Source organism: Pseudomonas sp. YQ_6, assembly GCF_043103245.1.
GTDB lineage: Bacteria > Pseudomonadota > Gammaproteobacteria > Pseudomonadales > Pseudomonadaceae > Aquipseudomonas > Aquipseudomonas alloputida.
This window is the reverse complement of record NZ_JBICJR010000068.1, coordinates 111571-342256: the sequence shown is the minus strand read 5'-3', so window position 1 is coordinate 342256 and position 230686 is coordinate 111571. Positions and strand designations below refer to the sequence as shown.

The 230686-nt window shown below is 61.1% G+C and carries 191 protein-coding genes, 8 pseudogenes and 1 riboswitch (2 of these 200 running past the window's edge); of the genes and pseudogenes, 97 read left to right on the top strand and 102 right to left on the bottom strand.

Annotated elements, in window-relative coordinates:
- The 4 genes from ACF8FG_RS24590 to ACF8FG_RS24575 form a co-directional block, all read right to left on the bottom strand.
- Positions 1-534 carry the 5' portion of a TonB-dependent siderophore receptor gene (locus ACF8FG_RS24590; RefSeq protein WP_014590884.1) on the bottom strand. Its footprint begins 1557 nt before the window's first position, so only the first 534 of its 2091 coding nucleotides appear in the window; the start codon lies at positions 532-534; its stop codon lies off the left edge, out of view.
- Between the two features lie 137 nt (positions 535-671).
- The gene (gene folE2 / locus ACF8FG_RS24585; RefSeq protein ID WP_019438187.1) at positions 672-1586 is read right to left on the bottom strand and encodes a GTP cyclohydrolase FolE2; all 915 of its coding nucleotides are present in this window, start codon (positions 1584-1586) and stop codon (positions 672-674) included.
- A 595-nt stretch (positions 1587-2181) separates the two neighbouring features.
- The gene (locus ACF8FG_RS24580) at positions 2182-3501 is read right to left on the bottom strand and encodes an OprD family outer membrane porin (protein ID WP_135199273.1); all 1320 of its coding nucleotides are present in this window, start codon (positions 3499-3501) and stop codon (positions 2182-2184) included.
- A 92-nt stretch (positions 3502-3593) separates the two neighbouring features.
- Entirely contained in the window at positions 3594-4106 is a 513-nt protein-coding gene (locus ACF8FG_RS24575) for a nuclear transport factor 2 family protein (RefSeq protein ID WP_014590887.1), read from the bottom strand.
- A 266-nt stretch (positions 4107-4372) separates the two neighbouring features.
- Here ACF8FG_RS24575 and ACF8FG_RS24570 point away from each other — a divergent pair, with 266 nt between their 5' ends.
- Genes ACF8FG_RS24570 through ACF8FG_RS24555 form a run of 4 tightly spaced genes read left to right on the top strand, consistent with a single transcriptional unit; the run spans position 4373 to position 9105 of the window.
- On the top strand, positions 4373-6061 hold the full coding sequence (locus tag ACF8FG_RS24570; RefSeq protein ID WP_119713576.1) for a long-chain-fatty-acid--CoA ligase: 1689 nt from the start codon (positions 4373-4375) through the stop codon (positions 6059-6061).
- Positions 6039-7157 carry an acyl-CoA dehydrogenase family protein gene (locus ACF8FG_RS24565; protein WP_135199274.1) on the top strand — a complete coding sequence of 373 codons (1119 nt, stop codon included), beginning with the start codon at positions 6039-6041 and terminating at the stop codon, positions 7155-7157. Before ACF8FG_RS24570 ends, ACF8FG_RS24565 begins: the two co-directional genes overlap by 23 nt.
- A gap of 17 nt (positions 7158-7174) precedes the next feature.
- Positions 7175-7951: an enoyl-CoA hydratase/isomerase family protein gene (locus ACF8FG_RS24560; protein WP_014590890.1), complete on the top strand. Its 777-nt coding sequence runs from the start codon at positions 7175-7177 to the stop codon at positions 7949-7951.
- Positions 7951-9105: an acyl-CoA dehydrogenase family protein gene (locus ACF8FG_RS24555; RefSeq protein ID WP_014590891.1), complete on the top strand. Its 1155-nt coding sequence runs from the start codon at positions 7951-7953 to the stop codon at positions 9103-9105. Before ACF8FG_RS24560 ends, ACF8FG_RS24555 begins: the two co-directional genes overlap by 1 nt.
- Before the next feature lie 81 nt (positions 9106-9186).
- Here the strand turns inward: ACF8FG_RS24555 and ACF8FG_RS24550 are convergent, their stop codons facing one another.
- Positions 9187-9942 carry an IclR family transcriptional regulator gene (locus ACF8FG_RS24550; RefSeq protein WP_257785623.1) on the bottom strand — a complete coding sequence of 252 codons (756 nt, stop codon included), beginning with the start codon at positions 9940-9942 and terminating at the stop codon, positions 9187-9189.
- A 194-nt stretch (positions 9943-10136) separates the two neighbouring features.
- On the opposite strand from ACF8FG_RS24550, the gene ACF8FG_RS24545 reads away from it, so the two are divergent.
- The 14 genes from ACF8FG_RS24545 to ACF8FG_RS24480 all read left to right on the top strand — a co-directional run bounded on the left by ACF8FG_RS24545 (position 10137) and on the right by ACF8FG_RS24480 (position 25233).
- Positions 10137-10892 carry an SDR family NAD(P)-dependent oxidoreductase gene (locus tag ACF8FG_RS24545; protein ID WP_014861875.1) on the top strand — a complete coding sequence of 252 codons (756 nt, stop codon included), beginning with the start codon at positions 10137-10139 and terminating at the stop codon, positions 10890-10892.
- A gap of 119 nt (positions 10893-11011) precedes the next feature.
- Complete coding sequence (locus tag ACF8FG_RS24540; RefSeq protein WP_014861876.1) at positions 11012-11926, top strand: SMP-30/gluconolactonase/LRE family protein; 915 nt, start codon at positions 11012-11014, stop codon at positions 11924-11926.
- Complete coding sequence (locus ACF8FG_RS24535; protein WP_014590895.1) at positions 11923-14043, top strand: acetate--CoA ligase family protein; 2121 nt, start codon at positions 11923-11925, stop codon at positions 14041-14043. Before ACF8FG_RS24540 ends, ACF8FG_RS24535 begins: the two co-directional genes overlap by 4 nt.
- Before the next feature lie 21 nt (positions 14044-14064).
- Entirely contained in the window at positions 14065-14616 is a 552-nt protein-coding gene (locus ACF8FG_RS24530) for a flavin reductase family protein (protein ID WP_014590896.1), read from the top strand.
- A 26-nt stretch (positions 14617-14642) separates the two neighbouring features.
- Positions 14643-16061: an SDR family oxidoreductase gene (locus tag ACF8FG_RS24525; RefSeq protein WP_014590897.1), complete on the top strand. Its 1419-nt coding sequence runs from the start codon at positions 14643-14645 to the stop codon at positions 16059-16061.
- Positions 16061-16357, top strand: a complete 297-nt coding sequence (locus ACF8FG_RS24520; protein WP_014590898.1) for a hypothetical protein — start codon at positions 16061-16063, stop codon at positions 16355-16357. Before ACF8FG_RS24525 ends, ACF8FG_RS24520 begins: the two co-directional genes overlap by 1 nt.
- Positions 16348-17142, top strand: coding sequence for an enoyl-CoA hydratase-related protein (locus ACF8FG_RS24515; protein WP_014590899.1), 795 nt, complete (start codon positions 16348-16350; stop codon positions 17140-17142). Before ACF8FG_RS24520 ends, ACF8FG_RS24515 begins: the two co-directional genes overlap by 10 nt.
- Before the next feature lie 227 nt (positions 17143-17369).
- A complete protein-coding gene (locus tag ACF8FG_RS24510) occupies positions 17370-18440 on the top strand; it encodes an LLM class flavin-dependent oxidoreductase (protein WP_014590900.1) in 1071 nt (356 codons plus the stop codon).
- Positions 18441-18592: 152 nt separating this feature from the next.
- Positions 18593-19888 (top strand): MFS transporter, encoded by a 1296-nt coding sequence (locus tag ACF8FG_RS24505; protein ID WP_014590901.1) that lies wholly within the window; start codon positions 18593-18595, stop codon positions 19886-19888.
- 35 nt (positions 19889-19923) lie between these two features.
- A complete protein-coding gene (locus ACF8FG_RS24500) occupies positions 19924-20709 on the top strand; it encodes an enoyl-CoA hydratase-related protein (RefSeq protein ID WP_014590902.1) in 786 nt (261 codons plus the stop codon).
- 1 nt (position 20710) lies between these two features.
- The gene (locus tag ACF8FG_RS24495) at positions 20711-22261 is read left to right on the top strand and encodes a 3-hydroxyacyl-CoA dehydrogenase (protein WP_014590903.1); all 1551 of its coding nucleotides are present in this window, start codon (positions 20711-20713) and stop codon (positions 22259-22261) included.
- Entirely contained in the window at positions 22258-23541 is a 1284-nt protein-coding gene (locus ACF8FG_RS24490) for a 3-hydroxyacyl-CoA dehydrogenase (protein WP_014590904.1), read from the top strand. Before ACF8FG_RS24495 ends, ACF8FG_RS24490 begins: the two co-directional genes overlap by 4 nt.
- Positions 23542-23635: 94 nt before the next feature.
- Positions 23636-24799, top strand: coding sequence for an iron-containing alcohol dehydrogenase (locus ACF8FG_RS24485; protein WP_014590905.1), 1164 nt, complete (start codon positions 23636-23638; stop codon positions 24797-24799).
- Positions 24799-25233 (top strand): thioesterase family protein, encoded by a 435-nt coding sequence (locus ACF8FG_RS24480; RefSeq protein ID WP_014861886.1) that lies wholly within the window; start codon positions 24799-24801, stop codon positions 25231-25233. Before ACF8FG_RS24485 ends, ACF8FG_RS24480 begins: the two co-directional genes overlap by 1 nt.
- Positions 25234-25554: 321 nt before the next feature.
- On the opposite strand, the gene ACF8FG_RS24475 is transcribed toward ACF8FG_RS24480, so the two are convergent.
- The 4 genes from ACF8FG_RS24475 to ACF8FG_RS24460 all read right to left on the bottom strand — a co-directional run bounded on the left by ACF8FG_RS24475 (position 25555) and on the right by ACF8FG_RS24460 (position 29767).
- The gene (locus ACF8FG_RS24475; protein WP_318080651.1) at positions 25555-27753 is read right to left on the bottom strand and encodes a xanthine dehydrogenase family protein molybdopterin-binding subunit; all 2199 of its coding nucleotides are present in this window, start codon (positions 27751-27753) and stop codon (positions 25555-25557) included.
- The gene (locus ACF8FG_RS24470; protein ID WP_134697778.1) at positions 27750-28751 is read right to left on the bottom strand and encodes a xanthine dehydrogenase family protein subunit M; all 1002 of its coding nucleotides are present in this window, start codon (positions 28749-28751) and stop codon (positions 27750-27752) included. The genes ACF8FG_RS24475 and ACF8FG_RS24470 overlap by 4 nt, the downstream gene beginning before the upstream one ends.
- Positions 28748-29275 carry a (2Fe-2S)-binding protein gene (locus tag ACF8FG_RS24465; RefSeq protein ID WP_318080652.1) on the bottom strand — a complete coding sequence of 176 codons (528 nt, stop codon included), beginning with the start codon at positions 29273-29275 and terminating at the stop codon, positions 28748-28750. Before ACF8FG_RS24465 ends, ACF8FG_RS24470 begins: the two co-directional genes overlap by 4 nt.
- A gap of 111 nt (positions 29276-29386) precedes the next feature.
- Positions 29387-29767 (bottom strand): hypothetical protein, encoded by a 381-nt coding sequence (locus tag ACF8FG_RS24460; RefSeq protein ID WP_010954186.1) that lies wholly within the window; start codon positions 29765-29767, stop codon positions 29387-29389.
- Positions 29768-30570: 803 nt separating this feature from the next.
- On the opposite strand from ACF8FG_RS24460, the gene ACF8FG_RS24455 reads away from it, so the two are divergent.
- Positions 30571-31554, top strand: coding sequence for a TerC family protein (locus ACF8FG_RS24455; RefSeq protein ID WP_019438170.1), 984 nt, complete (start codon positions 30571-30573; stop codon positions 31552-31554).
- A 152-nt stretch (positions 31555-31706) separates the two neighbouring features.
- Here the strand turns inward: ACF8FG_RS24455 and ACF8FG_RS24450 are convergent, their stop codons facing one another.
- The 5 genes and pseudogenes from ACF8FG_RS24450 to ACF8FG_RS24430 form a co-directional block, all read right to left on the bottom strand.
- Positions 31707-32945, bottom strand: a complete 1239-nt coding sequence (locus tag ACF8FG_RS24450; RefSeq protein WP_014590912.1) for a multidrug effflux MFS transporter — start codon at positions 32943-32945, stop codon at positions 31707-31709.
- On the bottom strand, positions 32942-34234 hold the full coding sequence (gene fabF, locus ACF8FG_RS24445) for a beta-ketoacyl-ACP synthase II (RefSeq protein ID WP_189637587.1): 1293 nt from the start codon (positions 34232-34234) through the stop codon (positions 32942-32944). The genes ACF8FG_RS24450 and fabF overlap by 4 nt, the downstream gene beginning before the upstream one ends.
- Positions 34235-34306: 72 nt before the next feature.
- On the bottom strand, positions 34307-37399 hold the full coding sequence (locus ACF8FG_RS24440; RefSeq protein WP_392519314.1) for an efflux RND transporter permease subunit: 3093 nt from the start codon (positions 37397-37399) through the stop codon (positions 34307-34309).
- A pseudogene (locus ACF8FG_RS24435) lies at positions 37396-38499 on the bottom strand (efflux RND transporter periplasmic adaptor subunit). The gene ACF8FG_RS24440 and the pseudogene ACF8FG_RS24435 overlap by 4 nt, the downstream one beginning before the upstream one ends.
- 77 nt (positions 38500-38576) lie before the next feature.
- Positions 38577-39191, bottom strand: coding sequence for a TetR/AcrR family transcriptional regulator (locus ACF8FG_RS24430; protein WP_010954179.1), 615 nt, complete (start codon positions 39189-39191; stop codon positions 38577-38579).
- 83 nt (positions 39192-39274) lie between these two features.
- Between ACF8FG_RS24430 and ACF8FG_RS24425 the strand changes: the two genes are divergently transcribed.
- A complete protein-coding gene (locus tag ACF8FG_RS24425) occupies positions 39275-40726 on the top strand; it encodes a TolC family protein (protein ID WP_318081748.1) in 1452 nt (483 codons plus the stop codon).
- A 45-nt stretch (positions 40727-40771) separates the two neighbouring features.
- Here ACF8FG_RS24425 and ACF8FG_RS24420 read toward each other — a convergent pair whose 3' ends face one another.
- The 9 genes from ACF8FG_RS24420 to ACF8FG_RS24380 all read right to left on the bottom strand — a co-directional run bounded on the left by ACF8FG_RS24420 (position 40772) and on the right by ACF8FG_RS24380 (position 49632).
- Complete coding sequence (locus tag ACF8FG_RS24420) at positions 40772-41173, bottom strand: ACT domain-containing protein (protein ID WP_076403087.1); 402 nt, start codon at positions 41171-41173, stop codon at positions 40772-40774.
- Between the two features lie 235 nt (positions 41174-41408).
- Positions 41409-41912: a CinA family protein gene (locus ACF8FG_RS24415; RefSeq protein ID WP_041166968.1), complete on the bottom strand. Its 504-nt coding sequence runs from the start codon at positions 41910-41912 to the stop codon at positions 41409-41411.
- Positions 41913-42024: 112 nt separating this feature from the next.
- Positions 42025-42327, bottom strand: coding sequence for a hypothetical protein (locus ACF8FG_RS24410; protein WP_014590919.1), 303 nt, complete (start codon positions 42325-42327; stop codon positions 42025-42027).
- 467 nt (positions 42328-42794) lie between these two features.
- Positions 42795-43787 carry a LacI family DNA-binding transcriptional regulator gene (locus ACF8FG_RS24405; RefSeq protein ID WP_318081749.1) on the bottom strand — a complete coding sequence of 331 codons (993 nt, stop codon included), beginning with the start codon at positions 43785-43787 and terminating at the stop codon, positions 42795-42797.
- 75 nt (positions 43788-43862) lie between these two features.
- Positions 43863-45365, bottom strand: coding sequence for a sucrose-6-phosphate hydrolase (locus tag ACF8FG_RS24400; RefSeq protein WP_318081750.1), 1503 nt, complete (start codon positions 45363-45365; stop codon positions 43863-43865).
- The gene (locus ACF8FG_RS24395; RefSeq protein WP_392519312.1) at positions 45362-46507 is read right to left on the bottom strand and encodes an ABC transporter ATP-binding protein; all 1146 of its coding nucleotides are present in this window, start codon (positions 46505-46507) and stop codon (positions 45362-45364) included. Before ACF8FG_RS24395 ends, ACF8FG_RS24400 begins: the two co-directional genes overlap by 4 nt.
- Positions 46508-46534: 27 nt before the next feature.
- Complete coding sequence (locus ACF8FG_RS24390; protein ID WP_014590923.1) at positions 46535-47377, bottom strand: carbohydrate ABC transporter permease; 843 nt, start codon at positions 47375-47377, stop codon at positions 46535-46537.
- Positions 47374-48336, bottom strand: a complete 963-nt coding sequence (locus ACF8FG_RS24385) for a carbohydrate ABC transporter permease (protein WP_014590924.1) — start codon at positions 48334-48336, stop codon at positions 47374-47376. Before ACF8FG_RS24385 ends, ACF8FG_RS24390 begins: the two co-directional genes overlap by 4 nt.
- Positions 48337-48357: 21 nt before the next feature.
- A complete protein-coding gene (locus ACF8FG_RS24380; RefSeq protein WP_014590925.1) occupies positions 48358-49632 on the bottom strand; it encodes an ABC transporter substrate-binding protein in 1275 nt (424 codons plus the stop codon).
- Between the two features lie 169 nt (positions 49633-49801).
- Here ACF8FG_RS24380 and ACF8FG_RS24375 point away from each other — a divergent pair, with 169 nt between their 5' ends.
- Positions 49802-51367: a carbohydrate porin gene (locus ACF8FG_RS24375; RefSeq protein WP_019437134.1), complete on the top strand. Its 1566-nt coding sequence runs from the start codon at positions 49802-49804 to the stop codon at positions 51365-51367.
- Between the two features lie 160 nt (positions 51368-51527).
- On the top strand, positions 51528-52472 hold the full coding sequence (locus ACF8FG_RS24370; protein WP_318082288.1) for a carbohydrate kinase: 945 nt from the start codon (positions 51528-51530) through the stop codon (positions 52470-52472).
- Positions 52473-54006: 1534 nt separating this feature from the next.
- Here ACF8FG_RS24370 and ACF8FG_RS24365 read toward each other — a convergent pair.
- Positions 54007-54516: a hypothetical protein gene (locus ACF8FG_RS24365; protein ID WP_392519310.1), complete on the bottom strand. Its 510-nt coding sequence runs from the start codon at positions 54514-54516 to the stop codon at positions 54007-54009.
- Positions 54517-54607: 91 nt separating this feature from the next.
- Here ACF8FG_RS24365 and ACF8FG_RS24360 point away from each other — a divergent pair, with 91 nt between their 5' ends.
- Both ACF8FG_RS24360 and ACF8FG_RS24355 read left to right on the top strand, forming a co-directional pair.
- Positions 54608-54883, top strand: a complete 276-nt coding sequence (locus tag ACF8FG_RS24360) for a helix-turn-helix domain-containing protein (RefSeq protein WP_045198989.1) — start codon at positions 54608-54610, stop codon at positions 54881-54883.
- 122 nt (positions 54884-55005) lie between these two features.
- Positions 55006-56298 (top strand): tyrosine-type recombinase/integrase, encoded by a 1293-nt coding sequence (locus ACF8FG_RS24355; protein WP_392519308.1) that lies wholly within the window; start codon positions 55006-55008, stop codon positions 56296-56298.
- Positions 56299-56400: 102 nt separating this feature from the next.
- Here ACF8FG_RS24355 and ACF8FG_RS24350 read toward each other — a convergent pair whose 3' ends face one another.
- From ACF8FG_RS24350 to ACF8FG_RS24315, 8 genes are all read right to left on the bottom strand, one after another.
- A complete protein-coding gene (locus ACF8FG_RS24350) occupies positions 56401-56805 on the bottom strand; it encodes an antitoxin Xre-like helix-turn-helix domain-containing protein (protein ID WP_392519307.1) in 405 nt (134 codons plus the stop codon).
- A 135-nt stretch (positions 56806-56940) separates the two neighbouring features.
- Entirely contained in the window at positions 56941-57567 is a 627-nt protein-coding gene (locus ACF8FG_RS24345; protein ID WP_392519305.1) for a hypothetical protein, read from the bottom strand.
- A gap of 715 nt (positions 57568-58282) precedes the next feature.
- On the bottom strand, positions 58283-59116 hold the full coding sequence (locus tag ACF8FG_RS24340) for a transporter (protein WP_392519304.1): 834 nt from the start codon (positions 59114-59116) through the stop codon (positions 58283-58285).
- 25 nt (positions 59117-59141) lie between these two features.
- Positions 59142-60968 carry a diguanylate cyclase domain-containing protein gene (locus ACF8FG_RS24335; RefSeq protein WP_392519303.1) on the bottom strand — a complete coding sequence of 609 codons (1827 nt, stop codon included), beginning with the start codon at positions 60966-60968 and terminating at the stop codon, positions 59142-59144.
- A gap of 36 nt (positions 60969-61004) precedes the next feature.
- On the bottom strand, positions 61005-61547 hold the full coding sequence (locus tag ACF8FG_RS24330) for a membrane integrity-associated transporter subunit PqiC (RefSeq protein ID WP_197862810.1): 543 nt from the start codon (positions 61545-61547) through the stop codon (positions 61005-61007).
- A gap of 30 nt (positions 61548-61577) precedes the next feature.
- Positions 61578-63215, bottom strand: a complete 1638-nt coding sequence (locus ACF8FG_RS24325; RefSeq protein WP_060484358.1) for an intermembrane transport protein PqiB — start codon at positions 63213-63215, stop codon at positions 61578-61580.
- Complete coding sequence (locus ACF8FG_RS24320) at positions 63199-63843, bottom strand: paraquat-inducible protein A (RefSeq protein ID WP_060484357.1); 645 nt, start codon at positions 63841-63843, stop codon at positions 63199-63201. Before ACF8FG_RS24320 ends, ACF8FG_RS24325 begins: the two co-directional genes overlap by 17 nt.
- Positions 63840-64436, bottom strand: coding sequence for a paraquat-inducible protein A (locus ACF8FG_RS24315; RefSeq protein WP_060484356.1), 597 nt, complete (start codon positions 64434-64436; stop codon positions 63840-63842). Before ACF8FG_RS24315 ends, ACF8FG_RS24320 begins: the two co-directional genes overlap by 4 nt.
- A gap of 192 nt (positions 64437-64628) precedes the next feature.
- On the opposite strand from ACF8FG_RS24315, the gene aspT reads away from it, so the two are divergent.
- From aspT to ACF8FG_RS24290, 5 genes are all read left to right on the top strand, one after another.
- Positions 64629-66311 carry an aspartate-alanine antiporter gene (gene aspT, locus ACF8FG_RS24310; RefSeq protein ID WP_392519322.1) on the top strand — a complete coding sequence of 561 codons (1683 nt, stop codon included), beginning with the start codon at positions 64629-64631 and terminating at the stop codon, positions 66309-66311.
- Between the two features lie 419 nt (positions 66312-66730).
- Positions 66731-67966, top strand: a complete 1236-nt coding sequence (locus ACF8FG_RS24305) for an OmpP1/FadL family transporter (protein WP_392519321.1) — start codon at positions 66731-66733, stop codon at positions 67964-67966.
- 38 nt (positions 67967-68004) lie between these two features.
- Positions 68005-68673, top strand: coding sequence for a DUF3313 domain-containing protein (locus ACF8FG_RS24300; RefSeq protein ID WP_392519302.1), 669 nt, complete (start codon positions 68005-68007; stop codon positions 68671-68673).
- A 71-nt stretch (positions 68674-68744) separates the two neighbouring features.
- A complete protein-coding gene (locus ACF8FG_RS24295; protein ID WP_392519300.1) occupies positions 68745-69752 on the top strand; it encodes an AraC family transcriptional regulator ligand-binding domain-containing protein in 1008 nt (335 codons plus the stop codon).
- A 208-nt stretch (positions 69753-69960) separates the two neighbouring features.
- Entirely contained in the window at positions 69961-70557 is a 597-nt protein-coding gene (locus tag ACF8FG_RS24290; protein WP_197862797.1) for a hypothetical protein, read from the top strand.
- 142 nt (positions 70558-70699) lie between these two features.
- Here ACF8FG_RS24290 and ACF8FG_RS24285 read toward each other — a convergent pair whose 3' ends face one another.
- The 12 genes and pseudogenes from ACF8FG_RS24285 to ACF8FG_RS24230 all read right to left on the bottom strand — a co-directional run bounded on the left by ACF8FG_RS24285 (position 70700) and on the right by ACF8FG_RS24230 (position 87722).
- Positions 70700-72331: a mechanosensitive ion channel domain-containing protein gene (locus ACF8FG_RS24285; protein WP_082435024.1), complete on the bottom strand. Its 1632-nt coding sequence runs from the start codon at positions 72329-72331 to the stop codon at positions 70700-70702.
- Positions 72332-72373: 42 nt separating this feature from the next.
- Positions 72374-74902: a fused MFS/spermidine synthase gene (locus ACF8FG_RS24280; RefSeq protein WP_392519299.1), complete on the bottom strand. Its 2529-nt coding sequence runs from the start codon at positions 74900-74902 to the stop codon at positions 72374-72376.
- Positions 74903-75067: 165 nt separating this feature from the next.
- Complete coding sequence (locus tag ACF8FG_RS24275) at positions 75068-76636, bottom strand: arylsulfatase (protein ID WP_392519298.1); 1569 nt, start codon at positions 76634-76636, stop codon at positions 75068-75070.
- An 84-nt stretch (positions 76637-76720) separates the two neighbouring features.
- Positions 76721-77662, bottom strand: a complete 942-nt coding sequence (locus tag ACF8FG_RS24270; protein WP_392519320.1) for an HAD family hydrolase — start codon at positions 77660-77662, stop codon at positions 76721-76723.
- A gap of 111 nt (positions 77663-77773) precedes the next feature.
- Positions 77774-79093, bottom strand: a complete 1320-nt coding sequence (locus ACF8FG_RS24265) for a hypothetical protein (protein WP_392519297.1) — start codon at positions 79091-79093, stop codon at positions 77774-77776.
- Positions 79090-80691 (bottom strand): VWA domain-containing protein, encoded by a 1602-nt coding sequence (locus ACF8FG_RS24260; RefSeq protein ID WP_197862791.1) that lies wholly within the window; start codon positions 80689-80691, stop codon positions 79090-79092. Before ACF8FG_RS24260 ends, ACF8FG_RS24265 begins: the two co-directional genes overlap by 4 nt.
- On the bottom strand, positions 80688-81668 hold the full coding sequence (locus ACF8FG_RS24255; protein WP_392519296.1) for a vWA domain-containing protein: 981 nt from the start codon (positions 81666-81668) through the stop codon (positions 80688-80690). Before ACF8FG_RS24255 ends, ACF8FG_RS24260 begins: the two co-directional genes overlap by 4 nt.
- Complete coding sequence (locus ACF8FG_RS24250; RefSeq protein WP_060484345.1) at positions 81655-82152, bottom strand: DUF4381 domain-containing protein; 498 nt, start codon at positions 82150-82152, stop codon at positions 81655-81657. Before ACF8FG_RS24250 ends, ACF8FG_RS24255 begins: the two co-directional genes overlap by 14 nt.
- Positions 82149-83099: a DUF58 domain-containing protein gene (locus ACF8FG_RS24245; RefSeq protein WP_392519294.1), complete on the bottom strand. Its 951-nt coding sequence runs from the start codon at positions 83097-83099 to the stop codon at positions 82149-82151. The genes ACF8FG_RS24250 and ACF8FG_RS24245 overlap by 4 nt, the downstream gene beginning before the upstream one ends.
- A 10-nt stretch (positions 83100-83109) precedes the next feature.
- Positions 83110-84084: a MoxR family ATPase gene (locus ACF8FG_RS24240; protein WP_060484343.1), complete on the bottom strand. Its 975-nt coding sequence runs from the start codon at positions 84082-84084 to the stop codon at positions 83110-83112.
- Between the two features lie 185 nt (positions 84085-84269).
- The gene (locus ACF8FG_RS24235) at positions 84270-86567 is read right to left on the bottom strand and encodes a tetratricopeptide repeat protein (protein ID WP_392519292.1); all 2298 of its coding nucleotides are present in this window, start codon (positions 86565-86567) and stop codon (positions 84270-84272) included.
- A gap of 53 nt (positions 86568-86620) precedes the next feature.
- Positions 86621-87722: pseudogene (locus tag ACF8FG_RS24230) on the bottom strand (AI-2E family transporter).
- A gap of 486 nt (positions 87723-88208) precedes the next feature.
- On the opposite strand from ACF8FG_RS24230, the gene ACF8FG_RS24225 reads away from it, so the two are divergent.
- From ACF8FG_RS24225 to gmtX, 10 genes are all read left to right on the top strand, one after another.
- Positions 88209-88970, top strand: coding sequence for an efflux RND transporter periplasmic adaptor subunit (locus tag ACF8FG_RS24225; protein WP_392519291.1), 762 nt, complete (start codon positions 88209-88211; stop codon positions 88968-88970).
- Positions 88957-90303: an efflux RND transporter periplasmic adaptor subunit gene (locus ACF8FG_RS24220; RefSeq protein WP_392519290.1), complete on the top strand. Its 1347-nt coding sequence runs from the start codon at positions 88957-88959 to the stop codon at positions 90301-90303. Before ACF8FG_RS24225 ends, ACF8FG_RS24220 begins: the two co-directional genes overlap by 14 nt.
- Positions 90303-92393 (top strand): HlyD family efflux transporter periplasmic adaptor subunit, encoded by a 2091-nt coding sequence (locus tag ACF8FG_RS24215; RefSeq protein ID WP_392519289.1) that lies wholly within the window; start codon positions 90303-90305, stop codon positions 92391-92393. Before ACF8FG_RS24220 ends, ACF8FG_RS24215 begins: the two co-directional genes overlap by 1 nt.
- A gap of 95 nt (positions 92394-92488) precedes the next feature.
- Positions 92489-106801 (top strand): VCBS domain-containing protein, encoded by a 14313-nt coding sequence (locus tag ACF8FG_RS24210; protein ID WP_392519287.1) that lies wholly within the window; start codon positions 92489-92491, stop codon positions 106799-106801.
- Positions 106802-106839: 38 nt separating this feature from the next.
- Positions 106840-108345, top strand: coding sequence for a TolC family protein (locus tag ACF8FG_RS24205; RefSeq protein WP_392519285.1), 1506 nt, complete (start codon positions 106840-106842; stop codon positions 108343-108345).
- Between the two features lie 296 nt (positions 108346-108641).
- Complete coding sequence (locus ACF8FG_RS24200; RefSeq protein WP_392519283.1) at positions 108642-110375, top strand: ATP-dependent endonuclease; 1734 nt, start codon at positions 108642-108644, stop codon at positions 110373-110375.
- The gene (locus tag ACF8FG_RS24195; RefSeq protein ID WP_392519282.1) at positions 110365-111783 is read left to right on the top strand and encodes a UvrD-helicase domain-containing protein; all 1419 of its coding nucleotides are present in this window, start codon (positions 110365-110367) and stop codon (positions 111781-111783) included. The genes ACF8FG_RS24200 and ACF8FG_RS24195 overlap by 11 nt, the downstream gene beginning before the upstream one ends.
- Before the next feature lie 517 nt (positions 111784-112300).
- Entirely contained in the window at positions 112301-113734 is a 1434-nt protein-coding gene (gmtY, locus tag ACF8FG_RS24190) for a gamma-mobile-trio recombinase GmtY (protein ID WP_392519280.1), read from the top strand.
- Positions 113735-113796: 62 nt separating this feature from the next.
- Entirely contained in the window at positions 113797-116340 is a 2544-nt protein-coding gene (locus ACF8FG_RS24185) for a VPA1269 family protein (protein ID WP_392519278.1), read from the top strand.
- Positions 116315-116974: a gamma-mobile-trio protein GmtX gene (gene gmtX, locus ACF8FG_RS24180; RefSeq protein WP_392519276.1), complete on the top strand. Its 660-nt coding sequence runs from the start codon at positions 116315-116317 to the stop codon at positions 116972-116974. Before ACF8FG_RS24185 ends, gmtX begins: the two co-directional genes overlap by 26 nt.
- A gap of 323 nt (positions 116975-117297) precedes the next feature.
- Here the strand turns inward: gmtX and ACF8FG_RS24175 are convergent.
- From ACF8FG_RS24175 to ACF8FG_RS24155, 5 genes and pseudogenes are all read right to left on the bottom strand, one after another.
- Positions 117298-117852, bottom strand: a pseudogene (locus ACF8FG_RS24175) (IS3 family transposase); the annotation flags it as partial.
- Positions 117853-118398: 546 nt separating this feature from the next.
- Positions 118399-118830 (bottom strand): DUF6691 family protein, encoded by a 432-nt coding sequence (locus tag ACF8FG_RS24170; protein WP_041166972.1) that lies wholly within the window; start codon positions 118828-118830, stop codon positions 118399-118401.
- Position 118831: 1 nt separating this feature from the next.
- Positions 118832-119269, bottom strand: coding sequence for a YeeE/YedE family protein (locus tag ACF8FG_RS24165; protein ID WP_014590928.1), 438 nt, complete (start codon positions 119267-119269; stop codon positions 118832-118834).
- A 50-nt stretch (positions 119270-119319) separates the two neighbouring features.
- Positions 119320-119454, bottom strand: coding sequence for a hypothetical protein (locus ACF8FG_RS24160; protein ID WP_318082185.1), 135 nt, complete (start codon positions 119452-119454; stop codon positions 119320-119322).
- Between the two features lie 50 nt (positions 119455-119504).
- Positions 119505-119759 (bottom strand): Lpp/OprI family alanine-zipper lipoprotein, encoded by a 255-nt coding sequence (locus ACF8FG_RS24155; protein WP_318082183.1) that lies wholly within the window; start codon positions 119757-119759, stop codon positions 119505-119507.
- Between the two features lie 178 nt (positions 119760-119937).
- Between ACF8FG_RS24155 and ACF8FG_RS24150 the strand changes: the two genes are divergently transcribed.
- Positions 119938-120363 (top strand): potassium channel family protein, encoded by a 426-nt coding sequence (locus tag ACF8FG_RS24150; RefSeq protein WP_019438576.1) that lies wholly within the window; start codon positions 119938-119940, stop codon positions 120361-120363.
- A 59-nt stretch (positions 120364-120422) separates the two neighbouring features.
- Here ACF8FG_RS24150 and ACF8FG_RS24145 read toward each other — a convergent pair whose 3' ends face one another.
- From ACF8FG_RS24145 to ACF8FG_RS24135, 3 genes are all read right to left on the bottom strand, one after another.
- Positions 120423-121067 carry a hypothetical protein gene (locus tag ACF8FG_RS24145; RefSeq protein ID WP_392519273.1) on the bottom strand — a complete coding sequence of 215 codons (645 nt, stop codon included), beginning with the start codon at positions 121065-121067 and terminating at the stop codon, positions 120423-120425.
- Positions 121068-121141: 74 nt separating this feature from the next.
- Positions 121142-122509, bottom strand: coding sequence for an MBL fold metallo-hydrolase RNA specificity domain-containing protein (locus ACF8FG_RS24140; RefSeq protein ID WP_392519271.1), 1368 nt, complete (start codon positions 122507-122509; stop codon positions 121142-121144).
- Positions 122500-123426, bottom strand: a complete 927-nt coding sequence (locus ACF8FG_RS24135; protein ID WP_318081768.1) for a universal stress protein — start codon at positions 123424-123426, stop codon at positions 122500-122502. The genes ACF8FG_RS24140 and ACF8FG_RS24135 overlap by 10 nt, the downstream gene beginning before the upstream one ends.
- 182 nt (positions 123427-123608) lie before the next feature.
- Here ACF8FG_RS24135 and ACF8FG_RS24130 point away from each other — a divergent pair, with 182 nt between their 5' ends.
- Entirely contained in the window at positions 123609-124157 is a 549-nt protein-coding gene (locus ACF8FG_RS24130) for a GNAT family N-acetyltransferase (RefSeq protein WP_019438579.1), read from the top strand.
- Positions 124158-124185: 28 nt separating this feature from the next.
- Here the strand turns inward: ACF8FG_RS24130 and ACF8FG_RS24125 are convergent, their stop codons facing one another.
- Entirely contained in the window at positions 124186-125112 is a 927-nt protein-coding gene (locus ACF8FG_RS24125) for a universal stress protein (RefSeq protein WP_019438580.1), read from the bottom strand.
- Positions 125113-125400: 288 nt separating this feature from the next.
- Between ACF8FG_RS24125 and ACF8FG_RS24120 the strand changes: the two genes are divergently transcribed.
- Together ACF8FG_RS24120 and fnrC are read left to right on the top strand one after the other, a co-directional pair.
- Positions 125401-125649: a hypothetical protein gene (locus ACF8FG_RS24120; RefSeq protein WP_026031945.1), complete on the top strand. Its 249-nt coding sequence runs from the start codon at positions 125401-125403 to the stop codon at positions 125647-125649.
- 2 nt (positions 125650-125651) lie between these two features.
- On the top strand, positions 125652-126473 hold the full coding sequence (gene fnrC, locus ACF8FG_RS24115; protein ID WP_019438582.1) for a Crp/Fnr family transcriptional regulator FnrC: 822 nt from the start codon (positions 125652-125654) through the stop codon (positions 126471-126473).
- Between the two features lie 35 nt (positions 126474-126508).
- Here fnrC and paaX read toward each other — a convergent pair whose 3' ends face one another.
- Together paaX and paaY are read right to left on the bottom strand one after the other, a co-directional pair.
- Positions 126509-127432, bottom strand: a complete 924-nt coding sequence (gene paaX / locus ACF8FG_RS24110; protein WP_076403081.1) for a phenylacetic acid degradation operon negative regulatory protein PaaX — start codon at positions 127430-127432, stop codon at positions 126509-126511.
- A 77-nt stretch (positions 127433-127509) separates the two neighbouring features.
- Positions 127510-128109: a phenylacetic acid degradation protein PaaY gene (gene paaY / locus ACF8FG_RS24105; RefSeq protein WP_014590938.1), complete on the bottom strand. Its 600-nt coding sequence runs from the start codon at positions 128107-128109 to the stop codon at positions 127510-127512.
- Positions 128110-128455: 346 nt separating this feature from the next.
- On the opposite strand from paaY, the gene paaF reads away from it, so the two are divergent.
- The 16 genes and pseudogenes from paaF to ACF8FG_RS24025 all read left to right on the top strand — a co-directional run bounded on the left by paaF (position 128456) and on the right by ACF8FG_RS24025 (position 144334).
- Entirely contained in the window at positions 128456-129229 is a 774-nt protein-coding gene (paaF, locus tag ACF8FG_RS24100) for a 2,3-dehydroadipyl-CoA hydratase PaaF (protein WP_318081769.1), read from the top strand.
- 34 nt (positions 129230-129263) lie between these two features.
- The gene (gene paaG / locus ACF8FG_RS24095; protein ID WP_014590940.1) at positions 129264-130055 is read left to right on the top strand and encodes a 2-(1,2-epoxy-1,2-dihydrophenyl)acetyl-CoA isomerase PaaG; all 792 of its coding nucleotides are present in this window, start codon (positions 129264-129266) and stop codon (positions 130053-130055) included.
- A 2-nt stretch (positions 130056-130057) separates the two neighbouring features.
- Positions 130058-131575 (top strand): 3-hydroxyacyl-CoA dehydrogenase PaaH, encoded by a 1518-nt coding sequence (paaH, locus tag ACF8FG_RS24090; protein ID WP_014590941.1) that lies wholly within the window; start codon positions 130058-130060, stop codon positions 131573-131575.
- Entirely contained in the window at positions 131568-132008 is a 441-nt protein-coding gene (gene paaI, locus ACF8FG_RS24085; protein WP_014590942.1) for a hydroxyphenylacetyl-CoA thioesterase PaaI, read from the top strand. The genes paaH and paaI overlap by 8 nt, the downstream gene beginning before the upstream one ends.
- A complete protein-coding gene (gene pcaF, locus ACF8FG_RS24080) occupies positions 132001-133221 on the top strand; it encodes a 3-oxoadipyl-CoA thiolase (protein ID WP_019438585.1) in 1221 nt (406 codons plus the stop codon). Before paaI ends, pcaF begins: the two co-directional genes overlap by 8 nt.
- A 121-nt stretch (positions 133222-133342) precedes the next feature.
- Positions 133343-134662: a phenylacetate--CoA ligase PaaK gene (paaK, locus tag ACF8FG_RS24075; RefSeq protein WP_026031946.1), complete on the top strand. Its 1320-nt coding sequence runs from the start codon at positions 133343-133345 to the stop codon at positions 134660-134662.
- 198 nt (positions 134663-134860) lie between these two features.
- On the top strand, positions 134861-135850 hold the full coding sequence (paaA, locus tag ACF8FG_RS24070; protein ID WP_070383932.1) for a 1,2-phenylacetyl-CoA epoxidase subunit PaaA: 990 nt from the start codon (positions 134861-134863) through the stop codon (positions 135848-135850).
- A gap of 25 nt (positions 135851-135875) precedes the next feature.
- A complete protein-coding gene (gene paaB, locus ACF8FG_RS24065) occupies positions 135876-136157 on the top strand; it encodes a 1,2-phenylacetyl-CoA epoxidase subunit PaaB (RefSeq protein ID WP_004374528.1) in 282 nt (93 codons plus the stop codon).
- Positions 136158-136165: 8 nt separating this feature from the next.
- The gene (gene paaC, locus ACF8FG_RS24060) at positions 136166-136924 is read left to right on the top strand and encodes a 1,2-phenylacetyl-CoA epoxidase subunit PaaC (RefSeq protein ID WP_014590945.1); all 759 of its coding nucleotides are present in this window, start codon (positions 136166-136168) and stop codon (positions 136922-136924) included.
- Complete coding sequence (gene paaD, locus ACF8FG_RS24055; protein ID WP_014590946.1) at positions 136911-137444, top strand: 1,2-phenylacetyl-CoA epoxidase subunit PaaD; 534 nt, start codon at positions 136911-136913, stop codon at positions 137442-137444. The genes paaC and paaD overlap by 14 nt, the downstream gene beginning before the upstream one ends.
- Positions 137445-137459: 15 nt before the next feature.
- On the top strand, positions 137460-138536 hold the full coding sequence (gene paaE / locus ACF8FG_RS24050; RefSeq protein ID WP_014590947.1) for a 1,2-phenylacetyl-CoA epoxidase subunit PaaE: 1077 nt from the start codon (positions 137460-137462) through the stop codon (positions 138534-138536).
- A 152-nt stretch (positions 138537-138688) separates the two neighbouring features.
- Positions 138689-138997, top strand: coding sequence for a DUF485 domain-containing protein (locus ACF8FG_RS24045; RefSeq protein ID WP_004374508.1), 309 nt, complete (start codon positions 138689-138691; stop codon positions 138995-138997).
- Positions 138988-140556 (top strand): annotated as a pseudogene (locus tag ACF8FG_RS24040) (cation acetate symporter); the annotation flags it as partial. The gene ACF8FG_RS24045 and the pseudogene ACF8FG_RS24040, both read left to right, overlap by 10 nt.
- 39 nt (positions 140557-140595) lie before the next feature.
- A complete protein-coding gene (locus ACF8FG_RS24035) occupies positions 140596-141828 on the top strand; it encodes an OprD family porin (protein ID WP_041166974.1) in 1233 nt (410 codons plus the stop codon).
- Positions 141829-141865: 37 nt separating this feature from the next.
- Positions 141866-143920 carry a phenylacetic acid degradation bifunctional protein PaaZ gene (gene paaZ, locus ACF8FG_RS24030; RefSeq protein ID WP_014590950.1) on the top strand — a complete coding sequence of 685 codons (2055 nt, stop codon included), beginning with the start codon at positions 141866-141868 and terminating at the stop codon, positions 143918-143920.
- A 243-nt stretch (positions 143921-144163) separates the two neighbouring features.
- Positions 144164-144334, top strand: coding sequence for a hypothetical protein (locus tag ACF8FG_RS24025; RefSeq protein ID WP_155295797.1), 171 nt, complete (start codon positions 144164-144166; stop codon positions 144332-144334).
- A 78-nt stretch (positions 144335-144412) separates the two neighbouring features.
- On the opposite strand, the gene ACF8FG_RS24020 is transcribed toward ACF8FG_RS24025, so the two are convergent.
- The gene (locus tag ACF8FG_RS24020; protein ID WP_004374494.1) at positions 144413-144682 is read right to left on the bottom strand and encodes a DUF6555 family protein; all 270 of its coding nucleotides are present in this window, start codon (positions 144680-144682) and stop codon (positions 144413-144415) included.
- A 166-nt stretch (positions 144683-144848) separates the two neighbouring features.
- Positions 144849-145004: pseudogene (locus tag ACF8FG_RS24015) on the bottom strand (general stress protein); the annotation flags it as partial.
- A gap of 289 nt (positions 145005-145293) precedes the next feature.
- Here ACF8FG_RS24015 and ACF8FG_RS24010 point away from each other — a divergent pair.
- Complete coding sequence (locus ACF8FG_RS24010; protein WP_014590952.1) at positions 145294-145692, top strand: NUDIX hydrolase; 399 nt, start codon at positions 145294-145296, stop codon at positions 145690-145692.
- A 1-nt stretch (position 145693) separates the two neighbouring features.
- Here ACF8FG_RS24010 and ACF8FG_RS24005 read toward each other — a convergent pair whose 3' ends face one another.
- The gene (locus ACF8FG_RS24005; protein ID WP_014590953.1) at positions 145694-146245 is read right to left on the bottom strand and encodes an ATP-dependent Clp protease proteolytic subunit; all 552 of its coding nucleotides are present in this window, start codon (positions 146243-146245) and stop codon (positions 145694-145696) included.
- 259 nt (positions 146246-146504) lie between these two features.
- Between ACF8FG_RS24005 and ACF8FG_RS24000 the strand changes: the two genes are divergently transcribed.
- Genes ACF8FG_RS24000 through ACF8FG_RS23980 form a run of 5 tightly spaced genes read left to right on the top strand, consistent with a single transcriptional unit; the run spans position 146505 to position 150789 of the window.
- On the top strand, positions 146505-147422 hold the full coding sequence (locus ACF8FG_RS24000; RefSeq protein WP_026031948.1) for a DUF72 domain-containing protein: 918 nt from the start codon (positions 146505-146507) through the stop codon (positions 147420-147422).
- Positions 147419-148192 carry an endonuclease/exonuclease/phosphatase family protein gene (locus ACF8FG_RS23995; protein WP_014590955.1) on the top strand — a complete coding sequence of 258 codons (774 nt, stop codon included), beginning with the start codon at positions 147419-147421 and terminating at the stop codon, positions 148190-148192. The genes ACF8FG_RS24000 and ACF8FG_RS23995 overlap by 4 nt, the downstream gene beginning before the upstream one ends.
- Positions 148189-149391 carry a cardiolipin synthase ClsB gene (gene clsB / locus ACF8FG_RS23990; RefSeq protein WP_014590956.1) on the top strand — a complete coding sequence of 401 codons (1203 nt, stop codon included), beginning with the start codon at positions 148189-148191 and terminating at the stop codon, positions 149389-149391. Before ACF8FG_RS23995 ends, clsB begins: the two co-directional genes overlap by 4 nt.
- On the top strand, positions 149391-150344 hold the full coding sequence (locus ACF8FG_RS23985; RefSeq protein WP_012052312.1) for a lysylphosphatidylglycerol synthase domain-containing protein: 954 nt from the start codon (positions 149391-149393) through the stop codon (positions 150342-150344). The genes clsB and ACF8FG_RS23985 overlap by 1 nt, the downstream gene beginning before the upstream one ends.
- A 28-nt stretch (positions 150345-150372) precedes the next feature.
- Positions 150373-150789: a hypothetical protein gene (locus ACF8FG_RS23980; RefSeq protein WP_014590957.1), complete on the top strand. Its 417-nt coding sequence runs from the start codon at positions 150373-150375 to the stop codon at positions 150787-150789.
- Between the two features lie 90 nt (positions 150790-150879).
- On the opposite strand, the gene ACF8FG_RS23975 is transcribed toward ACF8FG_RS23980, so the two are convergent.
- Positions 150880-151104: a metallothionein gene (locus tag ACF8FG_RS23975; protein ID WP_004576227.1), complete on the bottom strand. Its 225-nt coding sequence runs from the start codon at positions 151102-151104 to the stop codon at positions 150880-150882.
- The gene (locus ACF8FG_RS23970) at positions 151101-151565 is read right to left on the bottom strand and encodes a hypothetical protein (protein ID WP_019438593.1); all 465 of its coding nucleotides are present in this window, start codon (positions 151563-151565) and stop codon (positions 151101-151103) included. Before ACF8FG_RS23970 ends, ACF8FG_RS23975 begins: the two co-directional genes overlap by 4 nt.
- A gap of 127 nt (positions 151566-151692) precedes the next feature.
- Here ACF8FG_RS23970 and ligD point away from each other — a divergent pair, with 127 nt between their 5' ends.
- The 5 genes from ligD to ACF8FG_RS23945 are packed head-to-tail and all read left to right on the top strand — an operon-like array spanning position 151693 to position 157297.
- Positions 151693-154194 (top strand): DNA ligase D, encoded by a 2502-nt coding sequence (gene ligD / locus ACF8FG_RS23965; RefSeq protein ID WP_392519268.1) that lies wholly within the window; start codon positions 151693-151695, stop codon positions 154192-154194.
- A gap of 40 nt (positions 154195-154234) precedes the next feature.
- Positions 154235-155278 carry an acyl-CoA dehydrogenase family protein gene (locus ACF8FG_RS23960; RefSeq protein ID WP_014590960.1) on the top strand — a complete coding sequence of 348 codons (1044 nt, stop codon included), beginning with the start codon at positions 154235-154237 and terminating at the stop codon, positions 155276-155278.
- A complete protein-coding gene (locus ACF8FG_RS23955) occupies positions 155275-156030 on the top strand; it encodes a PIG-L deacetylase family protein (RefSeq protein ID WP_070383926.1) in 756 nt (251 codons plus the stop codon). The genes ACF8FG_RS23960 and ACF8FG_RS23955 overlap by 4 nt, the downstream gene beginning before the upstream one ends.
- A gap of 11 nt (positions 156031-156041) precedes the next feature.
- Positions 156042-156641, top strand: coding sequence for a bifunctional 2-polyprenyl-6-hydroxyphenol methylase/3-demethylubiquinol 3-O-methyltransferase UbiG (locus ACF8FG_RS23950; protein ID WP_014590962.1), 600 nt, complete (start codon positions 156042-156044; stop codon positions 156639-156641).
- The gene (locus ACF8FG_RS23945; protein WP_019438596.1) at positions 156638-157297 is read left to right on the top strand and encodes a glycosyltransferase family 2 protein; all 660 of its coding nucleotides are present in this window, start codon (positions 156638-156640) and stop codon (positions 157295-157297) included. The genes ACF8FG_RS23950 and ACF8FG_RS23945 overlap by 4 nt, the downstream gene beginning before the upstream one ends.
- A gap of 21 nt (positions 157298-157318) precedes the next feature.
- Here the strand turns inward: ACF8FG_RS23945 and ACF8FG_RS23940 are convergent, their stop codons facing one another.
- The 10 genes and pseudogenes from ACF8FG_RS23940 to ACF8FG_RS23895 form a co-directional block, all read right to left on the bottom strand.
- Positions 157319-158140 (bottom strand): Ku protein, encoded by an 822-nt coding sequence (locus ACF8FG_RS23940; RefSeq protein WP_004576232.1) that lies wholly within the window; start codon positions 158138-158140, stop codon positions 157319-157321.
- Between the two features lie 85 nt (positions 158141-158225).
- Positions 158226-158813, bottom strand: a complete 588-nt coding sequence (locus ACF8FG_RS23935; RefSeq protein WP_012052320.1) for a nucleosidase — start codon at positions 158811-158813, stop codon at positions 158226-158228.
- Positions 158814-158869: 56 nt separating this feature from the next.
- Positions 158870-159976 (bottom strand): carboxylate-amine ligase, encoded by a 1107-nt coding sequence (locus tag ACF8FG_RS23930; RefSeq protein ID WP_019438598.1) that lies wholly within the window; start codon positions 159974-159976, stop codon positions 158870-158872.
- A 6-nt stretch (positions 159977-159982) separates the two neighbouring features.
- The gene (locus ACF8FG_RS23925; protein ID WP_318079807.1) at positions 159983-160936 is read right to left on the bottom strand and encodes a class I SAM-dependent methyltransferase; all 954 of its coding nucleotides are present in this window, start codon (positions 160934-160936) and stop codon (positions 159983-159985) included.
- The gene (locus tag ACF8FG_RS23920; RefSeq protein WP_070383925.1) at positions 160936-162267 is read right to left on the bottom strand and encodes an iron-containing redox enzyme family protein; all 1332 of its coding nucleotides are present in this window, start codon (positions 162265-162267) and stop codon (positions 160936-160938) included. Before ACF8FG_RS23920 ends, ACF8FG_RS23925 begins: the two co-directional genes overlap by 1 nt.
- A 19-nt stretch (positions 162268-162286) precedes the next feature.
- Positions 162287-162484, bottom strand: coding sequence for a hypothetical protein (locus tag ACF8FG_RS23915; protein WP_014756700.1), 198 nt, complete (start codon positions 162482-162484; stop codon positions 162287-162289).
- A gap of 58 nt (positions 162485-162542) precedes the next feature.
- Positions 162543-162668 (bottom strand): annotated as a pseudogene (locus ACF8FG_RS23910) (general stress protein); the annotation flags it as partial.
- A 204-nt stretch (positions 162669-162872) separates the two neighbouring features.
- Positions 162873-164156, bottom strand: coding sequence for an NTP/NDP exchange transporter (locus tag ACF8FG_RS23905; RefSeq protein ID WP_014590967.1), 1284 nt, complete (start codon positions 164154-164156; stop codon positions 162873-162875).
- Positions 164157-164160: 4 nt separating this feature from the next.
- Positions 164161-165072: an aldo/keto reductase gene (locus tag ACF8FG_RS23900; RefSeq protein ID WP_318079808.1), complete on the bottom strand. Its 912-nt coding sequence runs from the start codon at positions 165070-165072 to the stop codon at positions 164161-164163.
- A gap of 89 nt (positions 165073-165161) precedes the next feature.
- Entirely contained in the window at positions 165162-166025 is an 864-nt protein-coding gene (locus ACF8FG_RS23895) for a Dyp-type peroxidase (protein WP_019438603.1), read from the bottom strand.
- Positions 166026-166209: 184 nt separating this feature from the next.
- On the opposite strand from ACF8FG_RS23895, the gene ACF8FG_RS23890 reads away from it, so the two are divergent.
- Entirely contained in the window at positions 166210-167103 is an 894-nt protein-coding gene (locus ACF8FG_RS23890) for a bile acid:sodium symporter family protein (RefSeq protein WP_014590970.1), read from the top strand.
- Positions 167104-167146: 43 nt separating this feature from the next.
- On the opposite strand, the gene ACF8FG_RS23885 is transcribed toward ACF8FG_RS23890, so the two are convergent.
- Positions 167147-167614 carry a sterol desaturase family protein gene (locus ACF8FG_RS23885; protein WP_004576241.1) on the bottom strand — a complete coding sequence of 156 codons (468 nt, stop codon included), beginning with the start codon at positions 167612-167614 and terminating at the stop codon, positions 167147-167149.
- A 397-nt stretch (positions 167615-168011) separates the two neighbouring features.
- Here ACF8FG_RS23885 and ACF8FG_RS23880 point away from each other — a divergent pair, with 397 nt between their 5' ends.
- Entirely contained in the window at positions 168012-168725 is a 714-nt protein-coding gene (locus ACF8FG_RS23880; protein ID WP_014590971.1) for an MgtC/SapB family protein, read from the top strand.
- A gap of 17 nt (positions 168726-168742) precedes the next feature.
- Positions 168743-169252: a GNAT family N-acetyltransferase gene (locus ACF8FG_RS23875; protein WP_014590972.1), complete on the top strand. Its 510-nt coding sequence runs from the start codon at positions 168743-168745 to the stop codon at positions 169250-169252.
- Positions 169253-169295: 43 nt separating this feature from the next.
- Here ACF8FG_RS23875 and ACF8FG_RS23870 read toward each other — a convergent pair whose 3' ends face one another.
- On the bottom strand, positions 169296-170864 hold the full coding sequence (locus tag ACF8FG_RS23870; RefSeq protein ID WP_014590973.1) for a sensor domain-containing diguanylate cyclase: 1569 nt from the start codon (positions 170862-170864) through the stop codon (positions 169296-169298).
- A gap of 152 nt (positions 170865-171016) precedes the next feature.
- On the opposite strand from ACF8FG_RS23870, the gene ACF8FG_RS23865 reads away from it, so the two are divergent.
- A complete protein-coding gene (locus tag ACF8FG_RS23865) occupies positions 171017-171517 on the top strand; it encodes a DUF4142 domain-containing protein (RefSeq protein WP_014590974.1) in 501 nt (166 codons plus the stop codon).
- Between the two features lie 8 nt (positions 171518-171525).
- Entirely contained in the window at positions 171526-171777 is a 252-nt protein-coding gene (locus ACF8FG_RS23860; RefSeq protein WP_014590975.1) for a hypothetical protein, read from the top strand.
- Between the two features lie 91 nt (positions 171778-171868).
- Here ACF8FG_RS23860 and ACF8FG_RS23855 read toward each other — a convergent pair whose 3' ends face one another.
- Positions 171869-172033 carry a DUF6021 family protein gene (locus ACF8FG_RS23855; protein WP_010954124.1) on the bottom strand — a complete coding sequence of 55 codons (165 nt, stop codon included), beginning with the start codon at positions 172031-172033 and terminating at the stop codon, positions 171869-171871.
- A gap of 55 nt (positions 172034-172088) precedes the next feature.
- Positions 172089-173075 carry a DNA-binding protein gene (locus ACF8FG_RS23850; RefSeq protein ID WP_392519264.1) on the bottom strand — a complete coding sequence of 329 codons (987 nt, stop codon included), beginning with the start codon at positions 173073-173075 and terminating at the stop codon, positions 172089-172091.
- Between the two features lie 231 nt (positions 173076-173306).
- Between ACF8FG_RS23850 and ACF8FG_RS23845 the strand changes: the two are divergent.
- A pseudogene (locus ACF8FG_RS23845) lies at positions 173307-173444 on the top strand (phosphoribosyltransferase); the annotation flags it as partial.
- A 292-nt stretch (positions 173445-173736) separates the two neighbouring features.
- Here the strand turns inward: ACF8FG_RS23845 and ACF8FG_RS23840 are convergent.
- Complete coding sequence (locus tag ACF8FG_RS23840; RefSeq protein ID WP_076403856.1) at positions 173737-174543, bottom strand: hypothetical protein; 807 nt, start codon at positions 174541-174543, stop codon at positions 173737-173739.
- Positions 174544-175199: 656 nt separating this feature from the next.
- Between ACF8FG_RS23840 and ACF8FG_RS23835 the strand changes: the two genes are divergently transcribed.
- From ACF8FG_RS23835 to ACF8FG_RS23795, 9 genes are all read left to right on the top strand, one after another.
- Complete coding sequence (locus tag ACF8FG_RS23835) at positions 175200-176225, top strand: ABC transporter substrate-binding protein (protein WP_318081703.1); 1026 nt, start codon at positions 175200-175202, stop codon at positions 176223-176225.
- A 38-nt stretch (positions 176226-176263) separates the two neighbouring features.
- Positions 176264-177289 carry an aromatic ring-hydroxylating dioxygenase subunit alpha gene (locus ACF8FG_RS23830; protein ID WP_019438612.1) on the top strand — a complete coding sequence of 342 codons (1026 nt, stop codon included), beginning with the start codon at positions 176264-176266 and terminating at the stop codon, positions 177287-177289.
- 65 nt (positions 177290-177354) lie between these two features.
- Positions 177355-178203 (top strand): ABC transporter ATP-binding protein, encoded by an 849-nt coding sequence (locus ACF8FG_RS23825; RefSeq protein ID WP_014590981.1) that lies wholly within the window; start codon positions 177355-177357, stop codon positions 178201-178203.
- A gap of 85 nt (positions 178204-178288) precedes the next feature.
- Positions 178289-179017 (top strand): ABC transporter permease, encoded by a 729-nt coding sequence (locus ACF8FG_RS23820; RefSeq protein ID WP_014590982.1) that lies wholly within the window; start codon positions 178289-178291, stop codon positions 179015-179017.
- Positions 179018-179055: 38 nt separating this feature from the next.
- Positions 179056-180486: an amidohydrolase family protein gene (locus ACF8FG_RS23815; protein WP_014590983.1), complete on the top strand. Its 1431-nt coding sequence runs from the start codon at positions 179056-179058 to the stop codon at positions 180484-180486.
- Positions 180483-181427 (top strand): PDR/VanB family oxidoreductase, encoded by a 945-nt coding sequence (locus tag ACF8FG_RS23810; RefSeq protein ID WP_318081701.1) that lies wholly within the window; start codon positions 180483-180485, stop codon positions 181425-181427. The genes ACF8FG_RS23815 and ACF8FG_RS23810 overlap by 4 nt, the downstream gene beginning before the upstream one ends.
- 367 nt (positions 181428-181794) lie before the next feature.
- The gene (locus ACF8FG_RS23805) at positions 181795-182400 is read left to right on the top strand and encodes a transcriptional regulator (RefSeq protein WP_019438629.1); all 606 of its coding nucleotides are present in this window, start codon (positions 181795-181797) and stop codon (positions 182398-182400) included.
- A gap of 93 nt (positions 182401-182493) precedes the next feature.
- Entirely contained in the window at positions 182494-183483 is a 990-nt protein-coding gene (locus ACF8FG_RS23800; protein WP_014590986.1) for a threonine/serine dehydratase, read from the top strand.
- On the top strand, positions 183480-184427 hold the full coding sequence (locus ACF8FG_RS23795) for an ornithine cyclodeaminase family protein (protein ID WP_014590987.1): 948 nt from the start codon (positions 183480-183482) through the stop codon (positions 184425-184427). Before ACF8FG_RS23800 ends, ACF8FG_RS23795 begins: the two co-directional genes overlap by 4 nt.
- A 13-nt stretch (positions 184428-184440) precedes the next feature.
- On the opposite strand, the gene codA is transcribed toward ACF8FG_RS23795, so the two are convergent.
- From codA to ACF8FG_RS23770, 5 genes are all read right to left on the bottom strand, one after another.
- The gene (codA, locus tag ACF8FG_RS23790; RefSeq protein ID WP_014590988.1) at positions 184441-185682 is read right to left on the bottom strand and encodes a cytosine deaminase; all 1242 of its coding nucleotides are present in this window, start codon (positions 185680-185682) and stop codon (positions 184441-184443) included.
- 4 nt (positions 185683-185686) lie between these two features.
- A complete protein-coding gene (locus tag ACF8FG_RS23785; RefSeq protein WP_318081700.1) occupies positions 185687-186904 on the bottom strand; it encodes a PucR family transcriptional regulator ligand-binding domain-containing protein in 1218 nt (405 codons plus the stop codon).
- Positions 186901-188166 carry a cytosine permease gene (gene codB / locus ACF8FG_RS23780; protein ID WP_014590990.1) on the bottom strand — a complete coding sequence of 422 codons (1266 nt, stop codon included), beginning with the start codon at positions 188164-188166 and terminating at the stop codon, positions 186901-186903. The genes ACF8FG_RS23785 and codB overlap by 4 nt, the downstream gene beginning before the upstream one ends.
- 229 nt (positions 188167-188395) lie before the next feature.
- Positions 188396-189061 (bottom strand): thiaminase II, encoded by a 666-nt coding sequence (tenA, locus tag ACF8FG_RS23775; RefSeq protein WP_014590991.1) that lies wholly within the window; start codon positions 189059-189061, stop codon positions 188396-188398.
- Entirely contained in the window at positions 189058-189705 is a 648-nt protein-coding gene (locus tag ACF8FG_RS23770; RefSeq protein ID WP_014590992.1) for a TenA family protein, read from the bottom strand. The genes tenA and ACF8FG_RS23770 overlap by 4 nt, the downstream gene beginning before the upstream one ends.
- A 78-nt stretch (positions 189706-189783) precedes the next feature.
- A riboswitch (TPP riboswitch) is annotated at positions 189784-189898 on the bottom strand.
- Positions 189899-190142: 244 nt separating this feature from the next.
- On the opposite strand from ACF8FG_RS23770, the gene ACF8FG_RS23765 reads away from it, so the two are divergent.
- Complete coding sequence (locus tag ACF8FG_RS23765; RefSeq protein WP_392519261.1) at positions 190143-192458, top strand: putative bifunctional diguanylate cyclase/phosphodiesterase; 2316 nt, start codon at positions 190143-190145, stop codon at positions 192456-192458.
- Positions 192459-192518: 60 nt separating this feature from the next.
- Positions 192519-193499, top strand: coding sequence for a site-specific integrase (locus tag ACF8FG_RS23760; RefSeq protein WP_014590994.1), 981 nt, complete (start codon positions 192519-192521; stop codon positions 193497-193499).
- Here the strand turns inward: ACF8FG_RS23760 and ACF8FG_RS23755 are convergent.
- Both ACF8FG_RS23755 and ACF8FG_RS23750 read right to left on the bottom strand, forming a co-directional pair.
- The gene (locus tag ACF8FG_RS23755) at positions 193489-194598 is read right to left on the bottom strand and encodes an SMP-30/gluconolactonase/LRE family protein (protein WP_230678110.1); all 1110 of its coding nucleotides are present in this window, start codon (positions 194596-194598) and stop codon (positions 193489-193491) included. The genes ACF8FG_RS23760 and ACF8FG_RS23755 overlap by 11 nt on opposite strands.
- 6 nt (positions 194599-194604) lie before the next feature.
- A pseudogene (locus ACF8FG_RS23750) lies at positions 194605-195213 on the bottom strand (SDR family NAD(P)-dependent oxidoreductase); the annotation flags it as partial.
- 126 nt (positions 195214-195339) lie between these two features.
- Between ACF8FG_RS23750 and ACF8FG_RS23745 the strand changes: the two are divergent.
- On the top strand, positions 195340-196239 hold the full coding sequence (locus ACF8FG_RS23745; protein ID WP_014590996.1) for a LysR family transcriptional regulator: 900 nt from the start codon (positions 195340-195342) through the stop codon (positions 196237-196239).
- Between the two features lie 19 nt (positions 196240-196258).
- Here the strand turns inward: ACF8FG_RS23745 and ACF8FG_RS23740 are convergent, their stop codons facing one another.
- Both ACF8FG_RS23740 and ACF8FG_RS23735 read right to left on the bottom strand, forming a co-directional pair.
- Positions 196259-197398 (bottom strand): glycerate kinase, encoded by a 1140-nt coding sequence (locus tag ACF8FG_RS23740; RefSeq protein ID WP_119713774.1) that lies wholly within the window; start codon positions 197396-197398, stop codon positions 196259-196261.
- Between the two features lie 141 nt (positions 197399-197539).
- The gene (locus tag ACF8FG_RS23735) at positions 197540-198637 is read right to left on the bottom strand and encodes a sugar diacid recognition domain-containing protein (protein ID WP_119713775.1); all 1098 of its coding nucleotides are present in this window, start codon (positions 198635-198637) and stop codon (positions 197540-197542) included.
- A gap of 163 nt (positions 198638-198800) precedes the next feature.
- Here ACF8FG_RS23735 and ACF8FG_RS23730 point away from each other — a divergent pair, with 163 nt between their 5' ends.
- The 3 genes from ACF8FG_RS23730 (at position 198801) to ACF8FG_RS23720 (ending at position 202898) form a co-directional block, all read left to right on the top strand.
- Positions 198801-200129 (top strand): MFS transporter, encoded by a 1329-nt coding sequence (locus ACF8FG_RS23730; RefSeq protein WP_076403056.1) that lies wholly within the window; start codon positions 198801-198803, stop codon positions 200127-200129.
- Positions 200130-200294: 165 nt separating this feature from the next.
- On the top strand, positions 200295-201815 hold the full coding sequence (locus ACF8FG_RS23725) for an FAD-dependent oxidoreductase (RefSeq protein ID WP_135198499.1): 1521 nt from the start codon (positions 200295-200297) through the stop codon (positions 201813-201815).
- 72 nt (positions 201816-201887) lie between these two features.
- Complete coding sequence (locus ACF8FG_RS23720) at positions 201888-202898, top strand: aldo/keto reductase (protein ID WP_014591001.1); 1011 nt, start codon at positions 201888-201890, stop codon at positions 202896-202898.
- Positions 202899-202986: 88 nt separating this feature from the next.
- Here ACF8FG_RS23720 and ACF8FG_RS23715 read toward each other — a convergent pair whose 3' ends face one another.
- The 13 genes from ACF8FG_RS23715 to hisN all read right to left on the bottom strand — a co-directional run bounded on the left by ACF8FG_RS23715 (position 202987) and on the right by hisN (position 216810).
- Positions 202987-203679, bottom strand: a complete 693-nt coding sequence (locus tag ACF8FG_RS23715) for a TraX family protein (protein WP_014591002.1) — start codon at positions 203677-203679, stop codon at positions 202987-202989.
- 3 nt (positions 203680-203682) lie between these two features.
- Complete coding sequence (locus ACF8FG_RS23710; protein WP_014591003.1) at positions 203683-204753, bottom strand: metal-dependent hydrolase; 1071 nt, start codon at positions 204751-204753, stop codon at positions 203683-203685.
- Between the two features lie 74 nt (positions 204754-204827).
- Positions 204828-206078 carry an OprD family porin gene (locus ACF8FG_RS23705; RefSeq protein WP_119713778.1) on the bottom strand — a complete coding sequence of 417 codons (1251 nt, stop codon included), beginning with the start codon at positions 206076-206078 and terminating at the stop codon, positions 204828-204830.
- A 54-nt stretch (positions 206079-206132) separates the two neighbouring features.
- Complete coding sequence (locus ACF8FG_RS23700; RefSeq protein WP_070383918.1) at positions 206133-207332, bottom strand: benzoate/H(+) symporter BenE family transporter; 1200 nt, start codon at positions 207330-207332, stop codon at positions 206133-206135.
- A gap of 146 nt (positions 207333-207478) precedes the next feature.
- Positions 207479-208393, bottom strand: a complete 915-nt coding sequence (catA, locus tag ACF8FG_RS23695) for a catechol 1,2-dioxygenase (RefSeq protein ID WP_076403051.1) — start codon at positions 208391-208393, stop codon at positions 207479-207481.
- Between the two features lie 29 nt (positions 208394-208422).
- Positions 208423-209751, bottom strand: a complete 1329-nt coding sequence (locus tag ACF8FG_RS23690) for an aromatic acid/H+ symport family MFS transporter (RefSeq protein WP_014591007.1) — start codon at positions 209749-209751, stop codon at positions 208423-208425.
- A 56-nt stretch (positions 209752-209807) separates the two neighbouring features.
- Complete coding sequence (locus ACF8FG_RS23685; protein WP_014591008.1) at positions 209808-210569, bottom strand: 1,6-dihydroxycyclohexa-2,4-diene-1-carboxylate dehydrogenase; 762 nt, start codon at positions 210567-210569, stop codon at positions 209808-209810.
- A 193-nt stretch (positions 210570-210762) separates the two neighbouring features.
- Entirely contained in the window at positions 210763-211773 is a 1011-nt protein-coding gene (gene benC / locus ACF8FG_RS23680; protein WP_318078811.1) for a benzoate 1,2-dioxygenase electron transfer component BenC, read from the bottom strand.
- Positions 211774-211844: 71 nt separating this feature from the next.
- Entirely contained in the window at positions 211845-212330 is a 486-nt protein-coding gene (benB, locus tag ACF8FG_RS23675; RefSeq protein WP_014591010.1) for a benzoate 1,2-dioxygenase small subunit, read from the bottom strand.
- Positions 212327-213685: a benzoate 1,2-dioxygenase large subunit gene (gene benA, locus ACF8FG_RS23670; protein WP_004374325.1), complete on the bottom strand. Its 1359-nt coding sequence runs from the start codon at positions 213683-213685 to the stop codon at positions 212327-212329. Before benA ends, benB begins: the two co-directional genes overlap by 4 nt.
- Positions 213686-213844: 159 nt before the next feature.
- The gene (locus ACF8FG_RS23665; protein ID WP_014591012.1) at positions 213845-214801 is read right to left on the bottom strand and encodes an AraC family transcriptional regulator; all 957 of its coding nucleotides are present in this window, start codon (positions 214799-214801) and stop codon (positions 213845-213847) included.
- A gap of 299 nt (positions 214802-215100) precedes the next feature.
- On the bottom strand, positions 215101-215832 hold the full coding sequence (locus tag ACF8FG_RS23660; protein ID WP_014591013.1) for a hypothetical protein: 732 nt from the start codon (positions 215830-215832) through the stop codon (positions 215101-215103).
- Positions 215833-216018: 186 nt separating this feature from the next.
- Positions 216019-216810 (bottom strand): histidinol-phosphatase, encoded by a 792-nt coding sequence (gene hisN / locus ACF8FG_RS23655; protein WP_014591014.1) that lies wholly within the window; start codon positions 216808-216810, stop codon positions 216019-216021.
- 125 nt (positions 216811-216935) lie between these two features.
- Here hisN and ACF8FG_RS23650 point away from each other — a divergent pair, with 125 nt between their 5' ends.
- Entirely contained in the window at positions 216936-217826 is an 891-nt protein-coding gene (locus ACF8FG_RS23650) for a universal stress protein (RefSeq protein ID WP_014591015.1), read from the top strand.
- A gap of 254 nt (positions 217827-218080) precedes the next feature.
- Positions 218081-220210 carry a TonB-dependent siderophore receptor gene (locus ACF8FG_RS23645; protein ID WP_019438650.1) on the top strand — a complete coding sequence of 710 codons (2130 nt, stop codon included), beginning with the start codon at positions 218081-218083 and terminating at the stop codon, positions 220208-220210.
- A gap of 31 nt (positions 220211-220241) precedes the next feature.
- On the opposite strand, the gene ACF8FG_RS23640 is transcribed toward ACF8FG_RS23645, so the two are convergent.
- The 3 genes from ACF8FG_RS23640 to ACF8FG_RS23630 all read right to left on the bottom strand — a co-directional run bounded on the left by ACF8FG_RS23640 (position 220242) and on the right by ACF8FG_RS23630 (position 222453).
- Complete coding sequence (locus ACF8FG_RS23640; RefSeq protein WP_014591017.1) at positions 220242-220763, bottom strand: acyloxyacyl hydrolase; 522 nt, start codon at positions 220761-220763, stop codon at positions 220242-220244.
- A gap of 253 nt (positions 220764-221016) precedes the next feature.
- Complete coding sequence (locus ACF8FG_RS23635; protein WP_318078812.1) at positions 221017-221460, bottom strand: carboxypeptidase regulatory-like domain-containing protein; 444 nt, start codon at positions 221458-221460, stop codon at positions 221017-221019.
- 126 nt (positions 221461-221586) lie between these two features.
- Positions 221587-222453, bottom strand: coding sequence for a LysR family transcriptional regulator (locus ACF8FG_RS23630; RefSeq protein ID WP_004374302.1), 867 nt, complete (start codon positions 222451-222453; stop codon positions 221587-221589).
- A gap of 107 nt (positions 222454-222560) precedes the next feature.
- On the opposite strand from ACF8FG_RS23630, the gene ACF8FG_RS23625 reads away from it, so the two are divergent.
- Positions 222561-223946, top strand: coding sequence for an aldehyde dehydrogenase family protein (locus tag ACF8FG_RS23625; RefSeq protein ID WP_019438653.1), 1386 nt, complete (start codon positions 222561-222563; stop codon positions 223944-223946).
- A gap of 37 nt (positions 223947-223983) precedes the next feature.
- Here ACF8FG_RS23625 and ACF8FG_RS23620 read toward each other — a convergent pair whose 3' ends face one another.
- Both ACF8FG_RS23620 and ACF8FG_RS23615 read right to left on the bottom strand, forming a co-directional pair.
- Entirely contained in the window at positions 223984-225894 is a 1911-nt protein-coding gene (locus ACF8FG_RS23620) for an AAA family ATPase (protein ID WP_014591020.1), read from the bottom strand.
- A 186-nt stretch (positions 225895-226080) separates the two neighbouring features.
- Positions 226081-226980: a helix-turn-helix domain-containing protein gene (locus ACF8FG_RS23615; protein WP_014591021.1), complete on the bottom strand. Its 900-nt coding sequence runs from the start codon at positions 226978-226980 to the stop codon at positions 226081-226083.
- Between the two features lie 183 nt (positions 226981-227163).
- On the opposite strand from ACF8FG_RS23615, the gene ACF8FG_RS23610 reads away from it, so the two are divergent.
- The 3 genes from ACF8FG_RS23610 to ACF8FG_RS23600 form a co-directional block, all read left to right on the top strand.
- Complete coding sequence (locus ACF8FG_RS23610) at positions 227164-228522, top strand: glutamine synthetase family protein (protein ID WP_004374294.1); 1359 nt, start codon at positions 227164-227166, stop codon at positions 228520-228522.
- Between the two features lie 80 nt (positions 228523-228602).
- On the top strand, positions 228603-229691 hold the full coding sequence (locus ACF8FG_RS23605; RefSeq protein WP_014591022.1) for a polyamine ABC transporter substrate-binding protein: 1089 nt from the start codon (positions 228603-228605) through the stop codon (positions 229689-229691).
- A gap of 13 nt (positions 229692-229704) precedes the next feature.
- Positions 229705-230686: the 5' portion of an FAD-binding oxidoreductase gene (locus ACF8FG_RS23600; protein WP_019438655.1), read on the top strand. Its footprint extends 314 nt past the window's final position; the window shows 982 of its 1296 coding nt (coding positions 1-982); its start codon is at positions 229705-229707; its stop codon lies beyond the right edge, outside the window.

The window sequence follows — 230686 nt, the reverse complement described above, 5'->3', positions numbered from 1 at the left end:
GGTACTGAAGGCTTCGGCCTGGGGGCGCTTGGTGACGATGTTGACCAGTCCGCCAGGGTCGCCACGGCCGTACAGGCTGGCCGCCGGGCCTTTGAGCACTTCGATGCGCTCGATGTTGGACGTGTCCGGCGAGCTGTAGCTGCCGCGGTTGATGGCGAAACCGTTCTTGTACAGCTCGCCCGTGGTGAAGCCGCGCACACTGTAGTTGAGGAAAGTCAGGCCGCCGAAGTTGTTCTGCCGCGAAACGCCACCGGCAAAGTCCAGGGCGCGGTCGATGCGGGTGGTGTTGAGGTCCTTGATCACCTGCGCGGGCACGACTTCGATAGTCTGCGGCGTGTCGCGAATGTCGGTATCGGTGCGGGTGGCCGTGGCAGAGCGGTTGGCACGATAGCCTTGCACCGGCCCGTCGGCGTGCTCTTCGAGATAGGCGTCGGTGATGGAGGTTTCGTTCAGCAGCAAGGGTTGTGCCGCTGAAATCGGCTGGCCGAACAAGCCCAGCGTCAGGCCGGCCAGAAGGGGGGCACGAGGGTTCACGTAAAGTCTCCGTTTTTCACGCTATAACGTTGCAGTGTTGGGTGCGTCTTGGCGCCAGGCCTGACAAATGATTCCTGGTGAGGAAATTTTCATGTGTTGGTTCGCGCATGTTATTGGATGTAATAACGTAACGCTAGTTAATAGTGATGCGCAGAGGCCTGCGGGGCGGACCAGGCCGAGGCGTCGTGCGGGTGCAGGCTTTCCAGATGGCGAACGTGCACTTGGCTATCGCGGTAACCCTGCAGGCTTACCTGAATACGCCGCGCAGCGTCCTCGACGAACATCAGGTTTTGCCCGTTGAGTGCCGCGAAAGCTTGTTCGTCAGCCCGTTTCACGGCGGTCTGAACCGGCGTGCGCAAGGCGCCTTCGACTTGGTCGATCAGGGCCAGCAAACCGAGATCAGGGGCGTCGGCAGGTACCGCGACACGCACCCGAGCTTCGCTGCGTTGGCTGTGCGGCGTTGCCAGCGACGCGTTGCTGCGCAGCCACTGCGCAACGGCGCTGGCTTCGAGCAGTGGCTGGTCCTGGAAGGTTTGCAGAAAGCCGTCCTCAATCAATTGCCGGGAGAGAGCGGCAGAGCAGGGGCAGGTCGAGGAGTAGCCGATCCTGACTTCGATACTCAGGTTCAGTGCCCCGCCGACCTTCGTGGCGAGCACGTGAACCGGGTACGACTTCCAGCCAGAGAGGCCCTCGGTCACCAGTGCAGGGCGGCGAACCAGCAAGTCGAAATCCAGGCGCACCCTGGCATTGCGGCTTTCGCAATCCTGATGGCTGTCGATCATCTCCTGCAACAGCGCAAAGAGGCTTGCCGGCGACACCGCCGCAGCCTGTCCCCAGGCGTCCAGCAGGCGATACAGCCTGGACATGTGAATGCCTTTGACGTGTGGTGCCGGCAGGTCGACCTGGACATCCGCCCGGGCGTGCAGTTCACGCTGGTAGGTCGGTTCTTCGATCCTTACCGGCAGGTCGATACCCTGCATGCCGACCCATTGCAACGGGCTTAGGCTGGGGGCCAGGTCGGTGACGGAAACGTCGGGTAATGCTGAGCTCATCATGTATATCCATTGGTGGGAGCCTTGCACGTGGCAGCAAGGGGTATGAATCAGTTCCAGCCGGGGAAGGGGGTGGTCAGCTTCATACAGCCTTCCGTTCCCCGGGCCCTTTCCTCATCGGCCAGCAGCGCGCGACGGGCTCGGCCTGGGATCGGTTGCCGGCCATGGACGGTTCGCAGTCGAGCTAGAGATAACGATTAATGTAGTTAGTTATAACATAACATTAAAGTCGGATTGCAAATCATGTCTGTGCTCTTGAGCAGGTAGAGGCAGGAAGCCGCTTCGCGTGTGGCTGCTGGAGTGGGAGAAAACTGCTGGACAAGATCGACGCTGACCTGGAACGCGTTGCCCGGGGCGAGCTGAAACGTAGTCGCTCGGGCTATTCCCATGTGCAGGAATGTCAGAGGGGGCCGATGCTCACGGCAAGTCATGGGCATTCATAGGCATTTCCTCGCGTTTGAGCCAACGACAAAAGTGCACAAAAAAGGCCCTGTCCATCGCCTACGGGCCTTTGAAGCGCTTCCGCTATGAGTATCAAGGCTTTTCATACAGAGCCTGATAGTCCTTTCACTGCATTGCTTTGTCAGTGGGTCTTTCAGAAAATTGGAACCGAATAGTTCACGTAAATCCGGTTTTCGGTATTGCGATGGTTGGCCTCGTACACCGTTGTACTATGTCCTATGGCGTTGTAGTAAGAAACTCCCAGCCCCTTGAAAGGCCCGCTCTGCACCGCGTAGTGCAGAGCCAGGTCGCGTTCCCACTCGCGTGCGCCGCTGCCACCGGCCTGATTGATGTCGGTACCGCTCCAGTATGAAGCGTTGAACACTAGCCCTGGCAGACCGACCCCGGCGAAATTGTAAGAATATTGCGTAAAAGTGGTTTTTTCACCTGCGCGTGTAAAGCCGTAGAGCAAGCGCGAAGTTTGCAGGTAAAAGGTGAAGGCGCCGGCTTCCTTGTTGGGCAGCGAGGAAGGAATGATGGCGGCGAAACCACTGTCATCAGACACACTTTGGTAGCCGGCCATGATCGAGTGAGCACCTTTGGCATAGGTCAGCGAAGCTGACCAGGTGTCATTGTCGATGCGTCCACTGGCATCTTTGGTAAAGCCGGCCAAGCGATATCCCGGTTCGCCGTTTCTGCCGTCCGCCCGGCTCCTGAAATAGCGCAAGTCGGCGAGCAGCGACTGGCCGTCACTGAATGCATGCTTGGCGGTCAGGCCGAGGAAGTCCTGCCTGTAGTAGTCCTCCAATTGGCCAAAATAGTACTGCGCTTTGATGCTCTCAGTCGGCGTGTAGTCGATACCCGCATAGTTGAAACCGCTGCTCTCTTTGGTCCCCCCCGCTGCGGCAAGGCCAGAGCGGTCTGATGAGTATCTACCGGTAGCCTTGGTCAATCGGCCGCCGGTGGCGACCACATTGGCAATATCCTTGGAAACCAAGGTCCAGCCTTGGTAGGTCTGCGGCAACACGCGAGTGTCGTCTGAGATCAATACCGGGATACTTGGGGCAATGGCATTGCCGCTGAACAGAATCGTTTGCGAGTATTTCAACTTGGCGTTCGCCGCGGCCCTGGCCCAGCTGTCGACCGCCCCGTCGCCGTCACTCGGAATCATGGTGCCGCGCTGATGGTGCCCAGCCCCGCCGTCAAGTTTCACCGCGAACATGCCCATTGCATCGACCCCTAAACCCAGAGCGCCCGGGGTGAACCCGGACTTGTAGGTCACGCGGAAGCCTTGCGCCCATTCCTGCGACTTGCTGGTAAGCCGGGTTGCTGTGGGCGAATATTCGTCGTAATGGTGAGTGAAGAAGACATTGCGCAACGACAGGTCCAGCGTTGAGTTTTCGACGAAACCTTCAGCCATTGCGAAGGGCGTGAGTAGGCACAGCAGCAACGGGAGTGCAGTTTTGAGTGTCATATAATGCTCTATTTATTGTTGTTCTGATATTAATGACGCGATTTGAATGGTCGGAGATGTGGTGCAATGGCGGCTTCTGAAGGTGGCTAACTTCAGCGCTGAAACAGAGGATAAGTTTCATCATCCGGCCAGCGGCTGCCGACTGGCTGACGTAGGCCGAAACGTTCTTCAAGTGACTTGACAATAGCGGGCTGATCTTCGACCCAATCATAAATTACCGTGCGCCTTGCGATCCGCCATTGTCCTTTGCGTTTCTCGAAGTGATCGGCATAACGACCGAGTATCAATACCTGCGTGGGCTCGCCGCCCTGGGAGGAGGAGCGCTGGAATGCAAGGAATTTCGATTCCACCGCAGCGCTCGCCGGGCCCAGTTCAATTAGGATGTTGGTGATCTGATGCACGCTGCACTCATAGCTTTTTAAGACGGTCAACGCCCAATCGATGAAGCCTACGGCAGGCCCGTCCCAAGGCCCGTGGCGGTCGTGGGCGTCTTCCCAGTAAGCTGAGCGCAGAGCCTGCTCATCAGCCAGGTCGATGCCACGGCAGTAGCGGTAAAGGCAGTCGCGAATGGCTTCACGGTCCAATAGCTGTTCGAGCGTCGACATAACTGGCGTTGCCCCTGAGTGATCGTGTATCGAGTAATTGGACTGTATTTTCAGCTCCACTGATCGTCAACGTACGACGGCGCGGGTTGCTGCGATTCACATGTGTGAAATGCAACTTGCCGACGTCATCAAATTCACATGCATGATGTTGTGCATTCACATCGGATTCGACATTGACAGTATTGCCGGCGGCCGCGATGGTTTGCCGACGTTCGGGTGATAACAACAATGCCCTGAAAGATGGAAGGCCGGACGCTGGAGGTGGTATGTACGCTTTAATGCAAGACCGACAACTATTGATATCCTCATTGATTGAGCATGCTGCACTTAATCATGGTCAGGTCGAAATCGTATCGCGCACGTGTGAGGGGCAAACGCTCTACAGTAACTACAAAACGCTGCGCGAACGCGCCCTGAAACTGGCCAAGGCATTGCAGGAGTTGGGGGTTGGGCAGGGGGACTGTGTCGGCTCACTGGCATGGAACACCCATCGACACATGGAGTTGTATTTTGCGGTGCCGGGTATGGGCGCGGTGCTCAACACGGTCAACCCGCGACTGCACGCGGAGCAAATCGAGTACATCATCAACCATGCCGAAGACAAAGTGCTGTTCTTTGACCTGACTTTCGCCGAGTTGATCCGAACGCTGCGCCCAGCGTTGAAGTTCACTGCCACCCTGGTGGTCATGACCGACCGTGCGCACAAGCCGAAGGGGCTCGACGATTGCCTCTGCTACGAAGACCTTATCGACGCGCACGACGACACCTATCAATGGCCGCAACTCGACGAGAAACTGGCCTCCTCTCTGTGCTACACCTCCGGCACCACCGGCAACCCCAAAGGAGTGTTGTACAGCCATCGATCGACGCTGCTCCACGCCTTCAACACCTGTGCGATGGACGGTCTGCAGTTGTCGAGCCGCGACCGGGTGTTGCTGACCGTACCCTTGTTCCACGTCAACGCCTGGGGGCTGCCCTACGCCTCGGCGATGTGCGGTGCCAAGGTCGTCCTGCCCGGGCCATGGCTCGATGGCCAGAACCTGCTCAGCCTGTTGCAGCAGCAACGCTGCACATTCTCAATCGGTGTGCCGACGGTATGGCTAGGCTTGCTGCAGTTCATCGATGAACATCCTGACGTACTGACCGGCGAGTTGGCGCTCGAGCGCGTGGTGCTCGGCGGCGCGGCAGCACCAAGGGCGCTGATCGAGCGTCTGCACCATGTACTAGGTGCCACCAGCATTCAGGCCTGGGGGATGAGCGAGACCAGCCCGATGGGCACCATCGGCAACCTCTTGCCCAAGCACCTGCAACTGCCGCTGGAACAGCAGATTGACGTGCGTGCCAAGGCCGGGCGTCCGGTTTACGGTGTTGAAGTGCAGGTGGTCGACGAGCAGGGGCAGGTGCTGCCGCGTGACGGCAGGAGCGCCGGCCATCTCAAGGTGCGTGGGCCCTGGGTCGCTGCGGGCTACTTCAAGGGCGAGGGCGGTCAGGTGGTGGATGAGGGTGGCTGGCTCGAAACAGGCGATGTGGCCAGCATCGACGCCGATGGCTATCTGCAGATCACTGACCGCAGCAAGGATGTAATCAAGTCCGGCGGCGAGTGGATCAGCTCCATCGACCTGGAGAACGCCGCCATTGCCCACCATGCGGTACAGGAAGCGGCTGTCATCGGACGGCCGCACTCGCGCTGGCAGGAGCGACCTTTGCTCATTGTGGTGGCCAGGCCCGGCGTGTCGGTCACTGGCCCCGAACTGTTGGCCTTTCTCAGCACCCGGGTCGCCAAGTGGTGGTTGCCTGATGACGTAGTGTTCGTCGACGAACTGCCGCATACCGCCACCGGCAAGCTGCAGAAGACCCGGCTGCGCGAGCAGTTCAACGATTTCGTTTTCACCAGTGAGCGGCAGCAGGCCGCCCCGCAAAGGAGTGATGTGAATGCCACAACTGATCATGGCTGACGAGGACGGCGTGCTCGAGATGCTGCGCGACAGTGTTGCCACCTTCGCTCAAGGGCGCCCCGGCCCGCAGAGCTTGCGTAAGTTGCGTGCCGCTGGCGCCGACCTGGATCTGGAGCAATGGCAGGAAATGGCAGCAGCTGGCTGGATCGGCCTGATGCTGCCCGAGGCGTTGGGCGGTGCCAACCTGGGTATTCGTGAACAGGCGGTGATCAGCCATGCCCTTGGGCAGGCGTTGGTTCCTTCGCCGATTGCCAGCGCCTCGGTACTGAGCAGTGCCTTGCTCGCCCGGGTCGCGGATTCTCCAGAGCGCCGACGCTTGGCAGCAGGGCTGGTGCAGGGTCGCTCGATTGTCGTGCCGGCCGTGGCAGCAGGTCGTGATGGCGAGGGCGTCGCTGCGCGTTCGCTTGAGGGGGGCGTATTGCTCGACGGCCGTCGCGCGTTCGTCGAGGGCGCGCGTTCGGCCAGTGATCTGCTAGTCGTGGCGCGGGCCGGCAGCGAAGACCTGCTGGTCAGCGTGCCTGCCCATGCCGAAGGGCTCGAGCGATGCGACCGTCAGACGGTGGATGGCGGGATCATCTCGTCGCTGATGCTAAGCAACTGCTTGGTGGGCAACGAGCGCATCCTTGCCCGTGGCGACCTGTGCGCCATGGTCGAGACCTCGATCAACCTGGCGCGCACGGCACTGGCGGCGGAGCTTGCCGGGATTGCCAGCCAGGCCTTCGAGTTGGCTCGCCAGTACACCATCGACCGCAAGCAGTTCGGCAAGCCACTGGCCAGTTTCCAAGTACTGCAGCACCGCCTGGTCGATCTTTGGGCCGAAGCCGAGTTTGCCTGTTCGGCGGTTGTCAACGCGGTCGAGCGCTGCGAGCAGAGCAGTGAACGTGAGGCGCGCCTGGCCGTCTATGCCGCCAAGGCGCGGGCTGCCGACGCGGCTGCATTCGTCGGCCGCCAGGCTATCCATCTGTTCGGCGCCATGGGCTTCACCGACGAGTGCGACATCGGCCTGTATCTCAAGCGTGCGATCAATCTGGGTGCCTGCCTTGGCCAGCCGGAAAGCCTGCGCCTTCAATTCATAAAAGAGGAGCGTGCCGCCTGAGGCGGTGCGAAGAGCCCATGCAGAACAATTTGCTTAAAGTTGCCATCACCAAGCATGTCGCCGTCGTCACCTTGGACAATCCGCCGGTCAACGCCCAATCGCGGGAATTCGCCGAAGAGCTGATCGAGGTGTTCGACGAGCTCAACGACCTGCCTGAGGTGCGCGTGATCGTGCTCACCGGTGCCGGCAAGGTATTCTCCGCTGGTGCCGATATCAAGTCGCGCGGCCAGGTGGGGGCGATGCCCGGCGACACCAACCGCCACCTGCGGCGCACTCGCGAAGTAGGCTTCTGCATCATGGAGTCAAGCAAGCCCGTGATCGCTGCGGTCAACGGCCCAGCGCTGGGGGCGGGCCTCGGCCTGGTGCTGTGCTGCGACATTATCCTGGCGTCGGAGAACGCCGTTTTCGGTCTGCCGGAAATCGACATCGGCCTGATGGGCGGGGTACGCCACACCATGCGCCTGTTCCCACATTCACTCACCCGGCGGATGGTGCTTTCCGGCTATCGCGTTACCGCGCAGGAGCTCTATCGCCGAGGCATCATTGAGGCCTGCACCGGGCGTGAAGGGTTGATGGACGAGGCGCTGTCCATCGCCAATGAAATTGCTTCGAAGAGCCCGATGGCACTGAAGCTGGCCAAGCGCGCGATCAACACCGTGGAAACCATGGGCCTGAAGGACGGCTACCGCTTCGAGCAAAACCTCACGGTAGAGATGACCCGTCATGAAGACTCGAAGGAGGCCATGCGTGCGTTCCTTGAGAAACGCCCGCCCGTGTTCAAGGAGTCCATCTGATGAGCATCGACTGGAACAGCCTGCCCGACGAAGAATTTCGTGCTTTGTTTCGCTCCTGGGTGCTGGAGAACTGCCCACCCGAACTGCGTTACCTGCGCAAGCAGCGACCTGTGTACGAGGAGGTCCGGCAATGGTACCAGGCGCTGGCTGACAAAGGCTGGCTGGCACCTGTGTGGCCGCGAGCATACGGCGGCATGGGCCTGACACCGGCCAAGCACATGATCTACGTGGAAGAGTGGGGGCGCCTGGGCTGTCCACGTATTCCCGACCACGGCATCAGCCTGACAGGCCCCTTGCTGATCCATCACGGCAGCGAAGCGCAGAAAGCCGAGTTCCTGCCGAAGATCATTTCCGGCGAGCACATCTGGTGCCAGGGCTATTCGGAGCCCAATGCGGGCTCCGACCTCGCCAGTCTGCGCACCAGCGCGGTCCTGGACGGAGATGCATTCGTGGTCAACGGACAGAAGATCTGGACTACCCTGGCGCACTGCGCCAACTGGATCTTTGTGCTGGTGCGTACTGATCGCGACGCCAAGCCGCAGAAAGGGATTTCGGTGTTGTTGGTGGACATGACCAGCCCCGGCGTCGAGGTGCGCACCATCGAAAATCTGCGCGGCGAGGCAGACTTCTGCGAAGTGTTCTTCGACAACGTCAGGGTGCCGGCCCGAAATCTGGTCGGTTCGCTGAACGAGGGGTGGACCTTGGCCAAGTCGGTGCTGGGACACGAGCGCATCTTCCTCGGTTCGCCCACCCGAGCCGAGTACGCCCTCGACCGGCTGGACAAGCTGGCCAGCGACCGTGGCGCTTTCGACGACCCTGCGTTTGTTTCGCGTTACGCACGGCTGCGCCTGGACCTCTACGACCTGGGTTCGAGTTACGAGCGCTATGCCAAGGTACTGCGTTCCGGGGGCGAGCTGGGTGCGGATGTGTCGGTGCTGAAGATCTTTGCCACCGAGTTGTACCAGCGCATCACCGAAGAGATGCTGACCCTGGCGCAGGAAGAGGCGCGCTACAACGACGACCTGTTGATCGAAGGCGGGCAGATCGATGTCATGAACCTGTTCCTCGATGCCCGTGCTCCAGCGATCTTCGGCGGTTCAAACGAGATCCAACGCAACATCCTGGCCAAGGCGGTGCTCGGGTTGCCAAGCTGATCGGCAGCGCGCCTGGGTCAAGCGTCGGCAAGCCGGCTTCTACACCCGACCTGTAGGAGCCGGCTTGCCGGCGACTGGCTGCTACAACTCGATCTCGACCGGCGCCGCAAACCCTTCTGCCGGCTCCAGCCGCTTGGCCGCAGTCTGCAGAACCTGCAGGTAATGATCATGGTTCTGCCGGATACGCTCGGCCGCTCCCCCGAGCCCCAGCGTGACCGGTTGCCCCTGAATGGTGACCGGCAACAGCACGCACAAGGTCGCGCCGCCGAGGAACGGAATGTTCTCGGCCGAGGCATAGCCTTGCTTGCGCAGGTGGCGGATCTTTTCCATCATCGCAGGTACCTCTACGCGCTCGCCGTTGTGCTTCTGGGTGACGATGTTGGCGCGGCGGATCAGGTTGTCGAGCACCTTGTCGCTCAGGGTCGACATCAGCAGCCAGCCAGTCGCCGACTGGGTCATCGGCCGCAGTTCGCTCTCGTTGACGTGAAAGCGCAGGGCATGCACCGACTGCAGCACCTGCACGTACTGCACATAGATATCGTTCTTGGTGTTGATCGATACCGATTCGCCGGTCTCGGCATGCACATCGTTCATCGCCTCGATGATACCGCCGGAGGCGAACAGGGTATTGGGCACCCATTCCCCCAGCGACGTGACCTTGACCGTGGGGAAGTACAGGCGCTCATTTCGGTTGAAGTTAAGATAACCCAACGTGATCAGGGTTTTCAGTAGCACCGTGGTACTCGATTGCGGATAGCCCAATGCGGCAGATATTTCAGACATGGCCCGCGGTTGTCGGACATTTTTGAAAAACTCAAGTATTTCAAGCACGCGCATGGCGGATTTGACGTGTGACGGTTGCATTGTGAACGCCCCCTTATGCGGCGATGTTTTTCACATCTGTGAAAGTCGCACACATATACATAGTTATTGTTGTTGGCCAAAGATTCGGATGACAGGATGGTTTTGTCAAGGCACGCCAAACGTTCGGGTTGAACACACGACCCCCCCAACAACAAGAGAGACAGGACATGGGCAGACTGACCGGAAAAGTCGCACTGGTAACCGGTGGCGCAAGAGGTATTGGTGCAGCAATCAGCGAGGCGTTCGCCCGCGAAGGTGCACGGGTGGGGATCATGGACTTGAAGGAAGAAGCAGCGCTCGAAGCCGTGCGGCGTATCGAGGCCAATGGCGGCCAGGCGTTGGCGTTGGTGGGCAATGTCGCCAGGCGCGAAGATGTGCTGCATGCCGTCCGCGCGCTCGGCGAGACTTTCGGCGCGCCGACCCTGCTGGTCAACAATGCCATGTGGAACCGCTACGGGCCGCTGCTGGAACAGACCGAAGAGATGATAGGGCGTATGGTCGACGTCGGCCTCAAAGGTGTGGTCTGGGGCTATCAGGCAGCGATTCCGGGCATGATCGCAGCCGGTGGCGGCTGCATCATCAACATCGCCTCACCCTCTGCTGTACTGGCTATGCGCAACGGCATCATGTACAGCGCGGTCAAGGCGGCGGTAGCCGGGCTGACCCGTTCGGGCTCGGCGGAGTTCGGCCCGCACAACATTCGTGTCAACGCCATCGCGCCCGGGCCGACCCCTACTGACGGGGCCAATCTGGTGGTCGATGAAGCCGCCTGGGAGCGCCGCCGCGAACGGATGCCGATCGGCCGCTTGGGCACACCCCAGGACATCGCCAATGCGGCCGTTTTTCTGGCAAGTGAAGAATCCAGTTTCATTACCGGCGATATGTTGTTCGTGGACGGTGGTGTGACGTACGCGTTTTCCTGAACAGCAATAAAGATGTAGTCCACAACAATAAAGGGTCGTCCCACCCGTGCGGATCAAGTGATCCGCAGTGTCCGGCTGTGGCCAGCGAACAAGGGGTGGTGATAATAAAAGGGATTGCCATGCCTATAACATTTACCCGCCTTGGCGAAATGCCTGATTTGCTCGGTGAAAGTGCTGTATGGGACAGCGAGTTGCACTGCTTATATTGGGTCGACAGTATGTCCCGGTTGATTCGTCGATATCACCCGGCCAGCGGCAGTTACCAACAGTGGCCGACGCCGTCGACGGTCGGCTGTGTCGGGCTGGGTGCCGGCAATACCCTGGTCGCCGGCCTGGCGGACGGCATCTACAGCATGGACCTGAACAGTGGCGAGTTTTCCCCGCTGTTCCAGCCGCAACCTGTTAATCCTCACGTGCGGCTCAATGACGGCCGGATGGATCGTGCCGGACGTTTTCTCTGTGGCTCAATGGGGCTGCATGCCGACCCGCAAGGCGCGCTGTACCGGGTGTCTGGCCTGGCGGACGGCGAGATACTGGCCACCGGTATCCGTATTGCCAACACCCTGTGTTTCAGCCCGTCGGGCGACACCCTGTATTTTGCCGACAGCCTCGACCGGAGCATCCGCGCCTATCGCTACAGCCACGAGCGGGCGGCACTGACCGAGCCGCGTCGCTTTGCCGACACACAGATGCTCGGTTCAGGCCCGGACGGCGCTACGGTGGATGCGCAAGGGTATGTCTGGGTGGCGCTGGTGCAGGCCGGGCGGATCGCGCGCTTTTCGCCTGACGGTATCCTCGACCGGTTGATCCGTTCACCGACCGACATGCCGTCTTGCCTGGCCTTCGGTGGGCCGGAGCTGGGCACGCTTTACGTGACGTCGATCCGAAACTCAGGCTCTGGCCGGGCCATCTCACGCCATCCCGACGGTGGTTTTCTCTTCGCAATCGACGGGCTGGGCGTTCAGGGCCTGCCGGAGCCGCGCTTCGGTCAATGCCTCGCGCTCCTCAATCCTACCAATGGTGAACCCGCATGAGCACTCCCGATACGCTGTCAGCGCTGCTTTCACCCCGTTCAATCGCCCTGGTGGGCGCGTCCGACAACCCGACGCGGATTGGTGGCCGCCCGCTGCGCTATCTGCGCGCCAGCGGCTACGACGGAGCGGTTTTTCCGATCAATCCCAACCGCGACAATGTGCAGGGCATGCGCGCCTACACATCCATCGCCGACCTGCCGCAGGTGCCTGATGTGGCGCTGCTGGCAGTGCCGGCGGCGGCCACCGTCGACGCGGTGATCGCCTGCGCCGAACGCGGTGTGGGCTCAGCGATCGTGTTCTCGGCAGGCTTCGCCGAAACCTCTGAGCAGGGCCGGCTCCTGCAACAGCAGATCACAGGTATTGCCCGCGATTCGGGCATGCGCGTACTGGGGCCTAATTGCCTGGGCGTGTTCAATGCGCAGCGCGGTTACTACGGGACCTTCTCGGCGATCTTCGATGCCGGTTTCGTCGCCCCTGGGCCGCTGGCCATCGTTTCGCAAAGCGGCGCCTATGGCTCGCACCTGGCGCACCTGGCGCGGCAGCGCGGGCTGGGCATCAACTATTGGGTGACCACCGGCAACGAGTGTGATGTGGACGTGGCCGAGGCACTGGACTGGATCGTGGGGCAACCGCAGGTGAAGGTGGTGATGGCCTATGCCGAGGGGATCCGCGATGGCCAGCGCTTCCTCGCCGCGCTGGACAAGGCGCGACGCAATCAGGTGGCGATCGTGTTCATGAAGGTGGGCCGCTCAACGGTCGGTGCCCATGCCGTCAGCTCGCACACGGCGGCGCTGTCCGGTTCTGACGCGGTGTTCGACGCGGTGCTGCGCCAGTACGGGGTATATCGTGCGCGCACCACCAACGAACAGCTGGATGTGGCCTATGCTGCCTCGCGCGGGCGCTTCATTGACGGTAACCGCCTGGGTATCTTCACCCTGTCGGGCGGGTTCGGCATCCAGATGGCCGATGACGCCGAGGACGCGGGGTTGGCGGTGACCGCCATGCCGGACGCTGCCCAGAAGGCGCTGAAGGGGCTGCTGCCCTATGCCTCGCCGAACAACCCGGTTGATGCCACTGCCCAGGCGCTGACCGACCTGCCGCTGATGAGCCGATTCATACGCGCCATGCTCGACAAGGGTAGCTACGACCTGTTCGCCGCGATTCTTGGCAGCGGGCCGGCGAGCCCGACGTTCGCCGACTCATTGCGCCAGGCCATGGCTGAAGCCACCCAAGGCAGCCCGAATTGCATCAAGTGCCTGACCATGTCGGCACCGGATGACATCGTGCGCAGTTACGAAGCGCAGGGGTTCTTGGTCTATGCCGATGGTAGCGCGCTGATCAATGCGCTGGGGGCGCTGGTGCGCTTCAGGCAGCATTTTGATCTGGCTGCCCGGTTTGCCGCGCTGCAACCGCCAGTGGCGCAGTTCAGCCTGCCGCAGCGTGCGATCAGCGAGCACGAGGCGAAGTCGCTGCTCCGGCGCGCGGGTATCCCGTTTCCTGCGGAGCAGTTGGTCGCTGTCGATCAAGACCCAGCGGCAGCGGCACGCAGGCTGGGCTTCCCGTTGGTGATGAAGATTTCCTCTGCGGACCTGCCACACAAGACCGAAGTGGGCGGCGTATGCCTGCGTCTTACCGATGTACAGCAGGTGCGCAAGAGCATGGCCGAGATGCTCGAAACCGTGCGCGGCAAAGCGCCAGATGCGCATATCGAGGGCGTCACCCTGGCTCCGATGATCAGTGGCGGGGTGGAGACTATTGTCGGCGTGTTCAGCGACCCGACCATGGGGCCGGTGGTGATGTTCGGCCTTGGCGGCGTGTTCGTCGAGGTGCTCAAGGACGTGACCTTCCGCGTGGCGCCTTTCGACCAGCACGAGGCACTGCGAATGATCCGCGAGATCCGCGGTTTCGCGATGCTCGAGGGGGTGCGTGGCGCGGCGCCGGCGGACATCGACGCGTTGGCGCGGCTGCTGGTGCAGCTGTCGCGCTTCGCGGCGGCGCACGCCGGACAATTTAGCAGCATCGACCTCAATCCTGTCGTGGTGATGCCGCGTGGCCAGGGCGTACTTGCGCTCGACGCGCTGATCATCCCGCCCGTTTCGCCTGAGCCCATAGCCTGAGAACAATAAGGAGAACGCCCAATGAATGTTACTCAACAAGCCCGCGTACTGGCTGCTGCCGGGTTGTCCGGCGAAGCCTTCGACGGCAGTGTCGACCCGGCGGCTTTCAAGCTGTCGATGCGCCAGATCGCCTCGCCGGTAGGCATCATTACCACACGCCAGGGCGACCTGCGCAACGGACTGACCGCCACTTCGATCTGTTCGGTGTCTATGGAGCCGCCGACCATGCTGGTGTGCGTGAACCGCAACGCCAGCGCCGAGAAGACCATTGCCGCCAGCGGCACTTTCGCCATCAACATGCTGGCCGACGCGCAGCACCCAGTGGCTCGCCTGTTCTCGACGCCCAAACTGTGCCCCGAAGACCGCTTTGCCGGAGGCCTTTGGAGCGAGCTGATCACGGGTGCGCCGGTCCTTGAGGGCGCAGTGGCCACCTTCGATTGTGTGGTGCAGGACTGCATTGCATCGGGCAGCCACAACCTCTACATCGGCCGCGTGATCGCCACCCGCTCAATCGACCAGGACATCCTGCTGTACCGGGACGGCTCATTCCGTCGCCTGGAATCGATCAACTGACGGGCACCCAACAGGAGGCAGGTCGTATGCAGAAGTGTGCAAAAGTCGCCGTGATCACCGGCGCCGCCGGTGGGATCGGGCGCGCGTTATGCCAAGGCTTCGTCGAGGAGGGTTATCGGATCGCGGCCATCGATCTGGACGGCCCGGCGCTGGCCGAACTGCTGGACCCGTTCGGCGAGGGCCACTACGGTTTTACCTGCGATCTGGCCAGCGAGACGCAGATCATTGCCACGGTGGCGCAAATCGCCTCCTGCTTTGGTCGCATCGATGTGCTGATCAACAACGCCGCGCTCGGGCCGAGCATGGCGGAAACCTGCGACACCACGGTCGAAGGCTTTGAGCTGGCGCTGGCAGTCAACACCCTGGGGCCGATGCGTATGGCGCGTGAAGCCGCTCGGCACATGGGGCCGGGCACTGCGGTGGTTAATGTGGCATCCCTCGCCGGATTGCTGGCCAACCCGAAACGTAACGCCTACGCCAGCTCAAAGGCCGCGCTGATCAGCCTGACCCGGACACAGGCCTGCGAATGGGCCGGGCAGGGTATCCGGGTCAATGCGGTGGCCCCGGGCTATGTAATGACGCCGATGGTTGCCGGGCTGGAGCAGCAGGCGAAGGTGGATTTGCAGCAGGTCCGGCAGCGTATCCCGCTGGGACGCCTGGCGCGCCCCGACGAAGTTGCCGCTGCCGCGCGCTTTCTCGCGTCACCCGCAGCGCGGCAGGTCACCGGGAGTGTCTTGCCGGTCGACGGTGGCTGGGCATGCTTCAACCAGCCCGGCGAGGCGCACCCGCCGGTAGCCAGCGTGCCACATGCCGAGGGTCATCGCCCGGCCGCGACTTCGCTGCCGCGCGTAGTAGTGCTAACCCCTTGTGCAGGCTTGATCTGCGAAGTGATCGCGCAGCGCCTGCGTGCCGAGGGAGACACGGTGATCATGCTTGACCGGCACGCTGACGAACCAGCGACGCGCCAGGCCTTTGCCGCCATCAACGCCCAGTATGGGCGGGTCGATGTGCTGATCAACGCCGCGCTGCTCGTCCCTGCTACCGCGCCCCTGGACAATCTGCCAAGTGCCCTTGAGCACAATGTGACCGGCGCATTCGTTTGTATCCGCGAAGCGCTGAGCTGCATGCCGGCGTCCGGCGGGGTGCTGCTCAACCTCGGCTCGATCCCGGCGAGTGGCGCGCACGTGCAAGCTGCCACCTGGGCTGCCTGCGAAATGCTGGGCCGTTGCCAAGCGGCGGAACTGGCCATGCGCGGGGTGCGTGTGGTGAACCTGGCCACCGCCTACGCGCATGTCCCAGCCGTTGACGTCGCGGCAGCGATTCAATTCCTGGTGTCAGCCGAAGCGTCCTATATCACTGGCGCCACCTTGCACCTGGATGGTGGACGAACCGCTTTCGCCCATGCCGCAGGCGCGGCCCTTTTCGATGCTACGGAGGTAGCCTGATGATCTTCAGTTGCAAACCCGATACCGCCCCCCAATTGCTGGACGCCGAGGACTTCAAAGCCTTCAAGCTGGCCTTCGACGGTTACGTCGTCGGCCAGAAACCCGTGTTGGACGGGGTTCGCTACCTGCCGGACGACCATGCTTTCGTCAGCCAGCGCCAAGTCATCCGCGCAGCCGGCCAGCAGGCCACGCTCGCCTGGCGCGAAGCCTTCGCCGCGATGGTGAGCAGCGCGGCCAAATATGGGTGGGTCGACCCGCACACACAAGACATCAAGGTGCATATCCAATGGCAGTGAATCCCCAGGTGGTGCTGTTGCGCAAAGCGCCAGACTACGCAGTCATCACCCTCAACCGGCCAGAGAAACTCAACGCCTGCACCATGCCCCTGCTCGAAGGCCTGAAGGCTGCCCTGGACGACGCCATTGGTGATCCTTGTTGCCGGGCCATCGTGCTCACCGGTGCCGGGCGTGGTTTCTGCGCCGGGCAGGACCTGAACGAGCGCAAGCCTGTGGAAGGGCAGGTGCCGGATCTCGGTGCATCGCTGATCGAGTACTACAACCCAATCATCCTTGCGATTCGCCAGACCGACAAACCGGTGATCTGCGCAGTCAATGGTGTGGCCGCTGGCGCCGGCGCGAACATCGCCCTGGCCTGCGACATCGTCCTGGCGGCCAACACCGCAACATTCATCCAGGCTTTCGCCCGCATCGGCTTAGGCCCGGATGCCGGCGGCAGTTGGCTGCTGCCGCGGTTGATCGGTGAGGCCCGCGCGCGTGCACTGGCGATGCTGGCCGAGCCAGTCGACGCGGCGCAGGCGCAGGCTTGGGGAATGATCTGGGAGATCGTTGCCGCCGATGGGCTGCTTGACCGCGCACAGGCGCTGGCGGCCGAGCTGGCGACCCGCCCGGTAGGCTCTTTCGCGGCGATCAAGCAGGCTTTTCTGGCCTCGTCAGGCAACAGCTTGAGCGCTCAACTTGCGCTGGAAGCACAACTGCAACGTCGGGCCGGGCACAGTGAAGATTACCGGATCGGCGTCAGTGCATTTCTAACCGGCGAACAACCAGTTTTCGTCGGTCGTTGAAACTCGCGGACGGGTGCATTAATCACGTATATGAATCGCCTGCCTTTGTGGCTTGTTAGTTGGAACAATCCCGGTGCTCTCGCATAAACTCAGGGACACAAGGTTTCAGCGTGATATTTGGGCGTTACTTCAATCATTCGCCGCGGCAGTTCGCAATAGCCGTGAATGGCTTCGTGCGGCCTTGAAAAGCGTTCAACCCTCGAAATCAATAATAAAAGGATCTTCACATGGAATTTGGTACATTCATTCTCGCGGCTCAGCGGGGTTATCACCAAAGTTCTGAGCGTGTATTGCGTCACTCCATGGAGCAGGCCATCGCGGCAGAAAAAGCCGGCTTCCACACGGCCTGGTTCGCCGAGCACCATTTCAATAACTACAGCTTGGTGCCCTCGCCGCTGATGATGGTTGCCGCACTGTCCGGTCTGACGCATACGATCCGCCTGGGTACTGCAGTCTGCGTACTGCCGTTGTATCAGCCCCAGCGTTTGCTGTCGGAAATCGGCTTTGCCGATATCGCCTGTAATGGTCGCCTGGAACTGGGCGTAGGTTCGGGTTATCAGCAGTTCGAGTTTGAGCGCTTCGGCATCGACGTTGATAACGCTCCGGCCGTGTTTGCCGAATATTTGGATGTCTTGCAGAAGGGTCTGAAACAACCCATCTTCGAGCACCATGGTGAACATCTGCAGATTCCGCCAACAGCGATTGCCGTGCGCACCGTCCAGCAACCCGGGCCGCCTATTTGGCTGGCCGCCGGCTCCGCGCGCAGTATGGGCCGGGCTTATCGGGAGGGCCACAACCTGTTCGTCACCGCCTTCCACGATGGTCTGGAGACGGTGAAGACCCTGCGCGAGAGCATCGAGCAGGCCGCCGAGAGCCAAGGAAAACAGGTGAGCGATTCCAAGGTAGCGCTGCTGCGTTGCTGCTATGCCAGCAATAGCGAAGCAGAAATCACCAGCTACCTGGACAACGCCCGCTATCAGCGCCGCCTTTCCGAGGCCCTGCAGAAGCGCCGTCAGCAGAGTAGCGACGGTTACCTGATGCAGGAAACACCGACCGAGAAAGACCTGTCGTTCGAGCAGATGCGCAAGAACATGCCGATCGGCAGCGTCAACTATGTCATCGACAAGTTGCTCGAAGAGATCGAAGTGCTCAAGCCGGATCAGGTGGCAGTGCAGACCCAGCTTGGCGACTTCGATGAAAAAACCATGCTGCGCCAGATCGAATTGTGGGGCGAGGTGATCATACCGGCTGTCAACAAGGCGTTGGCCGGGACGCAGGTGCGGGCTGTGAGTGCGTGATAGCTCACGACCGCGAAGGGCTACTGCACAGCCCTTCGCGGTTTAAACCACGCCCTAACGTACAGTGCTGCATTCGGTACTGCGTGGTAGATGGCGGGGGCAGCAAACCGTTGTCCCTGATTGACGATGCATCGAACGGTGAGAAAACAATAATGATAAAAAATCTGAGATGGGTGATCGTTTTTCTGCTGTTGACCTTGTACATGATCAACTACCTCGACCGCGTGGCACTCTCGATCGTGTTGCCGCTGGTCGAAACCGACTTGCAACTGAATGCCGAGCAGTTCGGCATCATCTTCGGTGCGTTCTTTTTCGGCTATGCGATCTTTAACTTTCTCGGTGGCATTGCCGCTGACCGTTTCGGCTCGCTGTGGGTCCTTGGTGCGGCCGTGGCGTTGTGGTCGATCTTCTGCGGCCTGACCGCCATCGCCACCGGCTTCTGGTCAATGCTCATCCTGCGGGTGTTGTTCGGCATGGCCGAAGGGCCGATTTCGGCAGCTGCCAACAAGATGGTCAACAGCTGGTTCCCTAAACGCCAGGTGGCTACAGCAGTCGGCTTACTGAGCGCCGGTTCGCCGTTGGGCGGCGCAGTTGCCGGGCCTATCGTAGGCTTCCTGGCACTGGCCTTCGGCTGGCGGCTGTCGTTCGTCATAATCGCTGCCATTGGTTTCGTCTGGCTGGCCTGCTGGTTGTACCTGGCTGCCGAAACCCCGGAAAAAAGCAAGCGCGTCACTGAGGAGGAAAAGAACCGCATTGCCGAGTGGAAGCGCGAAGAGCAGGCGTCGCTGGTCGGTGTGGTGGCGCCGCGTCGCTCTTTCTGGTCATACATTCGCCACCCGGTAATCCTCAGTACCTCGTTCGCCTTCTTCGCCTCTAACTACACCCTGTTTTTCTTCCTCAGTTGGTTTCCCACCTACCTGACCAAGGCTCACGGCCTGAACATCAAGAGCATGGCATTCGCCACGGTGATCCCCTGGGTGGTCGGGTTCGTCGGCATGTCACTGGGCGGTGCGCTCTCTGATTTTGTGCTGCGCAAGACTGGCAACCCCGTGCTGGCGCGCAAGCTGATCCTGGTGACGTTCCTGTCCTGCTCAGCGCTGTGCGTCGGCCTCTCGGGCACCGTGACCACCCTGTATGCCGCCGTTGCGCTGATGTCGATGGCGCTGTTCCTGATTTACACCGCCGGGCCTTCGTACTGGGCGGTGGTGCTGGACAACGTTGATAGAAGTAACGTCGGCGCGGTGACCGGCTTCCTTCACCTGTGCGGCAGCATCGCCGGGATGATCGGCCCGGTGGTCACCGGCTACATCGTGCAGGCCACCGGCAAGTTCGACAGCGCCTTCCTGATGGCCGGTTGCGTGTCGATGAGTGGCGCGGTGGTGGTGTTCTTCCTGCTGCGTGTATCCCGGCCCGGTCCGGCGACACAGTTACCCAGCCAGGCGCTCTGACGCTGATTCATAGTCTTGAGGGGGGAATGTGCACCATGTCGAATCATCTTGCAGAAATCGTCAGCACCACGGTGCAGCAGGACGGTGTGGCGTTAGTCAAGATCAACCGGCCCGAGGTGAAGAACGCGCTCAGCGGGCCGGTCCGCGAGGCTTTGGCACGGACGTTCCGGGAGCTGGCCGTCGACCCGGCCGTGCGGGCGGTGGTGTTGACTGGCGGCCCTGATTGCTTCGTGGCTGGCGCGGATGTACGTGAATTCGCCGAGGCAACGCCCGTGCAGATGTACGAGCGGCATGCCGAGCGCCTGTGGCAGGCCATCAGCCAGTTCCCGAAGCCGGTGATCGCTGCGGTCAACGGTTTTGCCCTGGGCGGCGGTTGCGAACTGGCCATGCACTGCGATGTGATCATCGCCGGCCGGCAGGCGCGGTTTGCCCAGCCGGAGGTGAAGCTCGGGCTGATGCCCGGCGCTGGCGGCACCCAGCGGCTGATTCGCGCGGTGGGCAAGTTCCAGGCCATGCGCATGCTGCTCAGTGGCTGCCAGGTGACGGCCGAGCAGGCGCTGGCGATGGGCCTGATCAGCGAGCTGGTGGACGACCGCGAAGTGCTGGCCAGGGGGCTGTCGTTCGCTGCCGAACTGGCCGCGCTGCCACGTCTGGCCGTGGAGCAAATCAAGGAGGTGGCGCTGGTCGGTGCCGAGCTACCGCTCGATGGCGCCTTGGCCCTGGAGCGCAAGGCTTTCCAGTTGTTGTTCGATTCGGCGGACCAGAAGGAGGGCGCTCGGGCGTTCCTCGACAAGCGTCGCCCGCAGTTCACGGGGGAGTGAAATGGCTGAAATACAACGGATCGGCATCATCGGAACCGGCGCGATGGGTGGCGGTATCGCCCAGATCTGTGCCCAGGCCGGGCTCAGTGTGATGCTTTACGACGCCAGTGCGGCGGCCGCCCAGGCATGCCTTGAGCGCCTGTCTGCGGTGTTCGATACGCTGGTGGGCAAGGGGCGGCTTAGTGCCAAGCAACGTACCCAGGCGCAGCGCAACCTGCAGGTGTGCGAGACCTTGGCACAACTGGGCGATTGCGATCTGGTGATCGAAGCCATCGCCGAGCGGCTCGACGCCAAGCAGCAGCTGTTCATGGCGCTGGAGCAGGTGGTCGCGCCACACTGCATCCTGGCTAGCAATACCTCGTCGCTGTCGATCACCGCGATTGCCGCGTCGTGCCAGAACCCTTCGCAGGTCGCAGGGCTGCATTTTTTCAACCCGGTCCCATTGATGAAGGTGGTCGAGGTGATCGATGGCCTGCGTACCGACCCCGCGGTGGCCCGAAGCCTCATGGCGTTGATCGAGCGTTTGGGCTATCAGCCGGTCAAGTCGCGCGATACACCAGGCTTCATCATCAATCATGCCGGTCGTGCCTATGGCACCGAGGGGCTGGCCATGCTGGGCGAGCGGGTGGCGCCGGTTGAGGTGATCGACCGGATCCTGCGCGAGTCGATGGGCTTTCGTATGGGGCCGTTCGAGCTTTTCGACCTGACCGGGCTGGATGTCTCCCAGCCGGTGATGGAGGCGATCTACCAGCAATACTATCAAGACCCGCGCTATCGCCCTTCGTCGATCAGCCGGCAGATGCTTGATGCGGGTCTGCTTGGGCGCAAGAGTAGTCAGGGTTTCTACCGTTATCCTGCAGAGCAGGCGGTAGATGTAGCGGCAGAAGCACAGGCAGAGTTGGACCATCAGCTGGCGGTGTGGATCGGTGTCGATGATTCGGCTGACTACGCTTTGCTGGTGAGCGGGTTGCAGGCCCTGGATGTGCAACTGGACCTGGGAACCCGCCCGGCAGCGGAGTCGTTATGCTTACTCGCACCTTACGGGCGCGATGCCACGGGTTCCGCGTTCGCCTTCACTACAGACCCCCGACGCACGCTATGCATCGACATGCTGCCGGGCTTCGACCGTCACCGCACGTTGATGCCGACGCCGGTGACCGATGCGCGGCTGTTGGCTTTTGCCCAGCACGCCCTGGCCCGGGACGGCGTAGGCGTATCGGTGATCGAGGACAGCCTCGGCTTCGTCTGCCAGCGGGTGATGGCAGCCATCGTCAACCTGGCGTGCGAAATCGCCCAACAGGGTGTTGCCAGCCCTGCGGATATCGACCAGGCCGTGCAGTTGGGGCTTGGCTATCCCCACGGACCGTTGGCTTGGGGGGATCGCCTGGGGGCTACACGGCTGCTGACGATCCTGCAGTGCATGGTCGAGACCGGCCATGATCCACGTTATCGCCCCAGCCCCTGGCTGCGACGGCGGGCACAGTTGGGCGTCTCGCTGCGCCATGAGCGTGTCGCCGAAAGATCTTTTTCGTTCGACAAGGAATTGCAATGATGGTGGACCTTGTACTTGAACCAGCGGCCAATGTGTGCGCCCTGAGGGCGAATGACAGCGACCGCCTGGATATCCGTCAAGTCGCCGTTGTAGGGGCTGGCACCATGGGCCGTGGCATCGTGATCAGCCTGGCCAGCGCCGGGCTGGAGGTGTTGTGGCTAGACAATGACCGGGCGAATCTCGATGCTGGGATGCAGATGCTTGAGCAGACCTGGGCGCAGCAGGTGGCCAAGGAACGCATAAGCCGCGTCGAAGCCGACACTTTTCTGCGGCGCGTGCAATCGGTCGAGGGTTATGCTGATCTGGCTGACGCCGACCTGGTGATCGAGGCAGTCTACGAGAACCTTGCGCTGAAGCAGGACATCTTCCGCCTGCTCGATGCACATCTCAAACCCGAGGCAATCCTTGCCAGCAACACCTCGGCGTTGGATATCGACGCCATCGCTGCAGTCACCGAGCGCGCCTCACAGGTGCTCGGCCTGCATTTCTTCAGCCCGGCGCATGTGATGAAACTGTTGGAAATCGTCCGCGGCGAGCACACCCGTGGGGCCGTTCTCGACGCGGCGCAGGCGCTTGGCGAGCGGCTGGGCAAGATCGCCGTTGTGGCCGGCAACTGCCCGGGATTCATCGGCAACCGCATGCTCGCAGGTTATGTCGCCGAAGCACGCAAGATGCTGCTTGAAGGCGCGTTGCCGCATGAGGTGGATACGGTGCTGGAACAATTCGGCTTCGCCATGGGGCCGTTCCGCATGTATGACGTGGTCGGCATCGACCTGGAGTGGCGTGCCCGCAAGCTGGCGGGGAAGGGCATGCAAGCGCCGTTGGTACAGGTTGACAACCAGCTCTGCGAGCAGGGCCGACTGGGCCAGAAGAGTGGGCGAGGTTATTACCGCTATGCGCCTGGTAGCCGTCGTGCCGAGCATGATCCACTGGTTGATGCGCTGGTCTGCCAGGTTTCGCTGGCCTTGGGGTATCGCCGACGCAGCATCGACCCGGAGGAGATCCGCGAGCGTTGCCTGCTGGCGCTGGTCAATGAAGGTGCGAGGATTCTTGAAGAGGGCATTTCCGGAAGTTGCGCCGACATCGACCGGGTGTGGCTCAACGGCTACGGTTTCCCAGCCCAGGCGGGTGGGCCGATGAGCTGGGCGCAGGCACAGGGCGCGGCGCAGATTCTGGCCTGCCTCGAGCGCCTGCGCGGGATGTTTGGCGAACACTGGCGTCCGGCACCGCTTATTCAGCGGTGGGTAGTCGAGGGAAAAGCGCAACTGCCAGGCGGATAATGTGTAGGTGCTGGTATCGGGTGTTTCCCAGTACAGGCACTACTGCATATCCAAGCTCCCAAAACAAAACAAGCCTGAAAGACAAGGAGTCACCATGCAGCCGTTCAGCTTCATCACCACCGCCCAGATCATCAGCGAAGCCGGCGCTGCCGGGCGCCTGGCAAGCATCTGCCAGGCACGCGGCGCGCGCCGTGTAATGATTGTCACCGACCCGGGCATCGCCAGGCTTTCGTTGTTCGCACAGGTTATCGACGGATTTCCTGCAGCCCAGGTGGGGGTCTCGGTATTCCAGGAAGTCAGTGCCGACCCTAGCCGGGCCTGCGTGCTAGCCGCAGTTGCTCATGCACGCCAGGTGCAGGCCGAACTGATCATCGGCTTCGGCGGCGGCAGTTCGATGGACGTGGCCAAGCTGGTCGCGGTGCTGGCACATCCTCAGTGCAGTCAGTCGATCGATGACCTGTATGGCATCGACAGGGTGCACAGCCGCCGCTTGCCGCTAATCCAGGCGCCGACCACTGCCGGCACCGGTTCCGAGGTCACACCGATCGCCATCGTCACGGTCTGCGATACCAGCAAGACCGGCATCGTCTCGCCTATATTGCTGCCCGACCTCGCCCTGCTCGACGCCGCCTGTACCCTTGATCTGCCTCCCGCGGTGACTGCTGCGACTGGCATAGATGCCATGGTGCACGCTATCGAGGCCTATACCAGTAAGCTACGGCGCAATCCACTGTCGAGCATACTGGCGCGTGAGGCCCTTCGTCTGCTCAGCGAAAACCTGGCGCGGGCGGTACACAGCGGCAGCAATCTTGAGGCTCGTCAGGGTATGTTGCTGGGCGCTTGCCTGGCCGGCCAGGCCTTCGCCAATGCGCCAGTGGCGGCTGTGCATGCGCTGGCCTATCCACTGGGCGGGCATTTCCACATACCTCATGGTCTGTCGAACGCGCTGGTGCTGCCGCATGTAGCGCGTTTCAACCTGCCGCAGGCACGGGACGACTACGCCGAGCTGGCCCCGGTGCTGCTTGGTGAGCGGTTGCAGCCCGGTGATAGCCAAAGCCAGGCTGAGCAGTTCGTCGCCGAACTCGCACAACTGGGGCCGCGCTGCGGCCTGCCCAATCGCCTGCGCGACCTCGACATTCCCCAGGGCTGCCTGAGGCAACTGGCTGAGGACGCAATGCAACAGCAGCGCCTGCTGGTCAACAACCCACGGGAGGTCTTCGTGGACGACGCATTGCGTATCTATCAGGCGGCCTGGTGATGAGTGACTTCAAAGCGCGAAGCCATTACCGGCATTTCACCCCTATCAGCACCCGCTGGCACGACAACGATGTCTACGGGCATGTTAACAACGTCGTTTACTACGGCTTTTTCGACAGTGCGGTCAATCGTTTGATGGTTGAGCAAGGAGGGCTGAATATCCACGAGGGAGGGGTGATCGCGCTGGTGGTGAGCTCTGATTGTGAATACTTCGCCTCCGTCGCCTTTCCTCAGCAACTGGAGGTGGGGCTTTTGGTCGAGGCGCTGGGGCGTAGTTCGGTGCGCTATCAGCTGGCAGTGTTCGTCGAAGGCCAGGAGCAGGCGGTCGCGAGCGGGCATTTTGTGCACGTTTTCGTTGACCGCCATAATCGGCGACCAGTGCCGGTGCCGGTGGGGCTGAGGGAGGTACTGTACAGCTTTGTCGAGTTGAGTTAGCTCATGGGCGCTGACTGCTGAGTGGTACCTGAACGCTGATCAACAAGTGCTTAAGGCTTCAGATTCACGAGCGGTCGTGCAAACAGAGGCGGCCCGTGCTGCAATAACTGCCTATCGCGTATTGGGAGGAGGGTGGTCACCCTCTTCATGGCAGTGATGGTGGAGGATTTTCCCCACCTGCACGGTGCCAGCAACGTGCAGGCCGGAACCCTGCAGTGACAACTCGCTCCAGAATGGTCGGGCAGGCGATGCGATGGGGGCCTCAGTTCCCATCGATATCTCGATGGCTCGAATGGAATTGGAGGCTTGTCCCCCGCCCAGTCACAGCACCTTGTCGAGCGTGATCGGAAACTCTCTCACACGCTTGCCCGTGGCATGGTAGACCGCGTTGGCCACCGCGGCTGCCACCCCGACGACGCCGATTTCGCCCACGCCCTTGGACCCCAGTTCGTTGACGATGTCGTCGTGCTCTTCAACGAAGATGACTTCGATATCCCCGCTGTCTGCGTTGACCGGGATGTGGTACTCCGCCAGGTTGTGGTTGACCACGCGGCCCAGCCGATGGTCGGTCAACGCGGCTTCGTGCAGGGCCATACCCACCCCCCAGACCACGCCTCCCAAAATCTGACTGCGTGCGGTTTTCGGGTTGACTACCCGTCCGGCCGCTACGGCGCTGACTACCCGTACTACCTTGATTGTGCCAAGGTCCTCGTCGACGTGAACTTCCACGAATACCGCTGAATGCGTGGCGGTGGAGAACGGTTGGCGCCTGGCGCCGGGCTCGGCGTCGATTTGCACTTCGAACTCACCTTCCGGGGCGCTGGCGATGATGTCCGCCAAGGCCAGGCGATGGCTGCCCGCGTGCAGGTAGCCATCGGCGAAAATGATCTGCTCCCGGGCCGTGCTGGCCACTTGGGGGTACATCTTGCGTGCATGTTCCAGCACTTTGGTGCGCAGTACCTGGCAGGCCTGGCGCACGGCCGAGCCGACCGACGACACCGTGAACGAACCTCCCTGTAGCGGTGCGGTGGGCAGTGAAGAGTCACCCAGCACGAAGGTGACATCCTGCACCCTGGCGCCAGCCGCGTCGGCTGCGATCTGCGTCATGACGGTATAGGTGCCGGTCCCGATATCGGTGGTGGCACTGCAGACGGTGAGGTGGCCTTGGCCATCGAAGCTCGCTTTGGCGCTGGCCTTCATCTGCATGGCTTCCCAGACGCCGCCGGCCATGCCCCAGCCGACCAGCTGGTTGCCATGGCGCATGCTGCGCGGTTGCGGATTACGGTTTTGCCAGCCAAAAAGTTCGGCACCTTGCCGGTAGCACGCCAGCAGTTCCTTGCTGGAGTAGGGCTTGCCCTCGTTGGCATTGCTGGCGGCGAAATTGCGCCGGCGCAGGTCAAGCGGGTCAATCTGCGCTGCACAGGCAAGCTCATCCATGGCGCATTCCAGGGCAATCATCCCCGACGCGGCGCCAGGCGCACGCATGTCCAGCGGGGTGTACACATCGAGCGAGGCCAGGCGATAGCTGAGGGCAACGTTGTCGCACTGGTAGAGCATGCCACTCCATTCCACCACGTGCTCGGTGAAGTCCTCAAAGCGAGAGGTCTGGCCAAGCGCATCGTGGGCGATCGCCAGCAACTGCCCGTTTGCGTCAGCACCCAGGCGCAGGCGCTGCTCGGTGCGGGGCCGGTAGCCAAAGGTGAACATCTGCTGGCGGGTCAGCGTGACGCGCACCGAGCGCTGCAGGTGCAACGCCGCCATCACTGCCAGCGGCAACTGGTACTGCGGGCGCAAGCCCGAGCCGAAGGCACCGCCGACGAATGCCGCGCGCACGCGGATGTTTGCCTTGGGCAGGCCAAACACCTTGTGCAAGTAGTCCTGGCAGTTTTGCGTGCCTTGGGTCTTGTCGTGGATTTCCAGCGTGCCGTCGCCCTTGTAGAGTACGGTTGACGCATGGGGCTCCATCGGGTTGTGGTACTCGTTGGCTGTCAGGTAGGTGGCATCCACCTGCACCGGGGCACCGGCAAACTGCGCGGCAAAGTCACCACGCGGCGCCGGTGTCTTGGCGGGTGCTGCATGCGACTGTTGGCATGCGCCAAGGTCGGTCTGGTGGGCCTCCTCGGCATACTCGATCCTGATCAGCGAACCTGCATACCGGGCCAGCTCGAGGGTTTGGGCAACCACCAGCGCCAACGGTTGACCGTTGTAGAGCACTCGATCATCGAACAAGGGCCGAAACGGCGCCCCGTGCGCGGCGTCGGCGTCGCTGTAGTCGTCGTCATAACTGGAAATATGTGGACGATGGCCATGATCAAGCACGGCGATCACCCCGGGCACGCGCATCGCCTGTGTACTGTCGATGTTGAGTACCCGACCTCGGGCGATGGTACTGGACACCACGCTGCCATGGAGCAGGCCTACTTCGGGATATTCGCCCGCGTAACGCGCCTGCCCGGTGACCTTCGCCACGCCGTCTACGCGGTCCAGGGACGTGCCGGCTACCGGTGTGGGTTTGATCATGCTCGTGTCCCTCCGTCAGCGGCGCGGCGCGCCGCGTCATCCAATGCCCGCACAATTGCACGTTGCGCGAGCGTGACCTTGAAACCGTTGTGGCTCAGAGGTTTTGCACCTTGCAGCAACGTTTTTGCGGCCTGGGTGAACAGCGCTTCGCTAGGCGTCTGGCCGGCCAACATGCGCTCCACAACCGGGTCTCGCCACGGCTTGTGGGCAACGCCGCCCAGCGCCAGGCGAGCTTGCCGGATCACCTGGCCATCAAAGCTCAAGGCTGCGGCGACCGACACCAGCGCGAACGCGTAGGAGGCGCGGTCGCGAATTTTCAGATAACGGTAATGTTTTTCGAACACCGGGGGCGGCAGCTCGATGGCGACCACCAGTTCATCGACTGCCAGCTGATTGTCTCGCTCCGGGGTGTCCTCGGGGAGGCGATGGAATGCCGCAAAAGGTATTTGGCGCTCTCCGCGCGGCCCCTGCACATGCACCACGGCTTCGAGCGCTGCCAATGCCACGCACATATCCGAGGGATGGGTCGCGACACAGGCATCACTGGCACCAAGAATCGCGTGGATACGGTTCGAGCCTGTACGCGCCGGGCATCCGCTGCCGGGTTCACGTTTGTTGCAGGGGGTGCCGGTGTCGTAGAAGTAGTAGCAACGGGTGCGTTGCAGCAAGTTGCCACCGGTGCTGGCCATGTTCCTCAACTGCGGTGATGCCCCAGCCAGGATGGCGTCCGACAGCAATGGATAGTGCTGCTCGATCATCGGGTGCCAGGCCAGGTCGGCGTTGCTTACCAATGCACCGACCCACAAGCCACCGTTCGACGTGGGGTGGATGCCGTTCAGCCCAAGGCCGGAAATGTCGATCAGGCGCTTGGGGCGAACCACGTTTTCTTTCATCAGGTCGACGAGGTTGGTGCCGCCGGCAATGAACTGCGAGCTGGCGTCAGCCAGGCTCACGGCTTCGCTGATTGATGCGGGCTTGTGGTAGCTGAAAGGCGTCATGGATGCGGCCCTCGTTGTGGCGGGGCCAGGTCCGTCATCAACGGTAGGGCTTCTTCCACCGCAGCGACAATGTTGCTATATGCACCACACCTGCAAAGGTTGCCGCTCATCTGTTCGCGAATGGCCTCGCGGGTGTAGGCGCGCCCTTCGCGGGCAAGTCCGACTGCGGAGCAGATCTGCCCCGGGGTGCAGTAACCGCACTGGAAAGCATCGTGGGTAATGAATGCACGCTGCATGGGGTGCAAAACCTCGCCGCTGGCAAGCCCTTCGATGGTCACCAGTTCGGCCCTGTCGCACATGATGGCCAAGGTCAGGCAGGCATTGACGCGCTTGCCATCGCGCAGCACCGTGCAGGCCCCGCACTGGCCATGGTCGCAACCCTTCTTGGTGCCGACCAGGTCCAACTGCTCGCGCAAAAGGTCGAGGAGTGTGGTCCAGGGATTCACCTGCAGTGTCAGGCGCTGACCATTCAGGGTCAGGCCGATGGGGTGTTCTACAGCCCCATTGGGAGAGATCGCGCTCATGGTAGGTCCTCACGGTCAGGGTTCGCGCAGCCGGTTGCGTCTCTGTTGTGCGACCGGGCCGGTTGAGCAAACGTTCAGCCGGCTTGCCAAGTTGCCGATCACATCTGGCCGTCACCCGTGTTTTTGCAGGGCTTCAATCAACTGGGCCTTGGTCATGGTCGAGCGCCCCTTGATGTCTTTGCTGCGTGCCTCTTTCATAAGGCTTTCCTTGCTTTGCGATTCCAGCGACGCGTGCGACGTCCGCGAATGCCCCTGGCGAGATTCAGCGGCGCGCTTGGCCGAATCCGAGCGTGCGGTCTTCTTCACGTGCGACGGTGTCCTGCTTCCCGAGCCTGCGTGCTTTTCACCGCCACCCGATTGTTTGTTGACGGTGGCCCAGGCGCGCGCTTCGGCTTCATCCTTGCCCACGCCCTTGTCCTCGTAAGATTGCTCGATGTGCTCGGCCTTGCGTTTCTGCTTGTCCGTGTACTTGTCTTTGTCCCCGCGTGGCATGGTATTTCCTCCTGCGTGGGTTGCATGAACCGTTGAAAACCAGGACAGAACTGACGCACCCGGTGATGGACGGGTGATCCGTGTCGATCGGCCCTTTCAGCTAACTGCCGGAACCTGCGCCAGATCCACTTCCGGCTGAGCCACTGCTACCACCACCCGCGTCTGTGCCGCTACTACCAGAGCCATGACTGCCGGTTCCCGAGCCGCTGTCGGTACCGTCACCGCCGGTATTGTCCGTCCCATTGTCGTCAGTGCCGCCATCACCCGTACCCATGCCATCGCCGGGTGTTCCCGAGCCAGTCGCTCCGCCTTGGCCGTTCATTTGTCCATTGTCGTTCGATTGCATGCCTGGGGCGCGCTGATGGTTCAGGTCTGTGGCGGCCGAAGCAAGTGCTGAAGCGCAGCCCAGGCAAAGTGCAAGCATTAACGTAAAAGGTTTTGCTGGTGTCATGGTGAAACGCCTTTTTGGATTGTTCACCCTATGTTCGGCCTGGCGTGCGTGGGAGGGTGCCTTCTGACCGACGGAAGGCGCTGCATCAGGTCGACGCGAGCGAGCGGCGCTTTGCTCCAATGAAGGCGTTGATAACGTGCGGGGCACCGATGAGGCTGGTGCAATCAGGTGTGCGAAGTTAGTTTTTCACTGCAAGCGTTTGAGCTTGTCATGGACACGATTTGTAAATGTTTTCTACTTGCGGCCTACTCGCGCCCGATAAATTCTTTCTTCGTGACGCCGGGCCCCTCTGACGGTTATGCCGCCATGTCGGAGTCATAGTTGTTCAACTACGACTATATAGGAGGGGCTCATGTCTGCCCTTAGTGTGTATCTGAACCAAGAGGTTCTTGGTACTGATCTCTGGCTTTGGCTTTCCTTTTTCGCTGTTGTGCTAACACTGTTGGCGCTTGACTTAGGTGTGCTCCATCGCGGGAATCGGGAGATTGGAGTCAAAGAGAGCTTGTTGCTGTCTGCGGGCTACATCAGTATGGGCCTTCTGTTCGCGGTCTGGGTGTATTTCCAGAAAGGCAGCGACGCCAGCATGGACTATGTGACAGGTTTCTTGATTGAAAAATCCCTGTCAATGGATAACGTTTTCGTTATTGCGCTGATATTCAGCTTCCTGGCCATTCCTCGGGAGTTCCAGCACCGAGTATTGTTTTGGGGGATCATGGGGGTCATCGTCTTGAGGGCTATCATGATCGGCCTAGGGGCTGCGCTCATCGCCCAGTTCAGTTGGATACTTTACTGTTTTGGCGCTTTCCTGGTCTTCACCGGGGTCAAGATGCTATTCGCTCGCGTCGATCATGCGCCTGACTTGGAAAACAACCGTTTCGTCAACTACCTGCGCACCCACCTACGCATCACCAAAGAATTGCACGGTCAACGCTTTGTGGTTCGCTTGCCCGATGCGTCAGGAAAAAGAATTCTATGGGTGACACCGCTCTTCCTTGCACTTATTTTGATTGAGGGTGCAGACTTGGTATTTGCTGTTGATAGCGTGCCTGCGATTTTTGCTATCACACAGGATCCGTTCATCGTTTATACGTCGAATATCTTTGCCATTCTCGGTTTGCGAGCGCTCTATTTTGCATTGGCTGCCATGATCAGTCGCTTTGTTTACCTTAAATATGCGCTGGCTCTGGTGCTTGTCTTTATCGGCTCGAAAATTTTCCTTCATGACATTGTGGGTAAAGTGCCAGCCGAAATATCGTTGAGCATTACAATCGGCCTGCTGATTGGCGGCGTGTTGCTTTCGCTTTGGAAAACCCGAGCGTCCGCTAATGCTTCTTGAATAATTACGGCCGCTGGCTGCTGCGTGAGCGCGATGACCGGATCGCCCAGGATTCAAGGCGTGAAGGCGGTCGCCTCCGGTGCTGCCCAGGCCATGCAGTTGATATTGCACATCCCAGGCGAAGCAGGAGCAAACCTCATGCAGACATACTCCTACCTGACTATTGCCTTTCGTTTGACATACCAAGCGAAAAGCACCATTGCCAGAACGCACACCGAGGTTTGAGTAGCTCCCAGGACGGCAATCGTGGGGAACTTCGGCGTGGAAACCATCCAGGTCGACACTGCTCCGATCGCCATGGTCAGGAACCCCAAAAGGGCTGACGCCAGTCCTGCTTCTTTCCCGAACGGTGTCATGGTCAAGGCCGTTCCCAGCGGATTGGCAATACCCATACCCCATAGGAAAAGCACCATCGACAATGAGTACCAGCCCAAGCTTGGATTGCTTGGGCCGACCAGCAGCAATGCACCTGCAGTACACGCAGTCGCGAGGCCTGACAAAGTAATGGCGCGGCTACCCCAACGGTGAGCCAGGCGAGGAGCAGCCAAGCCAGCGGCAAAGACCACGAAGACAGTTGCCGCGAAATACAGGCCCACCTGGAGCGAGCTGAGCCCCATGCCTTCCATCAAGATTGACGGCGCAGCGGCGAACGAGGCGAATAAGCCGCTCATCAGCAGGCTGGTCGCGAGTGCGGGCAAAATGAAGAGGCGGTTGGACGCCAGTTTGCCGTATGCGATCAGGATCGCAGGTACTGATTGAGTCACCCGACGATGGGCAGGAAGGGTTTCACCTATCCCTCTGAGGTAGAACAGCGCGATAAGGATTGCCGACATGCCGACGGCTATGAAAAGTGCGCGCCAACCCAAAGTGGTGTTCAGCATACTGCCGATCAAAGGTGAGAAGCCTGGCGCTGTGGCGGCAGCGATCATCGTCAGCGATAACGCGCGTGCCAGGTTCTCACCCTCATAGAGATCGCGAGCGATGGCTCTGGCCAGAACCGCGGCGGCACACACGCCAACGGCCTGGATTACCCGTCCGAGGATCAGCATGTCGAGTGTGGTGGCGTTAGCCGCCCAAAACGTACCCACCACGAAAATCATAAGCCCACCTACTACCAGCCGCTTGCGGCCATAGCGATCGGCAAGCGGCCCTACCAGTAATTGGGCGAAGGCGAACGTAATGAAAAAGCTGGAGAGCGTCAGCCCGAGTTCCTGGGATGAGACGTTGAGCTGTCGGGCCATTTCAGGAAAAGCGGGCAGGATGATATTGGTGGACAAGTTGCTGATTGCAGCGAGTGCTGCCAGTAGCAGGATGACCTTGGCCGTCAGGACGTTGGCCTTCTGAGCATCGCCATCAGCTTCGTTGGCGTGTGTTTCGAGTTGGCTGTTCATACGTTGGCCTCCCAGCGACGGAACAGCACACTGGCGTTCACCCCACCGAATCCGAAACCATTGGACAAGGCATATTCGATGGGCATTTCACGGGCTACTCGTGCAACCAGGTCAAGGCCAAGCGCAGCATCATCGACCTGAGTCAGGTTGAGCGTGGGTGGAACGATCTGATCTTGCAGCGCCAATACCGTAAAAATGGCTTCGACACCGCCTGCCGCCCCCAGGAGGTGGCCGGTGGCCGATTTGGTCGATGTAATCGCCACGCCGCTGCCGCTACCGAATAGGGCGCGAATCGCTGCAAGTTCACCCTTGTCGCCAACCTGGGTCGAAGTCGCATGCGCATTGATATGGTCCACGTCCCCAGGCGCTATCGACGCCTGTTGCAGCGCGAGTTGCATGGCACGCCTGGCACCGCTTCCGTCTTCGGGGCCAGCGGTCAGATGATAGGCATCAGCGCTCGTTCCGTAGCCGACCAGCTCGGCCAGCGGCTTGGCGCCACGGGCCAGCGCATGTTCCAGCGACTCGATCACCAGCAAGCCAGCCCCTTCAGCCATGACAAACCCGTCCCGTTGGCTATCGAAAGGACGGGAGGCTTGCTCAGGGCTATCCGAAAAGCCCGTGCTGAGCGCTCGTGCAGCCGCAAAGCAGCCTAGCGTCACACGATCGATTGCCGCTTCGGCGCCACCGCAGATCGCAATATCCGCTTCGCCGCTTCTGATGAGCCGAGCGGCGTCGCCAATGGCCTGCACCCCCGCAGCGCAAGCTGTGACGGGGGCCCCAAGTGGGCCTTCGAACCCGTAGCGTATCGAGACATGACCCGCTGCCATATTGGCCAGGAACGATGGCGCCGTGAAGGGCGACAACTTGCGAGGGCCACGTGCGTCAGTGGTGCGCACCGCCTCTGCGATGGCGCCGAAGCCTCCGACGCCTGATGCGATGATGGTGGCGGTGCGTGCGCGTTCAGCCTGACGCTCGGGATGCCAGCCGGCTTGCTGCAATGCTTCATCCGCTGCTACCAGCGCAAACTCGATGAACCGATCCATCTTCTTGCGTTCCTTGGCGTGGATGACCCGCTCGGGTTGATAGCCTGCCACGGCATCCTCGGCCAATGTGGGCACGCTGCCGCCCACTGACACGCCAGTGCCTTCGACGACATCGCCAGCAAGCGCGCGAATCCCGGACTGCCCAGCCAGCAATCGCCGCCAGACTTCCTTTACGCCGCAGCCCAGCGGGCTGACAACGCCGGTGCCGGTCACCACGATGCGTTTTTGATTAACGTTGTGAGTCATTTCGACCTCTCGTTGGATCATGAGCGCACCTCGAATTGCATCGGGCACGCACGGGTTGAAGGCAATGTCTACTCAGGCGCGATGTGCAGCCTCTGGCTTGGCAATGCGGCTATTGGGGCGGATCTTGAACCAGATGGAATACATTGCCGGCAGGAACACCAAGGTCATGATCGTGCCCACGAACGTGCCTCCGATCAGGGTGTAGGCCAAGGTGCCCCAGAACACCGAATGGGTGAGGGGGATGAAGGCCAGGATGGCTGCCAATGCCGTGAGCAAGACCGGGCGTGCGCGTTGCACTGTGGCCTCGACCACGGCGTCGAAGGGCGCAAGTCCTTCAAGCTGGTTGTGGTCAATCTGCCCGATCAGGATGAGGGTGTTGCGCATCAGAATCCCGGAGAGCGCGATCAAGCCGACTAACGCGTTGATGCCGAACGGTTGGCCGAACAGCAGTAATACGGGTACTACGCCGATCAACCCCAGCGGTGAAGTCAGAAACACCATGACCATCGCCGAGATAGAGCGCACCTGCAGTATGATGATCAACAAAGTCAGGGCGATCATGATAGGCAGGAGAGGGACGATAGCCTGGCTGGCCTTGGCCGACTCCTCGATAGAGCCTGCCATTTCGATTTTGTAGCCCGCAGGCAGCTGCGTGACGATGGGCTGGAGGTCTTTCCAGATCGCCGTGGACACATCAGGCGGCTGCAGCCCTTCCGCGATGTCACCCCGCACTGTCATGGTGGGCGTTCGGTCCCGGCGACGGAGGATGGGGTCCTCCATGCGAATGCTCACATCACCGATCTGCGAAACCGGAACGCGCTGACCGTTCGAGCCTACCAGGGTGAAATTCTCGATCTGGGCAGGATCGAGTCTGATCTGGCCAGCGGCACGCCCTACAACCTGCACAGAGCGGATATCTTCCCTGACCGACGTGATCGGCACACCGGTGAGCAGGAACTGAAGCTGCTGCGACACCGAGGCGGACGTCAGGCCAACCGACTGCAGGCGATCTTGATTCAGGGAGAAGTGAAGCGTGGGAACAAGCGGGCCCCAGTCCGTATTGACGGTCTTCATCATGGGGCTCGCCTGCAGCACGCTTTGGACGCGTGCTGCAATCTGGCGCAGTTGCGAGGCATCCGGGCCCATCACCCGATAGGCGACCGGGTAGGGGGAGTAGGGCCCGAATACCAGTTGTGTTACCCGCACTTGAGCGCCGGGTGCCAGACCTTCGGAGGCCGCCTCCCGAAGACGAAGCTTGAGGGCCTCACGAGCGCCCTGGTTTTCGGTCAGGACGACAATCTTGGCAAAGGACGGGTCGGGCAACTCAGGGGCCATTGCCAGGAAGAAGCGGGGCGGGCCTTGGCCGATGTAAGTAGTGACAATCTTTGCCTCCTCTTGCTGACGTAGCCAGGACTCCACCTTGATCGCAGTGGCATTTGTCTGTTCGATGGAGGTGCCATAAGGCATCTGCAGCTCCACAAGCACTTCGGGGCGGTCGGAAGTCGGGAAGAACTGCTTCTTTACCAATCCCATGCCAAGCACGGCGGCCACAAATGTCGAAACCACAGTGCCTGCCACGAGCCATTTATGTGCGATTACCCAGCCCAACAAAGCGCGGAATCGGTTGTAATGACGGGTGTTGTAAATAGCGGCGTGACCACCTTCAATCACCTTGATCCGAGGCAACAACTTCACGCCCAGGTAGGGGGTGAACGCGACCGCCACCACCCAGGATGCGATCAGGGCGATGCCGACAATCCAGAACATGTTGCTGGTGTATTCGCCGGCAGTGGACTGGGCGAAACCGTTAGGCATGAATCCGATGGCGGTAACCAATGTGCCGGAAAGCATGGGGGCTGCCGTGTGGCTCCAGGCATATGCCGAAGCCTTGATGCGGTCGTAACCTTCTTCCATCTTCACGACCATCATTTCGATGGCGATGATCGCGTCGTCGACCAGCAACCCTAAGGCCAGGATGAGCGAACCCAGCGTAATCCGGTCGAAATTCTTGCCTGTTGCGGCCATCACCACGAATACGATCGCCAGTGTCAATGGCACCGCGGCTGCGACGACAACGCCGACACGCCAGCCCAGGCTGAGGAAGCAGACAAGCATCACGACCAGCAGGGCAACGAAAAACTTGATCATGAACTCGTCGACGGAGGACGTGATGTTCACTGCCTGATCGGTGACCTTGCTGAGCGTCATGCCCAAGGGCATGCTTTCGTTGATTTTGGCTGTTTCGGCCTCCAGGGCTTTGCCAAGGTCGAGGCCGTTCCAGCCTTCGCGCATGACAATGCCAAGCAGCAAGGCTGGCTCGCCATCGTTACGCACCAGGAACGTCGCGGGGTCTTCATAGCCGCGTTCAACGTCGGCCACATCCGACAGTTTCAGGGGGCGGCCCTGGGCGACCACAGGGGTTTCGCGAATCTTTGCCAGTTGATCGAAGGCGCCGTCAACCCTGACCACCACTTGTGGCCCCTGCGTTTCGACCGAGCCCGCCGGTGACAGGGCGTTCTGGTTGTCAAGGGCCGAGAAAATGTCCTGTGGCGTGATTCCGAGCGTGGCCAGGCGGTCATGGGAAAAGGACACGAATATCCGTTCAGCCTGTTCCCCGATGATGTTGACCTTCTTGACGCCCTGCACGTGCAGCAGCTGCTGGCGCAGTGTTTCGGCGTCGCGTACCAACTGGCGCTGCGGTTCGCCTTTGGCTTTGAGCGCGTAGACCGCGAATGTCACGTCCGAGAACTCATCATTGAGCATTGGGCCAATGACGCCCGCTGGCATGAGCTTGGCCTGATCACCCGCTTTCTTGCGGGCCTGGTAAAATTCCTCCTGAACCGCCGAAGGTGGGGTCTTGTCTTGCAGCGATACCATAGTGAACGCCAACCCAGGCCGGGTGTAGGTTTCGGTACGGTCATACCAACGCAGCTCTTGCATGCGTTTTTCCAACGGTTCGGCCACCAGATCCTGCATTTCCTGCGCAGTGGCGCCGGGCCAGGCAGTGATAACCGTCATCTGCTTGACGGTGAAGGGCGGATCTTCTGCTCGGCCCAGCTTGAAGAAGGCCAGCGTGCCGGCGAAGGCGATCAGCACAATCAGGAAGAGGGTGATCGCTCGCTCGCGTACTGCGAGCGCCGATAAGTTGAAACGAAGCTGGCTCATGGTTGGTGCCCCATGACCTGAGCTGTGTGAGCCTGTTCCATGACCTCGACGCCATCGCGCAGCAGATGCGCACCCAGTGCCACGATCCGATCGCCAGCGTGCAGGTCACTCTTCACGACCGCTTTTTCGTCACTGACACTAAGCACTTCCACCGCGCGCCATGACACCTTGGCCGGCTGGCCAGCTATCACCCAAACCCCTGCTCCGTTACCCGGGTCAAAGAGCGCGCCGATGGGTATCTGCTTAGCTCCGTAATCCGTATCGGTATCCGGAATCTCAAGCGTAATGGTTGCACCCAGTGGCGCGCTCGCCAAAGGCCCAGTGAGCACGTACCTGGCTTCGAATGTGCGCGTGATGGGGTCTGCTGCATCCGAAAGCAAGCGCAGTTTGGCGGGTACGGCCTGCGCAGGCTTGCCAAATAGCGTGGCGAGCGCAGTCGAGCCAGGCGCAGGTCGGAGTGTTTCTGGCAAGTAGACGACAGCTTCTCATTGCCCGGCCCTGGCCAGCCTTACAACCGCTTGACCAGCACTGACGACCTGGCCCGGTTCGGCCAGCGTGTCCATCACCACACCATCGGCGTCGGCTAGCAAGACCGCATATTCAGTGGCGTTCCTGGCAACGTCAGCCTGAGCTTGCGCGGCACTGAGTTGCGCCTTGGCGGCATCAGCCGCAGCTTTGATCTGGTCGTAGGACGATGCCGAGACCGCGCCCTCGGCCACCAGCCCTCGATAGCGAGCTTCGTCGTCACTGGTCTGCTTGGCCCGTGCCCGAGCAGCAGTTACTGCCTCTTGCTGCGCGCGCGCCTGCAGATTCAGATCCGCCGGATCCAGGCGCATCAAGGGCTGACCGCGTTTGACTGTTTGTCCGGTATCGACCAGGCGCTGCAAGATTTTTCCGGATACTCGGAAGCCGAGGTCACTCTGTGTGCGAGCGACCACTACTCCGGAAAACGAACGTGCAAGGGCTGACGCGTCCTGTACTGAGACCGCTTTCACGACCGGCGGTGTGTCTCTCGGGTCTTTTCCAGGTGAAGAGTCCCCGCAAGCGACAAGGGCGAGTGGGAGTAAGCAACCGACTATGGCGGCAGGACGCAGGCGCATGGGATCCCTTTCTCAAAAGGCGATATAGGAATCCCATTTTTCTACCAGTGACCAATATTGTCAATGGTCACAATCTGCTAGGGGGCGAGACTTCGGAGTATCAAAGCCGGCAGTTGGACGACCGCATCCTGAAGCGTGTCCAGGTTGTGCTGAAGGAGCGCGGCATTTACGTATGGCCTCATGATCAGAAAAATCGCCAGCGTCAGTTCGTCCAGGGGTGTCTTGCGTTCAAATTCTCCTGCGTCGCGGCCTTGTGTCAGGATCTCCAGAATGACCTTACTGATATTGGCTTCATGAGACTTGACCGACGACCATTGGTCGCGCGATGCCACTGCCGCTATGTCATAGAGCTTCCGGTCGTGGAAGAAAAGGTCAGCCCCGCCTTCAGCGATCGCTCGGAATAGACGTCTCAGCTTCTCCGATGCAGTCGGGGCGTCGCTGGTGGCCGTCGCAATGCGCTGCATGATCAGCGCAAGCCGACTGGAGCAAATCACCTCTCCGATCGCTTGTTTGGATTCGAAGAATTTGTAGATGTAGGCCTTTGAAAAGCCAATCGATTTGGCTAAGTCAGAGACAGTGGTTTTGTCGTACCCATAATGGGCGAAGTGCTCCATGGCAGCCTGGATGATCTGATCCCTCACGTCGTGGTCGGCTGGTCCGCGCGCCGGCGAGGGTGGAGAAGATTTACTCATTTTTGAAGCATCCTGGAACTGATTGACAGAGTGTGACCAAAATATAATATGGTCACACCTCCTCTTGGTCTATGAGAATCATCATGCTTCCCTACCGAACGATTGCTCTGCTGTTGAGCGCCAGTCTCACTGCAGGGTGCATGGTTGGCCCGGATTATAAACAGCCAGAGGTTGCGCTGGCCGATCATTACGTCACGGATGCACAGCCGTTGACCGCAAGCGACACATCGGTCGGCAGCCTTGATGTCTGGTGGGAAAGATTTGGAGATCCTTTGTTGAGCAGGCTTGTGACCGAGGCGCTGGGGCAAAACCTGCAGTTGGCGCAGGCACAGGCCCGTGTAGCTCAGGCTCGCGCAGCGCTGGGCTCAGCGACCGCGGCGCTTGTGCCGTCCGCGGGTATCAATGGCCAAGCTGCACGCTCACGGCAATCCGTTGAAGCGCCCTTGGGCCAGCTGCTGAACTCAACGCCTGACTATGACCGCTACGGCAACAGCTATGAACTCAATCTGCAAGCAAGCTGGGAAATCGACTTGTTTGGCGGGCTTCGTCGTGATCGGCAAGCCGCGGTCGGTGAGTACCAGGCTTCTGAGGCGGTGGCAATCGCAACTCGTCTTGCCGTCGCCGCGCAAACAGCAGATATCTACACTACCGTGAGGGGGCTGCAGGCGCGTCTGGCCATTGCTCAGAACCAGGTGCAGACACAGCAAGACCTTCTGGCCAAAGTCAACCTGCTCAACCGCAAAGGTCTGGCGCCTGACTACGAGGTTCGTCAAACCGAGGGCGAACTGTCTCAAGTCGAGGCAACCGTGCCGGTTTTGCGTGCGGGCCTGGATGCGGCTCTCAACGCTTTGGATGTCATGCTGGGCAGTGCGCCAGGTACCCACCGAGCCCAAATGGCAATGGCCTCGTCAATCCCTCAGGTGCCTGCGCTTGCGCGAATCGGCAAACCTTCCGATCTGCTCCGCCGTCGGCCCGACCTGATCGCCGCCGAGCGCAGGCTCATGGCTGCCAATGCCATGATCGGCAGTGCGATCAGTGAGTACTACCCAAAATTTTCAATAGGCGGGCTGATCGGCAGCGCGTCTACCTCTGGCGAACCATTTTTCACGGGCGATGCCAACCAATCAGCCGTATTGCTCGGCTTGAGGTGGCGACTCTTTGATTTTGGCCGTATCAACGCGCAGATAGACCAGGCCAAAGGACGTGAAGCCGAAGCCCTGGCCCTCTATCGGCAGTCTGTGCTGGAGGCTTCGGAAGATGTTGAAACAGCTTTGTCTGCATTGATCAATCGGCAAGCGCAGGCACAGTCGCTCAAACGCGGTGAGGCATCCCTGGAGCGAGCACGACGTTCGTCCTTTGTAGCATTCCAGAACGGTGTAGCCAGTTTGATAGACGTTCTGAACGCAGATCAGCAGCTTCTCAGGACATCAGATTCCCGAGCAGTTGCGCAAACTGAAGCGGCGCGTGCTGCTATTGCTGCCTACCTCGCCCTGGGTGGCGGGTGGTCAAGTGACTCAGATGTGGCACAGCGATGATGGGACTGCGTAAATGCCTTGAGCGATAAGGCGTCTCGACCGGCTTCACTCAGAAGCCTGGGAAAGGGTGTTCAGCACCTTCATTGCTTTTTGCGCATCATCTTTACCTACGAAGACATGATCGTGGAAATAGGCTGCGATCACATTGCAGCTGATCCCTGCTTGGCCCAGAGCAGTCGAGAACGCCGCAGTCAAGCCAACTGCATCGAGGGCCGAATGGATGGTCAGGGTGATCCACGCAGCGACGAAATCAAACTTCAGCCCGAGCGTTTCTGCTCGGTTTCGCTCGATGATCAAGGTCAAGCCTTCTTTCTCCTTGAAGCTACCCACCAAGTCGTCCGGGCTCAGTCCTGCGAAGTCAGCGACAGTGCAGAAGACGTACTCACCTTCGTTGAGGATTGGGCTCATACCGCGTAGTAGGGCAGAGATAGATTTTTCACCCGCCATGTCTCACCTCCAAAAAATAGTGGCAGAAGTCTGCGCCGCCTTCAAACCTCAAACCTCAAGCCAATGTTCTTCGAAGCGGCACGTGATCTGATCTAAAGCTTGGGCTTTAAGTCTGCGTCTTTGGAATCCGCATGATCCAAGTGCTTACGCAAAAGGTGGAGGAGGGTAGTCGAGGGGTTCACCTGCAGTATTCGATGTCGAAAGTCGCCTTCTTGCCTGTCATTACCTGCCCCCTTCAAGCGCGCTCCCCACGAAGCCAGCGCTCGTGATAATGGATCAGGCGCGTCAGTCCATAGACGGCACCGTCGTGCATGACTTGCGCTCGCTCACCAAAAAAACGCTGGGTACGGGTAAACACGGCTATCGGTTCGCCGGCAAAAGCCCACGCAAAGCAAAGCGTGCCGGGTAGAACCCCAGCTGCTGGGTCAGGCCCGGCTAAACCTGTAGTTGCGATAACGACATTGGCATCGCTGTCCTTCAGCGCCCCCAGGGCCATCTCCCATGCGACTGGTTCGCTAGTCAGCCCGTACCGTTCGATGGTTTCCGCGCTTACACCTAGCAGACGCTTCTTGGCGGAGGGCGAATACACGACGTAGCCGCTTTCCAGGACCTCGCCTGTGCCTGGGAATGCCGCTAGCAGAGCGACCATGCAGCCTGCTGTGCAGGACTCGGCAGTGGTAAGTACCAGATGGTGGTCTTTGAGGTAGCCGAGCACGGCCAATACGGGATCCGTTGCCATTTTTATGTCGACTCATTGTTCTTTTGTGGTGGACGTGTCGGCCATGTAAATGGTTCACCGGTTTAGCGCAGCTTCGCCTTGTTTTTTGAACTGAACTTTATTTCCCTCGTTTTCAGTCATCGTCACGGCCTTCGCATTTTACTTCTTTCTTGTATTCGTCCCGCTTGGCTTCGACCTTCACCCGGCACGGACCGTCCCAGTATTCCTCCTTCCATTCACCCCGAGGCCAAGTCCTGCCACGCCCATCCGGGCATTTGACTTCCAGCTTGTAGTCGCCCTTGTCCGAGACCTCTTTGACGTGACACGGACCGTCCCTGTACTCGTCTTCCCGTTTCTCATGGCGATGATCAGCGACAGCCAAGCCAACAACGGAAGAGAGCATTAACAGCGCGCCCACGAAAGGCTTGATGCCCATCACGCAACCCCAACAGCGAGCCTTGATAAAAGCCCCGCATAAGCTGTGGGGCACCAGATGTCCCTAAGACAACAGTGCGACTGCTTTTGTTCACCGTAGGCGACGCAGTATTATGCAAGACGGGTTCGCCATATCGATCAGTAAACGCTGGCACATGAATATGTCTGACCTAGCACCTGATTTAACAAGTGGGCGATGTCATTTGTTCATAAGTGGGCGGGCGCATTGCTTTGCTGAGGGATTGTGGGCTAATGCCGTTGAAATGTTCATCCGTTTGGGTTCATAAGAACAGGCCAGCGACCTCGCATTACCATCACAGTGCTACGGCGCGCGATAGAGACAAGCGGCGGGAGCATTACTGCGTGGGCTTGGCTGGGAAAATCTGCGTATCTGGTCAACTGACTGGTGGATCAACGCCGTTGGCACTGCTGATCTTATTCATGAGCGCCTGTTCGCTTTACTGATTCTTATAGTGATGCCCTGACCACCAACGGACAATCAACTGGCTGGGCTCCCGATACCTCGAGGGCCTGGATCAGGTGCCGGGCAGCATTGCGACCGATCTCGTAATATGGCAATTGCACGGTGGTCAGCGGTGGGATGAACAGTTCGGCGATGCCGATCATGTTGTCATAGCCGAGCACAGCGACATCGGCGGGAATCTTCAGGCCACGGCCCAACAACAGCTGATAGGCACAAAAGGCAATACGGTCATTGCCACAGATCAGAATGTCGAATTGGGGGCGACCTTCGATGATATGTCGGTCGAGGATGGCTGCGGTTTCACCATAGGCGTCATGATCGGAAAGGTCGTATTGCAGGAGTGCGCCAGGCGCTAGGCCGAATTCCTGACAGGCACGTTGCAGGCCTTTTTGTCGCAAGCCCCAGGCCAGACTCTGTTTTGGCAGATTGATACACAGTGGGCGCCGATAGCCTTGGCTTAACGCGTGATGTACGGCTCGATACTGCCCCTTTTCGTCGTCTGGCACATAACTCACCAGGCGACTGTCATCGGTCAGGCAATTGGCGAGTACCAGTGGTTTGCTCTTCAACCGCTCGGGAATGCACACCCGGCGAAACCCCATGGCGCTGAAGATCAAGCCGTCCGGCCGGTGCGACAGCATTAGGTCGATGTTCTGGTCAGTGGGCGGGTTGCTTAATAGGTTGAGGATAAAGACATTCCAGCCGGCTTGCTGCGCGGTCTGCTCAATGGACAGCAGCAGCTCGACCGCGAATGGTGTGGTCGCAGTGTCCAGCGCGAACACACCGATGGTTCGCGACTGGAGGTTGTCGCCGCGCATCCTGCGCGCCGACAGGCTCGGTACGAATTGCAGTTCATCAATGGCTCGACGCACCCGCAGAAGGGTTTCGGCGCTCAGTTTTTCCGGAGTGTTGAGCGCTCGAGAAACCGTCATCAGGGACACGCCGGCCAGCTGTGCAACGTCTTTCACTGAAGTCATGTGAGGCGAAATCGGTCAGGTTGACGCCGAATCATGACACATTGCCCGGACTTCTCGCGACTCGAATGAGCTGTCTCACAGCCATCCAGAACCGAGAAACCACGCCTTGGGAATCGAGACACGCCCACCACTCCCGCTAGCCAGAAGCTTCACGCCCAGACTGTCGGGCCGCGGATAGAGGCGACTGCTGAGGCTGAAGTGCCCGTTTTCGTCGAATACCTCGATGGAGGAGCGATCGAGGAACACGCGCAGTTCAAGTCGCTCTTGTGTCGGGTCTATCGATACGCTGCGCTGGCCTGTGACTTGCGCACCCGAGCGGCTACGGTCAAGCACCAGGCGATGCAGTGATGCATCGTAGTAGAGCAGGGTTTCTTCACGGCCATCGTCGCTGCAGCGCAATGCAATTCCCAGGTGGCCGTCGGTGCAGCCGAGCAAGTCCAGATGCACGTGGATTTCGAGCATATCGCCTTTCACGTCCGGCACCCACCGGGACCCTGTCTCATCCCACCAGGGCGTACTCGGTAATGGCGTCTTGCGTAGGGCGGTGAGCTCCCGTGCCGGATACACGCAAAGGCGATCGGCGCACAGTTCAAGTTCGCGCGGTAAACAGAGCATGCCGCACCAGTGATGGTCCTGGCTCGGCATCGGGCTTTCCCACATGTCGAGCCACGCCCACACAAGGCGCCGACCATCAGCGGCCAGTAGCGTTTGCGCAGCATAGAAATCATGGCCGTTATCCAGCTCGATAAAAGGCCCTCCCGTGAAGTGCCATTCGCTATCGAGTCGGCCTACTCGATAACCCGTCTGGTACTTGTTGAGGCGGTCGTAACCATCGGCTTGCATGCCTTGGGGCGAGTACAGCAGTACATCGCGCCCACTCCGTCGAAACAGATCCGGGCATTCCCACATATAGCCATCACCCTCGCTGCCGCCGGACACATAGTCAAGGAACTCCCAGACGTGCAGATCCGTGGAGCGGTACAACGGCAGCAGCGGCACATCGCCCAGACGTGCGCCGGCAATCAGGTACCAATAGTCATCCTCCTGCCATACCTTGGGATCGCGAAAGTGCATGATGGTGTTGTGCGGCGCGGTGTCGATGACGGCGCCATGTTTGACGAAATGGATGCCATCGCTACTGGTTGCCAGACACTGGACTTGACGGATGAAGCGCTCGTCACCCACTTCCCCCAGCCAGGTGTGCCCGGTGTAGATCAGGGCCAGGGTATCGCCACACACCACGGCACTACCGGAAAAACAACCGTCACGGTCGAAGTCATCGCCGGGTGCCAGTGCAATGGGCAGGTGCTGCCAATGAACCAGATCGGCACTCTTGGCGTGGCCCCAATACATCGGGCCCCATTTCGCGTCGAAGGGGTAATGCTGATAGAACACGTGATATTCGCCACGAAAGTACACGACCCCGTTAGGGTCGTTCATCCAGCCTGCCGGCGGCGCAATATGATAGCCCGGGCGATAATCGTGGATGACGCGCGAGATACCCTCACTCAGTGCACGCTGCGCAAGTTCAAGGGAAGAAGACATCGGGTCGCTCATGGTATTCAAAGACAAGGTCATAGGGCGCGTGCTCGGACTGAACCCAGAGAAATGTCATTCGGCAGGTTTTCAATGGCTTGCGGGTGGCGCTTCAAGGCCCTGCCGTCGGCGTCGAACAGGTGCAGGTGGTCTGTGTCCAGTTGCAGTTCGACCCGATCGCCTGCCTGCCATCCGGCGTTGACCTCGCAACGACAAGTCAGAAGCTCGTCCTGACCTGTTTCGAGGTGCACATACGTTTCGCTACCCAGGTACTCGACCCCCATCACGACGATGCCGGCGGTTTCTTCCGCCGCTTTGAGCGATACGTGCTCCGGGCGAATCCCCAAGCTCAGCAGCGTGCCCGCCGCCAGATCCGAGCTGTCGAAGGGCAGGGCGGTCATACCCAGAACGGGAGTATCGACCAGGCTGGTTTCGCCCAGGGCATGCAGGCGTGCCGGTAGAAAATTCATTTTCGGCGAACCGAGAAAACCGGCGACAAAGCGGCTCGATGGGCGTTCATAGAGCTCGCGCGGTGAACCGACCTGCTCCACGCGACCGCCATTGAGCACGATAATTTTGTCGGCCAGGGTCATTGCTTCCACCTGATCGTGGGTGACGTAGATCATGGTCGAGCCCAGTCGGTCATGCAGCCGGGCGATTTCGTTGCGCATCTGCACCCGCAAGGAAGCATCCAGGTTGGAGAGTGGCTCATCGAACAACAAGATGTCCGGTTCCCGCGCCATGGCTCTGCCCATCGCCACACGCTGACGCTGGCCTCCAGACAGTTCCTTTGGCTTGCGTTGCAGCAGGTTGTCCAATTGCAGGATCTGCGCAGTTTTCAGCACGCGCTCGCGCAGGCTGGTCTTTTCGGTCTTGGCCAGTTTGAGACCAAAGCTGATGTTGTCGTAAACGCTCATGTGCGGGTACAGCGCATATGACTGAAACACCATGCCGACGCCACGTTCGCGCGGCTCCAGGTCGTTTACCCGTCGCCCGTCGATCAGCAGGTCGCCGGCGCAGATCGAATCCAGTCCGGCGATCAGTCGCAGCAGGGTCGACTTTCCGCAGCCCGACGGGCCGACGAACACCACGAATTCACCCGCAGCGATCTCCAGGTTGATGTCGCGAAGAATCCGCACGCCACCCAGTTGTTTGTTCACGTTGTCCAGTTTCAATTTGATCACGATGCTGTTCCTTGTATTTGTTGGGCATCAACCCTTTAACGCGCCGGCAGTGAGACCGGAAACGATTCGGCGCTGGAAGATCAGCACCAGAATCACCAGCGGGACGGTGACCAGCACCGATGCGGCCATTAACAGCCCCCAAGGCAGCTCATGGGGGCTGCCGCCGGAAATCAAGGCGATGGCGACCGGCACAGTGCGTTGGGTGTCGGTGAGGGTGAAGGTCAGGGCAAACAGGAACTCGTTCCACGCTGCGATGAAGGCCAATAAACCGGTAGTGGCCAGGGCGGGCCAGAGCAGCGGCAACAGCACGCGGGTCAGCGTGACCCAGGGCGAAGCACCATCCATGATTGCCGCTTCTTCCAGTTCATGGGGCAATTGCCCCATGAACGTGGTCAGCACCCAGACGGTGAAGGGCAGGGTGAAAATCGTGTAGCTCAGGATCAACGCCCAGGACGTGTTGTACAGGCCCAGGGCGCGGATCACTTCGAACAGCCCCGACAGCACCGCGACCTGGGGAAACATGGAGACGCCAAGGACCATCATCAATACTGTCCCACGCCCACGGAATTTCACCCGGCCCAAGGCATAGGCAGCGGTCAGGCTGAGGAACAGCGCCAGCGTCACCACGCACAGCGCAACCACCAGCGAATTACCAATTGCCCGCAGGAATGAGGCTTGGTGAAGTACCGCCGCATAATTGGAGAAGTCGGGGTGTTCGATCCAGTAGCTCACCTCGAACAAGGCGCTGGACGGCTTCAGCGAAGTCACGATGGCGTAGTAGAAAGGGAAGACCGCATACAGCAGCAAAACTCCGATCAGACACCAGAATCCGAGGCGCAACAGCGATTTTTTCAGTAGGCGCTGGCTCATGATCGAACCTCCATTTGACGGCGTCCGAGGTAGAGATAAAGCATGGCGATTACCGCAACCACCAGAAACAGCAGAGTCGAGGCCGCGCTGCCGTAGCCAACATCCTGGAACTCCACCAGGTGTTGGCGGGCATAGACCGACATGCTGATGGTGCTAGAAGAATTTGAGGTCAGCACATAGATGACGTCAAATACCCGCAGGGAATCGAGGATGCGGAAGATCGCGGCCACCAACAATGCAGGCATCAACAGGGGAAGCGTGACACGCCAGAACACTTTCAGCGGATGAATACCATCAACCCTGGCGGCTTCGTAGCAATCACTCGGCAACATCTGCAAGGCCGCCAACATCAGCAGCGTGACAAAAGGGACGGTCTTCCACACGTCGACGATGATCACTGCCCACATCGACAGATCCGCATCTGCCGTCCAGGCCAGAGGAGCGTCAATCAGGCCGAGACTCAGCATCAGGTGATTGATGATGCCGAATTGGTCGTTCAGCATCCATGACCATATCTTCGCCGAGACAATGGTCGGAATCGCCCAGGGAATCAGAATCAACGCACGCACCAGGGAACGGCCGGTGAACTGGATGTTCAACAGCAACGCCACCGACAGCCCAAGGATGACTTCCAGTCCCACCGACACCACAGTGAAATACAACGTGTTGCGCACAGCGTTCCACCATTGTGGATCGACCAGGATGCCCGACCAGTTGGAACCGTCGTGGAACAGGTAATTGCTCATGCCTACGAAGGAACCGCCACTGCTGTCCGCCAGACTGGCATCGGTCAGGCTGAACCAGAATGTGCGCAGCAGCGGCCATGCCGCCACCAGGGTCAGACACAGCAACATCGGTGTCAGAAATAGCCAGGCGGCGCGTACTCGGCGACTCTGTATGGGCGTTTCCCTGGTGAGCAGGCGCTCGTCACAGGAGGCATGGGTAGTAGAGACAGGCATGGTGATTTTCTTCCTTGTGGCCTACCAGTTCCGGCGTTTGATGCGTGTGAGTTCGCTTTCCAGTTCGACCAGCGCCTGATCGACGGGCAACTCGCCTGCCAGCACGCCGTGCACTCGATCGAAGAACGCATTGGAGACCCGTGGATAGCGAGCGGCGGTGATTGAAGCGGGGCGCATGACCCCGTCGTTGAGAATGCTGTGCAGCTGAGCGTAATAAGGCATGGTCGCGAGCAGCTCGGGATCTCGATACAGCGACTCGATAACCGGGTTATAGGCGCCTATCAGGGCACGATGTTTTTGCTGCTGGGCACTGGTCAGGTAGCTCACCAGCTCGGCGGCAAGTTTGGGATGGGCGCTGTAGCGCGATATCGCCAGGCCCCAGCCTCCGAGGGTGGATGCATGGCTGCCGGCCTCGCCGCCGCGGGGCAGGGGAGCGACCCCGACCTTGTCCTTTACGGCGCTGTCCTGGCTTTGCACCAAGGCCCAGACATAAGGCCAGTTGCGCATAAACAGCGCATTGCCCGACTGGAATACGCCGCGTCCTTCTTCCTCGGTGTAATTGAGCACGCCACGCGGGGAGATGTCGCCTACCCAGCTTTTGGCCAGGGTCAACGCCGCTCTTGAGGCCTGGCTGTTGACCACGATGTCGCCTCGTGGATTGACCAGCCCGCCGTCCGGTTGGCTGCTGATCCATTCCAGCGCGTTACACGTCAGGCCTTCGTAGGCACGCCCTTGAAAGATGTACCCCCAGGCGTTGGCGTTGCCGGCATTGCGCTCGGCCTGTTGCACATCCTTGGCGGTTGCGGTCATTTCCTCCCAAGTCTGGGGGACTTGTTTGTTGTATTTCTCGAGCAAGTCCTTGCGGTAATACAGCAGGCCCGAGTCGGTGAACCACGGCATCGTCACCAGCCGTCCGTTCACCGTGGCGTTGTCCACCTGCGCCTGGAAGTAGCCTTGGGTTGCATCGGCGGGCAGCACCTCGCGCAAATCCAGCAGATGTTTGGCCAGCATCCCCGGCCACACCATGTCGATCTGAATGATGTCGATGTCGCTGGACTGCGCACTGAGGATCTGTTGATAGAACGACAACCGCTCGGTTGCCGAGTTAGGCGTGGACACCACCTCGACGTGATTGCCGGTCTGTTGAGACCACGCCTCGACGGCCTCTTTGCACAGTTGTAATTCCGCGCCCACCGCACCGCAGGAAATCGTCAGATTGCCTGCGCTGGAGAGGGATGGAAGCCCGGCGCAAAGGGCAAGCAGTGCTGCTGGAAAGAGTGTTTTGAGCTGTTTCATAAAGCCCTCTTTATTTTTGTTTTTAGAAAAGTTAACGTTAACATCGCCAAATGTAGCAGCGTATTTGCGATGAGGCATCCTTTTTTTCGTAGATTTTGACAATCAACATTTCACGAAAAAAGAGGCCGGTCGCAGGACAAAAAATAAAAACAAAACAGGAAATCCCCCCATGCAGAAAGCATCAAGCTGGGTACTCGCAGGCGTACTCGGCACCTCGGCGGCCAACGCTCAGGCCGCGACTCTGGAAGAGCGCATGGCCGCGTTTGAAGCCCGTGCCGCCGCTGCGGAAAAACGTGCAGCCGCCGCCGAACAACAAACCCAGGCGCTCGCCAGGGAACTGCAGCAGCTCAAACAGTCCACTGCCGCCTTGCAGCCTGCTGCATCCACTGCGACAACCACTGTGATGCCCAGTTTGGATACGCGGTTGGCAAAACTCGAAGCCCGTCAGCAAAGCATGGAGAAGGAGGGCAGTACCGGGCACCTCACCGACGGGTTCAGCTTCAAGGGTTACGCCCGCTCCGGATTGCTGATCAACGATGGCCTGGGGGGCGGGCGGGGCGGTCCTTATACAACGCCTGCCGGTTCAGTCGGTGGCGCAGTCGGGCGACTGGGTAATGAAGACGATACTTACATGCGTATAGACCTGTCGAAAGAAGCCTATGCGCAGAACGGCACCCATTCCAAATTCACGGTTTCCATCGCCGATGGCGTGGAAAGCTCCAATGACTGGACGGCCGCTGAAAGTAACCTGAACGTACGCCAGGTATTTGCGGAACTCGATCATCTCGCCGCATTCAAGGGCAATTCGATGTTCGAGAACGCCACCCTGTGGGCAGGCAAGCGATTCGACAGGGACAACTTCGATATCCATTGGCTGGACTCGGACGTCGTCTTTCTGGCCGGCACCGGGGGTGGTATCTACGACGTACAGATGAAAAAGAACTGGCGCTCGAATTACTCGTTGATCGGGCGTAACTACGGGGATTTCAGTGAGGGCGGTCTCAATGCCGATGTGGAAAGCTACATCCTCACCTCCAACCAGTTCTTCGATAATGGTCAGTGGCAGTGGATGTTCAATGGCATTGGCTCAAAGAAAAACGACTTCGGCACTCGCACCAATGAAGCGGGCCTGAAGCCTGCGGACTCCGGCTTGCACAGCATGGTGGCCAACCACCAGAAAAACTTTTTCGGCAGGGAAGGCTTCTTCAAAACGGCGCTGCTCTATGGGCAAGGTCTGGGGGCAGAGGTCAAGAACATCGGCTCAGATGGCGAACTCATAGACGATGCCCGCGCTCTGCGTCTGGCACTTTACGGTGAGACATCCCTTGCGCCCGACTGGCGTATCGGCCCCAGCGTGCTGGCCGAACAGAGCAAGGATAGATACGTCGAGGGTGACGACTACCGCTGGCTGACCCTGAATGTGCGCTTGGCCAATAAAATCAACAGAAATTTCGAGATGGCCTACGAAATAAGCTGGCAAACCATGAACCTGGACCCGAAGGACTACCTACAACGTAATGCGGTCGACGGTAACTTTTGGAAATTCACTGTCGCCCCGACATTCAAACCTGAGGTTGGAGATCTTCTTACACGTCCCGAACTGCGAGTGTTCGCAAGCTTCATGAGCTGGTCTTCGGATCTGGACAGATTCAGTACCACAGACTCCTTTGGCATGACGGACTTCGAAGCCGGAGGTGTATGGCAATACGGTATACAAATGGAAACCTGGTTTTAATGTTTGAACGCGTGCGGCCAACATCTGCTTTGAGGTTGGTTATGAGAGCTTCACTAACCTCAACAAACCCTGCCTTTCATCAAAGCGCACTGAGTAAGTGATTACCGGTCGAATCTGATCAGCCAGCAGTTCCCTACGACAAAAAAATGAGGAAATGACGATGGTATTGCCTCGCGCAGTAGTGTTTGGTGAAGCCCTGACCGATCTTGTCCAAGGCACTCCTGGGCAGTGGATGGGCTACCCGGGTGGTGCTCCCTGGAACGTTGCACGAGCGCTAAGTCGCTTGGGTGTCAGCAGAGCTTTTGCTGGGTCGGTGAGCATGGATTCACTGGGTGACGAGATCGTTTCGCAGTCGGAAGCGGCAGCATTGGATATGAGGTTTATCCAACGGGTAGACCGAGATCCTTTGGTCGCCATCATTCCATCTAGCCGTCCTCCAAGGTACTTTTTTGCCGGAGATGCCGATCTGTTTTTTGATCCGGATCTGATGCCAGAAGGATGGATCAACCAGGCAGAGCTGTGTCATTTCAGTTGCATCAGTTTGGCTCGACAGCCACTTGCAGACAGGCTGGTTAAAATTGCTCAGCAGGCCAAAGAAGTCGGTAAACGGATTAGCTATGATCCGAACTGGCGCAATTTAATGGATAGCCATTATCGGGAGCAGACCTTCCCTAAGATGACCACTCTTGCTGACATGGTTAAGCTTTCCGACGAAGACCTTCGGCAAATTTATCCAGGGCTGACAGAACACCAGGCAATAGATGAGCTTCGCGCTCTTAATCCTCAGGCGCAGATCCTTTTTACTCGAGGGGAACACGGGATGATTCTCCATACCCCGGACAGCCAGCTCGATCAGCCGGCGATTGCCGTGAAGGTGGAGGACACGGTTGGAGCAGGAGACGCTTGTATGGCTGGTTGGCTGGCGGCGGAGCTGCTGGGGATCGCGGACTTGAGAGAGCGCCTGCAATTTTCAGCGGCTTGCGCATCCATATCTTGCCGCCATGCCGGAGCCCATGCTCCAGCGTTAGCTGATGTGGAAGGTTTTGCTGCAACTGCTAAAACATACTTGACCAGGGTTGCTGGCGCCGAGGAGTCGTCTAAGTAAAAAGACGCGGCGCCGAATCCAAGGGAGCTCATGAACATCTATGACATATCTATCATTTAACATAATATGCATTATGAGCACCTGCGTATGAAGGTACCGGGCCGTGGGCCGGCAGCTCCTGCCTGCACCTCAGCGATGTAATCCAAGACAAACGGTTCCGGAGAACCTTGCACCTTGTAATAGTCAACCACGCTGGCCAGCGTCCACCGCAGTAACCTCATCAGCACCGGATCGGAAAATTTCCAGCTGCTCGACTCGTATGGATACCGGCTGTTGGTGAAAACGTCGCGATATCTCTCGAAGGAATCTTCCAGGCTGTTCAGGGCCAAGCTGCTACGAATCGCTTCGGGCATCGCATGGAACAACGTCAACAGATCGTGCTTATCAGGGGTTTTACGGCTGGTTTGTCAACGCTTTGCAGATGCTGATGAGCCGCAGCAGTCCTCGGAAGTAATTCTTAGGACGTTTTCGGAACTAATCCAGGAACTGCGGTGTTTTCCCTCCGAGTTCAAAAATTACTTCCAGCCAGCGGGCCGTTCGTGTGACCGTCGCTCACGTGCTGGCGCTTTTTCCTCCTGTTTCATGAGTTAGTTTCTGTTACCGCTGTATCCACCATCTGCTGTCCAAGCCGGCACAATGCTGAACCGAGTCCGCACATGCGAAAATTCACTGTCCACGACTACGTTCGTACCACCAGTAATCGATTTCGCCAGTGCATTGGTCTTTTGAGGTCGCAAGCAGATGACTAGCACCTCGGGAGTGCTGCGGAATGTGGGGAGCATGCTTTGGGCTGGCTGTGAGGCTTTAAGCATGTCTTCACCCACGGAGGGATCTCATGAGCGCTAGATTTGATGGTGGACAGCTCCGTTAATTGGCATCAGAGCGTTGTGCTCTCCGATGGGCGCGTTTCACAGTGAAATGCCGGTTTGGAGGCCTATCTATGGGGGTTGTAAATCACTTTTTTACGTGTAAACCACTGTAGTTAACACGTAAAAAAGTGATTTACAGTGTGAATTTTTACGTCGCCATGGCCACCAGCTACTTGTTGTCGTACGGGTTGTATTTTGAACGGTGCAGTATGGCGTGCTAACGTAGCTCTGCAGATTAGCCCCCACGCCTCGTGGCAGATTCTGTAGGTCTGTACTGCGCACCAGGGGGTTGGTTGTCAGGTACTTCGCTAAGATGATCGATCACTTAAGGGAGTAAGCTAACCTCCTCCGGCCTCTTTTCTCCTCATGTGGTTATAACTCCACTAAATATTCAATATTGGTACCATGTGAAAATGTACTAAGTCGGTGGAGGTGAGCGTTCTGGTGGACGGAAAGCGCCTAGGGACGTGCTGAGAAGGCTATCTGCTGTGAGGCTATCGAACCCCGCCGCCCCCCTGCTTTTCTAACGCACGAAAAAACGCTGGACTGCTCGGAACCCGATCAGCGTGGCTCTATCCATATCCCCGTGCCTCTGCCTTTGGACCCGATGGCCAGGCTAAGCGCTTACGAAAGCTCTATGCACTAAGAGCGGCATTGGTGACATTTCAATCAGTTTTCATAGCATATGCTTCGTTAATTAAGCCTTCTAAAACAGCTGATAGCCACATCTGAAACTTGCTAAGTTCTGCGTCATGCCCATTGGCATTGGACGCTGCATAGATGGTCCTTGCATTTGCTAGTTGCGTGACGTTCAGCTCATACTCATCCGAAAATAATCGTCCGGAAAGAGTTCGGTATGCATAACCACTCAGTTCGTCATCCTGACGGATAATCGTGGCTGTTTGAAAGTCTAGTATAGCTTCGAGTTCCCAACGGTTAGTCTTTGTCATGCACGGTGGAACCGCCATTTGCAGACCAACAACAGCAAGCGTTGCCGAAGGGTCATCTAGCTCATGGAGGAAGCCGAGGACATTCTGTCCTTTTTTTAATATTTGAACGCCGAGCACCTCGTCGTGCGCGTATAGATTCAGCACGCACGCGACAAAAAAAGGTGTGCATGGGTCAGCATCCAGAACCTCGGAGAATGTCTCGAGGGTTACACGTAGCCCGGCCATAGTATGCCTCCTTGAGAAATGAACACTATAGATTGTAGCCCTATAGGGCTCAACAAGGCTTCATCCTTCCTTTTGTGGATAAGAAACGCAAATGGAACTCAAGCAAGCCCTCGCCCAAGCGCTGCGTAGCATCCGAACCAGCCGCGGGTTCACCCAAGAAGATCTGGGAGAAGTCAGTAGCCGTACCTACGTGAGCACCCTTGAGCGAGGCCTCAAAAGCCCTACCCTTGAGAAACTGGTGGAGCTCGCAGTTCGCATGGACGTTCACCCTCTCAGCCTACTCACTGAGGTCTTTCTGCTAACAGGAAAGGAAACAGATATTGAGGTGCTATTCGCCCGGGTGCGCAAAGACCTGGGACAGTCTTGAAGATTGATCCTGGATAGGGCTATGCGCCCATGTAATATCCGATAACGGCTAGACCTGGATATTGCACAACAAGCCATTTCGAGGCATCCTCACCGGTCTCCTACGATTGGTACCGTGAAAATATGCGATTGGCTCCCATCCCCTTGTTCGACACCTTCTCGCGGTTTAATGAACTCAATTTCTTAGGGGTTAGTGCGGAACGTCCTGTAGTTCTTGACTATCTGAGACAATTTGCGCCGGAGCGCGGTGCTATAGACAGCTACCTCATCGTTCGAAGCTTCTTGAAATCTTACGCTGGCAACGAATCCACTTTTATTTCGTTTCGCACCCATGCGGAGCGCCTTTTATTATGGTCTCTACTTTTAGCCCAAAAACCCATAATAGACCTCAGGCGCTCGGACGCTGAGAAATTTATGGAATTCTGCTTGCAACCCCCTGCTTCTTGGGTCGGCCCAGTTGTGAAGTCGAGGTTTGTAAGGCTTGGAGGAAGGAAACGTCTTGACTCGGACGAATATGTGATAAATGAACAATGGCGTCCATTCAGTAACACTATTTCCAAACGTGAGCGGAAAATTTCTTCGGAGAATTCCGCAGACTTACGCGACCGCCCCTACCAAATGGCGCAAGGTTCTGTAGCGCAAGTTTTCGCGGTATGCGGCAGTTTTTTTCAGCACGCTATGGACGAAGGATTTACAGAGTCCAACCCATTTCGAGCCATCAAGCAAAAGTCGGTCTATAAGCAGCGTAATACTTTAGACGCTAGTGCCCGTTCGCTTTCGGAGCTACAGTGGAGCTTTGTTATAGATTGTGCCGAGCAGATGGCCGCTGAAAATTTATCTCATGAACGTACTCTTTTTATCGTTGCGACAGTCTTTTCGATGTACTTGCGCGTGTCTGACTTAGTCGGTCGCGAAAACTGGCGCCCTACAATGGGCGACTTTCGCAGAGACTCTTCAGGTAATTGGTGGTTTCATGTCGTAGGGAAAGGCAATAAAGCTGCCAAAATTAGTGTCCGCGATGATTATATAAGCGACTACTTGATTCGCTACCGCAAACACTTAGGGCTGCCTCCCCTCCCCTCTGCCCAGGAAAAGACACCGGTGATTAGCACCCTCAAAGGTCGAGGCGGCTTGTCAGATCGGCACATCCGAAAATTAATTCAGGATGTGTTTGATCGAGCTTTGCAGCGAATGCAGAACGAGGCGTGGACTGATGATGAAATCGATGCTCTTCGTTCCGCCTCACTCCATTGGCTTCGACACACGTCAGCTACTTTTGATGCTCCATACAGAGATATGAAAGATCTCCAGGCCGACCTACGACATAACAGTTTAAGCACTACGCAAAATATCTACTACAATAGCTTAGATGAGCAGCGAGCTTTTTCGGCTAAACGCCTCAAGGTGAGAAAGTGACTACCCATTGCCAATAAAAACTCGCATACGAATTTTCTGATTTCCGGGCTAGTGGCTTTTGCTCCAAATAAGCAGTGTTCGATCTACACGCGAACCGCGCGCTCATGAGCTCTGAGCTTCGATACGTAATTCCAGTTGATGGATACGTTTGTACGTTTCATAAAGCGAAATCATGGCGCCCTGCGCCATGACCTCCAATGGCGACCTACCATCAAAAAAAGCATTTTTGTTAGGCGACCCTGGAAAGCCGCAAACATTAGCGGGATTATCGAATACGCTGCGCAGTGAGGCATGGATATTAAGTACGAGGCTGATCCGCTGCTGTTGATCTTGATCTAGCTTTCGTGGAGATGCCGGCGCTCGCAATGCTCGCCTGTAGGTTGCGTAAGAGATCCGCAGAATTGAGCAGATTTGAGCAGGCGTCGCCTGCCAACCATGCAAAATGTGCAAGGCCACTTTCAACCCCACTGCCGTCTTCTTAGGCGAAAGCGCTAGTTGATTTGGCATTTGAATTGGCTCCACCTTCCGAATGCTCTCTCATAGTACATCTGTAGTAGTGAGGCCCGCCTACAGCGTAGAGGCGTTACCTGCTATGGTAGCTAGCAAACACACCAGAGTAGGTCTTCATTTGAGCCTTTTGGGCTACTGACTGCTCATAGGAACGGTCGAAACGAGCGCAATCAGTGGCTCGTGGTTGGCAGTCGACCATGCTTTGTCTTGTATGTCACTCAGCGCGCGCTGCGTTAAAACCGGTCGAAAGGCTTGTGCAGTTTGGTCATAGATAGACACGAAGAAACCTCCCTCAATCGCACGAGATATCTGGCGTTGCCAATAGAATTTACCACCTCCAGATACGTCCCCTTCCGTAAGGACAATGTCGTATCGCTGCGCAATGTATCCAAAGAGCACGTTCTGAGAGATATCGCGAAGCGCCGAAGAATGACTATGGCTTGCCGATCGCCAAACCCGGTTGTACGCTGTGTTTCGATTAGTGGGTTGCGGAATGAGAGCGAGCGTGACCTTGATGTAATACGCGACTGATGATTGGGCATCGTCGACTAGCGCGATCTCGAACTCATCGCCGCTAATCGAATTCAGATGACGGTCAACACGGATCAATCGGTATCCGGTCTCAGCGCTGTACCCCAGCAGCTGCCCAATCTCGCGCACGCTGTTGGCTCCCGTAAGAGCGGTATAAAGCGCGACATTGTCTGCCGTGCGAGTTAGTCGCGCCGTCAGCTCATCGAAAAGAACAGCAGAAAGGGTCATGGCGGGATCTCTGAGAAACCTAGTGTCCAATGACAAAACGGTACCGGATGCTCCAGGGTTCTACAAGCGTTCGCGGCGAGCAGAGCACTGGGGCTTCTATTCACTGGGTCGGGAGATGAGGACGTCTAGAGGGAACGTAGGTACATAGGATCATTAAGCGCTATGATGCCAAATTGGCATCAATTGTTCGCGCTTCAGGCTCGAGCAAATGCTGCGTGAGCCATGCTATGGCACCCCTAGCACATATCGTGGATTATGCAGTGGCTTATTCTGCGAGCCAGGCGTTGTGTGGCTCAATACAAGGAACGGGATGATAACGCCGCTGCTGTACAAGCCACTTGCGAGTCATTTCAACATCGAAATTAGCCCCTGCTCCCTCAACGTGAGGATGAGAGCGTCGGCTACGCGATAGCGTCCGCAGGCAGGACAGTCCCTCACCTCCCAGGGGCCTTCGCATGTGAGGCCTGATGCAATACCAGCGTAAACCAAACACTTCATAAGTGATTTCCCATTCCTATAGGTTTGATCCACTTTTCACTGAGCTAGGCACGATCAAGCATCGCACGCCTAAACCCATAACACTGCTCGTCTACCATGGATAAGGCATCCAAAGGGAGCTACTTACCTGTCCGAAGCGCGACAGTTGAGGAAAACCGCAGTCAGCCGACTGTGAACAGAGTAACCGTACAGCCTTGTAATCCGTGGAGACCTGCGCCTAGCGCGAGAATAGTAGTGTAATAGCAGCCCGCGCCCCCCATCCTTCTGGTCCATCGGTTGCACTTTCTACCCAGTAGCGAGGTCCAACTTGAATCGTTATGGGCTGGTTACCTACCTTCAGGAGTTGGGTGACTGTGAAATTGATTGGAATGGACCATTCATGGGTTTTCCAGTTGTAGGTCGACTCGCTGTTGATGCCGAATGTCGTGAATGAGCGATTGGTATAAGAAAAGAATGGCTGAAGGAAAGTCTGGCTGGTTCGTTCCTTCTCATCGGACGGCGCGCTCTCCATCCCCCACAAATGATTAGCCAGCATGCCGCGGGTCCAGCCGTTAGACTGCTTCAGCGCCACGGCCGTAGGTCCTGCTGCCCATTGTTCTGCGCTGAGCAAATCATCACTGCCAGTCGGCAATAGCAGTGCGGGGCCGGCACCCCATACCCACCCATTGGGCGTTGGCTTTTTCGGTGAGAAGAAGAAGCTTTGTGTAATATCACCCATCCCAGATTTGTCAGCCGCCCCGCCCTCCACCAATCCATGCTGATCAATCATCGGCAGGATCGTTCGGGAAATGAGATTCCACTCGGAATTCAATGAAAACGGGAGCACGGGCTGGATATTGGTGACGCTATGCATTCCGTCCCCGGAGGGCCCGATTTTTTGATCCCAGTTGTACTGAATGGGTAGGCTATACATGGCCGCGATGGGATTCTGGGCTTTCTTAGCCAGTTCAGAATTGTCATCTGCCTCTGCACTGAAAGGGATGAACGGGACAAGTCCGAGCAGCGACAACCCAATGAGCGTTTGGTGATTCCGCATTTTCAGACTCTCCATGAGCGATCTGCGCGCCGCTGCGCGCTCACTGGGCTAGATGATATTGATTACGGTGTCGCTTGGCTTCATACATCGCCGCATCGGCTGTTTTGATCAGTTCGGCGGGATCCGTTGAGTGGCGAGGCGAGTTTGCAATACCGATGCTAGGTGTCACGAAATCGATGACCAGTTCGCCAATGCGGACTGGTTTACTCAAAACACCGAGCAGTCGCGCAGCCAATCGTTCAGCAGCCTCGACGTTATCGCCCAGCACTAGCAGAGTGAACTCATCCCCCCCCAGTCGAAACGCACGATCCGGCTTTCGTACGGAGTTCTCCAACCGGCGTGCGAGACACACGAGTAACTCATCACCCGTTTCATGGCCGAAGGTATCGTTGACCTGTTTGAAACGATCCAGGTCAACGAAAAAGAGGGTCAAAGGCTGAGGTTGTCCTCCCAGAAGCTCTCTTAGGTAATGGTGGAATGCCTTGCGATTGCCCAGGCCTGTTAGGGCATCATTGTGCGCCATGGCATAAAGCTGATTTTGATATTCCACGTGCGCGCTGACGTCATGCAGAATGCCACGGTATCCGCGGAGGGTCTTCTGCCCATCAACGATTGGGGTAATGCGGGCTTGGTAATGGCCTACGCTACCGTCAGCGCGTCGCAATCGAGCCGACAGTGCCGGGCTTTCGCCTCGCTGCTGGGGATGCAGAATACTGTCCAGCACCTCCTCATTTTCCATCAGGGTGGCAAACGCCATCCCCGATAGGGTTTCGGCTGGGTAACCCACTTGGGAACAAAAGGCAGGATTCATGGACTGCAGGTAACCGGCTTCATCTAGCTCAAAATAGCCTTCCTGGATCTCTGCAAGAATCGCGGCATCACGTGCCTCACTTTGTTCCAGACGGTCCAACGTCCGGTTTGCCTCGCGTCCCAAATCGCCTAACTCATCCTTTCCGCATTCCTGTAAACGGGAGTGCGGATTGCCAGGTCCGATCGTCGCTAGCTCCGCATGCATTTTTCGAATTCGGCGCAGCAGAAATCGTTCCAATCCGAGATGGATTGCTACCCAGGCCAGCACCAGGCTTGCGGTCAGGAAAGCCATAAAAAGATTCAGCTGAGCTAATCCCTCCTGATAGAGGTGCCTATCACGTATCACCCGCAGGCTTAGTTGTGCGTTTCCAAGGCTGTCGTGAAAAATCAGATCCACATTGTGATGGGCGGCGTTCATCACGTGCCGCCTCGAAAGACTCATCTGACTGCTGTCGGAACTACCGAGCATCACAGGGTCGAAGTCACCGGGCGGAGCCCAGATAAGCGCGCCACCTAGCTGCCTTTGCAACTGCTCTACCCGCTCGGCATCGAGCAGCGTTCCTCCGAACAGGTAGCCGGAAGGCAAACCAACGCTAACTAGGAGCATCGGAACGTCTTGCACAGTGATCAGTTGCGCACGTGGGGTTGCGCTCAAAGCCGGGCGCAATGATCCCAGACGATCAACTATGCTCGCTTGAAAATCCATGCTCACTGGATAGACTTCCGAGAGTTTTGAAACCCGTTCAGCGTCCAGGGGATGCAGAACTGTGAACGTGTCTGAGCGCGTTTGGATCAGGAAATCAAAACCCGACGCCCCCAGTTGAAGCGTCGGGCCAGCTCGTTGAATAAAAGTGCTGAGATTGGTTAGCCGGTCAACGTCGCGCTCGAACAGTACATCCATCATCGCCCTCAACCGATTAGCTTCGACCAGGAGCAATTGCTCATCCTCATGGTCTAGCCGGCCGAGCAAGACGTTATGTCCCCACCCCCACATCAAGAACATTACCAACAGCATGGGCGGCGCAAACAGACATAGGAGTTTCTTGCGCAGGCTCATGGCCGGTTCACCAAGACGGCATGCATCTTTTGAGCCTCAACCTGCCGGGCAACGGGCAGAGCCGTTGGTAGCGCTCGCCTGAACCGCGTCAGCAAACTTGCGCAGGTTTGCTTGTTGAGCGCTAACCAAGCTTGCGATGGTGTTCTGCGCTGGCGTTTGTACCGTCGTGCGGCACGTGAGCTCATCCAACCCTGGTCGTTTCAGGCGCCATACCGCATCGAGCAAGGCATAGTGGTCAGGTACTGAATCAAAACGCTGTACGTCGACTCGCAAGATTGCCTTGCGCCCCCCTCCAACCGGCCCACCCAGTAAGTCCTGTAGCGCACTGCCAAACTCATCAACGAGGTTTGCACCCCACCATTCCGTTTCAAGAATGACCAGGCCGCTGTCGCCTTGTCGCACCACCAATTGCGGACGATCAACTTGAGGGGGTACGGCCACCCGCTCAACCTGAACCCGCTCCCCTGCGACCCGGCTCGCCTGTGCAGGTACAAGGGTGTGGTAGTTGTTAGGCGTACTGCTGCAACCAGCAGCCATCGTTAGTAACAAAGCCAGCGAGGTCCGGTATAGAGGGGGCATCATATATAACTCCTTGGCCGAGTGTTCCAATCAACGCTGCAGATTTTCCGCACCTGCTGCTTTAGGTCGGCCGCGGATCAGCGACTCAGGATGACGACCCAGGTAGTCCGCTAGGTCTCGTAGCGAACGGGACATGCGTTCTAGCTCCTGCAATGTGTCCCCAAGTTTCTCACGCTGCGGAGAATCATCAGCGATCGCTGAATTGGCGGAGCGCAGGGTTTTCTGTAGCTGCTCCAAGGTAGCAGTCACGCCAGGTAGCGTTTGACCGTCGACGCGTTTCAGGGTGTTGCGCATTTCGCGGAGTGTCCCATCCAGATTCCCCGCGATGCTCTCCAAGGGAAGCTTGCCAAGCCGCTCGACAACGTGCTGCAGCTGCTCTTGCAGTTTTTCCAGACTGCCAGGCACCGTCGGAATGACGATAGGTTGTGCACTGCCGTCAAACTCGACCTTGGGGGCGTCTGGATAGAAATCCAACGAAATGAACATCTGCCCGGTAATCAGATTTCCACTGCGAGCCTGTGCCCTAAGCCCATGCTCAACAAAGGTACCAATGAGGCGCCGTGCGCCGGCATCATCCTCAGGGGTGTGATTAAATGCCTGCAGCATCTTCTGGTGAACAGGCCCTAATCGTTGCGGATAGATAACCGCATCGACCACGACTGGAAAGACCTGCTTTTTCGCATCGTAATCCAGAGTCACCGACGTAACTTTACCGAACTCCACCCCCTTGAATTCCACCGGTGCGCCTGGTGAGAGCCCTCGCATAGACTGATCGAATCGTAATCGCAGGTATTGCGCCTTGCCTGTTGGCGGAGCTAAGGCAGCATCACGGTCTGCAAAGAGCGTAAAACTTTGCTGATCGGCGGCCGGCTCGCCTCGGCTGAAGCTTTCGGGAGCAGCGAACGCCAAACCGCCCATGAGCACGGATGACAAAGACTGGGTCTCTACTTTCAAACCGTTGGCTCCCACCTCCATATCGATGCCGCTTGCATTCCAGAACCGAGTATTCGTGGTGACAAAAGCGTCGTAGGGCGCTTGTACAAACACGCCAATGTCGACCCCTTCGCCGTCTTCTTTCAGCGCATACGAAACAACCTCTCCGACAGGTATTCGGCGGTAGTAAATAGAGGAACCGATATCGAGCGAGCCCAGATCATCAGCGCTCAAAAGAAAGCGCTTCCCCTTTTCTCCATACGTCACCGGGGGCGGAGATTCCAGGCCAGTGAAGGTTTTCTCCGGATTTTTGGATTCACCGGCGTCGGCGCCAATGAAGGCTCCAGACAGCAAGGTGTCTACGCCTGACACCCCTCCGGCGCCGATACGCGGGCGGACCACCCAATATCTCGCACCTTGAGTGGCGAACGACTCGGCCTCTTTAGATAGTTCCACCTTAGCCACAACGCTCTTGCGGTCATCAGCGAGTTCCACGGACGATACCTCGCCTATCACCACGCTGCGATAACGTACCTGAGTTTTATGCGCCACCAGACCTTCGCCGGTGCGGAAGGAAATAGAGATCACCGGCCCCTTCTCCAGATAGTTGCGCACTACCAGCGAGGCTCCCACAAGTAGAGCCAGGATGGGCACAATCCAGACCAGTGAGAAATTGAGACGTCTAGTGCGCACTTGGGCCTGACCTGCACTGCGTTGTTCAGTCTCCTGCGCCATCACTGCGCTCTCCTTGTTGTGACGGACTATCCCAGATAAGACGCGGGTCAAAGCTCATGGCGGAAAACATGGTCAAGACCACCACCATGCCGAAGAACAGAATGCCTGGACGCGGTTCAATGGTCCCCAAGCCGTGCAATTGCACCAGTGCTGCTACCAAGGCCACCACCATGACATCTAGCATTGACCAGTAACCGATGAGCTCCACGAACCGAAACAATTGGGAGCGCTGGCGTCTTGCCCAACTGCTGCGGCGTTGCGCGGTGATCAGTAACAGGGCTAAAGAGCAGAACTTGATGGCCGGCACGCCAATACTGGCGATGAAAATGATGAGCGCGATGTCCCAGGCTCCTGCTTCCCAGAACTCCAACACACCACCGCCAATGGTGCTGTCACTACCTTGCCCAAGCATCTCGGTGCGCATGACTGGCAACACGTTGGCTGGAATGTAAAAGATCAATGCAGCGAACAGAAATGCCCAGCCACGCGCAATCGGATTGGTTTTGCGACGGTGTAAGGGGGCGCCACATCGAACACACTCATGGGCCGATTCACGCAGATCACAAGTTTGGCCGCAACCATGGCATAAACAGACATGAAGATCGTCAGCCAGAATCGATTCGCTCATACCTGACCCCACAGATCGCGAATGTCTCGACCAGCAACGTAGATCAGCAGCATGCTCAATGCAGCCAGTGCGATCAAACCGATACCCGGGATCACATCGAGAAGACCGGCTAGCTTGATAACTGCGACCATGGCACCGAGCAGGCATACCTCCAGCATGCTCCAGGGCCTTAATTTCTCTAGCGCCTGCATACACCCAGCAAACCCAGGGGCTCGGTGACCCCGCATAGCGAAACCAAGAACCCAGCACAGCACGGCAATCTGCAGGATCGGGGCGAAAATGATCGCCAGCGCCAAGACAAGTGCAATGAACGTGATGCTGCCAGAGCTGAGCACCATCACAGCGTCCCAAAGGGTCGCCGAGTTAGAAATACCTTTCATGCTGATGGTCATCACCGGATAAGCGTTGGCGAAGATCAACAACACTCCACCCGTTACGCTCAGAGCCAAGCGCTGCTCCACACTCAAGCTATTGTGGCGGTACAGCACTCCCCCGCAACGGGTGCACCGGGCGCTCTGATGACGCAGCAAGGGAGTACGGTGATACACCGCATCGCAGTACTCGCAAACAATGAGTTCATGTAGGTGAGTCATGGTGAGATTTCGTCTGTCGTCCAAGGCTCAAATGGGCGTCACTTTGCACGCCAGCCTCATCACTAAAGCACACGAACGTGGCTAGAACCGATGCACATTTGATGACACCCCTATATCGCCAGAGGTATCGCCGCAGGATTTTGCTAATACTCAAAAGTGATCAAATGATCATGAATGGATGAGGAAAAGGTGATGATGGACCTAGCCCTTGGCGCTTTGCGTGCCAATCCTGAGATTGCAGTTTTTTTGGCGATTGCGTCGGGAATACTGCTAGGACGAGTGCAGATAGGAAGCTTCCATCTGGGGTCCGTCGCAGGTGCGTTGCTGATGGGACTACTGATCGGCCAAATCGGCTTGCAAGTTCCTCATGAACTAAAAGCTGTGTTCTTCGCCTTGTTCATCTATGCGGTGGGTTTCAAGAGTGGGCCCGAGTTTTTCGGCAGCCTTAACCGGGGCACGCTAAAACTAGTCCTGCTCTCAGTGATCTTATGCGGCACCGCATTGGCCACCATCCTCGCCATGAATGCGCTTTACGACTTTGACGCAGGCTTCACCGCGGGCCTTGGAGCGGGGGCATTGACTGACACGGCGATCATGGGCACTGCGAGCAGTGCTATCGCCCAATTGCCATTGGACGCAGCTGCGAAGAACGAACTTAACAGTCACATGGCTGTGGCTTACGCCATTACCTATGTGTTCGGTACGGTCGGTTTGATCGTTTTTGTCGGAAGCATCGCTCCACGGCTGTTAGGGGTGGATCTGAAAGCCAGTGCCCAAGAACTTGAGAGGCAGCTCGGTATTGAGAGGCATGAGGAAGCGATCAGCATTCCCTACACGCGCATTGTGGTGCGCGCCCATCGCCTCAATCACGCTCAAAAGTTGGGTGATACGATTGCAGATCTCGAAGCTCGCTACCCCTCCCTTAGCATTGAACGTGTCATTCGGGGAGAGCAAATTTTTGAGCGTAGTCCGGCACTGCTTATGCAGCCAGGGGACATCTTAGGTATCTACGCGCTACGCGACTCGGTGGGTCACCTCGCTAGCTGGATCGGGCCTGAAGTTGATCACCCGCTAAGTCTCTCTTTCCCTACACGCAGCGCCGACATCGTGCTAACTAATCGTCTTATGGCTGGGCGTACTATCCATCAAATCAAAATGGCGTTGGTGGGTGCTGAGCGAATGGGATGCTTTCTCACAGGCATCTCACGCCAAGGACTGTCATTGCCCCTTTTACCGGAAACGGTGCTGCGTCGTGGCGATCTGATCAGCCTGACAGGGCGCGCCGCTAGCGTGGACGCACTTGCGGCTCAATTGGGACGTGAACGGAAACCAAGCCATCGCACCGACATCGCTATCCACGCTCTGGGTTTGGTTGTTGGCTCTTTGCTCGGCTTGCTTTCGACCCATATCGGCATGATACCGGTCGAACTAGGGATTGGAGGCGGCATCCTGCTAACTGGTCTTGTGATCGGTTGGTACAACTCGCGACACCCAGAAATAGGCGCTCTTCCGCCCGCCGCACAGTGGGCATTCTCCGAATTTGGCCTGACTGCGTTTGGAGCAGTTGTGGGCCTGCTCGCAGGTCCTGCAGCACTTACGGCCATCGTGGAACAAGGGCTCGCGCTCGTGATAGCAGGCGCCTTAGTCACTCTCATTCCTCCTTTGGTGACGCTCTATTTCGGGCGCTACGTGCTCGGACTTCACCCGATGATCTTATTCGGAGCTTTGGCGGGAGCCCAGACCGAAGCCGCTTCGATGAACAAGATCATCGAGCAATCAGGCAGTAATACTCCCGTGGTAGGTTTTACCGTCTGTTATGCGGTTTCCAACGTTTTGCTAGCTGTATGCGGACCGATAATTATATCGCTAGCGTGACATCAAATCGCTACCAACTGCGATTTTTGGAGCACTTTTCGAATTTTTTTAGAGTTTTTGCTTGAAAGCCGTTTGATGTCGCCTAGTGTCTAGAGTCAGCCATGTAGTTTTGCGTCTCATTCATGGATGGCGATGTCGTGATAGGAGATCAGCAATGTAGGCATTGGTACATGCTCTTTTTCGCTGTGAGAAATCTTTCGCTGGCAGTTACCGCCACGGTACAGCGCATGGCGTTAGCGGACGAAGGCAGGGCTCTTGGCAGTTATGGAGACCTCGCCCAGTCCAATGGGACGAAGGCCTGGTAAGCCTCCCTGCCTCACAATTCGGAGTCAGCGACCATGGAAACTTATCGAGCCGGCTCAGCGCACGGCGTGCAATTGCGTCCTCTCTGCGTACCGGTACTCGCTCTCGTAGCCGCCATGCATGCCAACCCCAGTTGGGCAGGCGGGATTCTCATTTATGAGGCGGGACAGGAAGGCAACGGACTGGCAAACGCAGGGTCGGCCGCCCTGGCGAACGATCCCAGCGTACTAATGAGTAACCCAGCGGGAATTACTCAGCTCAAGGGCACGCAAATCAGTGCAAATGCGCAGGTCATTCTCGGAGACCTGCGATTCTCCCGTGACAGTAGCAACCAGTTCGATGGCAACGAAGGGGGCAACTCGCTTGAGTACCTGCCAGGGGCCAGTCTCTTCGTCAGTCACCAAATTGATGAACGCTCGGCGATCGGGTTTGGTATGTACGGTAATTTTGGTCTCGCACTGGATTACGACGACGACTGGGCAGGCCGCTACTTCACCCAAGAGGCTGCGGTTATCGGGGTGTCGTTGCAACCGACGTGGGCCTACAAATTTACAGATGACCTGTCTATCGGCATCGGACCACGCATCATGGTCGGCTACTACCGTACTGAGATGGCCATCAATAACAACCTGCTGGGCCTGGCCGATCGACCGGACGGACAGTTGGAATACAAGGACACTGATGTCGGTGTCGGCGTCAACCTAGGCGTGCTTTATCAAGCGGACCCAAGAACCCGTGTCGGCCTGGCATACACCAGCAAGGTCAAACTGGAGTTTGAAGACAAACCCCACCTGAAAGACATTAATAATCCGCTGCTCCATGCTGCATTACGCCGTTTGGATGTCGACTCTTTGGAGCTCGACTTGAACGTCCCACAGACGCTTACAGCCAGCATTGCTCATGAATTGGGGAACCAATGGACGCTGTTGGGGAGCCTTGGTTGGCAGGATTGGAGCGATTTCGGAGATGTAGGTGTGGATGTTGACGCCAACGGAGGCGGCACCAGCCGTACCGTTGACCGTAAATACAAAGATACCTGGCATGCCTCAGTCGGGGCCTTGTATCAGGCGACTCCGCAATGGCGCTGGAGCGTCGGCCTGGGGTACGACAGTTCGGCCGTGGATGATGAAGATCGTACCGTCGACAATCCGATGGGTGAAGCGTGGAGGTTGGCAACTGGCGTCAACTACACGGTAGATGAAGGACTGGACTTACACCTTGCCTACACCCTGGTGTGGCTGGGCGACATGGATGTTGATCAGACCAAGAGCCGATCCGATACCACATTGTCTGGCAGTTACGACAACAGCGCTCTACACATCATCGGCGGGGGCGCGACTTGGCGTTTCTGAGTGACTTGACATCGCTAACGTAAGGAAGGAGATCCTGCATGAAAACCAAGGTATTGGCCGCAAGTCTTTGCCTCGCCACGCTAATGCTGCATGGCTGCGCGAGCAAATATGTGGAAGCCGATCAATATTCAGGCTTCCTCAAAGACTACAGCGCCTTAAAGGAAGATAAATCGCCGTCAGGGGCGGCGGTTATGCGCTGGATCAAACCGGGAGTAGATGCAAAACGCTACACAAGCGTGTACCTGGAGCCCAGCCAGTTTTACCCAAAGCCACAGCCCACTGAAAAAATTCCGCAATCGACGCTGCAGGGAATAACCCAATACTACGATCAGACGCTCAAGAACCATTTCTCTCAAGCGCTGCCTTTGGCAACAAGCCCTGGCCCCGGGGTTCTGGTGGTACGACCGGCGATCACCGCTGTAAGTGCCAAGACAAAAAGCCTGCGACCTTATGAAGTTATCCCGATTGCCTTGGTAGCCGCTGGCATCAGTACGGCCACTGGCATCCGTGACCAGGATACATCCATTGCTACTGAGGCAGCTTTCTTGGATGGCGAAACCAACCAAGTGGTGGCAGAGGTCGTACGTAAAGGGGCAGGCGCAGAGTTGGACAACTCATCACAAGTCATGCAGGCCAAGGATGCGAAGGCAGTTCTGGATGGCTGGGCCAAGGACATGGTCAGCTCGTTCCAAGCGCTCAAGAAATAATCGCAAGCGCCCCATTTAGAACACAGATGGGGCGTTTTCAATTAACCGATATAATTTATAGGCGCGAAACCATGGAAAGCATTCGCGATGAAGACAATGTTAAATTAACTGCTAGAGCCAGTCTTAGTAAAACCAACGACGTCGCTTTATCTCAGAACCCTTTGGCAATATTTGGCAGAAATGACGAAAGCGAGTCTTTTAATGGTAAGCCCCTACAGATATTTAAATACGATGTACAGACGCTGGGGCTGCCCTATTTGAATTGCGGCCTGCCTACAATGCAAGGCGCACCGTTAGACGGGCCTTTACGATTTCTTGCTACCTCGGCCCCCACTGTCGGACACGCACTGGTGGCAATCATTCGATACATGCGTCATTACGATCCTCTGGTCTATTTTCGGTTAGACCACCGCGCTGGGCAAGCTGTACTGCAATTTGAACCGTCGAAAGCCGCTCAACCTCTCAGCCCTCATGCCCTCGAGAAATGGGTGGTAGCTGCCTGGTTGTTGATTGGCGAATTACGCGGCACTAAGTTAAAACCTCTCTCACTGAGTTTTCGACATCGGCCGCTAGGTGATGCAGGTAGATACTCAACCTATTTTGGCTGCCCGGTTTTTTTTGAGCAGTGCAACAATTGCCTCATCATGGCATCTGACGTACTCAATGAGGTAAGCGTCAAACGCGATGCCGAACTACATGAAATGGTGCGTTATTTTCTTGAGCTTCGTGCGTCCCCCGCAACCGGACTGAAAGCACAAGTGGAAGAATATATCAAAATCTTATTACCATCCCAGCGCTCTACGCTGGAGCAGGTTGCGCTGGCTTTGCAGTTACATCCCCGCACACTTCAGCGACGGCTTGCTAGCGAAGCTATCGACTTTGAAGAATGCTTAGACCGGATTCGGCGGTGCCAGGCTGAACAAATGCTTCAGAAAACTAATCTTTCAGTCGGCCAAATTTCAAACGAGTTGGGCTACCGTCGAACAACTTCCTTTTGCCGTGCTCATTTGCGCTGGTTCGAGATGACACCCTTGGAGCACAGACGTCGGCATGGTGACAAGACTAGGCTCCAGAAATGACGGTAAACTATCGAGTAGTAGGCTCTAGCAGGGCAACATTCAAGACGAATGTATTACACATAAAAAAGCGGCCTACGAGAGGCCGCATAAAGGAGGAGCATCCAAGGGAGCTTTCAGGTATGACCTTTGAAGCCTAGTCTTTGCGTGGCACTAGCGCAAGCCCGACTTATTCGTACCCAAGCACAGCTTTGAACTCTGTGGAGGCTGTATGTACAAATTCGTAAAAACCACGATTGCGGGCGGCGTGTTATTTATCCTCCCCCTGCTGATAGTTATCATTCTGGTAGAAAAGGCGATTCATATTCTGAGGCCACTGATCCAAAAAGTGATGCCTCTCTTCTCAGGCCACACCCTTGTAGGAGGAACTTCTTTAACCCTCCTTGCTTTGCTTGCGCTGGCCCTAATCTGCTTTATCGCGGGCTTACTCGCAAAAACCACAATAGCTGAACGTATTTTAGGTGCTCTTGAAGATCGGATTCTGAGCAACCTTCCTGGCTATCAACTAATAAAAGATGCAACAGCCCGCTTTGCCGGTCTTGAAAATATGGAAGGCGCTAAAGTGGGACTCATTGCTGAAGGTGAAGGCTTCCGCTTTGGTTTGGTACTAGAGAGCCACGAAAAGTGGCTATTGATCTATTTGCCTGATGGAGGGCCGGCCGGCACTACTGCTGGAGAAGTACGGGCCCTTCCACATGATCAAGTAACGTTAACCGATGTACCTTGGCTATCGCTAGTAGCCTGCCTGAGACGAGGTGGCCGGGGGACATTGGACCTAATGAACGAGTATGTGCGGACGCCTACCTAACGGGAGGATTACCGAACGAATACGCAAAAGACTCAAGGCAGTTGGCTCAGTAACCAGCTTCTTGGCGTCCGCTGCCACAGGACAGGCCCACCCTGCAGCATCAATAGCCTGTGGTGATTCGATATTCGCCTCGTTCTGAAGATCACTGGATATCCTTTTCGGTTCTGCTGGGATCCTGCGCCGGCGTGGTGTACCAGTGCTCGCGAGGTACCCATTTTTCTTTCGCTGGATCGCCTAGGTAATGCGGCGACATGATCTGCACACCGTAGTCATTAAACACGTCCTGGATATTAGCGTGCAGCAGGCTCAGCAGCTCCGCCCTTGGGCGTGGCTCACTCGGAACCGCCTGCGCTACCAGGCGATATTCAGGGTAGAAATCTGAAAGCCCGGTCTGGAACACCTGCGGTCGCGGGGTCTGCAAAATGCCGTCAGTACGCTCGGCCGCTTGTAGCAGCATCGCCTCCACCTGTCGCCACGGGGTGTCATAACCGATTGTCACCACGGTGTCGACGATGTAACCCTGGCCTTGCACCACCCGCGAGTAGTTGCGTGTCACCGATCCAGTAATCATTGAGTTTGGTAACGTCAGTACCTCGCCCAGGCCAGTGCGTATAGTGGTGTTGAACATGCCCACCTCGGTCACCGTGCCTTCGTTGTCGCCTACCCGTACGTACTCGCCGGCCTTGAGTGTGCGTGAGTATGTCAGGATCAGCCCCGCTGCCGCCTGCCCGACCACGCTGGAGGCACCCAGCGAAATCATCAGCCCTACTAGCACCGACAGGCCCTTGAACGCGTCGGTGCCAGAACCTGGCAAATACGGGTAGGCCATCACCAAGGCAAACAGCCAGATAGCCAATGACGTGAGTCGAGTGGTGGGCTGGAGGGTTTCTTCCGTCAACCATTTGAGCGTACCAGGACGGGCCATGCGCTCCAGCAAACGCTTGCTGAAACCGCTTATTCCGCGGGCGATGAAGAAAATCATGACCGCCACTGCAAGGCCTGGGATCGCATGCAGGATGCCCGTAACCAAGTACCGCAGCAGGTCGAGCAGGTGCAGGTTGAGGCTCTCTCCCCACGGCCGGGTGTAGGGAAATTGGGACAGCACGAAGCTCAGCCACTGGTAGCTCAGCAGCAGCACGAACGCCCAGTAAATTAACCTCAGTAGGCGGTCGATCAGGAAGTATACGTACTGCATGTCAAACAGCGGCATGTGGCCGACCTTGATCTGCCGCGCACGGTCTCGCATCAATTGTGGGAGGCGCCCGCGCAACTTGCGCCGGCCAAAGTTGGCGCCCTTTATCAGCACCACGAACAACAGTGTGGCAGCGGCAGAAAAACCCAATGCCTTGAGCAAGAAGCGCAGGCTGCGCGCTTCACGCGTTTCATCCACCACCTGGCGCAGGGTGGCGGCAGCCCTCTCGGCGGCCAAGCGGGTATCCCCGCCCTCCACGCCCAGATCCTGCGGCGCGACGATGAACGCTCGGCGCCCGCCCAGCAACACCAGGTGGCTGTTAAGGATCGGGTCAATGCTTACGTACAACTCATCGGTGCCGCGCAAGGTGTCTTCGATCACCGTCGTGGCTCGGTGCACCCGGGCAGCGGGCGTCTCGCCGAGCAGCGTGGCATTGAAGGTGAACACGCTGCGGTTGGCAATACGCAATTCGGCCGGCTCGCCCGGCACGCCGTCGGTGGCGCTACCCGTCGCGTCGTTGCCCTGCCCCGCCACTGGTAGCAATGCACATAGCATGAGTAGCACAGTCAGAAAACGATTCATTGCACACTCCCCGGCCGGTAACTCTGTAGTGATAGCACCGCTTCACTGGCCAGTGCCGCGTCCCAGGAACCAGCGATAGTAAGGGTTGTTGCCATCGCTGCGCGCCAGTTCGCGGGCCTCGTTCGACCACGCCTGGCGGTTCCCGTTGTAGGCGTGCAAGCTGAGGCTGTAGAACCGCGCCAGGCTACGCCACTGGTCATTCACAGCAATAGCAAAACCAGGCTCGCCACCTTGCAGCGGCGGAGCAACGCGCAAGGCCAGCAAGGTCGGCAGCACGCGAGTGATTTCTCGCGGGCGCACCCACGGGGCATACTCGATGCGCGGCTGATCGTCGGTCACCGGCAGGGCATCGGCGGCGTAACGCTGCAACCCGGCACGGTCGGTGACCCAGGTGGCCAGCAAGGCCTGCGGCGAGTCGATGCCCACCTCGGCAAGCGCCTCAGCCACCGGCACCTGCGCCAGGCGCTGGCGAATGCGCGGCACATCCAGTTGCAGCGGCTGCAGCGAACCGATCAGCAGCATTTCGTGAAACTCGGTGGTCCATAGGCTGGCATGGGGGAACACGTCAATGAAGCTGCGCACCAGCGAACGGCTGTCTTCATCGTTTTGGGTCGGCAGGGGCAGCCATTGCGCCATCAGGCCACCGTGCTGCAAACGGGCGGCAGCCAGTTGGTAAAAATCGCGGGAGTACAAATTGACCACGCCCGCAGCTGAAGGCGGTGGCGGCTCCAGGGTCACCAGGTCGTATCGTTCTTCGCTGCGCAAGAGTTCACGACGGCCGTCGCGCAGGCGAATGTCCAAGCGCGGGTCGACAACGGCGGCGTAGTTGCCTTTGAAATGAGGTGCGGCTTGCAGGACTTCGGGCAGTAGTTCGGCCACCACCGGACGGTTTAGGCCCGGGTAGCGCAACATCGCCCCTGCGGTGATACCGGTGCCAAACCCGATCACTAGCGCCGAACGGGGTTCACCGTTGTGGATCAACAACGGCAGTAAAGCCTGCAGCCGCATATAGCGCAGTGACGGCATGGCATCGCCGGTATTGGAAACGCCCTGGATGTAAAGCCGGCTGAAGGTCTGACCCTCACGCCCCTGGGTCACCACCGCCACCGTGCCGCCCTTGCCCTCATGGTAGTAAGTCAACTGTCCGTTGCGCGCCCCTGGCAGCAGGCCAGCCAATTGTTGCGGTGGCGTCAGCAGCGCTACCAGCACGGTCGCCAACGCCACCAGGCCTACCGCAACACTCGCCGGGCGCCGTACGCCCTGCCCTCGCCAGGCGGCTACCAGGCCGACAACTGCCGCTACGCTGGCCAGTACACCCAAGGCACGCACCAGGCCCAAGTGCGGCACCAACACGAACCCGGTGAGCAGCACGCCGACGATACCGCCCAAGGTGTTGAGCGCCACCACCGCACCGACATCCCGGCCCACGTGGCCGCTGTCCACCGCCAGCCGCAACGCCAGCGGAAACGCAGCGCCGAGGAAAGTGGTGGGCAAAAACACCATGCACAGGGCTGCCACGGCAAACCGGGCGCACATGCCGGCCAGTTCACTGCCGGTCAGCTGCAGGGCAAACAATTCGGCCTGGGTCTGCGCTAACACCAGCCAGCGCCCCAGCCCGGCGAGTTGCAGCATTGCAAGCAGGCCGGCGACGGCGATCAAGAGGCCGAACAAGCCCCACGGGTCACGAATGCGGTCGGCGCGCCGGGCATACAGCGCACTGCCGGCCAGCAGGCCGCCCAGGTAGGTGGCCAGCACCACGGCAAAGGCAAACGCCCGGGTGCTCATGAACGGTACGATCGACTGGCTCCAAACCACTTCGTAGCCCAACGCCACGCCCCCGGCCACGCAGTACAGGCTGATGGCCAGGCGGGCCTGCGCCGAGCGCGGCATTGAGGTTGCCTGGGCTGGCGGCGTTAACGCAGTGTCACGCCGGCGCGCCAACCAGGCGCCCAGTGCAGCCAGCAGGTTCAGACTGGCTGCGGCGCAGGCGCTGCCGCTCACGCCAAGGCGCGGCAATAGCACAAAGGCGGCCAGCAAGGTACCGGCAATGGCGCCTGCGGTATTGGCCGCGTACAAACGACCGCCCGCCTCCGCCAGTTGCCCGCTGGCAGGCGCCAGCGCGCGAACCAGCACGGGCAAGGTGCCGCCCATGAGCAACGCGGGTACACCCACCAGCACAAAGGGCAACACCCAGGCCAACAGGCCGGCACTGGCTTCCAGCCGGGCGAAGGGCCCGGCGGCGTGGGCCAGGCCCAGGGTGGAGCCCAACCCCAGCACCGCCACGGCCAGTTCCAGGAACACGTACAAGCGTACCGGGCGTTGCAATCGGTCAGCCCAGCGCCCGAACAGCAACCCGCCTACAGCGAGCCCGGCGAAAAATGCACTGATGCCGGTGGCCACGGCGTGCACTTCTACGCCTACCACCAGAGACAATTGTTTGATCCACAGTACTTGGTAAACGAGGCCGGCAGCGCCGGAGAGGAACAGCAGCGTGGCAGGTAGGGCCAGCAGCAGTCGAGAATTGGTGCGCGGTGCATGCGAGACAGCGGAGGATGCTGCAGATGATGCCATGCGTGAATGCCTTGTCCGATGATTGGACTGTGGGAGCGGATTTACCCGCGAATCAGACACCGCAGAGCCAGGCACCAGCTTCGCTGATGCTCGCGGATGAATCCGCTCCCACAGAAGTTACGCCAGCTGTTCAGGAATCTGCCTATTCAGCTCCCGAAGCGTTACTCACTGCTTTTTCATTTTCTCTTCGATCTTCTTGTCCACGTCAGCACGAATCTGGTCGATGCTGAAACTGGCGGGGCGTTGGCTCGGCGGGTAATCGACAAAGGTCTGCAGGAACTTCGCTGCTTTCTGCACACCATTGAAGATCAGGTAGTCGTTTTTCGCCACCCAGTCGTAGTACTGATCAGATACCACATCGGCCCGCTCATACGGGTCCATGCGTAGGTTGAACAGTTTCGGTACCCGCAGCGGGGTGAACGGTTCGCTCCAGACCTTAAAGCCACCCGGAGCGCGTTGCTCGGCGAACACCAGCTTCCAGTCACCGTAGCGCATGCCCACCAGGTCGCCGTCGTCGTTGAAGTAGTAGAACTCGGTGCGAGCACTCTTGTCGGTTTTGCCGGTGATGTAGTCGAGCTGGTTGAAGCCATCCAGGTGCACCTTGAAGTTCTTGCCTCCCAGGTCGGCGCCCTTGAGCAGGCGGTCCTTGATGTCGGTGTCGCCCACGGCGGCCAGCAGGGTTGGGAACCAGTCCAGGCCAGACATCAGCTGGCTGGAGATGGTGTCAGCCTTGACGTGGCCTGGCCAGCGGACGATCGCCGGCACTCGGTAGGCACCTTCCCAGTTGGAGTTCTTCTCATTGCGGAACGGCGTGGTGGCGGCATCCGGCCACGACCACTGGTTCGGCCCGTTGTCGGTGGTATACACCACGATGGTGTTGTCGGTGACCTTCAGGTCGTCGAGGGTCTTGAGCAGTTTGCCGACGTCGCCATCATGTTCCAGCATGCCGTCGGCGTACTCGTTGCCGACCATGCCGCTCTGGCCTTTCATAGACTCGCGCACGTGGGTAAAGGCGTGCATGCGGGTGGTGTTCATCCACACGAAGAACGGTTTGTTGGCCTTGACCTGTTTGTCGATGAAGTTGATGGCTGCCTGAGTGGTCTCGTCGTCGATGGTTTCCATGCGCTTCTTGTTCAGCGCACCGGTGTCTTCGATCTTGCCGTCGGCGCTGGATTTGATCACCCCACGCGGTGAGGCGGCCTTGACGAAATCGGTATCATCCTTCGGCCAATACGGGCGCTCCGGCTCCTCTTCGGCGTTCAGGTGATACAGGTTACCGAAGAACTCGTCGAAACCGTGATTGGTCGGCAGGTATTCGTCCTTGTCACCCAAGTGGTTCTTGCCGAACTGCCCGGTGGCATAGCCCTGGGCCTTGAGTGCCTGGGCGATGGTCACATCGCGCGCCTGCAGCCCCACCGGCACGCCGGGCATGCCGACCTTGGACAACCCGGTGCGCAGCGCCGTCTGGCCGGTAATGAAGGTAGACCGGCCCGCGGTGCAGCTGTTTTCCGCGTAATAGTCGGTGAACATCATGCCTTCTTTGGCGATACGGTCAATGTTCGGTGTCTGGTAACCGACCACACCTTTGCCGTAGGCACTGATGTTGGTTTGGCCGATGTCGTCCCCAAAGATGACCAGAATGTTCGGCTTTTCCGCCGCACTGGCCATCCCCATTCCAAAGGTCGCCGTGGCCGCGAGGGCGGCCGCTGACAACCAAGCTCTACTGGACTTCATAGCTACGCTCTCCGTTTCACTTCACTGCTGTCGTCCACGACTGCTAGCACGGAAACTACCGTGCGCCTGCGGCTGGTTTTCGAATCATTGCGGTGTTTCAAAGGGGTAAACACGGCGCCAATCGCTGGCCATGTCGACCACAGTCCAGCCCTTGGCCTGGGCCTGGTCCAAGGCCTTGTCGAGCCGGCCCACAGAACTCTTGCGGTCATACGCCCACTCGCGGTGGGCGTCGGTATGGTGCACCAGCCCCGCAAAGCGCTTGCCCTTTCCGGCCGTAGTCCACTGCAACATCTGCAAGTCACCGTCAGAGTTGCCAAAGGCCAGCACTGGCCGACGGCCAATGATCGAGTCGATGCTGACTGGTTTGCCCGGACCATCGTCGTTGTGCACGAGCTTGGGCAAACGCTGGATGCTCAATATGCCTTGCTTATCCTGGAACGATGCACCCAAGGTAGTGCCGATCACCTGTTCGGGGGGGATGCCATATACCTCTTCGGCAAAGGCGCGCATGAACGCTACCTCCCCGCCGGAGACGATGAACGTCTTGAAGCCGTTGTCACGCAGGTAGTCCAGCAGTTCCAGCATCGGCTGGAAGACCATTTCGGTGTAGGGTTTGCCCGTGCGCGGGTGGCGGGCGCTGGCCAGCCAGCTACGGCTGCGGGCGATGAAATCTTCACTGCTCACACCCGCATGGGTCGCCAGCACGATTTTCATCATACCGTCCATGCCTTGGGCGCCGAGGGCCTGGTGATCGTTCTCCAGCACTGCCTTGAACGGTTGCTGTTCGCGCCACTGCGGGTGCTGCGGCGCCAGGCGCTTGATTTCATCCATGGCGAACAGCACTTCGAAGTACATCGGTTGCTCGCTCCACAACGTGCCGTCGTTGTCGAACACCGCAATGCGCTCGGCGGGTGCGATGTACTCAGGGCCACCCACCTCGGTAACGGCGCTGACGAATGCCTCGATGGCCTCGCGCGACTGCCCTTCGCGCCAAGAAGCCAGCGATTCGGCCGCCAGTGCCTGCATAACCGGGAAAATCAACAGCCCACACAATAAAGTGCGCGCGCAAGCTTTGCGAATCGGGGCATGGCGCATAGTCAACCATCCTTGCTGAAGTTACCTGGCTGACCACGCGGGTCAGGGGTTCAGTTGCTTGAGCGCGTGTTTACCCTGGGCCTTGGGTGGCAGCGCCTCGACCCGCTGTCGCAGGTTTTGCAACACACGCCGGCGGGCATCGGCAGGCGGCCGTTCAGAGCGTCCTGTGGCATAAAATTCTTGCAAGAAGGCTAGCAAAACCACGTCGTTCTGCCCGTCGCCAGGATGTTCACTTGACGACAGCGTGCGCTGCCCGGTGGCACGCCGCAGCCAGCAGTACATAGCGTCCAGCCGCACTGGTTCTTTGGTGCACTGCTGCCGAGCCTGTCGCCAGGCATAGCCGGGCGACTCCAGCCAGGCCTGATGGCGGCGTGCCTGCCAGCGCCGCAGCCGCTGCCAGCCGGCCATCCCCCATTCGCGTGCGGCCCAAGCCAGCCCGGCCAGCAACAACAGCAGCAATGCCAGCAGTACACCATGGCTGGCGATGCTGATCTGCGCCCCCTGGCCCAGCGCGCGCAAGTCCTCACGAAGCGAGAATGGCGCCTGGTAGCTGCCCTCGCCTGCCTCAAGGTCCACGGCGGGCACGGTGAGCGTTCGCGCCTGGCCAGTGATGGCATCCCACCACTGCACGTCTATGGCGGGTAGCTGGTAGCGGCCTGCGCCACCCACCACATAGGTGACACTGTCTTCGCGCTGACCACCCAGCGTGCCCCCACGGCCGTCGCTCAGCGGAATCACACTGGGCGTCTGCACGTAGCGTTTGAGCCCCTTTACTTCAGCGAAGGTCGGCGGCGGGATGAGCATTGCCTGGCTACCGCGGGCGACGATATGCACCTTGCGGGTAAGGCTGTCGCCTGCACGCAAGGGGGTGTGCGAACGCTCCACAGTCTGGTCGACCTCAACCGCCTGCGCGACCAGCCGTTGCTCGCCGCCGCCACCGCCGGGGCTTTTCACCGTGAACGACAAAGGCGCGCTTTGTATCGTCTGCGCAACCGTGCCCTGGCCTGGATGCACACGGAATGTAAGCGCAGGTATGCTGAAAGGCTGGGCCACCGTGGGGGTGATCTGGTAGCTGTAGCGCAGGCCGAAGAAGACTTTGCCATCGAGTCGCTGGTTCAAGTGCTGGGCCTCGCCACCGGGCGGGTTCACCACTGCACCGGGCAACTGCAGCACCGGCAGCTCGGGCGGCGCGGTGAACCAGGTATCCACCAGCAAGTCCACTTCGAGGGTCATAGTGGCACCGACCATGACGGCGTTGTCCGGTACCAGGCGCGCCTGCACCCGCACCTCTGGCTCAGCAGCATTGGACAACCCCGCCAACCCGGCCAGGCAGCCCAGCAAAAGCACGGCAAGGCGGCTCATGGCGCCTCCTCGGCCGCGGTATGCCGCGCGGCCTCCTGTATCGAGAACTTGCGCTTGAGAAACTGCGCGGGTGATGTGGTCAGGTTGTTCAACCACACTTGGTCGGACGCCGCCTGTGGCGTCTTCTTCTGCTGTTGCTGGCCGCCGACGGCCGGGGTCTGGTCTTCGACCACCTTGTCGGCTTTTTCGTCGGGCGTACCGGCCTTCTGCTGGTCCTCGTAGTCCTTTTGCAACGCGTGCGCCAGCGCCAGGTTGGCCTTGGCTTCAGCGAAGTCCGGCTGCAGGCGAATGGCCTGCTGGTAAGCCGCGATGGCCTGATCGAACTTGAACAGTCTTACGTAGCTGTTGCCTTGGTAGAACCAGGCGGGTGCCGTGTCCAGTTTGCCAAGGACGGCCAGCGCTGCCTGAAAATCCGCGGCCTGATAGGCAGCCACGCCTTTCCAGTAAGGGTCGTGGAAGTGCGCGGCAGCTTGCGGGTAATGGCCGTGCTCGAACGCCCAGCGTCCTTGCTGGTCTGCGGTGAAGAAGGCATCGGCAAGGGCACCGGCCCGGGCAGGCTCTGCCCCGGTCCCCAGTAGCAACGCCAGTAGCAACCCAGGTAACCAGTTCACCCGCCAACCGCGACGTACGCTGAATAAGCCGATTAACAACAGCGGCCAGCACAACCAGTAGCCGGCGTCCTTCCAGTGCACCTGACCGGCATCGGCGCTGGCGGCCTTGAAGTGGCGCTGGGCGTGCAGTTCGATCCAGTCCAGGTCATCGTCGCCCAGTGTAAGGCTGCCCAAGGGCGCGCTGGCGGCCTTGGCCAATCCCTTGAGGCCTTGCTCATCGAAGTCGCCCTGCAAGGGCCGGCCCTCGGCGTCCAGCCGGGGCATGCCTTGGGTAGTACGCAGCGGGCCCGTGGACTGGCTGCCGACCGCCAGCACCAGCACCTGCAACGCCGTGCCATTCAGGCGTTTATCGATAGCGTCGAACTGGCTGGGGTCGGCGCCGTCGGTCAGCAATACCAGGGTGCCTGGCGTTTTTTCCGCATCCAACAGCTTGAGCGCCTGGTCGATCACGCCCAATACATCCTTGCCGGGTGCGCTCATCAAGTCAGTGCTCAATGCCTGGATGAACGTGTCGAGCAGGCCTGGATCCTCAGTGGCCGGCAGTACCAGATGAGCACTGCCGGCGTAAGCGATCAGCCCGGTACGCGCCCCTCCACGGCGCATCACCAAGTCGTGCAGGGTATGGCGCGCGGCAGCCAGGCGGCTGGGCGGTACGTCATCGGCGTCCATCGAAGGCGACAGGTCGACCGCCAGGATCAGCGGCGCACGGTCATCGAGAAAGTCCGGTGTGTCCTGCTGCCAGGTCGGCCCAGCAGCCGCCAGTGCAGCCAGCACCAGCATGGCGCCCACCCCGTGCACCGGGCGCAGTCGGCGTGGGTCCGACGGGGTGATCATTAGGTGCTCGACGAGGTGCGGGGCGATGACACCATTCAACTGCCGCCGCAGGTCGTGGCGCCGCAGCCATAGCAACGGCAGCAGCACACCGGGCAGGATCAGTAGCAGCCACCACGGGCGCAGGAAATGGAAGGCGGCCAGGTCGACGGTCATGCCTGCATCCCCGGGCGTCGTGACCACGCCACCGCCAGCAACTGACTCGCCAGCAGCGCAGCGGCCGCGACACCCAGTGGCCACACGAACAGGTCGCGCTTGGGCTGATGGCTGAAGGTCTGCACCTTGTGCGGGGTCAGCCGGTCTAGGGTGGCGTATACCTGCTGCAGCGCCTGACGGTCGTCAGCGCGGAAGAACTGGCCACCGGTTGTCCGCGAAATTGCCTGCAATGTTGCCAGGTCGACCTTGGCATCGCCGGTGGCGTGGGGGTCGCCGATACCAATGGTATGCACGACGATGTCGTTGGCCTGAGCCAGCCGGGCGGCGTGGTCGGGGGTAATGGCGCTGCTAGTGTCATTGCCGTCGGTCAGAAGGATTAGCACTTTCTCCTGCTCATTGGTGTTTTCCAAGGCTTTGATGGTCAGGCCAATGGCATCGCCCAGTGCGGTGTTGGGCCCGGCCATGCCGATACCGACCTCATCGAGCAGCAGCAACAGACTGGCATGATCGAGCGTCAACGGCGCCTGCGGATAGGCGCCGGTGCCGAACACGATAAGGCCGATGCGGTCGTCCTTACGCCGGGCGATGAAGTCGCGCACCACCGCCTTGACCGCAGTCAACCGGTCGGTCCTCTGGCCGTCGGCATCACTGTAGTCGGTGGCCTCCATGGATTGGGAGATGTCGATGGCCAGCATCAGATCGCGGATCGGCTGTTCGCGCTGGACGGGTTTTTCCACTAGCACCGGCCGGGCACAGGCCGCCACCAGCAGACACCACACCAGCACATTGAGCAGCAGTTGCGCACGCCCGCCGCCACCATTCGCCTGCCCCGGCTGCTTACCCACAGCGCGGCTCATGGCCGCGAAAAACGGCACGCGCAACGCGCTACGGCCTTCTTGATACGGGGCCAATAACCGATAGGCCAGCCACGCCAGCGGAAGCAGCAGAAACACCCAGGGGTAATCAAACTGCCACATGGTGCCCCTCGATCCAGCTGCGGCTGGCACTGAAGAGCGCGCTCGCTTGCTGTGCATCCAGTGCGCGTAGGGCGGCATCGGGCGCGTAGGCAAGCGTGTGCAATGTTTGGGCGAAGTCGGCGGGCAACGGCTGTGGTGCGCGCTGGTCGAGAAAGGTTTGCCAGGCCGCACCGGCCAGACTGGCAGCCGTGGGCCCGGCCGGCATCGACAACGCAACGCGCTTGAGCAGTACGGGTAGTTCGCGCAGTGCGGCCAGGCGCTGTTCTCCCTGGCTCGCGGCCAGCGCATCGAGCCGGGCCAGCGCCTCGCGACGATATTGGTCACGCTGCCAGCGGCGCCAGCGCAGCGCAGCCCACAGGCCAACCAGCGTCAGCAGCAAAATGCCGAGCGCAAGCCAGGCCCAGGTCTGCGGCAAGTAGCTGAACGGCGGCACCCCGGGTGCCAGCTCGCGCAGATGGTCTATGGATGGTGCCGTACTGTTCATCGGGGCACCTGGGCCAAGCGCCCCAGCTCACGACGCAATTGATCAAGGCTGTCGTCGCCGGTGCTGATCAGCATCAGCGGTACCTGGCTGCGACGCAGCAGGTCGGCCACATCTTGCAGGCGCCCGGCCAGAAACTCGCCCAAGGGCCGATTGATGCGCCGCTGCCCCACCTCCAGTTCCACCTGCACAGCACCCTGGGTGACGTTCAGCCGGCCCTTGTCCGGCACCTGGAGGGCAATTGGGTCGTACACCTGAATCGCGATCACATCATTGTGCTGGCTTAGCTGGCGCAGCAACGGCAAGGTGTCTGGCGTGATGCCGGCAAAGTCGCTAATGATGCAGATCAAATGGTCGTGGCCTGCACTGGCAGCGCAACTGCGCAGCACCTTGTCCAGCTGGGCATCGTTTTCCTGGTCGGCGGCATACGCCGATAACCGGTGGTTGGCGTTTACCACCGAGCTGCACAGCGCTTCGACCCGCGCCCGGCTGCGCAGGGGCCTGACGTACTGCACCTGCTGGCCGTCGAACACCATACCGCCGACCCGGTCACCGGCATGAAAAGCCATCCACGCACAGATGGCTGCTAGTTGCGCGGCGCTGACCGATTTGAAGTAACGCTGCGACCCGAAGTACATGCTCATGCGCTGGTCCACCAGCACCAGGGTCGGCCGGTCGCGCTCCTCGGTGAAGGTGCGCACGAACGGTTTGCCGTAGCGCAGCGATGCCCGCCAGTCGAGGTGGCGCAAGTCGTCGCCGGGCAGGTAATGGCGCAGCTCGTCAAAACTCAACCCCCGCCCACGCAGGCGCGAGGCGTGGTTGCCGGAGAGGATGCTCGACAGCGGCTGGCGGGCAACGAAGCTCAGGCCGCGGGCACGAGCCTCCAGCGCCATCAGCTCGGCGAGCGAGGCATACACGAAGCCGTCTGCAACTACCTTGTTGGCATCCATAGCATGTCCGTCAGGCGGGAATCGCCACCTTGTCCAGCAACCGGTCAATGACCTGGTCGGCCGCCACGCCATCGGTGACCGCGTCATAGGAAAGCTGCAAGCGGTGCCGCAGCACCGGATGCACAACGGCACGCACGTTGTCGGGCGACACGAAGTCCTGGCCTTGCAGCCAGGCGTGGGCGCGCGACACCCGGTCGAGGCTGATGCCGCCACGCGGGCTGGCACCGATCCTGATCCAGCGCGCCAGGTCCGGGTCGTAGTCATTCGGGTGCCGCGTGGCGTTGACTAGGTCGATCAGGTAACGGTCGATGGCCTGCGACACATGCACCTGCGCCACCTCGCGGCGGGCGTCGAAAATCACCTGTTGGGCCAACCGTGCCGGTTGTGCGGCAGCCTCGTGGCTGGCCTGGTCCTCTTCCCGCACCAGGCGCAACACCTGGGTTTCGTCCTCGGGGCGCGGGTAGTCGAGTTGCAGCTTCATGAGGAAGCGGTCCATCTGCGCCTCGGGTAGCGGGTAGGTGCCCTCTTGTTCGATCGGGTTCTGGGTAGCCAGCACCATGAAAAGCCCGGGCATCGGGTAGCTCTGCCCAGCCACGGTGATCTGGCGCTCTTCCATGGCTTCGAGCAAGGCCGCCTGGACTTTGGCCGGGGCGCGGTTGATTTCATCGGCGAGGATAACGTTGCCGAACAGCGGACCGGGCTGAAAGCTGATCTTGTTGCCTTCCGGCGTCTGTTGCAGGATCTCCCCGCCGGTGATGTCCGAAGGCAGCAGGTCCGGGGTGAACTGGATGCGCCGCATCTGCGCCTCAAGGTGCGTGGCCAGGGCCTTGACCGTGCGGGTCTTGGCCAGGCCGGGCAGACTTTCGAGCAGAACATGGCCGTTGGCGAGCAGGCCGAGCAGGACATGGCGGATGGTCTCGGCCTGACCGAGGACTTTTTCGGCGACCGATGCCTCCAGGGCCTGGACGTGTTCGTGGGTGTTCACGGGCGCGGTCCTTGGGTGGGTTAGCGGTCTGATAGATCCTAGTCCCACGTGAGGTGGGTGCAATAGCGTGTCGTGAAGAGAGAATAGGGTTTTGATCGGTTTTTGATTTTTTTCCTGCGCCTGGGAGATCGCGCGCCGCCCGCGCAGCGCGCGATCTTAAACAAAATAATCGCACCGCAAACACATCACGGCCGTTCCTTCCAATAGGGCTCGATGGCCTGCAACCGCGGATCCTCCGGCGCCACTTCACGCATCCGCTGAACATACGGAAACGCTTGTTCACGCTCCCCCGCCAAGGCGTGCAGGTAGATCAGCGTGTACAGCAAATCCGCATTCTCCGGCGCTTGCTCCAACCCGCTGCGCAACGCCACCAACGCCTCATCCCGACGGTTCATCCGCGACAGCAGCAACCCCTGGTTGTAACGGATGCGTGAATTTCCCGGCAGCGCCACGGCAGCCTGTTCCATCCAGCCGACCGCCTCATCGGGTTTGTTCCGCTCCACCAGTAGTAGCGCCAGCATGTAGGCCAGATTGCCACGATCGGCCTGGGGCATCTTCTCCAGCGCCACGCCATCACGCAGCAACTGTTCGGCATCGCCCAGCCGCTGGGCGCTGCTTTCAAGTGTCACCAGGTTGACCCTGGCAGGGACGAAATACGGGTCCATCTTCAGGGCCTGGCGGTACTCTTCCATCGCCTGTTCGTCGCGCCCCTGGCGTTGCAGCAGCACGGCCAGGTTGAGCCGTCCACCGGGCAAGTCGGCGTTGCTTCGCAGGCGCTGTTCGTACTCGGCAAGCAGGGGCGCAAACGCAGCCGGCAACTGCGCTGGCGGTACATCGGCCAACGCCCGCACAGCCTCGTCACGCACCGCCCGGGTTGGGTCTTCAAGCAGTGGCAGCAGCGGTTTCAGGCGCTCCTCGGCCGGCAGACTGGTAAAACCGGACACCGCATAGGCACGCACCACGGCGTCTTTGTCCTGCAAGGCCCAGCGCAGGTTGCTGGCGGCAGCTGGGCCAATGTCCGCCAGCTGGTCGGCGGCGGTGGCGCGGACAATCGCCGGGTTGCTCTTGTCGGCCAACACGTAGCCCAAGCGGCTCAAGGTGGTGGACGGGTCTTGGCGCACGGCATGGAACGCTTGCCCGTAATGTGACGGGCGCTTGGGGTTTGCAAACCAACTGTCGATGGCGCTAGCGGCCCAGGCGGGCTTCTGATCCTGATGGCAAGTGGTGCAGGCGTCCGGGCCGTCGTCGGCAAGGTCAGGCCGCGGGATACGAATGCTGTGGTCGCGCCGCGGGTCGATCACCATGTAATTTTTGCTCGGCATGTGGCAATTGACGCACTGCGCACCTGGCGAGCCCGCCTCGTGGTGATGGTGTGCAGGGTTGTCATAGTCCTTGGCCTGCAAGCCCGCGAAACGTGCGGTGTTGGGCTGGGTGTTATGGCATTGCAGGCACAGCCCATTGCCTTCGATGCGCACCTTGGTGGTATGGGGGTTATGGCAATCGGTACAACCGACACCGGCGGCGAACATCTTGCTCTGGGTGAATGAGCCGTATTCATATACTTCGCCGTCGATCTGCCCGCCGTCGTGGTACATACCCGTGCGCAGTGTGGCCGGCAAGCTCTGGTCCAACTGTGGATGGCCAGGCATCTGGCCAGTGCCCAACCCTTGCCGGCGGCTGTGGCAGTATGCACACTGCTCCACCAGGCCCTTGCTGCCCAGCGCCTTGAAGTCCACCGCAAGCCCCTGAGCAGGCGAGACACCGGGGTGTTTGCTGGCCCAGTCGACATGGGCCTGGCCAGGGCCGTGACAGCCCTGGCAACCCACGGTCTTTTCCTGCCAGGTGCTGGCAAAACTGTCCTTCGCATCATCGTAATGCTTGACCAACCGGGTCGAGTGGCAGTCTGCGCACATACCGTTCCAGTTCTGGTAACGGCCCGTCCAGTGCAGAGGGTCGTCGGGAGCGAAGCGTTGCCCAGGGTACAGCGAGAACCAGCGTTGGCCGCCCTGCCCCGCCGGCCGGCTGTCCCAGGCGAGGGTCAAGGCCTGCAAGCGGCCTCGCGACAGCGCCACCAAGTACTGCTGCAGCGGCTCGAAGCCAAAGGTGTAGAGCACCTTGAAGTCAGCCGGTTTGCCATCTTCGCCCTCGATGTTGACGAAAAAACTGTCACCCTTGCGGTAAAAGTGGGCCTTCACCCCGTCTTGGTCATAGCGCACATCATTGAAGTTGCCCAGCACGTTGGCCGGGCTGACATCGCGCAACGCCCAGGAATGGTCGGACTGCTGCCATTGTTTGGCCTGCTCGGTATGGCACACCTGGCAACTGGTCGCTTCCGCATAGCCCTCACGTTCCTTGGCCTGGGCCGGCAGCTGCCCCACTTCGTTGGCTGCCTGACTCAGCCCAACGGTGCACAGTGGCAGTAGCAAGACCCCTATTCCAATAACCGCCCTCACCCTCTGCACTGCCTGTGCAATACACCCCATGCTTTAGCTCCACGGTCTGCGCTGCTCGCCCTGTAGCGGGCTGTTTTCGTTGATCAATCAATTTCGACGCGGGCTACCTGTTCCCCGTCTGGGGCGTCATCCACCCACTGCCAGAACAGCATGTACCCAACGGCCAGGATCACCGGACCGATGAACAGGCCGATGATCCCCCCCGGCCACCATGCCGCCCAGAGCACCGATCAGGATCACCGGCATCGGTACATTCACCCCTCGCCCGAGCAGCAATGGTTTGAGCACGTTGTCGGCCATGCCCGCAAGCACGCTGTATACGGCAAACACCACACTACCGACCGTGGCACCTTCGGTGAAGAACACGAAGCCCACCACTGGCAGGGTGATCAGCAGCACCGGCAGTTGCATGATCCCCAGTAACAGCACCAGTAACGCCAGCAGCCCCGCGCCTGGGATACCCATGGCCACGAAACCGACGCCTACCAGCACCATCTGCACAAAGGCGATGCCAACAACACCCTGAGCCACGGCGCGAATGGTGGCGGTGCACAGCTGGGCAATCTGAGGCCCACGATCAAGCCCGGATATTCGCGTGGCGATGCGCACCGCGTTACGCTGCCCGCTGTCGCCATAGGCCATGACGATACCCGACAGGATCAGCGCACCGATGAACATCAAAAAGCCAGTACCCACCCCTGCAAGCTTGCCCAGCACCACCATGCCAATGCCTTTGAGATGAGGCACCACTTGCTGCATCAGGCTGGTCGCATCTATGGCGCCCTGCTGCCACAGGGTGAACAGTTGCGGCCCGACTAATGGCCAGGATTGGACGTCAGGGTTGGCGGGAGGAATGTGCCAGGTACCGTTTTCAAACAACACCAACCCTGCGCTGACCGATTCGGTGATGGACACCGCCAACAGGTATATAGGGACCATGAGTATCAACAGCGTGACGAGCACGATGAACGTTGCAGCATGCCCGCTCTTGAGACCAAGCCGCTGCTGCAGACGACCATGCACTGGGTAGAACGTTATCGCGAGAATGACGGCCCAAAGCATAAGCCCCATAAATGGATGGAAAACCTCATAGCAGATGACCGCCAGTGCGGCGATCAGCCCTGCACGAATAAGTACATCCAACAGTGCACGGGACAGATCCCGCTTGACCGGCAACGACTCCATCGGGCTCCCTCCAGACAATAGCGGTTCGGTCATGATCGCAATCGGTACTTGAATGATGGCAACCGCGGGCCAAGTTCACCGTAGTACAACTCGATCGCGTTTGCCTATGGGGCCTTCCATGAGATGTCGATAACCCCCGCCATTTTTTGCCCACCGAGAAACAGCTCTACTTTGCATCTCGTGATGCCCAAAGTAGGACGCTTGCCCATAAGGCGCCTTCATGGCTGCAAAGCGTCATGAAACGCTCTCGACGGCGGTTACCTTTGCGCACATCAACCAGCCTTCATCCGTTCCTGCCTTACGCCAGCGCGATGTCACCAATTGAACATAACGGAACGCCGTTTTCGGTTCTTTAATGAGATGAGGCTTAAAGCAGCCCGTTTTATGCAAGCAACAAAAGCGTCAACCTAAGGGTTCAGCCCGGGTCACAGAGGAAGACCCCAGCGGCTACTCCGCCTTTAAGTGTCTTGGAGCAAGGAGTCGAGCATGCTTTTGCCTGTTGTTGGACACCGTTACCTGCCGTTTTTGTTGGCCTTGGCCAGCGTTTGCGCCCACGCCGAGCAAGAGCCGACCGCAGAAGACCCGCAATTGATACGCGTCCTGCTGGCAGCCGAACTGGAAACCACTCTGTCCAGCCAGATGAGCGGCACCTTGGGCGAGCTGAAGACCCGCTTCGGCGAACACGTGACCAAGGGCGCGACTTTGGCCCGCTTCAATTGCAACGAGGCCCAAGCCCGCGGCAAGGTCGCCGTGGCCGAGCTGGCCATGGCCCGGCAGAACCTGGAAGCCAAGAAGCAACTGCGCAAGCTCGACGCTGTCGGCGATATCGAAGTGGCCGCAGCCAATACCGAAGTGCAGAAGGCTGATGGCGCCCGCGCCATGGGCGAAGCGCAGATGAGCTACTGCCAGGTGCTGGCCCCCTTCTCGGGCCATGTGGCCAAGGTTTACGTCAAGCCATACCAGACCGTCAGCGCGGGTACGCCACTGTTCGACTTGGTCAGCGATGGCGCATTGAAGGTGCGCCTGAATGTACCCTCCAGCCAACTGAAAAGCCTAAGCCCCGGCCAGCCGCTGCAGGTGAGTGTGCACGAGACAGGCAAGACCTACCCGGCCAAGGTCAGTGTGATCAACTCAAGGGTTGATGCCGTGGCGCAGACGGTGGAACTTGAAGCGCGCTTCGACCAGCGCTACCCCGAATTGATCGCTGGTATGAGCGGCACAGCGCGGTTCGACCATGACCGTGAATAGGCCGCTGCCCCACCCGCAGCTGTTGCTGCAACTGGACGCCCTGCGCGATAAAGCCATGGCCGCCGAGACGCTGGGCGCGCTGGCGTTCAGCATGGCCAACGACCTGTACACGCTACTGCCCTTCCACCAGGCGCTGGTGTTCGAGCAAGGCAACAGCGGCTTGGAGTTGCTGTGCGTGTCGGGCCTGGCGCGCCCCAGCGAAGACTCGCCCTACCTGGTCTGGGTCAGACGCGCCAGCCGTTGGTTGGCCGAGCGTTTGGTCGAGCCGCAGCCCGCCTGGTTGACCCAGGCCGACGCCGCGCCACCTGAAGACATCGCCGAGGGCTGGGCCGAGTGGTGGCCTACCGGCCTGTGGTGCATCCCCTTGCATGCCCCGACCGGCCATCGCCTTGGCCTGCTGGTATTGCTGCTGGAAGAAGCACCGCCGGCGGTGGTGCACCAGCAGCTGGATGGTTTGACGCGCACCTGGGCCTATTGCTGGCATGCGCTGACCCGGCGCCGGCGAATCGGCCGCTGGCGCCCCAGCCGCCGCCAGGTGCTGATCACCCTGCTGGTGGCCGCCGGACTGTTGCTGCTCCCAGTGCGGCAAACGGCGTTGGCACCGGCACAGATCGTGTCGCGCCAGGCACAGATCGTCAGTTCACCGATCGACGGCGTGATCGCCCAGGTGCTGGTGCGCCCCAACCAGCCGGTGGAAGCCGGCACCCCGTTGTTCACCCTCGACGAAACCACCCTGCGCAGCCGCGCCGAGGTACTCGGCAAGGAAGTCGCGGTGGCCGACGCCGAGCTGCTAGCCGCCAGCCAGCGTGCATTCGACAACCCGCAAAGCAAGAACGAGCTGACCTTGCTGCAAGGCCGTGCCCAGCAACGCCGCGCCGAACTGGCCGCAGTGCAGGCGCAGTTGCGGCGTACCCAGGTACTGGCACCGCGTGCCGGGGTTGCCGTGTTCAGTGACCCCAACGACTGGCTCGGCAAGCCGGTGTCGACCGGTGAGCGCATCATGCACGTGTCCGACCCGGCACAACCGGCCATGCAGATCCAGCTGGCCGTGGCCGATGCCATCGCCCTGGAGCCCGGCGCCGAGGTCACGCTGTTCCTCACCGCCTATCCGCTCAGCCCGCTCAAGGGCAAAATTCTTGAAACCAGCTACCAGGCCAAGCCCAGTGATGACGGCGTGGTCGCCTACCGCCTGCTGGCCAGCGTCGACGAACGCTCCGAGCATGCCCGCCTGGGCCTGCACGGCACCGCCAAACTGTACGGTGGCCGGGTAATACTCGGCTATTACCTGCTGCGCCGGCCGCTGGCCACGCTGCGCGCCTGGAGTGGCTGGTAATGCTCGACCTGTCCGACCTGCCACTGCCGCCCCTGCGCGAGGACCTGCGCCTGTGCGAGGCCGCCGACAGCCGTGAAGGGGAACCGGCATGGATGATCCACGACACCGTGGTCAACCGCTTCTACCGGATTGGCTGGTTGGAGTTCGAGTGCCTGCTGCGCTGGGGCCAGACGCCACGTCAGATCAGCGAGCAAGTGTCGCGCGACAGCGCGCTCAACCCCGATGTCGAGCAGGTGTTGGCGCTGCGCACGTTCCTCGAACACCACCACCTGCTGCGCCCCGGCCCCGAGCAATTGGCCAAACTGCAGGCCGCGAGCGAGGCGCGCACCTGGTCGAGCTGGCGTTGGTGGTTGCACCACTACCTGTTCTTCCGCGTGCCGCTGCTGCGCCCGCAAGCCGGTCTGCAGCGCCTAGCGGTAGCGCTGGGCTGGCTGTTCCATCCGCTTACCGGGGTGCTGGTGATCGGCCTGACCCTGCTCGGGATCATCCTGGTGATGCAGCAGTGGGACGCCTTCACCCATGCGGTGGTCGAGTCGTTCTCCACCGAAGGCCTGTTCAGTTTTGCCCTAGCTCTGGTGGTCGCAAAAACCCTGCACGAGCTTGGCCACGCGCTGGTCGCCACGCGCCTGGGCTTGCGCGTGGGGCACATGGGCGTGGCGTTTCTGGTGCTGTGGCCGATGCTCTACACCGACACCGGCGAAAGCTGGAAGCTCAAGCGCGCCCACCAGCGCCTGGCCATCGCCTCGGCCGGCATCATCACCGAATTGTCCTTGGCGGGTTTGGCCACCCTCGGCTGGGCCCTGTGCGACGACGGCGCCCTGCGCAACGCGCTGTTGTACCTGGCGACCACTAGCTGGGTGCTGTCGCTGGCCCTCAATGCCAGCCCATTCATGCGCTTCGACGGCTACTTCATCCTCAGCGACCTGCTCGACTTCCCCAACCTGCACGAACGCGCCTCGGCGCTGGCGCGGGTGGCCCTGCGGCGCAACCTGCTTGGGCTCAACGAGCCGTGGCCCGAGCCGTTCCCGGTGGGGCAACGCCGCCTGTTGGTCGCGTTCGCTTTTGCCACCTGGCTGTACCGCCTGGTGCTGTTCCTCGGAATTGCCGTGGCGGTGTACCTGTTCTTCTTCAAACTGTTAGGGATCGTGCTGTTCATGGTCGAGTTGGCGTGGTTTATCGCACTGCCGGTGAAACGAGAGCTGAGCCACTGGTGGCAACAGCGGGCACGCATCCCGGGGCAGCGCAAACGGCTGTTCTACCTAGGCGCAGGCCTTGCCTTACTGGCGCTGGCGGTGCCTTGGCACAGCCAGGTCGACGCCGTTGGCGTGGCCCGGGCCGAACACCAGTTGCGCGTGTACACGCCCTACCCTGCGCGGTTGAAAAGCCTGCATTCGCAAGGCCAGGTCAAGGCCGGCGACGTGTTGGCAGTGCTCGAAGAGCCAGACCTGGATTCGCGCATGCGCAGCAGCCAGGCCAGCGCCCGCAGCTATCAGGCGCGCCTTTCTGGGCTGCTGGCCGACCCCGCCGGGCTGGCCGAGGACGCTGCCACCCAGCAACGCCTGAAGGTGCAGAACGAAGAAGCCCGCGCGGCACGCATCGAAATCGCCCGCCTCAACCTGCAGGCGCCATTCGCTGGCACCTGGCTGGACCTGGACCCGGACTGGCCCCCTGGCCAGTGGCTCAACCGCCAGGAACCACTGGGCATGCTGATCGACCCCAGCCACTGGCAGGTCGATGCCTACGTCGCCCAGGACCAGGTGCACCACCTGGCCGTGGGCAATGCCGTGAAGTTTTACCCCGAAGGCCAGGCCACCGCGCTGCGCGGCAAGGTGCTGGCCATTGGCAGCACCCGCGCCGGGCAGTTGGCCCACCGCATGTTGTCTTCGCATTTCGGCGGCCCGGTGCCGACCAGCGGCCAGTCGCTGGTGCCCAGCAACGCGCTGTTCCAGGTACTGGTCGCGTTGGATGAGCCGTTGGTCAGCGTGCGCGAAACCCGCGGCAAGCTGAAGATCGAAGGGGAAAAACGCAGCATCCTCGGTGAGCTGGGTAAGTGGATTCTCGGGGTCGGGCTGCGTGAAAGCGGCTTCTGAAGACCTTCCGGCGCCTCATCAAGCACCCCGATAAAACCGGACTAGGATTGATTTAGTTTCGGAAATGGCATCGTAACTTCTGGGCAGGATTGGAAATGGACATCAAGAGCAGAGCCGGCTTCGCTATGGTTTCGCGCCCTCGGTCGCAGACAGTTGCCCTTGAGCAACGCATCCTCTTCGACGGTGCTGGCGCAGCGGCTGTCGACCAGCAGCATCACAGTGACCCAGGTACAGCAGAGGCCAAGGACACCCGCCATCCGGCCCCTACTGCCAGCGAGGCGCAAACCACCGCAGCGGCGCCCGCGCCACGCAACCTTGTGGTCATCGATGCCCGCGTGGAAAACCGCGACCAGCTGGCCGCCAACCTGCCAACCGGCACCACCGCGCTGGTGGTGGACCCTGGCCAGGATGCCATCGCAGCCATCAGCAATGCCCTGGCGCAGTTGGGCAAGGTCGACTCGATCCAAGTGTTCTCGCACGGCTCGTCTGGACAGTTCACCCTGGGCAACCAGGTATTCACCAGCCAGACCGTCGAGCAGCTGGGCGACCGCCTGAGCGCCTGGCGCGGTGAACTCAACGCGGGCGCGGACATCCAGTTGTATGGCTGCGATGTAGGTGCCGGCAGTGCAGGCCAGGCGCTGGTGAACGAACTGGCGCGGTGGACCGGCGCTGACGTCGGTGCCTCCAGCAACGCCACCGGCAGCCAACTGGCCGGCGGCGACTGGCGCCTTGAGGTCAGCAGTGGCGATGTCGACAAGACCATTGCCCTGGCAGCGGCCACCCTGAACGGCTTCCAGGGCCTGCTGGCCGATGCCAGCCCGACCGCCAGCCTGAGCAGCGGCGGTGCCGAGGTGCAACTGGGCGAGCAATTCAACTTCACCGTCAGTTTCAGCAACCCGTCGACCCAGGAAGGCTATGCGCCGTTCCTCGATGTGTTCATGCCGGCCACCGGGCGCGACGGCGACGATGGTGCCACCTTCGTCTCCGCCACCTACTTGGGCCAGGCGGTGAACAGCTTTGTGATCACCTTCGATGCCAACGGCAATGCCACCCACCCGTTGGCCAAGGACGCCAGCGGCAATGCCCTGGTGATCAATGCCGCCAGCGTCGGCATGAAGCCCGGCGACCAGATGGTGGTGCTGCAACTGCCCTACGCCAGCGTCACCAACGGCCAGCCCACGATCGATGTGCAGATTACCGCACAGTTGAGCAACCTGGCCGACACCAGCTACTCCGACGGCGCGCCTAACCTCACCATCAATGCCCGCGCTGGTTTCGAGTACGGTAACGATTCGCTGAACAATCCGGCGCAGGACCCAAGCCGGGTAGAAAGCGCGCTGCACAGCTTCATCGTCACCCCGACCCTGCTCAAGGTCACGCAAACGGTCAACATGCCAGAAGGCGAAACGGTAACTGGGCCGAACTTCACCCGTACCCAGACCGTGACCGTAACCCCGGCCCCCGGGCAAACGCTAAGCAATGTCACCGTCACCCAGACCGTGCCCGACCAGGTGCATGTCAGTGCCATCACGCCGGGGGCTGGCGGCACCCTGACATCGGTCACCCTGCATGACGGCACGGTGCTGACCAACCCCCTGCTTATCGCTGCGGCATTGGCCAACCCCAACGCCTTCGTGGCCAGCTATGAGATCCATTACGACACCCTAAGCGCGGCCAGCGAAACCCAAGTCAGCTTCTATGTGCCGGAAATCGACGCAAACGGCCGCCCAGTGATCGACCCGACCACCGGTAACCCGACCACCATCAACTTCGGCACCGCCAGCGTGACCGGTGGCTGGACCCCGCTTGACCCACGCGACCGCCCCACCGACCCGGAGGGTTATCCGTTCACCGAGACCGGCAATGGCCAAGGCGTGACCTTCGTCGCCAAGTCGATCACGCTGCTCAAGCAGGTGGACCTGCAAAATGACGTCGGCACGCCCGGCCTCACACCCGGCGACACTTTGCGCTACACCTTGGATGTGGCCATTTCCGACTTCTTCGCCTTTGGCGAAAACATCCTCGAACAGGGCCAGTTCACCCTGACCGACCTGCTCGGCGACGGCCAAACGTTCGACCCGAGCAACCCACCTACGCTGATCATCCAGCAGCATGGTGGGTCCCAGGCCATTGCCTTGGTCTACACCCAGACGGTGAATGCCGACGGCAGCACCACGCTGGTCTTCGACATTGCCGAGTCCATTCGCCAGGCGGTTGCCGGCCCTGGCGTGGCGGCGCTGTTCGGCGACCTTTACGACGACACCCTACAGGAAGGTGCCACACGCCTGAGCATCGTCTACGACGCGCTGATCGACACCACCTACACCAGTGACCACCCACCCCACGACCAACTCAACGAAGGTGACAGCGTTGGTAACAACGCCACGGTGGATGCCACCGTGCTGCGCGATGCGGTCAACCTGGGCGGGACCCAGACAGACGGGTCCAGTACCACCAGCACCATCGCAAGCTCCTCGGTCGATATCGAACTCACTCAGGTCAACGGCGGCAACCCGCCGAGCAACGGCGAGCTGCGCCCGGGCGATGTGGTGACCTTCACCATCAGCTACGACTTGCTGGTGGCCGATTACGAGAACTTCAAACTCACGGCGTACCTGCCCTTGCCCTTGCTCAATGCCAGCGGCATCAGCTGGAGTGTCGGCAGCGGGATTGGCCAGTGGACGTTTGGCAGCGGTAATACCATTCTCGACGTGCCCGACAGCGTCACCACCGGCCCCGGCAACTCGATCGTGTTCGACTTCGGCAACTTCGTCTCCGATGGGCTCAATGGCGGTACCGTGCAGGTGCGCTTCACCATGGTGGTGGGCGACCAGCCATTTGCCGACCAGCGTGAACTCGACGTGCTGGCGCAGTCGAGCCAGACCACCACGGTCGACAAGACCGTGCTCACCTCATCGGATGTGGCGGTGATCCAGTCGGTCGCTGAGCCGGTGCTGGACATCAAGCACGGCGTGGTGTCCAGCAGCAACGGCACAGTCACCGGCTCCACCGGCAGCTGGGCCGCCCCCGGCAGCAGCGGCGTGCCGTTCAGCGGCAGCGTGACCAGCCTGGCGGCAGTGGACGGCAATGTCAGCGGCATCGACGGTGCCGACAACCTGCGCCTGGCTACCGCCCTGAAAAACACCGGCGGCGGCGGTGCCTACGATGTCAGCACCAGCATTACCTTGCCCGCAGGCCTGTCGTTCGTCGGCGGCAGCCTGGGCGCGGCCAACCTGCAGATCTACCGCGGGGACGGCAGCGTGCTGGTGCAGGGCACCGACTACCGCGTCGACGGCAACGCCATCACCTTCCTCGACGCCAACGGCCAGGCCACCCTGCTGGCTGGCCGCGCAGGCACCGCCAGCGACCTGTCCGGGGCCAACGTGGTGGTGATCACCTACGACGTCAGCGTGGACAATGCCATCCTCGCCTCCAGCACGCTGCAGAGCACTGCCGCGCTGACTTACTACGCCAGCGTCGATGGCGGCCAGGACTTCACCCCCACCGACCTGACTGAGGTCGCCAACCAGCAAGTCGCCGCGCCGACCATCAGCAAGACCTACATGGACGGCAGCCTGACCGAGGACGACTCCAGCGCCGGGCACACCACGGGCAGCAACCTGGTGATTGGCGAAAGCATCACCTACGACATCGTCGTCACCCTGCCCGAGGGTTCGACGGGCAGCCTGCGCATCAATGACTTGATCCCCCCGGGCCTGCGGCTGGACCAACGGTTCAATGGCAACCTGGGCTATGAAATCATCACCAGCACCACAGGCAGTGCTACCCTCACGGCCGATTTCAACGGTATGCTCAACGTCAACCCGGTGACCCTGGACGGCAGCGACGGCGTCGACCTGATGCTGGTGTTCGCCAGCGCCGGGGCCACGGCCGACAACATTACCGGCAACAACAGCTTCGTCATCCGCCTGGTGCTGGTGGCCAGCAACGTGACCGGTAACCAGCAAGGCACCACGCTGAACAATGGCGCGCAGCTGGTGTACAGCGATCCGGATGGCGACACCCCCAACGGCACCACCGCCGTGGACCGCAACATCAACAGTGCCGAACAGCCCGGCGTGACCATCGTCGAGCCGACCCTCAGCGTCACCCAGCAGATCACCTCGACCCCCTCGTTCGGTGGCTTCGACCAAGGCGATACCGTCACCTTCACCATCACCGTGGCCAACAATTCGGGCACCGACGCGTTCGACATCAGCCTGCTGGACGTGCTGCCGACTGAAATCGACAACCTGGTGATCAGTGGCACCATCCAGTACAGCGGCGGCGCCACCAACAACGGCGGCGTTGATTTCGTCATCCTCAACGGCCAGTTGGTGACAGCCAATGGCGCCAACATCGACATCGCTAACGGCGGGAGCATCGTCATCACCCTGACCGGCGTGGTCAATGCCACGGCCGCAGGCGAGGCAGCGATCGCCAACAACGTCGTGGTGCGCTGGAGCAGCCTGGACGGCAGCAGCAACAGCACCGATACCGTCAATGGCGAGCGCAGCGGCGACGATGGACTGCTCAATTCGGGCGTGCTCAACGATTACCGGGTACTGAGTGCCTTGCTTATCCCGGTCACCAACGGCATCCAGGTGTCCCGCGTCGGTGGCGTCACCGACACGCCCCCGGCCACCAACGGCAGCGGCGCCACCGACACCAGCGGCCTGCTGGAGACCGTGGTAGTCGGCGAAATCGTCCGTTACCGCGTGGCCGTGCTGGTACCGACCGGCGACAACCCCAATTACCAGATCCGCATCGAGCTGGCCGCCGGCCTGGAGTTCATCACCGCCGACCTTAACAACATCCTGATCGCCATGGTGTCGAGCCAGCTAGGCGGCTTGACCACCGACGCCACCGACCTGGTGCTCGGCGACGGCAATTCGCTGTACATGACCGGCAACCAGAACAGCGATGTGGCCTTGCCGATCCACCCCGATCTGGGCGGCGTGGTGCCCTCGGGTGTTTTCGACGGTGACAATGGCCGGCTGCAGATCACGACCAACCAAGACGGCAGCCAGACCATCACCTTCAACCTTGGCAACGTGACCAATGGCGAGGCCAATGACAGCGATATCGAAGGCGTGATCCTCGAGTTCAACGTGCGCGTCAACAACGTGACCGGCAACCAGGCCAACACCCAGCTGGGCATGACCGTGTTCGAACACGTGGGCCCGGGCGATGGCGTGGACCGCGGCCGCAGCGATACGGTGTTCGAGCGCGTGGTGGAGCCCAGCTTCACCAGCATGGAGAAGTCGGTCATCGACGTCGCCCCGGGCGCCGGCACGACCACGGCCACCGTCTCGGTGAGCTTCACCCAGGATGGCGGCGCGCCCGCCTACAACACACACCTGACCGACCAGTTCCCCAATGGCAGCAACTACCAGGTGCAAAGCATCCTGCTCAATGGCGTGGCGCTGAACCTGGGTAACCTGCCCAGCGGTATCAGCTTCAGCGATGGCAGCGGTATCGTCATGGACTTCGCACGGCTTGCGCCCAACGACGCGATCCAGGTGATCTACACCGTCACCCTGCCCAACGTGACCATCGCCGACGACGCCGCCAGTTCCGCCGTGCTCACCTGGACCAGCCTGCCCACCGACTTTGAAACCAACGGCTGGGGCGGTTCGCTGCCGGCGGGTGCTGGCGCTGCCGACGGCGAGCGCACCGGCCAGGACGGCGCAACCGGCTTGAACAACTACATCCTCAGCGATGGCGCCGGCATGGGCGTAATCCAGGGCACGCTGTGGGACGACACCCGCAGCGCCACGGACAACGTCAGCCCGGACGGCCCCGGCCTGGACGGCATCGGCGTCACCCTGACCTGGGCCGGTGACGACGGTCAGTTCGGCACCGCGGACGACCGCACGTTCAACACCGTTACCGCCAATGGCGGCCTCTACCAGTTCGCCCTGCTGCCCTCCGGCAGCTACCTGATCGCGGTGGCACAAGACCACCAAGTCAGCACCAACAACACCTTCCGGTTGCGTATCGACACCGACACGGGCGCCGCGGCTACAGGCCTGGGCAGCATCAACCTGGCACTCGGTGAAGGCACAACCGGCACCGCCGACGCCGGCTACGTGCATGTGAACGAGGCGCCGGTCAATACGGTGTCCGACCAGCACGGCCAGGAAGACACGGTATTGCACATCGGTGGCCTGGCCATCAGTGACGTGGACGTCAACGCCGGCACTGCCGACGGCGTCATGACCATTACCCTGACCGTGGTACACGGGGTCATCTGGCAAACCGCCACCCCGCCGGAGGCCACAGCTACACCTCCTGCCGGCGTTGGACGCAGCCTGGTCCTTACCGGCACCTTGGCCGAACTGAACGTGTTGCTGAGCCAGCTGTATTACAAAGGCGACCAGGACTTCAACACCTTCCGCGACTCGGAAACCCTGACCATGGTCACCAATGACCAGGGCAATTTCGGCGACGCACCGGTCAACGGCGACGGCGTGCCCGGGCAGAACCCGGCCGATGCGCTGACCGACACCGACGTGATGAACATCATCATCGACCCGGTCAACGATGCCCCGATCGCCAACGCCGACCTGGCCATAGCCGTGGAAGCCGGTGGCTTCAACAACGCCGATCCTGGCGTGAACCCTACCGGCAACGTGCTGGACAACGACACTGATGTCGATATCCAGACCAACAACGACGTGCTTACCGTCACCCGCATCGCCAACAACACCACCCCCGGTGGAGTCGCAGTGGCTGCCAATGGGGTCACGACCTTGCAAGGGCTGTACGGCACCTTGTCGATTACTGCCGGTGGCGGTTTCCAGTACATCGTCGACAACGACAACCCTGAGGTGCAGGCGCTGCGCACCGCCGGCAACTTCATCAGTGATTTCTTCGGCTATGACATCGTCGACACCGGCGGTTTGACCAGCAGCTCGGTGCTGCAGATCAATATTCATGGCGCCAACGACACACCGGTGGCCCAGGGCGACATCGGCACCGCCATCGAGGCCGGAGGTACCAACAACGGCACCCTAGGGCAGGATGCCACTGGCAATGTGCTGGATAACGACACCGACGTTGACTCCGTGGCCTTGGGTGAAACCAAGCAGGTCAGCGCGGTGCGCTTCGATGGGCTGGGCGGCGGCCGGATCATCCCGGTGGTCAGCGGTCAATCGAGCAGCGTTCTGGCCGACTTCGGCAGCTTGACCATTAACGCCGACGGCAGCTACCGCTACGTCATCGACAACGGCAACGCCGCGGTGCAGGCACTATCCCCAGGGCAGACACTGGTCGAGCAGTTCACCTACCAGATGGTCGATGCCGGGGGCCTGAGTTCCGTGACCGTGCTGGTGATCACCATTCAGGGCGCCAACGATGCGCCAGTGGCCGTGGACGACCACGGCACCGCCAGCGCGGGTGCCAGCGACGGCAGCACCGTGCCGGTCAACGCCAACGGTAACGTGGTCACCGGCGATGGCGGCGTGGGCGCCGACTCGGACGTCGACAACTTCGACCAGCCAACCGCGACCCAGCTCAAGGTCGATGGCGTGCGCAGCGGCCTGGAAGTCACGGGCGGTACCCTTACGCCGGTAGCCAACGGCGCACCTGCAATCCTCACTGGCACAGTCGCCCGACTGGCTGACAACAGCCTGATCAGCGGCGACTTCGGCCAGCTGACTCTGAACGAAGACGGCAGCTACACCTTCGAGGTCAACAGCGCCGACCCGGCCATCCGAGCGCTAGCGGCCGGGCAAACCCTAGACGTGATCTTTACCTACCAAATCCACGACAGCGGTGGCCTGACCGACCAGACTCAACTGGTGATCACTGTCACCGGCGTCAACGACCCACCCGTGGTCAACCCGGTCACGGTCGATGCCATCGAGGCCGGTGGAGTGAACAACGCCCAGCCGGGCCTGGACCCAAGCGGCAGCATCCGCGGCGCGTATACTGACCTGGACGGCGATCCCCTGATCGTCAGCGCCGTGGTCAACCCCAACGGTGTCAACGGCACGCCAGGCCAAGCCCTGGCCGGCAACTACGGCAGCCTGGTGTTGGATGCCCAAGGCAACTACCGCTACGTGGTGGACAACAGCAACGCTGCGGTTCAGGCCCTGCGCACCGATACCGACCAACTGACCGAGGTGTTCCAGTACAGTGTCAGCGATGGCAACGGCAAAATCGTCACTGCCACCTTCACCGTCATCATCCACGGCCGCAACGACACCCCTGTTGCGACCAGTGACGCCGCCACCGCCATCGAAGCCGGTGGCACCAGCAATGGCACGCCCGGGCAGGATGCCGCCGGCAACGTGCTGGATAACGACACCGACGTCGATGCCGTGGCCCTGGGCGAAACCAAGCAAGTCAACGCAATCCGCTTCGATGGCGCCGGTGGCGGCCAACTGGTACCGGTGGCCAACGGCCAAGCGACCAGCGTGCCAGCCAGCTTCGGCAGCTTGACCATCAACGCCGACGGCAGCTACCGCTACGTCATCGACAACAGCAACGCTACCGTGCAGGCGCTCTCCCCAGGCCAAGCGCTGGTCGAGCAGTTCACTTACCAGGTGGTCGATACTGATGGCCTGACCGCCGTCACCGTGCTGGTGATCACCATTCAGGGCGCCAACGATGCGCCGGTGGCCGTCGACGACCACGGTACTGCCAGCGCGGGGGCTACCGATGGCAGCCCGGCGCCAGTAAACGCCAGCGGTAACGTAATCACTGGCGATGGCGGCGTGGGCGCCGACACGGACGTCGATAACCTTGACCAACCCACCGCCACCCAGCTCAAAGTCGATGGCGTACGCAGCGGCCTGGAAGTCACGGACGGTACCCTTACGCCGGTCGCCAACGGCGCGCCGGCCACTATCACCGGTACGGTTGGCCGCCTGGCGGATAACAGCCTGATCAGTGGCAACTTCGGGCAGTTGATCCTCAATGAGGACGGCAGCTACACCTTCGAAGTCAACAGCGCCGACCCAACCCTCCTCGCTTTGACGGCTGGGCAGAACCTGGACGTGATCTTCACTTATCAGATTCATGACAGCGGTGGCCTGACCGATCAGGCGCAACTGGTGATCACCGTCACCGGCGTCAACGACCCGCCCGTGGTCAACCCGGTCACAGTCGACGCCATCGAGGCCGGTGGGGTGAACAACGGCCAGCCGGGGCTCGACCCGAGCGGCAACATCCGCAGCGCATATAGCGATCCGGACGGCGATACCCTGACCGTCAGCGCCGTGGTCAACCCCAACGGTGTCAACGGCACGCCTGGCCAAGCCCTAGCTGGCACCTACGGCAGCCTGGTGCTGGATGCCCAAGGCAACTACCGCTACGTAGTGGACAACAGCAACGCTGCGGTTCAGGCGCTGCGCACTGATGCCGACCAACTCACCGAGGTGTTCCAGTACAGCGTCAGCGATGGCAACGGCAAAATCGTCACGGCCACCTTTACCGTCATCATCCACGGCCGCAACGACACCCCTGTTGCGACCAGTGACGCCGCCACCGCCATCGAAGCCGGTGGCACCAACAATGGCACGCCCGGGCAGGATGCCACCGGCAACGTGCTGGACAACGACACCGACGTCGACGCCGTGGCCCTGGGCGAAACCAAGCAGGTCAGCGCGATCCGCTTCGATGGCACCGGGGGCGGACAACTGGTACCAGTGGCCAGCGGCCAAGCGACCAGCTTGCCAGCCAGCTTCGGCAGCTTGACCATCAACGCCGACGGCAGCTACCGCTACGTCATCGACAACAGCAACGCCACCGTGCAGGCGCTTTCCCCAGGCCAAACGCTGGTCGAGCAGTTCACCTATCAGGTGGTCGATACCGACGGCCTGACCGCTGTCACCGTGCTGGTGATCACCATCCAGGGTGCCAACGATGCGCCGGTGGCCGTGGATGACCATGGTACGGCCAGCGCGGGCGCCAGCGACGGTAGCCCAGCGCCGGTCAACGCCAGCGGTAACGTGATCACTGGCGATGGCGGCGTGGGCGCCGACACGGACGTCGACAACCTTGACCAACCCACTGCGACCCAACTCAAAGTCGATGGCGTACGCAGCGGCCTGGAAGTTACTGGCGGTACCCTCACCCCAGTGGCCAACGGCGCGCCGGCCACTATCACCGGTACGGTTGGCCGTTTGGCCGACAACAGCCTGATCAGTGGCAACTTCGGGCAGCTGATCCTCAATGAGGACGGCAGCTACACCTTCGAGGTCAACAGCGCAGACCCAACCCTCCTTGCTTTGACGGCTGGGCAAAGCCTGGACGTGATCTTTACCTATCAGATCCACGACGGCGGTGGCCTGACCGACCAGGCGCAACTGGTGATCACTGTCACCGGCGTCAACGACCCACCCGTGGTCAACTCGGTCACGGTTGACGCCATCGAGGCGGGCGGGCTCAACAACACAAGCCCCGGCCTGGATCCGAGCGGCAATATCCAGGGCGCGTATACCGACCCGGACGGCGATATCCTGATCGTCAGCACCGTGGTCAGCCCGAATGGCATCAATGGCACACCGGGCCAAGCCCTGGCCGGCAACTACGGCAGCCTGGTGCTGGATGCCCAAGGCAACTACCACTACGTGGTGGACAACAGCAACGCTGCGGTCCAGGCCCTGCGCACCGATGCCGACCAACTCACCGAGGTGTTCCAGTACAGTGTCAGCGATGGCAACGGCAAAATCGTCACGGCCACCTTTACCGTCATCATCCACGGCCGCAACGACACCCCTGTTGCGACCAGTGACGCCGCCACCGCCATCGAAGCCGGTGGCACCAGCAATGGCACGCCCGGGCAGGATGCCGCCGGCAACGTGCTGGATAACGACACCGATGTCGACGCCGTGGCCCTGGGCGAAACCAAGCAAGTCAACGCAATCCGCTTCGATGGCGCCGGTGGCGGCCAACTGGTACCGGTGGGCAACGGCCAAGCGACCAGCGTGCCAGCCAGCTTCGGCAGCTTGACCATCAACGCCGACGGCAGCTACCGCTACGTCATCGACAACAGCAACGCTACCGTGCAGGCGCTTTCCCCAGGCCAAGCGCTGGTCGAGCAGTTCACCTACCAAGTGGTGGATACCGACGGCCTGACCGCCGTCACCGTGCTGGTTATCACTATCCAGGGCGCCAACGATGCGCCGGTGGCCTTGGACGACCATGGTACTGCCAGCGCGGGGGCTACCGATGGCAGCCCGGCGCCAGTAAACGCCAGTGGTAACGTGATCACTGGCGATGGCGGCGTGGGTGCCGACACTGACGTCGATAACCTTGACCAACCCACCGCCACCCAGCTCAAAGTCGATGGCGTACGCAGCGGCCTGGAAGTCAGTGGCGGTACCCTCACCCCAGTGGCCAACGGCGCGCCGGCCACTATCACCGGTACGGTTGGCCGCCTGGCCGACAACAGCCTGATCAGTGGCAACTTCGGGCAGTTGATCCTCAGTGAGGACGGCAGCTACACCTTCGAGGTCAACAGCGCCGACCCAACCCTCCTCGCTTTGACGGCTGGGCAGAGCCTGGACGTGATCTTCACTTATCAGATTCACGACAGCGGTGGCCTGACCGATCAGGCGCAACTGGTGATCACCGTCACCGGCGTCAACGACCCACCCGTGGTCAACCCTGTAACGGTCGACGCCATCGAGGCGGGCGGGCTCAACAACACAAGCCCTGGCCTGGATCCGAGCGGCAATATCCAGAGTGCGTATACCGACCCGGACGGCGATACCCCGACCGTCAGCACCGTGGTCAGCCCAAATGGCATCAATGGCACACCGGGCCAAGCACTGGCCGGCAACTACGGCAGCCTGGTGCTGGATGCCCAGGGCAACTACCGCTACGTGGTGGACAACAGCAACGCTGCAGTCCAGGCCCTGCGCACCGATGCCGACCAACTGACCGAGGTGTTCCAGTACAGCGTCAGCGATGGCAACGGCAAAGTCGTCACCGCCAACTTCACCGTGGTCATCCATGGCCGCAACGACACCCCCGTCGCAGCCGATGACAATGCCATTGCCATCGAAGCGGGCGGCACCAATAACACAACGCCTGGCCAGCCGGGCAGCGGCAATGCCTTGAACAACGACAGCGACGTCGATGCTGGCGACAGCAAGACAGTCGATGGCATCTACCTGGGCACCCTGGCCGCGGGCGGCACGTTCATTGAGGTGTCTGCGGGCTCGACCCTGGTAGCCGGCACCTACGGCACCCTGAGCATCGATGCCAGCGGCAACTACGTCTACACCGTCAACGACAGCCTGGCCACCGTGCAGGCGCTCAAGGCCGGCGAGCAACTGCGCGAAACGTTCACTTACCGCATGCACGACACCGACGGCGCCGCCGCCCAGGCGCAGATCAACATCACCATCGAAGGCCGCTACGACACCCCGGTGGCCCATGACGACTTCGCCTACGCCGTGGCGGTGGACGACGATGGCAGCGGCGGGCGCAACCCCACCGGCAATGTGCTGAACAACGACACCGATGTCGATGCCAACGACAGCAAAGTGGTCACCGCCGTGGGCCTGGGCGAAGAAAGCAGCAACCCGACCCTCAACCCGTTGACCGGCAGCGCCACCGTCACCACAAACTACGGCACCCTCACCCTCAACGCCGACGGCAGCTACCGCTTCGTGGTCAACTCCAGCGACCCCGACATCATTGCCCTCGGCCCGCTGGGCTTCGTCATCCAGCGCTATACCTACCAAGTCACCGACGGCGGCGGGCTGAGTGACACCGCGACCTTGGCCGTCTTCATCCGCGGCGAAAACCAGCCGCCGATTGCCGGCCCCGACCAGGGCCTGGCCGTCGAGGCCGGCGGCGTCGACAACACCCTCCCGGGCAACAACCCCAGCGGCAACGTGATGGACAATGACAGCGATCCGGACACCATCAACATCCTGTTCCCGGAAACCCTCGAAGTGCTGGCGTTCTGGAGTGGCGACGGCCCGCTGCCGGGCAATGCCAGCCAGGTCGGGCAAACCCTGCGCGGCCAGTACGGCGACCTCACGCTCAATGGCGACGGCACCTGGCGCTACGTGCTGGACAACAGCCTGCAGGCCGTTCAGCAACTGCGCGTCAGCGGCCAGACCCTGGTAGACAACTTCACCTACCTGCTGGCCGACTTCTGGGGCGGCACTGCCAACGGCCTGCTGACCATCACCATTGACGGCCGCAACGATTACCCCGTGGCCAACGACGACACCGCTATCGCAGTGGAGGCCGGCGGCGTGAACAACGGCACGGCTGGCGTCGACCCCCGCGGCAACGTGCTGGATAACGACACCGATGTCGACGGCGTGCAGTACGGCGAGACCAAGATGGTACTGCAATACACCGGCGAAAATGGCCAGACCGCGTCTGCCGGGCAGGTGCTGCAGGGTCTCTATGGCACGCTGCTGATCACTGCCGACGGCAGCTACCAGTATGTCGTCGACAACACCAACCCCACCGTGCAGGCCATGCGCAGCGCCGGCGAATCGCTGCGGGAGGTGTTCACCTACCGCATGCGCGACACTGCAGGCATCACTGCGGATGCCCGCCTGACCGTGACCATCCAGGGCGCCAACGACAACCCGGTGGCCCGGGACGACAGCAACACCGCCAGCGATCAAGTGCCGGCACCGCACACCAGCGGCAACGTGCTGCCCAATGACAGCGATGTAGACGGCGGCGACGGGCTGAGCGTGACCGGCATCCGCAGCGGCCAAGAGGCCGGTAGCGGCACTGTCGGCGTCATCGACCAGCCCATCAAAGGCCAGTACGGCACCCTGGTGCTGAACGCCGATGGCAGCTACACCTACACCATCGACCTGAGCAACCGCGACGTGCTGGCGGCGGCCGGCCTGGGGCAGGTGCTCAAGGACTACTTCACCTACACGCTCAGCGACCTCGCAGGTGCCACCGATCAGGCCCAGTTGACCATCACCCTGGATATCTCCACCCCGTACATTCCGCCAGGGCCATACGTGGACCGCGACAGCCACACCGGGCTGTCTTCGCAGCCACTGCCAGACGTGACCCCAGCGATTTTCGTCGCACCGGTGGTGGAGCGGGTCGAAGAAACCTTGGCCCTGTCCGCCTGGGGCGCCGACGGCAGCGATGTGCGCCTGTTCGCTACGCCCGAAATCGAAAGCCAGTCGCTTGGCAGCCAACTTGGCCAGGTCCATGGCCAGTTCGTTGCCAGCGCAGTGGCCGAGAGCCGGCGCGGAAGCGCGCAGGACCAGAACTGGGTCGACGGCCGCCACGGTGTCATCAGCCTGACCGCCGATGGCCTGTTGCCGGACCCTTCGCTGTGGGCACCGGTGTCCACTGACATGGTGGCGCCACCGGAGCAACCGCCACAGCCTGCGCGCGGCTTCCGTGCGCAATTGCGCGAAGCCGCCCAACGCCGCGGCAGCAATGCCCCATGAAGCTGATGCCTATTTCACGGAATGATCAAGGACTGCCTATGCCAGTATCAACATTGAAAAGCCTGAGCACCTTCACCGCTGTCAGCATCCTGCTCAGCGCCTGCTCGGCCTTCGAACCCAAACCCTTCACCGAGGACGAAATGCGCCAGCGGGTGATCGAAGACCAGGCGCGGATGTACAAGGAACAGGAGCCGGTGAACGGGCCGATCACCTTCTACGAAGCCTCGGCACGGGCGTTGAAGTACAACCTCGACTACCGCCTGAAGCTGCTGGAAAGCGCACTGGCGTCGGACCTGCGCGATGTGTCCAGCCACGAGATGCTGCCGCGCCTGGTCGCTTCGGCCGGTTACGCCGGGCGTAACAACGATTCCGGTGGCACGTCGATCGGCATCGAGGACCGCCAGGTCAGCTTGCGCCCGTCCACCTCCGAAGAGCGCTACCGCACCCTCTACAGCTTAGGGCTGTCGTGGAGCCTGCTGGACTTCGGCGTCGCCTATTTCCGCACGCAACAGAAGAATGACCAGATCCTGATGGCTGAAGAGCGCCGTGAAAAGGTCGCGCAGAATGTGTTGCAGGACGTGCGCAACGCCTACTGGCGCGCCCTTGGCGCGCAGCGTCTGCTGCCCCAGGTGGACGGCCTGCTGATGCGCACCCACCGCGCCCTGACGTCAGCCCGTGAAGCCGAGGGTAAAGGCCTGCTGCCACGCCAGGATATCCTCGCCTACCAGCGCGCCCTACTCGATTCGGTGTACATGCTCACCGTGCGTCGCCAGGACCTGGAGTTCGCCCGCGCCGAACTGGCCGCGCTGATGTCGCTGCCGCCCAATACCCGCATGGTCCTGGCCGATACCAGCGAACCGCCGCTGCCGCTGCTGAAAAGCAACGCCGAGCAACTGGAGCGTCTGTCGTTGGAACGCCGCCCGGAAATCATGGAAGAGTGGTACCGCAAACGCGTGAGCATGAACGACCTGAAGATCGCCAAGGCCCAACTGTGGCCTAACGTGAGCTTCAACTATGGCTACGAGTACGACTCCAACAAGTACCTGTACAACAGCGACTGGAACCAGACCGGTATCAATGTCTCGATGAACCTGCTACGCCTGCTGCAGTACCCGGACATCACCTCGGCGGAGAAAAGCCAGGAGAAAACCGACGACATGCGCCGCACGGCCCTGTCGATGGCGATCCTGACCCAGGTCCGCGTTGGCCTGCTGCGCTACCAGTTGGCGCGCCAGGAGGTGGAGTTTGCCGACGAGAGCCTGCGGGTGGACCAGAGCTTGCTCAACTACGCGCAGTCGTCGCGCAGTGCCGCGCTGGGAAGCGAACTGGAACTGATCCGCGCCGAAGGCCGCCTGCTCTTGTCACGTTACCAACGCGAAGCGGCCTACTCCGACGCCCAGGCGGCCTGGGGGCGGCTGTACAACTCAGTCGGTTTTTCAGTGATGCCCAAGGAAATCGAGGCGCATGATGTGAAAAGTTTGGCCCGAGATATACAACAGAATATAGAACAGCAAACCGTGACATACCTTGCAAACGGCGGTTAGCTTACGAGCAACTGGTGCACCGCCACATCTCCCACCAACTGATAACACGGGGCTGTGGCGACCTCCCCAATTATCCCGACCGGCGACGTGTCGCTGAAACCGTCTATAGACAAGGTCAAATCGTCTCGGCTGTCTGCCATGACGTAATGAGCGGATTGAGGATTTTGGCTGCTGACAGGATACGATCCGTGGCTGCCGGCTGTGATCAGTTTGTAGTCAATGACTGCTTTGTAAATAAGTCGGCCAGCAACTGCGCCGGCATGACGGAGCGGGACATGTCATCAAGGAGGTAGTGCGTGGTTCGGATTCGCAAGATTGAAATTCAGAATTTTAGGTCGATACGGTCACTCACCTGGCTTCCGTCGCCAGGCCTGAATTGCTTAATTGGTCCTGGCGATAGTGGCAAGAGCACCATCTTGGATGCTATTGACTTGTGCCTTGGTGCCCGCCGAAACATTACGTTGGGGGATACAGATTTCTTCGGCCTCGACGTGAGCCATCCCGTTAAGATCACGCTGACCTTGGGCCAGCTACCAGACACGCTGAAGAACCTGGATGTCTACGGGCAGTACCTGCAAGCGTTCGATAGCACAACCGGCCAACTACAAGCTGAACCACTGCACGGGTTCGAAACCGTACTTTCTCTACGCCTGATAGTGGACAGCGAGCTTGAACCAATCTGGACGTTGGTGTCCCAGCGCGCCCAAGCCTTAGGCCAAGAACGCAACATCGCATGGAAAGATCGATTGTTGTTGGCGCCTGCACGACTGGGCACCTACGCGAACTCCAATCTGTCGTGGACCCGTGGATCCGTACTCAACCGACTCACAGAAGAACGCCCCAATCTAGGCGCCGAGCTTGCTAACGCCTCTCGTGAGGCGCGTGCCACGTTCGGCAATCAGGCAGGAGCCCAACTGGCTGAAACGCTGCGAATCGTCACCGAGAAGGCAACCGCCTTAGGCGTTCCCGTCGGAGCGCAGGCACAAGCCCTACTGGATGCTCACGCTGTCTCCATCAGCGACGGCGCCATTGCCTTACACGATGAGCGGGGGGTGCCACTGCGTTCGTTAGGCACGGGCTCTTCACGGTTATTGGTAGCTGGATTACAGCGAGCAGCTGCGCAGCGCGCCTCAATCGCTTTGGTGGACGAAGTCGAGTATGGGCTTGAGCCGCACAGGCTCGTCCGACTGCTCGACTCATTGGGTGCTAAGGAGGCTCCATCCCCGCTGCAGGCCTTCCTGACAACTCACTCACCGGTGGCAGTCAGGGAGCTTCGAGGTGACCAAATTTTCGTAGTGCGAAAGGCACAAGACGGCACTCATCATGTGCTTGAAGTAGGTGTCGAAGATGATGTGCAGAGCACCATTAGAATGGATCCGGAAGCGTTTCTCGCTCGCAGCGTCATCGTTTGCGAAGGGGCCAGTGAAGTCGGGCTCATTAGAGGGTTGGATCAGTACTGGACGGCGCAGAACTACCGCTCACTTCTCGCTGCAGGAACGGCCTACGTAAACGTGGGGGGGGGGGAGCCGGACCGGTGCTTTGTTCGTGGCCTTGCTTTACTTAAGCTGGGTTACCGTGTCATGGTTCTTGTCGATGCTGACAAGCCCCCGACTCCTGAGGTCGTAGAAGCCTATCGCGCGGCCGGAGGGGAGTTTATTACATGGCGGGAAGGCCGAGCGCTGGAAGATGAACTGTTCCTCAGCCTACCGGATGCTGCAGTAGACACCATGCTCCAGTGTGCTATGGAGTTTCTCGATAGAGAACTAGTAGCCGCGCACATCAGTACGCAATCTCAGGGACGCAATTCCCTGGACGACATCCTGCAGCTGCGCCAACAACAGCACCCCTACTCTCCTGAAGTGCGTTTGCTGTTGGCCCTGACATCCCGGAACCGAAAGAACGGCTGGTACAAGTCGCTAACCAAATTCGAGCTCCTTGCCCGCGAAATTGTCGGCCCCAACTACCAGGCTACGGAAGCTGGGTTTACTGCCTTAATTCGCCAGTTATTCGGGTGGGCCCATGCCGCCTGAGTACGATTTGTTCGCCTTCCGCAGCGGAACTGTGACGGCGCCAGCCGGCTGTGGCAAGACACAACTCATCGCGGACACGCTGACCCAGCATACCGGCGCCAAACCTGTTCTCATTCTGACCCATACCAACGCGGGTGTGGCCGCGCTACGCCTGCGCATGCAACGCGCCAACGTTCCAGCGTCTGCGTATCGCTTGGCGACCCTCGACGGTTTTGCCATGCGCTTGGTCGGTATCTTCCCAGAGCGAAGTGGCATACCTACCGCCATTCTTGAACTGGGCGATCCACGCACTGACTATCCCGCAATCCGCTTGGCAGCCTGCACCTTGGTGCAAGCGGGGCATGTGAGCGATACCCTGGCGGCAACTTATGCTCACTTGCTCGTCGACGAGTACCAGGACTGCAACTTGGTGCAGCACGCCTTGGTCACTGCACTCGCGGCGGTACTACCTACTTGCGTGCTGGGTGATCCTATGCAGGCCATCTTCGGCTTTGCAGGCAACCAACTGGTGGACTGGAATGGACACGTGCTCCAGAAGTTCCCGCTCATCGGTGAGTTGAGTCAGCCATGGCGTTGGATAAACGCAGGTACCCGCGGGTTTGGCGAGTGGCTTCTGAGCTGCCGGCGGGTGCTGCAAGCAGGCGGGAGCATCGATCTGGACCAGGCGCCTGCCGAGGTCAACTGGATTCAATTGCTCCCCTCCACAGCCGACCGTCAACGCATGGCGGCAGCGCTCACAAGGTCAGTAACACCCGAAGGGCAAGTCCTGGTGATAGGCGACAGCCGCAACACCCGAGGACGCAGACAAATGGCCAGTCAGACCCCGGGTGCTACTGCAGTCGAACCCCTAGATCTAGGAGACCTCACGAGCTTCGGCCGGAGATTCGACTTGCAGGCAGCGGACGCCGCTGCGCAACTCGTCAATTTTGCCGCCGAGACGATAACGCAAGTCGGCGCTGCCGGATTACTGGCACGCCTGGACATCCTGCGACGTGGTTCTGCTCGCACTCCGCCTACTCCGGCGGAGGCCGCATTGGGGGCATTCGCCGCGACTCCAACCTTTCAGCTGGCCACAGAAGCGCTTAGAGCTTTGATGCGCCAGGAGCACGCGCGAGTGTATCGCCCCGAGGTGCTGTATGGTTGCCTGCGAGCTATGCAGACTGCCGCCGGAGGTGCTTGCACCTTTGTGGAGGCCACAATCCGAGAGCGCGAACGCAATCGCCATGAGAGCCGACAACTAGCTCGGCGCGCTATTGGTAGTACCTTGCTATTGAAGGGATTGGAGGCACAGGTTGCGGTGATTCCCAACCCTGAGAACATGGATGCTCGTCATCTTTACGTGGCGATGACGCGCGGCTCGAGCCGATTGGTCGTGTGCTCTGCTACGGCGCGACTCGTCCCGCATTAGAGATCGAACTGAGAGAAATCATACGGACGTGCCCGTCGAGGCCTAATTGGCAGATACCGGTGAAAGCGCCAAAAAGAAAACATTGTTAAATGCAGCTAATGGCCGCTAGCTGTCCGGGGTTACAGCTTTGGGTCGACAGGAGCGATTAGCGACTGCCGACCTTAGGCGGCCATTTGGTGAGGGTGTGCTGCGCCCAAAGGTCGCCATGCTGGTGGCTTTATTGCAGCCACTCCGTCGGCATGCATTGAATCATCGGATCGAAGCGGTGGAGGTTTGTTGTGCATAAGGATCCACTGTGGCGGCAAGGGCTTCACGGAGATGGCTCCGCCTGCAAGAGACATGCCTTCTACCTCTCGTTTGAGCTGTTCGCCCACCTATGGGATCGCGACATTGAAATACGATCTGAACTGAACGAGCAGCTCCGTATCGATTTTTTGGCACATAATGCCTCAGCTCGCCCGTCCTTCTCCAGGGCGTACTATCGTTACCATTTTCTCATTTGCGGATGGTGGACTGGATGACGGTGGTTCAGGTAGTAGCGAAGGTAGTAGTCGACGACGCGGGACTTCAGAGCGAGATCCCGGTCTTGATTACTGAGCATGGTGTGGTCTCCTCGCTGGTTGACTACCTCTTGGACAATCACCACCTCAGTCCCAGCTGGCAGCGTTCGGTAATTCAGGCCACTAAGCTACTGCTGGAATACATGGAGGCTAATGAGCAGCACTTCTCCTCCCCTCGTGCCCTCTTCCAGGCCTTTGCGTCCCGCCTCTATACCGGAACGATTGGAGCTGACGGGTTAGATCCATCAGGCTTAGGCTGGATTCCAGCCAGTCGCCAGACATCGAACCGTCACGTCTCGATACTTAGAGGTTTCACGGACTACTTAGCTGATCTATACGACGCTCCGACCATGAACCCTCTGATGACCGCCAGTACCTATGATCAGCGCCTTAACTATGCTGCCTGGCATCGCCGCAACAGGCATGATTTCCTAGGACACATCAAAAACAAGACGCTCTCGGAGAGCGTCGATCAGGCACGAAATATTCGAGGGCGGCGTATGCTCAGCAAAGTTGATGATGATGCCATCGCGTTCCCCGAGAAGCTTTTCCAGGCTTTATATATGTACGGTTTTGGTGGAGCTACTGATCCTAGGTGTGCAGTTCGAGATCAATTGATACTGATAATGATGCATGGGGCGGGCTTGCGCGAGAGCGACGCACAGCACCTTTGGGTAGTGGATGTTGAAGATCACCCTCTGATCGAGGGCGGTGCTATGGTTCGTGTCTACCATCCGGAAGAAGGTAAGGCACCACATAACTGGAGAAGTCGCAAAGGCACCACAACACGCGCAGCCTACTTAAGGGAGAATTACGCCCTAATGCCCAGGAGTCTTCGCCAAGGCACTAAACGTGTTGGCTGGAAGACTAGGTTGGTTGACCATGCGGATAACTACATTCAGCTTCACTGGTTCCCTCCACGATTTGGCGTGCTTTTTATGAAGCTTTGGAAGGTGCACATACGATACTTGGCCACTGTAGAGCGGCACCATCCATACGCCTTCGTTTCCTACGAGGATTCCGTCGCTGGCCAGCCATATACCCTTCAAGCCCTTAACGGCAACTACAAGCGAGCCCTGGCGCGCATTGGCCAAACCGTTTCGAAGTCGCAGGGTCGATCCACCCACGGCCACCGGCACGCTTTTGGTCGGCGGTTGAGGAAGGCCGAAGTCTCCCCACAGATTATCCGCAAGGCTATGCATCACTCATCTCTGGAGTCGCAGAAGAGATATACCACACCAGGTGTTGCAGAGGTTTCCACAGCACTTACTAGCGCTGGGGAGAGGCTCGATGAACTGACCGGAAGTGGCAAGATCATTTCGCCATTCATCAATTGGGTCGAAGTGCTGCCAGAAGCTCTGGAGGCATTCGACTTCCCAGAAATGTGTTAGAGGGCTATGAAATCTTGACTAAGATAACAAGCCGCGCCTCGCGAGACGGTCGCTCTTCGGACATGAATTTTAGCTGGCTAGTGCGAGAGCGGGGCGAAGCCTGGGAGCGCTGGCGTCAGCTCTTATCCGGCTGGATAGCCACGCAGACCGGTTCCATTGGCGTGAAGTTGAACGCGTTGAATTGGTTCATGGCCAGTTACTTACCGACCGTGCCAGGTGGGGCTAGTCCAGACGTATTCTTTCAGGTCGCAGAGAAAGGGCTGCTGCCGGAGTTGCGGCCACTTCTGGAGGCATCCATGAACGCCACGACTGCCGTAAAGAACCAGAACTGGATCGTGGATCTGCTTAGCTGGGTCATCACCCAGAGCTACAGCGAGCCGAATGACCATGGCGTACCAATGGCTCTAGTCAAGAATCCGTTTGCCAAGGGCAAGGAAAAGACGGTAATTACCGAGACCGTGCACAACCCCTTGCCCTACGCATACATTCGGGAACTGCGGGATATTCTGTGTCCTCAGCCTAGGGGGACATTCCGCCACTGGGAATGGGCCCAGTCACAGTCAGGACAGCTGCGTTCTGATTTTGGAGATTGGTTCCCGGTCGAGCAGTCAGCTATCGACAAAGATGACCCGGATTGCGTCTGGCGCTACAAAAATGATCGCTACGAACTCTGGTCGCCCGTTAGGTCAGTTGCGCTTCATGTAAAGCTTCATTTGCCTCTTCGCACCTATCAGGTACGTTTCTTGGACTCTGGTGAGGCAGATACGTGGCGGTACGAAGGTGGTGACTGGGTTTTAAACAATCGTCATGAGTACTCCCTCGGTCGTGAGGGTAACCCTTGGAAACGCGGGGTATTCTGCCGTATCCACTCTCAGGATATCGGCGAAATCATGACTGGCCTCTATGTCAGCACAAACAAAACGGCAGATATGAACAAGGAGTCTCGTGAGAGAGGTTACACGATCCCATGGCAGAACGAAGATGTTCTGTACTGGCTGGAACGCCTAAGGAATTGGCAAGAGAAATACAATCCTATAAACGGCCCTACGCCTTGTACCCAGTTGGCCGAGAAGCACTTCGGTAGTGTCAAAAATGACGAGCAGAAGAAAGACATGGGCTCAATCTGTTTCCTTTTTCGCGATCCCACGCTGCCTTCAGGCGAGCGTGACAAGCCTATGGGAGGCTACACACTGCCCAACCTGTGGTATCGATTGCTCTCCACGTTAGAGGATCGAGTTGCCGACCGTGGCCACACTCTCTCGGACGGATCTAGGTTGCGATTTGTACAACCTCCCGACCCAAAATTGAACGTCCTGCCAACCAAAACGGATTTTCCCCTCCATAGCCTCCGTGTTTCGCTTCTTACGTGCTATGCGATGGAGGGTCGTGTCCCGATTCAAGTGCTATCCAAGCTGATTGCAGGTCACTCTAGGATCATAATGACGTTGCATTACATCAAGCCGACCCCGGCGATGGTATCCAAGGTAATGGACGTTGCAAGCGGACGCATCAGTGCTGCCCAGGATGAAAATCTGAAGATCTTTCTTCGAGATGCTGACATGCGTCAAATCCACTCTAAAACGGCGTACCTTGATGGCAGCGCAGTCGAAATTGCATTGGCGAATCGTAACACCATTGGCTGGGAGCAACGTCACATAGGCTTGTGTCTCGTAGGCGGCAACAGCGCTCGATCTGATGAAATGAGCAGCGTAGGCGGATGCTGGAACGGTGGAGAGATCATCTCTCGGAGCGCTAATATCCCCGTCTATGGTCCAGTTCCACACGGCTTAGAGAACTGTTGCCGCTGCCGCTGGTTCATCACGGACGCACGCTATCTGCCAGCGCTTGTGGCCCATCTCAACGTGCTGAGCTATCGAGCCTCTCTGGTCTCATCCATTGCAGTTGAGATCGAGCAAGAACGCGACGAACTGCTGAACCAAAGGTACTTCGCTGAGCAGGAAAAACGCCCCTTCCTTCTGCAAGCAGAACTGCAACAAGCTGACAGGCGCTATGAGAAGCAGATCAAGGAGGCTGATGAGTATTCGAAAGACTTGGTCTCCTGCTTCCAGATCATCAGCAAGATTGTCGCAATCGAAGAGGGTCGCGCTACAGATGATTCTGCCACGAAACTGGTAGCTGTGGGTTCCCTGGAGGATATCCATCAGCCCATCTCATTCATCGAAACTAGTAGTGAGCTATGGCAGATCTCTCAGCTGTGCGAGAACGCTGAAATTTATGCTGATTTGACGGATGAGCTGAGGGCCACACCTGTCATCGAAAAGCGCTCCCGCGCTTTGAATCATCTCCTCATGCGTGGTGGCTACGCACCCATTCTGATGGGTATGGATGATCGACTCCAGCTCATCGTTGGGAATGCGATGATGAGGTCTATGGCTTTGACGCTGTCTCCTAATGACCAACTGGAGGGATTCCGCGAAGTTTCTAGCCTGCTTGAGGCCGGAGAAGGCCTAATGCTATTACCAGCCGCCATGGAGCCGCTTGAGCGACTTACGAAGCAACCGGTAGCGAAGCTATCCGATCTGATCACAACCACCTCAAAACAACTCCGGGAGGCCATACGTGATCGATCCACAGATCATCTTTGAAGAACTAGTAGGCCAGGCCACCAAACAGCAAGCCAAGTCACTGGCGGTGCTGCATAGTGTCTTGAAGGCTCATGAGAAAACGGGGAGTCGCGATTTCTCGATTGCCACGATTGCCAGGCTCTCCATTAAAGCTGGAGGGCCATCCGCCTCAACAATCCGCAATAGTGGAGGGTTTCGCTTCCGCCAGTTGATAGAGGCTTGGGCTGCGAGTGTAGGCACGGATAGGAAACTGCCTGCAAAGTCGAAGAGTCAGGGAGTACCAAGCGACAACGAGCTTCTTAGACGTATTGACGATCCAGCTCTGCGTGCGGTGTTTACGCAGGTCTTGGCCGAGCGCCGTCGCTACTTGGCTGAACTCAACCTTCTGAAGTGCCAAATCGACATCGTTGTCGACCGCCGCCCGAATGTGGTCGAGATATCTCAAAAGAACGACTCAGTTCAGTTGCTACCCTCATTGAAAGGGGTTCTGAGTGACATGGAGATCACAGCACTCAGGGCAGCGGTGTCAGATGACTTATTCGATAGGCAAGGCTGGGTAGTGACCGGGGCAGGCCAGGTGAAAGGGGATTTAGGTGAGATCTACAAGCATGGTTACGTGCCTGCGATTAGGAAAATTTTGAAGGAAATCGAATGATCTGACGCAGCGTACGGATGACTTGTAGTACAGCGACACAGTACATATTCAAACCGCCCCTGTGGGGAAGTAGCCTAGAGGTGGATCTTCGAAGAAGTGCCATCAAGTGCCTCCAGACATTTCGTTAGAAAGCTGCCCTGCGGCAAGCGCTATATTATCTGGAACATTATCGATCGCCGAATACCAGGGATTACGTGCTACCCACCGCGGAAAACCTCGATTCGTAGCCTAATCCCTAAGCGACCAGGTCCTGTACGACCTATCGAAGTACAGGCTGCTCGAAAAATAGGTCAAGCCTACAACTTTGAATCGCCCTTGGTTTGCTAGACACTCTCCAAGCTCAGAAAATAGCGTTTCTCATACTCTACTGGCGACAGCTGCATAGCACTGCCGTGTCGGCGTTTAGGGTTATAAAACATCTCGATGTAATCGAAAATATCACTCCGGGCTTCGTCACGTGTCGCGTAGGTCTTTCGTCGAATCCGTTCCCGCTTCAAAAGCTGGAAAAAGCTCTCGGCTACGGCATTGTCATGGCAGTTTCCCCGCCGGCTCATGCTGCTGATCACATTGTTGGCCTTCAGACAACTTTGCCAATCCGAACTGCTAAATTGACTGCCTTGGTCTGAATGAATCATCACTTGCTGCTGTGGCTTGCGGCGCCATAGGGCCATCAGCAATGCGTCAATAGCTAGGTCGCTGCACATCCTGGGCTTCATTGACCAACCAATCACTTGGCGAGAAAACAGATCCAGCACTACCGCCAGATACAGCCATCCTTCACAGGTGCGAATGTATGTGATGTCTGTCACCCAGACCTTGTTCGGCTCACTGACCTTGAGCTGCGGTGCAAGGTGATTCGGCGAGGCTACGGTCGGCTGCGCCTTTGCGACATCTTTTATCTGAGCCAAAGCGGCAACTAGTGCCACCGCATCTCCCGTAGCCTTGGCGACGCCCATGCCACAATGGGGTCGGTCGACGAGCGCAGCATCACCCAGCAATGCGATCCGGCCTTCGTTTTTATGTGGCACTTCCTAGTCGTAGATGGGCTGGAATAGCGGTTGCGGAGTCTTCTCGAAGACTTCCGTGAAGGCGGGGGTGAACAGCTCACGTGCAGCGGTCTTCAAATCCTCTAGGACGCAGTGCAGGGGGAGTGCCATTCTCCCTGCACTTGCTGCTGTCTCCGTCATCGTGATCACCAGATCAGTGTCATGGCCCATGGCGCCGTTCCAGACGAAGGTGTAGTGTCGTTCGCCTCCTAGCGTGCTGTTCAGCGTATAGTACAGAGGCTTAGTACATGTACTGGCCGGCCTTAGCAACTGTAGCCCACAAATCATCTGCTCTCGCCCTTCTTAGTACAGTGAGTAGATCCTATCTCAGGATATTTAGTAGAGTTGCACTCAGTAAGTGCCTGGTTTTGTGTATCGTCAAACCCTGCCCTGACGACTGCGAAAACTTTCCGCAACATTGAATAACCCCATACCGACGAGCATCGCGATCACGAACAGCCAGGCTTGCCAGTACCCCCCGGCGAGCAACACCAGCGCCGGCCCCGGACAAACGCCGGCAAGCCCCCAGCCTATGCCAAAGACGAGGCTCCCGCCGACAAGTCGACGGTCGATGTCACGCCTGGCAGGCAGCTGTAGCTTACCTCCCAGCACAGCCGTGGTGTGACGCCGCGCCCAGGTCATAGGCAACAGTGCGACACCTATCGCGCCCACCATGACCAGTGCAAGCGACGGGTCCCACTGCCCGGCAATGTCGAGAAAACCTAACACCTTGGCGGGGTTTGCCATGCCGGATAGCAGTATCCCCATGCCGAATAGCAACCCTGCAATGAAGCCACTGATCCGCTTCATTTCACGCTCCTGAAAAAAGATGCCTGACCACGAAGACCGTGGCAAAGCCGGCGGCCATGAAGCACAGAGTCGCCACTGCCGAACGGGGCGACAGGCGTGACAGGCCACAAACGCCATGGCCACTGGTGCAGCCACCGCCATAGCGAGTACCGAGACCTACCAGAACTCCCGCGACTATAAGCAGCCAAGGCGCCATACTGAAGTGAACCGGAGGCATTGCCGAGAACAGTTGCCATGAAAGTGGCGCGGCAATGAGTCCCAACAAGAAGCACACTTTTTCACCCCGCCCTTCCCCGCCACTTTGCAGCAGAGAGCCGAGCAAACCGCTAATGCCCGCGATGCGCCCGTTCGCAACGGCGAACAGCCCGGCGGCCACACCGATCAGTGCCCCGCCTGCCAATGCCGACCACGGCGTGAAGGCAGCCATATCAACAAACATCTCAGCACTCCATTGTCGAATTAGAGACAAAAACAGATTCCATCTTAACGCTAGCTGAAGGCTTCCAACGCACGGCCGGTGGCCAGCATGAACGCAACCAGCACGGCGCCGCCAGTCGCCCAGGCCAGCGTCGCCCAAGCGGGTTGTGGCGCCAGGTAGGCCAAGCCGCCAGTCAGCAAAGCCAACACCCACACCAACAACAGGCTAGAGTCCGACCATCACTGTGCCATGGCGGCTACTTGGGTCTGGACTGCTGCAACAGTTGTTGAACCTGATCCTGAGCCTGGGTCGCCCTACGCAGTGCCTCGTTGGCAGTCTGCTCTACCAGATCGATGCGGTAGCACACCTGATCGGCACGCAACCGCGCAGTGGCAGCATTGTCCTCTGCTGACGCCAGGCGCGCATCGTATTCTTCGGTGTGCCAAGGGCTGCAGCCTGACCCCGTCGCCAGTAACAGGCTCATCCACCCCAAAAGCAGATAGCGTTGCATGTCCATACCCTCGTGCGTGCCAAGTCACCCTGAGTATCGGTAGCGCCGCCTGCAGCAGCCTGACATTTGTCAATCGCGCGCTGAGTTCCCACCGTTGCTGCCGCAGGCCAATGAGCTACCATCCATGCGTTGGTCGACAACTTGAAATGAACCGCCCATCAGGGCAAGAGTGCAGGCGATGCTCATTGTCACGCTGATCAACATGCTGGTCGTGATCCTGGTGGTTATCATTCACTACGAATGCTTGCTGCGCCTGAATGACTGGCTACCCCGCCTGAAGCTCTGGAGCCGGTTTCGCATCGTGGCGGGTGTGTTTGGCGCACTGCTGGCCCATGCCATTGAGGTCTGGTGCTTTGCCCTGGTGTATTACCTGATGGCCCATGCCGACGGCTGGGGCACACTCAGCGGCAATTTCGACGGGAGTTTCCTGGACTGCGTGTACTTTTCCTTCACCACCTATACCACCATCGGTTTCGGCGACATCACCCCTAGCGGGCACCTGAAATACCTGACTGGCCTGCAGGCATTGACCGGCCTGGTGCTGATCACCTGGACCGCTTCGTTTCTCTTCCTGGAAATGCAGAAGTACTGGAAAGCCAAATAGCGGCGGTTCAGTCGTCTGGCTGCGGCGTCCAGTGCCAGGGCACCGACAGGCGGGCCGGTTCAAGGCGCGGTTGCCTGGGGCTCCTCGGGCAGCAGGTCGAACTGTTCAAGACAGCGCTGCTCATCATCGGCGGTGAGGACCTTCAAGCCGCTCACTTCCTGCATGGGGGTTTCGAACAAGGCCATGCGCAGCACCCCGTTGCGCTCCATGAAGGTCTGCGCCAGGCACGTGCACACCGGTTTGCCGACAAGCGCGGTGAGTTTTTCACCTTCGTGTATATCCACTTGAGCCTGCAGGTTGGCCTCGCAGTTCGCCACGATCTGCGTCACTGAGTGCCCTGCCAACCACAAGGTGCCTGTGCCCAGCAGGGCCAGGCACAACAGCACCACCAGCAGGATGTTTGATTCCCGAGCCACTGAGCGAAGGAACGCCAGTCTAGCCTGCCAGCCTGTCTCCTGGCCGTTGAAAATGGCTTTGCCAACGGTGCGCTTCACGCCCCGCTGCACCGCCCAGCCTAGCGCCACGCTCAAGGTCAGCAAGGCCAGCATCACGGCCGGATTGTACATGGGCAGGCGCCAGGTCGGGCTCAGCCCGCGGTAGGCCGATGCGGCGAGGAGTAACACAAGGATCGCTACGATCCACCCCAGGCTGCCCTTGGGGCGATGCAACCACGCTCTGAGTTTCGCCCTGGCTTGTGTGTTCATGAATACCTCCCGTGCCAGCCTAGGCTCTGTATGGAAAGCCTTGATACTCGGTGATGTTGCGTTGAAAATAGCCTCTAGCGAACAGGGTCGATGGCAACCGTTTCCTGATATTCAGGTACGCACACCTGCCAGCCGAGTTCGAGGCTGATCCGCCGCCGCAAGGTGTCGGCAGCGTGTGGCTCGCCATGAATCACATAGGTCTGACGGGGTGGCCGGGTGAACCCGCGCAACCATTCCATGATTTCATCGGCATCGGCGTGCGCAGAAAGATTCTCCATCGCGTGTACCTGTGCACGGATGGGCACATCCTCGCCGTGCAACCGCACACTGTGGGCGCCCGCGACGATATCGGCACCCCGCGTCCCCCCGGCTTGAAAGCCGGAGAACAGAATGCTGTTGCGCGGGTTTGGGGCCAGTGCCTTCAGATGGTGAAGCACCCGTCCCCCGGTCGCCATGCCACTGGCGGCGATGATCACTGCGGGCTCGCGCAGCTGGTCCAGGTGCCTGGACTCATCGACCGTCCGGATGATGTGCGTGCCTCTGCACATCGCGGCGCACTCGGCTGCGGTCAGCCGATGTTCACTGCGGTACTGCTGGTACAAGACGGTGGCGTCGGTGGCCATCGGACTGTTCAGGTAGATCGGGATATCAGGGATCAGCCGGTCGCGCTTGAGCGTGTACAGGTAATACATGAGCAATTGCGCGCGGCCGATGGCGAACGAGGGTACGAGGGTAATGCCATGGCGCAGGAGCGTTTCGTTGATGACCTTGGCCAGGTACTGCTCGGTCGATTCGGCGGAATGCTGGCGATCCCCATAGGTAGACTCGATCAACAGCACGTCCGCCGTCCTGACCAGTTCAGGCGCACGCATGATCGGATCCTGAGGGCGGCCGAGATCCCCCGAAAACAGCACGGTCTGCCCTTTGGCGCTGATCTGGACCGTGGCCGCTCCCAGAATATGCCCGGCGGTACGCAACAGTAACTCCATGCCCTCGGCGATCATGGTCACCTGGTGTAACGCTACGGGGCGAAACAGTGCCAGGGCACGTTTGGCATCCTGCTCAGTATAGAGCGGTTGCGCCGGCGCATGCTTGGAGTAACCGTGGCGATTGGCATGTTCTGCCTGCTCTTCCTGCAGCCGCGCACTGTCGAGCAAGAGGATTTCCGCCAAGGCGCAAGTCGCCGGCGTGGCGTAGATCTGCCCGCGGTAGCCTTCCCGAACCAGCACTGGTAAATAACCACTGTGGTCAAGATGGGCGTGAGTGAGCACCACCGCATCAAGCGCCCGCAACGCCGGGGGCAGTGGCTGCCAGTTGCGCAGGCGCAGTTGCTTGAAACCCTGGAAGAGTCCGCAGTCGACCAATACCCGCGTGCTGTCACGGCTCAACAGGAATTTACTGCCGGTCACGGTGCCGGTGCCGCCAAGAAAAGTCAGTTGCATGGCCAAGGCTCCCAACTTTCGGCTATTTGGGAATGAACGGCGATCACGCTGCACGGTGGGTGGCTGACGATACGTTCGGTGGTGTCACCCAGCAGTTTGTCCAGGCCCTTGGGCTGTACCACGCCCATCACCACCGTGTCGATGTCCAGGGCCGCGACCTGTTCACGGATCACCTGCACCGGGCCTCCTTCCATGAAATGTCGGCGGTCAGGCGCGACGCCTTCGGCATCGGCCAGCGCTTCGAAAGGTTCCTGCAGTGCCTCGCGCATCTCGTCGATCCACGCCTGGGTGACATTCATGTCCGAGGCAAATATCCCTGCCAGGTTGTAGGCCGATAGCAGATGCAGGTGCGCGTCACACTGCAACGCCAGCGCCTGGGCAGCACGAACCAGACCCCGATTGAAGCACGCCTGGACGGCAGGCGTCTCACTGAACGCCGTATCCACTGCGACCAGCACACGCCGCGGCAATGAGATGGCCCCTGCTGGCACGAAATGGCTGACGCCTTTGAAACCTCGCATCAGCGCACAATCCAGTGGGGTGCCGAACACGCGCACCAGGGGTGACGCGGCTTCGCTGTCCTTGATGACCATATCGGGCTGCAGTTCACTGATGTAATCGAGCGCCTGGCTGCGGATATCCTCCGCATTCAGGCTGTCGACCGTCAGCGTTATACCGCTGCCGCGATGCCGCTCGCCCAATCCCGTCAACTGAACGCGATAGTGCTCGTACTGGCGCTTGATATCGGCCTCGTTCAGCCGCTCTTCGCGCAGAAGGTGTTCCTCGCTCGGCTCGAACAGGCCCAGCACATGCACGCTGGCGCCGCTGACTTGCGCCAAGGCAAGGGCTCGGCGCAAAGCGGCGGAATGCGGTTGCACCTCGGTCAGCAGCACCAGCAATTGTTGATATTGCCCCATGGTGAACCTCCGCGCTTTCGTGAATGGGTGTAATGCTGACGATATTCCGCGCGAAGGATCGCTGCTGCTTGATGCAGATCAGAAAACCGCTACCCAGCCTGAACTTGATGATTGTCAGAACCGAACCGGCCCGCCACGTTAAAACAGCTGCACCAGATACTGATCAGGCAACGGGAGGCGTCATGAACGGGCAGCAGAGAGCACAGCCACAGACCTGCGAACACTGGGTCGAAAACCTCGAGGACGGTTCGGCGGTGCTGATCCGCCCACTGCGCGAGGAGGACCGCGAACGGGACAAGCGTTTTCTGAGCACAATCGCATATAAATCACGGCGCTTTCGCTTCATTGCAGGACTCAGCGGTGGCTTGCCTAGCTTGGACACGCAAGACATGCCCGTTGACTATCACCAGCGCATGGCCTATGTCGCCTTGGTTCATGTAGATGGTCAATTGCAACAAATCGGCGTCAGCCGCTATGCAGGTATACCTGGCAGTCAGTGGTGCGAATGTGCAGTGGCGGTCAGCGAAGACTGGCAGCGCAAGGGGTTGGGCAAGCACCTGATGCAACACCTGATTGTAGCCGCACGACGCAATGGCTTTCAGTGCATGGTCTCCAGGGACCTGGCCAGCAACTATGCGATGCACCGGCTGGTCAAGGCACTGGGCTTCACCTCACGCTACCCGGGCGGCGATGTGACCGAGATCCTGCACGAACTTGACCTGCGGCTTTGAAAAACAAGGCCCTTGCGGGCCTTGTGCTTCAGCCTTTGGAGCGCTCTGGAGAAATCACCAGCACACTGCTGGACAACCGATGCATAACGCGCTCGGCAGTACTGCCGATGAACCAGCCGATGCCATGGTGGTGATAACTACCCATGACCAATACGTCGATATCATTGTTATCCATGAACATCGCCAGGGCCTTAGCCGGGTCGCCGATACGCATATGGCGGTGTTCGACGGCGATCCCGTTGCGTTCGGCAAGCGCCTGGAAGGCAGCGCTCTGAACGTCGTGCAAGGTCTGGGCCTGGTTCGAATCGAACAGGAACGAATGCTCCCGGCTGCCGCTGGCGTCCAGGTACATGGAACCCAAGTCGTAGGTGTACAGCAACTCGATCTGGGCATTGCACTGCAATGTCAGCTTCAGCGCTTCGCTGATGATCTGGTCGTTGAAACCTTCAAACTGATCCTCAGGCCTGGACAGGTCCACCGCCGCCAGAATCCTGCGTGGCAACGCATGGCTGGCCTTGTGTACCAAGTGCAAGGGTATTCGCGTTTCGCGCAGCAACTGGATATCCAGCGAGGTGAACATTGCGCGCATCCACCAAGGCTCATGCTCGAGCTCTTTGATCAGCATCGCAAACGGTTGCTCACGCAAGTGTATCAGGATCTCATCCAAGGGCTGCTGCACCCACACCACCTCGGTTGTGACGGTGACACCATTGCGCCGCATCGGCAACGCCTGGGTTTCCAGCCATTCACGGTGCTGCTGCACGTAACCGTCGCGCATCACTGCGAGCGCCTGGTCATTCACCAAGCCCGCCGTAGCCAGCCCTTCCACGTAGTCGAAAGCCACAATGTGCAGCGCCATCCCCTTGGCCTTGGCCAGCGCAGCAGCCCGGTCATAGACCGGGGTTCGGCGCATCAGGGGGGAGGCGATCAGCAGCAGTCTTTGCGGAGTTTCCATGGCACACCTCTGAGGTTGCGATACGTAGGTAAAGCATCTGCCACCTACGTGTTGCGAACTTGATGTTTATCAACTGGAGGCACCTACCGACCAATGGCATTGCCCATGGCGCAAGAAGTTGACGCGGATCAATACCTCGGGTCTTCCCCGGCGCACCCTGTACCCAGATCACCGCAACTTCAGGCCCCGCAGGCGTGCCATGGCGACCCCGCCCTGAGTTTCACCTGCGCTGCCGGCAGGGACGCCTTCATTCTGCATTGTCGACCGATACATGCTTTGGAGGCCCTGATGAACGTCTACGTCGAGAAGAACACAGGGCAGGGACGCTGTTGGGTACACATGGATGACTGGCGAGTGGGTTTCAGTACGGCTGCCGAAGCCGAGCGGTTTGTCGAACGGCTTACAAGCCGCCTCAAAGCCCCCCACTCGCGTGACATGCTGGCTGATTGGTCGCGCTATACCGGGGTGACCGTCGGGCTCGGTGCGCGTAATGGCGCAGGGGCCCAAGGCGGCCTGAAAAATGCGAAGGAGGCCTGAAAATGCCTGGCCAGCTTAAGGTCACCCTGCTCGACTCACCCAACGCATTGTCCAAGGCAAACCCGATTCACCTGAAACCGCTGGCGAACCACTGCATGGGTTGCCGGGTAAGCGGCCTGTGCCTCCCCACTGGTCTGCCGGTTGACGACAACAGCTGCCTGGGCGCGTTGATAGGCCCACGCATGCGCATTCGCAAGGGCGCTGCGCTGTTCAATGCCAACGATCCGCTGACCATGCTCTATGCCGTACGTTGCGGCAGTTTCAAGACCAGCCTGAACACCGCCGAGGGGCAAGGCGTGGTGATCAACTTCTGGATGCCGGGCGATGTACTCGGCCTCGATGCCATTGCCACAGAGCACCATGTCTGTGACGCCATTGCCCTGGAAGACAGCGAAGTCTGCCCCGTCCCCTATCGCCGCTTGCAAACCTTGGCGCGTGAGTTTCCAGACCTGCAGCAAAGCCTGAATCGCCTGATGAGCCGGGAGATCGTGCGTGAGCACGGGCGCGTGCTGATGCTGTGCAACCTCACAGCAGAACAGCGGCTGGCCAGCTTCCTGGTGGGGCTCTCCAGGCGCTTCGTCAGCCGCGGTTACTCTGCCCATGGCTTCATGTTGCGCATGTCTCGTGAAGACATGGCTTCGTACCTGGGGTTACGCCTGGAAACCGTGTGCCGATCCGTCGCCCGTCTGCGCGCGCTGGGTATCGTCGACCTGCATGGCAGGTTGGTAGAAATTCTCGATATGCCAGCACTCATGGCACTGGAACAAGGTGGCGGGGAATGTGAGGTCAAAGTCCCCCTGAAAGCACCCTGCTCGACGCCGTGAATGTTGGCCGCGGCGCTGTGAGGCGAGCACGCCCCTCAAGCCAACCCGCCAAAACGCTTGTAAAAACTCTCGCTCACGTCCGGCAATGGGCCATCTGCTGTCTCCAGCGCTGCATTCAACCATTCTTCGGCTTTGGCAAACACCAGTCGGTAGAGGTTACGGCACAACTGTCGCGCAGCCCTTCCCTCCCAGTCCCCTGGTAGCAGCTCATCGGGCAGTTGCGGATCGCGAAGCAGCAGGCGGCGGTACTCGTGAATCAGCAGCGTGCGCGCCAGGAAGCAATCTTGAGCATCCAGCAACGGCTGCTCTTTCAAACCTTGCCAAAGCGGCCTGAACAGCTGGATAAACTCGCTGTATTGCTGCCCGAGTTCGTCGATACGCCAGCTTTCCCGCACTTGGGCGCGCATCGCCTTGGACGCGAGTACCTCTTGGGTGTGGGTTTCGAAGACGATACTGTCGTCGCCGGCCTCAAGGTCACGCAAAGTGGCCACCAGGTCGGCACGGTCTGCCCGGGGGCAACCCAGCAGGTTCGGCGCCATGACACCAAACCCCTGCCACTCCAGCTCTTCACGCACCGCCTTGCGTTTACCCACCTCGAGTTGCGACAGCAACACCAGCGTCCAGGCCCCGTCCCAGGCTGGCTGGCTCGGGCTATAGACGCGCTTGAAGGCTTTTTCGAAACGCCGACGGCCAGTGCCTGTCAGGCTGTAGTAACTGCGTCGGCCAACCTTTTCTGCAGTGAGCCAACCTTCTTTGGTCAGGCGAAAGATCGACGTGCGAATCAGCCGTTCATTGATACCGATCGGTTCCAGCAGGTTGATCAGGCTACCGAGCCAGACTGTACCGCCGTGCGGCTCGATGGCATCGCCGTACAACGTGATGATCAGGGAACTGGCGCGGATCGGCGTCTGCTCCTGAAAGCGGGTGATCAAGTGGTTCAGTGGGGCGAGATTGCTCATGGGCGAACTGTGCGCGGATAAAGCACCGACTATACCTGTGCGGTGGGCCGCCTGGCCATTGCGTGTCGCTGCCAGGCTCATGCGCTCGCCTGGCCCTTGGGCCTGACCCCGGTGTCTTCCATGCGCGGGCGTCCCGGCTCTGCCTCGGCCAACGGTGGGCATTCGACCATGCTGTTCATGCAGCGCTGCGCCAGGTGCTGGTACTCCGCCGTCCCGCGCTGTTTCCAGGCCAGCTCCTGATCGGTCAGTGGGCGTTTGACCTGGGCTGGCGACCCCATCACCAGGCTCTGCGCCGCGCATTCGAAGCCAGCTTTGACGAAGGCTGTGGCCGCGACGATGCTGCGTGGTGCTACATGGGCGCCATCCATCACCACGGCGTTCATGCCGATCAATGAATCTTCGCCCACGCGACAGCCGTGCAGTACGGCGCCATGGCCGACATGCCCGTTACGTTCCACTACGGTGTCGCCCCCCGGGAAACCATGCATCACGCAGGTGTCCTGCAAGTTGGCGCCCTCCTCCAGCACGATGCGGCCGAAATCGCCCCTGAGCGATGCCAGCGGGCCAATGTAGCAGCGGGGGCCGACGATGACGTCGCCGATCAGGACTGCGCTGGGGTGCACGTAGGCTGTCGGGTGAACCACAGGCGTCAGGCCGTCCAGTCGATAGCAAGGCATGGCAACACTCTTGAAATGATTTGAGATGTCAGTCGATCTTGTATCAGAAGCTATTTGGTCGTCAATCGTGTATCACTTGGTTGGAGTTCATGCTGCAGGGCAAAAAATACCTTTTATTGCTAGAAAAAGCCTAGGTTAAACGATTCCTCTGCCAGCATCGCACTGGAGCTGTGATCACAGAAAAATAAAAAAGGGATACGCAAATACAATTTGAACCTTGCATAGATGTATCGCATGGAGCATATACTCGTCTCACCTGGTCGTGATCCCGCATTACGCCCCTGCAAACAATTCCAAAAAATGCCGGCCACGCGATGTGCCGTGCGTGCAGCCAGAGGAACCCGAGATGCCGCGATTTATCGATGTGCAGGCGCCCGAACATGGCGTTCAGCTCATTACCCTGCAACGGCCCGAGGCCTTGAATGCCCTGTGCACCGAGCTACTGGCAGAACTGGCTGCTGCGCTGCAGGCTGCCGGGAACGACGAGCATGTCCGTGCCACAGTGATTACCGGCAGCGCCAAGGCATTCGCCGCAGGCGCCGACATCCGCGAAATGGCTGATCGCGACCTGGTCGGCATCCTCAATGACCCGCGCGTAGCGCATTGGCAAAGCATCGGCGCATTCGCCAAACCGCTGATTGCTGCAGTCAACGGCTATGCCCTGGGTGGCGGTTGCGAACTGGCAATGTGCGCCGACATCGTCATCGCCAGTACCGACGCCCGTTTCGGCCAGCCGGAAATCAACCTTGGCATCATCCCCGGTGCTGGCGGCACCCAGCGCCTGTTACGTGCCGTCGGTAAGCCGTTGGCGATGCAGATGGTGCTGACGGGGGAAGCCATCACTGCCCACCGCGCCCAGCAGGCCGGCCTGGTCAGCGAAATCACCCAGCCCGAACTCACCGTAGAACGCGCCATGCAGGTTGCCCGCAGCATCGCCGCCAAAGCGCCACTGGCTGTGCGCCTGGCCAAGGAGGCGTTACTGAAGGCCGGTGATACCGACCTGGCCAGCGGCCTGCGCTTCGAGCGCCATGCCTTCACCCTGCTGGCGGGCACCGCCGACCGCGATGAAGGCATCCGCGCCTTCCAGGAAAAGCGCCAGGCCCGCTTCCAAGGGTGCTGAACTTCATTCTCTCGACTGACGGAGCGAGTCTGTCATGACTTTCCAGCACATCCTGTTTTCCATCGAGGACGGCGTTGCCTTCCTTTCATTGAACCGCCCCGAGCAGCTGAACAGCTTCAATACGGCCATGCACCTGGAGGTGCGCGAAGCGCTCAGGCAAGTGCGCCAGAGCAGTGACGCGCGGGTGTTGCTGCTGACGGCTGAAGGCCGCGGCTTCTGCGCCGGCCAGGACCTGTCTGACCGCAACGTTGCCCCAGGCGCCGAAATGCCAGACCTGGGCCAATCGATCGACAAGTTCTACAACCCGCTGGTACGTACCCTGCGCGACCTGCCTTTGCCGGTGATCTGTGCGGTCAACGGCGTGGCGGCCGGTGCCGGTGCCAACATTCCCTTGGCCTGCGACCTGGTGCTGGCCGCGCGCTCGGCCAGTTTCATCCAGGCCTTCTGCAAGATCGGCCTGGTGCCGGACTCCGGCGGTACCTGGCTGCTGCCGCGCTTGGTCGGCATGGCCCGGGCCAAGGCGCTGGCCATGCTGGGCGAGCGCCTTGGCGCCGAACAGGCCGAGCAATGGGGGCTGATCCACCGCGTGGTGGATGATGCGGCGCTGCGTGATGAAGCCCTCACCCTCGCCCGCCAGCTCGCCGCCCAGCCCACCTACGGCCTGGCACTGATCAAGCGCAGCCTCAACGCCAGTTTCGACAACGGTTTTGAGGCGCAGCTGGAGCTGGAGCGCGACCTGCAGCGCCTGGCCGGGCGCAGCGAGGACTACCGCGAAGGCGTAAGCGCCTTCATGAACAAACGCACGCCAGCCTTCAAGGGGCGCTGAACATGGGCGCACTCGCAAGCAATGTGCAGGTGGCGGTGATCGGTGCCGGTGCCATGGGCGCCGGTATCGCCCAGGTCGCGGCCCAGGCCGGCCACCCCGTCAAGCTCTACGACAACCGCCCGGGTGCTGCCGCCCAGGCGGTGACGGGTATCGATCGCCACCTGGCCCGGCTGGTGGACAAAGGAAAGTTGCTGGCCGCTGAACGCGAAGCGATCAATGCCCGCCTGTGCCCCGTCGATACACTCGAAGCCTTGGCTGATGCCGGCCTGGTCATTGAAGCCATCGTCGAAAACCTGCAGGTGAAGCAAGCGTTGTTCAGTCAGCTCGAAACCCTGTGCGCAGCCGACTGTATCCTTGCCAGCAACACTTCGTCACTGTCCATCACCAGCCTTGCGGCAGGCCTTGAACGCCCGCAGCACGTGGTCGGTATGCACTTCTTCAACCCGGCACCGCTGATGGCGCTGGTCGAGGTGGTGTCGGGCCTGGCAACCGACCCGGCAGTGGCCGCACGCATCTACGCCACGGCCCAGGTCTGGGGCAAGCAGCCGGTCCATGCGCGCTCTACACCCGGTTTCATCGTCAACCGGGTAGCGCGGCCGTTCTATGCCGAAAGCCTGCGCCTGCTACAGGAAGGTGCCGCCGACTGCGCCAGCCTGGATGCGCTGATGCGTGACGCGGGTGGCTTCCGCATGGGGGCGTTCGAGCTGACCGACCTGATTGGCCATGACGTCAATTACGCTGTTACCTGTTCCGTATTCGATGCTTTCTATGGCGATTTCCGCTTCCAGCCTTCGCTGGTGCAGAAGGAACTGGTGGACGCCGGCCGCCTGGGTCGCAAGACCGGCCAAGGCTTCTATCGCTATGCCGAAGGCGTCGAGCGCCCGCAGCCGGCCGAACTGCACAGCTCCGCCTGCGCAGAGGCCTGCGTTGTCGAGGGCAACCTGGGGGTGATGCAGCCGCTGGTCGAGCGCCTGCGCCAAAGCGGCATTGCCGTGACCCAGCGCGCCGGTAGTGGCCTGATCCAGGTGGGCGACGCCACCCTGGCCCTGTCCGACGGCCGGCTGGCCAGCCAACGTGCCCGTGAGGACGGGCTGCGCAACCTGGTGCTGCTCGACCTTGCGCTGGACTACAGCAGCGCCACCCGCCTTGCCATCAGCTGGTCCGCCGATACCACTGACAGCGCCCGCGACCAAGCCGTAGCCCTGCTGCAGCGTGCCGGCCTGAAAGTGACCGGTGTCGCCGACCTGCCCGGCCTGGTGGTACTGCGCACCGTGGCAATGCTTGCCAACGAGGCCGCCGATGCGGTGCTCCAGGGCGTCGGCAGTGCCGCCGACATCGACCTGGCCATGCGCGCCGGCGTCAACTACCCCCGTGGCCCGCTGGCCTGGGCCGCAGACATCGGCCTTGCCCACACCCTGGCCGTGCTCGACAACCTGCAGCGCAGCTATGGCGAAAGCCGCTACCGCCCTTCCCTGTTGTTGCGCCGCTGTGAAGCCAAAGGAGGCACCCTGCATGACTGAAGTGGAACTGGCACAAGCCTGTGCCGACGCCATGTACGCCCGCGACCCGGCCACCCAGGGCCTGGGCATTACCCTGCTGGATGCCGGCCCAGGTCGGGCCAGCCTGCGCATGCCGGTGCGTGCCGACATGATCCAGGGGCATGGCACCTGCCATGGCGGTTTCCTGTTCGCGTTGGCCGATTCGGCGTTCGCCTTCGCCTGCAATAGCTACGACCAGGCCACGGTGGCGCTGGGTTGCAGCATCGACTACCTGGCCCCGGCGCTGCGCGATGACGTGCTCACCGCCCACGCCAGCGAAGTCAGCCGCAAAGGCCGCACCGGCCTGTATGACGTGCGCATCGACAACCAGCGCGGTGAATTGGTGGCGATGTTCCATGGCAAATCCTACAAAGTGCGCGGCACCGTGCTGGCGCAGGAGACGCAAGATGAATGAACCGACCCACGCCGATGCCTTGATCATCGACGCCGTGCGCACCCCCATTGGCCGCTATGCCGGGGCCCTGAGCAGCGTGCGCGCCGACGACCTGGCGGCCATCCCGCTCAAAGCCTTGATCCAGCGCCACCCCGAACTGGACTGGAAGGCCATTGATGACGTCATCTTCGGCTGCGCCAACCAGGCCGGCGAGGACAACCGCAACGTGGCTCACATGGCGAGCCTGCTGGCCGGGCTGCCGGTCGAAGTACCAGGGACCACGATCAACCGCCTGTGCGGTTCCGGCCTGGATGCCATTGGCAATGCGGCACGTGCCCTGCGTTGTGGTGAAGCAGGGCTCATGCTGGCCGGTGGTGTGGAGTCCATGTCGCGTGCGCCGTTTGTGATGGGTAAGTCGGAGCAGGCATTCGGGCGTGCGGCCGAGCTGTTCGACACCACCATCGGCTGGCGTTTCGTCAACCCGCTGATGAAGGCCGCCTACGGCATCGATTCGATGCCGGAAACCGCCGAAAACGTGGCCGAGCAGTTCGGCATCTCCCGCGCCGACCAGGATGCCTTTGCCCTGCGCAGCCAGCACAAGGCCGCAGCCGCTCAGGCCCGCGGCCGCCTGGCGAGGGAAATCGTGTCGGTCGAAATCCCGCAACGCAAAGGCCCTGCCAAAGTGGTCGAGCATGACGAGCACCCGCGCGGCGACACCACGCTGGAGCAGCTGGCTCGGCTCGGGACGCCGTTTCGTGAAGGCGGCAGCGTAACGGCGGGTAATGCCTCCGGCGTGAATGACGGCGCTTGCGCCCTACTGCTGGCCAGCAGCGCCGCGGCCCGCCGCCATGGCCTGAAGGCGCGCGGCCGCATCGTCGGCATGGCTGTGGCCGGGGTGGAGCCCAGGCTGATGGGCATTGGTCCGGTGCCTGCGACCCGCAAGGTGCTGGCGCTCACCGGCCTGGCGCTGGATGACATGGATGTCATCGAACTTAACGAGGCCTTTGCCGCCCAGGGGCTGGCCGTGTTGCGCGAGCTGGGCCTGGCTGACGACGACTCACGAGTCAACCGCAACGGCGGCGCCATCGCCCTGGGCCATCCCTTGGGCATGAGCGGTGCCCGGTTGGTGACCACTGCCTTGCACGAGCTTGAAGAAACGGCCGGCCGCTACGCCCTGTGCACCATGTGCATTGGCGTAGGCCAAGGCATCGCCATGATCATCGAGCGCCTCTGAGCGGTTCAGACCCTGCGCTTGTTACCGAACTGAACGCAGCCGTATATGCTGCCTCCATGACACTCACCGCGTGGCCTGCAACCGCTGGCGCGCGGCGTACAAGAACAATTCGAGTGAAGCCATGAACATGTACCATGATGCCGATCGTGCCCTGCTGGACCCGATGGAAACCGCCAGCGTCGATGCCCTGCGCCAGCACCAGCTGGAGCGTCTGCGCTGGAGCCTGAAGCACGCCTACGACAATGTGCCGTTGTACCGCCAGCGCTTTGCCGAGTACGGCACCCACCCTGATGACCTCAAGTGCCTGGAAGACCTGGCGAAGTTCCCCTTCACCGGCAAGAACGACCTGCGCGACAACTACCCCTACGGCATGTTTGCCGTGCCCCAGGAAGAAGTGGTGCGCCTGCATGCCTCCAGTGGCACCACCGGAAAGCCGACCGTGGTCGGCTACACCCAGAACGATATCGACACCTGGGCCAATGTGGTTGCCCGTTCGATTCGTGCGGCCGGCGGGCGCAAAGGTGACAAGGTGCATGTGTCCTACGGCTACGGGCTGTTCACCGGCGGGCTCGGCGCGCACTACGGTGCCGAACGCCTGGGCTGCACCGTGATCCCCATGTCCGGTGGCCAGACCGAAAAGCAAGTGCAGCTGATTCGCGACTTCCAGCCCGACATCATCATGGTCACCCCGTCCTACATGCTCAACCTGGCTGATGAAATCGAGCGCCAGGGCATCGACCCGCACGACCTCAAGCTGCGCCTGGGCATTTTTGGTGCCGAGCCGTGGACCGACGAGCTGCGCCGTTCAATTGAGCAGCGTCTGGGCATCAATGCCCTCGATATCTACGGCCTTTCGGAGATCATGGGGCCCGGGGTGGCAATGGAGTGCATAGAGACCAAGGACGGCCCGACCATCTGGGAAGACCACTTCTATCCCGAGATCATCGACCCTGCTACCGGTGAAGTGCTGCCGGATGGCCAACTGGGCGAGCTGGTATTCACCTCGCTCAGCAAGGAGGCATTGCCGATGGTGCGCTACCGCACCCGCGACCTCACCCGGCTGCTGCCGGGCACCGCTCGGCCGATGCGGCGGATCGGCAAGATCACCGGCCGCAGTGATGACATGCTGATCATTCGCGGGGTCAATGTGTTCCCGACTCAGATCGAGGAGCAGGTCCTAAAAATAAAACAGCTTTCTGAGCTATATGAGATTCATCTGTATCGCAATGGAAATCTGGACAGTGTCCAGGTGCACGTGGAGCTGCGCGCAGAGTGCCAGTACCTTGACGAAGGTCAGCGCAAGCTGGTTGTCGGGGAGTTGAGCAAACAGATCAAGACCTACATCGGCATCAGCACCCAGGTGCACCTGCAGCCCTGCGGCACGCTCAAGCGCTCAGAGGGCAAGGCTTGCCACGTGTTCGACAAACGGTTGGCCAGCTGACCCATTCGGCTGCCATTTCGGCCCCGGCATTGTCCGGGGCCTTTTTTTGCCTGCGTTCCGCCGGGCAAACGCTGCTGCGCGACAGCCCTCTTGGCTGTCAACGTGATACACAAATCTTACTTGATACACATAAATGTGTTTGACGTTATCTTTTGTATCGCTTACAAATGACTCATGCCTTAGCAGGAGTCGCAGCACATGTACGCACAGCTAGTGGAAACCGGAGTCAAGCGCATCAAGTCGCTGGAAGAGATGTCCCCCGAGGAACGCAACTTCCAGGAAAAGATCGATGCCGAAATCAAGATCGAAGCCAAGAACTGGATGCCCGAGGCCTATCGCCAGACCCTCATCCGGCAGATCTCCCAGCACGCCCACTCTGAAATCGTCGGCATGCTGCCCGAAGGCAACTGGGTCACCCGTGCCCCCAGCCTCAAGCGCAAACTGCAGCTGATGGCCAAGATTCAGGACGAAGCCGGCCACGGCCTGTACCTGTACAGCGCCATGGAAACCCTGGGGGCTGACCGCGACGAAGAAATCGCCAAACTGCACAGCGGCAGGGCCAAGTACTCGAGCATCTTCAACTACCCCACCCTCAGCTGGGCCGACATGGGTGCTGTGGGCTGGCTGGTGGATGGCGCCGCCATCGTCAACCAGGTGGTACTGCAGCGCACCTCTTACGGCCCCTACTCCCGCGCCATGATCCGGATCTGCAAGGAAGAGAGCTTCCACCAGCGCCAGGGCTACGAAATGCTGCTGACCATGATGCGCCAGGGTACTCAAGCCCAGCGCGACATGGTTCAGGACGCCATCAACCGCCTTTGGTGGCCAGCGCTGATGATGTTCGGCCCGAGCGATGAACACTCGCCCAACAGCGCCCAGTCGATGGCCTGGAAGATCAAGCGCCAGACCAACGACGAACTGCGCCAGCGCTTCATCGACCAGACCGTGCCGCAGCTGGAACTGCTTGGCTGCACTGCGCCTGACCCTGAGCTGAAGTGGAACGCCGAGCGCGGCCACTACGACTTCGGCGAAATCCAGTGGGACGAGTTCTACGAAGTGATCAAGGGCAATGGCCCGTGCAACCTGGAACGTGTCGCCACCCGGCGCAAGGCCATCGAGGATGGCGCCTGGGTACGCGAGGCCGCCGTGGCCTATGCGCGCAAGCAACAGAACAAGAACGCCGCCTGAGCGGCGATTGATGCGGAGATCGAAAATGTCTGTCTGGACCCTCTACGAAGTGTTCGTGCGCAGCAAGCACGGCCTTAACCACAAGCATGTCGGCAGCGTGCACGCCGCCGATGCCGCCATGGCCATCGAGAACGCCCGCGAGCTCTACACCCGCCGTAGCGAAGGTGTGAGCCTGTGGGTGGTGCCTTCGGCGCTGATCACCGCCTCCTCCCCCGACGAGAAAGACCCGCTGTTCGCCCCCTCGGACGACAAGGTCTATCGCCATGCCAGCTTCTACGAGCTGCCCGACGAAGTCGGACACATGTGAGGTGGGCCATGCATAAAGAAGCCCTAATCCCCTACCTGCTGTTGCTCGGCGACAGCGCCCTGGTCCAGGGCCAGCGCCTCTGCGAATGGTGTGGCCGCGCCCCGGCCATCGAGGAAGAGCTGGCCCTGATGAACGTCGGCCTCGATCTGGTCGGCCAGGCCCGCAACTGGCTGGAGTATGCCGCCGAGCTGCTCGACGATGGCCGAGATGCCGATGCCCTGGCGTTCCGCCGTGACGAGCGCGCCTACCGCAACCTGCTGCTGGTCGAGCAACCCAACGGTGATTTTGCCGTGACCATGACCAAGCAGTTCCTTTACGACGCGTGGCACTTCGCTGTGCTGCAGGGGCTGGTCGAGTCCAGCGACGCGCGAATCGCCGGTATTGCCGCCAAGGCCCTGAAGGAAGTCACCTACCACCTGCGCCGGTCCAGCGAATGGGTACAACGTCTGGGCGGTGGTACCGATGCCAGCCGCCAGCGCATGCTCGCCGCTATCCCGGCACTGTGGCGCTTCACCGTTGAACTGACTGCTGCCAGCGACAACGAAGTCCGTCTGGCCGAATGCGGTATCGGCGCCGATCCAGCTACCGTCGGCGCCACCTGGCTGAAGCAGGTCACCGCGACGTTTGCTTCGGTCGAACTGCCGCTGCCCAAGGCCGCCAGCCACTTCTACCTGGATGGCCGCAAAGGCGTGCACACCGAGCATCTGGGCCTGCTGCTGGCCGAAATGCAGTTCCTGCCAAGGGCCTACCCCGATGCAACCTGGTGAACTGATTGCCGGCGACCGCGGCGCGCGGGCACAGCAAGGCGACGACCTGGCTCGCGCCTGGGCGGTATTGGGCCAGGTCATGGACCCTGAAGTGCCGGTGGTCAGCGTGGTCGACCTGGGGATCGTGCGCGACGTCGACTGGCGCGCCGGCCACCTGCACCTGGTGGTCACCCCGACCTACTCTGGCTGCCCGGCCACCGAGGTGATCGAGGGGGATATCCGCCAGGCGCTGGAACAGGCCGGTTTCACCGCGCCAGACCTGGAGCGCCGGCTGACCCCGGCCTGGAGCACCGACTGGATCAGCGAACTGGGCCGCGAGCGCCTGCGCGCTTATGGCATTGCGCCGCCGCAAGGCAGCGCCAGCAAGCGCAGCCTGCTCGGTGAACCGCCCCAGGTGTGCTGCCCGCAATGCGGCAGCGCCCATACCGAATTGCTCAGCCAGTTCGGCTCCACGGCCTGCAAGGCGCTGTACCGCTGCCGCGAGTGCCTGGAGCCATTCGACTATTTCAAATGCATTTGAGCCGTGGAGACCACCATGAGCCAGTTTCACAGCCTGACCATCAAGCAAGTGCGCAATGAGACCCGTGATGCGGTATCGATTGCCTTCGATGTGCCCGAGCACCTGCAGGACCAGTTCCGCTTCACTCAGGGCCAGTACCTGGTCATGCGTACCCAGCTGGACAACGAAGAAGTCCGCCGCTCCTACTCCATCTGTAGCGCCGTACAGGACCGCGAACTGCGCGTGGCCGTCAAGCGCGTACCCGGCGGGCGCTTCTCGGCGTTTGCCAATGAAGTGCTCAAGGCCGGTCAGCAGCTGGAAGTGATGCCGCCATCGGGTAGCTTCTTCGTACCTCTGGACCCGGCTCGCCAGGGTAACTATCTGGGGGTAGCTGCCGGCAGCGGCATCACCCCGATACTGTCGATCATCGCCACTACGCTGGCCAGCGAACCGCACAGCCGTTTCACCTTGCTGTATGGCAACCGCTCCAGTTCGGGGGCACTGTTCCGCGACAAGCTCGAAGACCTGAAAAACCGTTACCTCGACCGCTTGAACCTGATTTTCGTGTTCAGCCGTGAACAGCAGGATGTCGACCTGTACAACGGCCGCATCGACGCCGACAAATGCGGCCAGCTGTTTTCGCGCTGGCTGGACGTTGCCGGCCTGGACGCGGCGTTCATCTGCGGCCCGCAGGCGATGACCGAGACCGTGCGTGACAGCCTGCAGGCCAACGGCATGGCCAAGGAACGCATTCACTTCGAGCTGTTCGCCGCCGCCGGCAGCGAGGCCCGCCGCGAAGCCCGTGAGGCGGCACGCCAGGTGGATTCGGCGCTTAGCCATATCACCGTGATCAGCGACGGCCGGGCACTGAGCTTCGACCTGCCGCGCAACACCCAGAACGTGCTGGACGCCGGCAACGCCATTGGCGCCGAGCTGCCCTACTCGTGCAAGGCCGGCGTGTGCTCCACCTGCAAGTGCCGAGTGATCGAGGGCGAAGTGGAGATGGACAGCAACCATGCCCTCGAAGACTACGAAGTAGCGGCCGGGTATGTGCTGTCGTGCCAGACCTACCCGGTGAGTGACAAGGTGGTGCTTGACTTCGACCAGCTGTAGACCGAGGCGACTGCTTCGCGGGTAAACCCGCTCCTACAGGGCCTGCGCAGGGCCTTAGAGCAGCATCCTTACCTGCGAAGAAGGCCTAAGCAACAACGCAATACCCCGCGTGACCTCAACAAAACAATTACAACACCCAGAGATCGCAACCCATGACACCCGAACGCATAGAAAGCATCGCCAACCACCCCGACTTCCAGCACCTGGTGCGGCGCAAACGCCGCCTTAACGGCAGCCTGACCCTGGCCATGCTGGTGGTCTACTACGGCTTCGTCCTGCTGGTTGCGTTTTCGCCCAGCACCCTCGGCCAGTCCCTCAGCGGCGGCGTGACCACGGTCGGCATGCTGGTGGGCGTGCTGATGGTGCTGCTGTCCTTTGCTCTGACCGGCATCTACGTGCACCGCGCCAACAACGTGCTCGACCCGCTCAACGACAAGGTCAAGCAGGAGTGCGCACAATGAACTGGACCGCCATTTCGATGTTCATGGTGTTTGTCTGCTTCACCCTGCTGGTCACCCGCTGGGCTGCCCTGCGCACCCGCTCGGCCAGCGACTTCTACACCGCCGGCGGCGGCTTGACCGGCATGCAGAACGGCCTGGCGATCGCTGGCGACATGATCAGTGCCGCTTCGTTCCTGGGCATTTCCGCGATGATGTTCATGAACGGCTACGACGGTCTGTTGTATGCCCTCGGTGTCCTGGCGGGCTGGCCGATCATCCTGTTCCTGATTGCCGAGCGCCTGCGCAACCTGGGCAAGTACACCTTCGCCGACGTGGTCAGCTACCGGCTGGCGCAAACCCCGGTGCGCTTGACCTCGGCTTTCGGCACCCTGGTGGTGGCGCTGATGTACCTGGTGGCGCAAATGGTCGGCGCCGGCAAGCTGATCGAGCTGCTGTTCGGCATCAGCTACCTGTACGCGGTGATGCTGGTCGGTGTGCTGATGGTTGCCTATGTCACCTTCGGTGGCATGCTCGCCACCACCTGGGTGCAGATCATCAAGGCAGTAATGCTGCTCTCAGGCACCAGTTTCATGGCCTTCATGGTGCTCAAGCACTTCGGCTTCAGCACCGAGGCCATGTTTGCCAGCGCCGTGGCCGTGCATGCCAAGGGCCAGGCGATCATGGCCCCAGGCGGCTTGTTGTCCAACCCGGTGGACGCTATTTCCCTGGGTTTGGGCATGATGTTCGGCACCGCTGGCCTGCCGCATATCCTGATGCGCTTCTTCACTGTCAGTGATGCCAAGGAAGCACGCAAAAGCGTGTTCTACGCCACCGGTTTCATAGGTTACTTCTACCTGCTGCTGATCGTCGTCGGCTTTGGCGCCATCGTCATGGTCGGCACTGAGCCGTCCTACCGCGACGCCACTGGCGCCATCATCGGTGGCGGCAACATGGTCGCCGTGCACCTGGCCCAGGCCGTCGGTGGCAACCTGTTCCTCGGCTTCATCTCTGCCGTGGCGTTCGCCACCATTCTGGCTGTGGTTGCTGGCCTGGCGCTGTCCGGCGCATCGGCCGTGTCCCACGACCTGTATGCCTGCGTGATGCGCAAAGGCAAGGCTACCGAGCAAGAGGAAATGCGTGTGTCGCGCATTGCCACGCTGGTCATCGGCCTGCTGGCGGTGATCCTGGGCCTGATGTTCGAGTCGCAGAACATCGCCTTCCTCTCCGGCCTGGTGCTGGCGGTGGCCGCTTCGGTCAACTTCCCCGTGCTGCTCCTTTCCATGTTTTGGAAAGGCCTGACCACCCGCGGCGCGGTGTGCGGCAGCATGGCCGGGCTGGTCTCGGCGGTGCTGTTGGTGGTGCTGGGCCCGGCGGTATGGGTCAACGTACTGCACAACGAAACGGCGCTGTTCCCCTACAGCAACCCTGCGCTGTTCTCCATGAGCCTGGCCTTCCTCAGTGCCTGGGTGTTCTCGGTGACCGACAGCTCCGAACGTGCCGTTGAAGAGCGCGGTCGCTACCTGGGCCAGTTCATCCGCTCCATGACCGGTATCGGCGCGGCTGGCGCCAGCAAACACTGACTTCAAGGACGAACAGACATGTCGGGTAAAACAACAACAATGAACCGCACACACTTCATGTCAGCCGCCTGGCTGGCCACCCTCGCCCTGCCCATGCCCGCGCTGGCCGACTTCATCGGCGACAGCCATGCACGCCTGGAGCTGCGCAATCACTACATCAACCGTGATTTTCGGCAGAGCAACGCCCCGCAGGCCAAGGCCGAGGAATGGGGCCAGGGCTTTACCGCCAAGCTGGAATCGGGCTTCACCGAGGGCCCGGTCGGCTTTGGCGTGGACGCGATGGGCCAGTTGGGCATCAAGCTCGACTCCAGCCGCGACCGTCGCAACACCGGCCTGCTGCCTTTTGGCCCGAATAGCCACGAACCGGTCGACGACTACAGCGAGCTAGGCCTGACCGGCAAGGTACGCGTGTCCAAGAGCACCTTGCGGCTGGGCACCTTGCAGCCGATCCTGCCGGTGGTGGTGTATAACGACACCCGCCTGCTGGCGTCCACCTTCCAGGGTGGCCTGCTCACCAGTCAGGACCTCGATGGCCTCACCTTCAATGCCGGACGCCTGACCAAGGCCAACCTGCGTGACTCTTCTGGCCGCGACGACATCGGCTATGGCGCTGCCAGCAGTGACCACCTGGACTTTGGTGGTGGCAGCTACGCCATCACCCCACAAACCACGGTCAGCTATTACTACGCCAAGCTCCAGGACATCTACCGTCAGCAGTTCGTCGGTCTGATCGACACCCGCCCACTGGCAGAAGGTGTGAGCCTGCGCAGTGACCTGCGCTACTTCGACAGCCGCAACGACGGTGCCGAGCGTGCCGGCAACATCGACAACCGTAACTTCAACGCCATGTTCACCCTGGGCGTGCGGGCGCACAAGTTCACCGCCACCTGGCAGCAGATGTCCGGTGACAGCGCCTTCCCGTTCGTCAACGGCGGCGACCCGTTCACCGTCAACCTGGTCACCTACAACACCTTCACCCGCGCCGGGCTGGACTCTTGGCAAGTGCGCTACGACTACGACTTCGTTGCCATGGGCATCCCCGGTCTGAGTTTCATGACCCGCTACACCGACGGTCGCCACGCGGAAACTGCCACCGTGACCAATGGCCGTGAGCGCGAGCGCGACACCGACATCACGTATGTCATCCAGAGTGGCCCGTTCAAGGACGTCAGCCTGCGCTGGCGCAATGTCACCTTCCGCTCCGGCAACGGCCTGACCAACGCCGTGGACGAAAACCGCCTGATCATCGGCTACACCCTGGCGCTGTGGTAACAGCGCCCCCCACTTTTTGAACAGCATGGAGAACAGCATGTCTGCCGCCCCTACTCTGCAAAGTTTCATCGCCGGCCGTTGGCTCGGCCAGCACGGCGCCCAGGCCTTGCGCAGCGCCCTTGACGGCCACGTACTGGCCTACAGCCATGAAGAGCGCCCGGACTTCGCCGAAGCTGTGGACTACGCGCGTGCACGCGGTCTTGCCTCGCTGATGGGCATGGATTTCCAACAGCGTGCCCAACGCCTCAAAGCCCTGGCCCTGTACCTGGCCGAGCACAAAGAGCAGCTCTACGCCCTGTCGCACCACAGCGGCGCCACCCGGGCTGACAGCTGGATCGACATCGAAGGCGGCAACGCCACGCTGTTCTCCTATGCCGGCATCGGCAGCCGCGAGCTGCCGTCGGGTAACCTGGTGCACGAAGGCCCAGCCATACCGTTGGGCAAGCAAGGCCATTTCGCCGGTAGCCACATCCTGGTGCCACGGGCAGGCGTTGCGGTGCATATCAACGCGTTCAACTTCCCTATCTGGGGCATGCTGGAAAAGTTTGCCCCAACGTTCTTGGCCGGTATGCCCTGCATCGTCAAACCGGCGACCTCGACCAGCTATTTGACCGAGGCCGTGGTACGCCTGATGAATGCCTCCGGCCTGCTGCCCGAAGGCAGCCTTCAGCTTGTTATCGGCAGCACCGGCGACCTGCTCGACCGCCTGCAGGGGCAGGACGTGGTGACCTTCACCGGCTCCGCCGACACTGCCGCGAAACTGCGTGTGACGCCCAACCTGATTCGCAACTCGGTGCCGTTCACCGCCGAGGCCGACTCGCTCAACTGCGCCATCCTCGGCCCGGACGTGAGTCCGGACAGCGAAGAGTTTGACCTGTACATCAAGGAAGTGGTGCGTGAAATGACCACTAAAGCCGGGCAGAAGTGCACCGCCATCCGCCGTGCGATCGTCCCGGCCAAGCACCTGGATGCCGTCGCCACCCGCCTGCGCGAGCGCTTGAGCAAGGTCGTGGTTGGCGACCCGTCGCTGGAAGGTGTGCGCATGGGTGCCCTGGCCTCCCATGACCAGCAGCGCGATGTCGGCGAGCGGGTGCGCAGCCTGCTGCAGACTTGTGATCAGCTATTCGGCGCCAGCGATGGCTTTGCCCCGCGTGGCGAAGGCGTGGCTGAAGGCGCGTTCTTTGCGCCAACCTTGTTGCAGGCCCGCGACCCACATGCCGAGGGCGGTGCCCACGATATCGAAGCGTTCGGCCCGGTCAGTACGCTGATGGCCTATGACGACCTCGACGAAGCCTTGGCACTGGCTGCCCGTGGCAAAGGCAGCCTGGTGGCGACCCTGGTCACCGCCGACCGCAGCGTGGCCACCAAGGCTATCCCGGTGGCTGCTGCCTGGCATGGCCGACTGCTGGTGCTCGATAGCCAGGCTGCCAAGGAGTCCACTGGGCACGGCTCGCCGCTGCCGCAGCTCAAGCACGGTGGCCCGGGCCGCGCCGGTGGTGGTGAAGAGCTGGGTGGCCTGCGTGCGGTCAAGCACTACCTGCAGCGCGCTGCAGTACAAGGCTCGCCGAGCATGCTCACGGCGGTCACCGGCGAGTACGTGCGCGGCGGCGAAGTGATCGAAACCGAAGTGCACCCGTTCCGTCGCTACTTCGAGCAGCTGCGTATCGGCGAGTCGCTGCTCACCCATCGCCGCACCGTGACAGAAGCTGACCTGGTCAATTTCGGCTGCCTGTCAGGCGACCATTTCTACATGCACTTCGACGAAATCGCCGCCAAGGCGTCGCAGTTCGGTAAACGCATTGCCCACGGTTACTTCGTACTGTCGGCAGCGGCCGGGCTGTTCGTGTCGCCCGGTGCCGGACCGGTGCTGGCCAACTATGGGCTGGACACCCTGCGCTTCATCAACCCGGTGGGCATTGGCGATACCATCCAGGCGCGGCTGACCTGCAAGCGCAAGATCGACCAGGGCAAGACCAGCCCGCTGGGGCAGCCGCAGGGGGTGGTGGCGTGGGATGTGGAGGTGACCAATCAGCTGGGTGAGCTAGTGGCCAGCTATGACATCCTGACCTTGGTGCTGAAAAAGCCAGCATGATGTGTTGAAGCTACGGCCTCTTCTCGGGCAAGCCGCCTCTGACCGGCACAGCGCCCTTGTAGGAGCGGGTTCACCCGCGAAGAGGCCGGTAGCGGTTCAGGCACCTGGGATCAATACACGTACGTGGCTGAAGTGAAGAATGCAGGCATCTAAACCGTTGGTCAGCGACTGCCAATGCTCAGTGAACCTCGGGCGTGCACCTGTAGCTCTCAATTCATGAGGACCATCAACGAGGACTGCACAATGGATTCCCTACTGCGAATGGGTGGCGGCAATGTTGAAGATGACTGGCCGGAGCTGGAGCCGGATCGACGCAATGATCGGGCAGACGACCCGGATACCGACCCCAATGTGGCTGATGATGAGGAAAACCGGCCCGGCGTCCCGGCCAGCGACCCTGAGTCTGGCGCCTGACACGGTGAGTATCAGCGTATCCTGCAGGAGCGGGCACGTCCGTTCCTGCAGTTTCTTTTACCGGTTGCAGGCGAGCTATTAAACCATCGCCGCCGGATCGCCCACCGACTGGTTGGGCTTGCTCCCCGAAATCCGCCAGCTCACGGCGGTAATGCCGTAACGCTCGGCCATCGGCCGACTGACCTTCCTGATTTTCTCGCGACCGAACTTGGGAATGATGCCGATGCCCGCATCACAACTTGCCCAATGCCAGGCCTCGGCATTGTCCAGGCGTTCCAGGCGAATGATGAAACTGCGCGGCTGGTCATGCAGTTTGTAATCGATTATGTACAGCTGTGGGCTAGGCATCGCAGGGGGCCTCCTCTTCTCCATGGATGACATTTTGATTGATCGGGCGGTGGCCAGAAGATTCAAAATTTTGTCTAACAAAATGTCATGGCGCGATTCCGGGGCGGCTACCCCGAAATCGCTGCTGGGCACCTATGGGGAGCTGTCGTTCAGCGCAAGCCCCCACTCACTGGCTGCGGTCTGCGCCGTGGCTGTTGCGCCCCCCCTTGCGTCCGGCTTCCGATGCCCGTTGGCGGTCGTTGGCAAAGTTGCCGCCAGATGCCTGGCCACCCTTGTGGCCAGCGCGCGATGCCCTCTCGCGGTCATTGGCAAAGTTACCTGGGTTGGTTTCCTTGGTGCCGCCGCGCTGGCGGGTTCGCTCTTGGTCCTGCGCCATGTCGTTTCTCCTTGCGATGGATTGGCTGATCGCATGAATCGATGCCATGCCTAGCTTCCGAGCCCCCGATCTGTCGCTGTGCTCAATGGTTTTACAATCAGCTGACCGGTGGCACTAAAAACATGCAGCCAGGCTGTTTGCGTGACGGATGTGACCGTTCGTCAGCTTCAACGCAACGTTTATTGCCAGCCAGGGCCGAAACTTCATGCAATAAAGGAATCGCCCAGGAGCCGGAATGAAACCAGTCAAGCATCGCGCCACCATCATTTGCCGGCATGGCAAGCAGCGCCACAAGTGGTTGTGGGTGAGAAAGCCCAAGGCGCCGTGGACCCTTCCAGGCGGCAAGATCGAGCCCAGCGAGACGCCGATGCAGGCCGCGCAGCGGGAGTTGTTGGAAGAGACTGGGCTACAGGCTGAATCGCTGGTGTTGTTGATGCGCCACGAAACGCCAGAGCGTGTGCATTACGTGTTTGCAGCGGAGTTTGCCGAAGCACCGCAGCCCAAGGCCCGGCACGAAATTGTCGACTGCCGCTTTGCCCACCTGGATCAGGTGGCTGTGATGAAGGACGAGATCAAGGCCCTGATCCGCTCCTTGCTGGCTTGTGACGCGGGCACGGCGGCGTCCGTTCGGTAAGCTAGGCGTGCACACTCCACTGCGTTGCGTCTGACGCGATCGGCATCTCGTCGATTGCATGGATCATTCCGTTTTCCAGCGCCTCCCGCGGCGCCAGTATCCTTGGATAGGCCATTAGATAGCGCGGTACATCCAGGACCTCGGCCGCGCCTTTCGTGCGCTCGGCCACGATCTGCGCATACAGGCGCAGGTCGTAATCCAGGCTCATCGCATACTCGGACATACGCGAATGGTCCACAGAACCATGCAAGGTCCAATGAAACGGGTGGAAAAGAAACTTGCTGAAACTGCAAGCCGTGCGTCGCTCTCCGGCAAGGAAGAGGATATTGCCCATGGATTCCACCGTACCCAGGTTGTGGGTATGCACCTCCACGGGTAACGCACGCAGAAAATTGTACAGGGTAAACCCATAGCTGCACTCGCCGCCCATGGTGGCGATGTTCAGTTGCAGAAGCTCGGCACCCTGCTGCAATGCCCGTGAGCAGGTCGTGATCAGGTTGCCGCAGGTAGACGAATTGATCGGTCCGGTGAAGTGGATGATATGTCTGGCCATGCTTGCCTCCGCGGATGGCAGGTCATTGCTTGTGCTTTTGCACATCGTCGCCCAACCCGGCCATCTGGCAACGGGAGAAACGCTCCAATGTCATCCTGGCACCCTTCCATGAAACGGGTATGCGGTGGAGACGCCGGCTGCCGCAAAGTTCAACTCAGCGTCAGCATTTCCGTTGGTCAAGCGTTGTGAACCCTCGCCGGCCTTTGCCGGTCGCACCTTCAGAGCGACCGAACAAGGAACCGGCAGTGAGGACGGCAGCGTGAGCGATATTCGCATCGGTATCTCCGGGTGGCGCTATGGCCCCTGGCGCAAGGACTTCTACCCCAAAGGCCTGAAGCAGGACGATGAACTGGCATTCGCTTCACGGGCGGTGAACAGCATCGAGATCAATGGCTCGTTCTACAGCCTGCAAACGCCCGAGCGCTATCTGGGCTGGCGTGAAGAAACGCCGGACGGCTTCGTGTTCGCGGTCAAGGGGCCGCGCTATATCACCCATGTCCGGCGGCTGAAGGAAATCGAAGAGCCAATGGCCAATTTTTTCGCCTCCGGGCCGCTGCTGTTGGGCGAAAAGCTCGGACCGTTCCTGTGGCAGTTCCCACCCAACATGAAGTTCGATGAAGACCGTTTTGCCCGGTTTTTCGAGTTGCTGCCACACAGCCGCAAAGCCGCCCGTGGACGCGCCCAAGGCTGCGCCGAACGCCTCAAGGGCAATGGCAGCCTCGCCATCAAGGGTAATGCACGCTTGCGTCACGCTGTGGAAATCCGCCACGAGAGTTTTCTCTGCGAAGCCTTCATCAAGCTCTTACGCAAGCATCGCGTGGCGCTGGTAGTCGCCGACAGCGCGGGCAAATGGCCTTGTGTCGAAGATGTGACCGCCGACTTCGTCTACATGCGCCTGCATGGGGATGTGGAGCTGTACAGCAGTGGATATACCGCACGCGCGCTGCGGCGTTGGAAGCAGCGTATCCAGCTATGGAGCGAAGGTAACCAGGCGGACGATGCCCGCCTGGTCGTGCCGGGGCCGCCGCCTCGGCGTGCCGCACGGGATGTGTACTGCTATTTCGACAACGACCAGAAGGTACACGCGCCATACGATGCCAGGCGCTTGCTGCAAAAGCTGTCGTTGGACCATGAGCTGATGACCGAGCCAGGCGTGGTGCCGGAGGTGGCCTTGTGAACAGGACCCTGCCCGCCCCACGCTGCATCATCGACAAGGTGACCGCTGTACGCCGGCTCAATGTGTTGACGCTGAACGTGCACAAAGGCTTCACCTTCTTCAACCGTCGCTTCATCTTGCCCGAGTTGCGCGAGGCTGTTCGCGCCACCGGCGCCGACCTGGTGTTTTTGCAAGAGGTGCACGGCAGTCACCAGCAGCACGCCTTGCGCCACCCTGCCTGGCCCGAGACACCGCAGTACGAGTTTCTGGCCGACAGCATGTGGCCGCAGTTCGCCTATGGCCGCAATGCGGTGTATCCCCATGGCGACCACGGTAACGCGCTGTTGTCGAAATTCCCCATCAGCCGCTTCAACAACCTGGATGTGTCGGTGCAGGGCAATGAACAGCGTGGCCTGCTGCATTGCCAGCTGGAGGTGCCGGGCCATGACCAGGTGCATGCGGTATGCGTACACCTGGGCCTGCGCGAAGCACACCGGCAGCGCCAGGTGAAGCTGATGCTGGACCTGCTGGCCAGCCTGCCACCCAACGCGCCGGTCATCATCGCCGGCGATTTCAACGACTGGCGGCTGAAGGCGGACGCGGTGCTCAGCGAACACCTGACAGAAGTCTTCGGCACTCCGGCGCGCAGTTTTCCCGCGCGCCTGCCGTTGTTGCGCCTGGACCGCATCTACTTGCGAAACGCGGTGCCGGGCGCTGCCCAGGTGCTGTCCAAATACCCGTGGTCGCATCTGTCCGACCACGTACCACTGGCTGCGGAGATCAATCTGTGAACCGACCTTGGGTAGACGGCAACGGCGTGCAGTTGCTGATCAATGGCGAGCAGTACTACCCCCGCGTATTCGAGGCCATGGCCCAGGCGCGGGAAGAAATATTGCTGGAAACCTTTATCATCTTCGACGACAAAGTGGGCAAGCAATTGCAGCAGGTGTTGATCGAGGCGGCCCGGCGCGGTGTACGCGTGGAAGTGGCCGCGGATGGCTACGGCACAGCCGAGCTGCCGGCTGAGTTCATTTCAGCGATGACCGACGCGGGTGTAAGCTTTCATGCGTTCGATCCGCAACCGCGCTTGTTGGGCATGCGCACCAACCTGTTTCGCCGTTTGCACCGCAAGATCGTGGTGGTTGATGGTGAACGGGCCTTCATCGGCGGTATCAACTACAGCGCCGACCATTTAGGCGACTTTGGTGCCATGGCCAAGCAGGACTATGCCGTGGAGGTCACTGGGCCGGTAGTGGCGCAGGTACATGCAGCCAGTAAGCGCCTGATGTCTCCCGTTCTGCAGCCACCCAGTGCGGTACGCCCGGTTATCGAGCCCGCCGGAAGCAGCAGTGCTGTATTGATCGAGCGCGACAACGGCATGCGCAGCACTGATATAGAGGCGCACTACCTTCAGGCTTTTCGTAAAGCCAGGCAACGCATTGTCGTCGCCAACGCCTACTTCTTCCCAGGCTACCGATTGATGCGCGAGCTGCGCAATGCGGCCCGGCGTGGCGTGGAGGTTCAGTTGATCTTGCAGGGCCAACCCGACATGCGCTGGGTACGCGCATTGTCGCGCCTGCTGTACAACTACCTGCTGCGCGACGGGGTGAAGATCCATGAGTACTGCCAGCGGCCGTTGCACGGCAAGGTGGCTCTGGTGGACGACCAATGGGCCACCGTCGGCTCCAGCAACCTCGACCCCCTGAGCCTGTCGTTCAACCTGGAGGCCAACCTGTTCATTCGTGATCGGGCCTTCAACCAGCAACTGCACCAGCATCTGCAGGCACTGGCCAGCGAGCAATGCAAACCGGTCACCTTGGAGCGCATGATTCGCGGCTACTGGTGGCGAGCACCGTTGATCTTCGTGTGCTTCCACGTGATCCGCCACTTCCCGCGCATTGCGGGCTGGTTCCCAGCGCACCGGCAGCGTTTGCGCTCGGTGCAGCCGGAAGCCGAACCTCATGGCAACTTGCACGAGGGCAACTCCTGATGGCGCGCAAAAGCTGGCAAACGTGGGGCAAACGTCTGCTCACACTCGCGTTTCTGATCCTGATCCCTGTGCTGTTGTACCTGCTGGCGCGTAACCTGGACTGGAACGAAGTGCGCCAGTCTTTGCTGGCCTACAAACCTGGCACCCTTGCCATCGGCTTGGCGATCGCGTTGAGCAGCTACCTCGCGTTTGCCAGTTACGACCTGTTGGCCCGGGCTTACACCGGCCACACGCTACCTGCCCGGCAGGTATTGCCCGTCGCGTTCGTGTGCTACGCCTTCAACCTCAATTTCACTACCTGGGTAGGCGGGGTTGCCTTGCGCTACCGCCTTTATGGCCGGCTGGGCCTGGATACCGCGACCATTACACGAATCCTCACCTTGGGGCTGTTGACCAACTGGATGGGCTATATGCTGCTGGCCGGCACCGTATTCGCCCTGGGCCTGGTGGAGATGCCCGGTAACTGGGCGGTGGGCACTACAGGCCTGCGCCTGATCGGCCTGCTGTTGCTGGCGATTGCGGGCGGCTACCTGCTGGCCTGTGGTTTCGCCAAGAAGCGCACCTGGTGCTGGCGCGACCACGAAGTGACGCTGCCCTCGCTGCGTCTGGCGCTGTGCCAGGTGGCGCTGGGTGCCAGCAACTGGGCACTGATGGCGCTGCTGATCTTCTGGCTGCTGCCGGGCGAAGCGTTCTACCCATCGATTCTCGGCATCCTGCTGATCAGTTGCGTGGCCGGTGTGGTGGCGCATATCCCTGCGGGGCTGGGCGTGCTGGAAGCGGTGTTTCTGGCCCTGCTGCACGGGCAGATGGCCCAGGGCACGCTGGTGGCTGCCCTGCTCGGCTACCGCACGTTGTACTACCTGATTCCGCTGCTGTTGGCAGTGGTGACCTACCTGATCCTGGAAAAGCGCGCCAAAGCCATGCGCCGGCGCGACAAGCCTGCTCAGACCTGACGAGGGCCTTGTGCCCTGGAGGTGGAAAATGCGTGTTCCTGCCTTGATGATGATGGTTGCCAGCCTGGCCAGCGGCCAGGCCTGGGCCGAAGCTTGCAATGTGCTGACTCGCTCCTCCAGCGACGCCGTGACGCCGGTAGAGCGGCACACCTGTTACAGCTACAGCAACATGCCCGCCGAAGTGATCAACTGGTCATGCAGCAACGAAAGCAAGGACATGCTCAATAGCGAAAAGAGCAAGGTAGCGCGGTGTGCCGATGGGAGTGTCGGCAGCTGCATCGCTCCCCTGACCACAGAGGCATTGGCCAATCCCAAGGCAATCGGTGGCAAGAAGCCAGCGTTGCCCAAGGATGCGCGGGTGATCACTTACTATTACGACACCCCGAGCCTCGGCCAGGCCCGTAGCGACTGTGAGCGAAATAACGGGGTCTGGCAGACCCACTAGGGCAAAAGGCTGGGAGCCAGCGCAAGCCCGCTCCCAGAATAAGGTCAAAGGGCGGGGCGATCGCCTGCAAGGGCAGCCCGCCTATCTGCTTCAGGGCGAGATCGGATCACTCGCTGGAAAGGTTTCATCCAGCGCATTGTCCACCGCGCTCTCGCCCGGCTTTTCACCACAATGGCAGTCCTGCATCCGGCATGGCTCACCCTTGCGGTGGCCGCTGGCGCAGGCCTCGCAGCAATAGGCCTTGCCATCGCGCTGCAAGGCATTGGCATCCACAGTGCAGGAACAGTGCGTACACGCGCAGCGTTGATCGTTCATGGCTTGCTCTCCTCGTCGTCAATCACTTCATCGGTCCAGGGCACCCCATCCAGCGGCGCGGATCGGGCCAGTTCGGCCTCGTCCAGGCCAATGCCGCCACCGATCTCATCGGCATCCACCTGGCGCAAACGCTGGTCTGCCGGGCCGCCACTGCCGCCCGGCTCGTGGGGGTCGCGGGCGCCGGTTTCGTCCAGCAGGGTGTCCGGGCTCAAATCGTCATAGGTGACATTGTCCTCATGCAGGCTGTCACTCAGCGTTTCGCCGCCGGTCATGCCACTTTGTGCCACGCGCTGGGGAGGGAACTCACGGGCGACCTCGGCGGCGGGTCGCTCGTCGCCCACACGCCCTTCGCGTTCGTCCAGGCGTTCATCGAAATCCAGTTCATGCACGCTGCCCATGCGGTCTTCAGTGTCATCGATTTCGGTGGGGGTGTATGGCTTAGGTGCGTCGGGTCGGGTCATGTGCGTTCTCCATCAGGTGGCTTCATTCGGTCGACTACGCCAGCTCACGGAAGATTCAGAGTTTTTTGAACTACCGCCTCGGCCGGCACCTCCCACCTTAGAGACGGTGATTTGCCCGGAGCCCGCCATGGCCAAGCCCTTGCAGGAATATGCGCGCAAGCGCGACTTCAACGCGACACCCGAGCCCAGCGGCAAACGCAAACGTGGCAAGCGGGCTCATGCGCTGCAGTTCTGCATCCAGAAACACGACGCCAGTCACCTGCACTACGACTTCCGCCTCGAGCTCGACGGCACCCTGAAAAGCTGGGCGATCCCCAAAGGCCCATCGCTGGACCCCAAGGTGCGCCGCCTGGCAGTGCATGTGGAGGACCATCCGTTGGACTACGCCGATTTCGAGGGGCATATCCCTGAAGGCCACTATGGTGCAGGCGATGTGATCGTCTGGGACCGCGGTATCTGGGAGCCTGAAGGCGATGCCCATGAAGCCTACGCCAAAGGCAAGCTGCGTTTCCGCCTGCAAGGCGAGAAGCTAGCCGGCGTGTGGAACCTGTTTCGCACACACCTGGCTGGCAAGAAAGAACAATGGATGTTGGTCAAGTCGCACGACGCCCAGGCGCGCAGCGAAACCGAGTACAGCATTGTCGAGGCCCTGCCAGACAGCGTGCTCAGCGAGCGCACGCTGGTGCCACGCAAATCCGCTGCAAAAAAAGCCACTGCCCCGCGCAGCAGCCGTAAACGCGCCGATAAAGTTCAGGCTGCACCCTTGCCAGCACAGCTACAGCCACAGCTGGCAACGTTGGTGGATTCTCCACCCAGCGGCGATTGGCGCTACGAAGTCAAGTTCGATGGCTACCGCATTCTGGCCCGCATCGAGGGCCAGGACATCCGCCTGTTCACCCGCAACGGCCATGACTGGAGCAGCAAGATGCCCCGGCAGGTTGCCGCCCTGCGCGCGCTCGGTATCGACACGGCCTGGCTCGATGGCGAAATGGTGGTGGCTGATGAGAATGGCATGGCTGACTTCCAGGCGTTGCAGAATGCCTTCGATACCGAGCACGACGAACGCATCACCTATTACCTGTTCGACCTGCCATTTCTGGGCGGTCAGGACCTGCGACAGCTACCGCTGCAGCAACGCCGCGATACGTTGCGCCAACTGCTTGAGCACAACCATTGCGACGTCATCAAGTATTCCGCCGACTTCGACGAACCTGTCGAATCGCTACTCGACAGTGCCTGCCGGCTGAAGCTGGAAGGCCTGATTGGCAAGCGTGCTGACAGTGTTTACAGCGGCCGCCGTAGCCCAGACTGGATCAAGCTCAAGTGCAAGCAACGCCAGGAATTCGTGATCGTCGGCTACACCGACCCCAAGGGCAGCCGCAGCGGCTTCGGTGCCCTGCTGCTGGCCCTGCACGACAATGAGAGTGGCGAGCTGCGCTATGCCGGCAAGGTTGGTACCGGCTTCAACACCACGACACTGACCAGCATCCACGCGCGGCTCAAGCCCTTGGAAATCGCCAGCCCTGCCCTGCCCTCGCCACCTGCCGGAGCCGAAGCGCGTGGTGTGCACTGGCTGCGGCCGCAGTTGTTGGCTGAAGTCGCCTTTGCCCAGATGACCCGTGACGGCATCGTGCGGCATTCGGTGTTCCACGGCCTGCGCGATGACAAGGCGGCAACCGCCATTGACCTGGAGCGCGCCATGCCCGCAAAAACTGTATCCAACCGCCACAAGCAGGCCAAGGCGTCTGAGAACCTGGGTGAACTGCGGCTGACCCACCCCGACCGGGTCATCGATCCCACCACGGGTGTGACCAAGCGCGAAGTCGCCGAGTATTACGCTGGCATCAGCCAGTGGATCCTGCCCCAGCTCAAGCACCGCCCGGTGGCATTGGTGCGCGCCCCGGACGGCCTGGGTGGCGAGCTGTTCTTCCAGAAAAACGCGGGCCAGCTGCACATACCCAACGTACTCAGTTATGAAAAGGCCGAGGCAGGCCAGGCGGCGATGGTCATCAATCGCCCGGACACGCTGCTGGGCGCGGTGCAGATGAATACGCTGGAACTGCACACCTGGAACGCCACGGACAAGGATTTCGACAAACCGGACCGTTTTGTCCTCGACCTGGACCCTGATCCTGCGCTGCCTTGGAAGGCGATGGTGGAGGCGACCCAACTGGCCCTCACCCTGCTGGACGAACTGGGCCTGAAGGTGTTCCTGAAAACCAGTGGTGGCAAGGGTATTCACGTGGTTGTGCCCTTGACCCGGCGCGCCGGCTGGGACGAAGTCAAGGACTTCAGCCACGCCATCGTCAGTTACCTGGCCAAGCTGTTTCCGGAGCGCCTGAGCGCGGTGTCGGGGCCGAAAAATCGCGTGGGACGCATCTTCATCGACTACCTGCGCAATGGCAAGGGCGCTACCACGGCGTGCGCCTATTCACTGCGAGCCCGTGACGGGCTGCCAGTATCGGTACCTATCTGGCGTGAGGAACTGGCGCAAATCAAGGCCGCCAACCAATGGAACATCACCAACCTGCACGAGCGTCTGGCGGAGGTCGACGACCCTTGGGCCGACATGGGCAAGGTACGCCAGTCGATCACCGCGCGCATGCGCAAGCAGCTAGGGCTCGAATGATGATGCCCCTGCGATTGGACACGACCCGGGAGCCACGCCCATGAGCATCGTTCAGGACTTCAACCTGACCACCCTTGACCGCCTTTTACGCGCCTTTGGCGAACGCCAGCTACCGCTCAACCTCGATACCCAATTGCCGCAACTGATCCAGGCGCTGCAAGCTGATCACCTCGACCTGCTACCGTTGCCCGGGCAAGGCAACACCTTGCGTCGCTGGCAGACCTTGGCACGGGTGGCCGGCTGTGACCTGGCACTGGCCAAGCTCTATGAGGGCCATACCGATGCCTTGGCGATCCTGGCGGAATGCGGCGCAGCGCACCACGCCAACGACGGCATCTGGGGCGTATGGGCGGCAGAGCCGCCCGATGCGCGGGTCCACATCACTGCGCGTGAAGGCGACCAGGTGCGCCTGAGTGGCACCAAGGCCTGGTGTTCCGGTGCCTTGCAGATCGATCGCGCGCTGATTACTGCCTGGGATGAGGCCGAGCAGCCGCAATTGGTGGCAATCGAGCTGTCACAGCCGAGCCAGGGCCTGAACATCGAGCACTGGCAGGCCGTTGGCATGGCCACTACCGCCAGTGTCGAGGTGGCGTTCAACGATACCCCAGGCACGCTCATCGGCGCGCCGGGTCAATACCTCTCGCGCCCTGGCTTCTGGCAAGGCGGTGCGGGTATCGCCGCCTGCTGGTACGGCGCGGCCGAGGCGCTGGCGGATTACCTGCGTGAACATTGCCGCAAACCCCGCCCAGACCCGCATGCCGATGCGCATCTGGGCGCTGTGGATGCTGCGTTGCATGGCGCCCGTGCGTCATTGCGTGAATGTGCTGCCTGGATCGATCAGCAGCCCGGTGTGGATGCCAGTTTCGAAGTTCGCCGCACCCGCGCCCAGGTAGAACAGGCCGTAGAGCAGGTCATCAGCCACGTCGGGCGTGCCTTGGGGGCCACGCCGTTCTGTCGCAGCAGTCATTTTGCCCGGCTGAGCGCCGACCTGCCGGTGTTCCTGCGTCAGAGCCACGCCGAGCGCGATCTGGCGATGCTGGGCCAACAGTTGGCCCAGTTGCCAGCCGGGGTGTGGCAACTATGAGCCAGAACCTGATCCAGGCCGCGGGTGGCACGCCTTGGGCAGCCTGGCAGCAAAGCGCGCACCTGGCGCGTGCGACCTGGCTCGACTCACGGCAACTTTGCCCGCCGGGGCGCCGACTGGTATTGATTGCGCCGCACCCGGATGACGAAATTCTCATGGCCGGCGGCCTGCTGGCAGGCTTCAAGGGGCGTGAGGATGAGCTGGTGCTGATCTCCGCCACCGACGGCGAAGGCAGCCACCCCGGCTCCAGTCACTGGACCGAACATCGCTTGCGCCGCCAGCGTCCCCAGGAAAGCCGACAGGGCCTGCAACAGCTCGACCTGGACCTTGAACGCCTGGACTGGCGCAGGCTCCATCTGAAGGACGGCCAGTTGCCGCGCGAAGAAGCGTTTCTGACCCGTCACCTCACCCAGCTACTGCGACCCGATGACCTGCTGATGACCACCTGGCGCAGTGATGGCCATTGCGATCACGAGGCCGTCGGCCGCGCCGCTGCGCAGGCAGCGGCAAGCCGTGGGGTGCACTTGGCTGAGGTACCGGTCTGGGCCTGGCACTGGGCTGAGCCTGACGACCCGCGCCTGCCATGGCCCCGTGCGCACCGCGTGCAGCTCGATGAAAGCCGTCTGGCACGCAAGCGCAAGGCCTTGGCCGCCCACGTCAGCCAGCTGCAGCCGGACGGCGAGCAGCCGCCGGTGCTACCGCCGCACCTGCTGGATTGCCTTCTGCAACCTTTCGAACTGGTGTTTCTTTGAATGGAGCTGTCATGAGCCTCGATCCACAGTATTTTGCCGAGCTATACGCCACCAATGAAGACCCTTGGGCCTTTCGCACCCGCTGGTACGAGAGGCGCAAACGCGAGCTGGTGATGGCCAGCCTGCCACGCCAGTGCTATCAGCGCGTGTTCGAGCCAGCTTGCGCAAATGGCGAGCTCAGCGCGCTGCTGGCCGAGCGTTGCGCCGAACTGCTGTGCCAGGACCTGGACCCGACGGCCGTAGGCCTGGCCCGTGAACGCCTGGCTCACGTGCACAATGCCTCGGTCGAACGGGCCCGGTTACCGGGGGACTGGCCGGGCGGCCGCTTTGACCTGATCGTGCTCAGCGAGGTGGGTTACTACCTTGATCCCACCGACTGGCTGCAGGTGATCGAACAATCGGTGGCCAGCCTTACCTACGACGGCGCGTTACTGGCATGCCACTGGAAGCACCCTATCGCGGGTTGCCCGCAGGACGGTCGCGACGTGCACCGCATGTTGACCCGGCATTTGCCGTTGCATCAGCAGTTCCGCCATGAGGAGGCGGACTTTTTGCTGGAGTACTGGTCATGCCAGCCAAGCGTTGTCGATCTCGACGAGACGTGCCCATGATTGCCGTTGTCATCCCTGCACATAACGAAGCCCGCCGCCTTGGGCGATGCCTGCGGGCAGTGCTGATCGCTGCCCAGCAGGCGCAGCATGCCGGAATGCACGTGGAAGTGCTGGTGGTACTGGACCGCTGCAGTGACGGCAGCGCCGCCGTGGCACGGCGTTTCGGCGTACATATACTGGAGGTGGATGCCGGTAATGTCGGCATGGCACGTCGCGTGGGTGCGGCGCACATGGTCGAGCGGGGCGCCACGTGGTTGGCGTGCACCGATGCGGACAGCCGGGTCCCTGCGCACTGGCTGCTGTCGCAGTTGGCCTGTAGCGCCGAGGTGGTTTGCGGCACCGTGCATGTCGAGTACTGGCAACCCTGGCAGACCGCTGCGCTGCGCAAGCTGTACCAGAGCCGCTACCAGGCGTGTGAAGGGCATCGGCATGTGCACGGCGCGAATCTGGGGGTATGTGCCGATGCTTATGAGCGTGTGGGTGGCTTCCAGCCCCTGGCGGCGCATGAAGATGTGCAACTGGTCAGTGACCTGCAGGCCAGCGGCGCCCAGATCGTCTGGACCGCCAGGCATAGTGTGGCCACCAGCAGTCGACGTGACAGCCGCGCCCGACAAGGGTTTGGTGACTACCTGGCTGGGTTGCAGGCACAGTCTTGAACTCAATGGCATTGGCCGTGTTCATGAAGCCTTTCGCGTCTTCTTCACCGGTTTCTTGCCACCCAGGCTGCGCTTGAGCAGTTCGGTCAGGTCGAGGATGTCCGCACCTTTCTCGGCCCCCCCTGCGTCGCCCTTCTCCACCGCCTCGATCTTGCCCTTGCTGGCCTTCTCTTCCACCAGGTCCATGATCGTCTGGCGGAAGGCGTCATGATAATCCTCAGGCTTCCAGGGCCCGCTCATGTCCTCTACCAGGCGCTTGGCCATCTCCAGCTCACGCTTCTCCACCTTGCTGTCGGTCACGCTGGCATCCAGCTCCAGCGTTTCCAGCCCGCGCACCTCTTCAGGCCAGCGCAAGGTGATCATCACCAGCGCATGGTCCAGAGGCCGCAGCAGCGCCAAGTGCTGCCGGGTATGCAATACCACGGTGGCCAGTGCCACCTTGCCGGTCTTTTCCAGCGTCTCGCGCAGCAAGGCGTACACCTTGCCGCCACGGCGGTCCGGGGTCAGGTAGTACGGCGTATCGAAATGCTGCAGCGGAATATCGCCCGCTTCCACAAAGGAAAAGATATCGATCGTCTGGGTCGCTTCGGGCCGGGCCTTGCGGATCTCCTCTTCACTGATCACCACATAGCGGCCCTTCTCGAACTCTACGCCCTTGACGATATTGTCCTTGTCTATTTCCTTGCCGGTCACTTTGTTCACCCGCTTGTAGCCGACCGGCTCCATGCTGCGCTTGTCCAGCCAGTCGAAGTCCACGCGCTCGGTGCGCACGGCGGTATTGAGTGCCACGGGGATGTGCACAAGGCCAAAACTGATGGCGCCTTTCCAGATTGCCCGAGCCATGAGGGTGCTCCCAGGGTTGCCTGCTGATACAAGAAGTGACTGCGCCGGGCGACAAAGGTTTAGCTGCCCTGCCCTGCGGCAACCGTCACGCCTGGCTGAACAGCACCCGCTTGAACGCTTCGGCAGCCAGGTGCACTTGTACCGCCCAATCCCCTGCGGCTTCGCTGCCGGCATCATCGGAAATGTATTTCAGGCACACGAACGGGATACCTTCGCCCCGCGCGATCAATGCCAGCACGTAGGCTTCCATGTCGACCACGTCGTAAGGTGCGTCGCCATGGTTGATCTCGAAGCTGTCACCGCTGCCACAGGTTTCCACAGCCAGGCCGGGTATTGCCGCCCCGTGTTCGAGTACCACCGGGGTGTCGGACAAGGGCGTTTCATAGCGGGCAAAGCCCAGCGCGGTCACATCCATGTCGCGTTGTACGAAGCGGTTACAGCACACGACTTCGCCCTTGCCATGACGCTGGCTGCCAGCCGAGCCCAGGTTGACGATAAGCTTGGGCCTGCGCGTTGCGATCGCCTTGGTCAGGGCGATCGCGGCATTGACCTTGCCAATGCCGGTGAACACGGTGTTCACCTCGGTAAAGACATCGCCAGCCTCGGCCTCAAGCGCAAAGACGAACAGCGTGTCATTCAGGGAAATGTCGGGGAATTGCTTGATCAGCATCATGGAGCAGGTGTTTCCGAGTGGCTGCAAAGGGCGCGGCCATTGTCGGTCAACCCGGGCTAAATGCAAGTCCCGGCAGCCACCACGGCGCGTAGCGCCTGCCCTTTGCCAAGCCCGTCTGCCCTGGCCTGTGCCAGGCAGCGCAATTGCTGGTCGGCATGGGTACCATGGCGCAGCACGTGCAGGGCGTGCTGGCAGGCGCGCTCGGCGTCCGCGCTGTCTATGGGTATCTGGGCCTGCAGTTGGGCGAGCCAGCTTTGCGCCGTGACCGGCTGCTGCTCGTGACAACCTATGAATTGTGCGTGGCGCCCATGGCGCATGGCACGCCAGTAGTTCTCCTGGGCGATCCAGCGCAATTCGCGGCTGCAGGGTAGCGGGTCATGGCGGTAGGCAATGCTGTGTTCAACCAGGTGGCGAAACAGTGCTGCAATGCACAGAACGTCCTCCAGGTTCGGGCAGCCATCGCAGATGCGCAACTCCACTGTCGGATAGCGCCGCGAAGGCCGGAGTGCCCACCAAAGGTCGCCATCGGCAGCCAGTGCACCGGTTCGCTGCAACAGGGTACGGTAGCGTTGATAGGCGGCCCAGTCTGGCAACGCTTCGGGCAAGCCCATGTGCGGCCACTCACCACAGATCACACGGCGATAGCTCATGTACCCGGTAGGCTGGCCAGCCCACAGGGGCGACGAAGTGCTCAACACCAGCAACAACGGTAACCAGGGCAAAAGGCGGTTGATCAGTTGCATGCGGTCACAAGCTGGCGGCACGCCAACGTGCACATGCAGGCCATTGAGCAGGCTACGCCTTGCCACATGGCGGTAGTCATCGAACAGCTGCTTATAGTGCCCTTGTGCCGCGGGCTTCTGCAGCAGCCACGCGGCGCAGGGGTGGCTTGCCGCAGCGTATGGCCCCATCCCCTCTTCGGCCAAGGCCACACGCAGCCGCTGGCGGCTGCGCTGGAAAAACTCACGTGCTTCATACAGGTTGGTGAACACCGGCGACGCCAGCTCGATCTGGCTGCGGAACATTTCCTGGGCGAAATAGCTGCCAAGTGCTTCACGGCAGCGCCCCATCACCGCGGGTGACGGTGTGGCCGGAACCTGACCCGAGCCCAGGTTCACCAGCAGGTACTCTTCCTCGATGCCGAACGTACAGGGCCGGATCATGCTGCCTCAGCGGCTGCGGGTAACGGTGAGCGCCACGGCGGCGATGCGCTCGACCTGTTCGTAGCCTGGCTCAGCCAGTTGCTCGCCAAATACGTCGGGGTCGATTTCCCGATACACCCAAGCCCAATCCGGACCGGCCAGGCGCAGGCGGATGGCTTCGAGCAGGGCGTCGCGGCCTTCGACAATGGCCACGCCGGTGTACAGCAGCAATGTACCGTGGCGGCTCAGCCGTTCGCGAGCCTGCTCCACGATACGCAGTGACAGGTCGGCGCCTAGCACGCCGCCACCGTGAAGGTAGATGCGGGCGTTGGGGTCAAGCATGTAGGGCGGGTTGGCAACGATCAGGTCGAACGTACCGCTGATACCGTCCAGCAAGTCGCTGGGCTCGACCGACAGGTTACTCACACCCGCCAAGGCTGCATTGATTGCCGTATAGCGCAGCGCCAGGGGGTTGATGTCAACGGCGCTGACCTGCGCGTGCTGGGCGGCGCGGGCAATCAGCAAGGCGCCCACGCCGCTACCACAACCGATATCCACTGCATGCTCGACCCGCTCGGGGCAGTGCTGGAGGTGATCGCGAATGACCTGGGCAAAGCGGTAACTGTCCGGGCCGAAGAACACGGCATCGCTGGCGTCGGTTGGATACGCCGAATGCAGCAACAGTAATTCATCCAGGCTGGACCAGCGTACCGTGCTGATCAGCCGTTCACCCTGGGCACCCAACGCCTGCGCACGTTCGAGCAACAGTAACTGATCTGCCGACAGCAAACCTGGCTCGAAAGGTCGGCTCCAACCGAATATATCGCGCAGGGTGCTGGCCTGCCCGCAGCCCTCGCGGGCATTGACGCGCGCGTGGGTGGCAGGTGTCACGCAGGTAAAGCGGTATCCATCGGCGCGCAGGCGCTGTCCCAGTTGTAACAACGCCTGGTCTGCCTCGATTTGCCTGTGAGTAAGCATCATCAACGCGGTTCCTCCTGGCGCAGCCCGGTTGCGCGCATGTAGGCGCGCGTGGCACACAAGCCGTCCGGCGTGGCGTGGCGGTTGCCGGCCATCCTCTGGATCAAGGCCTTGGGGGCCACATTCAAGGCGTCATTGGGTATATCTTCAGGCTCCTCAGGCAGCCCCCAACTGCCAGGGGATACGCGGCGGATGGACGGCTGCCAATCGTCGGCGATCCAGTCATGCCATAGCTGTTTTTCATAGGCGTTGAAAACTCCGAACATCGCCGCCGTCGGCCCGTCGATCAGCGTCCACCAGCGGCTGTTTGCTGGCGGCTGCCCTCTGCGGATCCAACCCTGAGCCTGCAATGCGGCCACGAATGCGGGCATGGCGCCGGGTTCGGCCAGCCATTGATTGATCGTGCGCTGCTGCAGGCGGCAATGGTCGGCATGCATCAACTGGCCATAGACCCGCTTGCGCTCAAGGGCTGCAAACAGTTCGCCCTGCAGGTCGAACTGGCGGATGAGGTCTGGCGTGGCGATACCTCGGTCATTCAGGCGGTAGCCTATGCGCGCTTTGGCGTAGAACGCCTGTGGATCATGCGCGGGGCTTAGCTGGTTCAGCGCCTGAATTGCCAGGCGGGCGTGGCCGCTGGCGGCATTGTCGATGGTCACGTGCAGCTGAAAATATTGCCCGTCGATGCCCAGTTCGGCCAGCTCGTACGTGGTGATCAGCAGATGCAGCGGTGGCTGCTCATAACCGAGGTTGTAGCCAACCACCTCTGGCAGGTAAGTGTCGCAGTGCTGCCCCAGGGCAAGTTGCAGGGCCCCTTGCAGATATCGCGTGTCATCCAGGGGCATGGCCTCTACGCAACCCAGGCGACCAAGCAGGCGCTGATAGATCAGCACATGGTTGCAGCGTGGATCACCGTTGCCGAGCTCTTCCAGATACGTGCGAATCAGCCCGTGATAACGTGGATCGCGCCAGTGATGCAGGGTGCCCTGTAGCCAGGCGCCATCCACGGCCTTGGTCGGCGCAACCTGTTGCAGGAACCACAATGCGTGGGCGCGGTTGGAAAAGTAACGCCGGGGCATGCCTTGACGGCGTTGTGCCCGGTAATCGGTGTAGGCCTTGGCGACCTCGGCGGTATGCTTCTTGCTCCAGGCCGGCAACTCGGACGGTGTGTCGGGCAAGTCGTCCGGCATGCTCGCGGCACCCGCCAGTTGTTCCTCCAGCCATGAGCCGCTGCCAGCATCCTGGCCTGCGAGCATTGCTTGGTAGCGTTGTCGCAGGCTGGTCGATTCGGTGACCATTGGCGCAGCACTTGCGGTATTGCGGTTCATCACCGTCATGCCGTGCTCCTTGTCTTCTTTACTGGCTCGGCTTTTGGCCAGGCATCGGCTCGGGGTCGGGCGCAGGCTGCGGTGCAGGCTTGGAATCAGGTTGCTGCATCTGCAGCGAAGGCTTGCTGGGGTCGGAATCTTTGCCGGGGTGGTCATTGTCGCGGTCGAAACAGCCGCCGACCAAGCTCAGCGCGGCCATCAGGATGATCAGTGGAGTCAGTCGCATGGAGTACCCCCTTTGAAAATTGCAGTGCCAGGTCGCCCCGGCACTGCGCCTTGGTCAGTTACGAACGGCCGCCCTTGTGGCCCGACTCACGGTCGTGGGGCATGTTGCCGCCCGAGGACTGGCCGCCCTTGCGACCGGCTTCGGAAGCTTTTTCACGGTCATTGGCGAAATTGCCCGGGTTCTTGTTACCGCCTTGGCTGCCTTGTTGATTGCCGGTGCGGCTGTTGTCTTTAGTGGCCATGGTGTTCAAACCTCATATGACTTCGGAATGCACGGCAAGATGCCGTACACAGATTCGGAGTTCGGCGATATCGGCAGATTCGCTTTATTACGAGAGGTTCGGACCGGTGGCGTTAAATAAACGGCATCGCCGTATTTGGTGCGCTTGTCAGTGGTGCGGCGGGCTATCCATGCGCGCCTGGCGCCGGCCCAGCCAGCCACCCGTCGCGGCCCAACCCACGGCAAGCAGCGCGCCGATCAACATCGCCAATTGCGGGTGCTCGCCCATGACGTCCAACCCACGCTTGACCCAGCCGCTCAGCGCATCGCCGCCACGGTATACCACCGTGTCGATGAAGTTCTTGGCTTTGTACTTGTCCTCGGCGGGCAGCACGGTGAACAGCATCTCCCGCCCTGGCCGTACCAGTGCGTATTCACCTGCCCGGCGCACCACCATCACCACCACGAACAGGGCAAACACCGGGGCCAGTGCCAGCCACAAGAAGCCGGCAGCCATTACCAGCGGCACTGCAACCAGCAACACACCGACACCCAGCCGACGGGCCAGGCGCCCGGTAAGAAAGACCTGGGTGAGGATGGCCAGGGCCTGCACAACCGTGTCGATCAGGCCGAACACCTGTGTCTGTCGGGTGCGGTCCGTGAAGGTTTCGCTGACAATACGCGCCTGCTCGAAGTACAGGAATGTGCTGACGCTGGCCAGCAGTACCACAAACAAAGCGATGCCCAGCAGATAGGGCGAGCGCAGGACTGCGGTGGCGCCGGTAAAGGGGTTGCCACCCAATCGCCGCGAGTCCTGATGTTCGGTTTGTATCGCAACGGGTTGGCCTGCTCGCCAGCGTTGCAGGAACAGTGTCGCGCCGATACTGCCCAGCAGAAATACCGCCGCCAGCACCAGCAACCCGGCATGGCCGAGCGGCGCCACCAGCAACGTGCCAAGCACAGGGCCACTGAGCCCGCCCAGGCTGGCCCCGGCTGCCAGCAGACCGAACAGCCGCTTGCCTTGGGCGGTGGAAAACAGATCAGCGAGCACGCTCCAGGCCAGCGAGATCGTCAGCAAATTGAACACCGACAGCCAGATGTAGAAGGCCCGGGCGGTCCAGAGATCGTCAGGGTTACCGGCCAACAGTGCCGCGAACAGCAACAGGTTGCTGGTGAAAAAACCATAAGTCCAAGGCAGGATATGCCTGCGCTGCACCCTGGATGCCAGCCAGCCAAACAGCGGCAGGCACGCCAACGTGGCAATGAAGGTGCCGGTGAATAGCCACTGCAGGTTTTCCACGCCACCGGCAACGCCCATGGTTTCGCGCACCGGGCGTAGCATGAAGTAACCGGTGAACAGCAGGTAGAACAGCAGCAAGCCGGCGATGACCGCCGGCCCCTCTCCAGGCTGGATGTTCAGCCCTTGGCCCAGGCGCCGCCGCCAGGTTTGCATGATGTCAGGCAAACTGCGTGATCAGCGCCTGTTGCTGCGCCGGGGTGAGCATTGGCTCATGCCCGGCCTTGAGCTGATCGATCTGGCGGTCAGGCCGACTGGTAGCGGGTATGACCGTCGTCACTGCCGGGTGGCTGATGGCGAACTTGAGAAACAGCTGTGCCCAGCTGCCGATGCCTGCTTCGGCTGCCCAGCCCGGCAAGGTCTGGCCCTTGACCCGGGCGAACAGCCGGCCATCGTCGAAGGCCCGATTGATCAACACCGCAACGCCCTTGTCCTGGCACAGCGGCAGCAGTTCCCGGGCGGCGTCAGGGGCGTTGACCGAGTAGTTGATCTGGATGAAGTCCAGCGGCTCGTTGCGCACGATACGGGCGACGTCGTCGTGGCCACTGTTCAGGTAATGGGTGATGCCGACATAACGTGTCCCGCCCTGCTGCTTCAGCTCGCGGGCATAAGGCAGCTGGGTCTGCCAGTCACGCAGGTTGTGAATCTGCAGCAAGTCGACCTTGTCGGTACGTAGGCTCTTGAGGCTGCCGGCCCACTGCGCTTGGGCTTCAGCCCGGCTATTGGCGGCGATCTTGGTGGCAAGGAAGCACTGGCGGTGCCAGCCGCCCTCTTCCAGCAACTGGCCGAGAATGCTGTCGGCGCCCCCGTAGTTGGGCGAGGTGTCGATCACCCGGCCGCCGCCTTCGAAAAATGCCTTAAGCACCGTTTTGAGCTGAAGGTATTGGGGCGAACCGCTTTCTACTTCGAAACTGCCCGAAGTACCGGCACCGATCACCGGCAACGCTTCACCGGTGGACGGGACTTTACGGGCCAGCAAACCCGCCGGCACGGCAGCGTGCAGCCAAGGGCTGGCGGCGGCCAGCAATCCCAATGTTGCACCTGCGCGTAGGACTTCACGACGTGCGTACATGGAAAATCTCCCGTCATGAATCGGAAATTTTCAAGCCTAGCCGCTCTGTCCCTCGCCTGCGGGTGTTTCTGTATCTGGATGTTTAGAGATCAGGCCCGCAGCAAGGGGCTCAGATCGACACCCGTCTCGCTCATTGGCGGGCACCAGTAGTAGCCCCCCGTCAGCGGGCGGCTAAAGCGGTAAAGTCCGTCGATGATGCCGTCTTCCAGGCCACTCATGCGCCGCAGCTGCATTTCGAATGCCTCGAAACTCTTGCCCAGGGCGACAAAGGCCAGGCCGGCACCGCGTTGGTCGGCCCAGGCTACCGAGCGACGGACCATGAACGCCTCGGGTTCAAAGCTTTCCTGGGCGGTGCGCTTGACGTGCGCGGACTCGGGGGCGTCGTCGAGTTCTTCGTTATCGCTCAAGCGACGGCCGATGATGTTGTCCTGGTCTGCCTGGGGCAGCGACTTGAAGTAATCCAGGTCGTGCTTCCACAGCTGGAACGCGGCAAAGCTGGAGCCATCTGCGGCAATGGCCGCTTGCACCGCTTCTTCGTCTACCGGGTTTTCGGTACCGTCTTCATAACCGGTAAGGTCATGACCGCCCCGGTGCAGGAAGCCATCAACGCTGTCGGCCAGGCCCAGCGCGGGTGCCAGCGCCTGCTCCAGGGCCTGGGCGCGCAGCAGCAGGTCGCCACGTTCGTCGCCACGCAGCCACAGCCACAGGGCGTGTTGGGTGCTGGGGTTCTCCACCGCGGCATCCAGCAGCGGGAACGGGCGCAGCCCTGGTATTTCCCGGCCCAGGGCCTTCGCCAGGGGGGCGCCTACGCCCAGCAGCAACTGTTTGCCATCGACCTGCGGCAGCAAGGCATCCAGCGCGGCAGGCAACGCCTCGGGCGACTGCAGGGTGAAGAACAGGTGACGGGCGTGGGCCGGCACCGGGGTGGCAAGCAGACCTTGCTGGAACGGCATATCAGGCTAATCCTAAGGTAAAAACGGAATGCTACTTCGCCTGCATGCCTGCTGCAATGCGGCATGCAGCCTCGCCAGCCGCTGCACGTAGTAACAAACGGTTACCAAGAGCTGGCCCTTTGCAATTAGCTATCAATCAAGGCCGACCTACACTGCTTCAGATCCTTCGCCCGAGATACCCCTCATGACCGCCTCGCCCCTGCTCACTGCGTTTCTGCCGCTTGCCCTGGGCATCATCATGCTTGGCCTTGGGTTGTCGCTGACCCTGGCCGACTTCGCTCGCGTGGTGAAGTATCCAAAGCCCGTGGTGGTGGGCCTGGTGTGCCAGATCCTGCTGTTGCCGCTGGTGTGCTTCCTGATCGCCAACGGCTTTGGCCTGGAATCTGCCCTGGCAGTGGGGTTGATGCTGCTGGCTGCTTCGCCGGGCGGTACCACGGCCAACCTGTTCAGCCATCTGGCCCACGGTGACGTGGCGTTGAACATCACCCTGACGGCGGTCAACTCACTGATCGCGATCCTGACCATGCCGTTGCTGGTGAACCTGTCACTGAGCTGGTTCATGGCCTCGGACCAGGCTATTCCACTGCAGTTCGCCAAGGTCATGCAAGTGTTCGCCATCGTCTTGTTGCCGGTGGCGCTGGGCATGCTGATTCGCCATTTCGCCCCGGCGTTCGCTGCGCGCATGGAAAAACCGATGAAGCTGGTGGCTGCGCTGTTCCTGGCCTTCACCATCGTCCTGGCACTGGCCAAGGACTGGCAGACAGTGGTCGAGTACGCACCGGTGGTGGGCCTGGCGGCGCTGCTGTTCAACCTGCTGAGCCTGACGGTGGGCTATTGGGTGCCGCGGCTGTTGAACATTCCCAAGCGCCAGGCGATTGCCATTGGTATGGAAATTGGCATCCATAATGGGACCTTGGCAATTGCCCTGGCGTTGAGCCCTTCGCTGCTGAACAACGCGACCATGGCGGTGCCGGCTGCGTTGTACAGCTTGATCATGTTCTTTACCGCGGCCGGGTTTGGCTGGTGGGTGAGCCGCGGCCATGTGGCGGCAGAGCCCAAGCGTGAAACCGTGAACTGACGTCACCCAATGCCCCGAAGGTGCCGTGCGTGCCAGGGATGCGTCACGATTGGCTGCGCCTGCTGCGCAGTTGCTGCTTCAACACCTTCAGCGGCGGCGCATAGAAGAACCCGAACGACACGCTCCCCGTGCGCCCCTTCACCGCATGGTGCAGGCGGTGCGCGCGGTGCAGGCGTTTCAGGTAGCGGTTGACTGGCCGCGGCTTGCGCGGCCAATGCCGGTGAAAGAAACCGTCGTGGGCCAGTACATACAGTGCCCCATACCCTGCCACACCACCGCCCACCCACTGCAAAGGCGCATAACCGCTTTTGCCCAGCGCCACCAACGCCGTGGCGATCAGCCCCAAGGCCACCAGGTACAGGTCGTTGGTTTCGAGCATGCCCAGGTGTGGCTCATGGTGCGATCGGTGCAGCCACCAGCCCCAGCCATGCATGATGTACTTGTGAGCCAGCGTACCGACGCCCTCCATGGCCACCAGGGTGCCGAACAATACGGCGAGATTGAACAGCATGGAACGGTCCGGGTGATGGCAAAGGGAGGCGCAAGGTTACCGGCTGCCCAGGTTTTTTTCCATGTGGGCGTGACCGGCTGCAGGCCGTTCCCGGATGAAGCCATTGTCATGTGTTTGCCCTTGACCTGCTCTGCCCTGCGGCGTATGGTCCGCGACGCAATTTTGCCTTCCTCAACAGGAGACCTGCCTTGGACAGTAGCCCCAGTCGCTTGCGACAGGCCCGCGTGGCGCGCTAGCCCGGCAGTGTTCTGCACTGTCTGGCCGCGCTGGCAAGACGGTGGTTTCCTTTAACCCCGCTTCTCCTTCCCTCCTCGTGGTCCTGCGCAATTTTCTGGTTATTTCAACCGCGCCAACTGATGGCGTTCATGCGGGCGTGTGCCTGCGGAAGAGGTTTGCTATGGATTGGAAAGTATTTCTGCTGCGCGTCAGCATTGCCCTGGTGCTGGGGGCGCTGATCGGTGCCGAGCGGCAATTGCGCCAACGCCTGACCGGGCTGCGCACCAATGCGCTGGTCAGTACCGGTGCCTGCCTGTTCGTATTGATGACCCAGGCGGTGCCAGGCATGGCGCCTGCCGATGCGTCGCGCGTCGCAGCCTATGTGGTGTCGGGCATCGGCTTTCTCGGCGGTGGTGTCATCATGCGCGATGGTTTCAATGTACGTGGCCTGAACACCGCGGCCACCTTGTGGTGCACGGCTGCGGTCGGCGTGCTGTGCAGCCTCGGGCTGATGATGGAGGCGGCGCTGGGTAGCCTGGTGGTGCTCTGCGCCAACATCTTGTTGCGTGACATCGCCCAGCGCCTCGACCGTCAGGACGTGGTGCCGGCCAACGAGGTGGAACAGCACTTCGAAGTCCGTATCGTCTGCCGCGGCGAGGATGAGATCCAGGTGCGTAGCCTGATGTTGCATAGCCTGGGCGATCCACAACTGCGCCTGCAGTCGTTGCAGAGCCAGGACCTGGAAAATCCTGCGCGCCTGGAAGTGCGCGCCGAGCTGTTGGGCACCGCGCAGGCGCCGGCGCAACTGGAGCGCCTGGTCAGCAGGGTCAGCCTGGAGAAAGGTGTAAGCTCGGTGCGCTGGCAATTACAGCCGCAGACGTTGGCGACGGACTAGAACGACAGGAGTGATTCATGCTTATCCGCCCTACCCTTGAACGAGACATTCAATGGCTGCCGGACGTCGAGCGTTCGGCAGCCCAGGCTTTTGCCGGTTGGCCGGTACTGGCCTGGCTGGCGCAAGGCGAAGTCATGGATTGCGCGGCGCACAGGGCTTTTGTCGAGGCAGGTGGTAGTTGGGTGGCTGAGGACCCGGCTGGGCACATTGTGGGTTTTGCGTGTGCCCGGCTTGCGGATCAGGCATTGCACCTTCATGAGATATCGGTGCGCCAAGAGGCCCAAGGGCAAGGTGTCGGGCGACGGTTGTTGCAGCAAGTGGTCGATGCAGGGCGCTGCGCCGGTGTGCGCGACCTGACGCTGACCACCTTTGTGAATGTGCCCTGGAATGCGCCGTTTTATGCACGTTTCGGGTTTGAGGTGCTGCATGAAAGCCTGCTTGACGAACGGCTCCGGGACATCCTGGCCAGCGAGCATGCTCATGGTCTCAGCGGGCGTTGTGCCATGCGTCTGCGCGTGGGGCTTTAGCCTTTCATCGCGACGCATGGCGCCCCCGCGATCTCCAGCCAGGTCAGGAATCCAGCCCCGCCGCCACTCTTTCCGTCACGCAATACCCGTCCCGTCCCTGCTGTTTGGCCTGGTACAACGCCCCATCCGCCGCCGCGACCAGCGCCTCGGCAGTCACCGCCTCCCGCGCCAGGTCGCCCACCGCGATCCCCGCACTGAACGACACCCGTCCCAACGGGCTTCCCGCATGTTCCAGCGCCTGCCGGCGCAACAGCTGCTGCAACTCCTGCACCAGCAGCTCCGCACCGCGGCCATCGGTATCGGGCAGCAACAGCGTAAATTCCTCGCCTCCATAGCGCACAGCCAGATCGGCCGGCCGTTTCAAGGCCTGCTGCAGCACTTCGGCAAAGCGTCGCAAGCACTGGTCGCCAGCCGGGTGACCGTAGCGGTCGTTGTAGGCCTTGAAGTAATCCAGGTCGAGCATCACCAGTGCCAGGGGGTAGCCTTGGCGGCGTGCACGGCGGAGCTCTGGTTCGAACACCCCATCCAGCCGCCGACGGTTACCCAGCCCTGTCAGGCTGTCGGTCAAGGCCAGCGCTTTCAGCGTCTGGTGAGCCTGGAGCAGCGCCCGCTCGATGACGATACGCTCGCGCAGTTGGCGCAGCACCACACCGCCAAACGCTGCCAGCCCTACCAACAACAGCAGCAATACCGCCACCGACTTGATCGCATCGTGCCGCCAGGGCGCGACAATGGATTCACGCGACAGGCCCGCCTCCACTACCAACGGGTAGCTGGACAACGCGCGATAGCCGTACAGCCGAGGTGTACCATCGACTACCGCCACCGCCTCGGCTACCCCTTCCGTGGTATACGGCAAGTGGTTGCGGAAGATCTCACTGTTGGCGAGGCTGCGGCCGACCACCTGTTCCACAAACGGGCGCCGTACCAGGATGGTGCCGTCGCGCTTGGCCAGCACCAGCGCGCCGCGCTCGTCGATCTTGAAGTCGCCGTAGTAACGCACGAACCACTCCACTTTGATGGTGCCGAGCAATACACCGGCGAAGCCGCCGTCGGCATACTCCAGGCGCCTGGAAATAGGAATGATCAGGTCGCCGGTGGAGCGGCTGCGCACCACCGATCCAATACGTACACCGTGGTCGGTGTGACTGCGGTGATAGGCAAAGTAGTCCCGGTCGGCGTTATTGGCGTTGGGCGGGATGGCCGCCTGATCAGTGACGATCCAGCTGCCGTCCGGGCCATAAACAAAAAGCCCGTGCAACTGCGGCATGATGCTTTTTTGCTGCGCCAGCAAGGCATGCAGGCGCGGCCGGTCGATATGGTCGAAACCATCGCCTTCCAGGCGCTCGGCCAAGGCAGCGGTAACGGTGTCGACCTGGCGGATAGCGTCCTCGGCGTGCTGCGCCGTGGCCCGGGCAAGGTTGCTGACCATGTTCTCGGCATTGCTATAGGCAAAACGGTAATCTCGCCAGATGCGCCAGCCTTCCACCAGCACAAATGCCAGCATTACCACCAGCATGAACGCCAGTACCAGGCGGAACAGCGCCACGGCGCGGCCCTCGCCACTTATCGCGAAAAATCCGTCATCATCCTGTTTCCTGGCTGCGCACATTGGAATCCCTGGCCATACCGCGTTCGCCACCTTTCACTATAGTTCAGCGCCGCACGGTCGAAACCGGCGGCGAAAAAGATTAAACCTTTGCCATGCCCACACCCTCAACCGTACGCGACACTGAGGTCGCGCCACGGTTTAAGGAGTGAAGCATGAATAGTCTCTTCATCAGACGCGTTGGTTTTTCCATGGTGCTGGGCCTGGCATCGGCGCACGCACTGGCGGCGAGTTCCGACGACTTCGTCGATGCGGCCACCGAGGCCGGCATTGCCGAAGTGGTCACTGGCAAGCTGGCCCAGGAGAAAAGCCAGCATGCAGAAATCAAGACATTCGCCCAGCAAATGGTCACTGATCACACCCAGGCCAACCAGAAACTCGGCGATATCGCGCGCAAACTGGACATTTCCGTACCGGATGAGGCAGCAATGACCGACAAGGTCAAGAAAATGATCCTGGAATGGCGCGATGAATCGTTCGACAAGTCGTACCTCAACAACCAGGTCGATGCTCACGAAAAAGCGGTGGAGCTGTTCAAGAAGGAGGCTGCATCGTCCGACAAGGCCGAGCTGAAGGCCTTTGCCAGCGAAACGTTGCCCAAACTCGAACAGCACCTGGAGCATGCCAAGGCACTTCAGTCCAAGCACGGCAAGTGAGGTCGCACATGAGTAACGATGCGTTGAAGACCGAAGTACTTACCCGTCTGCTGCATGCGCACCCCGAAGGGCTAGGCAAGGAAGTGCTGGACAACTACCGCGGCGAAAAGGCGGTGGCCGGCATGCTCAAGACGCTGCAAGAAGCCGGTCTGATTCACGACGGTAGCGTGGCGGTGAGCAGTGATCATCAGATCAGCGTGCACTACCCGATCAAGCTGTCGGCGGCGGGCGTAGACGCCGCCAGGCGCGCTGAAGGCTGACAGTCGCCTGTGGTGACCGTCGCCGGCAAGTCGGTTCCCAAGGGATCGCACATGGCTTGCCGGCGACGAGACCAGTAATCAAGGCAGTGGTTTACTCCTTTTTCTCAATGTCTCTAGGCGGTTTGGCCGGCCCCTGTGGGTCGACTTGAGGGTCTTCGGCATCCGGGGAGTCGGGGTCGAAACCAAGGTCTGCCTTTTTATCGGCCTGCTCGGCCGAGTGAGGCCCCTCTTTGTGTGGTGGTTGAGATCCAGGCATGGCGTTGTCTCCGGTGAGTGTCTAAGGAAGAAACCACCCGCCAGGAAAAGTTTGATTAATCTGCAACCGAGGCCAATTGCGCCCGACACTGCGCCAGCGCCTCGTCGCGTGCCTTCAACTGTTCCTCAAGCCACTGCAATTGCCGCGCCTGCTCGGCGCACACGTCGCGCCTGGCTTCAAGGCTCTGGGCTTGCACATCCAGCTGCCGGCGAATCTCTTCGCTGGCGCCTTGTGCCTGGGCCAGGATCGTGCGCAGGCCCTGGATCTGCGCATCGCGTTGTTCCAGCAACTCATCCTGCGCCCGGCATTCACTGGCCGCCTGACGATGCTCTCCCAGCAACCGCTCATTGTCACGGTGCAAGCGGGTAAGTTCGTCCTGCTTGACGATCATGCCCTGCTGCATCTGACGTAATTCCACCTGCATCTGCTGCAACTGCGCTTCGTGGCGGCGCTGTTCCTGCTCACGCTGTTCGCGGCTGGCATTGCGGTAGTGCTCCAAGGCGTCGCGGGCATGGCGGTGCTTGTCCTCCAGCGACTTGACCTGCTCGTCCTTGTCGGCCAGGCGCACCTGCAACTCACCCAGCGACTGGTTGAGGCTGGCACTGCGCAGCTGTTCGGCCTGCAGCGTGCTTTGCGTGGACAGCAGTTTTTCGGTCTCTGCGGCCAATGCCGCTGCATCGATCTTGTGTTGCTGATGCGCTGCGGCCAGTGCCTGCCGGGCGATTTCCAGCTGCGCCTCAAGCTGCTCGCGCTGTTGCGTGAATGTGCTCTCGGCCTGCTCGATCTTCAGGTCGGCCTCGTCCTGCAACTGCGTTGCCAGTTGCCCGACCAGGCGGCTCAGCACATCGCTCAGCGCGACCCCGCCTTCGGAAGCCACCGGCTGCTGGCCGTTCAGTTCCTTCAGGTAGCGGTGAATCGTGGTTTTGGAACCGGTATTTCCCAATTCGATACGGATGGCATCGATGCTGGGGTTCTCACCCCGGGCGATCAGTGCCTGACGCGCCTGTTGCACTACCACCTTGTTGATGCCGCCACGGGCCATGCTTGCTCCTACGATTTTGTACTGTGTTATGTAACATGTAATTACGTACCAATTATGGCGATAGAAAAACCCTCCTGCAAACATTTCCTCAGGTGAAATAATCACGGCTTATCGCATGTGATGCGCAAAACGGGCTTGTTTTCGATTCGATCACTTGGCTTTTATCAAGCCCACCTCAAGGTGCCCGGGTAGGCTCCCGAACAGAGTGATATCCAATAAACGAAAAACACCATGAATCGCCCCGCTCCTTCGAGGGTTCGCCTGTATGACGAAGACGATCTGGACAGTGTGCTGCGCTCGATGGCCCGCCAGGCCATAGCCTGCTTGCCTACGTCCGAAGTCGCGCTGGTAGGCATTCAGCGGATGGGGGGCGTTGATTGCTTCAAGCCGTGACTGCAAGCCCCTCCTCGGGCAACAGGACGAACTGCGCGAGGCAACGCTGCTCATCTGCAGGGGGGCAGCACCCTCAGGCCGCTCACTTCCTGCATGGGCGTTTCGAACAGGGCTAGGCGGAACACCCATTGCGCTTCAGAAAGGCTGCGGCAATTCGCGTGCCGGGCAATCCCCAGTTGCTGGTCGGCTCTCGTCGATACAAACGCTTGATGAGTGAGGATCAACGGAGCCTGTACCAGATACTCAGTGGTACGTGTGAAACATCACATTAGAAATGCACCTTGATCAATGCACTCAACGCGTTCTGATCGGTCGGAAAACCGTGGCTGTCTTCGATGCCATATTTGTCGGACCAATAGTCCCACTCGATCCCGGCATAGAAACGTGCCGGCGCTTGCCCCATCGCCTTACCGACGTCGTACTTGATCTGGGGGTTGAAGTGGAAACTCTTGGCTACATAGTTCGAGGTACCCTTCGTGCCTACATCATTGACGTACCACTCCAGATAACCGTCGAACAAAATGTCTGAGCGCCCGAGCGGTATCGTCATCGCCCAGGTCGGGTTGATCTGCCACTGTCCAGACGCTTTACCGGTGATCCCATCGGGCTTGCGGTAGTAAGTGTTGAGTGAAAAACGATCAAACCCAGGTAGGTTCAGGTCAACAGCGGGCCCAAGCAGGTACTTTCGATTGCGCCCTTCTCCGCGCTCATAGGTGGCAGCGATCAACACATCCTTGACGATGCCATAGCTAAGACGGTGGCCGCTGATTTTGCCAAGCGACAGTCGCGGTGAAAACTCGCCGTAATAGGTGTAGCCATCGTTGCCGGACAAGCCGTTGGACCACTTGTTGTCGACGAACAAGAAGATGTCGCCCCATGTCCAGCCACTGGCGTGCTCGAAGGTGATGGTTTGCTGGATATCGTTGCCCGTGCCATCGACTTTATAACCGTGCCCGTAGAGGTAGCTTAGGCTGTTGTTGCTCCACATCAGCGGATTCGCCTGGGCACTACCAGTGGCCAGCGCGCAGAGTGGGACGACGCTGTGAAGCAGCCAGGAAAGAGCGTTCGGTTTCATGTGCATCCCTTGGGTCGTGATTGTTGGTTTTCGCCAGCAAGGGTATGCAGCAGCGGACGACCTCTCCTCTGGCCCCGGCTCATGCCGAGGCGCCACCCTTGCCGGGGGAGCGGCGCAAGGCCGCCAGAGCAATGTCCCATGCCATCTTTGGGCACTGACCGCTTCTACTCGAGTTAGCGCAAAGCAGGGCGCGTGCCAACTAATCGGATACACGTAATTTACTTATTGTGAGCAATCCTAAGCATCAATGAACACCATCCCCGCAGAACATTGCGCACTTTATTAGTGCTCAATCGATACGGTCTGCACCTTCTCAACTCACGCGTCAGTGCCGGCCCCCTCGGATGCGGGTCGCTACACCGCAAAGTCAGCGGCTTCATGAAATTGGCATGCTTCTGGCTTCTTGTACCTGCGAGTAGAAGCGGTCAGTGCCAGGCATGGCATGGGGCATTGCTCTTGCGTCCTTTGGGGCGTACATCCGAGCGGATGTTTGAACGAGGCTATGGCAGCCCCGGGCAAGAGAGCAATGTCAGTCGCCAGTTCAGGCCCTTTTGCTTCGCGACGCCATTCTCTTCCCACGTTCTCTCCGCCCGGCTCCTTCGCTGTCGCGCTATCAGGCGCACGGCGGTTTTTTGAATCGGGGTGAAGAACACATGATGAAAACGCGTTTTGCCTTGGCTCGCCCGTTACGCTCGCTGTTGGCAGCAGCGTTGCTCCCCACCACGCTGACGATCGCTCCGCTGGCGATCGCTGGCGACAAAGTCGTGTTGCTGACCTCTTGGTATGCTCAGGCCGAACAGGGCGGCTTCTACCAGGCACTGGCCGATGGGTTGTACGAAAAGGAAGGCCTGGATGTGTCCATCCGCATGGGGGGACCACAGGTCAATGGCATGCAACTGCTGGTCAGCAAGCAAGCTGATTTCATCGTCAACTATGACCTGCAGATTCTAAAAAGTGTCGAGCAAGGCTTGCCAGTGGTCGCAGTGGCTGCGCCCTTCCAGGGAGACCCGCAAGGGTTGATGACCCACGCGGACGTCAGCGGACTTGATGGGCTTGGCGGCAAGCCTGTGCTGGTGTCCACCTCGGGCCAGCAAACCTGGTGGTCTTGGCTGAAGGGTAAGTATCAATTGGCTGACAGCCAGGCGCGGCCTTACACCTTCAACCTGCAACCCTTTCTAGCCGACCCGCAAACCACACAACAGGCGTATGCCAGCTCGGAACTGTTCCAGGCGATAAAGGCAGGCGTCACCCCTAACTTTTTCCTCTTCGCAGATGCCGGTTATCCACCCTACGGATCCACCGTGGTCACCCGTCAAGACATCATCGCTCAGCACCCGGAGCGGGTAGCAGGTTTCGTGCGCGCGTCCATGGAGGGTTGGAAGCGCTATCTGGATGACCCCAGCGCCGGCAATGCACTGATCAAGCGCGACAACCCCAACATGACAGATGAACTGCTGGCCTGGGGCGTCTCGACCCTCAAGCAGTACCGCCTGGTCACCGGTGGAGAGGCTGCAACCCAGGGGATCGGCACCATGAATGACAGCCGCTGGCAAGCGACGCGCGACTTCATGGTCGAGGCGGGTCTGCTCGGTCCCGACGCACCGTGGCGCAACGCTTACACCACGCGCTTTGTGCAAGACCTGAAGGTACTCCCTGAGGCCGAGCAGGTCGGCAGCCGCTGAACACCATAACAAGCTCAACGCTGTGAGGAATCCTGATTATGTTGGTTACCAAACAACCGGTATTGCGCCGTTTCTGGTATGCCCTGCTCCCTATGACAGCCCTCGAAGACGGCCCCAAGCCATTCACCCTTCTGGGTGAAGCGCTGGTGTTGTGGAAGCGTCCCGATGGTACCCCGGTGGCAATGCAGGACCGCTGCTGCCACCGTACCGCCAAACTGTCCAAAGGCTTCGTCAGTGCTGAGGGCAATATCGCCTGCGGGTATCACGGCTGGGAATACGACTGCACCGGCACGTGCGTAAAGATCCCGCAGAACCCCACCGGCGCTATTCCTCCGGGTGCCGCGGTGAAGGCTTATCACTGCCAGGAAAAGTACGGCTATGCCTGGGTCAGCCTGGACGACCCGCTACAACCGATCCCTGAGTTCCCGGAAGACGGCACCCCCGGTTACCGACGCATCTTCCAGTTTTACGAAGAGTGGAAGACCAGCCCGCTGCGGGTCATGGAGAATTCCTTCGACAACTCGCATTTTTCCTTCGTGCACAAGGCCAATTTCGGCTTGTTCGACCAGCCGCAACCGGCCAGTTACGAATTTCGCGAAACCGATTATGGCTTCGAAGCCGAGACCCGCGTGCCGATCCGCAACCCCGAGGCAAGCTTCCGTATCACCGGTACGACCGAGCCGATCACCCAACGGCACCTGCTCAACCGCTATTACCTGCCCTTCTCTCGGCGCTTTGGCTGCATGTATCCGGACAGCGGCATCCATCACATCATCTACAACTGCGCCACGCCCATCGACGACAACCGACTGATGCTCGTGCAGTGGTTGTATCGCAACGACAGCGAAGACCAATGCTCAACCCAGGAACTGATCGACTGGGACGCGGCGATCACAGCCGAAGACCGCGACATCCTGGAAGCCACCGATCCTGACGCCTGTGTCGACACCCGCCGCAGGGTGGAACTGCACATGCCATCGGACAAGCCTGGGTTGGTTATTCGCCGGCAACTACTGGGTCTGCTTGAAGCCCATGGCGAGAGCGAAGTGTTCCTCAGCCACTGACACTTGCCCAACGCCCCGGTGCGCCGGGGCATTCACCACCGCTCATGACCCACGGGGAGAGCGCTATGTTGATGCAGACCCTATCCAAGGCCGACGTCCAGACGCAGGCCCTGCCGAACACCATCGGTGTGGACACTCCTTTGTTCGCCAATCAGGTGGAAAAAACCTACAGCAATGGCACCCATGCCTTGAGCCGCGTGAAACTGGCGATCGAACGCGGCGAGTTCGTCTCGCTCTTGGGTCCGTCGGGGTGTGGCAAAAGCACCCTGCTGAAAATGTTCGCCGGGCTCGAGCAGCCCTCTGCCGGCCATGTGCGCTGGTGGGGCAAGGATGCCCCGGGTACGGACCACCACGCAGGCACACCGGGGCGCAGTTTGGCCATGGTGTTCCAGGAAGCCACCCTGATGCCATGGGCCAAGGTGCACGACAACGTGCGATTGCCCCTGGACTTGGCCGGCGCCCCCAAGGCCCAGAGCCAGCACAAGGTGCAAGCCGCCCTGGAACTGGTGGGGCTGGGCAAGTTCGGCGACGTTTACCCGCGGGAGCTCTCCGGCGGTATGCAGATGCGCGCCTCCATTGCCCGGGCATTAGCCACCGAACCCAATCTGCTGCTGATGGACGAACCCTTCGGCGCCCTGGACGAGTTCACCCGCAACAAGCTCGATAGCGACCTGCGCCAGCTCTGGCTCCAGCGCGACCTGACGGTGGTATTCGTGACCCACAGCATCTTCGAGGCGGTGTACCTGTCTTCGCGGGTGATCGTGATGGGCGCGCGTCCCGGTCGAGTGATCGCCGATGTAATCATCGACGGCCCACTGGAACGCGACGAGACATACCGCACTTCACCGGCGTTCATCGAGCAATGCGCGCACCTGTCACGACTCTTGGCCCAGGCCAATGGCGACCCTTCCTGAGAGCATCATCATGAGCCGACCCTCTACTCCCTGGCTAAGCCACCCTTCTGTACTACGCATCGTTTCACCGCTACTGGTTGGCGCCTTGCTGCTCGGCGTCTGGCAACTGGCATGCATCGCCTGGAAAGTCCCGGTGTACCTGGTACCGTCACCAGCCGATATCGGCCGCACCCTGGCCGCCGATGGCCCGATGCTGCTGGGGGCACTGTGGATGACCCTGAAGATCACCTTCCTGTCATTCGCCCTCGCCGTTGTCATCGGCACGCTGGCGGCGTTCGTGTTCGTGCAGAGCCGCGTCGTGGAGGCCAGTCTGTTTCCCTACGCGATTCTGCTGCAGGTCACGCCGGTGGTGGCCATCGCACCGCTGATCATCATCTGGTGCAGCGACACGACCTTGGCGTTGGTGATCTGCGCCACGCTGGTGGCGATCTTCCCGATCATCGCCAACACCGTCCTGGGCCTGCGCAGCGTCAACCCGGGCCTGCTCAACCTGTTCCGCCTGAACCGCGCCAGCCGCTGGCAAGTGCTGTTGCGCTTGCGCATTCCCAGCGCCTTACCGTGCTTTTTCGCTGGCCTGCGCATCGCCAGCGGCTTGGCATTGATCGGCGCGGTGGTGGCCGAGTTCGTCGCCGGTACGGGTGGCACGGGCGCGGGCTTGGCGTATCAGATCCTGCAAGCGGGATTCCAGCTCAACATTCCCCGCCTATTCGCCGCCCTGGTGTTGATCGCCCTGACCGGCGTGGCGCTGTTCAGCCTGATGGCTTTGCTGGCGCGCTTGAGCCTGCGTCACTGGCACGAAAGCGAACTGGGCTGACTTCCATGCGAAACGCCGTCCTGCCTATGGAGACGAACATGAAACACACCAACAGCTGGCTGATCCGTAACGCCAGCGCCATCCTCACTGGCCTGCGCGGCGGCGCCGCGCGCCATGTGGGGCCGGACATCCGTATCACCCAGGGGCGTATCGCTGCCCTGGGCCCGCTGCAACCGTTACCAGGTGAGCAAGTGCTCGATGCCACCGATTGCGTGGTGTATCCAGGCTGGGTGAACACCCATCATCATCTGTTCCAGTCCTTGCTCAAGGGCATTCCCGCTGGCATCGACCAGAGCCTCGGTGCCTGGTTGGGGGCCGTACCCTATCGCTATCGCGGGCTGTTCGATGAGCACAGTTTTCGCTTGGCCGCTCGGGTCGGGCTGGTGGAACTGGCCCGCTCTGGCTGCAGCACGGTGGCCGACCATCATTACCTGTACTTGCCAGGCATGGCCTTCGACAGCGCACAGATCCTCTTCGAAGAAGCCGAGCGCCTGGGGCTGCGTTTCGTCCTTTGCCGGGGCGGCGCAACCCAGGTACGTCAGGCGGAAGGCCCCGCGACGGCCGGACCTGAGACCCTCAAACAGTACCTGGACGATGTTCAGCGCTTGGTGCAGGTCTACCATGATCCCGCCGATGATGCCTGGCGCCGTGTGGTAATGGCGCCGACCAGCCCACCCTACTCCATGCCGCCCGAGCACCTGCGCGAGACCGCCCGCACCGCACGCCGCCTGGGCATCCGCCTGCACAGCCATCTGAGCGAAACCGTGGAGTACCAGAACGAAGTCCATGATCGCCACGGCCTCTCGCCCGTGGTGTTCTGCGCGGAGCAGGAATGGCTCGGGCCGGACGTGTGGTTCGCGCACCTGGTCAAGCTGAGCACCGAAGAAATCCAGCTGCTGGGCGCCACCGGCACCGGCATCGCCCATTGCCCCCAAAGCAATGGCCGGCTTGGCAGTGGTATCGCAGATATCGTTGCCATGGAGGCTGCAGGCATGTCGGTTTCGATCGGCGTGGATGGCGCTGCCTCCAACGAAGCCTGCGACATGATCAGCGAAGCCCACGCCGCCTGGCTGATGCAAAGGGCCAAGGCCGGCGAACGCGCCATGGCCCGCCATGCTGGCGGCGATCTGGAGGGCGGTGCGCATGTCGCCACCGTGGAGGACGTTGTGCGCTGGGGCACAGCAGGTGGCGCCCAGGTGCTGGGCCTGGACGCCATCGGCACGCTGCAGGTCGGCATGGCAGCGGACTTGGCGATCTATCGCCTCGATCAACCCCGCTACTTCGGTCTGCATGATCTGGGCATCGCGCCAGTGGTAGGCGGTGGCCGTCCGACGCTGCGGGCATTGCTGGTGGGCGGCCGCCTGAGCGTGGAAAACGATGCGCTTCCTGGCTTGGACCTCGCCGAACTGGGCAGCCAGGCACGCCAAGCTGTACTTCGTCTGCAACAGGCCGCGGGGGTACGCGCATGAGCTGGACGCCTCTGCAGGTGCGGGCCCTGCGCCTCGAAGCCGAAGACGTGCTGGGTGTGGAACTGGCCCCGCCGGGTCCAGCCCCCCTGCCCTTCGACTGGGCACCCGGTGCTCATGTGGACCTACGCCTGGGCAATGGCGTGGTACGCCAATACTCAGTGGTCAGCCTGCCCGAGGACGGTCATGTATACCTGGGCATCAAGCGCGAAAAAGCCTCCCGCGGCGGCTCGCAATGGCTGCACGAGCACCTGCGGCTGGGTGCCCGGGTGGAGGTGGGCCTGCCGCGCAACCTCTTTAGCCTGCAACCTGGCACAGGACAGGTCGTCTTGGTGGCCGCAGGCATAGGAATCACGCCACTGCTCGCCATGTACCGGCAATGCCAAGCTCAAGGTCGGTCGGTGCGCTTGCTGTTTTTCACCCGCGATGCCAAACAGGTGCCTTTTATCCAGTACCTCGATGCGAATACCGAGGTTCATGGAGGCTTGCGCGCCCCGATGATCGCCGGGTACCTGGAGGAACACCTGCCTGCCTGGGACGGCAGCGCAAGCCTCTATTACTGTGGCCCTGCAGGTTTCATGGATTGTGTTGAGCACGTCGCGCTGGCAAGCGGCTGGCCCACCACGGCGCTTCATCGCGAACATTTCCAGGCCGCAGAACCCTCCTTGCACCTTGAGCGTCGCTGCACACTGGTGCTACAGCGCAGTCGCCTCCAGGTCGAGGTGCAACCGGGCGAAAGTTTGGTACAAGCAGCATCGCGGGCTGGCGTGGAGCTACCCGTGTCATGTGGGATGGGTATCTGTGGCGCCTGTGTCAGCCGGGTCATCGAGGGGGCGCCTGATCACCGCGACGAGTACCTCAGCGATGCCCAGCGCAACAGCGGAGAATGGATAACGCCCTGCGTATCGGGCTGCCACAGCGCCCGGTTGGTGCTGGACGTTTGACCATCGCCCGCAGCTGCCCGAGGGCCAACGGCTGACGGCAGCTGCGCACGTCCCCTCCTCGCGGCCCATGGCTTTGTCCCTAATCGAAGATTGCTACCGCCGGCTGACGCTGCGTTCTTCGAGCAGTACATCCAAGGCGACCAGCAGGTTGAGATCTAGACGTCGATAGCGCATGTAGGGCCTATACGCGAATGCGCTGGGCCGAGCATTCGCGTTTCACACTGGCTGGTATCGCCGCTGACGCAGTCAAGGGCTTAGGCGAGCGGCTCGCAGCCAGGCCTTGATCCTGACCCGGTAAAGCTCCGTCTTGTGCCCAGGATTCTCCAGGGCCACCATAGGCATTCTTCAACAGACCATTGGCTAATGCATGACACTGGAAAATTACCAGGCAATCGCTGAAAGCATTGCCCTGCTGCTGTACCCCCACGCGGAAGTCGTCATTCATGAGATACGCGGCCAGACAATCGTTCATATCGCCAATAATTTCTCACATCGCAAGCTCGGCGATGATTCGGCACTCGGTTCAGAACTGGGTGACCTTTTGAAGGGTACCAACCTTGGTCCCTACGAGAAGCTCAACTGGAACGGTCAGAAGGTCCGCTCGATCAGCACTGTGCTGCACAATCCGCAAGGCGAAGCCGAGTATCTGATGTGCATCAATCTGAACGTGTCGGTGCTGGAACAGGCGCGTGTGGCATTGGATGCGTTTTTCCAGATGAGCCGGCTGGAGCCGCAACCGGATGCGTTGTTCCGCAACGATTGGCAGGAGCGCATCAACACCTTCCTGCAAGCGTGGCTGCAAGCGCATAACCTGTCGCTGCAAACCTTGAAGATGAAAGACAAACGCAACCTCGTACTGGCCTTACACGCCGAGGGTGCATTTGAGGGGCGCAGCGGCGCCGATTACGTTGCCAACGTCCTCAATATGGGGCGGGCCACTGTGTACAAATACCTGAAGGAAGTCAGGGCCTAGCAGGTATTGCCTGGCTGTAGGCACACGCCCTTGCTGTTTGTGGAATATTATTCTATTGTGGACAAATTATCCACGAGCCTGCAAGGACCCGTCATGCCAGCCACCCCGTCCGTTGATGCCCAGTACCTTGATACACTGTACCAAAACATTCAGGACGCCCATGTGGCGCTCCGCCCGGCCGTCAGCATTACCCCGCTCTTGCACAGCCCTCGTTTGTCGGCACTGACCGGCTGTGAAGTGCTGCTCAAATGCGAACACCTGCAGCACACCGGTTCATTCAAGTTTCGCGGTGCCAGCAACAAGATGCGCCTACTGCCGGCCGAGGCGCGCAAGCAGGGGGTGATAGCCGCCTCATCCGGTAACCATGGGCAGGCCCTGGCCCTGGCCGGCAAGATGGCTGGCGTGCCCGTGAAGGTCTACACCACCACGGGCGCATCGGCATACAAAACAGAGGCAATGCGCGCGCTGGGCGCCGAAGTGGTCTGCCTGCCCACCGACCCGCTGAGTGCAGAGCTGGAAGCAGCCAGGCAAGCCAAGGTCCACGGCGTACCCTTCGTGTCCCCCTACAACGACCTGCAAGTCATTGCCGGCCAGGGCACCATAGGCATGGAGTTGTTCGAGCAGGCGCCAGACCTGGACGCGGTGTTCGTCGCCGTGGGCGGTGGCGGGATGATTTCCGGCATCGGCGCCGCCCTGCGCGTACTCAAGCCGGGCACTGAGATCATCGGCTGCTGGCCGGCGAATGACCCAACCCTGCAGCAATCACTCAAGGCCGGTGAAATCATCGAAGTGGATGCCAGCGAAACGCTGTCGGATGGCACGGCAGGTGGCGTCGAGCCAGGCTCCATCACCTTCCCGCTTTGCCAGGCGCTGCTCACCGATACGGTGCTGGTCAGCGAGGACGAAATCCGCTGCGCCATGCGCGACATCGCCAGCAGTGAGCGCTGGATCATCGAAGGCGCTGCAGCGGTTGCGGTCGCCGGCATGCAAAAGCTCGCAGAACGCTATCAGGGCAAGCGTGTCGCGGTGATCCTGTGTGGCCGTAACATCCTGCTGGAAAAGTTCCTCGAGGCCGTTCAATGAAGGTCTTCAGCAAGGCGCAGATCATCGCCCGCTTCAACCCAGAGCTGGCGGTAAGCCAGCTGGAGGAAGGCTTTATCGCCTACTCCGAAGGCAAGGTGCAGGTGCCGCCCGTACAGAGCTTCGCTTTCAAGGGCGCGAACGGTGACTGTTGCGTGAAGTCGGCCTACATCGAAGGCAGCCCGACCTTCACCGTCAAGCTTTCGACCGGCTTCTACGACAACCCGTCCAAGGGCCTGCCGAGCAATGATGGCCTGATGCTTGTGTTGTCTGCACACACCGGTCAGCCGCTGGCACTGCTGCAGGACCAAGGCTGGCTGACTGCCATGCGCACCGCGTTGGCCGGGCGTATCGCCGCCCGGCTGCTGGCGCCGGCCCAGGTCAAGGCCATTGGCATCCTCGGCACCGGCATGCAGGCACAGATGCAGCTTGAGCAGCTTCGCGCGGTAACCGATTGCCGCCAGGTGATTGTCTGGGGCCGGCATGAACGCGGGCTTGCGGCCTATACCGCATTTGCCCGCGAACTGGGCTTCGGGGTTCACAGCACGCAGGATGCTGCCGAGGTTGCGGGCGCTGCAAACCTGATCGTCTGCACCACGCCTTCTCGCCAGGCGCTGTTGCACAGCGATTGGGTCCAGCCGGGTACGCATATCACCGCCGTCGGTGCCGATGCGCCCGGCAAGCAGGAACTGCACCCGGCACTGGTGGCAAGGGCGGACCGCATCATCGTCGACTCCATCGCCCAGTGCAGCCAGTACGGCGAAGTGGCCCATGCCCTCGGCAGTGGCCGGATCGATGCTCACCAGCTGATCGAGCTGGGTTCGCTGCTGGCTGGCCGTGCCAAGGGGCGTGAGCACGACAGCCAGATTACCTTGGCGGACCTGACCGGTGTGGCAGTGCAGGATGCACAAGTCGCAAGCCACGCCTTGGCCGCCCTGTGCACCTGAGGCGACCACAGCGTCAGCGCAAACGTTGCACCTGCGCTGGCGTGCGCTGCATCAGCACCTTGCCATTGCGTACCGACACCAACGCGTGCCCCTGGCTGCGCACCATCTCGTAATCATCCGGCGCCGACAGCAGCAACAGGTTCGCCGGCCGCCCCACCTCGATGCCATAGCGCTCGCCCAGGTTCAGAGTGCGGGCGCTGTTGTCGGTAATCAGGTCCAGGCAGCGCTGCAGGTCTTCATAGCCGAGCATGTGACAGATGTGCAGGCCGGCTTCGAGAATGCGCAGGATATTGCCATTGCCCAGTGGGTACCACGGGTCGACGATGGAGTCCTGGCCGAAGCACACGTTCATGCCGGCGCGGTCGATTTCGGCCACGCGGGTAACGCCACGACGTTTCGGGTAGTTGTCGAAGCGCCCTTGCAGGTGAATGCTCTCGGTCGGGCACGACACGAAGTTGATGCCCGACAGCTTGAGCAGGCGGAACAGCTTGTAGCAATACGCATTGTCATACGAGCCCATGGCCACGGTGTGGCTGGCCGTGACCCGGGCCCCCATGCCGCGTACCCGCGCTTCTTCGGCCAACACTTCGAGGAAGCGTGATTGCGGGTCGTCGGTCTCATCGCAGTGCACGTCCACCAGGCAGCCGGTACGCTCGGCCAGGTCCATCAGGAACTTCACCGACGATACCCCCTGGTCGCGGGTATTTTCGAAATGCGGAATGCCGCCGACGACGTCGGCGCCAATCGCCACGGCTTCAGTCATCAGCGCCCGGCCGTTGGCGTACGACTCGATGCCCTCCTGCGGGAAGGCGACAATCTGCAGGTCGATCAGCTCACGCACTTCGTCACGTACCTCGACCATGGCCTTGAGCGCGGTGAGTTTCGGGTCGGTCACGTCAACATGGGTGCGGACATGCTGGATACCGTGGTCCACCAGCATGCCGATGGTTTTTTTCGCACGGGTCTTGATGTCGTCGTGGGTGGTAATTTCCTTGCGCTCCGACCAGCGCTCAATGCCTTCGAACAACGTGCCGCTCATGTTCCACTTCGGCTCACCAGCGGTCAGCGTGGCATCAAGATGAATGTGCGGCTCGACAAAGGGCGCGACCACCAGGTTTTGCCCGGCGTCCAGGTCATTGACCGTAGCGGGCGCCACGACGTCGGTCTGGGGCACGATGGCGGCAATGCGCTCGCCGTTCAGTTCGACGCGGAACAGGCCAGGCTTGCCGCGCAGGCGTGCGTTGATGATGTTCATGCTGTTACTCCTTGCCGTGGGCTTCGCTCATGCGCCATACCAGCATGGCGACCGAAGCATTCATGCGAAAAAGCGGGTCGTCCAGCGACTGCCCGCTCAGTTGTTCGATGCGTTGGATGCGCTGATTGATCGTGTTGCGGTGCAACCCCAAACGCTGTGCGGCCTTGAGCCCGTTGCCATTTTCCATGAGCAAGGCGTCGAGGGTATGCACCAAAGCATGGGCGTGTTTGCGGCCAGGGGCGATCAGCGGGCCCAGGGTGCGGCTGACGAAATCGTCAACCAGCGAGCGGTCGACAATACCTTGCAGCAGGCGCAACACGCCGAGCTCGCTGAAGTTGCAATAGCCGCTGGCCGGGCGGAGATGCTGCGCCACATCCAGCGCCTGGCGTGCCTCGTTGAGGGCCTGGCGATAGTGCGCGCAATCGTCAGCGAGGCTCGACAAGCCCATGTAAAGGCCCAGTTCATCTGTGGTGGCCTGCAACTGCCGGTACAGCGCGCCCAACGTCTCGGGTAAGTCGTGTGTATCGGCCAGCAGCACCACGAACAGGTCGCCCGGCAACTGCGCCGTCACACTGCCGGGTCGCTGGCGGCACCAGGCTTCGAGCTGGTCTTCCAGGGCCTGCCGGGTGGCCTGCCAGGTACGCTCACCGTGCGCCAGCCCGTGGCGCTCGAACAAGGCGTCCACGCCCGTCAGGCGCAACGCCAGCAGGCGCCGCGGTTTATCCAACGCCAGTTGCAGGTGTGCTGCCCGCTGCCGGGCAATTGCCAGGCTCGGGTAGTCGCCTGTGAGCAGTTGGCCAAGGATGTCGTTGCGCGAGCGGCGTACCTGGCTCATCTGCACCAGTGCAGTGCCGATCAGGTGGGTGACCACCACCATCTTCAGTGCGTAGGGCTGTTCGATCAGCGGCAAGCCCAGTTGATCGGCGCGCGCGATAACGGGCGCCGGGATGCTCTGGATGAAACTGCCGCCGGTGAGAATCACCATGCCGGCAATGCCCACGGCGTCGCCATCCTCCACCAGGCTCAGCAGGTTGGCTTCGCCGCGCGGGTGGTTGATGCCGGTGACGAATACCAGTTCACCGCCCATCACCCATTCGGCGATACCCTCGTTCTCCGCCACGTAAGGCCAGCGTACCCGCCGTTGCAGGTTGCGCGCTCCGGCCCGCACATGCATCTCGTGCAGGCCGGGCAACTGCAGGATCTCGTCCAGCGCCAGGCTCACGGTTCGACGCCCGCCTGGCCGGGAGCCCGGCGGCGTGCGCCCAGCTCCAGAATGACGATGTAGCACACTGCCGAGGCGGCGATGCCCACCAGCGGCGCGACCCACGGTGAGGCATAGGCCAGTACAGCGCCCACGGCATAGGCAAACAGCCCGGTGAGGTTGTAGCGTGGCAGGTTTGCCGTCCCCAGTGCCGGGTATTTGCCGCGGTGGCGATACCAGAAGTCAGCCATGATCACCCCACCCACCGGCGGAATGATCGACCCCAGCAGCACCAGGAACGGGATCAGCATTTCGTACATGCCACCCATCGCCAGCACAATGCCAACCCCGGCCGCCACTAGCGTTGCCGTGCGCCGGCGCTCGCTGCGCAACAAGTGGCAGGCTGCGGCCGACACGTTGTAGATGGTCGGACCCTGAATGGTCCAAAGGTTCAGGCACAACATCACAACGGCCGCGAACGACAGGCCCTGCAGCATCATCACGTCGACGATATCGGCCTGCTGATACACCATCGCGCACCACGCCCCGGCCACCACCATCAGGCCGTTGCCAAGGAGGAATGCCACCACGCTGGCGATCACCGCTACCCGGCCACTGCGTGCCAGCCGTGTCCAGTTGGTGGCCTGGGTGGCGCCACTGGCGAAGGTGCCGAAGACCATGGTCACTGCCGCCGAAAAGGTCATGGTTTCATGCGGGACGACTGCAGCCAGGCCGGCAAAGCCACCGGCATCACGGGTGGCGATGTACATGGACACCAACAGCAGCACGAACATCAATGGCACCGACACCCGCGACAACAGGTCCAGCCCCTTGAACCCGATGATGGCCGTAATGCTGAAACCCAGCCCGAACAGCACCATCAATGGCATGCCGAAGCCATCGGCCAGCCCCAGCAGTTTGACCAGCACGATGGCCACCGTGGCCGTACCCCAGGCATACCAGCCCAGTTCGGCAAAACCCAGCAGAAAGTCCGAGAGCCGGCTACCCGCTTCACCGAAACAGAAGCGCCCCATCAACACGGTATTAAGCCCGCTGCGCGAGGCAATGAAAGCCAGCACTGCGGCATACAAGGCCAGCAGGCTGTTGCCGAGGGTAGCCACCCACAGCATGTCGACAAAACTGAATGCCATGCCCAGCTTGCCGCCGGCGAACATCGTGCCGGTAAAGAAGGTGAAGCTGAACAAGACCATCGCGATCGGCAGCAGGCCCTTGCGGGCGGACTGGGGGGCTTCGCTGAGGGGAAATTCGCTGGGTGAGCTCATTGCACGGGGGCTCCGGGTTTGTAGTTGGGAGCAGAAAGAGCAATATGCGGGCCGCTTTTTCCTGCGCCGCCACCCGGAAGAAATCGGGCTGTTCGCCCAAAAATCCATATGCACTGTGCACATTAAAGCTGCGATCTGACGATCTGGAGTGTGCGGGACGACTTATTTTGAGGCGCCCATGCACCAAAGCGGGCCTGGGCTGGGTAGTAATCACCCAGCCCACGGCGGTTTACGCGGTCCCGTCCAACCCCATTTGCCAGAAATCAGCCTCCAGGTTGGAGGCCTGGCCAAAAATGCCTGCCAGTTCGGCGAACCGCTGCTCGGTCATGCTGCGCGCTGCCAGTTCGTCCAGGTGCTTGCGCGCTGCTGCGGCCACCCCTTGGTAGCCCTCCCCGGCATACTCGCCAATCCACTCGCGGTAGGGGTGATTGCTCAAGTCGCCAATGCGCTCGGCAAGGGTCCGGCCGATTTCGGCATAGCCGATCACGCAAGGTGCCAGTGCCACATGCAGCTCCAGCAGGTCGCCGGCTGCGCCGCAGTCCAGCACATAACGGGTGTATGCCACCGTGGCCTGATGCTCTGGTGCGGCCTCGATGTCTGCCTGGGTCAAGCCCCAGCGCGCGCACAGGCGCAAGTGCAGCTCGGTTTCATCCAGGATCGCCGACAGCCCGGCCTGCGCCGCACGAATGTCTGCCGGGCGACGGCTTTTGTAGGCGGCCAACGCCCAGGCGCGGGCGAACTGGATCAGGAACAGGTAATCCTGCACAAGGTAGGTCCGGAACGCTTCCTCGCTCAGCGTGCCCTCGCCCATCTGCCCCACGAAGTCATGGTCTACGTAGTTGTTCCATTGTGGTGTGGCAGCGGCCTTGAGGCGCTCGAAGATATCCATGCTCATTTGCCCTCTGGGTACACTGCATCGAAGAAAGCCAGCTCCAGCGCCACCGTGCGCTGGTAGAAGTCACTTGCCAATGCGGCCTCGTGCGGGCCGACGCGGTCCAGTTCGGCCTGCAGGAAAGCGACGAATGCCTGGAATGCCGGGTTGTCATGCAGGGTAATCCACTCGGCATGGACGAAGTTGTCCGGCATCGGTTTCGGCGCGTTGAGCGCCCAATCCAGGTACAGGCCTTCGGCAACGTTCAGCACCGCCAGTGCCGCTGCATAGGAACGGGTGGCTGCCGCTTCGCGCATGATCGCCTTGAAACCAGCGGTAGGCGCGGTATCGGCCGGTTCAATGCGTTGCGCCGGGCTGACACCCAAGGCCTCGAAGGCACGCAGGAAGTAAGTGTTCTCGTCACTGCAGATCATCCCGGCAAAGCGGCCGAAGCGCAGGCGGGCTTCAAACGTGTCAGCGGTGGCGATGGCCGCGCCTAGCAGGGTCACGAAGCTGTCGAGGAAACGGTGGTCCTGAACCAGGTAGTCGACCATGATCGGGTCAGGCAGGCTGCCGTCGCACAATCGGGTCACGAAACGGTGGCCAACGGCCGCCGACCAGGTCGGCTCGTTCTGGCGGCGCAGGGACTGGCTGAAACGTTCGGTCATGTTGCTGTCCTTGATGAGGGTGACAGCGAGACCTTGAAAGTTGGCATGGACTGGCCTCGCAGTGAGGCCGGCAAAAAGGCAGGTTACAAGCCCCATCCCTTCGCCGGCATGATCCGGATCAGGTTCGAAGGGTCACCGCGCTGTAGCGTTCAGCGGTTTCTCAGCCCATTGCCGGGCTCCCCTTGGTAGCGCTCAGGTATACCCGAGGGCGCCGCGCCTGTCACTACTTCAACTACCCAACCTATGAGCGAGACTTAAGCCAATGCAGACATCCGCCATGAGCGATGCGGCCATTGCCAATCAATCCACCAACGGCGGTTTCAGCGGCGACGGCGCGCTGGAAGTGTGGCCCCTAAAGGCTATTGGCCACCAGTCATCAGGCTGTCATCTTATTGTCGTATTTTCCGAGCATTACCCAGGGTCGGGAACTATCAGCAGTGATTCGCCGTTCGCTTTCCTCCACCAGCCTTCTGCGACTGCTGATCCTGATGCTCTGTGCAGCGACCCTGGCGTTTCTCTGGGGGCTGCACGTCACCCAGAAAGCCGCCGCCCGACAGAATGCACTGTCGACCAAGGCCATCGAGCACCTGAACCTGGCCAGCATCGTGGGCGAAAGCCTGCGACAGCTTGTTGACCGCGCCCAGGCGGTGGGTCGTGTTACTCAGGACGACATGAAAGCGCGGCGCCAAGGCAACCTCAGCCTGGCAGCAGACACAGTGTTCAAGCGCTTGAGCCTGTACGACCGACAAGGCCGGCTGCTAGCGGCCAGCCATACCGATGAGGCCGCCGAGTTGCCGGCAGACTGGTTGCGCCAACTGCAGCGGCACATTGACCGCTACGGTTTCAAACCTTTCCTGCCGAGCATTCAGCCTGTCAGCCAAGACGCTGCCCCGCCCACTGGGCGCCTGCCCTTCCTGCTGCCGTTGACCAATTCGAACGGCCGGGAAATCGACAACCTTTTGGTGGTGCAATTGGACGTCGGCTACCTGGCGGTGCTGTTCCAGCCTATCGACCTGGGCAACAGTGGCCTGGTGCGTCTGCTGCAGGATGACGGCCTGGAGCGGCTGCGCATCGACAACAGCGGCGTGGTGACTGCGGGCGACCTATCGCAGCCACCGCTGCCGGCGCTAAACACCGAAGCGGGCATGCTGACCCAATACGTAGCGGGTGATGCCTATCAAAGCTTGTACCGCCATGTACCCGAGCACGGCTTCAGCGTGGTGGTCAGCCAGCGCCAGGCAGAAATACTCGCACCCTCGACGCTGGCCTATTCCCGGCAGTTCTGGTTGAACCTGAGCATGACCCTGATGATCCTGGCCAGCCTGCTATGGACCTTGCGCCTGCTGCGCAAACGCCAGGAGGCATTCGACGCGCTGGAACATGCCCAGCAGGTCAATCAGCAACTGATCGTACGCCTGGAGGATGAACACCGGCGCAGCAGCCACGCCGCCGCCACCGACCACCTCAGCGGCCTGCACAACCGCCGCCAGTTCGTTGAAGTGGCCAGCCAGGCGCTGACTCGGCAACGTGGCAAGCGCCGACTGATGGCGATCCTGTTCATCGACATGGACCGCTTCAAGTCGATCAACGATTCGCTCGGACACAAGATTGGTGACCTGCTGCTACAGGCTGTGGCCGGGCGTATCCAGCGCCTGCTGGAGCCCGGCGACGAGGCTTCGCGCTTTGGCGGCGACGAATTCGTGGTGCTGCTGGCCGGCGAGCGCAGCGAGGAACAGATCAACGCCTGGGTCCACGAACTGGTGCAGAAACTGTCGGCCGCGTACGCCCTGGATGGCCAAGAGGTCAACACCAGCCCCAGCGTAGGGGTGAGCATCTGCCCGCGTGATGGCCAGGACATCGACAGCCTGATACGCAGTGCCGATGCTGCCATGTACTCGGCCAAGCAGGCAGGACGCGCGCAGTATCGCTTTTTCGACCCCTCGCTGAACCTGGCCGATATCCAGGCTTTCACCCTTGAGCAAGCGTTCGGCAGTGCCTTGGCCGAACGTCAGTTCGTGCTGCACTACCAGCCACAGATGCGCCTGGACACACACCAGGTGCAGGGCTACGAGGCGCTGGTGCGCTGGGACCACCCCGAGTTCGGCCTGCTGTACCCGGACCGCTTCATTGACCTGGCCGAGCGCAGTGGTTTTATTGTCGAACTGGGTTGGGAAGTACTGCAGCTGGCCTGTGAAGCCTTGTCGAGCTGGGATGCCCAAGGCCGCAAGACACGGCTGGCCGTCAATGTCTCCGCCCTGCAGCTGCGTCAAGCCGACTTCGCTGACCGGCTGCTGAGCAAATTACAGCATCATGGCATCGCGCCCCAGCAGCTGGAGCTGGAAATTACCGAAACCACCATCCTCGACCCCGAAGGCACGGCGGTGACTCACTTGCATACGTTGCGCGGCGCAGGTTTGGGTATCAGTCTGGACGATTTTGGCCGTGGCTACGCCGGCTTTGCCCACCTGCATTCACTGCCCCTGAGCAAGCTGAAGATTGATCGTTCGCTGATCGCGGCGCTGTCCAACAGCCATGACGACAGCCCGATCGTGTCCTCCACCATCATCCTGGCCAAGCGCCTGGGCCTGGAAGTGGTGGCCGAGGGGGTGGAAACCCGTGAGCAGGTGGTATACCTGAAGCTCGCCGGCTGCGATATCGCCCAGGGCTACCACTTCAGCCGGCCACTGTCGCTGCCGCAGCTGTGGGCTTACCCGCCCTTCAACGGTGTCGAGGACAAGGCATGCGTGTATTGAGCGCAACGACAGGCTTGCCGAGGACGTTGGGCAAGGACAGACAACGCATTTCGGTTTATCGTGTACCGATCACACACCGACACCCGCACCATGACCGATATCGAGCGCTACCTTCGCGCCGCCACCCGTGACAACACCCGGCGCAGCTACCAGGCCGCCATCGAGCACTTCGAAAGCCACTGGGGCGGCTTTCTCCCGGCCACCGCCGAAAGTATTGCTCGCTACCTGGCCGATCATGCCGACCAGCATGCAGTCAGCACCCTGCGTCAACGCCTGGCCGCGCTCAGCCAATGGCACGTCGCCCAAGGCTTCCCCGATCCGACCAAGGCGCCGTTGGTGCGTCAGGTGCTACGCGGCATCCGCACCCTGCACCCGACGCCACCCAAACAGGCCGCCCCGCTGTTGCTGCAACACCTGCAAACCGCTGTAGCGTGTTTTGAAGAAGAAGCCCGACAAGCCCGCGAGCACCATGATTTGGCAGCCCTGCGCCGGGCTCGCCGTGACAGCGCCTTGCTGTTGCTGGGTTTCTGGCGTGGTTTTCGCGGCGATGAGCTGGCACGCCTGCGCATCGAACACATCCAGGCGCAAGCCGGTGTCGGCATTACGCTTTTCCTGCCGCGCAGCAAGGGCGACCGCGAAGCCTTGGGCGTACAGCACCGCACCCCTGCCCTCAAGGCCTTGTGCCCTGTCACAGCCTACCTGCAATGGCTTGAAGTCGCCGGTATTGCCCATGGGCCGGTGTTCCGCAAACTCGACCGCTGGGGCAACCTTGGCGACAACGCGCTCAACAGCAACAGCCTGGTGGGCCTGCTGCGGCGCATGCTGGAACGCGCCGGTGTGCCGGCGGCACTGTATACCGGCCACTCGCTACGGCGTGGCTTCGCCACCTGGGCCACGGCCAATGGTTGGGAGCTGAAGTCGCTGATGAGCTATGTGGGCTGGAAAGACGCCAAGTCGGCGCTGCGCTACATCGACTCGGCACAGCGTTTTGGCGAACTGGCCGTGCTACCGGCCAGTCAGGTGCAACCGCTTATTCCTTGAAGCTGTGCCTGGCAACGCCGCCCGTTTCCGGGCGGATGGCATACAGGTCGCCAGCGTCCGGATAATGGTGCAGGTCTTCTGGCGTCATGTCGTAACGCGCGGTGCTGATGTACAAGGTGTTCATCCCGGGCCCGCCAAAGCAGCAGCTGGTGGGGCACGGTACTGGCATCAACACCTGGTCGGTCAGGTGCCCGTGGCGGTCGTAGCGCAGCAGGCAGCTGCCATGGTACTGGCACACCCACAGCCCGCCGTCGCGGTCCAGCGCCAGGCCATCCGGCCGGCCCAGTTCGGCGGGGGTTTCGGCAAACAGCGTAACAGCGCCCAGCCGGCCTTCGATGAGGTACTCGGCGCGGTAGATCGCACGCGCCGCCGAATCGACGAAGTACACCGTGTGGCCGTCCTGAGACCAGGCAAGGCCGGTGGGCAAAGCCATGTCATCGTGGATCACCTGGTCGCTCAATTGCCAGTCAAAACGAAAAAGCGCCCCGGTACTGCCGCTGAGGGCCTCGTCCATCAGACCGGTGACGAAGCGTCCCTGCGGGTCGCAGGCGCCGTCGTTGAAGCGGTAAGTCGAGCGCGGATGCACTGATGCCGAATGCTGGCTCACCTTGCGTGCTGGCACATCGAAGATGGCCACGCTGGCATCCTCGGTGAAAATCAGGTTACCCCGGTCGGTCAGCGCCAAGGCGCCAATGCGCGCGGCCGACTCGTAAAGGCACTCGACTTCGCCATCGGGTGTCAGGCTGTTGATGCGCCCGCCAGAGATATCGACAAAATACAATACGCCGCTGCGCTCATCCCAGACCAGGCTTTCACCAAGATCCGCGCGCGTGTTGGCAACTTTGACTGGCACGTAATTGCATTCCTTGATGCGGTTCCAGCGCTCGGCCACCTGCGCCAGGTCGCTGGCCTGCACGCGGCCAAGGTCACGAGGGTAGCTGACGCCGCTGTTTTCGTTGAAGCGTGTGGCGGTGAACTGGCCGTTGCTGGCGCGCAAGATGTAACCCGTGTCATGGCACAGCGCACTGGCCAGGTAAAGCACGCCGGGCGTCACCCACTCGGGCTTCAGCTCTTCAGGTGGTTGGCTGATGCCCCACATGCGGGTTTTGGCCACCGGCGAAATGGCATTGACCAGAATACCGTGCTCCTGGCCCTCCATGCTCAGGGCGTTCATGATGCCGATCTGGGCCATCTTGCCCGCGGCATAGGCCACCAGGCCGGGTTGCGCATAGCGCTGGTACATGGCGCGGTCCGAGGTGGTCAATACCACCCGTGGCGCTGCTGAGCGCTTGAGATGTGGCCAGGCATGCTTGGCCAGCCATACGGGGGCCTGCACATTGATGCCCAGGGCGCGTTGCAGGAAGGCATCTTCCTGGACCTCGATGCGTTGGTAATCGACCCAGCCGGCATTGTGGATCAGGATATCCAGCGCACCGAAATGCTCGATGGCCAACTCGACCAGCTGCTTGCAGCCTTCCTCGCTTTCCAGTTGGCCGGCGTGCCCAACCACTGCGAAGCCTTTGGCACGCATGGCCGCCAGTGCGTGCTCAAGCGCCGAGCCATCTTGCCCTTGCCCCGAACGGTCAGTGCCCAGGTCGCTGATGACTACCCGCGCGCCGCGTTCGGCCAACGCCATGGCATAGGCCAAGCCCAGGCCCTGTGCGGCACCGGTGATGACCGCAACTTTAGTATGAAAAGGGTCTGTAACGGGCATTTCTGACTACCTTCAGTTCTCCTTTTTACGATATCAACAAAAAAATCAATGACTTAATATTAAAAGCATGCAACTTTGATATCCCATGAATATCACCGCCGAGTCGCCGCGCTGCAGGAATGCTGGATGATCGAAACACGTTTGCTCAGGCAGTTCATCGCCGTGGCCGAAGAGCTGCACTTTCACAAGGCCGCCCAGCGTTTGCACATGGCGCAACCGCCGCTGAGCCAGGCGATCAACCGGCTCGAGGAAAAGCTCGGCTTCGGCCTGCTTCTGCGCAACAAGCGCGGGGTGCGCCTGACCGCAGCGGGTGCAGCGTTTCTCGACACCGCCTACCGCACGCTTGCTGAACTGGAACAAGGGATCGAGTACGCGCGCAACGTTTCTGCGGGGGTCAGCGGCAAATTGACCATCACGGCCATTTCCATCGCCTATTACGACTCGCTGCTCAACCGCTTGCGCCGCTTTCGGGAGACTTATCCGAACGTGCAGCTGACCATCCGCGAGATGCCATCCGCCTCTCAGGCCAAGGCCTTGCTGGCCGGTGAGGCGGACATCGGCTTCATGCGCAGGCTACCGCTGCCGGCCGGCACCCTGGAGGCACGCTTGCTGCTTGACGAGCAGATCGTCATGGCGCTGCCCGCCAGCCATCCCAAGGCGCGGCACGAGGCCGTCGACCTGCGCGAGTTTGCCGATGAGGACTTCGTGTTCACCCCGCAAGCGCTGGGCGGGGGTTACCACGCACAGTTGGTTGCGCTGTGCGAGTCGGCCGGGTTCTACCCCAAGGTCGTGCAGGAGGCGGCGCAGATCCACACCCTGCTGGGTCTGGTGGCTTGCGGCTTTGGCGTGGCCCTGGTGCCGGAGTCGTTCGTCCGCTCGACCCCGCGCGAACGCGTGCGGTTTTGCCCGATCCGCCCTATCGATGACCAGCCCGCCCCAGGGCTTGGGCTGTACATGAAATGGAGCGCCCAAAATACTTCGCCAGCGCTGGCCAACTTCATTGCCATGTTCGAGACGCAGCAATAAGGCCATTTCTGCACGGTGTTCAGCCTCGCTTCGCGCAGCGCCACAGCCGACCGATATCACAAGCCCTGGCCTGCAACAGCTCGGCAGCATTTGCACACGCCAGCTCCAGGCTCATCGGTCCGCTGGCTAGGGCAAATGCAGCATCGACCCCATGGGCATACAACTGCTGATACCCCTCCCCCAAGGTCCCGGCCAGTACCACCACCGGCACGCCATGGCGCTTGGCAACCCGCGCCACCCCCATCGGCGTCTTGCCGCGCAGTGTCTGGGCATCGAAACGCCCCTCGCCCGTCACCACCAGATCTGCCCCCTGCGCCAGGGCGTCAAGGCCAGCCAGCTCAGCCACGACTTCCACCCCGGGGCGGAACTGCGCGTCCATGAATGCCCGGGCAGCGAAGCCCATGCCACCCGCCGCGCCACAACCAGGGTAATCGCGCACATCCTCGCCCAACAGCAGCGCACAATGGTCGGCAAAATGATTCAGCGCGTGGTCCAGCGCCTCCACTTGCTGCGGGTTGGCACCTTTCTGCGGGCCGAAGATCGCCGATGCGCCGTTGGCGCCACACAAGGGGTTGTCGACATCCGCTGCGACTTCAAACTGCACCCCGGCCAGGCGCGGGTCGAGGCCGCTGGCGTCGATATGGGCCAGCTTGGCCAAGGCCAGGCCGCCCTCTTCCAGCGCTTGCCCGTCAGCATCCAGCAGGCGCAGGCCAAGCGCTCGCAACATGCCACTGCCGGCATCGTTGGTGGCGCTGCCACCGATGGCCAGCACCACGCGCCGAGCGCCGGCGTCGAGGGCTGCGGCAATCAGCTCACCGGTACCCCAGGTGCTGCTGCGGCAAGCATCGCGCTGGCCGGTTGGCACCCGTTGCAGGCCACTGGCCTGGGCCATTTCGATGATTGCGGTGCGACTTTGCGGCAACCAGCCCCAGCCAGCCTCGACGTGCTGCCCCAATGGCCCGCGCACGGTCTGGCGGCGCAATTCACCGCGGCTGGCGGCCAGGATCACCTCCATGGTGCCTTCGCCACCGTCGGCCATTGGGCACTCGACCAGCTCAGCCTCCGGCCACGCTTCGCTCAGGCCCGCAGCGATGGCGCGGGCGACACCGGCAGCGTCGAGACTGTCCTTGAACGAGTCGGGGGCAATGACGATTTTCATGGGGTTTCTCCTGTCCTGATGAGCGGCATGCTGACAGGTGGCTGGCCAGGTGGCCTCAGTCAAATGCACAAAACGCCGGCCGGGTTGTTTGGGCAGATGCCTTTTTGCCTGTTCTGGCCCAATCGCCGGCAAGGGAACACTTCAGTCAGCTGGCAACAGCTGCAACCCCAGATACAAGCTGAGCATCCCTTCCAGGCGCAGCGGGTCGACCTCACTCAGCTCGGCTATGCGCTCCAGTCGATAGCGCAGGCTGTTGCGGTGGATGCCCAGGGCATCGGCACAGGACTGGCTCTGGCCGTCATGGGCACACCAGGCGCGCAGGGTGGCGAGTAACTGGCCACTGCTGTCCTTGGCGCGGATGCGCTGCAACGGCTCCAGCAGCTCGTCCAGCGCGTCGTCGTTACGGTGGCGCCACAGCAGCGCCGGCAGCCGGTAGCGCTGCAGGCTGAGCAATCGTTCGCTGGGCAATACCTCGCGGCCGTAGGCCAGCAAGTCACGCACCCGGCGGTAACCACGGCGTAACTGCTCCAGGCTCTGCGCTGCACTGCCCAGGGCCAGTCGCTCAATGTCCCAGCCGTGGCGTTGCAGGCGTTCCAGCAGGCGCAATTCATCCAGGGCCACGCCTGCCGGGCGGCACCACAGCAACGACTGGCGAGCCGGGCTGACGCACCAGCTATCCGGATAACGGCTCATCAACCATGCGGCCAGCGCCTCGGCAGGTGGCCCCGACGTAATCTCGAACAGGCACGGTATCCGCGGTAGCTGAGGTTTCAGGCCCAACTGACGGGCTTCGTCCAGCAAGCGCGGCGAGTTACCGCTGCCGCCGAGCAATAGCGCCAGCAGGTCGTCACAGCGCTGCCTTCGCCATTGCTGGTCAGCCTGTAAATTGCGTTGGGCCAGCAGCATTTCGGCGGTCATGCGCACCAACTCGCCATAGGTGCGCACCTGCTGCGGGTCGCCAGTCAGGCCCAACACGCCCATCAGCCGCCCATCGAGCATCAATGGCAGGTTCACGCCGGGCTGCACGCCCTTCAGGCACTTGGCCGCGTCGGTATCCAGTTCGACGATCCGGCCATTGGCCAAGACCAGCTGCGCGCCCTCGTGACGGGTGTTGATACGCTCCGGCTCACCGCTGCCCAGGATCAACCCCTGGCTGTCCATGACATTGACGTTGCAAGGCAAGATGGCCATTGCCCGGTCAACGATATCCTGCGCCAGGTCATGGTCGAGTTCGAACATTGCGGGGTCCTTTAGGTGTTTGGCTTTTGGGCTCGGGCACAGCAGCCTGGGCCAAGCGCTGTGCAAAAGCACAAAGACAGGCTGGCCGCAGTCCCCGAGACTCGTCAGGGCGAGCGCCGGAACAGGCGACGCGGCGAAAACCATAACAACAGAGAACCCGATCATGGCACACAGCCCCGCCCCTGACCAAGGCACGGACACCACCCGCAACGCGCTGTACCGGCGTATCACCTTGCGGCTGATTCCGTTCATTTTCATCTGCTACCTGTTCAACTACCTGGACCGCGTCAACGTCGGCTTTGCCAAGTTGCAGATGCTCGACGCCCTGAAATTCAGCGAAACGGTGTACGGCCTTGGCGCCGGCATCTTCTTCATCGGCTACGTACTGTGTGGCCTGCCAAGCAACCTGGCCCTCAACCGCTTCGGCCCACGGCGCTGGATCGCGCTGATGATGATCGCCTGGGGCAGCCTGTCCACCTGCCTGCTGTTCGTCACCACCCCTACCGAGTTCTACACCCTGCGCCTGCTAACCGGCGCTGCCGAAGCCGGCTTCTTCCCGGGTGTGGTGCTGTACCTCTCGCGCTGGTTCCCGGCGGCCCGGCGCGGCCGCATCATGGCCCTTTTCATGTCGGCGATCCCGGTATCGGGCCTGCTTGGCGGGCCGTTCTCCGGCTGGATCCTCGAACATTTTGCCGCCGGCCAGCACGGCCTGGCCGGCTGGCAGTGGATGTTCCTGATCCAGGGCCTGCCAACCGTGGCCTTGGGCGTACTGGCGGTATTCCTGCTCAGTGACGGCTACCAGAAAGCCGCCTGGCTGAGCCCGGCTGAACGTCAACTGATTGCTGCCGACCTGCAGGCCGATGCCGCAAGCACACCGGACACCACCAGCGACAGCGTGCTAGCCGTGTTGACCAACCCGCTGATCTGGACCTTCGGCTTCGTCTACTTCTGCATCCAGAGCGGCGTGTACGCGATCAACTTCTGGCTACCCTCGATCATCAAGAGCATGGGCTTCGACAACCCGCTGCTGATCGGCTGGCTCAGCGCCATCCCGTACCTGCTGGCGGGTGTGTTCATGATCCTTTGCGGGCGCTCGGCCGACCTGCGCAACGAGCGCCGCTGGCACCTGGTGGTGCCAATGCTGATGGGCGCCGTCGGCCTGCTGATTGCGGTGAACTTCGCCGGCAACCCGACTATTGCCATTCTTGGCTTGTCGATCGCCACCATGGGCGCGCTTACCGGTTTGCCGATGTTCTGGCCAATGCCGACTGCGCTGCTCAGTGCCGGAGCCGCCGTGGCAGGTCTGGCGATCATCAACTCGGTAGGCCAGATGGCGGGGTTTCTCAGCCCGTACCTGGTCGGGTTCATCAAGGACCAGACCGGCTCAACCGATGCCGCACTGTATTCGCTCGCGGCGTTGATCGTATTGGGTAGCCTGGTGGCCTTGCGTGTAACGCGAGCGGGTTCGCTGAGTACTGCACGGGCGAGTTGAGGCATTGGCCGGCTTGCCCACACCCACAGGTTTTCAAGCCTGTTGGCGCGGGCAAGCCTGCAATGAAGCCCACTCAAGCCACACCCTCCACCGATCGTCAGCTCAACGCATCCCCTTCCCGCCCCAGGCGTCAAATGGTTCCAAAGGCCCCTTTGGAGAAGCCCCATGACCCAGTACGCCGTGGCCCGCTTGGCCCAGCTCGACGAACACCGCCCCCTGCGCGTGCAGGCCGGTAGCGAAGAACTCATCCTCGTCCGCCAAGGGGAGCAGGTACACGCTTATCAAGGCAACTGCCCCCATGCCGGGGCCCCACTCGACGAAGGTGTAGTCTGCGGTGGCCTGCTGGTCTGCCCTTGGCACAAAGCTGCGTTCGCCGTTGACGACGGCGTGGTTTGTGAGCCGCCTGCACTCGCCGACCTGCGCCGCTACAAGGCGTGGATCAAGGGCGATGAAGTCTGGGTCGATGACCAGCCCCTGCCGGCAACCGAACCGCCCAGACACAGCGATGCCCGCTGTTTTGTGGTGGTCGGCGCCGGTGCCGCCGGCAGCGCCGCCGTCGCCACCCTGCTGGCTCATGGCTTCGCTGGGCGGCTGGTATGGATCGATCAGGAGCGCCAGCCGGCCTACGATCGCACAGCTCTGAGCAAATTCGTGATTGCCGGGCAGATGCCGCCCGATGAGGTCCCCGCGCTGCTCGAAGCCGACGCCCTGCGCAAGGGCCAGCTGGAGCGCAAGTACGGCAAGGTACGCACCCTGAACAGCCAGAAGCGCCAGGTCACCCTCGCCGATGGTCAGCAGATCGATTACGACGCCTGCCTGCTGGCAACCGGCGGAAAAGCACTGCGCCCAGACATTCCCGGTGCCGACCTGCCCGGGGTGTTCACCCTCCGCTCACTGGAAGATGCTGCACAGTTGCTCGACGCAGCCGAGCCTGGCCAACCGGTGGTCATCGTCGGTGACGGCTTTATCGGCCTGGAGGCAGCCTCGGCATTGCGCAAGTATGGCTTGCAGGTGCACGTGGTCTCGCGCCACGAAGTCCCTCTGGCCCGACAGTTGGGCGAGCGGATCGGGCGCTGCATTCGCGCGCTGCATGAACAAAAAGGCATCACTTTCCACGGCCCCACCGAGGTCGAGCGGCTCGAAGGCCTGGTCAAGGTCGAAGCGGTGCAACTGGCCAATGGTGAACGGCTGCAGACCCCCTTGGTCCTGCTCGGCACCGGGGTAAAGCCCGCCACCGCGTTCCTTCAAGGCGTGCCGCTTGGCGAAGACAAATCGGTGAGGGTCGACGCAGAAATGCGCGCAGCTGACGGTTTGTGGGCCGCCGGTGATATCGCCACCTTCCCGCTCACGGGGCGCCCGGTGCGCATCGAGCACTGGCGCCTGGCCCAGCAGCACGGGGTTATCGCCGCCGCCAACATGCTTGGCGAACAACGCCGTTATGCCGATGTACCCTTCTTCTGGACCTACCAGCATGGCCGTACCTATGAAGTGCTAGGCCATGCCAGAGACTGGAACCGGATCGAATTCGTCGGAGAGCCGGAAAACGGCGATTTCATTGCCCTGCAGTGTGTGGATGAACGCGTCGAGGCCGTTATCGCCAAGGGTTACTCCGATGCCATGGCGACGCTGTCGCAACGCCTGAAGCGCCCCTTGAGCCTGCAGGAGGCTGTGGCGCTCATTGGCTGAGGGGTGCCTTTCAATGCATCCCGGTTGTGTGTAAAACAGGTAGGTCAGCCCACTGCATAAGGACCCACGCGCATGATCTACCGCCCCCTCGGCCACAGTGGCCTGCAGGTTTCCGCCCTTACCCTGGGCAGCATGATGTTCGGCGAGCAGACCCGTACCGAGGATGCCCTGCGCATCATCGACAAGGCCTGGGACCAAGGCATCAACTTCATCGACACCGCCGACGTGTACAACGCCGGGCGCTCGGAAGAAATCGTCGGTGAAGCCGTGGCGCGCCATCGCCATGACTGGGTCGTCGCCAGCAAGGTCGGCTTCGGCCCGGCCGACGGCCTGCCCAACCGCAGCGGGTTGTCGCGCAAGCACATCTTCAATGCCGTGGATGCCACGCTGACCCGCATGGGCATGGACTACCTGGACATCTACTACCTGCACCGCGAAGACCACAAGGTACCGCTGGAAGAGACCGTGCAGGCCATTGGTGACTTGTTGCGCCAAGGCAAAATCCGCTACTGGGGGGTGTCCAATTTCCGTGGCTGGCGCATTGCCGAGGTCTGCCATGTTGCCGAGCGCCTTGGGGTGCCCAGGCCGGTAGTCAGCCAGCCGCTGTACAACATCGTCAACCGTCAGGCCGAGCCAGAGCAACTCACTGCTGCGGCCGCGCACGGTCTGGGCGTGGTGCCGTTCAGCCCGCTGGCGCGAGGTGTGCTCAGTGGCAAGTACGCGCCTGGGGCAGTGCCGGACGCTGGCAGCCGTGCCGGGCGCCAGGACAAGCGCATCATGGAGGTGGAGTGGCGCCAGGAATCGCTGGCGATTGCCCGGCAGATCCAGACCTATGTCGAGGCCAAAGGTGTGGGGATCGTCGAGTTCGCCATTGCCTGGGTATTGAACAACCAGCTGGTGAGTTCCGCAATCGTAGGGCCTCGCACCGAGGAACAGTGGGAGACCTATGGGGGTGCGCTGGCGGTGAAGATCACCGCAGAGGACGAGGCGTTCATTGACTCACTGGTGACGCCGGGGCATGCGTCGACCCCAGGGTTCAATGATGTCGCGCATTATGTGAGTGGGCGGTTGGCACGCAGCTGAGCGTCTTCCTGTACTGGCCTCTTCGCGGGCAATGGGGGCCCAACGCCGGGCTCCCGATCCCCTTTTTCACCGCGGCCCGATGCCTGGCTCATGACAGGACCTTGATGACCAGCAAATGCACCGGATAGAACAGGTAACCCCAGCGCCCCACCACGGGCACCCGCCATTCATCTTGCCGTAACAACAGCACCCCGAGCGGAATCGCCAGAGTTGCAGCAGTCAGTGTCAGCACCGTGAACGGCGCCAACAGGTGCTCGCGCAACCAGCTATTGGTCAGATTGCCGCCCGCAGCCAACAGGCAAGGCAACAACCCGGCAACCCCACCTTGCCTGCGCGCCATCAACCAGGCGCCCGGCAGCAACACCCCCGGCAACCCATACATCAGCTGCTCACGCAACAACCAACCCGCCAGCAGGCCGGCGATGCCAAGCACGCGTGCCGATATCAAGGGGTGATGCACACCCCAGGCAACCACCAACCCCAATAACAAGGTCGGCATCACGCTGAATGTCTGCGAGCCACTGTCCAGCCAACGATACGCAGGCTCGGACAGCACCGCGAACATCAGCATCAGCGCCAGGTAGCGCAGGTTGCCACGGGTATACAGCGCCCCCGCACGGGCTCGCCCAACATTCACTGCAATCGCCAGGCAGAACAGCGGAAACGCCAGCCGCCCCAACACGAACAGGCTATCGGCCTCGGGCCACAGAAAACGCAAGTGATCGACGACCATGGTCAACATCGCCGTCCATTTGACCAGATCCAGCCCGGCCGAGCGCAAGCGCTAGCGCTCTACGGGGCTGACGCCCAGATAACGTTCGGTCCACACTGCCAGAGGCAAGGGTGGTTGCTGTTCGATAATGCGTCGCCAGATCAACGCCAGGTCTGCACCACTGAACATCGAACCTGGGCCAGCGCCCTGGAACATCGAAGGCACATCGACAATCCAGCGCCCCTGGTTATCACGGTGGGCCATGTTGAAACGGAAGGTGTAGTTACCTGGAATACCCATACGCAGGTCGGTGACCACCAGCGCATCACCGATCTGGTCGTATCGCAGCCAGTCATCGGTGAACCAGCGCAACCGCTGGTGCAGAGGATCATCGCTCAGCGCTTGGGCAAGCTGCAGGTTACGTGACAAACGCTGCATCTCTGGCGGTTGCCGGTCGAATGCACTGCTGATGCCTTCGTAGTAATCCCCTTCCGCAGTCTTGGCCAGCACCCGCCAGACCAGGCTGTTGAAAGCGATCGGCACGGCGCGGACCTCGTTGGTAGCGATACCGCGCTGGTGCAGCGCCGCCTCGAAGCGCTGCTCGGCCGCCATGCGCCCGGCAAGGCCAAACCCTAGGTATGCGGTACTGAATACCAGCGCCAGGGTCAATAGGCGTTTAGCCCTGGCAGTCACGCCCTTGGCGATGGCATAGATGACCGCCAGCAGCAGTGGCACGGTATAGACCGGGTCGATGATAAACACCGCCGCCCAGCTTTGCGGGGTGCCTTGCAGTGGCCAGAAAAGCTGCGTGCCGTAGACCGTAAAGGCGTCCAGCAACGGGTGGGTAACCAGTACCAGCCAGAATGCGAGGAACAGCCTTGGCAAGGTATAGCCTTTGCCAGGCCAGCATTTGTTGACCAGCCAGGCCAGCAGCAAGGCCAGCCCAGTTAACACGAACAGCGAGTGGGAAAAACCACGGTGGTAGGTCATCTGCGACACCGGATCGGCGTAGCGAATGATCACATCCAGGTCCGGCAGCGTGCCCAGTGCTGCACCATACAGCAGCGAGCGTCGGCCCTGGATGCGCCCGAGCACGGTCCCTTGCAGCGCCGCGCCAAGTACGGCTTGGGTGATGGAGTCCAAGGTGGGGATTCCTGAAAAAGTCGTTTGCGCACGCTACCCCCATCCACCCCTGATGCGCAATTCTCCTGAATGGCTCAGAACAGCTGCCAGGTGTACACCAGCGTCAGGCGGTTCTCGTCGATATCACTGCGGTAGTTGGAGCGCGCCATGGCGTTCCTCACCCGTATCCCCAAGCCCTTCAGTGCCCCGCTCTGCACCGCATAGCCGATATCCAGATCACGCTCGCGATCACGCCCTTCGTAACCCAGCCCGGTATCGACATTGTTACCGGTTATGTAGCGCACGGTCGCTGTCAGGCCCGGCACGCCCATGGCGGCGAAGTTGTAGTCGTAACGCACCTGGTACGAGCGTTCGTCGGTGTAGGCAAACTCATAGGTCGGCACCTCATTGCCCAGCGGCGAGATGTTGGCGAATACCCGTGGGAACGGGCTATCGCCATAAATGCCCTGGTAGCCGGCATGGAAGCTGTGCCCGCCATGCCGGGCAGTGAACAGCGAGAAGAACGCCTGGTTGTCGATGTTGCCCAGCAGCGCATCGCCTTCCTCACGTGCGGTGAAATAACCCAGGTTGGCGCTGAGTACCCAGTCCCCGACGGGTTTGCTGTGCTTCAGGCCAACGAAGCCTTGTTGGTAGATGTCCTCCAGCTGACCGTACCAAAGGCTGACGTTGCTCTGGTTGGCATTGAACGCATAATCCCCACCCACGTAGTTGAACGCGTCGCTTTCGGCCTGTCGCATCGGCACATGGCCGAGCATCGCGTTCATCTTGCCGTCGCCACCTTCGTTGCGCAGGTGGGTGCTTTTCAGGTGCCCGGCCTGCACGGTCAGCCCGTCGATTTCTGCCGAACTCAAACTCACGCCCTGATAGGTGGGCGGCAACAGGCGAATATCACTGAAGGTCAGCACCGGCAGGTTCGGTTGCAGTTCACCTGCACGCAGTTCGGTTTTTGATATCCGTGCCTTGAAGGTCGGCGCCAGGCGGCTGTACTCGTCGGCAGCGCGGCCGTCGCCATGCACCGGCAACAGGCCGGTGTTGGTACGGTCTGGACTGCTGTCCAGCTTGATCCCCAGCAAGCCCAGGGCGTCCACGCCAAAGCCGACCGGGCCCAGGGTGTAGCCACTTTTGAAGTCGAGGATGAAACCCTGGGCCCACTCCTCGGCCTTGGACTGTTTGTTGGCCCCGACAATGTCGGAAAAGTCGCGGCTGAAGTAGTAGTTACGGGCACTCAGGGTGGCCTTCGAGTCCTCGAAGAAGCCGCCTTCGGCAGCCAGCAGTGGCTGGCTGAGCAATGTGAGGCCCAGGGCAACGCAAGGGGTGTGGTTCATTCCGAAGCTCTCTTGATCTTGTTTTTATGGGTAAAGCGTTGGAAACACGGCAGTTCATGGGGTACGGCGCAGCACCTCCCGGGCACCTGGTTGGCGCAGCCTCAGCATCGCGTGCGCCAGCAGGCCGAACAGCAGCCCCCAGAACGCCGCCGACAGGCCCAGGAAAGCCACCCCCGAAGCGGTGACCAGGAAGGTGAACAGCCCGGCGTCGCGCTCGGCCGGTTCTGCCAGGCTGCGGACCAAGGCTTCGCTGATGGCGCCATACAGGGCCAAACCGGCCAGGGCAGCGATCAGTACGGCGGGAAAGGCGGCGAACAGCGACATCAAGGTGGCCCCGGCAATGCCCAGTAGCAGGTACAACACACTGCCAGCCACCGCAGCTACATAGCGCCGTTGCGGGTTTTCATGGGCTTCATGGCCGGTGCACAGGCTGGCGGTAACCGCCGCCAGGTTCAGCCCGTGGCAACCGAACGGCGCCAGTAGCGCCCCAGCCAGGGCACTGGCGCTGATCAGCGGGCTGGCCGGCGTGGCGTAGCCAGCGTTGCGCAGTACCGCCATACCCGGCATGAATTGCCCGGTCAGTGCCACCAGCACCATCGGCAGCGCCAGGCTGAATACCGCCGACAGGCTGAACTGGGGGGTGATCCACTGGGGTGAGGCCAGTTCCAGCACCAGTACCTCGCTGCGCAACGTACCGCTGGCCACGGTCACCAGCATGCCCACGCCCAGCACCGCAGCCACTGCATAGCGCGGCTGCACCCGACGCATCAGCACGTAGGTGACGAACATCGCCAGTACCAGCAGCGGTTGCACCGGCAAGGCGCGGAACACCTCGATGCCAAAACTGAACAGGATCCCGGCCTGCATACCGGCAGCGATAGAACCCGGCAGGCGCGCGATGATGCGGTCGAAGGCCCCGCTGATGCCGATCAGCAGCAGGACCAGGTTGGCCACCAGGTAGGCCCCCACGGCCTGCTCCAGGCCCAGTTGCGGCAAGGCGGTGACCAACAGGGCCGACCCCGGGATTGACCAGGCAATCACTACCGGCACGCGGTAGCGCAGGCTGAGCAGCGCACCGAGCACCGCACTGCCCATGGACACGGCCCAGACCCAGGACGACAACTGCTGGTGCGACAGGCCGGCCGCTTCGGCGGCGTGGAAAATGATCACCAACGGGCCGGCATAGGAGATCGTCGTGGCAATGCTGCCGGCGACGATGGCCGACACAGAGCAGTCCTTGATCAGCGTTTTCATGAAGTTTCTCGCAAGCCAGCGGCCGCCCGTTGTGGCGGGCTCTTGTTTGGGTGTTGGCTGCTTCGCGGGCTTGCCCGCTCCCACAACGACTGCACAGGCTTCACCTATGGGAGCGGGCATGCCCGCGAAACAGCCCACTCGGTGGATCAGGCCTCCTGCAAAGCCCGCGGCCGCCCGCTGCGCTGCTCATCGGCACCGCCCTGGGCCTGCTGCAACTGGAAGTCGAACTTCAACTCGGCATGCCGACCCTCCGGCCCTTCGACGAACACCACCTCCCCGACCAGCCCGTCACGTGTGGCGTAGGCAAAGTCATCCCACAGGTACTTGTCCCCCGACAGGTTTATCTGCGTGGTCAGGTGCCGGTACCCGGGCGCCGAGATAAAGAAGTGCACATGCGCCGGGCGCTGGCCATGACGGCCCAGCAGGTCCAGGCATTCCTGGGTTGGCCCCTGCGGGTCGCAGCCATACCCCGATGGCACGATGGAGCGCGCACGGTAGCGCCCCTGGGCATCGGTAACGATGCGCCGACGCAGGTTGTACGCCGACTGGCTTCGGTCGAAGAACGAGTAGGTACCACGGGTATTGGCATGCCACAGGTCGACCGTGGCACCCGGCAGCGGGCGTCCGTGCGGGTCCAGCACCTGGCCTTCCAGGAACATCACCGTGGCCACGCCCTCCTCGCTGCCATCGTCCATGCGCACTTCACCTTGGGCAATCGGTGCGCCAGCCACGTACAACGGGCCTTCGATGGTGCGTGGGGTGCCGCCGACGCGCCCTGCCTCCTGGTCCTTGGCATCCTGCAGCAGGTCGAGGAAGTGTTCGAGGCCCAGCCCCGCCACCAGCAACCCGGCTTCGCCGCGACCGCCCAGGCGGTTGAGGTAGTCGACGGCGTGCCAGAACTCGTCTTCGCTGATGTCCAGGTCTTCGATCAGCCGCGCGGTATCCTGCAGCAGGCGCTGCACGATGCGTTTGAGGCGTGGGTTGCCGGCCGCATTACCAAAACCTGCTGCCTCCTCGAAGAACTGCTGTACCTCGGCAGTATGGGAAATGTTCACGGTCATGGGGGTTACCTCGTCTTGTTCTGTTCGGTTCAGGCCTGCGCCGCCAGGGCCTGGGCGTGGCGCCGACCACTGGCCAGGTGCACGGCCATGGCCAGCGCGGCGATGGCGCCAGGAATGGCGAAGGCGATGAAATTGAGTTGAAGTGGCAGGTTGATGCCCATCAGCGCACCGCCCAGCAGCGGGCCGACGATGGCGCCATTACGGCCAATGCCCGAGGCCCAGCCCAGGCCGGTAGAGCGCACCGACAGGCCGTACATCTGCGCAGCGCCGGCATACAGCAGAATCTGCGTACCAATGGTGGTGGCGCCGGCAATGAAGATCAGCAGGTACAGCACCGGCATCGGGCTGTTCACCCCCAGCAGGCTGATCGACAGTGCGGCGGCAATGAAGAACGCCACCTTCACCTTGACCAGGTTGTAGCGGTCGCCCAGCCAGCCGCCGAGGATCGCCCCGGCCATGCCGCCAAAGTTCAGTGCCAGCAGGAATGACAGGCTTGAGCCCAGGCTGTAGCCGGCGTTGGCCATCAGCTTTGGCAGCCAGGAGCTCAGGGCGTAGACCATCAGCAGGCAGCAGAAGAACGCAACCCACAGCGCCAGGGTGCGAATTGCCAGGCCATTGCGGAACAGTTCCAGCACCGAAGCGCCGCTGCCTTTGCGGTCAGCCGCCTGAAGCATGTCATCGGCCTGCACATCGCAATCCGGGTCCAGCCGTTTGAGCAGCGTGCGTGCTGCCTCGATACGGCCTTGGCGCACCAGGAAGCCGATGGATTCAGGCAGGTAGTAAAGAATCACCGGTAACAGCAGCAGCGGCACGGCCGCGGCAAAGAACATGGATTCCCAACCGAAGCGTGGCAGCATGAAAATGCCGACACCCGCCGACAGCATGCCGCCCAGCGAATAGCCACTGAACATGATCGCCACCAGCGTGCTGCGCAGGCGCTTGGGCGCGTATTCGTTCATCAGTGCCACGGCGTTGGGCATCAGGCCGCCACAGCCCAGGCCGGCGATGAAGCGGTAGATGCCAAACTCGCTCGGGCTGCTGGCAAAGCCATTGAGGATGGTCGCCCCCGAGAACAAGGCGAAACAGATGGCAATGCCCTTCTTGCGCCCGATGCGGTCGGCCAGGCTGCCGAAGGCCAGGGCGCCGAACATCATGCCGAACAGCGCATAGCTGCCCAGTGCACCAGCCTGCAATGGGGTCAGGCCCCACTCTTTCATGATGACCGGCAATACCACACCGTAGATGAACAGGTCATAGCCGTCGAAAATCAGCAGCAGGCCGCACCAGGCCATGACCATCCAGTGAAACGGGGTAAAGCGCGCATTGTCGATGATCGGGTGTACGTCAAGGGTTCGCATGGCATCTGTCGCTCTTGTTTTTGTTGTGGAAGAAAGCTTTGCCTTGAGGTTGCGGGTCAGCCGAGGTCGCCGCCCCCTACCGGCAGGGTCACGCCGGTGATGTACGAGGCTTCGTCGGACGCGAGGAACAGAATGGCCCCCACCTGCTCGTCGATGCTGCCGTAGCGGTGCATCAGGCTGCTGTCGAGGGTCTGGTCGACGATCTGCTGGTACCAGCGCTTTTCCTGCTCGGTTTGCTCTGCACTGTTGCGCGGTACCCGCCGGGGCGGTGCTTCGGTGCCACCCGGCGCGGTGGCGTTGACACGGATCCCACGGCCAGCCGTTTCGAAGGCCAGGCAGGCGGTGAGCGCATTGACGCCGCCTTTGGCCGCGCCATAGGGCACACGGTTGACGCCACGGGTGGCGATGGAAGAAACGTTGACGATGACGCCGCTGCCACGTTCAAGCATGTAGGGCAGCGCGGCATGGCAGCACCACAGTGTCGGGAATAGCGAACGGCGCACTTCGGCCTCGATCTGCTCGACTTCGTAGTGCTCGAAAGGCTTGGCCCAGATGGTGCCGCCGACGTTGTTGACCAAGATGTCGAGGCGGCCGAAGGTTTCCACCGCACTGGCCATGACCCGGGCGCAATCGGCGTGTTGTTCCAGGTCGGCGGTGAGGGTGAGCATGCCCTCGCCAGCCAGTTCGTGGACCAGCTCGGAACGGTCTACCGCCACCACTTGCGCGCCTTCAGCCTTCAGCCGCCAGCACACGCCCCGGCCGATGCCTTGAGCGGCACCGGTGACCAGGGCGACCTTGCCTTGGAATCTGTTGTTCATATGCAAATCTCCAGTTCGCGAGAGACCCTGTGGCAGCAATTGTCTTGCTCAAAGCCGGAAAGGCTGCGCGATCACTGTGGGAGCGGGCTTGCCCGCGAACACGGGCGAAGCCCGTGCCATCCACCGCGCAGCCTGCTTCGCGGGCTCGCCCGCTCCCACAGGGTCGGCGTATTGCTTTGAATCAGAGGGGCTGTCAGGCCGCAGCCGCAAACTTCTCGTAGTAGAAGTTGGCTGGGGTAATGCCCTGCTCGCGCACGTACTGGCTGACCGCTTCCACCATGGGTGGCGGCCCGCACAGGTACACGTCCACATCGCCGTCATTGAGGTGGCGTGGCTCGATGTGCTGGGTGACATAACCCTTCTGCGGGTACTGGCTGTCCGGGTTGGCGACGCAGGCGCTGTAGGTGAAGTTGGGGATGCGTGCCGCCAGCGCTTGCAGGCGGTCGAGTTCGACCAGGTCAAAGTCGTTGGTCACGCCGTAGATCAGGTGCAGCGGGTGCTCACTGCCCTGCTCGGCGATCTTCTCCAGCATCGCGGTGAACGGTGCCAGCCCGGTACCACCGGCCAGCAGCAACAGCGGGCGCTGGATCGGCCGCAGGTAGAAGTTGCCCAACGGCCCGGCCAGGCTCAGGCTGTCGCCGGCTTTGGCAAGGTTGGTCAGGAAGCTGCTCATCAGCCCACCTGGTACGTTGCGGATCAGGAAGCTGACTTCGCCGTCCTTCTGCAGCGAGCTGAACGAGTAGGCCCGGCTCTGCTCGCTGCCCGGCACCTTGAGGTTGACATACTGCCCCGGCAGGAAGGCCAGACGGCTCAGGGCCTCACCCTTGATCGACAGGGCAATGGTGCTGACCGACAGCTGGCGCACATCGCTGATGGCGGCCTCGAAACTGGCCTGCTCGGTCTTGCACAGCTGCGACGAAGCCGGGATGCGGATGACGCAGTCGCTTTCGGCGCGCATCTGGCACGTCAGCACGTAGCCTTCGGCGATTTCGTCTTCGCTCAAGGCATCTTCGATGAAGTTGTCGCCAAGGTCATAACGACCGGACTCAGCCTTGCACTTGCAGGTCCCGCAAGCGCCGTCACGGCAGTCCAGCGGAATGTTTATGCCTTGGCGGTAAGCGGCGTCGGCCACGGTTTCTTGACCGGTGGCTTCAATGAAACGGGTAACCCCGTCTTCGAAATTCAGTGCGATCTGGTAGCTCATGTTGCACCTCGCGGGCGAGCCGGGCCACGGCGCGTCACAAGACGCACCGGGCAATGCTCGAAAACCCTGTATCAGATGTGGTAGATGTCGATGACCTGGCGGACGTAGTCGTTCTTCAGCACCACCTTCTTGGCCTTGATCAGCGGCTGCTCACCGCGCAGGTCGAGGGTGTAGAAGCTGGTGCCGAAGTAACTGTCGGTGGTCTTGTAGCGGAAGCTGAGGGTGTGCCAGTTGAAGCGCACCTGGCAGCTGCCCTCGCCCTGCTCGACGATCTCGATGTTGCTGATGTTGTGCGAGGTGCGGGTGTCGGGCACGGTCGCACTGGAGCGCTCGGTCTTGATGCGGAACACGCGGTCTTCCAGGCCGCCACGGTTGCCATACCAGATCAGCGATATTTCGCTTTGTGGGTCTTCGGTGAGGGTGTCGTCATCGTCCCAGCTCGGCATCCAGAAGCTGGCATCGCTGGCGTACAGTTCCAGCCACTGGTCCCACTGGGCATCGTCCAGGTAGCGCGCTTCGCGGTACAGGAAGTCGCGCACGATTTCATACAGGCTCATTGCACGGCCTCCACGGGGATCAGCTGCTGTTCGTCCTTGAGGGCCTGGATCATGGTGTCCTGCCAATACTTGTGCTGTAGCACGAACAGGCCTTCGTCCTCGGTGCGCACGCCCGACAGCAGGGGTTCGAGTTCGATCTCCTTGGCCGCCTCATCGGCGCCTTCGACCCAGTGTTTGGCGCCGCGAGACATGTCGTTCCAGCCCGTGCCGCCACCATAGCCGGTCTGGCACGAGCGGAATTCTTCCAGGTCGTCCGGGGTGGCCATGCCGCTGACGTTGAAGAAGTCTTCGTACTGGCGAATACGCTTGGCGCGGGCATCGGCGCTCTCGCCTTTCGGCGCGATGCAGTAGATGGTGATTTCGGTCTTGTTCACCGAAATCGGCCGTGCAACGCGGATCTGCGAGCTGAACTGGTCCATCAGGTACACGTTGGGGTACAGGCACAGGTTGCGCGAATTTTCGATCATCCAGTCGGCACGTGCCTGGCCGAAATCGGCGGCCAGTTGGTCGCGGCGCTCATAGGCCGGGCGGTCTTCCGGGTTGGCCCAGCGGGTCCACAGCAGCAGGTGGCCGTGGTCGAAGGAATAGAAACCGCCGCCCTGCTTGGCCCAGGCGCCAGCACTCATGGTCTTGATCTCGTCACCCGCCTCGCGCTGCTTGCGCTGGTTCTGGGTGGCAGCGTAGTTCCAGTGCACGGAGCTTACGTGGTAGCCGTCGGCGCCGTTTTCGGCGGTGAGCTTCCAGTTGCCTTCGTAGATGTACGAGCTGGCACCGCGCAGCACTTCCAGGCCTTCAGGCGACTGATCGACGATCATGTCGATGATCTTCGCCGACTCGCCCAGGTGCTCGACCAGCGGCTTCACATCGGCGTTCAGGCTGCCGAACAAAAAGCCCCGGTACGACTCAAAACGTGCCACCTTGGTCAGGTCGTGGGAGCCGTCGCAGTTGAAGCTGTCGGGGTAGCCGGCGTTGCTGGGGTCTTTCACCTTCAGTAGTTTGCCGCTGTTGTTGAACGTCCAGCCGTGGAACGGGCAGGTATAGCTGGAACGGTTGCCGCGCTTGTGCCGGCACAGCATGGCACCGCGGTGGCTGCAGGCGTTGAGGAAGGCATTGAGCTCACCGTCCTTGTTGCGTGCGATGAAAATCGGCTGGCGCCCCATGGTCAGGGTGAGGAAGTCATTCTTCTCGGGGATCTGGCTTTCGTGGGCCAGGTAGATCCAATTGCCCTCGAAGATGTGTTTCATTTCCAGGTCGAACAGCCGTGGGTCGGTGAACATCTCCCGCTTGCAGCGGTAGATACCCTTTTCACGGTCGTCCTCGAGCATGGCATTGAGGTAGTCGAATCCCAGGGACATGGCCAGGGTCTCCCTTGTTATTGTTTAGACCTGGTCAGGTTAGAGGCTGGGATTGGGTCGCAATATCCGGTTTGTGCGGGGTGCTATCCGTTTTGTGCAGGTTGAGGTGACAGGTTCAACCGTCTCTTCGCGGGCGTACCCGCGAGAGACCGGTAGGGTTCAACGCCGGTTGCGCAAGGTTTCGGACGGCAATTCGCCAAACTGCTGTCGATACACCTCGGAGAAACGCCCGAGGTGCAGAAAACCATAATCCATGGCCAGTTCGGTCACGCTACGTACCGAGCAACTGGCATCACCCAGGCAGGCACGCACCTGTTCCAGCTTGCGTTGTCGTACGTACTGCTTGGGAGTGGTCTGCAGGTGCCGGTCGAACAGCGCATACAACGAGCGCAGGCTCATGCACGCCTGCTCCGCCAACGCCTCCGCTGTCAGCTCGAACTTAAGGTTGCGATCGATGTAGTCGATGATCCGCTCCAGGCTTGCACCCGGTGAGCTGAGGCTCTCGCGGCGGATATTGGTGCTCATCAGAGTCAGCAGCTTGCTGGCGACAATCTGGCTGTAATGGCCCTGCACCCTGGGCAGCGAATCGCTCACTTCCGCCTCATGACAAACCATGGCCAGCAGGTTCACGAAACCATCCAGCTCCTCCAGCCGGTAATGATTGCGCAAGAACCGCACGCCCCCATCAGGCCGCTGCCAGCGCTGTTCATCGCAGATCGAGTCCAGCAGCCGGGTCGGCACCTTGAGGATGAACTTCTCGCAGTCTTCCGAGTAAGTCAGGTCAACCGGATCGTCCGGGTTGATCAGCAGCAGCTCGCCCGGCACCAGGTGCTGCTCGCGCTTTTGCCCGCGCCACAGGCAGTTGCCATTGAGCAAGACTTGCAGGTGGTAGATGGTTTCCAGCGCAGGCGACGTCACGCGAACACTGCCGCCATAGCTGATACGGCACAGGTCGAGCTCGGCGAACTTGCGATGGCTGAGGCTGGCCTGGGGGTGGGTGGTACGGGACAGACCGATGCAATGCTGGCCTACATGCTGGTTCACATAATCGGACACAGCGTAAGGATCGGCGTGGTGAAACACGCTACTGCGCTCGCTCAGCAGGCGGCTTTCCATAGGCAAGGCACTCGGTATCGTTATTGTTCTGGTCGCCGCGCCCTACCGCCTTGTGGGCTGTGGTTGCGGTCATCACGGTCATTCTATCGGGCTGGCAGCGCGTCGCAGGGGCAGGCGACAGCCGGCGGACAGGGACACTACAGCAAAAAGGCGGGGGTTGGGCAATGCAACGATGGGATTGGCCGGGCGGATAGCGGACAGGTCCGGCGTCATGCGTGTTCGTTTATCGAACAGTATCTTCCGGTACTCGCGTGGCCTGCGCGTGACGGCGGACCAGGCACTCCTGCAACAACCGTCATTCACTGCACCGGCAGGAAGTTCATCAGCAACAGGCTCTGAGCGTAATTCAAGCCAATGCGCCGATAACGCTCATCCAGCAACTCGGCCAGCAAGTCCAGCCGCGCGACGATCTTGCCGAATTCAACAGCAAAACTCAGGTTGCTGCCCTCCTCCGAGATTTCGTTCGAGAACAGCAACAACACCCCATTGGCATCCTGCCGTTGGCTGAGCATCCATGTTGCCTTCTCGATATTGCGCGCGGCGTTGTTGACGAACAGTGGATCGATGGTATCGGTCATGTAGAACTCGGTACGCCCGCCATGTGCGGTGATCAGCATGCTGCCAATGGCGTAGATGAAGGCGCCGACCCGGTCCCCACGAAACTCCGGGCTCAGGGCGTAGCTCAATGCCGCCAGGTCACGGCGGTTGCCCAGTTGCGGCAGCGGCCGGCGCTGTTCGATGGCGATGCGGATCTGTCGCTCGGCGGTGGCGGCGTCCAGGTAACCAGACATCTTCCACTGGCTGGGGTTGCGCAGGTACAGCTTGTTCATCAGCAGGTACAGGCTTTGCAAGTTGTCGCGCATCGACAGCGTGGCCAGGCGGTCGACGCTGGTCTGGAACAGCTCGCTGGGTTTGCCGTTGCCGAGCTGGTTGACCATGTCACGGCCCTGCTGCTGCGTACAGGCGCACAGGCATGCCAGGGCACCTGTCAGTAGCAGGCGGGGGAGGAAATTCGGGTAGCTTGCAACCATCGGCACCGGGTCGATATTCGGCGGCTGCGCTGGGAGTCAGCGCGGCCTGGCCAAGCATAGAGCCCGAAAATGGGAAAAAGTGCGGTGGCTGGAAAGAATGCAAACCTGTGGCGGCCACTTCGCGGGTGAACCCGCTCCCACAATAAGGGACTCGCCCGCGAAGAGGCTAGGAGCGACGAACCCGGATCACATGGCGTGGCGCAACATCTCCACCACCTGCGCATGCAGCGCAGGGTCGCCACAGGCCACCACGCACCCGCCATCCTGCGCCGAACTGCCATCCCACGCCGTGATCACGCCACCCGCCCCCTCGATGATCGGCATCAGCGCTTGTACGTCATACGGCTGAAGGCTCGCTTCGACAATCACGTCGACAAAGCCCGAGGCCAGCATGCAGTAGGCATAGCAATCACCGCCATAACGCATCAACCGCGCCTTGCTGGCGACCGCTTCGAATGCCGCCTTGCGCTCGGCGGTGTCGAACATGTCCGGCGTGGTGCACATCAGCGTGGCGGCAGACAGGTCGGCGCAGGCACGCGTCTTCAGGGGCGTGCCACTGCGCCAGGCGCCTGCCGGGGTTCCCACGAAACGTTCGCCGGTGAACGGCTGGTTCATCACCCCCAGCACCGGGCGGGTACCGTCATTCAGGGCAATCAAGGTGCCCCACAATGGCAAGCCGGTAATGAACGCCCGGGTGCCGTCGATCGGATCGAGCACCCAAGTCAGCGGGCTGCTGCCCACTGCAACACCGGCCTCTTCGCCAAGAATGCCGTGTTCGGGATAACGCGCCTGGATCAACTCACGCATGGCGTCTTCAGCGGCCTTGTCGGCCACGGTCACTGGGTCGTACAGACGCCCGCCCTTGTCCTCGACATCCAGGCTGGCGCGGAAGTACGGCGCGATCGCTGCAGCGGCAGCATCGGCCAATTGCTCGGCAAAGGCGCGATACTCAACGATCTGTTCAGCACTCAGGGACATGGGACAGGCCTCGTGACAATGATGGGGAACGCATCATACCCGACACATCGCCCCGGTGTACGCTGCGGCAGTCTAGACTGAACATCATCAGGGTACCGGGGGGCTGCCACACGTGGAGGTGTGCGATGAGCCAGTTCAAACGTCTGTTCGTCATGCTCGGCCCGCAAATGCGTCATACGCCTGCGCTGCAACGCGCGGCGGCGTTGGCAGAGTCCAGCGGTGCCCTGCTGGATATAAATGTGTTCGTCGACGACGTCGACACCTTTGGCTTGATGAGCGATGGTCGTGAGCGTGAGCGGCTGCTCAGCGACAACCGCCAATGGCTGGCGGATGAGGCCGAACAGCTGAGCGATGCCGGTGTGGACGTGTCCACCGAGCTGTTGTTGACCCGCGACCCGCTGGGCAGCGTACTGGAACGGGTCGAACGGCTGGGCTGCGATCTGCTGGTCAAGGACGTACAGCACGAGCCCGTACTCAAACGCCTGCTGGTCACGCCGCTGGACTGGCAGTTGCTCAAGGACAGCCCGGTCGCCGTGCATCTGGTCAGCGACATTCGCCTGCCCCTGCCCCGGCAGATCGCTGCCGCGGTGGACCTGAACAGCCACGGCACTGGCGAACACCTGGACGAGCAGGTCATCCACTGCGCCCATGACCTGGCCCTGCAGTGCAACGCCGAACTGCACCTGCTGCATGTGTGCGACGCGGCCAAGACCCACATCGCCGACTTCGGCGCCGGTACGGTCACCATGCCCGGCTTCGACAGCAGTGTGCGAACCGCGCAGCGGGCGGCGTTCAACCGCCTGGGCGACCATCACCAGATCCCGCTGGAGCGCCGGCACTTCCTCGAAGGGACCGCGACCAGGGCCATTGCCCAGTTCGTCGGCCACAACCGGGTGGACGTGATAGTCATGGGCAGCCACCGGCATGACGCCATGCAGACATTCCTGGGCGGGACAACGGCGCATGTGCTGGAACACCCGCTGTGCAATGTGTTGGCGATCAAGGCTGTTCGCTGACCTTCAGCAGCCTGCCCAGGGGCCAGGCAGGAATAACCTTCTACTGCAAAGAGGCACTTCCAACCACGGAGCAGCCTCTTCCCTGTCGGCCCCTTCGCAGTGCCTGCCGGCACTGTTGTCACTGACGCTTCATCTTCCTTGGTTTCTGGTACACCAGTGCCACTCAAAATTAATGCATTTGATAATGATTCGTAGTATGTTCGCGGCATTTCCCGACCCAGCCCTTAGCGCCCTATTCAAGGACCGTACCGTCGATGCGCCGCACGTTCGTTTCGCTTTGTGTGCTTCATGCTGTCTCCCCGCTGGCCTTTGCCGAGCCTGAACCGCTCAGCGACCCTAACCAGATAGAACTCCAAGCCCTGAGCATCACCAGTACTGCCGACAGCGAACGCGCCGACGGCCCGGTCGAAGGCTACAAGGCCACCCGCTCGGCGAGTGCCACCCGCACCGACACGGCGCTGCACGAAACCCCGCAATCGGTCAGCGTGGTGCCCAAGGATGTGCTGGTAGACACGGGCGCCACACGCCTGCAGGATGGCCTGGACTACGCCGGGGGTGTCGGCCGCGCCAACAACTTCGGCGGCCAGGGCCTGACAACGTTCACCGTGCGTGGCTTCACTACCGGGGAGTTCTATCGCAACGGCTTTCCGATCAACCGCGGTTACCCCAATGCTCCGGATGCCAACACCGTCGAGCGCCTGGAGGTCATCCGTGGACCGGCCAGCAGCCTGTACGGCCGTGGCGACCCCGGCGGTACGTTCAACGTGGTCAGCAAGCAGCCGTTGCCGGAGTCCAAGGTCACCCTTGGCAGTCAGTTCGATGACCAGGGCATGCACCGTGCCACCCTCGATGCCACCGGGCCGCTGAGCCAGGACGGCTCGCTGGCCTACCGCCTGAACGTACTGGGTGAAGGCGGCGACAGCTTCCGCGACGATGTCGAAAGCGAACGCTACGATGTCGCCCCTGTCATCAGTTGGCAGGTGAATGACGCCACGAAGATCACCTTCGAAGGCGATTTCATGCGCAACAACCACCCCCTCGATCGCGGCCTGACCCGCTACCCCACCCAGACCGGCAGCGCCTCGCGCGATACCTATATCTGGGAAAAAGGCAGCGACAACCTGCTGCACAATGACAACAACATGGCGCAGCTGCGTTTCGAGCACCTGCTCAACGACAACTGGACGCTGGGCGGTGGATTCCAGTATCTCGATGGCTCGCTCAAGGGTAATGCGGTCGAGGGGAGCAATTTACTGGCAGACGGCCGCACCCTGCAGCGGAACTTCAACTACCGCAAGCTGGAATGGACCGACCGTGACTGGCAATTGAACCTGACCGGGCATTTCGATACCGGTACGCTCAGCCACACCCTGCTGACAGGCATCGAGTACGAGAACTATCACTACAGCTCCATCATCCGACGTTCCAGCGCGTCCTACCCGATCGACATCTACGACCCGGTACTCGGCCAACCGAGACCGGCGCTGGCTGCGATCCCAACGACCTGGGACAGCGAGAACCTGCAGACCTGGGCCTTCTTCATCCAGGATCAGGTGGCGCTGACCGAGCGTCTGAAGGCGTTGGCGGGTGTACGCTTCGAGCGCTTCGAGCACGATTACGACGATAAGCGACCTGCCAATCGGGACTTCAGCAAGGGCGAAAACGGAGTCACGCCACGCTTTGGCCTGATCTACGACCTGACTGACACCGTGGCGGTCTATGCCAATACTGCGCGCTCGTTCAAGCCCAACACAGGCACGCCTGCCAGCGGCGGTGGCTTCGACCCGGAAAAGGGCAAGTCGTACGAGCTGGGTGTGAAATGGGAAGCGCTGGACCGGCAGTTGAGCCTCGACGCGGCGATTTATCAGATCACCAAGGAAAACGTCCTGACTCGCGACCCGAACGACTCGACCAATACCTACAGCATTGCCGCCGGCGAGGTGCGCAGCCGTGGCCTGGACATCAACGTCGCCGGCAACCTCACCCCCGAATGGCGCATGATCGGTGGCTATGCCTACGTGGACGCCGAAGTCACCAAGGACACCACCCTGCCCAAGGGAACGCACCTGGCCAATATCCCGCGCAACACCTTCAGCCTGCTGAACACTTACGAGTTCCAGGATGGCCTCGTCAAAGGCCTTGGCCTGGGCGTAGGCGTGAAGTATGTAGACGACCGTGCCGGGCAGACATCGGCAGCCACCTACACGATGGAACGCTACAGCGTGGTCGACCTGTTGAGCTTCTACAAGGTCAACGAACACGTGCGATTGAATCTGGACGTGAAAAACGTGTTCAACAAGGGGTATGACGAGGGGGCGTTCAACAGCTACGTATACCCCGGCGCACCGCGCACGGTGCAGGCCGGCGTTTCCTATACCTTCTGAACTGCCGGGGCCGCGCCGCGGCCCCGTAATTTCAGAACGCTGTGCTGTAGAACAGCGAGTACGACTCGATGCCGTCGTTTGGCTGCTTTATCCCGGCGTTGGAGTAGTGCATGGCACGGATGCCTACCTTCTGTTCTCCCGGCAACTTCAGGCCAAAGCCGATGCGGTCTTCGAAGTTGACCGACGACCCCAGTCGCTGGTCGCCCACGTCGGTCTTTGAAAAGGCTGCCAGGCCAATACCTGCCTCGATGTAAGGCGTGTAGGTAAAGCCGCTGAACTCATACGTGAACACCGGGCTGAACGACAGCGAATGCGCGCCGCTGGCATCGCCACCTTCCCAATAGGTGTAGGCCGCATCCCAGTAACCGCTCACATGGCCAGTGCTGCTTTCCAGCCATTTCTTGTCCCAGTCGAACGACATGCCGATACGGTACGTCATGTCACCTTGGCCAGTGGCGCCCACGGCGCCTGATATCTGCGCAGCCTGGACCAGATCGGCCCCGGCAACGGCCAGCACTGCAACGGCCAGCGAAGCGGCTAGACGGGTTTTCATCAACAACTCTCCTGATGGTCTACACGGCAAGCGGGGGCTTGGGCCCCTCGATGTTTTGCGCTGACCGGTGCATCCAAACCGGTCATACGAAGTAATACTTTTCTGATTATTGTCCAGATAATCAGAAAGTTGGAAGTGTATTGCCACTATTGGCTAAATCACTTGGTAAAGATGTGCCTGCCGGGCACGGGAATTCGCGAGGCATGACCTGACCCCAGGCAGGAGTACATCCGTACTCCTGCCCGTCTCTTCATCAACGCCAATTAAGGTTAACGGTCGTGGGGGCCTTGCCCGTCACGGCCACCCACTGCTGCACCGCCTGACCTTGGGCATTGCCAATGACCTTGTATTTGCCGGGAGGCAGCTGCACATACAGCAGTGGCCCGGCATCGCTGACGCTGAGCACGGGCTGGCCCTGGGCATTCTGGATATCGACGGTGGCCCCGCTCTGGAACTTGCCTTCCGGGCCGGTCGAAAGCTCTACGTGCAGGTCATAACCCGTGGTCTTGCGCAGGGCATTGGCTTCGTCCTGGCCAATACCGCCCTGCAGGTAGCGCACGCCATTCTTCTCCTGCGGTTGCAACTGCACGGCTTGCATGTCGATGGGGGCATTGAGGTCGGCGGCGGCGGTCAGGGTCCATGGCAGGGCCAGAGTGATCAGCAAGGCAGCGCCGAGCGCATAGTGATGGTTTCGCATGGTACGACCCTCCTTTAGAGGATGGCTTACCTATTATCTGATCCTCCCAGCGAAGGGGTGTTCGTGCTGATGCCTGGTCATGCAGATGAAATTCAATTCAGATAATCAGGTTATCGAGCAAAAACATCAGCTTGCGCGGCCTTCTTCAAGCAACTTCACGAACATGCTCAAACTGCGCGATACCGTGCCCCGCCGCCATACCAGCCAGGTTTTCAGGTAGCGAAAGTCCTCCGACATTGGCCAGGCGCTGACAGTGCTGCACCCGGGCATATTGTCGAGCATGCTGCGCGGCAGCATGGCCAGGCCGGCACCCGCACTGACGCAGGCCAACATGCCGTGGTACGACTCCATTTCGTGGATCTTGCCGGGTACCGCCTGGTCCTGCACGAACCAGTTTTCGAAGTGATGGCGGTAGGAACAGTTGGCGCGGAAGGCGTAGATGCTTTCACCGTTCACGTCCTGGGCGCGGGTCACCGGTGTATGGTTGAGCGGCGCAATGACCATCATCTCTTCCTCGAACACCGGTATGCCCTCCAGCGTCGGGTGCAGCACCGGGCCGTCGACGAACGCCGCCACCAGGCGGCCAGACAGCACGCCTTCGAGCATGGTCCCGGAGGGCCCGGTGGACAGGTCGAGGTCAACCTTGGGGTAGCGTTGGTTGTAGGCGGCCAGCAACGCCGGGATGCGCACCGCCGCCGTGCTTTCCAGCGATCCCAGGGCAAAGGTGCCCTGCGGGTCTTCACCCGCCACGGTCAGCCGCGCCTCATGGACCAGGTCGAGGATGCGCCGGGTGTATTCGAGGAAGTTCCAACCCGCAGGCGACAGGCGCAGGCGGCTCTTCTCGCGAATGAACAGCTCTACACCCAGGTCCTCCTCCAGTTGCTTGATGCGCGTGGTCAGGTTCGACGGCACCCGATGGATGTGCTGCGCGGCGGCGCTGATGCTGCCCTGCTCTGCCACAGCCTTGAAGATCTCCAGTTGCACCAGGTCCACAGCCATTCTCCAAACGTGAATGTTTCGCTCATTATTATTCAGTTTTCATTAAAGCCATAGCCCACTAGTCTGGCCTCACTGATTAACAACAACGAGAGTGTCCCGCCATGAGCGCGATCAGCAGCCTGACCCACGCCATCTCCCTCGACCCGTACAGCGGCGAGCAGATCGGCGCCTACCCGTTCGACACCGACGCCGCACTGGAAGCGGCGCTGCAACGTGCCAAGGTTGGCTACCGCCAGTGGCGCCAGGTGTCGCTGGGTCAGCGCAGCGAGTACCTGCTGGCCCTGGCCGGCACCCTCGAAGCCAAGGCTGAAGCCTTCGCGCACATGATCAGCCGCGAAATTGGCAAGCCGATCGCCCAGGCTCGCGGTGAAGTCAGCAAGTGTGTGGGCCTGTGCCGCTGGTACGCCGAGCACGGCCCGGCCATGCTCGCCGCCGAGCCGACCCAGGTCGAAAAAGCCCGTATCGAATACCGCCCGCTAGGCCCGATCCTGGCCGTGATGCCGTGGAACTTCCCGGTCTGGCAGGTGCTGCGCGGCGCCGTGCCGGCGATTCTGGCGGGTAACACCTACGTGCTCAAGCATGCACCGAACGTGATGGGCAGCGCCTACCTGATGGCTGAGCTGTTCAAGGATGCCGGCCTGCCGGAAGGCGTGTTCGAAGTGCTGAACGTGACCCCGGATGGCGTCACCCGCGCCATCAACGATCCGCGCATCGCCGCCGTCACCCTGACCGGCAGCGTGCGTGCCGGCATGGCGATTGGTGCACAGGCCGGTGCCGCGCTGAAGAAGTGCGTGTTGGAGCTGGGTGGCTCCGATCCCTTCATCGTACTGGCCGATGCTGACCTGGATGCCGCCGTCCAGGCCGCGGTGATAGGCCGCTACCAGAACACCGGCCAGGTGTGCGCCGCCGCCAAGCGCCTGATCGTGGAAGCAAGCATCGTCGAAGCGTTCACCCACAAGTTCGTTGAAGCCACTCGCCAGTTGAAAGTCGGCAACCCGCTGGAGGACGACACCTATATCGGCCCGATGGCCCGCTATGACCTGCGCGACGAGTTGGACGGCCAGGTTCAGGCGACGTTGGCCGAAGGCGCCACGTTGCTGCTGGGCGGCAACAAGGTCGAAGGCGTGGCCAACTTCTACGCGCCGACCGTGTTCGCCAATGTCACCCCGGACATGACCGCGTTCAAGCAGGAGCTGTTCGGCCCGGTAGCGGCGATCATCACTGCACGCGATGCCGACCATGCCGTGGAACTGGCCAACGACAGCGAGTTTGGCCTGGCCTCGACCATCTACACAGCCGACTATGCGCTGGCCGAACGCATGACCGCCGCACTGGATACCGGTGGCGTGTTCATCAACGGCTACTGCGCTTCGGACCCCCGCGTGGCGTTTGGTGGCGTGAAGAAGAGCGGTTTCGGCCGTGAGCTGTCGCACTTTGGTGTGCGCGAGTTCACCAATGCCCAGACCGTGTGGCTGGACCGTAACTGATTCATGACCCTGGGGCTGCTTTGCAGCCCCAGATGCTTCAATCCCGAACCTGGTCCTTGACCCAGTCCAGCATCCCCCCCGGCACGATCAGTTCATGCCGCGCCCGCGAACAGGCGGTATACAACCCCGCCAGCATACGCGCCCGTTCATTGCGGTTACCCGCCACCTGTGGCGCCACCATCAGCTCCGGCGACACCATCACCCGGGCAAACTCCATGTTCTTCACATCCCGTACTCGCCCCAGGAACAGCTTCGGCGCCTTGTCCCAGCGGTAACGGCTCTTGGCCTTGGCAAAATGCTCCGGCGTGTAGCCCTTGCGCAGCATATTGGCCACGGCGACGAACGCTTTGTCATCGCCCTTGTCCTGTTCCAGCGCCTGCCAGCTGGCATAGCGGAACAGCATCGGGTGGCGCGGCCGGGTGCCGTAGCGGTACAGCTCGATGCAGTCCTCGACGAACAGCTCAAAGTCCTTGCGAGCGCTTTTCAGCAACAAGAACGGCACCCCCTGATGCGTCAGGCGCTGGAACCAGCCAAACAGGCCCCATTCATCATCGACGATAAGCGCCGTAGGCTGTTCCGGCACCATCACCGTATCGAAGAAACTGACCCGGGTGTAGTGTTCGGCGTTGCCACTGAAGGCCGCCTGGATCGTGGCCGGGTGCGCCTGGATCAGTGGGTTGAGCACATTGTCCATTGCCGGCCCGGCGCGCAGTGAATGGTCGATGCAGCGTTGCCGGATGAAGCTGCCATGGTGCGGGCTGAGGCCATTGAGGTTTTGCAGTTCGTCACCCAGGGTAATGATCGACTGCGGACTGCGATCGAGTACCGCCAGCATCGGTGCCGACAGCTCGTGGGCCTCGTCGACGATGACATGGGTGTAACGGCTGTCGATCACATGCTCGGTCAGCGACAGCAGCTTGACCCGGTGGTAGTCACGCACCGGCAGCTGAATGTCCCGCGCCGACGGGCGAATCAGCTCTTGCCAGTACAGGCGTGCCTTTTCCAGCAGCACCTCCTGATCCAGCGGCGAGGTGCCAGGCCCGGCCCAGGGCAAGTGGTGCAGCTGAAGCTGGGTATCGGCACTGTGGCAGAACGTGCGCACGGCGCGGATGCACAAGGCAACCACGTCGCGCGCTGCGAGCGGGCCGATATCTGGGATGGCCAGCCAGCGCACCACTTGCGCTTCCTGGGGGCGCCAGGACAGCCTGGTGCGGTATGGATCGCGCAATCGCCAGCCGTTGCTGGTGAGGTCGCGGTTGAGCAGCTCGTCAGCCAGTTGGCCGAAGGTCAGCGCGGTATAGGCAGCAGCGTCCTTGACCCGCGCCTGCAGCGCGCGCAACTGCCCTTCAGTCAAGGCCAGCAGCAAGGTGCGCTGTGGCTCCAGCAGCCGGGCGAACTGGTGAATCAGGAAGGTTTTGCCCGTGCCGGCGAAACCTTGCACAGCCACAGACTCGTCGATGCCACTGAGGAATTCACGCAGCAGGCGGTTCTGCTGGTCGCTGAGCATCAAGTCACTGGCCAGCGACGGCAGGTACACCGGATGCAGCGGTGTAGCCCGTTGGCGGTAGCGGTCGGCGAACTGGAAGTTCCACTGGCCTTCGTCATCCAGCCATTCGTCCACCTGGTACTGCACTTCGGCCGACAGCAGTGCTATGCCATTTTCACCCAGCATGCCCAGGCCCATGGCGAACGCTTCGCGATCGAATTGCTGCGCTACCTGGGCCTGGAAGCGCCCGGGGGCGACACCTTCGACTTCGTTGGCGATGCGCACGATTTCGGCGAAACGACGCTCCTGCGCGTCGGCCGAGGCGGTGGCAGGCTGGCGTGGCAGGTTTTGCACGAACAGCACGGTAGCGGCATCGACAACACTGGCGGTGGTGAAGAACTCAGTAACGGCCGCGCTGGCGAGGCGGTCGGCCTGGTCGCTGGACAAAGGCAGGTAGAACATCGGCACCTCGGGTGAAATCAGGGCGGCACGATAGCAACTTTTGGCGTGGAATGCTGGGTTCAGTGTTGCCTGGGCTGGCCGCTTCGCGGACTTGCCCGCGCCCCAGGCAACGTGCGATTCACGAAACCATGCTGGCGCTGTGGGAGCGGGCGAGCCCGCGAAGAGGCCGGCAGCCCCGCCTCCACCTCAAACCCTGCAGCGCTTCAATGTTTCACTGGGAAACTCCTTGAACAACTGCCGGTAACTCTCTGAAAACCTTCCTAAATGCCAGAACGACCAACGCATCGCCACCTCGGCCACGGTCACGCCGCCACCGCGCAACAGATCACGCCGCGCACCGTTGAGCCGGCGCAGGCGCAGCCAGTGCGCCGGCGGCATGCCGGTAAAGGCCTTGAACGCCTGCTGCAACTGGCGCAGGGAAACCCCAGCCACATCTGCCAGCTCAAGCAGGTTCAGCGTCTCTTCCGGGCAGTCGGCCGACCATTCGCTCACTCGGTGCATGATCGCCCGTTCCTCGTCCCGCCGCCCCAGGGCCACGCCCTGCAAACGCTGGCTGGCGTTGTCGAGAATGAACAGGCAGTCCTCCAGCAACTGCTCAGCCAAGGCCTGCCCTTGCAACGGGCAACCCTCCTCGCCCAACCGGGTCAAGGTGGCGCTGAGCCAGCTGCCGAACAACGCATTCTGGCCGCTGCCCAATGGCACCATGAACAACCCTTCCAGGCGCTGCGGGTCCAGCCCATGGCGGGCCAGGAAGGCCTGGTCGAACACGACCGCCACCTCCTGGTAGTTCTCCGGCGTGATCCAGATATTGCGGCTTTGTTCGTTCAGCAGGTACAGGCTGTTCTCGCTGCGGTCGAAGCAAAACGCCAGCGAGCCGCTTGGCGCGCGAAAGAACTGCTCCACCCGGGTGTTCAGGCGCTCTTCGTACACCTCCACACCATCCAGCCCCAGACACCGCAGCTCACCGCTGAAGTACCCGGGCGACATCTGCCGGTACTGCTGCTGCCAGCCTGGGGTGGCGCGCACTTGCTCGGTGACATCAGTGGTGTGGAAAGCCTGGACCTTCAACGCATTGGCGGTTGTCACACATCGTCCTGTATGCACTCTTTTGGTGCATTCGATACTGAAGAAAGTGGATAGATCGCCCCGGGGGGCTGCGCCCAAGATAGTCTCCAGCGCGTCACCTGGGAAGCGTAACGCCTTCGCAACTGTTCAACGGTTCTCGCAAGCGCCCACGCTCCCCCACTAAAACCCAACCAAGAGGTCTGTATGAACGCCCCCTTCGATCAGCTGTCCACCTGGCTGAAAGAACATCGGATCACCGAAGTCGAATGCGTGATCAGCGACTTGACCGGCATCGCCCGCGGCAAGATTGCGCCTACCGCCAAGTTCCTCCATGAGCGAGGCATGCGCCTGCCAGAAAGCGTGCTGCTGCAGACGGTCACCGGCGACTACGTCGACGATGACATCTATTACAACCTGCTCGACGCCGCCGACATCGACATGGTCTGCCGCCCCGATCCCACCGCCGTTTACCAGATCCCGTGGGCGATCGAGCCAACCGCGATCGTGATCCACGACACCTTCGACAAGCAAGGCAACCCCATCGAGCTTTCGCCACGCAACGTCCTGAAGAAGGTACTCAAGCTGTACGCCGACAAGGGCTGGCAGCCGATCGTCGCGCCCGAGATGGAGTTCTACCTGACCAAGCGCTGCGAAGACCCGGATTTGCCACTGCAGGTACCACTGGGGCGTTCCGGCCGTGCTGAAAGTGGCCGTCAGTCGTTCTCGATCGACGCCGCCAACGAATTCGACCCCCTGTTCGAAGACGTCTACGACTGGTGCGAGATCCAGGGCCTGGACCTGGATACGCTGATCCACGAAGACGGCCCGGCGCAGATGGAGATCAATTTCCGCCACGGCGACGCGCTGGACCTGGCCGACCAGATCACCGTGTTCAAGCGCACCATGCGCGAGGCAGCGCTCAAGCACAACGTGGCCGCCACCTTCATGGCCAAGCCGATCACCGATGAACCAGGCAGTGCCATGCACCTGCACCAGAGTGTGGTCGACATCGCCACTGGCAAACCGATCTTCGCCAACGAAGACGGCAGCATGAGCCCGCTGTTCCTGCATCACATCGGCGGCTTGCAGAAGTACATCCCCAAGCTGCTGCCGATGTTCGCGCCCAACGTCAACTCGTTCCGCCGCTTCCTGCCGGATACCTCGGCGCCGGTCAACGTCGAGTGGGGCGAAGAAAACCGCACTGCCGGCCTGCGCGTGCCCACCTCCAGCCCTGAGGCGATGCGGGTAGAAAACCGCCTGCCGGGCGCCGATGCCAACCCGTACCTGGCCATCGCGGCCAGCCTGCTGTGCGGCTACCTGGGTATGGTCGAGCAGATCGACCCTAGCGCACCGGTGCAGGGCCGCGCCTATGAACGACGCAACCTGCGCCTGCCGATCACCATCGAAGATGCGCTGCAGCACATGGAAGACTGCGAAACCGTGCAGCAGTACCTGGGCAAGCAATTCGTCCAGGGCTACGTGGCGGTCAAGCGCGCCGAGCACGAGAACTACAAGCGCGTCATCAGCTCGTGGGAGCGTGAATTCCTGATGCTGAGTGTCTGATCCACCGCGGGGGTGCTTTGCACCCCATGCACAGGCAAGCCTGCTCCGAACTCGAAGAACAAGACCAACGAGGTGTTCCCATGCGTCATCTGCAAGCCCTGATCCCCGCTGCATTCACCCTGCTGTTCGCCACCACCACCCAGGCCGCGCCCACGGTCAGTGTGTACAACTGGACCGACTACATCGGTGACACCACCCTGGCCGACTTCCAGGCCAGCAGCGGAATCAAGGTGGTCTATGACGTGTTCGACTCCAACGAAACCCTCGAAGGCAAGCTGTTGGCCGGGCGTACGGGTTATGACGTGGTGGTACCGTCCAACCACTTCCTCGCCCGCCAGGCCCAGGCCGGCGCCTTCCTGCCGCTGGACCGCAGCAAGCTGCCGAACTGGCAGCACCTGGACCCCAAACTGCTCAAGCAACTTGAACAGAACGACCCCGGCAACCAGTACGCCGTGCCTTACCTGTGGGGCACCAATGGCATCGGCTACAACGTCGACAAGGTCAAGGCGGCACTGGGTGTGGACCGTATCGACTCGTGGGCAGTGCTGTTCGAGCCCGAGAACCTGAAAAAGCTCAAGCAGTGCGGCGTGGCATTCATGGACTCGCCCGACGAGCTGTTCCCGGCCGTGCTCAACTACCTGGGCATGGACCCGCGCAGCGAAAAACCGGGCGATTACGCCAAGGCCGAGGCCCGGCTCCTTGAACTGCGCCCCTACATCACCTACTTCCACTCCTCCAAGTACGTCTCTGACCTGGCGAACGGTGATGTCTGCATCGCCTTCGGCTACTCCGGCGACGTGTTCCAGGCCGCCAACCGCGCCGTAGAGGCGAAAAACGGCGTGAAGGTCGCCTACAGCATTCCCAAGGAAGGCAGCAACCTGTGGTTCGACCTGCTGGCCATCCCCAAGGACGCCAACAACCCCGAGCAGGCCCTGGCGTTCATCAACTACCTGCTCGACCCGAAAGTGATTGCCAAGGTCAGCGCCACGGTCGGCTATGCCAACGCCAACCCGGACGCCAAGGCCTACATGGATGCATCGCTGGTGAACAACCCCGAGATCTACCCACCCCAGGAGGTGCTGGACAAGCTGTACATCTCCAGCACCCCGAGCCCGAAAATCATGCGCGTCATGACCCGCTCCTGGAGCAAGATCAAGTCCAACCGCTGAGTCGAGAACGCTCATGTCTTTCAATACCCAACACACCGCCTCGTACTACGCCGCCACAGCGCGCGACGCGGCACCCTACCCCAGCCTGGACAGCGAACTTTCGGCCGACGTATGCGTGATCGGCGGCGGCTTGACTGGGGTCAATACCGCCCTGGAGCTGGCCGAGCGCGGCCTCTCGGTGGTGCTGCTGGAAGCCCGACGCATCGGCTGGGGCGCCAGTGGGCGCAATGGCGGCCAGCTGATTCGCGGTATCGGCCATGATGTCAGCGGCTTTGCCCGGCATGTCGGCCAGGACGGTGTGCGCTACCTGAAGCAGGCCGGTATCGACTCAGTGGAACTGGTGGCCGAGCGCATCGCCCGCTACGGCATTGCCTGCGACCTGCGCTGGGGCTTCTGCGAACTGGCCAACACCGCAGCGCAGTTCGCCGCCTTCAAGGAGGAACAGGACGACCTGGCCGCCCTGGGCTATCGCCATGAAACACGCCTGGTCGGCGCCGGGCAGTTGAACGAGATCGTCGCCAGCGACCAGTACGCTGGCGGCCTGGTCGACATGGGCTCGGGCCACCTGCACCCACTTGATCTGGTCCAGGGCGAAGCCCGCGCGGCCCACAGCCTGGGCGTGCTCATTTTCGAGCAAAGCCCGGTGCTGCGCATTGAGTACGGGCCCAGGTTGACGCTGCACACGGCGCGCGGCAAGGTGCGCGCAAGCAACCTGGTGCTGGGCTGCAATGCTCACCTCGATGAACTGGAACCGCGCCTGAGCGGCAAGGTACTCCCGGCCGGCAGCTATGTGGTGGCCACCGAACCCTTGCCCGAAGCACTGGCAAGCAGCCTGATCCCGCAGAACATGGCGCTGTGCGACCAGAAGGTCGGCCTGGACTACTACCGCCTTACCGCAGACCGCCGCCTGCTGTTCGGCGGCGCCTGCCACTATTCTGGTCGAGACCCCAAGGACATCGCTGCCTATATGCGGCCCAAGGTGCTGAAAGTATTCC

Coding starts and splice junctions, on each gene's coding strand:
- folE2 (WP_019438187.1), bottom strand. CDS start 1,586: ATGAGCTCAGCATTACCCGACGTTTCCGTCACCGACCTGGCCCCCAGC.
- ACF8FG_RS24580 (WP_135199273.1), bottom strand. CDS start 3,501: ATGACACTCAAAACTGCACTCCCGTTGCTGCTGTGCCTACTCACGCCC.
- ACF8FG_RS24575 (WP_014590887.1), bottom strand. CDS start 4,106: ATGTCGACGCTCGAACAGCTATTGGACCGTGAAGCCATTCGCGACTGC.
- ACF8FG_RS24570 (WP_119713576.1), top strand. CDS start 4,373: ATGTACGCTTTAATGCAAGACCGACAACTATTGATATCCTCATTGATT.
- ACF8FG_RS24565 (WP_135199274.1), top strand. CDS start 6,039: ATGCCACAACTGATCATGGCTGACGAGGACGGCGTGCTCGAGATGCTG.
- ACF8FG_RS24560 (WP_014590890.1), top strand. CDS start 7,175: ATGCAGAACAATTTGCTTAAAGTTGCCATCACCAAGCATGTCGCCGTC.
- ACF8FG_RS24555 (WP_014590891.1), top strand. CDS start 7,951: ATGAGCATCGACTGGAACAGCCTGCCCGACGAAGAATTTCGTGCTTTG.
- ACF8FG_RS24550 (WP_257785623.1), bottom strand. CDS start 9,942: ATGCGCGTGCTTGAAATACTTGAGTTTTTCAAAAATGTCCGACAACCG.
- ACF8FG_RS24545 (WP_014861875.1), top strand. CDS start 10,137: ATGGGCAGACTGACCGGAAAAGTCGCACTGGTAACCGGTGGCGCAAGA.
- ACF8FG_RS24540 (WP_014861876.1), top strand. CDS start 11,012: ATGCCTATAACATTTACCCGCCTTGGCGAAATGCCTGATTTGCTCGGT.
- ACF8FG_RS24535 (WP_014590895.1), top strand. CDS start 11,923: ATGAGCACTCCCGATACGCTGTCAGCGCTGCTTTCACCCCGTTCAATC.
- ACF8FG_RS24530 (WP_014590896.1), top strand. CDS start 14,065: ATGAATGTTACTCAACAAGCCCGCGTACTGGCTGCTGCCGGGTTGTCC.
- ACF8FG_RS24525 (WP_014590897.1), top strand. CDS start 14,643: ATGCAGAAGTGTGCAAAAGTCGCCGTGATCACCGGCGCCGCCGGTGGG.
- ACF8FG_RS24520 (WP_014590898.1), top strand. CDS start 16,061: ATGATCTTCAGTTGCAAACCCGATACCGCCCCCCAATTGCTGGACGCC.
- ACF8FG_RS24515 (WP_014590899.1), top strand. CDS start 16,348: ATGGCAGTGAATCCCCAGGTGGTGCTGTTGCGCAAAGCGCCAGACTAC.
- ACF8FG_RS24510 (WP_014590900.1), top strand. CDS start 17,370: ATGGAATTTGGTACATTCATTCTCGCGGCTCAGCGGGGTTATCACCAA.
- ACF8FG_RS24505 (WP_014590901.1), top strand. CDS start 18,593: ATGATAAAAAATCTGAGATGGGTGATCGTTTTTCTGCTGTTGACCTTG.
- ACF8FG_RS24500 (WP_014590902.1), top strand. CDS start 19,924: ATGTCGAATCATCTTGCAGAAATCGTCAGCACCACGGTGCAGCAGGAC.
- ACF8FG_RS24495 (WP_014590903.1), top strand. CDS start 20,711: ATGGCTGAAATACAACGGATCGGCATCATCGGAACCGGCGCGATGGGT.
- ACF8FG_RS24490 (WP_014590904.1), top strand. CDS start 22,258: ATGATGGTGGACCTTGTACTTGAACCAGCGGCCAATGTGTGCGCCCTG.
- ACF8FG_RS24485 (WP_014590905.1), top strand. CDS start 23,636: ATGCAGCCGTTCAGCTTCATCACCACCGCCCAGATCATCAGCGAAGCC.
- ACF8FG_RS24480 (WP_014861886.1), top strand. CDS start 24,799: ATGAGTGACTTCAAAGCGCGAAGCCATTACCGGCATTTCACCCCTATC.
- ACF8FG_RS24475 (WP_318080651.1), bottom strand. CDS start 27,753: ATGATCAAACCCACACCGGTAGCCGGCACGTCCCTGGACCGCGTAGAC.
- ACF8FG_RS24470 (WP_134697778.1), bottom strand. CDS start 28,751: ATGACGCCTTTCAGCTACCACAAGCCCGCATCAATCAGCGAAGCCGTG.
- ACF8FG_RS24465 (WP_318080652.1), bottom strand. CDS start 29,275: ATGAGCGCGATCTCTCCCAATGGGGCTGTAGAACACCCCATCGGCCTG.
- ACF8FG_RS24460 (WP_010954186.1), bottom strand. CDS start 29,767: ATGCCACGCGGGGACAAAGACAAGTACACGGACAAGCAGAAACGCAAG.
- ACF8FG_RS24455 (WP_019438170.1), top strand. CDS start 30,571: ATGTCTGCCCTTAGTGTGTATCTGAACCAAGAGGTTCTTGGTACTGAT.
- ACF8FG_RS24450 (WP_014590912.1), bottom strand. CDS start 32,945: ATGAACAGCCAACTCGAAACACACGCCAACGAAGCTGATGGCGATGCT.
- fabF (WP_189637587.1), bottom strand. CDS start 34,234: ATGACTCACAACGTTAATCAAAAACGCATCGTGGTGACCGGCACCGGC.
- ACF8FG_RS24440 (WP_392519314.1), bottom strand. CDS start 37,399: ATGAGCCAGCTTCGTTTCAACTTATCGGCGCTCGCAGTACGCGAGCGA.
- ACF8FG_RS24430 (WP_010954179.1), bottom strand. CDS start 39,191: ATGAGTAAATCTTCTCCACCCTCGCCGGCGCGCGGACCAGCCGACCAC.
- ACF8FG_RS24425 (WP_318081748.1), top strand. CDS start 39,275: ATGCTTCCCTACCGAACGATTGCTCTGCTGTTGAGCGCCAGTCTCACT.
- ACF8FG_RS24420 (WP_076403087.1), bottom strand. CDS start 41,173: ATGGCGGGTGAAAAATCTATCTCTGCCCTACTACGCGGTATGAGCCCA.
- ACF8FG_RS24415 (WP_041166968.1), bottom strand. CDS start 41,912: ATGGCAACGGATCCCGTATTGGCCGTGCTCGGCTACCTCAAAGACCAC.
- ACF8FG_RS24410 (WP_014590919.1), bottom strand. CDS start 42,327: ATGGGCATCAAGCCTTTCGTGGGCGCGCTGTTAATGCTCTCTTCCGTT.
- ACF8FG_RS24405 (WP_318081749.1), bottom strand. CDS start 43,787: ATGACTTCAGTGAAAGACGTTGCACAGCTGGCCGGCGTGTCCCTGATG.
- ACF8FG_RS24400 (WP_318081750.1), bottom strand. CDS start 45,365: ATGACCTTGTCTTTGAATACCATGAGCGACCCGATGTCTTCTTCCCTT.
- ACF8FG_RS24390 (WP_014590923.1), bottom strand. CDS start 47,377: ATGAGCCAGCGCCTACTGAAAAAATCGCTGTTGCGCCTCGGATTCTGG.
- ACF8FG_RS24385 (WP_014590924.1), bottom strand. CDS start 48,336: ATGCCTGTCTCTACTACCCATGCCTCCTGTGACGAGCGCCTGCTCACC.
- ACF8FG_RS24380 (WP_014590925.1), bottom strand. CDS start 49,632: ATGAAACAGCTCAAAACACTCTTTCCAGCAGCACTGCTTGCCCTTTGC.
- ACF8FG_RS24375 (WP_019437134.1), top strand. CDS start 49,802: ATGCAGAAAGCATCAAGCTGGGTACTCGCAGGCGTACTCGGCACCTCG.
- ACF8FG_RS24370 (WP_318082288.1), top strand. CDS start 51,528: ATGGTATTGCCTCGCGCAGTAGTGTTTGGTGAAGCCCTGACCGATCTT.
- ACF8FG_RS24365 (WP_392519310.1), bottom strand. CDS start 54,516: ATGGCCGGGCTACGTGTAACCCTCGAGACATTCTCCGAGGTTCTGGAT.
- ACF8FG_RS24360 (WP_045198989.1), top strand. CDS start 54,608: ATGGAACTCAAGCAAGCCCTCGCCCAAGCGCTGCGTAGCATCCGAACC.
- ACF8FG_RS24355 (WP_392519308.1), top strand. CDS start 55,006: ATGCGATTGGCTCCCATCCCCTTGTTCGACACCTTCTCGCGGTTTAAT.
- ACF8FG_RS24350 (WP_392519307.1), bottom strand. CDS start 56,805: ATGCCAAATCAACTAGCGCTTTCGCCTAAGAAGACGGCAGTGGGGTTG.
- ACF8FG_RS24345 (WP_392519305.1), bottom strand. CDS start 57,567: ATGACCCTTTCTGCTGTTCTTTTCGATGAGCTGACGGCGCGACTAACT.
- ACF8FG_RS24340 (WP_392519304.1), bottom strand. CDS start 59,116: ATGGAGAGTCTGAAAATGCGGAATCACCAAACGCTCATTGGGTTGTCG.
- ACF8FG_RS24335 (WP_392519303.1), bottom strand. CDS start 60,968: ATGAGCCTGCGCAAGAAACTCCTATGTCTGTTTGCGCCGCCCATGCTG.
- ACF8FG_RS24330 (WP_197862810.1), bottom strand. CDS start 61,547: ATGCCCCCTCTATACCGGACCTCGCTGGCTTTGTTACTAACGATGGCT.
- ACF8FG_RS24325 (WP_060484358.1), bottom strand. CDS start 63,215: ATGGCGCAGGAGACTGAACAACGCAGTGCAGGTCAGGCCCAAGTGCGC.
- ACF8FG_RS24320 (WP_060484357.1), bottom strand. CDS start 63,843: ATGAGCGAATCGATTCTGGCTGACGATCTTCATGTCTGTTTATGCCAT.
- ACF8FG_RS24315 (WP_060484356.1), bottom strand. CDS start 64,436: ATGACTCACCTACATGAACTCATTGTTTGCGAGTACTGCGATGCGGTG.
- aspT (WP_392519322.1), top strand. CDS start 64,629: ATGATGGACCTAGCCCTTGGCGCTTTGCGTGCCAATCCTGAGATTGCA.
- ACF8FG_RS24305 (WP_392519321.1), top strand. CDS start 66,731: ATGCATGCCAACCCCAGTTGGGCAGGCGGGATTCTCATTTATGAGGCG.
- ACF8FG_RS24300 (WP_392519302.1), top strand. CDS start 68,005: ATGAAAACCAAGGTATTGGCCGCAAGTCTTTGCCTCGCCACGCTAATG.
- ACF8FG_RS24295 (WP_392519300.1), top strand. CDS start 68,745: ATGGAAAGCATTCGCGATGAAGACAATGTTAAATTAACTGCTAGAGCC.
- ACF8FG_RS24290 (WP_197862797.1), top strand. CDS start 69,961: ATGTACAAATTCGTAAAAACCACGATTGCGGGCGGCGTGTTATTTATC.
- ACF8FG_RS24285 (WP_082435024.1), bottom strand. CDS start 72,331: ATGAATCGTTTTCTGACTGTGCTACTCATGCTATGTGCATTGCTACCA.
- ACF8FG_RS24280 (WP_392519299.1), bottom strand. CDS start 74,902: ATGGCATCATCTGCAGCATCCTCCGCTGTCTCGCATGCACCGCGCACC.
- ACF8FG_RS24275 (WP_392519298.1), bottom strand. CDS start 76,636: ATGAAGTCCAGTAGAGCTTGGTTGTCAGCGGCCGCCCTCGCGGCCACG.
- ACF8FG_RS24270 (WP_392519320.1), bottom strand. CDS start 77,662: ATGCAGGCACTGGCGGCCGAATCGCTGGCTTCTTGGCGCGAAGGGCAG.
- ACF8FG_RS24265 (WP_392519297.1), bottom strand. CDS start 79,093: ATGAGCCGCCTTGCCGTGCTTTTGCTGGGCTGCCTGGCCGGGTTGGCG.
- ACF8FG_RS24260 (WP_197862791.1), bottom strand. CDS start 80,691: ATGACCGTCGACCTGGCCGCCTTCCATTTCCTGCGCCCGTGGTGGCTG.
- ACF8FG_RS24255 (WP_392519296.1), bottom strand. CDS start 81,668: ATGTGGCAGTTTGATTACCCCTGGGTGTTTCTGCTGCTTCCGCTGGCG.
- ACF8FG_RS24250 (WP_060484345.1), bottom strand. CDS start 82,152: ATGAACAGTACGGCACCATCCATAGACCATCTGCGCGAGCTGGCACCC.
- ACF8FG_RS24245 (WP_392519294.1), bottom strand. CDS start 83,099: ATGGATGCCAACAAGGTAGTTGCAGACGGCTTCGTGTATGCCTCGCTC.
- ACF8FG_RS24235 (WP_392519292.1), bottom strand. CDS start 86,567: ATGGGGTGTATTGCACAGGCAGTGCAGAGGGTGAGGGCGGTTATTGGA.
- ACF8FG_RS24225 (WP_392519291.1), top strand. CDS start 88,209: ATGCTTTTGCCTGTTGTTGGACACCGTTACCTGCCGTTTTTGTTGGCC.
- ACF8FG_RS24220 (WP_392519290.1), top strand. CDS start 88,957: ATGACCGTGAATAGGCCGCTGCCCCACCCGCAGCTGTTGCTGCAACTG.
- ACF8FG_RS24215 (WP_392519289.1), top strand. CDS start 90,303: ATGCTCGACCTGTCCGACCTGCCACTGCCGCCCCTGCGCGAGGACCTG.
- ACF8FG_RS24210 (WP_392519287.1), top strand. CDS start 92,489: ATGGACATCAAGAGCAGAGCCGGCTTCGCTATGGTTTCGCGCCCTCGG.
- ACF8FG_RS24205 (WP_392519285.1), top strand. CDS start 106,840: ATGCCAGTATCAACATTGAAAAGCCTGAGCACCTTCACCGCTGTCAGC.
- ACF8FG_RS24195 (WP_392519282.1), top strand. CDS start 110,365: ATGCCGCCTGAGTACGATTTGTTCGCCTTCCGCAGCGGAACTGTGACG.
- gmtY (WP_392519280.1), top strand. CDS start 112,301: ATGACGGTGGTTCAGGTAGTAGCGAAGGTAGTAGTCGACGACGCGGGA.
- ACF8FG_RS24185 (WP_392519278.1), top strand. CDS start 113,797: ATGAATTTTAGCTGGCTAGTGCGAGAGCGGGGCGAAGCCTGGGAGCGC.
- ACF8FG_RS24170 (WP_041166972.1), bottom strand. CDS start 118,830: ATGAAGCGGATCAGTGGCTTCATTGCAGGGTTGCTATTCGGCATGGGG.
- ACF8FG_RS24165 (WP_014590928.1), bottom strand. CDS start 119,269: ATGTTTGTTGATATGGCTGCCTTCACGCCGTGGTCGGCATTGGCAGGC.
- ACF8FG_RS24155 (WP_318082183.1), bottom strand. CDS start 119,759: ATGCAACGCTATCTGCTTTTGGGGTGGATGAGCCTGTTACTGGCGACG.
- ACF8FG_RS24150 (WP_019438576.1), top strand. CDS start 119,938: ATGCTCATTGTCACGCTGATCAACATGCTGGTCGTGATCCTGGTGGTT.
- ACF8FG_RS24145 (WP_392519273.1), bottom strand. CDS start 121,067: ATGAACACACAAGCCAGGGCGAAACTCAGAGCGTGGTTGCATCGCCCC.
- ACF8FG_RS24140 (WP_392519271.1), bottom strand. CDS start 122,509: ATGCAACTGACTTTTCTTGGCGGCACCGGCACCGTGACCGGCAGTAAA.
- ACF8FG_RS24135 (WP_318081768.1), bottom strand. CDS start 123,426: ATGGGGCAATATCAACAATTGCTGGTGCTGCTGACCGAGGTGCAACCG.
- ACF8FG_RS24130 (WP_019438579.1), top strand. CDS start 123,609: ATGAACGGGCAGCAGAGAGCACAGCCACAGACCTGCGAACACTGGGTC.
- ACF8FG_RS24125 (WP_019438580.1), bottom strand. CDS start 125,112: ATGGAAACTCCGCAAAGACTGCTGCTGATCGCCTCCCCCCTGATGCGC.
- ACF8FG_RS24120 (WP_026031945.1), top strand. CDS start 125,401: ATGAACGTCTACGTCGAGAAGAACACAGGGCAGGGACGCTGTTGGGTA.
- fnrC (WP_019438582.1), top strand. CDS start 125,652: ATGCCTGGCCAGCTTAAGGTCACCCTGCTCGACTCACCCAACGCATTG.
- paaX (WP_076403081.1), bottom strand. CDS start 127,432: ATGAGCAATCTCGCCCCACTGAACCACTTGATCACCCGCTTTCAGGAG.
- paaY (WP_014590938.1), bottom strand. CDS start 128,109: ATGCCTTGCTATCGACTGGACGGCCTGACGCCTGTGGTTCACCCGACA.
- paaF (WP_318081769.1), top strand. CDS start 128,456: ATGCCGCGATTTATCGATGTGCAGGCGCCCGAACATGGCGTTCAGCTC.
- paaG (WP_014590940.1), top strand. CDS start 129,264: ATGACTTTCCAGCACATCCTGTTTTCCATCGAGGACGGCGTTGCCTTC.
- paaH (WP_014590941.1), top strand. CDS start 130,058: ATGGGCGCACTCGCAAGCAATGTGCAGGTGGCGGTGATCGGTGCCGGT.
- paaI (WP_014590942.1), top strand. CDS start 131,568: ATGACTGAAGTGGAACTGGCACAAGCCTGTGCCGACGCCATGTACGCC.
- pcaF (WP_019438585.1), top strand. CDS start 132,001: ATGAATGAACCGACCCACGCCGATGCCTTGATCATCGACGCCGTGCGC.
- paaK (WP_026031946.1), top strand. CDS start 133,343: ATGAACATGTACCATGATGCCGATCGTGCCCTGCTGGACCCGATGGAA.
- paaA (WP_070383932.1), top strand. CDS start 134,861: ATGTACGCACAGCTAGTGGAAACCGGAGTCAAGCGCATCAAGTCGCTG.
- paaB (WP_004374528.1), top strand. CDS start 135,876: ATGTCTGTCTGGACCCTCTACGAAGTGTTCGTGCGCAGCAAGCACGGC.
- paaC (WP_014590945.1), top strand. CDS start 136,166: ATGCATAAAGAAGCCCTAATCCCCTACCTGCTGTTGCTCGGCGACAGC.
- paaD (WP_014590946.1), top strand. CDS start 136,911: ATGCAACCTGGTGAACTGATTGCCGGCGACCGCGGCGCGCGGGCACAG.
- paaE (WP_014590947.1), top strand. CDS start 137,460: ATGAGCCAGTTTCACAGCCTGACCATCAAGCAAGTGCGCAATGAGACC.
- ACF8FG_RS24045 (WP_004374508.1), top strand. CDS start 138,689: ATGACACCCGAACGCATAGAAAGCATCGCCAACCACCCCGACTTCCAG.
- ACF8FG_RS24035 (WP_041166974.1), top strand. CDS start 140,596: ATGAACCGCACACACTTCATGTCAGCCGCCTGGCTGGCCACCCTCGCC.
- paaZ (WP_014590950.1), top strand. CDS start 141,866: ATGTCTGCCGCCCCTACTCTGCAAAGTTTCATCGCCGGCCGTTGGCTC.
- ACF8FG_RS24025 (WP_155295797.1), top strand. CDS start 144,164: ATGGATTCCCTACTGCGAATGGGTGGCGGCAATGTTGAAGATGACTGG.
- ACF8FG_RS24020 (WP_004374494.1), bottom strand. CDS start 144,682: ATGCCTAGCCCACAGCTGTACATAATCGATTACAAACTGCATGACCAG.
- ACF8FG_RS24010 (WP_014590952.1), top strand. CDS start 145,294: ATGAAACCAGTCAAGCATCGCGCCACCATCATTTGCCGGCATGGCAAG.
- ACF8FG_RS24005 (WP_014590953.1), bottom strand. CDS start 146,245: ATGGCCAGACATATCATCCACTTCACCGGACCGATCAATTCGTCTACC.
- ACF8FG_RS23985 (WP_012052312.1), top strand. CDS start 149,391: ATGGCGCGCAAAAGCTGGCAAACGTGGGGCAAACGTCTGCTCACACTC.
- ACF8FG_RS23980 (WP_014590957.1), top strand. CDS start 150,373: ATGCGTGTTCCTGCCTTGATGATGATGGTTGCCAGCCTGGCCAGCGGC.
- ACF8FG_RS23975 (WP_004576227.1), bottom strand. CDS start 151,104: ATGAACGATCAACGCTGCGCGTGTACGCACTGTTCCTGCACTGTGGAT.
- ACF8FG_RS23970 (WP_019438593.1), bottom strand. CDS start 151,565: ATGACCCGACCCGACGCACCTAAGCCATACACCCCCACCGAAATCGAT.
- ligD (WP_392519268.1), top strand. CDS start 151,693: ATGGCCAAGCCCTTGCAGGAATATGCGCGCAAGCGCGACTTCAACGCG.
- ACF8FG_RS23960 (WP_014590960.1), top strand. CDS start 154,235: ATGAGCATCGTTCAGGACTTCAACCTGACCACCCTTGACCGCCTTTTA.
- ACF8FG_RS23955 (WP_070383926.1), top strand. CDS start 155,275: ATGAGCCAGAACCTGATCCAGGCCGCGGGTGGCACGCCTTGGGCAGCC.
- ACF8FG_RS23950 (WP_014590962.1), top strand. CDS start 156,042: ATGAGCCTCGATCCACAGTATTTTGCCGAGCTATACGCCACCAATGAA.
- ACF8FG_RS23945 (WP_019438596.1), top strand. CDS start 156,638: ATGATTGCCGTTGTCATCCCTGCACATAACGAAGCCCGCCGCCTTGGG.
- ACF8FG_RS23940 (WP_004576232.1), bottom strand. CDS start 158,140: ATGGCTCGGGCAATCTGGAAAGGCGCCATCAGTTTTGGCCTTGTGCAC.
- ACF8FG_RS23935 (WP_012052320.1), bottom strand. CDS start 158,813: ATGATGCTGATCAAGCAATTCCCCGACATTTCCCTGAATGACACGCTG.
- ACF8FG_RS23930 (WP_019438598.1), bottom strand. CDS start 159,976: ATGATCCGGCCCTGTACGTTCGGCATCGAGGAAGAGTACCTGCTGGTG.
- ACF8FG_RS23925 (WP_318079807.1), bottom strand. CDS start 160,936: ATGATGCTTACTCACAGGCAAATCGAGGCAGACCAGGCGTTGTTACAA.
- ACF8FG_RS23920 (WP_070383925.1), bottom strand. CDS start 162,267: ATGACGGTGATGAACCGCAATACCGCAAGTGCTGCGCCAATGGTCACC.
- ACF8FG_RS23915 (WP_014756700.1), bottom strand. CDS start 162,484: ATGCGACTGACTCCACTGATCATCCTGATGGCCGCGCTGAGCTTGGTC.
- ACF8FG_RS23905 (WP_014590967.1), bottom strand. CDS start 164,156: ATGCAAACCTGGCGGCGGCGCCTGGGCCAAGGGCTGAACATCCAGCCT.
- ACF8FG_RS23900 (WP_318079808.1), bottom strand. CDS start 165,072: ATGTACGCACGTCGTGAAGTCCTACGCGCAGGTGCAACATTGGGATTG.
- ACF8FG_RS23895 (WP_019438603.1), bottom strand. CDS start 166,025: ATGCCGTTCCAGCAAGGTCTGCTTGCCACCCCGGTGCCGGCCCACGCC.
- ACF8FG_RS23890 (WP_014590970.1), top strand. CDS start 166,210: ATGACCGCCTCGCCCCTGCTCACTGCGTTTCTGCCGCTTGCCCTGGGC.
- ACF8FG_RS23885 (WP_004576241.1), bottom strand. CDS start 167,614: ATGCTGTTCAATCTCGCCGTATTGTTCGGCACCCTGGTGGCCATGGAG.
- ACF8FG_RS23880 (WP_014590971.1), top strand. CDS start 168,012: ATGGATTGGAAAGTATTTCTGCTGCGCGTCAGCATTGCCCTGGTGCTG.
- ACF8FG_RS23875 (WP_014590972.1), top strand. CDS start 168,743: ATGCTTATCCGCCCTACCCTTGAACGAGACATTCAATGGCTGCCGGAC.
- ACF8FG_RS23870 (WP_014590973.1), bottom strand. CDS start 170,864: ATGTGCGCAGCCAGGAAACAGGATGATGACGGATTTTTCGCGATAAGT.
- ACF8FG_RS23865 (WP_014590974.1), top strand. CDS start 171,017: ATGAATAGTCTCTTCATCAGACGCGTTGGTTTTTCCATGGTGCTGGGC.
- ACF8FG_RS23860 (WP_014590975.1), top strand. CDS start 171,526: ATGAGTAACGATGCGTTGAAGACCGAAGTACTTACCCGTCTGCTGCAT.
- ACF8FG_RS23855 (WP_010954124.1), bottom strand. CDS start 172,033: ATGCCTGGATCTCAACCACCACACAAAGAGGGGCCTCACTCGGCCGAG.
- ACF8FG_RS23850 (WP_392519264.1), bottom strand. CDS start 173,075: ATGGCCCGTGGCGGCATCAACAAGGTGGTAGTGCAACAGGCGCGTCAG.
- ACF8FG_RS23840 (WP_076403856.1), bottom strand. CDS start 174,543: ATGAAACCGAACGCTCTTTCCTGGCTGCTTCACAGCGTCGTCCCACTC.
- ACF8FG_RS23835 (WP_318081703.1), top strand. CDS start 175,200: ATGAAAACGCGTTTTGCCTTGGCTCGCCCGTTACGCTCGCTGTTGGCA.
- ACF8FG_RS23830 (WP_019438612.1), top strand. CDS start 176,264: ATGTTGGTTACCAAACAACCGGTATTGCGCCGTTTCTGGTATGCCCTG.
- ACF8FG_RS23825 (WP_014590981.1), top strand. CDS start 177,355: ATGTTGATGCAGACCCTATCCAAGGCCGACGTCCAGACGCAGGCCCTG.
- ACF8FG_RS23815 (WP_014590983.1), top strand. CDS start 179,056: ATGAAACACACCAACAGCTGGCTGATCCGTAACGCCAGCGCCATCCTC.
- ACF8FG_RS23810 (WP_318081701.1), top strand. CDS start 180,483: ATGAGCTGGACGCCTCTGCAGGTGCGGGCCCTGCGCCTCGAAGCCGAA.
- ACF8FG_RS23805 (WP_019438629.1), top strand. CDS start 181,795: ATGACACTGGAAAATTACCAGGCAATCGCTGAAAGCATTGCCCTGCTG.
- ACF8FG_RS23800 (WP_014590986.1), top strand. CDS start 182,494: ATGCCAGCCACCCCGTCCGTTGATGCCCAGTACCTTGATACACTGTAC.
- ACF8FG_RS23795 (WP_014590987.1), top strand. CDS start 183,480: ATGAAGGTCTTCAGCAAGGCGCAGATCATCGCCCGCTTCAACCCAGAG.
- codA (WP_014590988.1), bottom strand. CDS start 185,682: ATGAACATCATCAACGCACGCCTGCGCGGCAAGCCTGGCCTGTTCCGC.
- codB (WP_014590990.1), bottom strand. CDS start 188,166: ATGAGCTCACCCAGCGAATTTCCCCTCAGCGAAGCCCCCCAGTCCGCC.
- tenA (WP_014590991.1), bottom strand. CDS start 189,061: ATGAGCATGGATATCTTCGAGCGCCTCAAGGCCGCTGCCACACCACAA.
- ACF8FG_RS23770 (WP_014590992.1), bottom strand. CDS start 189,705: ATGACCGAACGTTTCAGCCAGTCCCTGCGCCGCCAGAACGAGCCGACC.
- ACF8FG_RS23755 (WP_230678110.1), bottom strand. CDS start 194,598: ATGTGGGGCATCAGCCAACCACCTGAAGAGCTGAAGCCCGAGTGGGTG.
- ACF8FG_RS23745 (WP_014590996.1), top strand. CDS start 195,340: ATGATCGAAACACGTTTGCTCAGGCAGTTCATCGCCGTGGCCGAAGAG.
- ACF8FG_RS23740 (WP_119713774.1), bottom strand. CDS start 197,398: ATGAAAATCGTCATTGCCCCCGACTCGTTCAAGGACAGTCTCGACGCT.
- ACF8FG_RS23735 (WP_119713775.1), bottom strand. CDS start 198,637: ATGTTCGAACTCGACCATGACCTGGCGCAGGATATCGTTGACCGGGCA.
- ACF8FG_RS23730 (WP_076403056.1), top strand. CDS start 198,801: ATGGCACACAGCCCCGCCCCTGACCAAGGCACGGACACCACCCGCAAC.
- ACF8FG_RS23725 (WP_135198499.1), top strand. CDS start 200,295: ATGACCCAGTACGCCGTGGCCCGCTTGGCCCAGCTCGACGAACACCGC.
- ACF8FG_RS23720 (WP_014591001.1), top strand. CDS start 201,888: ATGATCTACCGCCCCCTCGGCCACAGTGGCCTGCAGGTTTCCGCCCTT.
- ACF8FG_RS23705 (WP_119713778.1), bottom strand. CDS start 206,078: ATGAACCACACCCCTTGCGTTGCCCTGGGCCTCACATTGCTCAGCCAG.
- ACF8FG_RS23700 (WP_070383918.1), bottom strand. CDS start 207,332: ATGAAAACGCTGATCAAGGACTGCTCTGTGTCGGCCATCGTCGCCGGC.
- catA (WP_076403051.1), bottom strand. CDS start 208,393: ATGACCGTGAACATTTCCCATACTGCCGAGGTACAGCAGTTCTTCGAG.
- ACF8FG_RS23690 (WP_014591007.1), bottom strand. CDS start 209,751: ATGCGAACCCTTGACGTACACCCGATCATCGACAATGCGCGCTTTACC.
- ACF8FG_RS23685 (WP_014591008.1), bottom strand. CDS start 210,569: ATGAACAACAGATTCCAAGGCAAGGTCGCCCTGGTCACCGGTGCCGCT.
- benC (WP_318078811.1), bottom strand. CDS start 211,773: ATGAGCTACCAGATCGCACTGAATTTCGAAGACGGGGTTACCCGTTTC.
- benB (WP_014591010.1), bottom strand. CDS start 212,330: ATGAGCCTGTATGAAATCGTGCGCGACTTCCTGTACCGCGAAGCGCGC.
- benA (WP_004374325.1), bottom strand. CDS start 213,685: ATGTCCCTGGGATTCGACTACCTCAATGCCATGCTCGAGGACGACCGT.
- ACF8FG_RS23665 (WP_014591012.1), bottom strand. CDS start 214,801: ATGGAAAGCCGCCTGCTGAGCGAGCGCAGTAGCGTGTTTCACCACGCC.
- ACF8FG_RS23660 (WP_014591013.1), bottom strand. CDS start 215,832: ATGGTTGCAAGCTACCCGAATTTCCTCCCCCGCCTGCTACTGACAGGT.
- hisN (WP_014591014.1), bottom strand. CDS start 216,810: ATGTCCCTGAGTGCTGAACAGATCGTTGAGTATCGCGCCTTTGCCGAG.
- ACF8FG_RS23650 (WP_014591015.1), top strand. CDS start 216,936: ATGAGCCAGTTCAAACGTCTGTTCGTCATGCTCGGCCCGCAAATGCGT.
- ACF8FG_RS23645 (WP_019438650.1), top strand. CDS start 218,081: ATGCGCCGCACGTTCGTTTCGCTTTGTGTGCTTCATGCTGTCTCCCCG.
- ACF8FG_RS23640 (WP_014591017.1), bottom strand. CDS start 220,763: ATGAAAACCCGTCTAGCCGCTTCGCTGGCCGTTGCAGTGCTGGCCGTT.
- ACF8FG_RS23635 (WP_318078812.1), bottom strand. CDS start 221,460: ATGCGAAACCATCACTATGCGCTCGGCGCTGCCTTGCTGATCACTCTG.
- ACF8FG_RS23625 (WP_019438653.1), top strand. CDS start 222,561: ATGAGCGCGATCAGCAGCCTGACCCACGCCATCTCCCTCGACCCGTAC.
- ACF8FG_RS23620 (WP_014591020.1), bottom strand. CDS start 225,894: ATGTTCTACCTGCCTTTGTCCAGCGACCAGGCCGACCGCCTCGCCAGC.
- ACF8FG_RS23610 (WP_004374294.1), top strand. CDS start 227,164: ATGAACGCCCCCTTCGATCAGCTGTCCACCTGGCTGAAAGAACATCGG.
- ACF8FG_RS23605 (WP_014591022.1), top strand. CDS start 228,603: ATGCGTCATCTGCAAGCCCTGATCCCCGCTGCATTCACCCTGCTGTTC.